This window comes from Amycolatopsis lurida, assembly GCF_900105055.1.
GTDB classification, from domain to species: Bacteria; Actinomycetota; Actinomycetes; order Mycobacteriales; family Pseudonocardiaceae; genus Amycolatopsis; species Amycolatopsis lurida.
The window spans coordinates 1,196,597-1,423,032 of record NZ_FNTA01000004.1; the positions used below are offsets into that span (position 1 = coordinate 1,196,597).

At 69.2% G+C, this 226,436-nt stretch carries 223 protein-coding genes and 1 pseudogene (2 of these 224 running past the window's edge); 93 read left to right on the top strand and 131 right to left on the bottom strand.

Features of this window, described 5'->3' with window-relative positions:
* From BLW75_RS10695 to BLW75_RS10715, 4 genes are all read right to left on the bottom strand, one after another.
* Positions 1 to 188 carry the start of an aldo/keto reductase gene (locus BLW75_RS10695; RefSeq protein ID WP_034318054.1) on the bottom strand. 637 nt of this gene lie to the left of the window's left edge, so only the first 188 of its 825 coding nucleotides appear in the window; it begins with the start codon at positions 186 to 188; its stop codon lies off the left edge, out of view.
* 26 nt (positions 189 to 214) lie between these two features.
* Complete coding sequence (locus BLW75_RS10700; protein WP_034318050.1) at positions 215 to 1,342, bottom strand: sensor histidine kinase; 1,128 nt, start codon at positions 1,340 to 1,342, stop codon at positions 215 to 217.
* Positions 1,339 to 2,016, bottom strand: a complete 678-nt coding sequence (locus BLW75_RS10705) for a response regulator transcription factor (RefSeq protein ID WP_007033550.1) — start codon at positions 2,014 to 2,016, stop codon at positions 1,339 to 1,341. The genes BLW75_RS10700 and BLW75_RS10705 overlap by 4 nt, the downstream gene beginning before the upstream one ends.
* Before the next feature lie 239 nt (positions 2,017 to 2,255).
* The gene (locus BLW75_RS10715; RefSeq protein WP_198935799.1) at positions 2,256 to 3,740 is read right to left on the bottom strand and encodes a PucR family transcriptional regulator; all 1,485 of its coding nucleotides are present in this window, start codon (positions 3,738 to 3,740) and stop codon (positions 2,256 to 2,258) included.
* 110 nt (positions 3,741 to 3,850) lie between these two features.
* On the opposite strand from BLW75_RS10715, the gene BLW75_RS10720 reads away from it, so the two are divergent.
* Genes BLW75_RS10720 through BLW75_RS10740 form a run of 5 tightly spaced genes read left to right on the top strand, consistent with a single transcriptional unit; the run spans position 3,851 to position 10,795 of the window.
* Positions 3,851 to 5,302 (top strand): sodium:solute symporter family protein, encoded by a 1,452-nt coding sequence (locus BLW75_RS10720; RefSeq protein ID WP_034318048.1) that lies wholly within the window; start codon positions 3,851 to 3,853, stop codon positions 5,300 to 5,302.
* A gap of 21 nt (positions 5,303 to 5,323) precedes the next feature.
* Positions 5,324 to 6,277 (top strand): agmatinase, encoded by a 954-nt coding sequence (speB, locus tag BLW75_RS10725; protein ID WP_034318045.1) that lies wholly within the window; start codon positions 5,324 to 5,326, stop codon positions 6,275 to 6,277.
* Positions 6,274 to 7,929 (top strand): thiamine pyrophosphate-binding protein, encoded by a 1,656-nt coding sequence (locus BLW75_RS10730; protein ID WP_034318042.1) that lies wholly within the window; start codon positions 6,274 to 6,276, stop codon positions 7,927 to 7,929. The genes speB and BLW75_RS10730 overlap by 4 nt, the downstream gene beginning before the upstream one ends.
* On the top strand, positions 7,926 to 9,332 hold the full coding sequence (locus BLW75_RS10735) for an aminobutyraldehyde dehydrogenase (RefSeq protein WP_034318039.1): 1,407 nt from the start codon (positions 7,926 to 7,928) through the stop codon (positions 9,330 to 9,332). Before BLW75_RS10730 ends, BLW75_RS10735 begins: the two co-directional genes overlap by 4 nt.
* Positions 9,333 to 9,352: 20 nt before the next feature.
* Positions 9,353 to 10,795 (top strand): purine-cytosine permease family protein, encoded by a 1,443-nt coding sequence (locus tag BLW75_RS10740; protein WP_034318035.1) that lies wholly within the window; start codon positions 9,353 to 9,355, stop codon positions 10,793 to 10,795.
* Here the strand turns inward: BLW75_RS10740 and BLW75_RS10745 are convergent.
* The 3 genes from BLW75_RS10745 to dxs all read right to left on the bottom strand — a co-directional run bounded on the left by BLW75_RS10745 (position 10,792) and on the right by dxs (position 14,718).
* On the bottom strand, positions 10,792 to 11,607 hold the full coding sequence (locus BLW75_RS10745; protein WP_034318031.1) for an oxidoreductase: 816 nt from the start codon (positions 11,605 to 11,607) through the stop codon (positions 10,792 to 10,794). The two genes, BLW75_RS10740 and BLW75_RS10745, sit on opposite strands and share 4 nt — an antisense overlap.
* 90 nt (positions 11,608 to 11,697) lie before the next feature.
* Complete coding sequence (locus BLW75_RS10750; protein ID WP_091597302.1) at positions 11,698 to 12,726, bottom strand: IS30 family transposase; 1,029 nt, start codon at positions 12,724 to 12,726, stop codon at positions 11,698 to 11,700.
* An 87-nt stretch (positions 12,727 to 12,813) separates the two neighbouring features.
* Positions 12,814 to 14,718 (bottom strand): 1-deoxy-D-xylulose-5-phosphate synthase, encoded by a 1,905-nt coding sequence (gene dxs / locus BLW75_RS10755; RefSeq protein ID WP_034316959.1) that lies wholly within the window; start codon positions 14,716 to 14,718, stop codon positions 12,814 to 12,816.
* A gap of 216 nt (positions 14,719 to 14,934) precedes the next feature.
* Between dxs and BLW75_RS10760 the strand changes: the two genes are divergently transcribed.
* The 5 genes from BLW75_RS10760 to BLW75_RS10780 all read left to right on the top strand — a co-directional run bounded on the left by BLW75_RS10760 (position 14,935) and on the right by BLW75_RS10780 (position 21,901).
* Entirely contained in the window at positions 14,935 to 16,419 is a 1,485-nt protein-coding gene (locus BLW75_RS10760) for an aldehyde dehydrogenase family protein (RefSeq protein ID WP_034316960.1), read from the top strand.
* Positions 16,420 to 16,435: 16 nt separating this feature from the next.
* Positions 16,436 to 17,947: an APC family permease gene (locus tag BLW75_RS10765; protein ID WP_034316961.1), complete on the top strand. Its 1,512-nt coding sequence runs from the start codon at positions 16,436 to 16,438 to the stop codon at positions 17,945 to 17,947.
* Positions 17,944 to 19,497 (top strand): GMC family oxidoreductase, encoded by a 1,554-nt coding sequence (locus BLW75_RS10770; RefSeq protein WP_034316964.1) that lies wholly within the window; start codon positions 17,944 to 17,946, stop codon positions 19,495 to 19,497. The genes BLW75_RS10765 and BLW75_RS10770 overlap by 4 nt, the downstream gene beginning before the upstream one ends.
* 232 nt (positions 19,498 to 19,729) lie before the next feature.
* Entirely contained in the window at positions 19,730 to 20,272 is a 543-nt protein-coding gene (locus tag BLW75_RS10775; protein ID WP_034316967.1) for a DUF1062 domain-containing protein, read from the top strand.
* A gap of 399 nt (positions 20,273 to 20,671) precedes the next feature.
* Positions 20,672 to 21,901, top strand: a complete 1,230-nt coding sequence (locus BLW75_RS10780; RefSeq protein ID WP_091597305.1) for an HNH endonuclease signature motif containing protein — start codon at positions 20,672 to 20,674, stop codon at positions 21,899 to 21,901.
* Between the two features lie 55 nt (positions 21,902 to 21,956).
* Here the strand turns inward: BLW75_RS10780 and BLW75_RS10785 are convergent, their stop codons facing one another.
* The 3 genes from BLW75_RS10785 to BLW75_RS10795 form a co-directional block, all read right to left on the bottom strand.
* The gene (locus BLW75_RS10785; RefSeq protein ID WP_241783853.1) at positions 21,957 to 22,316 is read right to left on the bottom strand and encodes a hypothetical protein; all 360 of its coding nucleotides are present in this window, start codon (positions 22,314 to 22,316) and stop codon (positions 21,957 to 21,959) included.
* A 213-nt stretch (positions 22,317 to 22,529) separates the two neighbouring features.
* Positions 22,530 to 23,735, bottom strand: coding sequence for a class I SAM-dependent RNA methyltransferase (locus tag BLW75_RS10790; RefSeq protein ID WP_034316973.1), 1,206 nt, complete (start codon positions 23,733 to 23,735; stop codon positions 22,530 to 22,532).
* Positions 23,732 to 25,759, bottom strand: coding sequence for an APC family permease (locus BLW75_RS10795; RefSeq protein ID WP_034316976.1), 2,028 nt, complete (start codon positions 25,757 to 25,759; stop codon positions 23,732 to 23,734). The genes BLW75_RS10790 and BLW75_RS10795 overlap by 4 nt, the downstream gene beginning before the upstream one ends.
* A 153-nt stretch (positions 25,760 to 25,912) precedes the next feature.
* Here BLW75_RS10795 and BLW75_RS10800 point away from each other — a divergent pair, with 153 nt between their 5' ends.
* A complete protein-coding gene (locus BLW75_RS10800; protein WP_034316979.1) occupies positions 25,913 to 26,578 on the top strand; it encodes a potassium channel family protein in 666 nt (221 codons plus the stop codon).
* Complete coding sequence (locus tag BLW75_RS10805) at positions 26,578 to 27,234, top strand: potassium channel family protein (RefSeq protein WP_016332961.1); 657 nt, start codon at positions 26,578 to 26,580, stop codon at positions 27,232 to 27,234. The genes BLW75_RS10800 and BLW75_RS10805 overlap by 1 nt, the downstream gene beginning before the upstream one ends.
* On the opposite strand, the gene BLW75_RS10810 is transcribed toward BLW75_RS10805, so the two are convergent.
* Both BLW75_RS10810 and BLW75_RS10815 read right to left on the bottom strand, forming a co-directional pair.
* Positions 27,231 to 27,959, bottom strand: a complete 729-nt coding sequence (locus tag BLW75_RS10810; protein ID WP_034316982.1) for a DUF3159 domain-containing protein — start codon at positions 27,957 to 27,959, stop codon at positions 27,231 to 27,233. The genes BLW75_RS10805 and BLW75_RS10810 overlap by 4 nt on opposite strands.
* A 9-nt stretch (positions 27,960 to 27,968) precedes the next feature.
* The gene (locus BLW75_RS10815) at positions 27,969 to 28,349 is read right to left on the bottom strand and encodes an OB-fold nucleic acid binding domain-containing protein (RefSeq protein WP_034316985.1); all 381 of its coding nucleotides are present in this window, start codon (positions 28,347 to 28,349) and stop codon (positions 27,969 to 27,971) included.
* Positions 28,350 to 28,452: 103 nt separating this feature from the next.
* On the opposite strand from BLW75_RS10815, the gene BLW75_RS10820 reads away from it, so the two are divergent.
* Positions 28,453 to 29,160 carry an alpha/beta fold hydrolase gene (locus tag BLW75_RS10820; RefSeq protein WP_198935790.1) on the top strand — a complete coding sequence of 236 codons (708 nt, stop codon included), beginning with the start codon at positions 28,453 to 28,455 and terminating at the stop codon, positions 29,158 to 29,160.
* Here the strand turns inward: BLW75_RS10820 and BLW75_RS10825 are convergent.
* Both BLW75_RS10825 and dut read right to left on the bottom strand, forming a co-directional pair.
* Entirely contained in the window at positions 29,157 to 29,810 is a 654-nt protein-coding gene (locus BLW75_RS10825) for a DUF3710 domain-containing protein (RefSeq protein ID WP_034316988.1), read from the bottom strand. The genes BLW75_RS10820 and BLW75_RS10825 overlap by 4 nt on opposite strands.
* Positions 29,810 to 30,292: a dUTP diphosphatase gene (dut, locus tag BLW75_RS10830; RefSeq protein WP_007033571.1), complete on the bottom strand. Its 483-nt coding sequence runs from the start codon at positions 30,290 to 30,292 to the stop codon at positions 29,810 to 29,812. The genes BLW75_RS10825 and dut overlap by 1 nt, the downstream gene beginning before the upstream one ends.
* A gap of 24 nt (positions 30,293 to 30,316) precedes the next feature.
* On the opposite strand from dut, the gene BLW75_RS10835 reads away from it, so the two are divergent.
* The gene (locus BLW75_RS10835; RefSeq protein WP_034316991.1) at positions 30,317 to 30,811 is read left to right on the top strand and encodes a DUF3093 domain-containing protein; all 495 of its coding nucleotides are present in this window, start codon (positions 30,317 to 30,319) and stop codon (positions 30,809 to 30,811) included.
* 97 nt (positions 30,812 to 30,908) lie between these two features.
* Here BLW75_RS10835 and BLW75_RS10840 read toward each other — a convergent pair whose 3' ends face one another.
* Positions 30,909 to 31,217 (bottom strand): DUF4193 domain-containing protein, encoded by a 309-nt coding sequence (locus tag BLW75_RS10840; RefSeq protein WP_005164528.1) that lies wholly within the window; start codon positions 31,215 to 31,217, stop codon positions 30,909 to 30,911.
* A 454-nt stretch (positions 31,218 to 31,671) separates the two neighbouring features.
* On the opposite strand from BLW75_RS10840, the gene cei reads away from it, so the two are divergent.
* Positions 31,672 to 32,355 (top strand): envelope integrity protein Cei, encoded by a 684-nt coding sequence (cei, locus tag BLW75_RS10845; protein WP_034316994.1) that lies wholly within the window; start codon positions 31,672 to 31,674, stop codon positions 32,353 to 32,355.
* Between the two features lie 3 nt (positions 32,356 to 32,358).
* Here the strand turns inward: cei and BLW75_RS10850 are convergent, their stop codons facing one another.
* A complete protein-coding gene (locus BLW75_RS10850) occupies positions 32,359 to 33,177 on the bottom strand; it encodes an inositol monophosphatase family protein (RefSeq protein WP_034316996.1) in 819 nt (272 codons plus the stop codon).
* 67 nt (positions 33,178 to 33,244) lie between these two features.
* On the opposite strand from BLW75_RS10850, the gene ppgK reads away from it, so the two are divergent.
* From ppgK to BLW75_RS10865, 3 genes are all read left to right on the top strand, one after another.
* Positions 33,245 to 34,006: a polyphosphate--glucose phosphotransferase gene (gene ppgK / locus BLW75_RS10855; RefSeq protein WP_034316999.1), complete on the top strand. Its 762-nt coding sequence runs from the start codon at positions 33,245 to 33,247 to the stop codon at positions 34,004 to 34,006.
* A 245-nt stretch (positions 34,007 to 34,251) separates the two neighbouring features.
* Positions 34,252 to 35,652 (top strand): RNA polymerase sigma factor, encoded by a 1,401-nt coding sequence (locus BLW75_RS10860; RefSeq protein WP_034317001.1) that lies wholly within the window; start codon positions 34,252 to 34,254, stop codon positions 35,650 to 35,652.
* 94 nt (positions 35,653 to 35,746) lie between these two features.
* Complete coding sequence (locus tag BLW75_RS10865) at positions 35,747 to 36,265, top strand: pyridoxamine 5'-phosphate oxidase family protein (RefSeq protein ID WP_034317004.1); 519 nt, start codon at positions 35,747 to 35,749, stop codon at positions 36,263 to 36,265.
* A gap of 264 nt (positions 36,266 to 36,529) precedes the next feature.
* Here BLW75_RS10865 and BLW75_RS10870 read toward each other — a convergent pair whose 3' ends face one another.
* Entirely contained in the window at positions 36,530 to 37,729 is a 1,200-nt protein-coding gene (locus BLW75_RS10870; protein ID WP_241783855.1) for a hypothetical protein, read from the bottom strand.
* Positions 37,730 to 37,775: 46 nt separating this feature from the next.
* Entirely contained in the window at positions 37,776 to 38,153 is a 378-nt protein-coding gene (locus tag BLW75_RS10875) for a hypothetical protein (protein WP_034317008.1), read from the bottom strand.
* A 62-nt stretch (positions 38,154 to 38,215) separates the two neighbouring features.
* Here BLW75_RS10875 and BLW75_RS10880 point away from each other — a divergent pair, with 62 nt between their 5' ends.
* Together BLW75_RS10880 and BLW75_RS10885 are read left to right on the top strand one after the other, a co-directional pair.
* On the top strand, positions 38,216 to 39,007 hold the full coding sequence (locus BLW75_RS10880; protein ID WP_034317010.1) for a class I SAM-dependent methyltransferase: 792 nt from the start codon (positions 38,216 to 38,218) through the stop codon (positions 39,005 to 39,007).
* Complete coding sequence (locus BLW75_RS10885; RefSeq protein WP_034317012.1) at positions 39,004 to 40,194, top strand: hypothetical protein; 1,191 nt, start codon at positions 39,004 to 39,006, stop codon at positions 40,192 to 40,194. Before BLW75_RS10880 ends, BLW75_RS10885 begins: the two co-directional genes overlap by 4 nt.
* On the opposite strand, the gene BLW75_RS10890 is transcribed toward BLW75_RS10885, so the two are convergent.
* A complete protein-coding gene (locus BLW75_RS10890) occupies positions 40,186 to 40,395 on the bottom strand; it encodes a hypothetical protein (RefSeq protein WP_034317019.1) in 210 nt (69 codons plus the stop codon). The two genes, BLW75_RS10885 and BLW75_RS10890, sit on opposite strands and share 9 nt — an antisense overlap.
* Positions 40,392 to 40,979: a hypothetical protein gene (locus tag BLW75_RS10895; RefSeq protein WP_034317324.1), complete on the bottom strand. Its 588-nt coding sequence runs from the start codon at positions 40,977 to 40,979 to the stop codon at positions 40,392 to 40,394. The genes BLW75_RS10890 and BLW75_RS10895 overlap by 4 nt, the downstream gene beginning before the upstream one ends.
* 110 nt (positions 40,980 to 41,089) lie before the next feature.
* Between BLW75_RS10895 and BLW75_RS10900 the strand changes: the two genes are divergently transcribed.
* The 3 genes from BLW75_RS10900 (at position 41,090) to BLW75_RS10910 (ending at position 44,455) form a co-directional block, all read left to right on the top strand.
* A complete protein-coding gene (locus tag BLW75_RS10900) occupies positions 41,090 to 42,289 on the top strand; it encodes a sensor histidine kinase (RefSeq protein WP_034317021.1) in 1,200 nt (399 codons plus the stop codon).
* Positions 42,286 to 42,948: a response regulator gene (locus BLW75_RS10905; RefSeq protein ID WP_034317024.1), complete on the top strand. Its 663-nt coding sequence runs from the start codon at positions 42,286 to 42,288 to the stop codon at positions 42,946 to 42,948. Before BLW75_RS10900 ends, BLW75_RS10905 begins: the two co-directional genes overlap by 4 nt.
* A gap of 67 nt (positions 42,949 to 43,015) precedes the next feature.
* Positions 43,016 to 44,455, top strand: coding sequence for an APC family permease (locus tag BLW75_RS10910; RefSeq protein ID WP_034317027.1), 1,440 nt, complete (start codon positions 43,016 to 43,018; stop codon positions 44,453 to 44,455).
* Here the strand turns inward: BLW75_RS10910 and BLW75_RS10915 are convergent.
* Genes BLW75_RS10915 through BLW75_RS10925 form a run of 3 tightly spaced genes read right to left on the bottom strand, consistent with a single transcriptional unit; the run spans position 44,430 to position 46,355 of the window.
* Positions 44,430 to 45,098 (bottom strand): DUF6885 family protein, encoded by a 669-nt coding sequence (locus tag BLW75_RS10915; protein WP_034317030.1) that lies wholly within the window; start codon positions 45,096 to 45,098, stop codon positions 44,430 to 44,432. The genes BLW75_RS10910 and BLW75_RS10915 overlap by 26 nt on opposite strands.
* A complete protein-coding gene (locus tag BLW75_RS10920; RefSeq protein ID WP_034317032.1) occupies positions 45,098 to 45,514 on the bottom strand; it encodes a GNAT family N-acetyltransferase in 417 nt (138 codons plus the stop codon). The genes BLW75_RS10915 and BLW75_RS10920 overlap by 1 nt, the downstream gene beginning before the upstream one ends.
* Positions 45,515 to 45,560: 46 nt before the next feature.
* The gene (locus tag BLW75_RS10925; RefSeq protein WP_034317328.1) at positions 45,561 to 46,355 is read right to left on the bottom strand and encodes an EamA family transporter; all 795 of its coding nucleotides are present in this window, start codon (positions 46,353 to 46,355) and stop codon (positions 45,561 to 45,563) included.
* Positions 46,356 to 46,694: 339 nt separating this feature from the next.
* On the opposite strand from BLW75_RS10925, the gene BLW75_RS43475 reads away from it, so the two are divergent.
* The 3 genes and pseudogenes from BLW75_RS43475 to BLW75_RS10940 all read left to right on the top strand — a co-directional run bounded on the left by BLW75_RS43475 (position 46,695) and on the right by BLW75_RS10940 (position 48,458).
* The gene (locus BLW75_RS43475) at positions 46,695 to 46,874 is read left to right on the top strand and encodes a DUF7455 domain-containing protein (RefSeq protein WP_016332937.1); all 180 of its coding nucleotides are present in this window, start codon (positions 46,695 to 46,697) and stop codon (positions 46,872 to 46,874) included.
* 132 nt (positions 46,875 to 47,006) lie between these two features.
* Positions 47,007 to 47,869, top strand: a pseudogene (locus tag BLW75_RS10935) (alpha/beta fold hydrolase).
* The gene (locus BLW75_RS10940) at positions 47,850 to 48,458 is read left to right on the top strand and encodes a TetR/AcrR family transcriptional regulator (RefSeq protein ID WP_034317036.1); all 609 of its coding nucleotides are present in this window, start codon (positions 47,850 to 47,852) and stop codon (positions 48,456 to 48,458) included. The pseudogene BLW75_RS10935 and the gene BLW75_RS10940 overlap by 20 nt, the downstream one beginning before the upstream one ends.
* A 24-nt stretch (positions 48,459 to 48,482) precedes the next feature.
* On the opposite strand, the gene BLW75_RS10945 is transcribed toward BLW75_RS10940, so the two are convergent.
* From BLW75_RS10945 to BLW75_RS10965, 5 genes are all read right to left on the bottom strand, one after another.
* Positions 48,483 to 49,664, bottom strand: coding sequence for an ROK family transcriptional regulator (locus BLW75_RS10945; RefSeq protein WP_091597315.1), 1,182 nt, complete (start codon positions 49,662 to 49,664; stop codon positions 48,483 to 48,485).
* 11 nt (positions 49,665 to 49,675) lie between these two features.
* On the bottom strand, positions 49,676 to 51,136 hold the full coding sequence (locus tag BLW75_RS10950) for a sugar ABC transporter permease (RefSeq protein WP_034317039.1): 1,461 nt from the start codon (positions 51,134 to 51,136) through the stop codon (positions 49,676 to 49,678).
* Positions 51,137 to 51,159: 23 nt separating this feature from the next.
* Positions 51,160 to 51,933 (bottom strand): ATP-binding cassette domain-containing protein, encoded by a 774-nt coding sequence (locus BLW75_RS10955; RefSeq protein WP_005164482.1) that lies wholly within the window; start codon positions 51,931 to 51,933, stop codon positions 51,160 to 51,162.
* An 87-nt stretch (positions 51,934 to 52,020) separates the two neighbouring features.
* A complete protein-coding gene (locus tag BLW75_RS10960; protein WP_034317042.1) occupies positions 52,021 to 53,154 on the bottom strand; it encodes a sugar ABC transporter substrate-binding protein in 1,134 nt (377 codons plus the stop codon).
* 464 nt (positions 53,155 to 53,618) lie between these two features.
* Positions 53,619 to 55,373, bottom strand: a complete 1,755-nt coding sequence (locus BLW75_RS10965; protein ID WP_034317045.1) for a DEAD/DEAH box helicase — start codon at positions 55,371 to 55,373, stop codon at positions 53,619 to 53,621.
* Positions 55,374 to 55,637: 264 nt separating this feature from the next.
* Between BLW75_RS10965 and BLW75_RS10970 the strand changes: the two genes are divergently transcribed.
* Both BLW75_RS10970 and BLW75_RS10975 read left to right on the top strand, forming a co-directional pair.
* Positions 55,638 to 56,762, top strand: coding sequence for a YihY/virulence factor BrkB family protein (locus BLW75_RS10970; protein ID WP_034317047.1), 1,125 nt, complete (start codon positions 55,638 to 55,640; stop codon positions 56,760 to 56,762).
* 121 nt (positions 56,763 to 56,883) lie between these two features.
* Positions 56,884 to 60,012, top strand: coding sequence for an efflux RND transporter permease subunit (locus BLW75_RS10975; RefSeq protein WP_034317050.1), 3,129 nt, complete (start codon positions 56,884 to 56,886; stop codon positions 60,010 to 60,012).
* Between the two features lie 190 nt (positions 60,013 to 60,202).
* On the opposite strand, the gene BLW75_RS10980 is transcribed toward BLW75_RS10975, so the two are convergent.
* A complete protein-coding gene (locus tag BLW75_RS10980) occupies positions 60,203 to 61,039 on the bottom strand; it encodes a hypothetical protein (RefSeq protein ID WP_034317054.1) in 837 nt (278 codons plus the stop codon).
* Positions 61,040 to 61,159: 120 nt separating this feature from the next.
* A complete protein-coding gene (locus BLW75_RS10985; RefSeq protein WP_005164469.1) occupies positions 61,160 to 61,402 on the bottom strand; it encodes a DUF3039 domain-containing protein in 243 nt (80 codons plus the stop codon).
* 58 nt (positions 61,403 to 61,460) lie between these two features.
* Between BLW75_RS10985 and BLW75_RS10990 the strand changes: the two genes are divergently transcribed.
* Genes BLW75_RS10990 through BLW75_RS11005 form a run of 4 tightly spaced genes read left to right on the top strand, consistent with a single transcriptional unit; the run spans position 61,461 to position 64,707 of the window.
* Positions 61,461 to 62,267: a sporulation protein gene (locus BLW75_RS10990; protein ID WP_034317057.1), complete on the top strand. Its 807-nt coding sequence runs from the start codon at positions 61,461 to 61,463 to the stop codon at positions 62,265 to 62,267.
* Complete coding sequence (locus tag BLW75_RS10995) at positions 62,267 to 62,911, top strand: HD domain-containing protein (RefSeq protein WP_034317060.1); 645 nt, start codon at positions 62,267 to 62,269, stop codon at positions 62,909 to 62,911. The genes BLW75_RS10990 and BLW75_RS10995 overlap by 1 nt, the downstream gene beginning before the upstream one ends.
* A 9-nt stretch (positions 62,912 to 62,920) precedes the next feature.
* On the top strand, positions 62,921 to 63,838 hold the full coding sequence (locus BLW75_RS11000) for a pseudouridine-5'-phosphate glycosidase (protein WP_034317063.1): 918 nt from the start codon (positions 62,921 to 62,923) through the stop codon (positions 63,836 to 63,838).
* A complete protein-coding gene (locus BLW75_RS11005; RefSeq protein WP_034317068.1) occupies positions 63,835 to 64,707 on the top strand; it encodes a carbohydrate kinase family protein in 873 nt (290 codons plus the stop codon). Before BLW75_RS11000 ends, BLW75_RS11005 begins: the two co-directional genes overlap by 4 nt.
* Positions 64,708 to 64,773: 66 nt before the next feature.
* On the opposite strand, the gene BLW75_RS11010 is transcribed toward BLW75_RS11005, so the two are convergent.
* Positions 64,774 to 65,127, bottom strand: a complete 354-nt coding sequence (locus BLW75_RS11010; RefSeq protein WP_034317071.1) for a DUF3099 domain-containing protein — start codon at positions 65,125 to 65,127, stop codon at positions 64,774 to 64,776.
* A gap of 17 nt (positions 65,128 to 65,144) precedes the next feature.
* On the bottom strand, positions 65,145 to 66,410 hold the full coding sequence (locus tag BLW75_RS11015; RefSeq protein ID WP_034317075.1) for an amidohydrolase: 1,266 nt from the start codon (positions 66,408 to 66,410) through the stop codon (positions 65,145 to 65,147).
* Positions 66,411 to 66,437: 27 nt separating this feature from the next.
* Between BLW75_RS11015 and BLW75_RS11020 the strand changes: the two genes are divergently transcribed.
* The 4 genes from BLW75_RS11020 to BLW75_RS11035 all read left to right on the top strand — a co-directional run bounded on the left by BLW75_RS11020 (position 66,438) and on the right by BLW75_RS11035 (position 71,689).
* The gene (locus tag BLW75_RS11020; RefSeq protein ID WP_034317078.1) at positions 66,438 to 67,934 is read left to right on the top strand and encodes a DUF7782 domain-containing protein; all 1,497 of its coding nucleotides are present in this window, start codon (positions 66,438 to 66,440) and stop codon (positions 67,932 to 67,934) included.
* Positions 67,934 to 68,359, top strand: coding sequence for a D-aminoacyl-tRNA deacylase (gene dtd / locus BLW75_RS11025; protein WP_034317081.1), 426 nt, complete (start codon positions 67,934 to 67,936; stop codon positions 68,357 to 68,359). The genes BLW75_RS11020 and dtd overlap by 1 nt, the downstream gene beginning before the upstream one ends.
* A 246-nt stretch (positions 68,360 to 68,605) precedes the next feature.
* Positions 68,606 to 69,637: a sigma-70 family RNA polymerase sigma factor gene (locus BLW75_RS11030; protein WP_034317085.1), complete on the top strand. Its 1,032-nt coding sequence runs from the start codon at positions 68,606 to 68,608 to the stop codon at positions 69,635 to 69,637.
* A 393-nt stretch (positions 69,638 to 70,030) separates the two neighbouring features.
* Positions 70,031 to 71,689 (top strand): fumarate hydratase, encoded by a 1,659-nt coding sequence (locus BLW75_RS11035; protein ID WP_034317088.1) that lies wholly within the window; start codon positions 70,031 to 70,033, stop codon positions 71,687 to 71,689.
* A gap of 75 nt (positions 71,690 to 71,764) precedes the next feature.
* Here the strand turns inward: BLW75_RS11035 and BLW75_RS11040 are convergent, their stop codons facing one another.
* From BLW75_RS11040 to BLW75_RS11080, 9 genes are all read right to left on the bottom strand, one after another.
* On the bottom strand, positions 71,765 to 72,172 hold the full coding sequence (locus tag BLW75_RS11040; protein WP_034317090.1) for a hypothetical protein: 408 nt from the start codon (positions 72,170 to 72,172) through the stop codon (positions 71,765 to 71,767).
* A 172-nt stretch (positions 72,173 to 72,344) separates the two neighbouring features.
* Positions 72,345 to 72,812 carry a hypothetical protein gene (locus BLW75_RS11045; RefSeq protein WP_034317093.1) on the bottom strand — a complete coding sequence of 156 codons (468 nt, stop codon included), beginning with the start codon at positions 72,810 to 72,812 and terminating at the stop codon, positions 72,345 to 72,347.
* 36 nt (positions 72,813 to 72,848) lie between these two features.
* On the bottom strand, positions 72,849 to 73,646 hold the full coding sequence (locus BLW75_RS11050) for an ABC transporter permease (RefSeq protein ID WP_034317096.1): 798 nt from the start codon (positions 73,644 to 73,646) through the stop codon (positions 72,849 to 72,851).
* Entirely contained in the window at positions 73,624 to 74,478 is an 855-nt protein-coding gene (locus BLW75_RS11055) for a 2-aminoethylphosphonate ABC transporter permease subunit (protein ID WP_034317099.1), read from the bottom strand. Before BLW75_RS11055 ends, BLW75_RS11050 begins: the two co-directional genes overlap by 23 nt.
* Positions 74,475 to 75,536 carry an ABC transporter ATP-binding protein gene (locus tag BLW75_RS11060; protein WP_034317102.1) on the bottom strand — a complete coding sequence of 354 codons (1,062 nt, stop codon included), beginning with the start codon at positions 75,534 to 75,536 and terminating at the stop codon, positions 74,475 to 74,477. Before BLW75_RS11060 ends, BLW75_RS11055 begins: the two co-directional genes overlap by 4 nt.
* Positions 75,533 to 76,552: a 2-aminoethylphosphonate ABC transporter substrate-binding protein gene (locus tag BLW75_RS11065; RefSeq protein ID WP_034317106.1), complete on the bottom strand. Its 1,020-nt coding sequence runs from the start codon at positions 76,550 to 76,552 to the stop codon at positions 75,533 to 75,535. The genes BLW75_RS11060 and BLW75_RS11065 overlap by 4 nt, the downstream gene beginning before the upstream one ends.
* A 16-nt stretch (positions 76,553 to 76,568) precedes the next feature.
* Positions 76,569 to 77,243 carry a phosphonatase-like hydrolase gene (locus BLW75_RS11070; protein ID WP_034317334.1) on the bottom strand — a complete coding sequence of 225 codons (675 nt, stop codon included), beginning with the start codon at positions 77,241 to 77,243 and terminating at the stop codon, positions 76,569 to 76,571.
* Positions 77,237 to 78,349, bottom strand: a complete 1,113-nt coding sequence (locus BLW75_RS11075) for a TIGR03364 family FAD-dependent oxidoreductase (protein ID WP_034317109.1) — start codon at positions 78,347 to 78,349, stop codon at positions 77,237 to 77,239. The genes BLW75_RS11070 and BLW75_RS11075 overlap by 7 nt, the downstream gene beginning before the upstream one ends.
* A 182-nt stretch (positions 78,350 to 78,531) precedes the next feature.
* Positions 78,532 to 79,308: a GntR family transcriptional regulator gene (locus tag BLW75_RS11080; RefSeq protein WP_007033614.1), complete on the bottom strand. Its 777-nt coding sequence runs from the start codon at positions 79,306 to 79,308 to the stop codon at positions 78,532 to 78,534.
* A 327-nt stretch (positions 79,309 to 79,635) separates the two neighbouring features.
* Here BLW75_RS11080 and BLW75_RS11085 point away from each other — a divergent pair, with 327 nt between their 5' ends.
* Positions 79,636 to 80,442 (top strand): S1 family peptidase, encoded by an 807-nt coding sequence (locus BLW75_RS11085; protein ID WP_091597322.1) that lies wholly within the window; start codon positions 79,636 to 79,638, stop codon positions 80,440 to 80,442.
* A 72-nt stretch (positions 80,443 to 80,514) separates the two neighbouring features.
* On the opposite strand, the gene BLW75_RS11090 is transcribed toward BLW75_RS11085, so the two are convergent.
* The gene (locus BLW75_RS11090; protein ID WP_034317112.1) at positions 80,515 to 81,621 is read right to left on the bottom strand and encodes an NAD(P)H-dependent flavin oxidoreductase; all 1,107 of its coding nucleotides are present in this window, start codon (positions 81,619 to 81,621) and stop codon (positions 80,515 to 80,517) included.
* An 8-nt stretch (positions 81,622 to 81,629) separates the two neighbouring features.
* The gene (locus tag BLW75_RS11095) at positions 81,630 to 83,246 is read right to left on the bottom strand and encodes an acyl-CoA synthetase (protein WP_198935791.1); all 1,617 of its coding nucleotides are present in this window, start codon (positions 83,244 to 83,246) and stop codon (positions 81,630 to 81,632) included.
* A 61-nt stretch (positions 83,247 to 83,307) separates the two neighbouring features.
* Between BLW75_RS11095 and BLW75_RS11100 the strand changes: the two genes are divergently transcribed.
* Positions 83,308 to 84,096 carry a crotonase/enoyl-CoA hydratase family protein gene (locus BLW75_RS11100; RefSeq protein ID WP_034317118.1) on the top strand — a complete coding sequence of 263 codons (789 nt, stop codon included), beginning with the start codon at positions 83,308 to 83,310 and terminating at the stop codon, positions 84,094 to 84,096.
* Positions 84,097 to 84,156: 60 nt separating this feature from the next.
* On the opposite strand, the gene BLW75_RS11105 is transcribed toward BLW75_RS11100, so the two are convergent.
* Entirely contained in the window at positions 84,157 to 85,716 is a 1,560-nt protein-coding gene (locus tag BLW75_RS11105; protein ID WP_034317121.1) for an acyl-CoA synthetase, read from the bottom strand.
* A 53-nt stretch (positions 85,717 to 85,769) separates the two neighbouring features.
* Here BLW75_RS11105 and BLW75_RS11110 point away from each other — a divergent pair, with 53 nt between their 5' ends.
* Genes BLW75_RS11110 through BLW75_RS11120 form a run of 3 tightly spaced genes read left to right on the top strand, consistent with a single transcriptional unit; the run spans position 85,770 to position 89,019 of the window.
* The gene (locus tag BLW75_RS11110; RefSeq protein ID WP_395766730.1) at positions 85,770 to 86,798 is read left to right on the top strand and encodes a Zn-ribbon domain-containing OB-fold protein; all 1,029 of its coding nucleotides are present in this window, start codon (positions 85,770 to 85,772) and stop codon (positions 86,796 to 86,798) included.
* 8 nt (positions 86,799 to 86,806) lie between these two features.
* Positions 86,807 to 87,862 carry a thiolase domain-containing protein gene (locus tag BLW75_RS11115; RefSeq protein WP_034317340.1) on the top strand — a complete coding sequence of 352 codons (1,056 nt, stop codon included), beginning with the start codon at positions 86,807 to 86,809 and terminating at the stop codon, positions 87,860 to 87,862.
* The gene (locus tag BLW75_RS11120; protein ID WP_034317126.1) at positions 87,859 to 89,019 is read left to right on the top strand and encodes a thiolase domain-containing protein; all 1,161 of its coding nucleotides are present in this window, start codon (positions 87,859 to 87,861) and stop codon (positions 89,017 to 89,019) included. Before BLW75_RS11115 ends, BLW75_RS11120 begins: the two co-directional genes overlap by 4 nt.
* Positions 89,020 to 89,023: 4 nt before the next feature.
* Here BLW75_RS11120 and BLW75_RS11125 read toward each other — a convergent pair whose 3' ends face one another.
* From BLW75_RS11125 to BLW75_RS11140, 4 genes are read right to left on the bottom strand one after another with little or no spacing between them, the layout of a single operon-like run.
* Positions 89,024 to 89,230 (bottom strand): hypothetical protein, encoded by a 207-nt coding sequence (locus tag BLW75_RS11125; protein WP_034317129.1) that lies wholly within the window; start codon positions 89,228 to 89,230, stop codon positions 89,024 to 89,026.
* 16 nt (positions 89,231 to 89,246) lie between these two features.
* On the bottom strand, positions 89,247 to 90,269 hold the full coding sequence (locus tag BLW75_RS11130) for a YhjD/YihY/BrkB family envelope integrity protein (RefSeq protein ID WP_034317132.1): 1,023 nt from the start codon (positions 90,267 to 90,269) through the stop codon (positions 89,247 to 89,249).
* A 48-nt stretch (positions 90,270 to 90,317) separates the two neighbouring features.
* Positions 90,318 to 91,106 (bottom strand): transglutaminase-like domain-containing protein, encoded by a 789-nt coding sequence (locus BLW75_RS11135; RefSeq protein ID WP_034317135.1) that lies wholly within the window; start codon positions 91,104 to 91,106, stop codon positions 90,318 to 90,320.
* Between the two features lie 27 nt (positions 91,107 to 91,133).
* Positions 91,134 to 92,360 carry a cytochrome P450 gene (locus BLW75_RS11140; RefSeq protein WP_034317139.1) on the bottom strand — a complete coding sequence of 409 codons (1,227 nt, stop codon included), beginning with the start codon at positions 92,358 to 92,360 and terminating at the stop codon, positions 91,134 to 91,136.
* Between the two features lie 244 nt (positions 92,361 to 92,604).
* On the opposite strand from BLW75_RS11140, the gene BLW75_RS11145 reads away from it, so the two are divergent.
* Positions 92,605 to 93,768 carry a steroid 3-ketoacyl-CoA thiolase gene (locus tag BLW75_RS11145; RefSeq protein ID WP_034317343.1) on the top strand — a complete coding sequence of 388 codons (1,164 nt, stop codon included), beginning with the start codon at positions 92,605 to 92,607 and terminating at the stop codon, positions 93,766 to 93,768.
* Between the two features lie 6 nt (positions 93,769 to 93,774).
* Here the strand turns inward: BLW75_RS11145 and BLW75_RS11150 are convergent, their stop codons facing one another.
* Together BLW75_RS11150 and BLW75_RS11155 are read right to left on the bottom strand one after the other, a co-directional pair.
* Complete coding sequence (locus BLW75_RS11150; RefSeq protein WP_034317143.1) at positions 93,775 to 94,260, bottom strand: pyridoxamine 5'-phosphate oxidase family protein; 486 nt, start codon at positions 94,258 to 94,260, stop codon at positions 93,775 to 93,777.
* A gap of 40 nt (positions 94,261 to 94,300) precedes the next feature.
* On the bottom strand, positions 94,301 to 95,146 hold the full coding sequence (locus tag BLW75_RS11155; protein WP_034317147.1) for an SCO6745 family protein: 846 nt from the start codon (positions 95,144 to 95,146) through the stop codon (positions 94,301 to 94,303).
* 63 nt (positions 95,147 to 95,209) lie between these two features.
* Between BLW75_RS11155 and BLW75_RS11160 the strand changes: the two genes are divergently transcribed.
* Complete coding sequence (locus BLW75_RS11160) at positions 95,210 to 96,076, top strand: GNAT family N-acetyltransferase (RefSeq protein WP_034317150.1); 867 nt, start codon at positions 95,210 to 95,212, stop codon at positions 96,074 to 96,076.
* 221 nt (positions 96,077 to 96,297) lie between these two features.
* Here BLW75_RS11160 and BLW75_RS11165 read toward each other — a convergent pair whose 3' ends face one another.
* Entirely contained in the window at positions 96,298 to 97,203 is a 906-nt protein-coding gene (locus BLW75_RS11165) for an SDR family oxidoreductase (protein ID WP_034317153.1), read from the bottom strand.
* The gene (locus BLW75_RS11170) at positions 97,200 to 97,997 is read right to left on the bottom strand and encodes an SDR family oxidoreductase (RefSeq protein ID WP_034317156.1); all 798 of its coding nucleotides are present in this window, start codon (positions 97,995 to 97,997) and stop codon (positions 97,200 to 97,202) included. Before BLW75_RS11170 ends, BLW75_RS11165 begins: the two co-directional genes overlap by 4 nt.
* A 91-nt stretch (positions 97,998 to 98,088) precedes the next feature.
* On the opposite strand from BLW75_RS11170, the gene BLW75_RS11175 reads away from it, so the two are divergent.
* Genes BLW75_RS11175 through BLW75_RS11195 form a run of 5 tightly spaced genes read left to right on the top strand, consistent with a single transcriptional unit; the run spans position 98,089 to position 102,286 of the window.
* Positions 98,089 to 98,838: an enoyl-CoA hydratase family protein gene (locus BLW75_RS11175; protein ID WP_034317158.1), complete on the top strand. Its 750-nt coding sequence runs from the start codon at positions 98,089 to 98,091 to the stop codon at positions 98,836 to 98,838.
* Positions 98,838 to 99,698, top strand: a complete 861-nt coding sequence (locus tag BLW75_RS11180; protein WP_034317161.1) for a CoA transferase subunit A — start codon at positions 98,838 to 98,840, stop codon at positions 99,696 to 99,698. The genes BLW75_RS11175 and BLW75_RS11180 overlap by 1 nt, the downstream gene beginning before the upstream one ends.
* Complete coding sequence (locus BLW75_RS11185) at positions 99,695 to 100,420, top strand: CoA-transferase subunit beta (RefSeq protein WP_034317164.1); 726 nt, start codon at positions 99,695 to 99,697, stop codon at positions 100,418 to 100,420. Before BLW75_RS11180 ends, BLW75_RS11185 begins: the two co-directional genes overlap by 4 nt.
* On the top strand, positions 100,417 to 101,463 hold the full coding sequence (locus tag BLW75_RS11190; RefSeq protein ID WP_034317168.1) for an NAD(P)H-dependent flavin oxidoreductase: 1,047 nt from the start codon (positions 100,417 to 100,419) through the stop codon (positions 101,461 to 101,463). The genes BLW75_RS11185 and BLW75_RS11190 overlap by 4 nt, the downstream gene beginning before the upstream one ends.
* Positions 101,464 to 101,494: 31 nt before the next feature.
* Entirely contained in the window at positions 101,495 to 102,286 is a 792-nt protein-coding gene (locus tag BLW75_RS11195) for an alpha/beta fold hydrolase (RefSeq protein WP_034317171.1), read from the top strand.
* Between the two features lies 1 nt (position 102,287).
* Here the strand turns inward: BLW75_RS11195 and BLW75_RS11200 are convergent, their stop codons facing one another.
* Positions 102,288 to 102,764 carry a DUF2000 domain-containing protein gene (locus BLW75_RS11200; protein ID WP_034317174.1) on the bottom strand — a complete coding sequence of 159 codons (477 nt, stop codon included), beginning with the start codon at positions 102,762 to 102,764 and terminating at the stop codon, positions 102,288 to 102,290.
* Positions 102,765 to 102,867: 103 nt separating this feature from the next.
* Here BLW75_RS11200 and BLW75_RS11205 point away from each other — a divergent pair, with 103 nt between their 5' ends.
* A complete protein-coding gene (locus tag BLW75_RS11205) occupies positions 102,868 to 103,335 on the top strand; it encodes an Lrp/AsnC family transcriptional regulator (RefSeq protein ID WP_034317178.1) in 468 nt (155 codons plus the stop codon).
* On the opposite strand, the gene BLW75_RS11210 is transcribed toward BLW75_RS11205, so the two are convergent.
* The 4 genes from BLW75_RS11210 to BLW75_RS11225 all read right to left on the bottom strand — a co-directional run bounded on the left by BLW75_RS11210 (position 103,332) and on the right by BLW75_RS11225 (position 106,690).
* Positions 103,332 to 103,889 carry a sugar O-acetyltransferase gene (locus tag BLW75_RS11210; protein WP_034317181.1) on the bottom strand — a complete coding sequence of 186 codons (558 nt, stop codon included), beginning with the start codon at positions 103,887 to 103,889 and terminating at the stop codon, positions 103,332 to 103,334. The genes BLW75_RS11205 and BLW75_RS11210 overlap by 4 nt on opposite strands.
* Before the next feature lie 209 nt (positions 103,890 to 104,098).
* Positions 104,099 to 105,184 (bottom strand): DUF1996 domain-containing protein, encoded by a 1,086-nt coding sequence (locus BLW75_RS11215; RefSeq protein WP_034317184.1) that lies wholly within the window; start codon positions 105,182 to 105,184, stop codon positions 104,099 to 104,101.
* A gap of 202 nt (positions 105,185 to 105,386) precedes the next feature.
* Positions 105,387 to 106,142, bottom strand: coding sequence for an anti-sigma factor family protein (locus BLW75_RS11220; RefSeq protein ID WP_034317187.1), 756 nt, complete (start codon positions 106,140 to 106,142; stop codon positions 105,387 to 105,389).
* Complete coding sequence (locus BLW75_RS11225) at positions 106,139 to 106,690, bottom strand: sigma-70 family RNA polymerase sigma factor (RefSeq protein WP_034317190.1); 552 nt, start codon at positions 106,688 to 106,690, stop codon at positions 106,139 to 106,141. The genes BLW75_RS11220 and BLW75_RS11225 overlap by 4 nt, the downstream gene beginning before the upstream one ends.
* A 258-nt stretch (positions 106,691 to 106,948) precedes the next feature.
* Here BLW75_RS11225 and BLW75_RS11230 point away from each other — a divergent pair, with 258 nt between their 5' ends.
* The 5 genes from BLW75_RS11230 to BLW75_RS11250 are packed head-to-tail and all read left to right on the top strand — an operon-like array spanning position 106,949 to position 110,428.
* The gene (locus tag BLW75_RS11230; RefSeq protein WP_034317193.1) at positions 106,949 to 107,509 is read left to right on the top strand and encodes a hypothetical protein; all 561 of its coding nucleotides are present in this window, start codon (positions 106,949 to 106,951) and stop codon (positions 107,507 to 107,509) included.
* On the top strand, positions 107,493 to 108,260 hold the full coding sequence (locus BLW75_RS11235) for a DUF4142 domain-containing protein (protein ID WP_034317197.1): 768 nt from the start codon (positions 107,493 to 107,495) through the stop codon (positions 108,258 to 108,260). The genes BLW75_RS11230 and BLW75_RS11235 overlap by 17 nt, the downstream gene beginning before the upstream one ends.
* Positions 108,253 to 108,858 carry a ferric reductase-like transmembrane domain-containing protein gene (locus tag BLW75_RS11240; RefSeq protein ID WP_034317200.1) on the top strand — a complete coding sequence of 202 codons (606 nt, stop codon included), beginning with the start codon at positions 108,253 to 108,255 and terminating at the stop codon, positions 108,856 to 108,858. The genes BLW75_RS11235 and BLW75_RS11240 overlap by 8 nt, the downstream gene beginning before the upstream one ends.
* An 18-nt stretch (positions 108,859 to 108,876) precedes the next feature.
* On the top strand, positions 108,877 to 109,113 hold the full coding sequence (locus tag BLW75_RS11245; RefSeq protein WP_007033644.1) for a ferredoxin: 237 nt from the start codon (positions 108,877 to 108,879) through the stop codon (positions 109,111 to 109,113).
* Positions 109,106 to 110,428: an NAD(P)/FAD-dependent oxidoreductase gene (locus BLW75_RS11250; RefSeq protein WP_034317202.1), complete on the top strand. Its 1,323-nt coding sequence runs from the start codon at positions 109,106 to 109,108 to the stop codon at positions 110,426 to 110,428. The genes BLW75_RS11245 and BLW75_RS11250 overlap by 8 nt, the downstream gene beginning before the upstream one ends.
* 378 nt (positions 110,429 to 110,806) lie before the next feature.
* Here the strand turns inward: BLW75_RS11250 and BLW75_RS11255 are convergent, their stop codons facing one another.
* Positions 110,807 to 111,259: a winged helix-turn-helix transcriptional regulator gene (locus BLW75_RS11255; protein WP_034317204.1), complete on the bottom strand. Its 453-nt coding sequence runs from the start codon at positions 111,257 to 111,259 to the stop codon at positions 110,807 to 110,809.
* Positions 111,260 to 111,327: 68 nt separating this feature from the next.
* Here BLW75_RS11255 and BLW75_RS11260 point away from each other — a divergent pair, with 68 nt between their 5' ends.
* Entirely contained in the window at positions 111,328 to 112,470 is a 1,143-nt protein-coding gene (locus BLW75_RS11260; protein WP_034317206.1) for an MFS transporter, read from the top strand.
* On the opposite strand, the gene BLW75_RS11265 is transcribed toward BLW75_RS11260, so the two are convergent.
* From BLW75_RS11265 to BLW75_RS11280, 4 genes are read right to left on the bottom strand one after another with little or no spacing between them, the layout of a single operon-like run.
* Positions 112,454 to 113,605 carry an acetyl-CoA C-acetyltransferase gene (locus BLW75_RS11265; protein WP_034317209.1) on the bottom strand — a complete coding sequence of 384 codons (1,152 nt, stop codon included), beginning with the start codon at positions 113,603 to 113,605 and terminating at the stop codon, positions 112,454 to 112,456. The genes BLW75_RS11260 and BLW75_RS11265 overlap by 17 nt on opposite strands.
* On the bottom strand, positions 113,598 to 114,200 hold the full coding sequence (locus BLW75_RS11270; RefSeq protein ID WP_034317213.1) for a TetR/AcrR family transcriptional regulator: 603 nt from the start codon (positions 114,198 to 114,200) through the stop codon (positions 113,598 to 113,600). Before BLW75_RS11270 ends, BLW75_RS11265 begins: the two co-directional genes overlap by 8 nt.
* A 7-nt stretch (positions 114,201 to 114,207) precedes the next feature.
* Positions 114,208 to 114,975 (bottom strand): SDR family oxidoreductase, encoded by a 768-nt coding sequence (locus tag BLW75_RS11275; protein ID WP_034317218.1) that lies wholly within the window; start codon positions 114,973 to 114,975, stop codon positions 114,208 to 114,210.
* Complete coding sequence (locus BLW75_RS11280; protein ID WP_034317222.1) at positions 114,972 to 116,090, bottom strand: acyl-CoA dehydrogenase family protein; 1,119 nt, start codon at positions 116,088 to 116,090, stop codon at positions 114,972 to 114,974. Before BLW75_RS11280 ends, BLW75_RS11275 begins: the two co-directional genes overlap by 4 nt.
* Positions 116,091 to 116,162: 72 nt before the next feature.
* Here BLW75_RS11280 and BLW75_RS11285 point away from each other — a divergent pair, with 72 nt between their 5' ends.
* Genes BLW75_RS11285 through BLW75_RS11310 form a run of 6 tightly spaced genes read left to right on the top strand, consistent with a single transcriptional unit; the run spans position 116,163 to position 121,922 of the window.
* A complete protein-coding gene (locus tag BLW75_RS11285) occupies positions 116,163 to 117,653 on the top strand; it encodes a FadD3 family acyl-CoA ligase (protein ID WP_034317225.1) in 1,491 nt (496 codons plus the stop codon).
* Positions 117,650 to 118,483 carry an enoyl-CoA hydratase gene (locus BLW75_RS11290; RefSeq protein ID WP_034317229.1) on the top strand — a complete coding sequence of 278 codons (834 nt, stop codon included), beginning with the start codon at positions 117,650 to 117,652 and terminating at the stop codon, positions 118,481 to 118,483. The genes BLW75_RS11285 and BLW75_RS11290 overlap by 4 nt, the downstream gene beginning before the upstream one ends.
* Positions 118,483 to 119,616 (top strand): acyl-CoA dehydrogenase family protein, encoded by a 1,134-nt coding sequence (locus BLW75_RS11295; protein WP_034317232.1) that lies wholly within the window; start codon positions 118,483 to 118,485, stop codon positions 119,614 to 119,616. Before BLW75_RS11290 ends, BLW75_RS11295 begins: the two co-directional genes overlap by 1 nt.
* Positions 119,613 to 120,542: an acyl-CoA dehydrogenase family protein gene (locus BLW75_RS11300; RefSeq protein ID WP_034317235.1), complete on the top strand. Its 930-nt coding sequence runs from the start codon at positions 119,613 to 119,615 to the stop codon at positions 120,540 to 120,542. The genes BLW75_RS11295 and BLW75_RS11300 overlap by 4 nt, the downstream gene beginning before the upstream one ends.
* Positions 120,539 to 121,510, top strand: coding sequence for an acyl-CoA dehydrogenase family protein (locus BLW75_RS11305; RefSeq protein ID WP_034317238.1), 972 nt, complete (start codon positions 120,539 to 120,541; stop codon positions 121,508 to 121,510). Before BLW75_RS11300 ends, BLW75_RS11305 begins: the two co-directional genes overlap by 4 nt.
* A gap of 4 nt (positions 121,511 to 121,514) precedes the next feature.
* The gene (locus tag BLW75_RS11310; RefSeq protein ID WP_091597325.1) at positions 121,515 to 121,922 is read left to right on the top strand and encodes an HIT family protein; all 408 of its coding nucleotides are present in this window, start codon (positions 121,515 to 121,517) and stop codon (positions 121,920 to 121,922) included.
* Here BLW75_RS11310 and BLW75_RS11315 read toward each other — a convergent pair.
* Positions 121,913 to 122,818, bottom strand: a complete 906-nt coding sequence (locus BLW75_RS11315) for an RNA polymerase subunit sigma-70 (RefSeq protein WP_034317241.1) — start codon at positions 122,816 to 122,818, stop codon at positions 121,913 to 121,915. The genes BLW75_RS11310 and BLW75_RS11315 overlap by 10 nt on opposite strands.
* A 63-nt stretch (positions 122,819 to 122,881) precedes the next feature.
* Here BLW75_RS11315 and BLW75_RS11320 point away from each other — a divergent pair, with 63 nt between their 5' ends.
* Entirely contained in the window at positions 122,882 to 123,250 is a 369-nt protein-coding gene (locus BLW75_RS11320) for a nuclear transport factor 2 family protein (protein ID WP_034317244.1), read from the top strand.
* Positions 123,251 to 123,254: 4 nt separating this feature from the next.
* Here the strand turns inward: BLW75_RS11320 and BLW75_RS11325 are convergent, their stop codons facing one another.
* Positions 123,255 to 124,211: a hypothetical protein gene (locus BLW75_RS11325; protein ID WP_241783857.1), complete on the bottom strand. Its 957-nt coding sequence runs from the start codon at positions 124,209 to 124,211 to the stop codon at positions 123,255 to 123,257.
* A 218-nt stretch (positions 124,212 to 124,429) separates the two neighbouring features.
* Between BLW75_RS11325 and BLW75_RS11335 the strand changes: the two genes are divergently transcribed.
* The gene (locus BLW75_RS11335) at positions 124,430 to 125,461 is read left to right on the top strand and encodes a fatty acid desaturase family protein (protein ID WP_034317248.1); all 1,032 of its coding nucleotides are present in this window, start codon (positions 124,430 to 124,432) and stop codon (positions 125,459 to 125,461) included.
* Here the strand turns inward: BLW75_RS11335 and hsaB are convergent.
* Genes hsaB through BLW75_RS11360 form a run of 5 tightly spaced genes read right to left on the bottom strand, consistent with a single transcriptional unit; the run spans position 125,427 to position 130,554 of the window.
* Positions 125,427 to 125,981, bottom strand: coding sequence for a 3-hydroxy-9,10-secoandrosta-1,3,5(10)-triene-9,17-dione monooxygenase reductase subunit (hsaB, locus tag BLW75_RS11340; protein ID WP_034317251.1), 555 nt, complete (start codon positions 125,979 to 125,981; stop codon positions 125,427 to 125,429). The two genes, BLW75_RS11335 and hsaB, sit on opposite strands and share 35 nt — an antisense overlap.
* Positions 125,978 to 126,892, bottom strand: coding sequence for an iron-dependent extradiol dioxygenase HsaC (gene hsaC / locus BLW75_RS11345; protein WP_034317254.1), 915 nt, complete (start codon positions 126,890 to 126,892; stop codon positions 125,978 to 125,980). The genes hsaB and hsaC overlap by 4 nt, the downstream gene beginning before the upstream one ends.
* Positions 126,892 to 127,740 (bottom strand): 4,5:9,10-diseco-3-hydroxy-5,9,17-trioxoandrosta-1(10),2-diene-4-oate hydrolase, encoded by an 849-nt coding sequence (hsaD, locus tag BLW75_RS11350; protein ID WP_034317257.1) that lies wholly within the window; start codon positions 127,738 to 127,740, stop codon positions 126,892 to 126,894. Before hsaD ends, hsaC begins: the two co-directional genes overlap by 1 nt.
* On the bottom strand, positions 127,740 to 128,915 hold the full coding sequence (gene hsaA, locus BLW75_RS11355; protein ID WP_034317260.1) for a 3-hydroxy-9,10-secoandrosta-1,3,5(10)-triene-9,17-dione monooxygenase oxygenase subunit: 1,176 nt from the start codon (positions 128,913 to 128,915) through the stop codon (positions 127,740 to 127,742). Before hsaA ends, hsaD begins: the two co-directional genes overlap by 1 nt.
* Positions 128,916 to 128,955: 40 nt before the next feature.
* Positions 128,956 to 130,554 carry an FAD-binding protein gene (locus tag BLW75_RS11360; RefSeq protein WP_034317263.1) on the bottom strand — a complete coding sequence of 533 codons (1,599 nt, stop codon included), beginning with the start codon at positions 130,552 to 130,554 and terminating at the stop codon, positions 128,956 to 128,958.
* A gap of 99 nt (positions 130,555 to 130,653) precedes the next feature.
* Between BLW75_RS11360 and kstD the strand changes: the two genes are divergently transcribed.
* The 7 genes from kstD (at position 130,654) to BLW75_RS11395 (ending at position 136,974) form a co-directional block, all read left to right on the top strand.
* Positions 130,654 to 132,324, top strand: coding sequence for a 3-oxosteroid 1-dehydrogenase (gene kstD / locus BLW75_RS11365; protein ID WP_034317266.1), 1,671 nt, complete (start codon positions 130,654 to 130,656; stop codon positions 132,322 to 132,324).
* Entirely contained in the window at positions 132,321 to 133,460 is a 1,140-nt protein-coding gene (locus tag BLW75_RS11370; protein ID WP_034317269.1) for a 3-ketosteroid-9-alpha-monooxygenase, oxygenase component, read from the top strand. Before kstD ends, BLW75_RS11370 begins: the two co-directional genes overlap by 4 nt.
* A complete protein-coding gene (locus BLW75_RS11375; RefSeq protein WP_034317273.1) occupies positions 133,457 to 133,717 on the top strand; it encodes a hypothetical protein in 261 nt (86 codons plus the stop codon). The genes BLW75_RS11370 and BLW75_RS11375 overlap by 4 nt, the downstream gene beginning before the upstream one ends.
* On the top strand, positions 133,714 to 134,739 hold the full coding sequence (locus BLW75_RS11380) for a ferredoxin--NADP reductase (RefSeq protein WP_034317276.1): 1,026 nt from the start codon (positions 133,714 to 133,716) through the stop codon (positions 134,737 to 134,739). The genes BLW75_RS11375 and BLW75_RS11380 overlap by 4 nt, the downstream gene beginning before the upstream one ends.
* A gap of 8 nt (positions 134,740 to 134,747) precedes the next feature.
* Positions 134,748 to 135,611 (top strand): MaoC/PaaZ C-terminal domain-containing protein, encoded by an 864-nt coding sequence (locus tag BLW75_RS11385; protein ID WP_034317279.1) that lies wholly within the window; start codon positions 134,748 to 134,750, stop codon positions 135,609 to 135,611.
* 52 nt (positions 135,612 to 135,663) lie between these two features.
* Positions 135,664 to 136,413 (top strand): class I SAM-dependent methyltransferase, encoded by a 750-nt coding sequence (locus BLW75_RS11390; RefSeq protein ID WP_034317282.1) that lies wholly within the window; start codon positions 135,664 to 135,666, stop codon positions 136,411 to 136,413.
* 102 nt (positions 136,414 to 136,515) lie between these two features.
* The gene (locus BLW75_RS11395; protein WP_034317284.1) at positions 136,516 to 136,974 is read left to right on the top strand and encodes a riboflavin kinase; all 459 of its coding nucleotides are present in this window, start codon (positions 136,516 to 136,518) and stop codon (positions 136,972 to 136,974) included.
* Between the two features lie 81 nt (positions 136,975 to 137,055).
* Here BLW75_RS11395 and BLW75_RS11400 read toward each other — a convergent pair whose 3' ends face one another.
* From BLW75_RS11400 to BLW75_RS11430, 7 genes are all read right to left on the bottom strand, one after another.
* Positions 137,056 to 137,625, bottom strand: coding sequence for a DUF5134 domain-containing protein (locus tag BLW75_RS11400; RefSeq protein WP_034317288.1), 570 nt, complete (start codon positions 137,623 to 137,625; stop codon positions 137,056 to 137,058).
* A 73-nt stretch (positions 137,626 to 137,698) separates the two neighbouring features.
* Complete coding sequence (locus BLW75_RS11405; protein WP_034317291.1) at positions 137,699 to 138,868, bottom strand: lipid-transfer protein; 1,170 nt, start codon at positions 138,866 to 138,868, stop codon at positions 137,699 to 137,701.
* Positions 138,868 to 139,263, bottom strand: coding sequence for a MaoC family dehydratase (locus tag BLW75_RS11410; RefSeq protein ID WP_034317294.1), 396 nt, complete (start codon positions 139,261 to 139,263; stop codon positions 138,868 to 138,870). The genes BLW75_RS11405 and BLW75_RS11410 overlap by 1 nt, the downstream gene beginning before the upstream one ends.
* Complete coding sequence (locus tag BLW75_RS11415; protein WP_034317297.1) at positions 139,260 to 140,174, bottom strand: bifunctional MaoC family dehydratase N-terminal/OB-fold nucleic acid binding domain-containing protein; 915 nt, start codon at positions 140,172 to 140,174, stop codon at positions 139,260 to 139,262. The genes BLW75_RS11410 and BLW75_RS11415 overlap by 4 nt, the downstream gene beginning before the upstream one ends.
* Positions 140,171 to 141,352 (bottom strand): acyl-CoA dehydrogenase family protein, encoded by a 1,182-nt coding sequence (locus tag BLW75_RS11420; protein WP_034317300.1) that lies wholly within the window; start codon positions 141,350 to 141,352, stop codon positions 140,171 to 140,173. Before BLW75_RS11420 ends, BLW75_RS11415 begins: the two co-directional genes overlap by 4 nt.
* A 4-nt stretch (positions 141,353 to 141,356) precedes the next feature.
* Entirely contained in the window at positions 141,357 to 142,421 is a 1,065-nt protein-coding gene (locus BLW75_RS11425) for an acyl-CoA dehydrogenase family protein (protein WP_034317303.1), read from the bottom strand.
* 88 nt (positions 142,422 to 142,509) lie between these two features.
* Positions 142,510 to 143,901 (bottom strand): WS/DGAT/MGAT family O-acyltransferase, encoded by a 1,392-nt coding sequence (locus tag BLW75_RS11430; RefSeq protein WP_034317305.1) that lies wholly within the window; start codon positions 143,899 to 143,901, stop codon positions 142,510 to 142,512.
* Between the two features lie 66 nt (positions 143,902 to 143,967).
* On the opposite strand from BLW75_RS11430, the gene BLW75_RS11435 reads away from it, so the two are divergent.
* A complete protein-coding gene (locus BLW75_RS11435) occupies positions 143,968 to 145,215 on the top strand; it encodes an alpha/beta hydrolase (protein ID WP_034317308.1) in 1,248 nt (415 codons plus the stop codon).
* Between the two features lie 192 nt (positions 145,216 to 145,407).
* On the opposite strand, the gene BLW75_RS11440 is transcribed toward BLW75_RS11435, so the two are convergent.
* The 3 genes from BLW75_RS11440 to BLW75_RS11450 all read right to left on the bottom strand — a co-directional run bounded on the left by BLW75_RS11440 (position 145,408) and on the right by BLW75_RS11450 (position 151,548).
* Positions 145,408 to 146,592 carry an SWIM zinc finger family protein gene (locus tag BLW75_RS11440; RefSeq protein ID WP_034317311.1) on the bottom strand — a complete coding sequence of 395 codons (1,185 nt, stop codon included), beginning with the start codon at positions 146,590 to 146,592 and terminating at the stop codon, positions 145,408 to 145,410.
* Positions 146,592 to 149,357, bottom strand: a complete 2,766-nt coding sequence (locus BLW75_RS11445) for a DEAD/DEAH box helicase (protein ID WP_167373490.1) — start codon at positions 149,355 to 149,357, stop codon at positions 146,592 to 146,594. The genes BLW75_RS11440 and BLW75_RS11445 overlap by 1 nt, the downstream gene beginning before the upstream one ends.
* A 115-nt stretch (positions 149,358 to 149,472) precedes the next feature.
* Entirely contained in the window at positions 149,473 to 151,548 is a 2,076-nt protein-coding gene (locus BLW75_RS11450; protein WP_034322414.1) for an acyl-CoA dehydrogenase family protein, read from the bottom strand.
* Between the two features lie 145 nt (positions 151,549 to 151,693).
* Between BLW75_RS11450 and kstR the strand changes: the two genes are divergently transcribed.
* Positions 151,694 to 152,341, top strand: a complete 648-nt coding sequence (kstR, locus tag BLW75_RS11455) for a cholesterol catabolism transcriptional regulator KstR (protein WP_034322562.1) — start codon at positions 151,694 to 151,696, stop codon at positions 152,339 to 152,341.
* A 54-nt stretch (positions 152,342 to 152,395) separates the two neighbouring features.
* Here kstR and BLW75_RS11460 read toward each other — a convergent pair whose 3' ends face one another.
* From BLW75_RS11460 to icmF, 3 genes are read right to left on the bottom strand one after another with little or no spacing between them, the layout of a single operon-like run.
* Positions 152,396 to 153,385 (bottom strand): TIGR03557 family F420-dependent LLM class oxidoreductase, encoded by a 990-nt coding sequence (locus BLW75_RS11460; protein WP_034322416.1) that lies wholly within the window; start codon positions 153,383 to 153,385, stop codon positions 152,396 to 152,398.
* Positions 153,382 to 154,227 (bottom strand): LLM class F420-dependent oxidoreductase, encoded by an 846-nt coding sequence (locus BLW75_RS11465; protein ID WP_034322419.1) that lies wholly within the window; start codon positions 154,225 to 154,227, stop codon positions 153,382 to 153,384. The genes BLW75_RS11460 and BLW75_RS11465 overlap by 4 nt, the downstream gene beginning before the upstream one ends.
* 42 nt (positions 154,228 to 154,269) lie before the next feature.
* The gene (icmF, locus tag BLW75_RS11470) at positions 154,270 to 157,506 is read right to left on the bottom strand and encodes a fused isobutyryl-CoA mutase/GTPase IcmF (protein ID WP_034322422.1); all 3,237 of its coding nucleotides are present in this window, start codon (positions 157,504 to 157,506) and stop codon (positions 154,270 to 154,272) included.
* Positions 157,507 to 157,641: 135 nt separating this feature from the next.
* Between icmF and BLW75_RS11475 the strand changes: the two genes are divergently transcribed.
* The 3 genes from BLW75_RS11475 to BLW75_RS11485 all read left to right on the top strand — a co-directional run bounded on the left by BLW75_RS11475 (position 157,642) and on the right by BLW75_RS11485 (position 159,339).
* The gene (locus BLW75_RS11475; protein WP_034322427.1) at positions 157,642 to 157,980 is read left to right on the top strand and encodes an ArsR/SmtB family transcription factor; all 339 of its coding nucleotides are present in this window, start codon (positions 157,642 to 157,644) and stop codon (positions 157,978 to 157,980) included.
* Complete coding sequence (locus tag BLW75_RS11480; RefSeq protein ID WP_034322430.1) at positions 157,973 to 158,626, top strand: DUF899 domain-containing protein; 654 nt, start codon at positions 157,973 to 157,975, stop codon at positions 158,624 to 158,626. The genes BLW75_RS11475 and BLW75_RS11480 overlap by 8 nt, the downstream gene beginning before the upstream one ends.
* 155 nt (positions 158,627 to 158,781) lie before the next feature.
* A complete protein-coding gene (locus tag BLW75_RS11485) occupies positions 158,782 to 159,339 on the top strand; it encodes a dihydrofolate reductase family protein (RefSeq protein ID WP_034322433.1) in 558 nt (185 codons plus the stop codon).
* A 37-nt stretch (positions 159,340 to 159,376) separates the two neighbouring features.
* On the opposite strand, the gene BLW75_RS11490 is transcribed toward BLW75_RS11485, so the two are convergent.
* From BLW75_RS11490 to BLW75_RS11505, 4 genes are read right to left on the bottom strand one after another with little or no spacing between them, the layout of a single operon-like run.
* The gene (locus tag BLW75_RS11490; protein ID WP_007033694.1) at positions 159,377 to 159,940 is read right to left on the bottom strand and encodes a GTP-binding protein; all 564 of its coding nucleotides are present in this window, start codon (positions 159,938 to 159,940) and stop codon (positions 159,377 to 159,379) included.
* 28 nt (positions 159,941 to 159,968) lie between these two features.
* Positions 159,969 to 160,715, bottom strand: a complete 747-nt coding sequence (locus BLW75_RS43205) for a DUF742 domain-containing protein (RefSeq protein WP_198935840.1) — start codon at positions 160,713 to 160,715, stop codon at positions 159,969 to 159,971.
* A gap of 7 nt (positions 160,716 to 160,722) precedes the next feature.
* Entirely contained in the window at positions 160,723 to 161,175 is a 453-nt protein-coding gene (locus BLW75_RS11500; protein WP_005166055.1) for a roadblock/LC7 domain-containing protein, read from the bottom strand.
* Positions 161,172 to 164,531: a sensor histidine kinase gene (locus BLW75_RS11505; protein WP_034322438.1), complete on the bottom strand. Its 3,360-nt coding sequence runs from the start codon at positions 164,529 to 164,531 to the stop codon at positions 161,172 to 161,174. The genes BLW75_RS11500 and BLW75_RS11505 overlap by 4 nt, the downstream gene beginning before the upstream one ends.
* A 977-nt stretch (positions 164,532 to 165,508) precedes the next feature.
* On the opposite strand from BLW75_RS11505, the gene BLW75_RS11510 reads away from it, so the two are divergent.
* Positions 165,509 to 165,931, top strand: coding sequence for a DUF485 domain-containing protein (locus BLW75_RS11510; protein WP_034322442.1), 423 nt, complete (start codon positions 165,509 to 165,511; stop codon positions 165,929 to 165,931).
* Entirely contained in the window at positions 165,928 to 167,502 is a 1,575-nt protein-coding gene (locus tag BLW75_RS11515; protein WP_034322445.1) for a solute symporter family protein, read from the top strand. Before BLW75_RS11510 ends, BLW75_RS11515 begins: the two co-directional genes overlap by 4 nt.
* Positions 167,503 to 167,680: 178 nt before the next feature.
* Here BLW75_RS11515 and BLW75_RS11520 read toward each other — a convergent pair whose 3' ends face one another.
* Positions 167,681 to 168,250: a TetR/AcrR family transcriptional regulator gene (locus tag BLW75_RS11520; RefSeq protein ID WP_034322448.1), complete on the bottom strand. Its 570-nt coding sequence runs from the start codon at positions 168,248 to 168,250 to the stop codon at positions 167,681 to 167,683.
* Positions 168,251 to 168,387: 137 nt separating this feature from the next.
* On the opposite strand from BLW75_RS11520, the gene BLW75_RS11525 reads away from it, so the two are divergent.
* A complete protein-coding gene (locus tag BLW75_RS11525; protein WP_034322450.1) occupies positions 168,388 to 169,809 on the top strand; it encodes an MFS transporter in 1,422 nt (473 codons plus the stop codon).
* On the opposite strand, the gene BLW75_RS11530 is transcribed toward BLW75_RS11525, so the two are convergent.
* The 5 genes from BLW75_RS11530 to BLW75_RS42780 form a co-directional block, all read right to left on the bottom strand.
* Positions 169,806 to 170,159: a DUF3817 domain-containing protein gene (locus BLW75_RS11530; RefSeq protein ID WP_034322453.1), complete on the bottom strand. Its 354-nt coding sequence runs from the start codon at positions 170,157 to 170,159 to the stop codon at positions 169,806 to 169,808. The two genes, BLW75_RS11525 and BLW75_RS11530, sit on opposite strands and share 4 nt — an antisense overlap.
* 23 nt (positions 170,160 to 170,182) lie before the next feature.
* On the bottom strand, positions 170,183 to 170,554 hold the full coding sequence (locus BLW75_RS11535) for a hypothetical protein (RefSeq protein ID WP_034322456.1): 372 nt from the start codon (positions 170,552 to 170,554) through the stop codon (positions 170,183 to 170,185).
* Positions 170,555 to 170,668: 114 nt separating this feature from the next.
* Positions 170,669 to 171,553, bottom strand: a complete 885-nt coding sequence (locus BLW75_RS11540) for a lytic transglycosylase domain-containing protein (protein WP_034322459.1) — start codon at positions 171,551 to 171,553, stop codon at positions 170,669 to 170,671.
* Positions 171,554 to 171,684: 131 nt separating this feature from the next.
* Positions 171,685 to 172,167, bottom strand: a complete 483-nt coding sequence (locus tag BLW75_RS11545; RefSeq protein WP_007033703.1) for a hypothetical protein — start codon at positions 172,165 to 172,167, stop codon at positions 171,685 to 171,687.
* A gap of 349 nt (positions 172,168 to 172,516) precedes the next feature.
* Positions 172,517 to 172,672 carry a hypothetical protein gene (locus tag BLW75_RS42780; protein ID WP_162182762.1) on the bottom strand — a complete coding sequence of 52 codons (156 nt, stop codon included), beginning with the start codon at positions 172,670 to 172,672 and terminating at the stop codon, positions 172,517 to 172,519.
* A 133-nt stretch (positions 172,673 to 172,805) separates the two neighbouring features.
* Here BLW75_RS42780 and BLW75_RS11550 point away from each other — a divergent pair, with 133 nt between their 5' ends.
* Both BLW75_RS11550 and BLW75_RS11555 read left to right on the top strand, forming a co-directional pair.
* Positions 172,806 to 173,591, top strand: a complete 786-nt coding sequence (locus BLW75_RS11550; RefSeq protein WP_034322461.1) for a crotonase/enoyl-CoA hydratase family protein — start codon at positions 172,806 to 172,808, stop codon at positions 173,589 to 173,591.
* 10 nt (positions 173,592 to 173,601) lie between these two features.
* Entirely contained in the window at positions 173,602 to 174,138 is a 537-nt protein-coding gene (locus tag BLW75_RS11555) for a GNAT family N-acetyltransferase (protein ID WP_034322464.1), read from the top strand.
* Here BLW75_RS11555 and BLW75_RS11560 read toward each other — a convergent pair.
* Positions 174,135 to 175,283 carry a CaiB/BaiF CoA transferase family protein gene (locus BLW75_RS11560; RefSeq protein ID WP_034322467.1) on the bottom strand — a complete coding sequence of 383 codons (1,149 nt, stop codon included), beginning with the start codon at positions 175,281 to 175,283 and terminating at the stop codon, positions 174,135 to 174,137. The two genes, BLW75_RS11555 and BLW75_RS11560, sit on opposite strands and share 4 nt — an antisense overlap.
* 28 nt (positions 175,284 to 175,311) lie before the next feature.
* A complete protein-coding gene (locus BLW75_RS11565; RefSeq protein WP_034322569.1) occupies positions 175,312 to 176,463 on the bottom strand; it encodes an acyl-CoA dehydrogenase family protein in 1,152 nt (383 codons plus the stop codon).
* A 110-nt stretch (positions 176,464 to 176,573) separates the two neighbouring features.
* On the opposite strand from BLW75_RS11565, the gene BLW75_RS11570 reads away from it, so the two are divergent.
* The 3 genes from BLW75_RS11570 (at position 176,574) to BLW75_RS11580 (ending at position 179,813) form a co-directional block, all read left to right on the top strand.
* Positions 176,574 to 177,182, top strand: coding sequence for a TetR/AcrR family transcriptional regulator (locus tag BLW75_RS11570; RefSeq protein ID WP_091599714.1), 609 nt, complete (start codon positions 176,574 to 176,576; stop codon positions 177,180 to 177,182).
* 103 nt (positions 177,183 to 177,285) lie between these two features.
* Positions 177,286 to 178,083, top strand: a complete 798-nt coding sequence (locus BLW75_RS11575) for a hypothetical protein (RefSeq protein WP_034322473.1) — start codon at positions 177,286 to 177,288, stop codon at positions 178,081 to 178,083.
* A gap of 116 nt (positions 178,084 to 178,199) precedes the next feature.
* Entirely contained in the window at positions 178,200 to 179,813 is a 1,614-nt protein-coding gene (locus BLW75_RS11580) for a succinic semialdehyde dehydrogenase (RefSeq protein ID WP_034322476.1), read from the top strand.
* A gap of 71 nt (positions 179,814 to 179,884) precedes the next feature.
* On the opposite strand, the gene BLW75_RS11585 is transcribed toward BLW75_RS11580, so the two are convergent.
* From BLW75_RS11585 to BLW75_RS11625, 9 genes are all read right to left on the bottom strand, one after another.
* Positions 179,885 to 182,908 (bottom strand): helix-turn-helix transcriptional regulator, encoded by a 3,024-nt coding sequence (locus BLW75_RS11585; RefSeq protein WP_034322478.1) that lies wholly within the window; start codon positions 182,906 to 182,908, stop codon positions 179,885 to 179,887.
* Between the two features lie 63 nt (positions 182,909 to 182,971).
* Entirely contained in the window at positions 182,972 to 183,184 is a 213-nt protein-coding gene (locus tag BLW75_RS11590) for a hypothetical protein (RefSeq protein WP_034322481.1), read from the bottom strand.
* Positions 183,185 to 183,334: 150 nt separating this feature from the next.
* Positions 183,335 to 183,553, bottom strand: coding sequence for a DUF397 domain-containing protein (locus BLW75_RS11595; RefSeq protein ID WP_034322483.1), 219 nt, complete (start codon positions 183,551 to 183,553; stop codon positions 183,335 to 183,337).
* Positions 183,550 to 184,452 carry a helix-turn-helix domain-containing protein gene (locus BLW75_RS11600; protein WP_034322486.1) on the bottom strand — a complete coding sequence of 301 codons (903 nt, stop codon included), beginning with the start codon at positions 184,450 to 184,452 and terminating at the stop codon, positions 183,550 to 183,552. Before BLW75_RS11600 ends, BLW75_RS11595 begins: the two co-directional genes overlap by 4 nt.
* A 454-nt stretch (positions 184,453 to 184,906) precedes the next feature.
* Positions 184,907 to 185,806 carry an acyl-CoA thioesterase II gene (tesB, locus tag BLW75_RS11605; protein ID WP_034322491.1) on the bottom strand — a complete coding sequence of 300 codons (900 nt, stop codon included), beginning with the start codon at positions 185,804 to 185,806 and terminating at the stop codon, positions 184,907 to 184,909.
* Positions 185,807 to 186,171: 365 nt separating this feature from the next.
* Positions 186,172 to 187,596, bottom strand: coding sequence for a pyruvate kinase (gene pyk, locus BLW75_RS11610; protein ID WP_034322494.1), 1,425 nt, complete (start codon positions 187,594 to 187,596; stop codon positions 186,172 to 186,174).
* A 110-nt stretch (positions 187,597 to 187,706) separates the two neighbouring features.
* Complete coding sequence (locus BLW75_RS11615) at positions 187,707 to 188,372, bottom strand: DUF2461 domain-containing protein (protein ID WP_034322499.1); 666 nt, start codon at positions 188,370 to 188,372, stop codon at positions 187,707 to 187,709.
* A gap of 72 nt (positions 188,373 to 188,444) precedes the next feature.
* Positions 188,445 to 189,665 (bottom strand): glycoside hydrolase family 18 protein, encoded by a 1,221-nt coding sequence (locus BLW75_RS11620; RefSeq protein ID WP_034322502.1) that lies wholly within the window; start codon positions 189,663 to 189,665, stop codon positions 188,445 to 188,447.
* Between the two features lie 220 nt (positions 189,666 to 189,885).
* Positions 189,886 to 190,236, bottom strand: a complete 351-nt coding sequence (locus BLW75_RS11625) for a winged helix-turn-helix transcriptional regulator (protein ID WP_034322505.1) — start codon at positions 190,234 to 190,236, stop codon at positions 189,886 to 189,888.
* A gap of 104 nt (positions 190,237 to 190,340) precedes the next feature.
* Here BLW75_RS11625 and BLW75_RS11630 point away from each other — a divergent pair, with 104 nt between their 5' ends.
* Positions 190,341 to 190,811, top strand: a complete 471-nt coding sequence (locus BLW75_RS11630) for a group II truncated hemoglobin (RefSeq protein WP_091597329.1) — start codon at positions 190,341 to 190,343, stop codon at positions 190,809 to 190,811.
* A 38-nt stretch (positions 190,812 to 190,849) separates the two neighbouring features.
* On the top strand, positions 190,850 to 192,292 hold the full coding sequence (locus BLW75_RS11635; RefSeq protein WP_034322508.1) for an aromatic amino acid ammonia-lyase: 1,443 nt from the start codon (positions 190,850 to 190,852) through the stop codon (positions 192,290 to 192,292).
* A 10-nt stretch (positions 192,293 to 192,302) separates the two neighbouring features.
* Here the strand turns inward: BLW75_RS11635 and BLW75_RS11640 are convergent, their stop codons facing one another.
* Together BLW75_RS11640 and BLW75_RS11645 are read right to left on the bottom strand one after the other, a co-directional pair.
* Positions 192,303 to 193,787: an amidohydrolase family protein gene (locus BLW75_RS11640; protein WP_244175784.1), complete on the bottom strand. Its 1,485-nt coding sequence runs from the start codon at positions 193,785 to 193,787 to the stop codon at positions 192,303 to 192,305.
* A gap of 166 nt (positions 193,788 to 193,953) precedes the next feature.
* Positions 193,954 to 194,979: a 6-phosphofructokinase gene (locus BLW75_RS11645; RefSeq protein WP_034322513.1), complete on the bottom strand. Its 1,026-nt coding sequence runs from the start codon at positions 194,977 to 194,979 to the stop codon at positions 193,954 to 193,956.
* A gap of 282 nt (positions 194,980 to 195,261) precedes the next feature.
* On the opposite strand from BLW75_RS11645, the gene BLW75_RS11650 reads away from it, so the two are divergent.
* The gene (locus tag BLW75_RS11650) at positions 195,262 to 196,338 is read left to right on the top strand and encodes a 3-deoxy-7-phosphoheptulonate synthase (protein WP_034322516.1); all 1,077 of its coding nucleotides are present in this window, start codon (positions 195,262 to 195,264) and stop codon (positions 196,336 to 196,338) included.
* Positions 196,339 to 196,402: 64 nt separating this feature from the next.
* On the opposite strand, the gene BLW75_RS11655 is transcribed toward BLW75_RS11650, so the two are convergent.
* Entirely contained in the window at positions 196,403 to 196,888 is a 486-nt protein-coding gene (locus BLW75_RS11655; RefSeq protein ID WP_034322519.1) for a polyadenylate-specific 3'-exoribonuclease AS, read from the bottom strand.
* A gap of 20 nt (positions 196,889 to 196,908) precedes the next feature.
* The gene (locus BLW75_RS11660) at positions 196,909 to 197,670 is read right to left on the bottom strand and encodes a lysophospholipid acyltransferase family protein (RefSeq protein WP_034322522.1); all 762 of its coding nucleotides are present in this window, start codon (positions 197,668 to 197,670) and stop codon (positions 196,909 to 196,911) included.
* 214 nt (positions 197,671 to 197,884) lie between these two features.
* On the opposite strand from BLW75_RS11660, the gene BLW75_RS11665 reads away from it, so the two are divergent.
* The 3 genes from BLW75_RS11665 to BLW75_RS11675 are packed head-to-tail and all read left to right on the top strand — an operon-like array spanning position 197,885 to position 200,306.
* Positions 197,885 to 198,655 (top strand): alpha/beta hydrolase, encoded by a 771-nt coding sequence (locus BLW75_RS11665; RefSeq protein WP_034322525.1) that lies wholly within the window; start codon positions 197,885 to 197,887, stop codon positions 198,653 to 198,655.
* Positions 198,652 to 199,143 carry a hypothetical protein gene (locus tag BLW75_RS11670; RefSeq protein ID WP_034322528.1) on the top strand — a complete coding sequence of 164 codons (492 nt, stop codon included), beginning with the start codon at positions 198,652 to 198,654 and terminating at the stop codon, positions 199,141 to 199,143. Before BLW75_RS11665 ends, BLW75_RS11670 begins: the two co-directional genes overlap by 4 nt.
* A 20-nt stretch (positions 199,144 to 199,163) precedes the next feature.
* Positions 199,164 to 200,306: a glutamate--cysteine ligase gene (locus tag BLW75_RS11675; protein ID WP_034322531.1), complete on the top strand. Its 1,143-nt coding sequence runs from the start codon at positions 199,164 to 199,166 to the stop codon at positions 200,304 to 200,306.
* 18 nt (positions 200,307 to 200,324) lie between these two features.
* Here BLW75_RS11675 and BLW75_RS11680 read toward each other — a convergent pair whose 3' ends face one another.
* The 7 genes from BLW75_RS11680 to BLW75_RS11710 all read right to left on the bottom strand — a co-directional run bounded on the left by BLW75_RS11680 (position 200,325) and on the right by BLW75_RS11710 (position 205,599).
* Positions 200,325 to 201,194 carry an NUDIX hydrolase gene (locus tag BLW75_RS11680; RefSeq protein WP_034322533.1) on the bottom strand — a complete coding sequence of 290 codons (870 nt, stop codon included), beginning with the start codon at positions 201,192 to 201,194 and terminating at the stop codon, positions 200,325 to 200,327.
* A gap of 4 nt (positions 201,195 to 201,198) precedes the next feature.
* On the bottom strand, positions 201,199 to 202,158 hold the full coding sequence (locus BLW75_RS11685) for an ROK family protein (protein WP_034322536.1): 960 nt from the start codon (positions 202,156 to 202,158) through the stop codon (positions 201,199 to 201,201).
* Between the two features lie 16 nt (positions 202,159 to 202,174).
* The gene (locus BLW75_RS11690) at positions 202,175 to 202,594 is read right to left on the bottom strand and encodes a hypothetical protein (RefSeq protein WP_034322539.1); all 420 of its coding nucleotides are present in this window, start codon (positions 202,592 to 202,594) and stop codon (positions 202,175 to 202,177) included.
* Positions 202,591 to 203,733, bottom strand: coding sequence for an ArsA family ATPase (locus tag BLW75_RS11695; protein ID WP_034322542.1), 1,143 nt, complete (start codon positions 203,731 to 203,733; stop codon positions 202,591 to 202,593). The genes BLW75_RS11690 and BLW75_RS11695 overlap by 4 nt, the downstream gene beginning before the upstream one ends.
* A gap of 14 nt (positions 203,734 to 203,747) precedes the next feature.
* Positions 203,748 to 204,188 carry an SRPBCC family protein gene (locus BLW75_RS11700; RefSeq protein WP_034322545.1) on the bottom strand — a complete coding sequence of 147 codons (441 nt, stop codon included), beginning with the start codon at positions 204,186 to 204,188 and terminating at the stop codon, positions 203,748 to 203,750.
* A 27-nt stretch (positions 204,189 to 204,215) separates the two neighbouring features.
* Complete coding sequence (locus BLW75_RS11705) at positions 204,216 to 205,004, bottom strand: metallophosphoesterase family protein (protein WP_034322547.1); 789 nt, start codon at positions 205,002 to 205,004, stop codon at positions 204,216 to 204,218.
* A gap of 184 nt (positions 205,005 to 205,188) precedes the next feature.
* A complete protein-coding gene (locus BLW75_RS11710) occupies positions 205,189 to 205,599 on the bottom strand; it encodes a hypothetical protein (RefSeq protein ID WP_034322550.1) in 411 nt (136 codons plus the stop codon).
* A 125-nt stretch (positions 205,600 to 205,724) separates the two neighbouring features.
* On the opposite strand from BLW75_RS11710, the gene BLW75_RS11715 reads away from it, so the two are divergent.
* On the top strand, positions 205,725 to 207,515 hold the full coding sequence (locus BLW75_RS11715; protein WP_034322553.1) for an AMP-dependent synthetase/ligase: 1,791 nt from the start codon (positions 205,725 to 205,727) through the stop codon (positions 207,513 to 207,515).
* A 67-nt stretch (positions 207,516 to 207,582) separates the two neighbouring features.
* Here BLW75_RS11715 and BLW75_RS11720 read toward each other — a convergent pair whose 3' ends face one another.
* The 4 genes from BLW75_RS11720 to BLW75_RS11735 form a co-directional block, all read right to left on the bottom strand.
* Positions 207,583 to 207,963 carry a hypothetical protein gene (locus BLW75_RS11720; protein ID WP_143055316.1) on the bottom strand — a complete coding sequence of 127 codons (381 nt, stop codon included), beginning with the start codon at positions 207,961 to 207,963 and terminating at the stop codon, positions 207,583 to 207,585.
* A gap of 105 nt (positions 207,964 to 208,068) precedes the next feature.
* On the bottom strand, positions 208,069 to 209,166 hold the full coding sequence (locus BLW75_RS11725) for an FAD-dependent oxidoreductase (protein ID WP_034322558.1): 1,098 nt from the start codon (positions 209,164 to 209,166) through the stop codon (positions 208,069 to 208,071).
* 75 nt (positions 209,167 to 209,241) lie between these two features.
* Positions 209,242 to 210,186, bottom strand: a complete 945-nt coding sequence (locus BLW75_RS11730; protein ID WP_034322560.1) for a ferritin-like domain-containing protein — start codon at positions 210,184 to 210,186, stop codon at positions 209,242 to 209,244.
* Positions 210,187 to 210,860: 674 nt separating this feature from the next.
* Positions 210,861 to 212,105, bottom strand: coding sequence for an aspartate aminotransferase type Ic (locus BLW75_RS11735; RefSeq protein ID WP_034322581.1), 1,245 nt, complete (start codon positions 212,103 to 212,105; stop codon positions 210,861 to 210,863).
* 190 nt (positions 212,106 to 212,295) lie between these two features.
* On the opposite strand from BLW75_RS11735, the gene BLW75_RS11740 reads away from it, so the two are divergent.
* Complete coding sequence (locus BLW75_RS11740) at positions 212,296 to 212,805, top strand: hypothetical protein (RefSeq protein ID WP_091599716.1); 510 nt, start codon at positions 212,296 to 212,298, stop codon at positions 212,803 to 212,805.
* Here the strand turns inward: BLW75_RS11740 and BLW75_RS11745 are convergent, their stop codons facing one another.
* The 13 genes from BLW75_RS11745 to BLW75_RS11805 form a co-directional block, all read right to left on the bottom strand.
* A complete protein-coding gene (locus BLW75_RS11745) occupies positions 212,806 to 213,300 on the bottom strand; it encodes a hypothetical protein (protein WP_034322588.1) in 495 nt (164 codons plus the stop codon).
* A complete protein-coding gene (locus BLW75_RS11750) occupies positions 213,297 to 213,785 on the bottom strand; it encodes a hypothetical protein (RefSeq protein WP_034322591.1) in 489 nt (162 codons plus the stop codon). Before BLW75_RS11750 ends, BLW75_RS11745 begins: the two co-directional genes overlap by 4 nt.
* Positions 213,785 to 215,020 (bottom strand): MCE family protein, encoded by a 1,236-nt coding sequence (locus BLW75_RS11755; protein ID WP_034322594.1) that lies wholly within the window; start codon positions 215,018 to 215,020, stop codon positions 213,785 to 213,787. The genes BLW75_RS11750 and BLW75_RS11755 overlap by 1 nt, the downstream gene beginning before the upstream one ends.
* Positions 215,017 to 216,222: an MCE family protein gene (locus BLW75_RS11760; RefSeq protein ID WP_034322597.1), complete on the bottom strand. Its 1,206-nt coding sequence runs from the start codon at positions 216,220 to 216,222 to the stop codon at positions 215,017 to 215,019. The genes BLW75_RS11755 and BLW75_RS11760 overlap by 4 nt, the downstream gene beginning before the upstream one ends.
* Positions 216,219 to 217,400 (bottom strand): MCE family protein, encoded by a 1,182-nt coding sequence (locus BLW75_RS11765; RefSeq protein ID WP_034322601.1) that lies wholly within the window; start codon positions 217,398 to 217,400, stop codon positions 216,219 to 216,221. Before BLW75_RS11765 ends, BLW75_RS11760 begins: the two co-directional genes overlap by 4 nt.
* Complete coding sequence (locus BLW75_RS11770; protein WP_034322720.1) at positions 217,397 to 218,428, bottom strand: MCE family protein; 1,032 nt, start codon at positions 218,426 to 218,428, stop codon at positions 217,397 to 217,399. Before BLW75_RS11770 ends, BLW75_RS11765 begins: the two co-directional genes overlap by 4 nt.
* Positions 218,425 to 219,462 carry an MCE family protein gene (locus tag BLW75_RS11775; RefSeq protein WP_034322605.1) on the bottom strand — a complete coding sequence of 346 codons (1,038 nt, stop codon included), beginning with the start codon at positions 219,460 to 219,462 and terminating at the stop codon, positions 218,425 to 218,427. The genes BLW75_RS11770 and BLW75_RS11775 overlap by 4 nt, the downstream gene beginning before the upstream one ends.
* A gap of 139 nt (positions 219,463 to 219,601) precedes the next feature.
* On the bottom strand, positions 219,602 to 220,918 hold the full coding sequence (locus BLW75_RS11780) for an MCE family protein (protein ID WP_034322610.1): 1,317 nt from the start codon (positions 220,916 to 220,918) through the stop codon (positions 219,602 to 219,604).
* A complete protein-coding gene (locus BLW75_RS11785) occupies positions 220,915 to 221,763 on the bottom strand; it encodes an MlaE family ABC transporter permease (RefSeq protein WP_034322613.1) in 849 nt (282 codons plus the stop codon). The genes BLW75_RS11780 and BLW75_RS11785 overlap by 4 nt, the downstream gene beginning before the upstream one ends.
* A gap of 1 nt (position 221,764) precedes the next feature.
* Complete coding sequence (locus tag BLW75_RS11790; RefSeq protein WP_091597335.1) at positions 221,765 to 222,550, bottom strand: MlaE family ABC transporter permease; 786 nt, start codon at positions 222,548 to 222,550, stop codon at positions 221,765 to 221,767.
* A 91-nt stretch (positions 222,551 to 222,641) separates the two neighbouring features.
* The gene (locus BLW75_RS11795) at positions 222,642 to 223,403 is read right to left on the bottom strand and encodes a glucose 1-dehydrogenase (RefSeq protein WP_034322618.1); all 762 of its coding nucleotides are present in this window, start codon (positions 223,401 to 223,403) and stop codon (positions 222,642 to 222,644) included.
* Between the two features lie 16 nt (positions 223,404 to 223,419).
* Positions 223,420 to 224,304: a 3-oxoacyl-ACP reductase gene (locus BLW75_RS11800; protein WP_034322621.1), complete on the bottom strand. Its 885-nt coding sequence runs from the start codon at positions 224,302 to 224,304 to the stop codon at positions 223,420 to 223,422.
* An 85-nt stretch (positions 224,305 to 224,389) separates the two neighbouring features.
* Positions 224,390 to 224,581 carry a ferredoxin gene (locus BLW75_RS11805; protein WP_007033756.1) on the bottom strand — a complete coding sequence of 64 codons (192 nt, stop codon included), beginning with the start codon at positions 224,579 to 224,581 and terminating at the stop codon, positions 224,390 to 224,392.
* A 102-nt stretch (positions 224,582 to 224,683) separates the two neighbouring features.
* Here BLW75_RS11805 and BLW75_RS11810 point away from each other — a divergent pair, with 102 nt between their 5' ends.
* Entirely contained in the window at positions 224,684 to 225,865 is a 1,182-nt protein-coding gene (locus BLW75_RS11810) for an acyl-CoA dehydrogenase family protein (protein WP_034322624.1), read from the top strand.
* A 9-nt stretch (positions 225,866 to 225,874) separates the two neighbouring features.
* Positions 225,875 to 226,436: the 5' portion of an acyl-CoA dehydrogenase family protein gene (locus BLW75_RS11815; protein WP_034322627.1), read on the top strand. It continues 512 nt past the right edge of the window; 562 of the gene's 1,074 nt are visible here — the first part of the coding sequence; the start codon lies at positions 225,875 to 225,877; its stop codon lies beyond the right edge, outside the window.

The window sequence follows — 226,436 nt, forward strand, 5'->3', positions numbered from 1 at the left end:
CCGCTGGTGCGGACGGCCTCGCCGACTCCGCGTTCGTTGGCGTACAGGGTCGCGGTGTCGATGGCCCGGTAACCCGCCTCGATGGCGGTGCGGACCGCGCCCACGACCTCGTCGTCGCCGATCTTGTACACCCCGAACCCGAGTTGCGGGAGGGACGTTCCGTTGTTCAGCCGAATGCTGGGGACCATACTTGAACCGTAACCCCGGCCGCGGGTCAAGGCAGCGCGGGCAGGTGCACGGTCACCGAAAGACCGCCGCCCACAACGGGTTCCGCGGACACCGTGCCACCGTGCGCCTGGACCGCGGCCCGCACGATCGAAAGTCCCAGCCCGGCGCCGGTGCGGGCGGTCCTGGCGACGCCGGCGCGGCGGAACGGTTCGAACAGTTCGGGGACCGCGGCCGGGTCGAGCAGACCGCCGGACGACCGCACCCGCAGCACCGACCACTGTGGACCCGCTTGCGTGACGACGTCCAGCCAGCCACCGTCGACGTTGTGCCGCACGGCGTTCTCCAGCAGATTTCCCGCGATTCGTTCCAGCAGCGCCGGATCGCCGAACGTCGGCGCTCCCTGGGTGGCGAATTCGACACGGAGGCCGCGTTTCTCCGCGTCCGGCCGCGCCGCGCGCCACGCGATCGCGACGATCACCGCGAGATCGACCGGTTCCCTCGCCACCAGTCCCGCGCCGTCCGTGCGCGCGAGCAGCAGCAGCGAACCGACCAGCCGCTCGGCCCGCTCGGTCGCGTCGCGGACCACACCCGCCATCCGGCGTAATTCGGCTTCGTCCGCGTGCTCGTCGGCCAGGGTGACGTCGAGTTCGGTGCGGATGACCGCGAGCGGCGTCCGCAGTTCGTGGCTGGCGTTCGCGACGAAATGCCGTTGCGCGTCGAACGCGGCCTGCAACCGGTCGAGCATGTCGTCGAAGGTCTCGGCCAGTTCGGCGAGTTCGTCCTTCGTGCGGACCTCGCCGATCCGCTCCCCCATCGATTCGATCGACAGGCGCCGCGCGGTACCGGTGATCTCGCGCAGCGGTTGCAGGACCCGCGCGGTGAACGTCCACGCGAGGATCCCCGCCGCCAGCACGACGAAACAGAACGCGACCGCGCCGAACAGCAGCACCCGGTTCGTGGCGTACACCCGCAGGTGTTCGGTGACCGCGGAAGCGTCGACGTCGACGCCGTCGACCCGCACCGTGGTGCCCGGCGGCAGCTGCGGGACGGCGGAAACCGCGTCGCCGACCAGGTTCCAGGTCAGCCAGAGCAACAGGAGGCTGACCAGCGCCACCAGCCCGGTCGCGAGCAGCGTGACCCGCGCGCGCAGGCTGCGGGCACCGGACAGGTTCACCCGCGTGCGGTCCCCTGCTCCGGCACCCGGTAGCCGGAGCCGACGACGGTCTCGATGATGCCCGGCTCGCCGAGCTTCTTGCGCAGCGTCATCACGGTGACCCGGACGGTGGTGGTGAACGGGTCGGCGTTCTCGTCCCACACGCGTTCGAGCAGTTCCTCGCTGCTGACCACCGAACCGGCGGCCGACAGCAGCACCTCCAGGACACCGAACTCCTTGCGGGTCAGCTCGACCGGACCGCTCGCGCGGCGGACGGTCCGCCTCGCCGGATCCAGTTCGACGTCGCCCGAAGTCAGCAGCGGCGGTGCGGCCGGGGTCGCGCGGCGCCCGAGCGCCCGCACGCGCGCGACGAGTTCGGGAAAGGCGAACGGCTTGGCGAGATAGTCGTCGGCGCCGAGGGAAAGTCCGTCGACGCGGTCCGAGACGGAACTGCTCGCGGTCAGCATCAGGACACGGGTCAGCTCGCCGGACGCGACGATCTCGCGGCACAGGTCGTCACCGGACATCCCGGGCAGGTCGCGGTCGAGCAGCACGACGTCGTACCGGGTGACGGCGGCCTTCTCGTGCCCGTCGTCACCGGTGAGCGCGATGTCCACCGCCATACCCTCGCGCCGCAGGCCGCGTGCGATCGCGTCGGCGAGGGGTTCTTCGTCTTCGACTACCAGAATTCGCACGACCCTACGTTGCCACACATTCCTGAGAGTGACCTTATTGGACTTGTCCCTACCGCCGGTGCGCGAGCGGCGGGTTCGCGTGACTGAACGGACGACACGCGGCGGACCCCGGCCGCGGTCGTGTCGTCCATCCAGTCACGCGTGTCGTCCCCCGGATCACGCGTGTCGTCCGGTCGATCACGTGACATCGCCGGTCCAGCCTCGTGAGTGGTAGGGACGGTTCTAACCGTCCCTACCACTCACGAGGACCAACGCAGGGCGAACCACAGCCGCATCCGGATCTCCGGATCCGCCAGGTCCACCCCCAGCGCCCGTTCGATCTGCCCGATCCGGTGCCGGACGCTGTTGCGGTGCACGCCGAGTTCGGCGGCCGTCCGGTCCCAGCCGCCGTGGTGCGCGAGCCAGGTCCGCAGCGTGCCGACCAGTTCGCGGTCGCCCTTCCGGTCGAGTTCCCGCAGCGGCGCCAGCGCCTGGGCGGCGAACCCGGCCGCGGCGCCCGGATCGATCAGCGCGTCCAGCCCCGAACCGCCTTCCGCCACCACCGGCCGTTCCAGCGCGGCGGCCCGCGTCAGCAGCAACTCGATTTCGCCCGCCGCCTCGGGCAGCCGTCCGGGCGGGACGGGCGAACCCACGACCGCGAGCCAGCCGTCGGCGCGGAGCCGGTCGAGGTCGCCGATGTCCGGCGCCTCGCGGACGATCGCGGTGAACCGCGGCCCCGGCCGCAACCGGACGAGCGGCGTGTCGAGCCGGGCGCGCAGCCAGTCGTAGCGGGCGGCGACCTCGTTCGGCCCGCGGCGGTACGCGATCCCCGCGACCAGGCGGCGTTCGTCCCCGCCGAGCACGTCGGTCTCGCCCAGCAGCAACGCCGTGGCGGTGGCGCCCAGCCCGGCCGCGTCCGAACCCGCCCGGCCCACCAGCCCGAGCAGCGCCGCCCCGACCGACAGGATCGAGCGGTCCGCGCCGTCGAACCGCGCGACGCGGCCGACCACGACCAGATGCGACGCCGTCGCCTGCGGGTACACCGGCTGGGCGACGACGTGCGTGCCGTCGGCCAGTTCCGTCGTGGCGCTGCGGATCCCCCGGCCCGTCCGGAGCGTGGCGACGAGCTCCCGGACTTCCGGCGGCAGCGGCGTCGGCGCCCCGTGGTCCGCGGCCAGGGCGTCGTCGACGCCGACCAGCGCCACCCAGGCCCCGAGCCGCCCGGCCAGCGCGCTCGCGAGTTCGCCGAGCCCGTCGCCGGCCGCCCTGGTCAGCGCCTCGCGCGCGACCGCGATCCGCCGCTGTTCGCGCTGCCCCGCCTCGGCCAGCGCGACCGACACCGCCCGGCTGATCGCGAGGAACGGCGTCCGCGGCTGGACGACCAGCAGCGGAAGCCCGTGCCGGGCACACGCCGTCCGCAGTGGCGGCGGCAGCGTCTCGTAGGCACCCGGCGTGAGCCCGAACCCCAGCGCGGAGATCCCGCTTTCGGCCAGCCGCCGGACGTAGCGGTCGATCTCGGCCGCTTCCACCGGCAGGTTCACCCCGGCGGTGAGCAGCAGTTCCGCCCCGAGCAGGTACGGCGCGGGATCCAGCAGCTCGCTGACGTGCGCCCAGCGCACCGGGGCGTCGAGCGAGCCCGGCCGCAGGGTCTCCACGACCGGGTCGACCGCCAGTTCCGGGTTGCCGACCACGGCCCGTAACGGGACATTCACATCCGAGCCGAACGGATCATGGGTTTGGGTCATTTCATCCTCGCTCGCGCCGGAGTTCGGATGGATCATCCCATGTCGTTCAAGCTGCGAACGAACCTACGGTGACCCGAACGAAGCGAACAGCCCAAGTCAAGGAGGACACCGTGGCCGGTGACTACGCGGTGATCGCGCTCTACATAGCGGGCATGATCGGGGTGGGCTGGTTCGGGCTGCGGCTCGCCAAGACCAAATCCGACTACCTCGTCGCGGGCCGCCGTCTCGGCTGGTTCATGTACTCCGGCACGATGTCCGCGGTCGTCCTCGGCGGCGCTTCGACGGTCGGCGGGGTGAAACTCGGCTACACCTACGGCATCTCCGGCGCCTGGCTCGTGATCGCGATCGGCGTCGGCATCCTGGTCCTCCACACATTGTTCGCGCGGCGGCTGGTGAAGCTGCGCGTCTACACCGTCGGCGAGATGCTCGACCTGCGCTACGGCGGCTCCACCAGCACCATCTCCGGTGTGGTCATGTGGGGCTACACGCTGATGCTGACCGTCACCTCGACGCTGGCGTTCGCCACCATCTTCAAGGTCCTGTTCAACGTCCCGAGCTGGGCGGGCATCGCCATCGGCGGATCGATCGTGGTGCTCTACTCGGTGCTGGGCGGCATGTGGTCGATCACGCTGACCGACATCGTCCAGTTCGTCATCAAGACCATCGGCATCCTGCTGATCCTGCTGCCGGTCTCGATCGTCTCGGCCGGCGGTTTCGACGGGATGGCCGCGCGGCTGGACGAGAGCTACTTCGAACTGACCGCCATCGGCGGCGACACGATCTTCACCTACTTCCTCGTCTACAGCTTCGGCCTGCTGATCGGACAGGACATCTGGCAGCGCGTGTTCACCGCGAGGACGCCGGGCATCGCCACCGGCGGCGGCGTCATCTCCGGCGTCTACTGCCTGGTCTACGGTCTCGCCGGCGCGCTGATCGGCACCGCGGCCAAGACGCTGTACCCGAACCTCGCCAGCGCGCAGGACGCGTTCGCGACCATCGTCGAGGATCAGCTGCCCGCCGGAGTCCGCGGCCTGGTGCTCGCCGCGGCGCTCTCGGCGATGATGTCGACCGCGAGCGGCGCCCTGATCGCCTGCTCGACGGTCAGCACCTCGGATCTGCTTTCCAAGCTGGGCCTCAAGAAGGCAGCGGACGAGGTCGCGAGGAACCGGGTCACCACGCTGGTCCTCGGCATCGTCGCGATCGGGATCGCGATGGTCGTGGACGACGTCGTCAACGCGCTGACCATCGCCTACGACATCCTCGTCGGCGGCCTGCTGGTCGCGATCATCGGCGGGCTGGCCTGGAAACGCGGCACCCGCCAGGGCGCGCTCGCGTCGATGGTCGTCGGCACCGTCGTGGTCATCACGTTCATGGTCGTCGACGGCGTCGAGGCCAACAGCCCGATCTACTGGGGCCTCGGGTCCAGCCTCGCGGTGTACCTGCTGGTCAGCTTCCTCACCCCGCGTACCTCGGACGAGATCCTCACCGTGTGGACCCGCCGCCTGAACGGCAGCGCGGCCGACGAAGAAGAAGAGGCGAAACTCGCCGCTTCGCAGTCCTGACAACCATTCGAAGGAGACACAGTGCCTGAGCAGACCCCGATCGGACCCGTCGACTCTTCGAGGGTGCCCCGGTTCGCCGGTTTCGCGACCTTCGCGAGGCTGCCGCGGATCGATCAGGTCGAGCATGCCGACGTCGCCGTCGTCGGGGTGCCGTTCGACGCCGGAGTGTCCTACCGCCCCGGCGCGCGGTTCGGCCCCGCGGCGCTGCGTGAGGCCAGCCGCCTCCTTCGCCCGTACCACCCGGAACTCGACGTTTCCCCGTTCGCCGAAACGCAGGTGGTCGACGCCGGCGACATCGCGCTCAACCCGTTCAACATCGGCGAGGCGATCGAGACCCTGCAAAGCGAGGCCGAAGCGCTGACCGCGAACGGGACGCGCCTGGTGACCGTCGGCGGCGACCACACGATCGCGCTGCCGCTGCTGCGTGCGGCGGCGAAGAAGCACGGACCGGTGGCACTGCTGCACTTCGACGCGCACCTCGACACCTGGGACACCTACTTCGGCGAGCCGTACACCCACGGCACCCCGTTCCGGCGGGCGTCCGAGGAAGGCCTCCTCGACACCGAAGCGCTGTCCCACGTCGGCACGCGCGGCCCGCTGTACGGCAAGCGGGATCTCGAAGAGGACCGCCGCCTCGGATTCGGCATCGTCACCTCCGGCGACGTCATGCGCCGCGGGGTCGCCGAGACCGTCGACGCGTTGCGCCAGCGCATCGGCGGCCGCCCGCTCTACATCTCGGTCGACATCGACGTGCTCGACCCGGCGCACGCGCCGGGTACCGGGACCCCCGAAGCGGGCGGGATGACCAGCCGCGAACTGCTGGAGATCCTGCGCGGGCTGCGCGACTGCAACCTCGTCGGAGCCGATGTGGTGGAGCTGGCCCCGGCTTACGATCATGCCGAGATCACCGCCATCGCGGCTTCCCACGTCGCCTACGACCTGGTGAGCCTGCTCAGTTTGGGGAAGGGCGCATGACCGGCACTGAACGGATAGGCGGCGACGTAGTCGTCGAAACCCTGCACGCGCTCGGGGCGGACACCGTGTTCGGCCTGCCCGGCCAGCACGCGCTCGGCCTGTTCGAAGCGCTGCGGCGCACGGACGACCTGCGCGTCATCAGCTCGCGGGTCGAGAACAACCTGGCTTTCGCGGCCGACGGGCACGCCCGCGCCCGGCTCGCGGCGGATCCCGGAGGCCCGGTCCCGGTGACGCCGATGATCGTGTCGACCGGCCCCGGCGCGTTGCTGACTTTGGCTTCGTTGCAGGAATCCCGGGCCGCGTCGGTGCCGGTGCTCGGGATCTCCAGCCAGATCCCGGTGGCCGGGCTCGGCGGTGGACGGCACGGCTATCTCCACGAACTGCCCGACCAGCAGGCCAGTTTCCGCGACGTGGTGAAGTCGGTGCACGTGGTGCGCACCGTCAGCCAGATCCCGACGGCGCTGCGCGAAGCCTGGGAATCGGCGGCGACCGCGCCGTACGGCCCGGTGTGGGTCGAGATCCCGCAGGACATCTTGCTTGCACCGGTGGAGCTGCCCCGGATCACGTCGGTGACGGCGCGGCCCGCACCGCTCGAACCGTTGCCGGAGCTCGTCACCGAAGCCGCGAATCTCCTTGGCGCGGCGAAGAATCCGGTGATCCTCGCCGGTGGCGGCGCCCTGCGCGCGGGCGCGCAGGCGGAACTGAAGGCGCTCGCGGAGGCACTGCGCGCGCCGGTGCTCTCGACGTTCGGCGGCAAGGGCGTCTTCGGCTGGGACCACGCACTGTCCGGGCAGTCGTGGCTCGAAGACTGGCACAGCACCGAGTTCCTGTCGGCCGCGGACGTGCTGCTGGTGCTGGGTTCCGGGCTCGGTGAGCTGTCCAGCAACTATCGCGAATTCGCCCCGCGCGGCCGGGTGATCCAGATCGAGGCCGATCTCGGAAAGCTGGAGTCGAACTATCCGGCGCTGGGCATCCACGCCGACGTCCGCCTTGCCCTGCAAGGACTTCTGGAGCAGGTTCCGTTCCGTCAGAGCGACGGCGTCGCCGAGAAGGCGGTCGCGGATCTGCTGGCCAAGGTGCGCGAACGTCTCGACGGCCAGGCACTCGAAACCGAGCGCAAGCTGATCGAGGACATCCGCGCCGCGGTCCCCGAAGGCGCCCAGACGTTCTGGGACATGACGATCGCGGCCTACTGGGCCTGGTCGGCGTGGAACCCCGAGGGCGCGCCGATCCACACCGCGCAGGGCGCGGGCGGCCTCGGATACGGCCTGCCCGGCGCGCTCGGCGGCGCGGCGGCGACCGGCGGCCCGGCGCTCGCGGTGTCCGGTGACGGCGGCGCGATGTACGGCATCGCGGAGCTGGCCACGGCGGTCCAGCACGGGCTGGACGTCACGTGGCTCGTCATCGACGACGGCGGCTACGGCATCCTGCGCGAGTATCTGACCGGCGCGTTCGGCCAGTCCACGGCCACCGAACTCGCGCGGCCCGATTTCGCCGCGCTGGCACAGTCCTTCGGCGTCGACGCCATCGTGTCCTCTTTGGACACGGTCGGGAAGGACCTTGCCGAAGCCCTCGGCACCCCCGGTCCGTCGCTGGTCGTCCTCCCCGCCCTGTTGAAGATGTTCGAGCCGACCCACCTGGAGAAGAAATGACTCAGGTCCTGAATTTCGTCGACGGCGCCGAGGTACCGGCGTCGGGCTCGCGGACGCTCGACCTGGTGGATCCCGCCACCGGTGAGGTCTTCGGCACCAGCGTCCTGTCCGAGCAGTCCGATGTGGACAAGGCGCTGACTGCCGCCGAACGGGCGTTCGAGGTGTGGCGCAAGAGCACTCCCGCCCAGCGTCAGCTCGCGCTGCTGAAGATCGCCGACGTGGTGGAATCGCGCGCGGAGGAGTTCGCCGAGCTCGAAATCCGCGAGACCGGCAAGATCCGGTCCGTCGTGCTGGACGAGGAGATCCCGGAGTGCGTCAGCGCGCTGCGGTTCTTCGCCGGTGCGGCGCGGCAGCTCGAAGGCACGGCGTCAGGTGAGTACCTGCCCGGGCACACGTCCGCGATCCGCCGCGAGCCGGTCGGCGTCTGCGCGCAGATCGCGCCGTGGAACTACCCGCTGATGATGGGTGTCTGGAAGATCGCCCCCGCGCTGGCCGCGGGTAACACCGTGGTGCTGAAGCCCGCGGAGACCACGCCGTCGACGGCCGTGCTGCTGGCGAAGGTGGCGGCGGAGTTCCTGCCGCAGGGCGCGTTCAACGTGCTGTGCGGCGACCGCGACACCGGCCGCGCGCTGGTGAAGCACCCGATCACCGAGCTGGTGTCGATCACCGGGTCGACCCGCGCCGGGATCGACGTCGCCACCGTCGCGGCGGCCGACCTCAAGCGCACGCACCTCGAACTCGGCGGCAACGCGCCGTTGCTGGTCTTCGGCGACGTGAACCTCGCCGAGGCGGCCGAGGGCATCGTCGGGGCGGCGTTCTACAACGCCGGGCAGGACTGCACCGCGGGCAGCCGCGTGCTGGTGGACGCGGCGATCCACGACGAGTTCGTCGCGGAGCTGACCAAGGCCGCCGCCGCGCAGAAGCCCGGCACGGATTTCGGCCCGCTCAACAGCGAAGCGCAGTTCGACCGGGTCCGCGGGCTCGTCGAGCGGCTGCCGTCGCACGCCCGCCTGGAAACCGGCGGCGTGCCCGCCGGTGACCGCGGTTTCTTCTTCTCCCCCACCGTCATCTCGGGCCTGAAGCAGGACGACGAGATCGTGCAGGAGGAGATCTTCGGCCCGATGATCACCGTCCAGTCCTTTGTGGACGAGGGTGAAGCGGTGCGTCTGGCCAACGGCGTCCCGTACGGGCTCGCCTCGTCGATCTGGACCAACGACCTGTCACGCGCGACCCGCGTTTCGGGCGAACTCGACTTCGGCTGCGTCTGGGTCAACACCCACGGGCCGCTGGTCTCGGAAATGCCCCATGGCGGCTTCGGGCACTCGGGCCACGGGAAGGACCTCTCGTCCTACTCCTTCGCCGAGTACACCCGCGTCAAGCACGTCATGACCCGCTTCGCCTGAAGCTGTACCCGGAGGTCCCCATGGGTGACAAGGTCACCGAAGTCGAGCAGCACGGCATCGCGCCGATCCCGCCGGAGGAACAGACGTCGCGCCCGCGCGACCTGTTCCGGATGGCGTTCGGCGGCGCGAACACCTTCGCCACCATCATCCTCGGGACACTCCCGATCGCCTTCGGCCTGAGCTTCTGGGCGGCGGTCGCGGCCACCGTCGCGGGCGTGGTCGTCGGGGCGCTGGTGCTCTCGCCGATGTCGTTGTTCGGCCCGCTCACCCGGACCAACAACGCCGTGTCCTCCGGCGCGCACTTCGGCGTCGTCGGCCGTTGTGTCGGCTCCTTCCTCTCCCTGCTGACGGCGATCACGTTCTTCGCCATCTCGGTCTGGGTGAGCGGAGACGCCGTCGCCGGTGCGGCACAACGGCTTTTCGGCTTCGACGGCGGCGAGGTGCTCCGCGGCGTCGCGTACGGCGTCATCGCGATCGCCACGCTGGTGGTGTGCATCTACGGCTACCGGTTCATGCTGCTGGTGAACCGGGTCGCCGTGGTGCTGGGCACGGCGATCATGCTGCTCGGGATCGTCGCCTACGGTGGCACGTTCGATCCCGGGTTCGCCGGCACCGGCACCTACGCGCTCGGGGACTTCTGGCCGACCTGGATCCTCGCCGCGCTCACCACGATGGCGAACCCGATCTCGTTCGGCGCCTTCCTCGGCGACTGGACGCGCTACATTCCCGCGCGCCACAGCCGCCGTTCCCTGCTGACCGCGCCGTTCCTGGCACAGGTGGCGACGCTGCTGCCGTTCGGGTTCGGCATCGCCACCGCGACCCTGGTCGCGGATCCGGCCGACTACATCACCGGCCTGACCGCGATCTCGCCGCTCTGGTACGCGATCCCGCTGATCGTGGTCGCGCTGATCGGCGGACTGTCCACCGGGACGACGTCGCTCTACGGGACCGGACTGGACTTCAGCTCGATCTTCGTGAAGCTGAGCCGGGTGCAGGCGACCCTGCTGATCGGTTCGCTCAGTGTCGTGTTCATCTTCGTCGGCAATTTCGTGCTGGACATGGTCTCCAGCATCAACGCCTTCGCGACGCTGATCGTGCTGTGCACCTCGCCGTGGATGGTGATCATGATGATCGGTTTCGTGCTGCGGCGCGGGTTCTACGACCCGGACGACCTCCAGGTGTTCAACCAGGGCCGCAACGGCGGCCGCTACTGGTTCACCCGCGGGGTGAACTGGCGCGCGATGGCCGCGTGGATCCCGGCGACGACACTGGGTCTCCTGACCGCCAACACCCCGATGATCGCCGGGCCGTTCAAGGACATCGCGGGCGGCGTCGACATCAGCATGGTGGTGACGCTGTGCACGGCGGCGATCGCGTACCCCGTGCTGGTGAAGCTCTTCCCCGAACCGCGGGAGGTCTACTCGTACGCGGAGCCTGTCGCGGAACCGGCAGTCGCCGTCTAGGCGAAGCGGCGCAGCGCCCCGAGGAACAGCGCGTCGAAGGCGCGATCCGGGAGCACCCGGCGCACGAACAGGATCGGCTTCGCCCCGAAACCTGCGGCGTAGCGGGTCTTCGGGCGCCGGGCCCGGACGGCCTTCAGAATGACGTCGGCGATCACCTTCGGACGGGAACCGCGCGCGGCCTGGTCGAAGAACTTCGCGAGCGCCTTGGCCTGCGGCGCGTAGGCGGTGTCACCCGAGGTCTTCATCAGGTTCTCGATGGCGATGCCGCCCCATTCCGTCCTGATGGCACCGGGTTCGACCACCACGACGTCGATGCCGAACGGTTTGAGCTCCAGCCGCAGTGAGTCGCTCAGGCCTTCGACCGCGAATTTGGTCGAGTGGTACCAGCCGCCGAGCGGTTCGTAGATCTTGCCGCCGATCGACGAGATGTTCACGATCTTGCCCGAGCCCTGGGCGCGCATATGCGGCGTGGCCAGCTGGAGGAGCCGCGCGAGCCCGAACACATTGACCTCGAACTGGTACTTCCCTTCCGAGAGCGGCACGTCCTCGAAGGCGCCGTATGAACCGTAGCCCGCGTTGTTGACCAGGACGTCGATCCGGCCGGACTCCTCGATGATCCGCTCGACCCCCGCGACCATCGACGCGTCGTCGGTGACGTCCATCTCGAGGATCGTGATGCCGCGTTCGGCCAGCCCCGCCATCCGCTCGACGCGCCTCGCCGCGCCGTAGACCGTGTAGCCCGCTTCGTGCAGCGCGAGCGCCGTGGCTTCGCCGATGCCCGCGGAAGCTCCCGTGACCAGTGCGACCTTCATATCCCCGCGACCTCGTCGTCCGCGCGGTCGGCCGGATCGTGGGCTGAAGGGGACTTTCCCCGCATGCCATGCGAGGAAAGCTCGGCGGTCTCAACTGGTTGTTGCAAGTAGTGCTTTGTCGAGTGCTTGTGCTGGTGTGAGGAGGCCGAGTGTAGGGCGTGGTCGGGTGTTGAGGCGTAGGGCGATCGCGTCGCAGTGGGTTTGGGTGAGGTGGCGCAGGTCTGAGCTTTTGGGCCAGTACTGGCGTAGCAGGCCGTTGGTGTTCTCGTTGCTGCCGCGTTCCCAGGGGCTGTGTGGGTTGCAGAAGTAGACCTGCAGGCCGGTGTCCAGGGTGAACTGGGCGTGCTGGGCCATTTCGTTGCCCTGGTCCCAGGTCAGCGACCGTTTCAGTTCGGTGGGCAGGGTAGTGATCATGCTGGTGAGCAGTTCCCGGACTTCGACGGCCTTGTGTGTGTCGGGCAGGGGGGCCAGCAACACGAATCGGGAGTGGCGTTCGACCAGGGTGATGACCGCGCCCTGGCCGACTGCCCCGAGGATCAGATCGCCTTCCCAGTGCCCGGGCACTGCCCGGTCGGCGGCCTCGGCGGGGCGTTCACTGATCGGGGTCATCCCGGTTATCCGGCCCTGGCGGCGGCTGGAGGTGCTGGTGCGTGACCGGCGCTGGTCACGGCCTGACCGCAGGTGCTCGGTGAGTTCGTTGCGCAGTTCACCACGAGTCTGGATGAACAGTGACAGGTAGATCGTCTCGTGACTCACCCGCATAGCCTGATCGTCGGGGAACAGCGTCGGCAACATCAGGGAGATCAGCCGGGGTGACCAGTCTGCTTCCAGCAGACCGGTCACCACCGCCGCCAACTCACCGGCCAGCAGATGGGCTTTCGGGCGCCGGCCGCGTTCGACGGCCAGGCGCTGGGCTCGGTCGGCCCGATAACGGCGAGGCCGGCCATTGACCTTGCTTCCGGGCCTGGAACACCGCGGCCCACCACCGCGGCGTACTTCTCGTGAAATCGTCGAGGGTGACTTACCCAGAACCTTCGCCACCGCGTCCTGGGTAAGACCTTGATCCAGACCATTCTGGATCTTCTCCCGCTCCTCGCGCGTCAACGGGGCTCCTGGCATGACGACCTCCCTATCAGCCGCCACTACTTGCAACAACCGATTGAGACCGCCGCGCTTTCCCCCCATGGCATGCGGGGAAAGCGCCCTTCAGCGCCGCGTGTCCTCCGGCGCCGGTGTCCGGCTCGCCAGCTTCGCCGACCACTCGGTCACCCGCCGCGCCACATCCTGCGCGGTGAGCCCGACGCGGGCCAGCACCTCCTCGCGCGAACCGTGGTCGTGGAACACCTGCGGCACCGCGAGATCGCGCAGTGGCACATCGCATTCGGCGTCGCGGAACAGCGCGGCCAGCGCGGAACCGAAGCCACCGTGCCGCCCGCTGTCCTCGACGGTCACGACGAGCTTGTGCTGCTCGGCCAGCGCCACCAGCTCGGCGGGCGCCGGGACGACCCAGCGCGGGTCCACCACGGTCACACCGATGCCCTGATCGGCCAACCGGTCCGCGGCGGCGAGCCCGAGCATCGCGAACGCGCCCACGGCGACGAGCAGGACGTCGGCTTCACCGGCGGGTTTGCGCAGCACGTCCACCGTGCCGACGCGTTCCACGGCGGGCACCGAGTCGACCACCCCGCCCTTGGAGAACCGCAGCGCCGTCGGCCCGTCCTCGACCGCGACGGCCTCCCGCAGTTCCTCGCGCAGCGTTCCGGCGTCTCGCGGAGCGGCGACCCGCATGCCCGGCACCATGCCGAGCAGCGAGAGATCCCACATGCCGTGGTGACTCGGCCCGTCCGGGCCGGTGATACCCGCCCGGTCCAGCACCAGCGTCACCGGCTGGCGGTGCAGCGCGACGTCCATCAGGACCTGGTCGAAAGCGCGGTTCAGGAAGGTCGAGTACACGGCGACGACGGGGTGCTTGCCGCCCATCGCGAGACCCGCGGCCGAAGTCACCGCATGCTGCTCGGCGATCCCGACGTCGTACCAGCGGTCGGGGTACGCCTCGGCGAACTTGTGCAGCCCGGTCGAACGCAGCATCGCCGCGGTGATCGCGACGACGTCCTCGCGGTCGGCGCCGATCTTCACCAGCTCGTCGGCGAAGACCCCGGTCCAGCTCGGGCCCTTGACCGGCGGCAGGCCGGTTTCCGGGTCGATCGGGTCGGTCTGGTGCATCTGGTCGGCCTGGTTGGTCACCGCGGGCTCGTAGCCGTGGCCCTTCTCGGTGACCACGTGGACGATCACGGCGCCACCGAAGTCGCGAGCGCTCTGGAACGCCTTCTCCAGTGCGACGAGGTCGTGCCCGTCGACCGGGCCGAGGTACTTGAGGCCGAGGTCGGAGAACATCATCTGCGGGCTCAGCGCGTCCTTGAGCCCCGCCTTCGCCGCGTGCAACGCCGCGTAGATCGGCTTGCCGACGACGGGCGTGTGCCGCAGTAGTTCCTTGCCGCGGTCCAGCACGCGCTCGTAGCCCGGCTTGAGGCGCAGCGACGCGAGGTGGTCCGCGACGCCGCCGATGGTCGGCGAGTACGAACGGCCGTTGTCGTTGATGACGATGACGACCGGGCGGCGCGGGTTCGCGGCGATGTTGTTGAGCGCCTCCCAGCACATGCCGCCGGTCAGCGCGCCGTCGCCGACGACGGCGATCGCGTGCCTGCCGCCCCCGCCGAGCTCGAACGCCTTCGCCAGACCGTCCACATAGGACAACGCGGTCGACGCGTGGCTGTTCTCGACGAGGTCGTGCTCGCTCTCGCAACGCGCCGGGTAGCCGGTGAGGCCGCCGAGCTGGCGCAGCTTGCCGAAGCCGTCGTGACGGCCGGTGACGATCTTGTGCACATACGCCTGGTGACCGACGTCCCACACGATGGCATCGCTCGGCGAATCGAAGACCCGGTGCAGCGCCATCGTCAGCTCGACCACACCCAGGTTCGGGCCAAGGTGACCACCGGCGAGCCGCACCTTTTCGACGAGGAAGTCCCGGATCTCCGCGGCCAGCTCGTCGAGCTGCTCCGGGTTCATCCGCTTCAAGTCGGCCGGTCCGTGCACGGACTCGAGCAACGTCACTCTCCCACCTCGCCTGGTTCCTCTTCCGCCGTTCCGACCAGTCTACGGAGGCCGCCTGAGAGTCTTCCGTCCGCCGCGTCACGGGTCACATGTCAGAAAATCACCACTCAACGCCCGATGGTGTGAACATGGTCTCTTTTGCCAAGTAGCGGTCACGTCGGGTGGCCGCGATAATCGCTGATCGACGGTTGAGCAGAAGCCGGTTCGGAGGGCTTGATGGCGGACTTTTTCATCGGTGGCGAATGGGTCGACGCGGTCGGCGGTGGTCGCCGGGAGATCCGCTGCCCCGCGGACGGGTCGTTGGTCGCGGAAGTCGCCGAAGGCACCCGTGAAGACACTGAAGCGGCCATCGCCGCCGCGAGGAAGGCGTTCGACACCGGCCCGTGGCCGCAAACGCCCGCTCCGCAGCGCGGTGACCTGCTGCTGAAGGCCGCCGACCTGCTCGACCGCGACGCCGCGGCCTTCGCCCGCGCCGAGTCGCTCGACACCGGGAAACGGCTGGTCGAGAGCGAATATGACATGGCCGACATCGCCGCGTGCCTGCGTTACTTCGGCAAGCTCGCCGCGAACGACGCCGGCCGCGTCGTCGACACCGGCAACCCGGACGCGTTCAGCCGGATCGTGCACGAGCCCGTCGGCGTCTGCGGGCTGATCACGCCGTGGAACTACCCGCTCCTGCAGACCATTTGGAAGGTCGCCCCCGCACTCGCGGCGGGCAACACGTTCGTCCTCAAGCCCAGCGAGCTGACCCCGCACACCTCGATCATGCTGATGAAGCTGCTGACCGAGGCAGGGCTCCCCGGCGGCGTCGCGAACCTGGTGCTCGGCGCCGGTGCGCAGGCCGGGGCACCGCTGTCCGAGCATCCGGACGTCGACCTCGTGTCGTTCACCGGCGGCCTCGCGACCGGCAAGATCATCGCCGCCTCCGCGGCCGCGACCATCAAGAAGGTCGCGCTGGAACTGGGCGGCAAGAACCCGAACGTCGTCTTCGCGGACGCGGATTTCGAGACCGCCGTCGACTACGCGCTGACCGCGGTGTTCCTGCATTCCGGCCAGGTCTGCTCGGCGGGCGCGCGGCTGATCGTCCAAGAGGAGTGGCATGACAGGTTCGTCGACGAACTCGTCCGCCGCGCCGAACTGATCCGACTGGGTGGACCTTTCGACCCGAAGGCTGAAACCGGTCCGCTGGTCTCGGCCGCCCATTTGGAAAAGATCGAACGCTACGTCGCCGCGGCGCTCGAAGAGGGCGCCGTCCTGCTCACCGGCGGCAAACGCCCCGACGATCGCGAACTCGCGAAGGGGCACTACTACCTGCCGACCATCCTCGACCACGTGAAGCAGGGCAGCAGCGCCGTCGTCGACGAATCGTTCGGCCCGGTGCTCACCGTCGAGACCTTCACCGACGAGGACGACGCCGTCCGCATCGCCAACGACACCCACTACGGCCTCGCCGGCGCGGTGTTCACCTCGGACGCCTCCCGCGCGCAGCGGGTGGCGAACCGGCTGCGGCACGGCACGATCTGGATCAACGACTTCCACCCGTACCTGCCGCAGGCGGAATGGGGTGGCTACAAGCAGTCCGGCTTCGGGCGCGAACTCGGCCCGACCGGGCTCGCCGAGTACACGGAGGCGAAGCACATCTACCAGAACCTCCGGCCCGCTCCACAGCGCTGGTTCTCCGGGGAGTCAGCGTCCAACTAAAGAGGGGAAATTGCCGATGAGCAATCCTTCCGATGACGGCCTCGCCGGTTTCGGCTACAAACAGGAACTCGAAAGAACGCTCGGCAATTTCCACACCTTCGCCGCCGGGATCAGCTACATCTCGATCCTGACGGGGACCTTCCAGTTGTTCTACTTCGGCTTCAGCTTCGGCGGGCCGGCGTACTGGTGGTCGTGGCCGATGGTGTTCGTCGGCCAGCTGATGGTGGCGCTGTCGTTCGCCGAACTGGCCGCGCACTATCCGGTCGCCGGTTCGATCTACAACTGGTCGAAACGGCTCGGCAGCCCGCACGTCGCCTGGATGGCCGGGTGGATGATGCTGACCGCGTCGATCGTCAGCATCGCCGCGGTCGCGCTGGCGTACCAGATCACGCTCCCGCAGATCTCGTCGTTCTTCTCCTTCTCCGGCGACAGCGCGGTGAACGCGGTCATCCTGGGCACGGCGCTGATCGTGTTCACGACGTTGGTGAACGCCTGGGGCGTCAAGCTGATGGCGCGGATCAACAGTGCCGGGGTGTTCATCGAACTGATCGCCGCGGTCCTGCTGATCGTCGCGCTCGCGGTGAACATCACGCGGGGCCCCGAGGTCGTCATGCAGACCAACAACACCGGCGCCGACCAGCCGTGGGGCTATTTCGGGGCGTTCCTGGTCGCGTCGCTCGCGTCGACCTACGTCATGTACGGCTTCGACACCGCCAGCTCGCTCGGCGAGGAGTCCCACGACCCGCGCAAGAACGCGCCCAAGGCGATCCTGCGCGCGCTGATCGCGTCGTTCGTCATCGGCGGGCTCATCCTCATCCTCGCGCTGATGGCCGTGGGCGACATCAACAACCCGCAGATCGCCACCGGCGGGCTCCAGTTCATCGTGCTGGACGTCCTGGGCAGCACGATCGGCACGATCTTCCTGCTCGCGGTGGTCATCGCGATCACCGTGTGCAACCTGGCCGTGCAGTCGGCGGCGATCCGGATGATGTTCGCGATGGGCCGCGACAACAACCTGCCCGCCGGGAAGCATCTGGCACGGGTGTCGCCGAAGACGAAGACGCCCGTGATCCCCGCGATCGTCTCCGGCGTCATCGCGGTGCTGATCCTGGTGGTCAACGTCGGCCAGCCGCAGATCTTCACGGTCATCACCAGTATCGGCATCATCATGATCTACCTGGCCTATCTACTGGTGACCGTTCCGATGCTCGTCAAGCGCCTGCGCGGGCAGTGGCCGCCGCCGAAGGTGGAGGGCACCAAGTACTTCTCGCTCGGCAAGCTGGGGCTGCCGGTCAACATCCTCGGCGTGCTGTGGGGCGGTGCGATCGTGGTGAACCTGGCCTGGCCGCGGCGTGAGGTCTACAACGCGACCGAGCCGTATCACTGGTACCTCGAATGGGGGGCCGTGCTGTTCGTCGGCGCGGTGGCGGTCGTCGGTTTCGCGTATTACTGGTTCGTCCTGCGGCACAAGAGCGGCGTCCTGGCCGATCACGCCGCGGAAGCACTTCCCGAGGAGGCAGCACAGTGACCGGAGAGTTCGACTACATCGTCGTCGGCGGCGGGACGGCGGGTTCGGTGGTCGCGGCGAGACTCTCGGAAGACCCGGACGTCACCGTGGCGCTCCTCGAAGCCGGACCGTCCGATGTGGACGACCCGGCGGTGCTGGAACTGACGAAGTGGATGGCGCTGCTGGAGTCCGGCTACGACTGGGATTACCTGGTCGAGCCGCAGGAGTCCGGCAACTCCTTCCTGCGCCACGCCCGCGCACGGGTGCTCGGCGGCTGCTCGTCACACAACTCGTGCATCGCGTTCTGGGCGCCGGCCGAAGACCTCGACGAATGGGCGTCGCTGGGCCTGCCCGGCTGGTCCTCGAAGGATATTTTCCCGCTGTACAAACGTCTTGAGACCAACGACGGCCCCGGTGACCACCACGGCCGCTCCGGCCCGGTGACGATCCGCTCGGTGCCGCCGAACGACCCGACCGGCGTCGCGCTGCTGCAGGCCTGTGAGCAGGCGGGCATCCCGAGGACGGAGTTCAACTCGGGCAAGACCGTGACGCACGGGGCGAACTGGTTCCAGATCAACGCGCGCGAGGACGGCACCCGCTCGTCGGCGTCGGTGTCGTACCTGCACCCGATCATCGGCGAACGGCCGAACCTGGAGATCATCACCGGCGCGCGCGTCCGGCGGCTGCTGTTCGACGGCAAACGCTGCACCGGCGCGGAATACCTGGCCGACGACCTGATCCACGGCGTTCCGCTGCGGGCACGGCGCGAGGTCGTCCTGTCCTCTGGCGCGATCGACACGCCGAAACTCCTGATGCTGTCGGGAATCGGCCCCGCCGAGCATCTGCGCGAGGTCGGTGTCGACGTGCTGGTGGACTCCCCCGGCGTCGGCGAGAACCTGCAGGATCACCCCGAAGGCGTCATCCAATGGGACGCGCTGCAGCCGATGACGACCGAGTCCACGCAATGGTGGGAGATCGGCATCTTCACCACCACGGAGGAAGGTCTCGACCGGCCGGACCTGATGTTCCACTACGGCTCGGTGCCGTTCGACATGAACACCCTCCGGCAGGGGTATCCGACCACGGAGAACGGCTTCTGCCTGACCCCGAACGTCACCCGCGCCCGGTCGACCGGGACGGTGCGGCTGCGCAGCCGCGACTACCGGGACAAGCCGAAGGTGGACCCGCGATACTTCACCGACGAACACGACATGCGCGTGATGACCTACGGCATCAAACTGGCGCGCAAGATCGCCGAGCAGCCCGCGCTGGACGAATGGGCGGGCACGGAACTGGCGCCCGGCAAGGACGTCAAAACCGACGACGAGATCGCCGACTACCTGCGCAAGACGCACAACACGGTCTATCACCCCTCATGCACGGCGAAGATGGGCGGCGACGACGACCCGATGGCCGTGCTGGACGCGCGTCTGCGAGTGCGAGGCGTCGAGGGACTGCGGGTCGCGGACGGTTCGGCGATGCCGTTCCTGGTCGCGGTGAACCCGTGCATCACGACGATGGCGATCGGTGAGAAGTGTGCGGACATGCTGAAGGAGGACGCGCGCTCCTAAGGCTCGCTTGAGCGAGGCCCCTGGTTTCGGCCGGGGGCCTTCGCTTTGCCCGGAAAAACCGGTGGAGCCGGCGGTGCCGGGCCATTACCGTGCTGCCGGACCACGCCGCCGAGCAGAGGGCCTGCCGTTGTACACCCTGTGAGACCTCCCGAGCGCTGATTTCGTCGCGCGTCGCGCTTTGGCGCCGCGCTTCCTTTTGCTGCGGATTTCTCACTGGAACGGGTGTATTCCTGTGCTCGAAAACTGGGTCGTCGTACCGACCTGCCTGCCTGTCGTCCTCCGCCGTTGCCGCTCCTGCCCGTCCGGGCGTTTCCGGGCGAACGGCAAATTCCGGGTCAACGCCAACCACAAACTCCTCGACGTCTGGCTCCTCGTGCGCTGTGTCGTGTGCGAGGACACCGCGAAGCTCACGATCCTGGAGCGCGTGAACGTGCGCTCCGTCCGGCCCGAGTTGTTGGACCGGCTGCACGAGAACGACCTCGCCCTGGCGGCCGAACTGCTCCAGGATCCCGCCGTGCGGCGCCGGAACCGCGTCGCCCTCGATTGGGAGGGCGCCTGGCGGCTCCATACCGGCTCTTTGGGTCACTGGGACTTTCTCGAAGTCTCGGTGCGCTTCGCGGCCCCGATTCCCGTCCGGCCGGCTCGGTTGATCGCCGAAGGGTGTGGTCTTTCGCGGGGCGAGGTCGAGCGGCTTGTCGAGGAGGGAAAGGTGGTCTCAGCGGTGCGGTTGACCGGGAAAGTGTCCGGCGACTTCACCTTCACGCTGAAGCGCTGACCTTTGGGACTCGTGAGTGGTGAGGACGGTTAGAACCGTCCTCACCACTCACGAGGACGCGGCACCGCACTCGCGTGATCGAAGGCGGAACTCGCGTGATCAGCAGCGGAACACCCCGAGTGCGGCCTCCAATCACGCGAGTCACGTCCCTGATCACGCGAGTCACGCCTCGGATCACGCCGCGCCCTGTGCGCCCGGTCCGTGAAGAATGGAGGCCTTAGCACCTTCAGCGTCGCGAAGAGGCTTTCGCAACACGCTGACCTGCCGTCCGCCACCTTCACGAATCGCGAGAGTCACGACGCACAGCACTCAAATCACTCATCAGTGGCAAACGCACAATTACCATTGTTGCTTAAAATTACGAATGATTCCTGGAGTATTTTTCGGTAATATGGAGAAGTGCCCGAGACGACCATTCCCGAACTGCCGCAGGAGTTGTGGCGCGCCGGCAAGCTGGAGCTTGCCCACGGCGTGACGCACCTGCTGCAGGTCATGAGAGTGGCCTCCGCCGGACTGGGGAAATACCTGGCGGAGGTAGAGTCTCGGGGCGCGGAAGACTTGTTCGGCTATGGGAGCGCGGCATCGTGGCTCGCCGAGGTTGCCCGGATCTCCAAGGGCGACGCGCAAGACATGGTGAACCGTGCCCTGGCCCTGAACTCCACACCAGGCGTCGGTGACGAAGGTGCCGTGTTCGCGCCCGCGACCGCCGCCGCGGCCGACGACGGCGCGGTCGGGGAGCAGCATATCGACCTGATCCTGGAGATCCTGCGCAAAATCCCTTCCGATGTTCCTGTGGAGGAACGAGACGGGGCGGAGCAGATCCTCGCCACTCTCGCCCGCCACGCCGGACCGAAAGAGATCGCCGAGGTCGGAGCCGGCCTGCTCGCACACCTCGACCCCGACGGGAACGAGCCGAAAGACCCCGAGCCCGCCCCGCCGCGCCGCGAGTTGTTCGTCGAGCGCCGCAAGGACGGCTTCTGGAAACTGTCGGGGCTCCTTGACCCCGAGACCGGCGCCCGCACCGCGGCCGCGCTGGACGCCTACGCGGCGAAGCGGCCGATCGACGAGTTCGGCCAGGCCGACCACCGCACCCAGCCTCAGCGCCGGGGCGACGCTTGGGCCGAACTCCTCGATCTCGCCATCGCCTGCCCCGACCAGCCGGGCACCTCCGGCTACCGCACGCTGGTGCACGTGACCGTCGGGCTCGATGCGCTGAAGACCGGACTGGGGACCGCGTGCCTCGACTTCGTCGGCCGGATCACCGCCCGCGAAGCCCGGCTCGCCGCTTGCGACTGCCTGATGATCCCGGTGGTGCTCGGCGCCGCCGGAGAGCCTCTAGATGTCGGACGGATGAAACGCTTCGTCACTCCCGGCCAACGCCGGGCCCTGAACATCCGCGACGGCGGCTGCGCTTTCCCTGGCTGCCATCGAGCGCCGAAGCACTGTCACGCCCACCATATCCGGCACTGGGCCGACGGCGGCCCGACCGACCTGCGGAACCTGGTCCTGCTTTGTTCCTTCCACCACCGGCTCATCCACCACGGTGACGTCGACGAGCAGGGAGGATTTCGGACGTTCAGTGTCCGAAATCCTCCCTGCTCGACCTCGCGTCCGGCCACAGGTAGGTAAATTCCAGTCCGACCCGGAATTTCGCATTCCATTCCTGAACCGACCGCCCTCCCCCTCAAAGGTAAATGGCCGCCGGAGTTCCCCGATCGCCCGTCATCTGGTCCAGCGCCCACGCCCGTCCGAAATCGGCCAGCGCGGGACCCGACCAGTACGCGGGAATACTGATCCCCTTCCACAGCGGCATCTTCGGTCCATTCAGGGTTCCGTGACTGACCTGCACCTGGACCGCGCCTTCCACCCAGGTGAAGACGAAATGCGCGTACATGAACATCCACGCCTGCCTGCCCAGCAGATCGCGCGCGAGCACCGGCCCCTCGGAGGGGTACGGCGCCGTGTAGATGACTTGTTTCCGACCACTGCGGTAACTGATCTCCTGTGCCGTGACACCGGGAGGAAGCATTGACGGCTCTGCCACTCGTCAGTCCTCCACAATGGTGATCGTGCCGTGCCCGTCGCAGCCGGGACAACCTTTTCCATCACAGTCGCCACAGACCGAAGTAAGATAGTTCATGATGCGAGCTTGAGTTCCCTGCCGTTTCCGGAGATGGTGAACTCAAGTTAGCGAGCACGAAGACACCGGGACAAGCAAAAAGAAGCCAGTCCATTCCGACGGATTACAAATCCCGAATTATTGCAGCAACGCAACGCATTCGACGTGGTGCGTCATCGGGAAAGCGTCGAAGGCGCGCAGGTCCACCAGGCCGTATCCGTGGCCGGCGAACAGCGCGATGTCCCGAGCCAGCGCCGCGGGGTCGCACGCCACGTAGACGATCCGGTCGGGCGAACCCTCCACGATGGAATCGACGACGGCCTTGCCCGCGCCCTTGCGCGGCGGGTCGAGGACGACGACGTCGACCGGCTTCGGGGCATCGGCCAGCAGGTGCTCGACGCGACCGGAGCGCCAGCGGACCTGCGGAAGGTCGGCCAGGTTCTCCTCTCCATCGACGACGGCACGGCGGCCGGATTCGATGGCCAGCACACGCCCGCGCGGGCCGACCTGCTCGGCGAGCACCGACGCGAAGAGGCCGACACCGGCGTACAGATCCCATGCCACGCCGTCACGCGGCGCCTCCGCCCATTCCGCGACGACGGCGGCCAGCGTGTCCGCGGCGGCCGGGTGGACCTGCCAGAAGCCGTGGGCGTCCAGGCGCCAGTCGCGGCCGGCGGCGTGCTGCACGGCGATACCACCGGCCAGCTGCCGCGAGCGGGTCTTCCCGTGGACCGTCGACAGGTCGCGAAGGTGCACCTGCCCCTCGCCGTCCTTGGTGACCTCGATTTCGCTGCCGGGGCGCCACTTCCGCGACACGACGTCGTCGAGCGCGCCGGGGACGGTGATCGGGCAGTCGTCGATCGCGATCACGCGGTGACTGTGGTGCGCCCGGAAACCGGCCCTGCCGTCCTTGCCCGCGACGAGCCGGACGCGACTGCGCCAGTCCAGCGGGCCACCGTCGAGCGCCTCGACGACGACGTCGCGCTCGATCCCGGCCAGCCGCTTGAGCTGCTCCGTGACCACCGCCGCCTTGAGTTCACGCTGATATCCGGGTGTGGCGTGCTGCCAGTCGCAGCCGCCGCACTCCCCCGGCGCCGCGAGCGGGCACGGCGGCTCGACGCGTTCGGGCGACGCCTCCAGGACCTCGACCGCGTCGGCGCGGCAGAACGACCCGCCCTTGTCCTCGGTGACGGAGGCCAAGACCCGCTCGCCGGGCAGCGCGTGCCGCACGAACACGACCCGCCCCTCCGCCCGCGCGACGCAGTGCCCGCCGTGCGCGACCGCGCCGACCTCCAACTCGATCGTTCGTCCGAGCCAGGTGCCGGTCGACGCGTCCACACTCATTCTGCTTTGTCCTTCTTCGTTTCGGGTTGCTTGACGATCGGGGAGAATCCACGCCGCACGTCGCCCGCCGCCGGACGTGCCTTCCGGTCGCGTTTGATCGCCTTTTCCGACGATTCGAGCTGCCACGGCACGCTGGTCACCATGACGCCGGGCTGGAACAGGAGCCTGCCCTTGAGCCGCAGGGCGCTCTGGTTGTGCAGGACCTGCTCCCACCAGTGCCCGACCACGTACTCGGGAATGAACACGGTCACCACGTTGCGCGGGTTGTCACCGCGGACGCGCTTCACGTAGTCGAGCACCGGTTTCGTGATCTCGCGATACGGCGATTCGATCACCTTCAGCGGCACCTTGAAATTGTGGTCGTCCCAGTCCTGGACGAGTTTGCGGGTCTCGGCGTCGTCGACGTTCACCGTGACGGCTTCGAGGACGTCCGGGCGGACGGCCTTGGCGTAGGAGAGCGCGCGCAGGGTCGGCAGGTGCAGTTTCGAAATCAGCACGATCGCGTGGTTGCGCGAAGGCAATACGGTCGGCTTGCGGTCCATCTCGCGCAATTCCTCCGCGACCCGGTCGTAATGCTTCCGGATCGCGGTCATCAGGATGTAGATCGCCACCATCGCCGCGATCGCGATCCATGCGCCGAGCAGGAACTTCGTGACCAGCACGATGATCAGCACGGTGCCGGTCATGGTGAGGCCGATCGCGTTGACCGTCTGCGAACGCCGCATCCGCCGCCGCACCACCGGATCGGTCTCCCTGGCCAGCAGCCGGTTCCAGTGCCGGATCATGCCCGCCTGGCTGATCGTGAAGGAGACGAACACGCCCACGATGTAGAGCTGGATGAGCTTCGTGACCTCGGCGTCGAACGCGATGATCAGCACCAGGGCGAACGCCGAGAGGAACAGGATGCCGTTGGAGAAGGCCAGCCTGTCACCCCGGGTGTGCAGCTGACGCGGCAGGTAGCGGTCCTGCGCGAGGATCGAGCCGAGCACCGGGAAGCCGTTGAACGCGGTGTTCGCGGCCAGCAGCAGGATGATGCCGGTGGCGAAGGAGATGTAGTAGAACGCGGGGGTGAAGTCGGCGAACACCGCCTGCGCGATCTGCGCGACGATCGTCTTCTGCTCGTAGCCCGCCGGAGTGCCGGTGAGCTGTGTCTCCGGGTGCTCGGCGAATTTGACGTCGGTGATGATCGCCAGCGTGATGATGCCGATCAGCATCGTCACCGCGAGCACGCCCATCATCAGCAGGGTGGTCGCCGCGTTCTTCGATTTCGGCTTCTGGAACGCCGGGACACCGTTGCTGATCGCCTCGACGCCGGTCAGCGCCGCCGCGCCGGAGGAGAAGGTACGCAGCAAAAGGAAAAAGAAGGCGAAACCGGTCAAAGAGGCTTCTTCGTGCAGTTGGAAGTCCGCGCTCTCGGCCCGCATGTCGGCGCCGGAGGCCGCCTCGATCAGCCCCCAGATCACCATGCCGAGGATGCCGATGATGAACCCGTAGGTCGGGATCGCGAACGCTTTGCCCGATTCGCGCACTCCGCGCAGATTCAACGCGGTCAGCACGACCACGATGACGACCGCGGCGATCACCTTGTGCTGTGCCACCCAGGGAATCGCGGAACCGATGTTCGCCACCCCGGACGACGTCGACACCGCCACGGTGAGCACGTAATCGACCAGCAGCGCACTGGCCACGGTGAGCCCGAATTTGCCGCCGAGATTGGTGTTGGCGACTTCGTAGTCACCGCCGCCGCTGGGATAGGCGTGCACGTTCTGCCGATAGGACGCGACCACGACCAGCATCACGAGCGCCACGGCGACACCGATCCACGGCGCGAACGCGTACGCGGACAATCCGGCGACACTGAGGGTCAGAAAGATCTCCTCAGGCGCGTAGGCGACGCTCGACAACGCGTCGGACGCGAAAATCGGCAGCGCGATGCGCTTCGGCAGCAGCGTATGCGAGAGGCGGTCACTCCGGAATGGACGTCCGAGGACGAGCCGCTTCACTACGGTCGGGAACTTCGACACCTGGGAAGAGTAACGGCGGCGCGCAGCGTCTCCGTTGAGGGTGGCGGAGGGGAGGATGGTGGAGGTAACGGGCGGCCCCCACGGTAGGTTCGGCGCTGGTGTGTCTGGGTACCTGCGGACGGGTGAAACGTCCGCTGACTAAGGAGGCAGTGCGTGCACGTGGTGATCATGGGATGCGGCCGGGTCGGCGCATCCCTTGCCGCGGCGCTGGAGCGGCTGGGGCACGACGTCGCCGTCATCGACAAGAGCAGGCAGGCGTTCCGGCGGCTCGGCAGTGATTTCCACGGTCAGCAGGTGGTCGGCGTCGGCTTCGACCGGCAGGTGCTGATCGAAGCCGGGATCGAACGCGCGGGGGCCTTCGCGGCGGTGTCCAGCGGCGACAACTCCAACATCATCTCGGCGCGGGTGGCCAGGGAGAACTTCGGCGTCGACAAGGTCGTCGCCAGGATCTACGACCACAAGCGCGCGGCGGTCTACGAACGGCTCGGCATCCCGACCGTGGCGACCGTGCCGTGGACGACCGACCGGTTCCTGCGCACCCTGCTCCCCGACGGCGTCGCCTCGGTGTGGCGGGACCCGTCCGGCAGCGTGGCGCTCCTGCAGCTCCCGCTCCACGAAGGCTGGGTCGGGCGCAGCGTGCGCGAACTGCAGGACACCACCGGCGCGCGGGTCGCGTTCATGATGCGGTTCGGCACCGCGGTGCTGCCCGACACCAAGGCCGTGATCCAGGCCGACGACGTCGTGTACGTCGCCGCGAAATCGGGCACTGTCAGCGACGTGACCACCGTCGCCGCTCGCGAACCGGAAGAGGAGAACTGATGCGGGTCGCGATTGCGGGCGCCGGCGCGGTGGGCCGGTCGATCGCCGCCGAGCTGATCGACGGGCGCCACCAGGTGATGCTCATCGAACGTGAGGCCGACCAGTTCGAGCCGCACACCGTCGAGCAGGCGGATTGGGTGCTGGGCGACGCGTGCGAGGTGTCGATCCTGGAGGAGTCCGGGATCGAGGAGTGCGACGTCGTGATCGCCGCGACCGGCGACGACAAGGCGAACCTGGTGGTGTCCCTGCTGGCGAAGACCGAGTTCGCGGTGCGGCGGGTGGTGGCGCGGGTGAACAACCCGGCCAACGAGTGGCTGTTCAACGACGCCTGGGGGGTCGACGTCGCCGTGTCGACCCCGCGGATGCTCGCGGCGATGGTCGAGGAGGCGGTGAGCGTCGGCGATCTGGTGCGGCTGATGACGTTCCGGCAGAGCCAGGCGAACCTCGTCGAACTCACCCTGCCGGAGGAGACCCCGCTGGCGGGCAAGGCGGTCAGCGAGATCAACCTGCCGCGTGACGCGGCGCTGGTGACGATCCTGCGCGGGGATCGCGTGATCGTGCCGCAGCCCGAGGATCCGCTGGAGCCGGGTGACGAGCTGCTGTTCGTGGCGACTTCGGACGTGGAACCGGAGATCCGGACCGCGCTGGGGTATTAATTCTCGACGGCGGGCGCCTGCGCGTACTTCGCGCGCAGGCGTGCTTCGACCTCTTCGTCGGTCTCTTCGCGCGGGGCCTCTTCGGCCTGCGCCTTGAGGTGCTTGTCCGACCGCCGCACCGCCCAGACGACCGTGAGCAGGCCGAGCGCGTACAGCGGGTACCCCATCGCGATCTTCGCGAAGGCCAGCCAGCCGGTGTAGTCCTCGTCGTACAGCCAGCGCTGCACGACGAACCGGGCGCCGAAGATCAGCGCCATCGCGCCGGTCGCGATCGAATACGCGATCAGTGACTTCTTGTCCTTGCGCCAGGCGTGACCGCTGCCGTTGAGCGCGTTCCACACCACACCGGCGAGCGGCCAGCGGACGACGATCGAGAGCACGAAGACGCCGCAGTAGACCAGGCTCGTCCAGATGCCGAACAGGAAGAAACCCTTGGCCGAACCGGTCCGGTAGGCGATGAACGCCGCGATCGCGACCCCGAAGAAGCCGGAGATCGCGGGCTGCAGCGGCTCCTTGCGCACGATCCGCAGCACGGTGATCGCCACCGCGCTGCCCACCGCGGCCCAGATCCCCACGGTGAGCCCGAAGATCGCGTTCGCGATCACGAACACGATGACCGGCAGCGAGGAATAGAACAGTCCGGACAGCCCGCCCATCTGTTCCAACAGGGTGGGCTGGGGCTTCTTGTCTTCGGTCTTCTCTTCGCCGCCGACGGGTTCAGTCACGATGCGGGATCAACTCACAGGGCTCTGAAGTTCGTAATAGGGGTTGTACAGCACCTTCTGACCATCACGTTCGGCCATCCGGCCGCGCACCTTGATGGTTCGCCCGGGTTCGATCCCGGGGATCCGGCGGCGTCCGAGCCAGATTAGCGTCACACCCTGTGTGCCGTCGAACAGCTCGGCCTGCAGCGTCGCCGCCTCGTTGGTCGGGCAGAGCTCCACGCTGCGGAGTCTTCCGAGCACCGTCACTTCTTGACCCGACCGGCAGTCGCAGGCTCGCTGCGCTCCGCCTGCCTCGGATTTTTCGGACAGATCGTCGGCGTCGAGATCCTCGACGTCGCTGGTCAGCTTGCGGACCAGCCGGCTGAAGTAGCCGCCGTCTTTGGCGGACATAACGGTGCTCCTGTGCTCCGGGGCCCCCGACTTGAACGGCCCGTGCGTAATCCAGCGTAACTGTGCTCGGACCAGGAGAACGGGTTTAGGGGAATATCGCAACGTGACCTCCGCTATTCCGCCTACGACGGCAGTAGTACTCCCCGGCACCGGGTCCGACGAAGTGTTCGTGCGCGCCGTGTTCGCCGGTCCCCTGCGTGCGCTCGGCATCCGGTTGATCGCCCCGCCGCCGCCTCCCGGAGACCGGCTGGCGGACGGTTATCTCGAGGAGCTGGACAGGCTGGCCCTCGAGCACGGTCCGCTGCTCGTCGGCGGCATCTCGTTCGGCGCGCACCTGTCGGCGGAGTGGGCGGCGCGCGAACCGGCCCGCTGCACCGGTCTGCTGGCCGCGCTCCCGGCCTGGAACGGCCCGGCCGGGCGAGCACCCGCGTCGCTCGCCGCGCGGCTCTCAGCGGATCTGGTGGCCGAAAACGGGGTCGACGGCGCGCTGGCGAAATCCTCCGACGGCGTCCCGGAATGGCTTTCGGCGGAACTCGGCCGCGCGTGGCGGCGGCATGGCGGCGGGCTGGCGGCGAGCCTGCGGACGGCGGCGGGGCATCCCGCCCCGTCGCTGGAGGACCTGAAGGGTCTCGACGTGCCCGCGGGGATCGGCGCCTGCGTGGACGACCCGATCCATCCGGTGGAGGTCGCCCGCGCCTGGGCGAACGCCCTGCCGCGCGCCGAGGTCGGCGAGTCAACGCTCACCGCCCTCGGCGCGGACCGGGAATCCCTGGGCAGGGCGACCGTCCTGGCCTGGCTGAAAGCTCGCTAGCCCTGCTGCTCGGCGATGTGCTGCGCGACGGCGTCGGGCAACGTGATGGTCAGCGGGGTGCGGACCGGCATCGGCGCGTCACCGCGGTCGACGATGGTGTGCCGCACGATCTCCCGCAGCACGGCGGGCGCCTGCGACGCCTGCGACTGCGGCCCGGCGATGACACCGCGGAGCATCCAGCGCGGACCGTCGACCCCGACGAACCGCAGCGCGACGTCACCGACGATCGCGGACAGCTCCAGGCCCCACTCCCCCATGCCGACCGAGACCTTGGCGCCGTCGGCGCGCAGCTGCTCGGTGAGCTCGGTGCTGACGTCCTTCCACAGCCCGCCGGAGCGCGGCGCCGCGTAACCGCTGACGGTGATCTGGCCCTGTTCGGTGACGACGTGCACCGCGCGGACACCGCCGCTCTCCGGGTCCATCTCGACCTGGACCTGGGAACCGTCGGGCACCGGCACCTTCACCGAACCGAGGTCGATCCGCGGGATGCCGTCCTCGGGCGCGTCGGCGAGGTCGAAGGGGCCGTCGGAGGTCTCCGACAGCTGCGCCTCGATCTCGTCGTCGGCGTCCTCGGCACCTGGACGCTCCACGACCTCGGGCGCGGCGTGCCGTCCGGTCGGCTTCGCGCGCTTGCGTCCGAAAATCCCCACTAGTTCTCCGTTCCTTCCCTGGCTCCGGCTCCCAGTGTGGCGTGTCCGCCCGTGGAGCCATACCCTCCCTCGCCGCGCTCGGACGGCTCGAGCTCGGCGACCTCGACGAACTCGGCCTGTTCGACCCGTTGCACGACCAGTTGCGCGATCCGGTCGCCGCGGGTGAGCACGACCTTCTCGGAGAGATCATGGTTGATCAGGCAGACGCGGATCTCACCGCGGTACCCGGAGTCGATCGTGCCCGGGGTGTTGACGACCGAGAGGCCCACGCGGGCGGCGAGACCCGAGCGCGGGTGGACGAAGCCCGCGTACCCGGGCGGCAGCGCGATCGCGACGCCCGTTCCGACGACGCCGCGCTCACCGGGCGCGAGCACGAGATCCGAGGTCGTGACGAGGTCGGCGCCGGCGTCGCCGGGGCGCGCGTAGGCGGGAAGGGGGACCGAAGGATCGATCCGGGAAAGCAGTACCTGAACGGTGGACACGGGCGGCGAGACTACCCTGAACGCGTGGGTGAAAGCGTGAACACGGCCGAAGGCGGCGCCGTCAAGCATTCAGAGCGGCTCTACGTCCCGTGGTGGGGCTGGCCGTTGCCGCTGCTGGGCGGCGGGCTGCTGGCGGCGGAGATCGACATGGGCTATCCCGGGCTGCGCGGGTGGCTGCCGTACGTGGTCCTGATCCCCGCGGTGATCGCGCTGATGATCTCGCTCGGCCGGTCCCGCGTGAAGGTGACCGGCGGCGCCGAGCCGGAGCTGTGGCTGCGCGACGCGCACCTGCCGCTCAAGTTCGTCGGCGACGTCGACGTCATCGACAAGGAAGCGAAACGCAAGGCGCTCGGCCGTGACGCCGATCCGGCGGCCTTCGTACTGCACCGGGGCTGGGTCGGCCCGGTCGTGCGGGTCTGGCTCACCGACCCCGACGACCCGACGCCGTACTGGCTGTTCAGCACCCGGCATCCCGAGAAGGTGGCCGCGCTGCTCCGCCACCCCGCCGAGAAGGCCTGAGAGGACATGGGAAAGGGGGCCGGCCATCTGGCCGGCCCCCTTTATTCCTGTTCAGATCCCGAAACCCCCTGTCGCGCCGTCCCCTGTGCCCGTAGGCTCAGGCGCAGTCGCGGCAGATGAGCCGTCCGCCACTCTCCTCGGCCAGCCTGCTGCGGTGGTGCACCAGGAAGCAGACGGAGCAGGTGAACTCGTCGGCCTGCTTGGGCACGACCTTGACGGTCAGGTCCTCGCCGGAAAGTCCGGAGAGGTCCGCGCCCGGCAGCTCGAAGTTCTCGGCGGTCGCGTCCTCGTCGACGTCCACGACGCCGGACTGGTTTTCGTTACGCCTTGCCTTCAGCTCTTCCAACGAGTCTTCGGCCAGCTCGTCGGCTTCGCTGCGGCGCGGAGCGTCGTAGTCGGTCGCCATTAGTCCCTCACCCCTGCGATGCTTTCGATGTCAGATGGCCCGGACCCGCGAGCGCGCGGCTCGTGAGTCCTTCGTGCCGCTGGTTAACGTCCCAGCGCCCCTGTTTGTGCCCGGCTGGGCAGTGAGCGAGGTCTCTCTTTTGCGCCTCTTACTACCGCCTGAGCCCGCGAAGGGTAGCTCACGCTGATACCGGCTCTGCAACGAGTCAGACATTGCCGCGATTACGTCACCCAACAGGGGGAACCCTGCTGTCAAGACGCCTGTCGTCCGAATGGGTTGCCCCCGCGTCGGGTACCTCACCGCTTGGGCTCGGCTGCTTGCCCGGAGTGGCCATCGCGTGGTGCTATCCGGAGGCCCGCGCCGATCACCTTCGCCGCAACGCATAGGCTGATCGGACACGATGGTGAGATGAAGCACCGTCCGAGGATCCGGGCTTTGGGGAAGGGACTGTCAGGTGGCGTCGGGGAACGGCATCGGGGACCGCGGGGCGAGGCCGTATCGCAAGCGCAAGCCGCTGCCCGCGCTCATCGTCATCGGGGTGATGGCGCTGGGCGCGGTCATCGTCTGGGTGAACGTCGTCGCGAGCAAATCCGACATCGACGCCAGGGTCCGCTGCGATCCGCCGCCCGTCCCGCAGGAAGGTGTCACCTACACGCCGCTGGCGCACAACGGGCTCGACGACCGAGCGCCGGTGCCGCCGGACAAGGTCGCCGTCCAGGTGCTCAACGGGTCCCAGGTCCGCGGCCAGGGCGGCATCGTCACCAGCACGCTCCGGGAACTGGGCTTCTCCCAGATCGTCGAGCCGGACGTCGACCCGGCCTACAAGAACACCGAAGCCAAGTGCCGCGGCCAGATCCGCTTCGGCGAGAACGGCGCCGCCGCGGCCCGCACGCTGAGCCTGGTGGTCCCGTGCGCCGAACTGGTCAAGGACAACCGCAAGGACGCTTCGGTCACGCTCACCACCGGCACCCTGCTCGGCGACGTCCGTCCGAAGGCGGAGGCCCGCCAGGTTCTCGACCAGCTCACGAAATGGTCGAAGGCGCAGCAGGGCAGCGGTGGCGGTGAGCAGTCGGCGGGCGGCGGTGCCCCGGTGATCGACCAGGCGCTGCTGAAGGCCGCCCGCGAAGCCCCCTGCTGACGCTCAGATAGCGCCCGCACCCGACTCGATCAGCGCCTGACGCAACGGCGCCTGGATCGACGGCGCCACCGCGAAGGTCGCGTCCGGCCCCAGCTCCATGTCCTCCCCCGGCAAGGACACCCGTGCTCCCGCCTCGGCGGCGATGAGCGCCCCGGCGGCCCAGTCCCAGTGCCCGAGGCCGTGCTCGACGTAGGCGTCCAGCCAGCCCGCCGCGACCGCGCACAGGTCGAGTGACGCGGCCCCGTTGCGCCGGACGTCCCGCACCCGGGTCGCCAGTTCCGCGACGAACCGGGCCTGCTTCGTCCGCCGTTCGACCTTGTAGGCGAACCCGGTGCCGACGAGCGTCAGGTCGAGCCGCTCCGGGGCGTTGACCGTCAGCGGCCGCCCGTCGAGGAACGCGCCCTGCCCCCGTGCGGCGGTCCAGCGGCGCCCGCTGACCGGTTCGACGACGGCGCCCGCCACCGACACCCCGCCGACCTGCGCGGCCACCGACACGGCGAACCAGGGCAGCCCGTAGAGGAAGTTCACCGTCCCGTCGATCGGGTCGACCACCCACGTCACCCCGTCCCCGGCGATCCCGCCGCCCTCCTCGCCGAGCACGGCGTCGCCGGGGCGCAGTTCGGCGAGCCGGGCGCGCACCAGCCGTTCCGACTCGTGGTCCACCGCGGTCACCACGTCGGTGTCCGCGGATTTGGTGTCCACGCGCACCACGCGGCCCGCGTTCATCCCGGTCCAGGCCTCGTGGACCAGTTCGGCGGCCTCGCCCGCGACACGCTCGGCGACACTCTTCAGCAACGTCTCGTCAACTCCCACGTCCGCCATGTCACCACATCCGGTTAAAGTCTCCGAGGCAGGCTTCTGAATCGTGCGAGAAGGGACCACGTCCGTGGTGGAGGCGACCCGAGGTTTCGGTATCGACATCGGCGGCAGCGGGATCAAGGGCGCGCTGGTCGACTTGGCGGAGGGACAGCTGATCGGCGACCGGATCCGCATCGACACGCCGAAGCCGTCGACCCCGGAGGCGGTGGCGGACGTCGTCGCCGAGATCACCGGCCAGGCGGGCTGGGACGGCCCGGTGGGCGTGACCCTGCCCGCGGTGGTCAAGAAGGGGGTCGCGCACACCGCGGCCAACATCGACCGCGCGTGGATCGGCACCGACGCCGACGCCCTGTTCGCCAAGCGCCTCGGCCGCGGCGTGGACGACATCGCGATGCTCAACGACGCGGACGCCGCCGGCATGGCCGAGATCCGCTGGGGCGACCCGGCCGCGCGGCGCGGCGTGACGGCGCTGCTGACCTTCGGCACCGGCATCGGCAGCGCGGTCTTCCAGGACGGGAAGCTCGTGCCCAACACCGAGTTCGGCCACATCGAGGTCGACGGCTTCGACGCGGAGAAGAAGGCCGCGGCGTCGGTGAAGGACAACGAGGAACTCTCGTATCCCGAATGGGCGGAACGGGTGAACAGGTATCTCTCCGTGCTGGAAAACCTGATCTGGCCGGATCTGTTCATCGTCGGCGGCGGGGTCAGCAAGAAGTCGCACAAATGGGTTCCGCTGCTGGACATCCGCACGCCGGTGATCGTCGCGTCGTTGCAGAACAACGCGGGCATCGTCGGCGCGGCGGCCGCCGCCGCGGAGGGCATCGAGCACTGACGCGCCCACGCTGACATCCGCGCCGCGGATGTCACTTCGGCGGGTCGCACGGCGTGTCGCGCCCGCCGGGTGGTGGTCCGCGCCGCGACGCTGTCACGTATCGTCGTTACAATGGAACACGGCCCACGGCGGCGGCACCCGAGAGAACGAGGGAAACCGCAGGCCGAGGGTGTTCCCCGAAGTTTGAGGCAGCCGAGACCATCACGCCTCGGCTCGTCATGATCGACCGCTGCGAAAGGGCGTAAGTGGCAGCCGCAAGAACCGCAACCCGAAGCGGGACGAAGACAGCGACCGCAGCCGGCGAGCCGGCCGACGAGGCAGCCACCGACGCGGCGAAGCCCGCGGCGCGCAAGACCGCCGCCAAGGCGGCCGGCGCGAAGAAGGCCCCGGCGAAGAAGGCTCCGGCCAAGAAACCCACCACCAAGGGCGTCAAGACCGAAGACGGCGATCCGGAAGACGGTCCGGTCGAGCTCGACGAAGCCGACCTCGAAACCCCGGACCTCTCGGACCTCGAAGAGGTCGAGGTGGACGTCGTCGACGCTACCGTCACCGAAGAGACGGAAGAGGACGCGGAGTCCGACGAGGACGTCGAAGAGACGCCCGCCCGCGGGCGCCGCACCTCGACCGACAAGAACGCCGGAAAGACCTCCGACAACCCGGACTTCGTCTGGGACGAGGAAGAGTCCGAGGCGCTGCGCCAGGCCCGCAAGGACGCCGAGCTCACCGCTTCGGCCGACTCGGTCCGCGCGTACCTCAAGCAGATCGGCAAGGTCGCCCTGCTGAACGCCGAGGAGGAGGTGGAGCTCGCCAAGCGCATCGAGGCCGGGCTCTACGCCGCCGAGCGCGTCCGCAACGCCGAGGAGGAGGGCGAGAAGCTCGTCACCCAGATGCGGCGCGACCTCAAGTGGATCGTGCGCGACGGTGAGCGGGCGAAGAACCACCTGCTGGAGGCGAACCTCCGGCTCGTGGTCTCGCTGGCCAAGCGCTACACCGGCCGCGGCATGGCGTTCCTGGACCTGATCCAGGAGGGCAACCTCGGCCTGATCCGCGCGGTCGAGAAGTTCGACTACACCAAGGGCTACAAGTTCTCCACGTACGCCACCTGGTGGATCCGTCAGGCGATCACCCGCGCGATGGCCGACCAGGCCCGCACCATCCGTATCCCGGTGCACATGGTCGAGGTCATCAACAAGCTCGGCCGTATACAGCGTGAACTCCTGCAGGACCTCGGCCGCGAGCCCACCCCCGAAGAGCTCGCGAAGGAAATGGACATCTCCCCGGAGAAGGTCCTCGAGATCCAGCAGTACGCCCGCGAGCCGATCTCGCTCGACCAGACCATCGGCGACGAGGGCGACTCGCAGCTCGGTGACTTCATCGAAGACTCCGAGGCCGTCGTCGCGGTCGACGCGGTGTCGTTCACGCTGCTGCAGGACCAGCTCCAGTCGGTGCTGCAGACGCTGTCCGAACGTGAAGCGGGGGTGGTGCGGCTGCGGTTCGGCCTCACCGACGGCCAGCCGCGCACGCTCGACGAGATCGGCCAGGTGTACGGGGTGACCCGTGAGCGCATCCGGCAGATCGAGTCGAAGACGATGTCGAAGCTGCGTCACCCGTCGCGTTCGCAGGTGCTGCGCGACTACCTGGACTGATCCCAGGGTTCACGGAAGGCCCCGTCACCGGTTTCGGTGGCGGGGTTTTTCGCGTCCGGTGTCGAATCGCGGCCCGCTCGTTCGACGCGTGGATATGACGAAACCTCACGCCACCAAGAACCTCGACCGATACGGAGCCGCGGAACTGCCGTGGAGCCGCCCGCGCGAAATCCTCGCCGAGGACACGCCCACCGCCGACCTGACCTTCTTCGTGACGACAGTCCGTCCCGACGGGCGGCCCCACTCGGCAGGCGTCGGCGCCGTCTGGGTGGACGACGCCCTGTACTTCAAGGGCGGGCCGGACACGCGCCGGTCCCGCAACCTGGCCGTGCACCCGGCGTGCGCCGTTTCGGTGCGGCTGCGGGGAATCGACCTCACGATGGAGGGCGAGGCGCACCGCGTCACCGACCCGGCGACCCTGGAGCGCGTGGCGGCGGTCTACCGGACGGGCGGCTGGCCCGCGTCGGTCGAGGGCGACGCGCTCACGGCCCCCTTCAGCGCGCCCAGCGCGGGACCGCCGCCCTGGTATCTGTACCGCTTCACCCTGCGCCGCGCGATCGGCGTGGCGGGTGCGGAGCCCCACGGCGCGACGCGCTGGGACTTCGCCCCGTGACCTCGGACGGCCAGAGCCAAAGAGTTCCCGCCGCCGGTGCGCGGGCGGCGGTTTCGCGTGACTGAACGGACGACACGCGTGATTGGACGGACGACACGACTCGCGGCGGCACCTCGGCCGCGGTCGTGTCGTCCGTCCAGTCACGCGTGTCGTCCGCCGGATCACGCGTGTCGTCCGGTCAGTCACGAGACTTGACCACTTCCGTACCGGTGCCCCCTTGCCCGCCTGAAGCAGGCGCGTCCTCGGCTGAGCCGAGTGAAGCCGTCAGGGTCGGCCGGTCAAGGTCGTCCACGGAACGTGCACGGTCACCCGCTCCCGCAGTTGCTCGTTCATCAGCCACAGTTCCCCGGTCGCCGGCCAGTACGACAGGTTCTGCGAATTCACCGGCGCGCGGCCGCTCAGCCGCGACGTCGAAGTGCCGCCGACCCCGCCGTGCAGGCACGACGGATGGTCGCCCGCCACCCCGGCGTACTCCGGGCACACGCCGGTCATCACGAAGTACCCGTTGCGCGCCACCGCTCCCTGCATGCCCCACACCGGCGACACGAAGCCTTCCTTCGCGTGCACGGTGCCATCGGCGGACACCTTCGGCAGGCCGGTCGCGCGGTCGAACGGCCACCGCAGCACCCGGCCGCCCGCCGCGTTCGGGATGTGCTCCGAGGTCACGATCGAGCCGTCACTGTGGTCGAACGACATCGTCGCGAGACACGGCCGCGTCCCGGGGGCGTTGGTGCAGCCGCCTCCGCCGGGGTACCAGTAGGCGCCGATCTGCGGCATCGCGTAGTCGTAGAACGCCGCGTGGTACTTGCCGTCCGGGCCCTTGCCGACGACGCCGGAGCTGTCGTCGACCTTCCAGAAGTGCGTGGTGTCGAAGACCCGCACCACTCCCCCGGTGGTCGCGACGAACAGCCGGTTCCCGATCCACGTCATGCCGTGGCCGTGTCCTTGCACGACGGCGAAGTTGTCGGTGGACGTCGGTTCGACGAGCAGCACGTGCCGGTATCCCAGCCCGGTAGCGTCCACAAAGGACAGACGAACCATGGTGTCGCCCGGAGTGTGCCAGGACGCCGCCACGACCCGTTTGCCGCCGACCTTCCCGGTCGCCGCGTCCGCGTCACCGGAACCGGTCAGGCCCTGGGGGATCCAGTCGTTGGTCTTGTCGTCGTTCGCGTCTTCCCAGCAGAATCCGGCCGGTTTCAGCGCCGTCGCCAGATACGTGGCGTGGCACAACGGCCGCGCCTTCCGGTTGGCCGACGCCAGGACGTCCGGCAGGCCCTTCGGCGGGAGGTGTTTCTCCAGCGCGGCGATCCGGGCGCCGTAGGTGTCGAAGGTCGAACCGGACGTCCAGCGGAAGCCGTCGACCGTGGCCGCGTCCATCTTCGGGAAGGCGGCCGCGGCCGACGCGACCCCCGGGACGAGCGCGAACACCAGCAGGAGCGCGGCGAGAAATCCCAGCCTCTTCATGCCCGCGAGCCTCCCGGGCGCGCGCATACTTTCGATACAAACCGGGTCAGGGCACTGAAAATCCGTGCTCGGCCAGGGATTCCGCGACCCGCAGCCGTTCGATCTCCCGGTCGAAACCCTCCGGGAGCCTGTCCAGCCGGTGGTCGATCTCGACCTCCCGGCAGGCTTGGACGAGCAGCGCGTCGTACGCCTGCCTGGTGCCGTACCGGCGGACGGCGGAGGCGCCGGGCGGGAGTTCCGCCAGCAGGCGGTGCACGCGGCGGAGATCGGCGGCGAGTTTCTCGATGGGCGGGCCGATCGGGGTCTCCGGTTCACGGCGGCGACGCCACCGGCGCACCACAGCGGGGACCTTCAGCGCGCACCAGAAAAGCACCGAAGGCGCCACGGCGACAACGGCGTACAGCGTGACAGGCCCGATGGCCATGACTCATGGTAATCCGCCGCGGGGCACCGGAGAATCCGCGAATCCGGGCTATATTCGCGACTGTGCTGACCGAGAGCTACCGCTACCCGGACGCCGGCGACCACGTCACCGGCGCGTTCATCCGACGGCACGAACCCTACGACGGCTACTGGACGGCCAGTGAGGACCGCGCGCTCGGCAAGGTCGCCGACGAGCTGGCCGCGATCCTCGGCCCTCGCGAAGAGGTCACGGCGCTCGACGCCGGCTGCGGCGAAGGCCGCCTTCTCCCCTGGCTCGCGCGGTTCTCCGCCGACGTCACCGCCGCGGATCCCGACCCGGACAGGCTGGCCAAGGCGCGGGAAACCACCGCCGAGGACACCGAGTTCTCGTTCACCGTCTCCCCGATCACCGAACTGGACGGCGGCCCGTACGACCTCGTGCTGTGCAGCCACGTCATCCAGCACGTGCCGACGCCGGACGTCGGGCCGATCCTGCGGCGGCTGGCCGGGATCACCGCGCCCGGCGGCGCGCTGGTGCTGGCCTACAGCCGGTCGCCGATCGGCCGGGGCGCGTTCAGCCTCGACAGCGTCGAAGCGGGCACCGAAGTCCGCTCTCGCCGCGTTTCGCGCGAAGAGTTCGACAAAGCGCTCCTCGACGGCGGCCCGGCGCTCCCGGTGCGCTACCTCGATCCCGAAGAAGTCGCCGCCGACGCGGCCGAGGCGGGCTGGCGCACCGCGTGGGAGTGGACGTACCACGTCCTCGACGATCTCGGCCCGGCCGACGAGCACATCGACCGCGACGAACTGGTCAACGCCTCCGGCCCGCTGCGCCGTCACCTCGGCCGGGACCTGATCACTCTCCTGCGCCGCGGATGACCACGCTGCTCCTCACCTTCGCCTGGGCGGTCCCGCTGTCGGAGCGGGAGGCCGAGAAGGTGCTGGACGGCGGCCGGGACCGTGGGCTGCTGGTCCATCTCGACGGGAAACTCGGCGAGGAGTGGACGGCGGCGGAGAACTTCCTGGCCAGTTACACGAAGCCGCCGCGAAGACGAGTGCTGCGCAAACGCAGGCTGTCGATCCGCGTCGGCGCGGCCGGGCTGCCGTGCGAACTCGTGGTCACCTGGCATCCCGCCTATCACGCGATGACGCTGGTCCTCGCCACCACGATCACCGGCGCGGCGGCGGACGGTCCCGCCGCGGAATTCGACCTGGCCATCGCCGTGCTGCAGAGCCTTCAGGGCCGTGAAACGGCGAACGGTGAGAAAGGGCTGCACGGCGGCTACGGCGAGAAGACGTTTCCCTCGCTCCTCAAGACCATCACCCATATCTTCGAGGACCTGACCAGGGGCTGCGGCCTCACCGAGGGCCTGAGCCGCAAGGGCTGGTGCGTCGAGCTGCGGTCCCACGACGGGCATCCGCCCGCCCAGCGGGTCGCCGCCGACCCCCGGCCGTACTACGGGCTGGCGACCAGCGACGAAGGCTGGCGGTTCGTGCCCCGCGAGGTCGCGAGGGACGCGCTCGGCCCGTCGTGGGGCACGCGCTCGTTCGTCGCCGCCTACACGATGGCGGGCGGGATCGTCTGCCTCAACAGCAAGGACTCCGAGTACGTCGAGCACCAGGACGAGCTGATGCGCGGCCCGTTCGGCGCCGCCGAACCGTACTTCGGCATCGACAGCGAGATCGGCGGGCTCGACCACGGGATGCTCTTCATCCTCGAACGCGTCCTGATCCGGATGGCACTGGCCGACCAGTGGCTGGCGTCGATGAAGAAATCCGGGAGCCGCACCCGGCTGTTGCGCGGCTCGCTCGACGACATCCTCGAGATGCTGCATTCGGTGCTGCCGCCCGAGGTCGATTCGCTGGAGCGCCGCCTGGTCACCAGCATGGGCGTGGAGCGGATCATCGCCCAGCTCGACCGCCAGGCCGAGGCGATGGACGAGGAGACCCGGTACGCCTACGAGAACACGGTGAGCGCGCGGGTCACGCGGCTCACCGTGGTCACCGTCGTCCTGACGGTCGTCACCATCGTCCTCGGCGTCCTTCAGGTGCTGGTCTCACTCTGACCGGCCGCGCTGCTTGCGGGCCCGTTCGGCGAACAGCAGTCCCACGCCCCCGGCCACCATCAGCGCGCTCACCACCACGTGCATCCCGGACGGAAGCAGGTGGAGCTGCACGAACCAGCTCGGGTTCGTGCTGCCCAGCAACCGGTTGATCAGCCCGCCCCCGCCCTGCACCAGCAGGAGGATTCCCAGTAGTTCGATCATCGTCGAGCCCCTTCCTTGACCCTCTCGTGTCTGGGGGACAGTTCCTGCCACAGCGGCCCGGTGGCGAACCAGATGGCCGTCACGACCCCCAGCCTCGGCAGCCAGCCCCACAACGGCTCGACCTGCTCGGTGTCGCCGACCATGAAGATCAGCAGGAGCAGCACCCCCGCGGCCAGCCCGCAGGCCAGCACGCATTTGAACCAGTCACGCCATTCGGCGCGCAGCTTCTCCCGGCCCGTCGGCTTGGGCGGCGGTGGCGGCCCGCCCGCGAACCGGTGGGCGAACCGGACGTCGGCCCACTTGATCATCGAATGCCCGAACACGACGCTGAAGCCCAGGTACACCGCGGCCAGGCCGTGCACGAAATTCGCCGTGGCGCCGTTGCGCAGGTCGATGACCGTCGCGACCAGCACGACGAGATCGATCACCGGGGTCAGGAGCAGCAGCACGACACTGGTCCGCTTCAGCTTGAGCAGATAGCGGGCCACGAGGCCGGCGACGATGGCGACCCAGAAACCGATCTCCCCGCCGGCGATCACGGCCGCCATCGGGTTTTCCGCGATGAAGTCCCAGATCTTGTTCACGCCGTAAGCCTCGCCGACCGCACCGGTCCTCCGCGTCGGCGTACGGCACGAGATCACCGTCATCAGTTAGTAGGACCCCGCGGCCCGTCCCGGTGTGCTGGGATGGGACGGTGCCCACGCTCGTCCCGCGCCTGAACCACCTCGCCGAATGGAAACAGGACCTCGCCATCGCCTTCGGCACCTGGGTCCTCGGCGTGCTGGTCTATCTCAGCGGGATGCACGTGCTGCTCAACGGCAAGGACGACACGCCGCTGTGGATCCGGCTGACCGAACTGACCGTGTTGTGCCTCCTGCAAGTGCTGCGCCGCAAAGTCCCCTGGGGACTGCTGTGCGGGCTCGTCGTCCTCGGCGTGGACATCGCGTTCGGTCCCTCGCTTCCGATCTTCGTCATCTTCACCGACTTCCTCTACGCGACCACGCTGTACGGCTCACGACGCGTCAGCAGGGTGATGATCGGCGTCGCCGCGGTCGGGACGCTCGGGGCGGTCTGCCTGGCGCTCCTCTTCTCCGCGCAGTGGCGAACGGCGATCCTTGTCGCGTTCGCCTTCCTACCGTTCCTGGTCACCCCGGTGTGGTGGGCGGCCAACGTCCGTCAGCAACGGGACATCGCCCACAACGAGCGGGCGAACGCGGTCCAGCTGGCCACGATCGGCGAACTGGACCGGAAGGCCGCCGTCGCGGGGGAACGCTCGAAGATGGCGCGGGATCTGCACGACGTCATCGCCGGGCATCTCTCGGCGATCGCGATCCAGTCCGAGGCCGCGCTGTCGATGGCCACCGCCGACCCGGCACTGTCCAGGAAGGTCCTGGAATCGGTACGGGAGAACAGTGTGAGCGCGCTGGACGAGATGCGCGCGATGATCGGGCTGTTGCGCGCGGATCCGTCCACCGGGGACAGCGAGATCGAACCGACCGCGCCCGCCCGGCTGGCCGAACTGTCCAAACTGGTCGAGTCCGCGCGGGCGAGCGGGCTGGAGGTCGAGATCGGTTCCACCCCCGGCCAGTCCTCCCACCTGCCCGCCGCGGTCGACCTGACCGCGTACCGGATCGCGCAGGAGGCGCTCACCAACGCGGCCAAGCACGCCGCGGGTGGCCGGGCCGTGCTCGACATCCGCGCCGACGGAGGCATACTCACCGTCGAGGTGCGCAACGATCTTCGTCCCGGCTCCGGCTCGGGTGACGACGGCGGGACCGGACTCGGCCTGCTGAACATGCGGGAACGCGCCGCCGCGGTGGGCGGCACTCTCGCCGCCGGGCCGTCCGGCGGTGGCTGGCTGGTCCGTGCCGAACTGCCTCTGGAGGGGTCTTGAGCGACGGGAACATCAAGGTGCTGGTCGCCGACGACCACGGCGCCATCCGTGCCGGGTTGATGATGATCCTCGGCAACGCCGAGGGCATCGAGGTGGTCGGCGAAGCGGCGGACGGCGCCACCGCCGTCCGGCAGGCGAAGGCGCTGAAACCGGACGTCGTGCTGATGGACGTGCGCATGCCCGGCGTCGACGGCATCGCGGCCACGCGGGAGCTGACCGCGGAGGGACTGTGCGAAGTCCTCGTGCTGACGACGTTCGATCTCGACGAGTACGTCCACGCCGCGCTGCGGGCGGGCGCGGCCGGGTTCCTGCTGAAGTCGGTCGAAGCGTCGCGGCTGATCGAGGCGGTGAAACTGGTCGCGGCGGGTGAAGGAGTGCTCGCCCCGCAGGTCACGCGGAAGCTGATCGCCGCCTTCGCCGCGGGGACCCGCGAGCCTTCCCTGGCCCCCGACGGGCTCGAAGACCTGACCGAACGCGAGCGCGAAGTGCTGGCGTGCCTGGGCGGCGGCCTGTCCAACGCGCAGATCGGGACCCGCCTGCACATCGGCGAGACCACGGTGAAAACGCATGTTTCCCGCGTGCTGACGAAGCTGGAACTACGGTCGCGGGTGCAGGCGGCGATCCTCGCCCAGGAGAACGGCGTCGTCCTGGAGGGGTGAACTCCCACCGATCTGCGAGGCAGCCGGTGATCTTCTAGCGTGACCCTTCATGCGGCGAACTCTGGACGTGGACGAGGTCCTGAAACGGCAGGACTCGGGTGAGCTGAAACGCCGGCTGCACGGGCGCGACCTGATCGGGTTCGGCGTCGGCATCATCATCGGCACCGGGATCTTCACGCTCGCCGGGGTCGAGGCGAAATCCCACGCGGGCCCGTCGGTCACGTTGTCGTTCGTGCTCGGCGCCGTCGTCGCCGGGATGGCCGCCCTCTGTTACGCCGAACTCGCCTCCAGCGTGCCGACGGCGGGAAGCGCCTACACCTACGCCTTCGCCACCCTCGGCGAGACTTTCGCCTGGATCATCGGCTGGGATCTGCTGCTCGAGTTCGCCCTCGGCGCGGCCGTCGTGTCGCGCGGCTGGTCCGGCTATCTCGCGAATCTGATGGGGCTCTCCCCCGAGTGGTTCGGCGAAGACGCGAAGGTGAACATAGGGGCGGTGGCGATCATCGCCGTGCTGACCGTGATCGCCGTCCTCGGGATCAAGGAGTCGGCGCGGGTGACGAATCTGCTCGTGCTGGTCAAGGTCGCGGTCTGTGTGCTGATCCTCGCGGTCGGCGTGTTCTACATCCGCGGCGAGAACCTCACCCCGTTCATCCCGCCCGCCCAGGCGCCGACGGAGACGGCCGGGACCCTGCATCAGCCGATCGTGCAAGCCGCGCTCGGGCTCGAACAGTCCGTCTACGGGATCGCCGGGATGGTGACGGCCGCGGCCGTCGTCTTCTTCGCCTACACCGGTTTCGAGGCGCTCGCCAACCTCGGCGAGGAGACCGTGAACCCGAAACGCGATCTGCGCGTCGGCATCCTCGGCGCGCTCGGTGTCTGCGCGCTGCTGTACATCGGGGTCTCGCTGGTGCTGACCGGGATGGTGCCGTTCACCGAGATCGACGCGGGCGCCCCGCTCGCCGACGCCTTCGACCGCGTCGGGCAGCACTGGGTGGGCGCGCTGATCTCGCTCGGCGCGGTCACCGGGCTGACGTCGGTGATGATGGTGGAACTGGTGACGATCGGCCGGATCGGGTTCGCGATGGGCCGCGACGGCCTGCTGCCGAAGAAGTTCGGCACGGCGCACCCGCGCTGGGGCACCCCGCACCGGATGACCATCGCCGGCGCGGTGCTGATCGCGGCGCTGGCCGCGTTCGTACCGATCTCCGAACTCGCCGACATGGTCAGCATCGGCGCGCTGTCGGCGATGATCATCGTCGCGGTGGCCGTCCCGGTGCTGCGGAAACGGCGTCCGGACCTGGAACGCCCGTTCACCGTGCCGTTTTCGCCCTACCTGCCGATCCTGGCGGCGCTGGCGTGCTTCTACCTGATGCTGAACCTGGACGTGATGACGTGGCTGCGGTTCGCCGCATGGCTGCTGCTCGGCCTGCTGATCTACGTCTTCTACGGGCGCACGCATTCCCGGTTCGCGAAGGACGACGTCAGCTCCACAGACCGGCCGTCGTGATGGCGGCGACGGCGGCCTCGGCGTCGCCGTCGCCGACCACGACCAGCATCCGCTTGAGCGCCGCGGCCACCCATTCCACCGGCTGGTCGTGCAACCCGTTGTCCCCCAAGGACGGATAACCGTCCATGATGGACACCAAGGTTCCTTCGGTGCCGATCCGCAGCCCGGCGGCCAGCACGTGGTGCGCGGCGGGCGGGCGCCAGCGGGACGACCACAGCGGCGGGATCCCCGTGTCGAGGTAGTCGAGCAGCGCTCGCGCCGGGGTGTCGTGCGCGCCGAACTCGGCCGGGTCGACCTCCGCGATCACCGCGACCCACGGCAGCTGCCACAGCGCGGCCAGGAGCATGAACAACGACTGGGGCGCCCAGTTCCCGCTGGCGGACACGGCGGCGAGCCGTCCGCCCGACAGCGTCCCGATCGCCCTGGCCAGTCCTTCGGTCGTGGTGCCGGACAGCGCCGCGACCTCGTCCTGGCCCGCGACGGCGAACCCCGCCGCGCGCAGGGCGGCCAGCGCCGTGAACGGCCCGGCGAGCCCGTCCTTCTGCGGGAGTTCGGCCCGCGCGACGGCGACGAGGTGCTCGCCGCCGGGCAGCCAGCGCCGCCCGGACAGGCCCGTCCGGTCGCCGTCGATTCCGGAGGACATCAGTCGTCGAACGTCCACGACTGCATGATGAACGGCCCGTCGTTCGACGCCCCGGCCGAGGTGTAGGTCGCCAGCGCGGCCTCGTTGTCCGTCTCGACCCCGACCCACATCCCCCGGCAGCCACGCTCCCGCGCGATCCCGGCCAGCGCGTCGACCAGGTCGCGGCCGATCCCGCGCCGCTGGTAGTCCGGGCTGACGTCGAGTTCGTTGAGGAACATCTCGGTGCCCTTGTCCGGATGCGTCACCTCGGTGCCGGTGATCATCCCCGCGGGTTCGCCGTCCTCGTAGGCGATCAGGAGATGGTTCTCCTCCCCCGCGAGGAACTTCTCGGACGCGTCCCGTTGCGCGGGCCCGTCGAACAGATGCTGAGCGGCGACGACCTCCTCGACGGTGACCGCCCGCCGGATCTCGGCCACATGTCCTCCCGGTGCTGAAAGCGCCTCAGACTGGTCAGTATCCCGCTCAGGGAGGCGCCGGGCCATCACGTTTGCCCGGCGACCGCAGCGCGACCCCGGCGACGACGGCCAGGGTGCCGATCGCCTCGGGCAGGGCCGGGACCTGCCGGAGCCACAGAAAGCCGATCAGCCCCGCGGTGACCGGCAGCAACGCGAGCAGCAGCGCGAACCGCGCCTGCCCGGCCTTGCGCAGGACCACCTGGTCGAGCGCGTACGGCACGACGGTCGAGAGCACGCCCACTCCGATGCCGAGCAGCAGGAGACGTGAGGAACCCCACACCGCGCCGGTGCCCAGCGCCAGCGGCGACAGCACCACCGTGCCCACGGCGAACCCGACGGCCAGCCCGTCGATCCCGTTGCCGCCGACCGCGACCCGCTTCCCGAGCAGGATGTAACCCGCCCAGGCGGCCGCCGCGCCGAGCGCGAACAGCACGCCGAGCAGGCTGCCTTCGAGCCGGACGTCCGCGATGGCGACCACCCCGGCCGCGACCAGCAGCAGCGCGAAGACGTCGCGGCGCGTGCGCGAACCGAACGCCGCCACCACCACGGGCCCGGCGAACTCGAGGGCGACCGCGGTGCCCAGCGGCAGCCGCGCGATCGCCTCGTAGAAGAGCACGTTCATCCCGGCGGTGACGACGCCGAAGGCACCCGCGAGCAGGAACGTGCGGCCGGTCCACGCCGAGCGGGGTGGCCTGCGCCACGCCAGGAGGACCACGGCCGCCCCGAGACAGCGGAGCCAGGCCACCCCCGCGGGGGAGGCGACCGAAAAGAGACCTACGGCGATGGCCGCGCCGGCGTACATCGAAATTCCGCTGAGAACGAACAAGACCGGCGACGGCACGCTCGGAAGACGGTTCCGGACGACTGCGATTCCCACCCCCGCATGGTGCCTGACGTGGGGAAAGACGGTTCGGCGGGGAGTCGTCTCCCACGTTGCGTGATTACGCTACGGCATCCGAGGTAATTACCAGTGACAAATGAGACACCCGCACGGGAACACTTGCGGGTCGCCAAACGTCTGGAAGAGTGGAAGCACGAACACGGCGGGGCCGGGAACGAACGTTGCCGGCATCAGTGCCGAAGTGGTCGTAGCTGGATCGATGGCACCGGGCCACCGGTGCCGGGACGGAGGGAGACTCCAATGACTTCACCGACGCTCACCCGCCCCGAACTGACCGCTGCCGACCGATGCGACCGGTGTGGAGCTGCAGCCCAGGTTCGAGCCATTCTCAGCACCGGTGGCGAGTTGCTCTTCTGTGGTCACCACGCCCGCGCACACGAAACGAAGCTCAAGGAAATGTCCGCGGACATTCAGCGGTAGCCCACCAGTCCACGACCACCCGGCGGCCGGCCGTTCCTGCAAGGGAGCGTGCCGGCCGCCCTGTTTTTCGCGGGGATGTGCCGGTTCGCTGAATGCCTCCTAAAACATACAGACAGCATGTATGTTACTTCCATGACCACAAGCGATCTGCTCGGCGAGGCGCACGAGGCGGACCTCGGCGGCGCCCGTATCCGCTACGCGACCGCGGCGAAGGCCCGCCTGTGGTCTTCGTGCACGGACTGCTGACCAACGGCCTGCTCTGGCGCAAGGTGGCCCCCGCGGTCGCCGACGCCGGCTTCCGCTGCCTGACCCCGGACTGGCCGCTGGGTTCGCACGAGATCCCGGTCCCGAACACCGACCTGAGTCCGCCCGGGGTCGCCGCGCTCATCGCACGGTTCCTCGAAGTGCTCGACCTGACCGACGTCACCGTGGTCGCGAACGACACCGGGGGCGCGCTCACCCAGCTGCTCATGACCACGAACCCGGAACGGGTGGGCCGGGTCGTGCTGACCCCGTCGGACTCCTACGAGCGCTTCCTGCCGCCGCTGTTCGCGGGGCTGAGCACGCTGGCCCGGATTCCCGGCGGGGCCCGGCTGATGGTCCAGGCGCTGCGCTGGCGGTGGCTGCTGACGAAGACGGACTTCCTCTGGCTGGCCAAACACCCGGTCCCGGACCACATCCTGGACGCGTACCTGCTGCCCAGCCGCCGGAGCGCGGAGATCCGCGACGATCTGCGCCGGTTCACGGCGAGCGTCGACAACCGGTACACGCTGACCGCCGCCGAGCGGCTGCCCGCGTTCACCAAGCCCGTTCTGCTGGCCTGGGCACCCGAAGACCGGCACTTCCCGCTGTGGCTGGGCCGCAAGCTCGCCGGGGTCCTGCCGAACGCCGAACTGAAGACGATCGAGGACTCCTACGCCTTCGTGCCGGAGGACCAGCCGGAGCGGCTGAGCGGCATGATGGTGGAATTCCTGCGTGCCCACGCCACGACGTAGCCAGACCGAACGATCGCACTCGACGCAGGCCGCGTTGATCATGGCGGCGCGCACCCTGTTCGCCGAACAGGGTTACGCCGCCGTGCCCGCCGACGAGATCGTCCGGGCGGCGGGCGTCACCCGTGGCGCGCTGTATCACCACTTCGGGGACAAACAGGGCCTGTTCCGTGCCGTGATCGAGCAGATCGAAACCGAGATCACCGAGGAACTGAAGACCGTCCTGCGGGCCACGGACGACCCGTGGGCGGGGGCACTCGGCGTGCTGAGCCGGTTCCTGGACCTGTGCCTGCGGCCCGAGGTGGTGCGGATCGCGCTCACGGACGCCGTCTCGGTCCTCGGCTGGCAGGAATGGCGGGAGCTGGAGAACCGGTACGGGCTTGGCCTGATCACGGACATCCTGGAGGCCGCCGCGGCGGACGGGCTGCTGATCGACGCGCCCATCCCGGAGCTGGCGCAGCTGGCGCTGAGCGCCTGCGCGGAGGCGGCGCTGATGATCGCGCACGCCGAAGACCCCGCGGCGGCCAAGGAGAAGTCCCTCGCCGCCCTGGTGGCCCTGCTCTCGGGCCTCGTGAGTGGTAAGGACGGTTAGAACCGTCCTTACCACTCACGAGCTCTAGACGGTGTCCAGGATCATCTCGAAGGCGGCTTCGGCGGCGCCCAGCAGCTTCACGTCCGCCCCGAGCGCCGAACTCACGATCTGCGTCCCGCCCACGGCCCGGCTGACCAGGCTCCGCCGCCGGACCTCGGCCGCGACCGACTTCACGACCGAGTCGGGCAGCACGGTGAGCAGGTCGCCCAGCACGACCAGCTGCGGGCCGAGCAGGTTGACCACGTTCACCAGGCCCAGCGTCAGCCATTCCGCGAACTCCGCCAGCCGCTCCTCGGCCGCGTGCGGATCCCGGCCCAGCTCGCGCAGTTCGAACAGGATCGCCCCGCGCGGGGTGTCCTCGGGCAGGTCGAGCGCGCGGCACAGCGCCGCCTCGCCGACCTCGGTCTCCCAGCAGCCGCTGGACCCGCAGTAGCAGGGACGGCCGCCCGGCCGGATCGCCATGTGCCCGATCTCGCCGACGTAGCCGGCGCCGCCGCGCAGCGACGAGCCGTCCGCGATGATCCCTCCCCCGACACCGACGTCGGCGGAGACGTACACGGCGTCGGAAGAGCCCCGCGCGGCACCGCGCAGGTGTTCGGCTATGGCGCCGAGTTCGGCGTCGTTGCCGACCAGGATCGGGATGCGCAGCACACCGCCGAGCCGTTCCCCGAGCGCCACGTCCGTCCAGCGCAGGTTGGGCGCCTCGTGGACGTGCCCGTCGGCCCGGCGGACGACGCCGGGCACGGACACCCCCGCGGCGATCGGCTGCACGCCGAGGTCGCCCGCCAGTACGGTGGTCGACTCGATCACGTGCGTGATCACCTCGTCGGCCTCCCGCATCCGGCCGTGCAGGTTCCAGCTGTTGCGTCCGAGGATCTGGCCGCCGAAACCGACCAGCGCGATCGCCACGTGTTCGACCTGGAGATCGACCGCGAGCACCACCGCCGCGTGCGGCTGCGGCAGGACCAGGAGCGAGGGGCGGCCCGCCCCTCGTCCCGGCCTCGGGACCCGCTCCTCGACGACACCCGCTTCCGCGAGGCCGTCGACGAGGGTCTTGATGGTGCTGCGGTTGAGCCCCAGCTCGGTGGCCAGGGTCGCCCTGGTGCTCGGGCCGCTGACGTGCAGCAACCGGAGCAAGGTCGTGCGGTTGTGCCTGCGCACCTCGTCTGGTCGTGCAACGGGTGTGCTGGTCACGGGCTTCATCATTCCATGCGGACTCAGCGCGGCGACGCAGCCGCGCGGCGCCGGGACAGCGCGTCCACCGTCGCCGCGAGAAGCAGCACCAGACCGGTGACGATGTTGACCACCGCCGCCGACTGTTTCAGCAGGCCGAGCGCGTTCTCGACGACCGCGAGCACGAGACCGCCGATCACCGCGTCGACGACCCGGCCCTTGCCGCCGAACAGCGACGTGCCACCGATGACGGCGGCGCCGACCGCGAACAGCAGCGTGTTGAGGCCACCCGCCTGCGGGTCGACCGAACCGACCTTCGACGAGTAGACGATCGCGCCGATCGCGGCCACCGCCGAGCAGATGACGAACACCGAGGCGCGGATCTTCTCGACGTTGATACCGGCGCGGCGGGCCGCCTCGCGGTTGCCGCCGACGGCGTAGATGTGGCGGCCGTACTGGGTGCGGTTGAGCACGTAGGTACCGAGCACCAGCAGGCCGAGCACGATCGGCACGACGTACGGGACGCCGGAGATCACGATGTTCGGGTTCGGCGCGCGGTTCAGCGTCAGCAGATAGGTCGCGATCGCGGCGACCACGGCGATCGCACCGACCTTGAACAGCACCATCGGCGTCGGCTGGGTGACCAGGCCGCGTTTGAGCCGCGAGAAGTGCTGGCCCAGTGTCACCGCCGCGAATCCACCGGCGGCGATCAGGAAGAGGATCCAGCTGCCCACAGTGGACAGATTGCCGTTGGCGACCTTGAACAGCACGTCCGAGGTGCTGATGCCGAGCGTGCCGCCCTCACCGATGAACTGGAGGATGACCCCTTGCCAGGCGAGGAAGAGCGCCAGCGTCACCACGAACGAGGGCATCCCGATCTTGGAGACGAGGAAGCCGGTGAGGACACCGATCGCGCCACCGACGCTGATCGCGAGCAGCATCTCGATCCACGGGTTGGCCGCGGTTCCCGAGAGCACGAGCGCGATGGCGAGCACGGCGAACCCGACGCCCGCCCAGATCCGCAGGACCACGCCGAGCAGCGCGGCGATCGCGAGCACCACGAGGAACGCGATGAACACGCCGTTCCCCATGCCGCCCAACAGGTTTCCGTTGCGCACGTAGTGCATCGCGAGGACCGCGGCGGTGACGCCGGACGCGGTGCCCGCGGACAGGTCGATCTCGCCGAGCAGCAGCACGAACACGATGCCCATCGCGATGATCGCCTTGCCGGCGCCTTGGGCCATCAGGTTCGCGATGTTGTTCATCGTCAGGAAGGTGTCCGACAGCGAGGCGAACACGATCACCAGCACGAGCAGGCCGAGCAGCGCCGGGAGCGAACCCAGCTGTCCGGCCTTGAGCCGGGAGAAGTAGTCGCCGACGGCCTCGCGTGTCGACATCGATGTCGTGTCGATGCCGAAGTCGGTGATGGCCGCCGACGGGTTGAGCGCGGCGGCCGCCGACTTGCCCCCCTCCGGCGAGGCGGACTTTGCAGGTGTCTCAGTCATTTCCGGTTCTTTCTCGCCTCGGATCAGAGGACGGCGGCTTCGGGGCGGGCAAGGCCGAGGTCGCCGGAGCGACCGGCGGTGATCAGTTCCACGACCTGGCCGTGGGTGACGTCCTTGGTGTGCACTTCGGCGACGAGACGGCCGAGGTAGAGCACCGCGATACGGTCGGCGACCTCGAAGACGTCGGCCATGTTGTGGCTGATCAGCACGACGCCGAGGCCCTGTTCGGCGAGGCGGCGGACCAGGTCGAGCACCTGGCGGGTCTGCGCGACACCGAGCGCGGCGGTGGGCTCGTCGAGGAGGACGACCTTCGAGTCCCACAGCACGGACTTGGCGATCGCGACGGTCTGCCGCTGCCCGCCCGAGAGGGCCGAAACGGGCGTACGGACCGATTTCACGGTGCGGACCGAGAGCGAGGCGAGCGTCTCGCGGGCGGCCTTTTCCATGCTGGCCTCGTCGAGCAGCCATTTGCTGCCGCGTTCCCTGCCGAGGAACATGTTCTGCACGATGTCGAGGTTCTCGGCCAGCGCGAGGTCCTGGTAGACGACCTCGATCCCGAGATCCGCGGCGTCGCGCGGGCCGTGGATGTTCACCTGCTTGCCCTGGAACGTCACCGTTCCCGAGTCGTAGCCGTGGATTCCGGCGATCGACTTGACCAAAGTGGACTTACCGGCACCGTTGTCGCCGACCAGCGCGGTGACCTCGCCGGCGCGCACGTTGAAGTCCACGTCGTGGAGGACGTGGACCGGCCCGAAGCTCTTGTTCAGCTGCTTCAGTTCGAGGATGGGTTCACTCATGGGGGTTCTCGAATTCTCCCGGCTGGGTACCGGGCCGGTGCGCGCTGTCGGGAGCACGCACCGGCCCGGTCGTCTGGATTGAACAGGTCAGGAGATACCGAGCTGCGTGCACGCCGCGGCCAGGTCGCCGCCGCAGATCTCGGCCGCCTTGACGTAGCCCTGCGTCACGACCTCCTTGACGCCGTCCTTGGTGGTCAGCTTCGGCTCGAGGAGCACGGACTTGACCTCGCGGTTGCCCTTCGGGTCCTTCGCCTTGCCGGTGGCCAGCGCGTCGGCGCCCGCCTTGTCGCCCTTGGCCAGCAGGACGGCGAGCTTCGCCGCGGCTTCGGCCTCTTCCTTGATCGGCTTGAAGACGGTCATGTACTGGTCGCCGCGCAGGATCGCCATGAGGCCGTCCGCGGTGGCGTCCTGGCCGGTGACCGGGACCTTGCCGTTGAGGCCGTTCTTCTTCAGCACGGTGATGACCGCGCCGGCGAGACCGTCGTTCGCGGCGACGACGCCGTCGACCCTGCCCTTGTTGTCGGTCAGGATCTGCTCGAAGGTCTGGCCGCCCTTCTGGTTGTCCCAGTTGTCGATGGCCTGTTCCCGCACGAGTTTCAGGTCGCCGGCGGCGAATTTCGGCTGCAGCACGGACTTCTGGCCGTTGGCGAACAGCGTCGCGTTGTTGTCGGTCGGGGCACCCTCGATCATGACGACCTCGGCGCCCTTCTTGTCCTTCAGCGCGTCGGCGAGACCCTGGCCCTGAAGCTGGCCGACCTTCTCGTTGTCGAACGAGACGTAGTAGTCGGAGCTGCCGCCGAGGTTCAGGCGGTCGTAGTCGATCGTCGGGATGCCCGCGGCCTGCGCCTTGCGGGCGACCGCCGCGCCGACCTCGCCGTTGATGGCGGCGATGATCAGGACCTTGACGTTCTGCGCGATCATGCCGTCGGCCAGCGTGGTGAACTTCTGGACGTCGCCCTGGGCGTTCTGGACGTCGGCGTCGAAGCCCGCGTCCTTGAGCGCCTTGGTCAGGAACGGCTTGTCGAAGGACTCCCAGCGCGCGGAGGTGGCGGTCTCCGGCAGGATGACGCCGACCTTGCCACCGGCGGCGGCACCGCCGGGGGCGGGTGCGGACTGCGAGGAGTTGCCACTGCCCGAGTCGGCGGTGTTGGCGCCACAGGCGGAGAGCACCAGGCCGGCGCCCACCGTCGCGGCGAGGAGGGTAAGGGTTCTGCTGCGCATCCTCGTTCCTTCCGGATCTTGCTCGCGGGCGGCGATCCTCGAGGACCGGTCGCACCATCGCGCATATGTTGTGGGCGACAACATATGCCGCCGAACGTGTTTCACGGAAGACGGCTGAATCGATTAAGCCACATCAAATGGACACGGTTTGGCAACGTGGCCGTAGCAAGACGTACGAAGTCTAGGTGCGCTGACGGTGTGACCGCCACCACTCACTCAGCGTGATCGGCGCTGCTGATCGCGGTGCGAGGACCAGGGAGCTCGCCGACTTCCTCCGGACGAACCGGCGGTTACGCGTGACTGGACGGACGACACGCGTGATCCGATGGACGACACGCGTGATTGGACGGACGACACGGTGTGGAGCCGGATGCTCGGTGTGACGTCCGCCTGATCACGCGTGTCGTCCCTCCACACACGCGTGCCGTCCGTCTGATCACACGCGTGCCCGGTCATGGCGTTGGTCACCAGGAACGCAGGGTGACGATCCGCTCTTCGAGTTGCTCCACCGAAGCCATCGCGGTCGGCGGGCCGCCGCAGACCCGGCGCAGTTCGTTGTGGATCGCGCCGTGCGGCTTCTTCGTCCGGTGGTGGTGCACGCCCACCAACGCGTTCAGCTCCTTGCGCAGGCTGCCGAGCCGCTCGCTGACCGACTGCGGCCGCGCGACCGGAGCGGCTTCCTCGGCCTTGGGCTTGCGCCGCTTCTCGTCGGAGAGCTGCTCCTCCTGCCGCTTCCGCAGGAGGGCGCGGACCTGGTCCGGCTCCAGCAGCCCGGGCAGGCCGAGGTATTCCTGCTCCTCGTCGGAGCCGGAGAACACCGCGGTGCCGAAGGAGTTGCCGTCGTAGATGACCTGGTCGAGCTCGGCGGAGGCACCCAGCGAGGTGAACGCCTTCTCCTCCTCGCCCGGCTCGTCCTCGGTGCGGTTGGCCTGGGCCAGGAGTTCGTCGTCCCAGCCCTCCTTCTCGCGGTGCGGCTTGCCGAGGACGTGGTCGCGCTGCGCCTCCAGCTCGCTGGCCAGCTCCAGCAGCACCGGCACGCTCGGCAGGAACACCGAAGCGGTCTCGCCGGGTTTGCGCGAACGCACGTACCGGCCGATGGCCTGTGCGAAGAACAGCGGGGTCGACGCGCTCGTGGCGTAGACGCCGACCGCCAGCCGCGGCACGTCGACGCCTTCGGACACCATCCGGACCGCGACGAGCCAACGGTCGGTCGAATCGGAGAACTCCTTGATCCGCCCGGACGCCTTGGGATCGTCGGAGAGGACGACCGTCGGGGTTTGGCCGGAGATGCGCTCCAGGATCTTGGCGTAGGCGCGCGCCGAATCCTGGTCGGTGGCGATCACCAGACCGCCCGCGTCCGGGATGCCGTTGGCACGGAGCTGCGCGAGACGCGTGTCCGCGGCCTGGAGCACCGACGGGATCCACTCCCCGGCGGGGTCGAGCGCCGTGCGCCAGGCCCGTGCGTTCTGTTCCGCGGTCAGCGGCTCGCCGAGCCGCGCGGTGAACTCCTCCCCCGCGCTCGTGCGCCAGGAGGCCTCACCGGAGTAGGCGAGGAAGACGACCGGCCGGACCACGCCGTCGGCGAGCGCGTCGGCGTAGCCGTAGGCATGGTCGGCCTTGCTGCGCTGGAAACCCGAGCCGTCGGCCTCGTAGGTGACGAACGGGATCGGCGAGTCGTCGCTGCGGAACGGCGTCCCGGTGAGCGCGAGACGACGGACGGCGGGGGTGAACGCCTCGCGGATCGCGTCGCCCCACGACTTCGCGTCACCACCGTGGTGGATTTCGTCGAGGATGACCAGGGTCTTGCGGTTCTCGGTGCGCACGCGGTGCAGCGTCGGATGCGCGGCGACCTGCGCGTAGGTCACCGCGACCCCTTGGTAGTCACGCGAGGTGACGCCGGTGCCGTTGCGGAAGTTCGAGTCGATCGCGATCCCGGCGGCCGCGGCCGAGGCGGCCCACTGGTGCTTCAGGTGCTCGGTCGGCGCGACGATGGTGATCCGCTCGACGGTCCGGTCGCTCAGCAGCTCGGCGGCGATCCGGAGTCCGAACACCGTCTTGCCCGCGCCCGGCGTCGCGACGGCCAGGAAGTCCTGCGGTTTCTTCGTGAGGTACTTCGTCAGCGCTCGCCGCTGCCAGGCACGCAGCGGGCGGGCCGTGCTGTCCTTCGCCGCGGGAGGCGCGCCCAGCTCGCCTCGATCGCGTTCAACGGTTTCCGACATGCAGGTTCCCCTCCTCCCTCGCCCGAAACGCCTGGTCATCCACCCTGACACAAGCGAAAACCCCCACTTGGGTATCCGGCCGCGACGCCGGCGCCTGAGGTGAGGGCACTCCGGAGAGCCTACCTCGCGGGCCCGTGGAACGCCGGAAGCGCCACCCCCGTTGTCGGGTTACTCACCCGAAAAACCAGGGGTGGCGAGCCGAATCGCGCGGCATGGACCATGCTGGAGACGGTCAAGGGCGCTCGGCGCCGTCGGAGGAGCTGCATGAGCGAGGAGAACGGCCGTCCGGATACGGCCGCCGAGGTCGCGAAGGGCCGCAGGGGTCCGTTGCGCCTGCTCAGCCGCACGCTCAGCAAGGCGTGGGACGGCAACATCTTCTCCGAGGCCGCCGAAGCCGCGTTCTGGCAGACGCTCTCCCTGCCGCCACTGCTGCTCGGGCTCCTCGGTTGCCTCGGTTTCGTCGGCGACTGGTTCGGCCAGGAGGTCGTGACCGCGGTCCACGACCGGATCATCACCTTCAGCAAGACGATCTTCAGCGACAACGCCGTCCACGACATCATCGAGCCGACGGTCAACAGCATCCTGTTCGTCGGCAAGGGCGAGATCGTCTCCGTCGGCTTCCTGATCTCCCTGTGGGCGGGTTCGTCGGCGATGTCGTCGTTCGTCGACGCCATCACCGTGGCGCACGACCAGTACGGCGTCCGCAACGACGTGTGGCAGCGGATCTTCGCGCTGTTGCTGTACCTGGCCGGGCTGGTCATCCTGGTGGTCGGGCTGCCGCTGCTGGCGATCGGGCCGGACCTGCTCCCCCAGTTCTTCCCCACCGACTGGCGCGGCACGGTGTCGTACTGGGTCGGCACGCTGTACTACCCGGTGCTGGCCGTGATGATCGTGCTCGCGCTGACGACGCTGTACAAGCTGGCCCTGCCGCGCCGGCTGCCGTGGCACCGCGGGCTCCCCGGCGCGATGCTCGCCATGGTCGTGTTCCTGCTCTCCAGCATCGGGCTGCGGATCTATCTGAACTGGATCACCAAGACCGGCTACACCTACGGCGCGCTCGCCGCGCCGATCGCGTTCCTGTTGCTGATGTTCTTCATCGGGCTCGCGGTGGTCGGCGGCGCGTACTTCAACAGCGCGATCCAGGAACTGTGGCCCGCCAAGGCGACGAAACGGCAGCGCCGGAAATGGCGGCGGCTGGAAATGGAACGCGCGAACGAACGGATCCGCGCCGAAGAGGGTCGCAAACTGTGGGAACGGACGACGGTCCCGCTCCGCCGCCCCCGCCAGAACGGCGATTTTCCCGATGGTGACCCCGAACACGTGTCGGAACAATCGGTGAACGAAGAAACGCAGAGCGAAGCCGATTCGGTGACAGACCGGCGAAGTTGAGCGGGACCTCCTCCCGAAGTCGTACTCGGATTCCACCCGTGGTGTGAATCCACTCCACCCCCCGCCGTGAAAAGCTCGCGGTAACCCGCCCGTTCCGAGCTATTTCCTGGGGGATACCGCCATGTCCACGCTGGCCAGACTGAGCCTGCGCAACCGAAGTCTCATCGGGCTGCTCGCCCTGGTGGTGATCGGCTTCGGCGCCTTCGCCCTGCCACAGCTGAAGCAGCAACTGTTCCCGTCACTGCAGTTCCCGCAGGCGCAGATCATCACGCCGTACGCGGGCGCGTCGCCGGACGCGGTCGACCGTCAGGTCACCGAGCCGCTCGAAGGCGGGCTGCAGGGATTGAAGGGGCTCGAAGAACTGAGCTCGACGTCGTCGGAGGGGCTGTCGCGGATCACCGCGCAGTTCGAGTTCGGCACGGACATCGACGCGGCGGTCGGGCAGATCCAGCGCGTCGTCGACGGGCTGAAGACACGGCTGCCGCAGAACAGCGAGTCGACGGTCTCGGCGGGCTCCACCGACGATCTCCCGGTCGTGCTGCTCGCCGCCGGGACCACCGGTGACCCGCAGGCGCTCGCGCCCGCGCTGACCGGGGAGGTCGCGCCGGAACTGCGGAAGATCGACGGTGTCCGCGAGGTCGAGGTGACCGGCGCGCGGCAGCCGCGGGTGACCATCGCGCTGGACTACGCGAAGCTGGCGGCCGCGGGGGTCGACCCGTCGTCGATCGCCACCACGCTGCAGACCGCCGGTGCCGCCGTCCCGGCCGGGACGCTGACCGAAGGCGGCAAGACGCTCACCGTCCAGGTCGGCGGCGGACCGACCACAGTGGACACGATCAAGAACCTTTACCTCACGCCGTCGCAGCCTTCCCGTCCCGGCGCGCAGGCGGGCAAGCCCGTGAAGCTCGGTGACGTCGCGGACGTCCAGGCCGGATTCGCGCCGCCGACGTCGATCACGCGCACCAACGGCAAGCCGAGCCTCGGGCTCTCGATCACCATGGTGGAGAACGGGAACGCGGTCGCGATCTCGGAAGCGGTGCGGGACAAGCTGCCCGAGCTGTCGAAGAAGATCGGCGCCGAGATGAGCGTCGTGTTCGACCAGGGCACGCCGGTCAAGGACGCGATCAGCGGCCTGACCACCGAAGGCCTGCTCGGGCTGGCGTTCGCGGTCGTGGTGATCCTGCTGTTCCTGATGTCGGTGCGCTCCACCCTGGTGACGGCGGTGTCGATCCCGCTGTCGGTGGTCGTGGCGCTGCTGGCGCTGTGGACCGGAGACCTGTCGCTGAACCTGCTCACCCTCGGCGCGCTCACCATCGCCATCGGGCGCGTGGTCGACGACTCGATCGTGGTGCTGGAGAACATCAAACGACATCTGGCGTACGGCGAGGAGAAACAGCGGGCGGTCCTCGACGGCGTGCGCGAGGTCGCGGGCGCCGTGACGTCGTCCACCCTCACCACGGTCGCGGTGTTCCTGCCGATCGCCTTCGTGGGCGGGTTCGTCGGCGAGCTGTTCTCGCCGTTCGCGATCACGGTCACCGTGGCACTGCTGGCGTCGCTGCTGGTGTCGCTGACGATCGTGCCGGTGCTCGCGTACTGGTTCCTCAAGCCGCCCAAGACCCCCGCGAACGAGCACGAGGCCGAGGTCACGCGCCAAGCCGCCGAAGACAAGGAACGCCGCGGGCTGCTGCAGCGCGGATACGTTCCGGTGATCCGGTTCGCCACCCGGCGCCGCGTCACCGTGGTACTGCTGGCACTGATCATCTTCGGCGGCACGGTCGGACTGGCCTCGCAGCTGAACACCAACTTCCTCGACCAGTCCGGCTCGACGACGCTGAGCCTTTCGCAGAAGCTGCCGCCCGGCACCAGTTCCGAGGCCAAGGAGAAGGCCGCCGGCGCGGTCGAGCAGGCGCTCGCCGCCGAACCCGCCGTCGAGACCTACCAGGTGAGCATCGGCGGGGGCGGTTTCTTCGGTGGCGGCGGGATGGCGACCAGCATCCAGGCCACCGTCGCCAAGGACACCGACCTCGACGCCCTCTCCGAGCGGCTGCGGGGCAAACTCGACAAGCCGGAACTCGGCGAGGTCAAGATCGGTGCGGAAGCGGGCGGGTTCAACTCGGACCAGATCTCGATCACCGTCACCGCACCGAACGAAGCGGCGCTGAAGCCCGCCGCCGAGCAGGTCCGCCAGGCGCTGTCCGGTGTCCCGGATCTGACCGAGGTGACCAGTGACCTCGCGCAGGGCTCGCCGCGCGTACAGGTCGAGGTCGACGCCGCCAAGGCCGCCGCGAGCGGGCTTTCGGCGACCACGATCGGCCAGATCGCGAACCAGGCCATCGCCGGCCGCACGGTGACCCAGCTGCCGGTCGACGGCCAGCGCACGGACATCGTGCTGCGCGCGGGCACGGCCCCGGTGTCGGTCGACGCGGTCAAGGCACTCCCGATCCCGAGCGCCGCCGGCGTCGTCCGGCTCGACTCGGTCGCCAACGTGTCCACAGTGGACGGCCCGGCCGCGGTGCACCGCACCTCGGGCGAGCTGAGCACCACGGTCACCGCCAAGAACACCGGCGCGGACCTGGCCGCCACCACGAAGGCCATTCAGTCCAAGTTGGACGGCCTGACCTTCACCGGCGGCGCGGCGTACAAGCTCGGCGGCGTCAGCGAGGACCAGCAGGAGGCCTTCGGGAACCTGTTCCTCGCGCTGCTGGCCGCGGTCGCGATCGTGTACCTGATCATGGTGGCGACGTTCCGCAGCCTGATCCAGCCGCTGATCCTGCTGGTGTCGATCCCGTTCGCGGCGACCGGCGCGATCGGGCTCCTCCTGGCCACCGGAACCGCGCTGGGCCTGCCCGCGCTGATCGGGATGCTGATGCTCGTCGGCATCGTGGTGACCAACGCGATCGTGCTGATCGATCTGATCAACCAGTACCGGGCTTCGGGGATGAGCGTCGCCGACGCCGTCGTCGAAGGCGGCAGGCGACGGCTGCGGCCGATCCTGATGACCGCGGCGGCGACCATCTTCGCGCTGGTCCCGATGGCGCTCGGGCTGACCGGCCAGGGCGGGTTCATCGGGCAGCCGCTGGCGATCGTGGTCATCGGTGGCCTGGTCAGCTCGACCCTGCTGACGCTGATCCTGGTGCCGACGCTGTACACGACGGTCGAGACTCGGAAAGAGCGTCGCCGCGCGAAGAAGGACGCCCGCCGGTCTCCGGCCCCGGCCACCGAGACGCTGACCCCGGAGCCGGCTTCGTAGACCTGGGGGCGGGGGAGGAAGGCACGCCGGGGCCGGGTGGGCGTCCGGCGTGCCTTCCGGCATTCCGTCGACTGAATGCGCCTGCCCCGCCGGCGAGTACGTGAAGGCCCCCTTCACTGCGTCTAGCGCAGTGAAGGGGGCCTTCACGTACTTGGGGCCCGCCCTCGGCGGCGGCGCGGCAACCCGTAACTCACGCCTTCCGGAACCGCCAGGTCTTGCTGTCGAACGCCACGCACCACGACGGCGAAAGCACGACGACCCGCAGGGTCCCGTCGGCGGCGACGTCGATGCCCTCGGTCTCGAAGTTCCCGCTGCAGGTGCTCTTCAGCGGCAGCTGCCCCAGCGACGTGACCCTCCCGGTCACGTCCGAACCGGACAGCGCACCGGAAAGGTCGACCTGCAGCAGCGGCTTGGTGGTCCCGAACAGGGAGCCTTCGGGGTCGTCGGACGCGCACAGCAGCCGGGTCGCGGTGACGAAGTCGCAGCCCTGGATGTCCCGCACCGGCTTGTCGAGCCGGATCGCGGACGCGTACGGCAGGTTCGCCGACGGATTCGTGTGCGCGACCCCAGGCATCGGGTGCACGAGGAGCCGGTCCATCGTGCCCCACTCTCCCGCCACCATCCAGCGCGCGTCGGGCGTCACGGCGGCGAACGAGTTGTTGTTCGCCTCCCACGACTCCAGCGTGTGCGTGTAGTTCGCCCACTTTCCGTCGGGCGACTCGACGCGGAAGAGCTTCGCTCCCCGGTCGTCGCGCTGGTACGGCTCGACGTACCAGCCCTGCGCGGAGCCCGGGTCGCCGACGTGGTTCCAGCCCTGGGTCGACAGGCTCACGGGAACCGTCGCGATCCCGGTGTAGCGGTAGATCGTCCCGGACGGCCGTTCGATGGTGGCCAGGCCCTGGCCCTCGTCGAGCGGGCGGGCATTGTCCGAGCCGATGGTGGTCCAGCCGGTGACGGCTTGGGCGGCGGCGGATGAGAACACCGCGACCAACGCGGCGATGGCGAGCACGATCCCGGTTCTACGCATGAAGGCTCCGTCCCGGCGGGTTTTCGCTGGCGCGTACTGATTACCAGCGAAGACCGGGACGGGCAGCCACCATGTGAAGGATTTTCAGATTTTGTCCGGTTTCGGACACCGGACGGACACTCAGTCGCCCGGCTTGAGGCCGTCGTAGATCTTCTTGCAGTCCGGGCAGACCGGCGAACCGGGCTTCGCCGACTTCGTCACCGGGAAGACCTCACCGCACAGCGCCACCACGTGCGTGCCCATGACCGCGCTTTCGGCGATCTTGTTCTTGCGCACGTAGTGGAACATCTTCGGCGCGTCGTCGTCGGTGCCGTCGGTGCCCTCGGGACGGGTATCCGGCTTCGGAAGGGTCTGTGTACTCACCCCTCCATTGTGCCCCAAATCCTCCTGCGCACACCGGCGACCTGGCAGGATCTCGCCCATGTTCCAGAAGGTGCTCGCGACGTTCGGCTCGGGCGGGGCGAAGATCGACGCCCGGCTGCTCGACCGCACGGTCTCCCCCGGCCGCCCGCTGCGCGGCGAGGTCCTGCTGCTCGGCGGCGAAGTCGATCAAGAGATCAACGGTCTCTCGGTGAAGCTGCTCGCCCGGGTCACCCTCCCGGACGAACGCCGGCCCGGCGTCGAGGACCTCGAGTTCGGCACTCAGCAGCTGGCGGGCAACGAGCGGATCGGGCCGGGACAGCAGGTCCGGATCCCGTTCGAGGTGGCCCTGCCCTGGGAGACGCCGATCTCGAGTGTCTTCGGCAAACCGCTGACCGGGATGGCCGTCGGCCTGCAGACCAGCCTCGACATCGCGAACTCCGTCACCGACCCGGTCGACGTCGACGGCGCCGCGATCGAGCCGCTGCCCGCGCAGAAACGGCTCTTGGACGCCTTCAGCCGGATCGGCTTCGTCTTCCGCGAGGCCGTGCTGGAACGCGGCCGGATCAACGGCGCCGTCCAGCAGCTCCCGTTCTTCCAGGAGATCCGCTTCACCCCTTCGCCGCGGTTCGCGCCCGTCTTCACCTCCGTGGCGGTGACCTTCCTGTCGTCGCCGTCGGAGACGCAGGTCGTGCTGGAGGTGACCAAACGGGTCCGGGTCTCCAAGAGCGGCGGGTTCGGCGGACGCGGCCAGGAGTTCCTCGGCCTGTTCAAGGTCGACCACGCGGCGCTGGACCGGCTCCAGTGGGAGCCACAGCTCGAAGGCTGGCTGCACGAGGTGGCCAAGGCGCGCGGGATCTTCGACTGATGGAGTGGCCCACCGCGATCACCCGGCTCGGCGGCGATCACCAGATCGCCGCCGTCGCGTGGGACGACCTTCAGACCCGCTACGCCGAACCGCATCGCCGCTATCACGATCTCCGGCACGTCACGGCCGTCGCACACGACAGCGGCGATCTCGCCGTCGCCTTCGGCTTGGGGTCCCGCGAACGTGCACTGGTCGCCGTCGCCGCGTGGACGCACGACGTCGTGTACGACGCCCGTCCCGGCGAGGACGAACGGGCCAGTGCGGCCTGGACGCGCGACGAACTCACCAACGCCGGCGTCCCCGAGGCGGATGTCCAGCGTGCCGAGGAGCTGGTCCTGAGCACGATCCACCACTCCGCCCCGGACGACGACCTGCTCGCCACGGCGCTGCTCGACGCCGACCTCGCCATCCTCGGTGCCACACCGGAGCGCTACGAGGAGTACGCGAGCGGTGTCCGGGAGGAGTACTCGATCTACTCCGACGAGGACTGGCGGGCGGGACGCGTGGCCGTGCTGGAGAACCTGCTGGCCAGGCCGCGGCTGTACCGCAGCGACATCGCGCGGGCACGCTGGGAGAGCAAGGCGCGCGCGAACCTCGCGCACGAACTGACCCGATGGCGTGACGCGGACCCCCATCACCGATGATGTTCGTTCGTGACTCCGCAACTGTCCCTTCACGAAGAGGTCGCCTCCGCCCTCGCCGCCGGTGACCCCGTCGTCGCGCTGGAGAGCACCATCCTCTCCCACGGTCTCCCGCCCGGCCGCAACCTCGACGTCGCCCGGCGGCTGGAGAAGGTCGTGCGCGACGGCGGCGCCGTCCCCGCGACCATCGCCGTCCTCGACGGCGTCCCCCTGATCGGCCTCACCGACGGGCAGCTGGAACGGGTCTGCGCGCCCGGTGCGGATCTGGACAAGCTCTCCCTGCGCGACATCGGCCCGGCCGTCGGCCTCGGCCGCTCCGGGGCGACGACGGTCGCGAGCACCGCGGCGCTGGCCGCCGCGGCCGGGATCGGGATGTTCGCCACCGGCGGGCTGGGTGGCGTGCACCAGGGCGCGGCGCAGAGCTGGGACGTCTCGGCGGATCTGGGCGTGCTCGCGAAGGTGCCGACCACGGTCGTCTGCTCCGGGGTGAAGTCGGTGCTCGACATCGCCGCGACCCTCGAAGTGCTGGAGACCAACTCCGTACCGGTGCTGGGTTACCGCACCGGCGAGTTCCCCGCGTTCTACCTCCGCTCGTCCGGCTTCGAGGTGCCGTGGCGGGTCGACGACGCCGCGCAGGCCGCCTCGGTCATCGCCGCTCACCGGTCGCACGCGGATTCCGGTGTCCTGCTGGCGAATCCGATCCCGGAAGCGTCCGAAATGGACAAGGAACTGCACGACCGGCTGCTCGCCGAAGGGCTGGAGCTCCTCAAGGCACGCGGCGTGCACGGCAAGGACGTCACGCCGGTACTGCTGGAGCACTTCCACACCGCCAGCGAAGGTGTGAGCCTCGACGCGAACGAGGCGCTGGTGCTGTCCAACGCGGAACTGGCCACTTCGGTCGCCGTCGCGCTCGTGAAGAGCGCGGCATGAGCGGGATCGTGGTCGTCGGCGACGTCGGCCTGGACGTGGTCGCGCGGCACGAGGGACCCATCCCGCACGGTGGCGACGTCCGCGCGAAGGTCCACTTCACCAGCGGCGGCGCGGGCGCGAACACCGCGCTGTGGCTGCGGGCCGAGGACACGGAGACCACACTGGTCGCGCGGATCGGGGACGATTCCGGCGGCCGCATGGTGAAGGGCGAACTGGAGGCGGCCGGTGTCCGGTGCGAATTCGCCGTCGATCCCGAAGAGCCGACGTTCTGCGTCGTCGTGCTCGTCGACGGCGCCGGTGAGCGGAGCATGCTCGCCGACCGCGGCGCGAACGCGCGGTTCAGCCCCGAGGACGTCACCGAGGCGGCGCTGCGCGGGGCGAGCCACCTGCATCTTTCGGGGTACGTCCTGCTGTACCCGTCGTCGCGGCCCGCGGCGCTCGCGTCGCTGGCGGCGGCCAAGAAGGCCGGGCTGACGACGTCGGTCGACCCGCAGGCGGCGACGCTGATCACCGATCCCGCGGCCTTCCTCGACGACGTGCGCGGAGTCGACCTGCTGATGCCGAACACCAGCGAACTGGTCGCACTGACCGGGTCGAGCGATCCCGAGGCGGCGAAGGAACTGCTGGACTACGTCGGCGAGGTCGTGGTCACCGCCGGTCTCGACGGCGCCAGCTGGGTGGACGCGAGCGGCACCATCACCTCGGTGCCCGCCCAGCCCGCGGAATGCGTCGACTCGACCGGTGCCGGCGACGCGTTCGACGCCGGTGTGCTGGCGGCGTGGCTGCGCGGTGAGTCCACCGTGGAGGTGCTTCGGGCCGGGACCCGGCTGGGTGCCCAGGCGGTTTCGAAGGTCGGGCCGCAGCCGTAGTCACGCGCCTCGTGAGTGGTAAGGACGGTTCTAACCGTCCTTACCACTCACGAGGCGCGAAACGGGTCAGCCGCCGTCGATGACGCGGTGCGAACTGCTTTCGATCCGCGTCGGTTCGGCCTGGTAGCGGTTGACCTTCTCGCTCTTGCGCGGCGGCCGGTCGTTGGCGATCAGGACGGCGACCCAGGGCAGCGGGATCGAGATCGCGATCAGCGCCAGCGCCAGCCACCAGGTCTCGTAGAAGATCCCGGCGAGGATCAGGCACGGGATGCGGAACGACATCATGATGATGTACTTCCGCTTCCTTTTGGCCAGCTGGTCTTCGTAGGACGGGGCGGCTTCGGTGATCAGCACCGGAGCGGGTTCCCTCGGTTCGGGACCGTGGGCGGGCGCGTTCACAGCACCACCTCCGGTCTCCATGCTCCCACTCGCCGGGCTCATCCGACACCCGGGTGGGTGAGCCGGTGCAGAGCCGCGACCACGAGCGTCTCGACACCCGCCGAAAGCGTCGGATGCGGGATCGGCGCGAAGAGCGGCGAATGGTTCGACGGGATGTCCTGTTCGAAGCGACCGGCGGTCATCGCGGCGATCACCTTGCCCTCGTCCAGGCCGCCGACCAGCCAGAACACCGAGGGGACGCCGGCCGCGCGGCCGAATTCGCTGAAGTCCTCACTGCCGGTGACCAGCGGCGCGGGCATCACCCGGCCCTCGCCGAAGTGGTCGCGGAAGACCGCGGTGAGCGCCTCGGTGGCCGCGTGATCGTTCTCGGTGACCGGGAACGCGCCGATCCGCTCGATCTCGGGCGGTTTCGGCGCGCCCGCGGTGGCCGCCTCGCCCTGGACGATCCGCTCGACCGCCGCGACGACCTTCTCCCGCACGGCCTGGTCGAACGACCGGATGTTGACCTCGAGGACGGCGTGGTCGGCGATGATGTTGTGCGCCGTGCCGACGTGCAGCGACCCGACGGTCACCACCGCCGACTCGGTCGCCGAGATCTCCCGCGACACGATGGTCTGGAGCTTGAGCACCACGGACGCGGCGAGCACCGCCGGATCCACCGTGGTCTCGGGGCGCGAGCCGTGCCCGCCGCGGCCGTGCAGGGTGATGCGGAGCGCGTCGGTGGCCGCCATGATCACGCCCGGCCTGGTCAGCACCCAGCCCGCCGGACCGGGTACGACGTGCTGGCCGAGCACGACGTCGGGCTTTCCAGCGGGGCCGAAGACCCCGTCGCGGACCATGCCGACGGCGCCGTCTCCCGCCTCCTCGCCCGGCTGGAACACGATCATCAGCGTGCCGGACCAGTGCTCGCGTCCGGCAGCGAGCAGCGCGGCGGCGCCGGAGAGCCAGGTGGCGTGCATGTCGTGACCGCAGGCGTGCATCACCGGGACGTCGCGGCCGTCGGCGTCGATCCCGCGCGCGGTGCTCGCGTACGGCAGACCGGTCTTCTCCTCGACCGGCAACGCGTCGATGTCGGCGCGCAGCATCACCTTCGGGCCCGGCCCGTTGCGCAGCACGCCAAGGACGCCGGTGCGCCCGATGCCGGTGTGCACCTCGTAGCCGTCGGCCTCCAGGCGCTTCGCCAGTTCGGCGGCGGTGCGGGTTTCGGCGAACGACAGCTCCGGATGCCGGTGGAGGTCGGTGTACAGGTCTTCCCATCCGGGCAGCGCCGCCTGCAGCGGTGCCAGGACACTCTCAAGGCTCACGACGTCATCCTGGCAGTATTACCCACCGTGAGCACACGAGCGGCCCTCCCCGACCTGTCCGACGACGTCTGCGCGAGGTTGCGGGACGCCTTCCGCCGGACGGGGTACGACACCGACGGCGTGGTCGGCGCCCTCGGCTCCGCGCACGCCGCCCTCGGCCGCGGCGAACCGGAACTCGCCTACCGCGCGACCCGCGACGCGGGTGACCTCGGCACGCTGATCCGGTTGTTCCTGCTGGGCTCGACCGAACCGGAGAAGGACGTCGAGGCCGCTTTCGCGCCACTGTCCCTCGATGACGCGGTCGCCGCCACACTGCTCGTGCCGGTCGCCGACGGCTACCGGGCCGGTCTCGACGTCCGCCCGCACGGCGACGACGAAGGCTCATGGTGGGTCGTTTCGGATCTCGACGCCGACGTCCTCGGCCAGACCGTGCCCGAAGACCACGTGCTCGGCGTCGGGCACGCGTCCCTCAGCCTCATCCGGGCCACCAGCCGCCGCGAGGTCGGCAGCCTGCTCGACGTCGGCACCGGCAACGGCGTCCAGGCGCTGCATGCCACGCGGCACGCGAAGCAGGTCACCGCCACCGACGTCTCGGCCCGCGCGCTGGCGCTGGCGGCGGCGACGTTCCGGCTCAATGAACTGGACGTCGAGCTCGTCCGGGGCGAATGGTTCGCGCCGGTCGCGCGGCGCCGGTTCGACCAGATCGTGTGCAATCCGCCGTTCGTGGTCGGCCCGCCGCGGGTCGACTACACCTACCGCGACTCCGGCCTCGCGGGTGACGACGCCAGCGCGCTCGTGGTGCGGCAGCTGCCCGGGTTCCTCAACGACGGCGGCACCGGCCAGCTCCTGGCGTCCTGGCTGCACGTGAAGGGCGAGGACTGGGGCGATCGGGTGACCCGCTGGCTGCCCGCCGAGACCGACGCGTGGTTCGTCCAGCGGGACATCGCGGACCCGGGACTGTATGTCGGCACATGGCTGCGTGACGCGGGCATCGATCCCCGGTCACCCGAAGGCCGCGCGAAATCCGGAGCGTGGCTCGACTGGTTCGCCGAAAACGACGTCCAGGGGATCGGGTTCGGCTTCGTCACCCTTCGGCGGGCGGACGGCGCGACTCCGACCATCGTGTGCGAAGACCTGCGCCAGGCCTACGACGACCCCCTGGGCGCCGAGGCCGCGAACTGGCTGGATCGGGTGGAATGGCTTCGCGCCAACGGTGATTCGCTCCTCGACGTCCGTTTCCGGGTCCCGGAAACGGTTCTCCTGGAGAGCGTCGCCGAGCCGGGTGCGGAAGGCTGGGCCACGACCGTCCAGCGGCTGCACCGCACCGACGGTCCCGGGTGGTCGCACGAAGTGGACGAACTCGCGACACGGCTGCTCGCGGGTTGCCAGGGCGCGCTGCCCCTGGAGGACCTGATCGTGCTCCTGGCGGCCGCTCAGGGGCTCGAACCGGAGGAACTGGCCGAAGCCGCGCTGCCCGTCGTCCGGGAACTGGTCCGGCACGGCATGCTCCTCCCGGCCGTCTGATGCGGGCGGTGGTGGCGAGGGTCACGGAAGCGAGCGTGACCGTCGGCGACGAGGTGACCGGTGCCATCGACGAGCCGGGTTTGCTGGTGCTGCTGGGAATCCATGCCGACGACGATGCGTCGAAGGTGCCGGCGATGGCCCGCAAACTGCACGAAGCTCGCATACTTCGCGACGAGGAGTCCTGCGCCACCACCGGCGCTCCCCTGCTCGTCGTGAGCCAGTTCACTCTTTACGGCGACACCCGCAAAGGCCGCCGTCCGTCCTGGACGGCGGCCGCCCGGCCCGAGGTCGCCGAACCCCTCGTGACGGCCGTCGTCGACGCGCTGCGCGAACGCGGCGCACGGGTCGAAACCGGCCGCTTCGGGGCCATGATGGCGGTCCGGAGCGTGAACGACGGTCCGTTCACCCTCCTCATAGAGGTCTAGACCACGTTTCCCTCTCCCCCGCACGGGCATTCTCAGGAAAAGCTCAGGGTTGGTGGAGCAACGTCCCAGGTCAGCCGCCCGTCTCCTCTGTAGCGGCCGGGAACGTTTTCGGACCTCCCGGCGTTGAGCCAAGTGTCCAGCCAAGCTGGGCCGAGGAGGAGTAGCCGGTTTTCCACAGGGCCTGCTACGCCGAGACGGACCCGGCGGACGACCGCAGCACGTTCAGCCCGTGACCGGGGAGGCAGAATGTCAGTCCAGACTCTCGAACGCGAAGCGCGCGGGATTCGCGAGCGCCGTATCCCGGCGCAATCCACCCAGGAGCCGGTGAGCACGGGGGCGCTCACCGACGCCGACCTCGACGCCCAGAGCCCGGCCGCGGACCTCGTTCGCGTGTACCTCAACGGAATCGGCAAGACGGCGCTGCTGTCCGCCGCCGACGAGGTCGAGCTGGCCAAGCGCATCGAAGCGGGCGTGTTCGCCCAGCACATGCTCGACACGGCCGAGGGCCTCACGCCGAAGCGGCGTTCGGAGATGACCGCCCTCGTGCGTGACGGGCACGTCGCGAAGAACCACCTGCTGGAGGCCAACCTCCGTCTCGTGGTCTCGCTCGCGAAGCGCTACACCGGCCGGGGGATGCCGCTGCTCGACCTGATCCAGGAGGGGAACCTGGGTCTCATCCGCGCGGTGGAGAAGTTCGACTACTCCAAGGGGTTCAAGTTCTCGACCTACGCCACCTGGTGGATCCGCCAGGCCATCACCAGGGGGATGGCCGACCAGGGACGCACCATCCGGCTGCCGGTCCACCTGGTGGAACAGGTGAACAAGCTGGCGCGTATCAAGCGCGATCTGCACCAGCAGCTCGGCCGGGACGCCACCCACGAGGAGCTGGCCGCCGAATCGGGTATCCCGGCGCACAAGATCTCCGACCTGCTCGACCACTCGCGTGACCCGGTGAGCCTCGACATGCCGGTCGGCACCGAGGAGGACGCCCCGCTCGGTGACTTCATCGAGGACTCCGAGGCGACCGACGCCGAGAGCGCCGTGATCTCCGGTCTGCTCCAGGACGACCTGCGCCGCGTGCTCGCGACGCTGGACGACCGCGAGTCCCAGGTGATCCGCCTGCGCTACGGCCTCGACGACGGCCAGCCGCGCACGCTCGACCAGATCGGCAAGCACTTCGGGCTTTCCCGTGAGCGCGTTCGGCAGATCGAGCGAGAGGTCATGTCGAAGCTGCGTCAGGGTGAGCGGGCGGACCGCCTGCGCGCCTACGCTTCGTAATGGTCATTGAGCCGTTTCGGCTCGGAAAAGCAACACCCGTTCGGCAGCGTTGACTTATGACCTGTGTCACGAGACCGTCGAGCAGGTAATAAGTCTTCGCGGTCGGGTGTTCACACCCGGATCGCTTTCCCCGGGAGGTCGGGTCCGTCGGGGTGGGCCCGGCCTCCCGAACTCTTTGTCCGGCGCGACGACAAATTGCAGCGCGGGAATTGCACTCGGCCCCGTGGGTCGTGAGTGGTAAGTGTCGTTCTAACGACACTTACCACTCACGACCCACTCGCGCCGGCGCCCACCGGCAGTGGCCCCGGTTACTTCCGCCGTGGCCTCTCCGGACCGGGCCCCGGGCTTGGGTACCGTGGGCGGGTTCCCGATGCCGGCAAAGGAGCCCGCGCAGTGGCGCCCACCACGTTCCAGTACACCGAAGTCCTTCCCCTCGCGAAGGACACCCGCACCGAGTACCGGCTGATCGGCACCGAAGGTGTCGAGGTCGTCGAAGCCGCGGGCCGGAAGTTCCTCAAGGTCGAGCCCGAGGCGCTGACCAGGCTCGCCAAGACCGCGATCACCGACATCCAGCACCTGTTGCGCTCGTCACATCTGGCGCAGCTGCGCGCGATCGTCGACGATCCCGAGGCCAGCGGCAACGACCGTTTCGTCGCGATGGACCTGCTGCGCAACGCGGCGATCTCGGCCGGCGGTGTCCTCCCGATGTGCCAGGACACCGGCACCGCGATCGTGATCGGCAAACGCGGTGACGGCGTGCTCACCGGCGCCGACGACGAGCGCGCGCTGTCCCGCGGTATTTTCGACGCCTATCAGGAGTTGAATCTGCGCTATTCGCAGATGGCGCCGGTGAATTTCTGGGATGAGCGCAATACGGGCACCAACTTGCCCGCGCAGATCGAGCTCTATCACAAAGATGGCCAAGGCGACCCGAGCTACGAATTCCTGTTCATGGCCAAGGGCGGCGGCAGCGCGAACAAGACGTTCCTCTATCAGGAAACGAAAGCCGTCCTGAACCCGAAGCGGCTCGCGAAGTTCCTCGACGAGAAGCTGCGCAGCCTCGGCACCGCCGCCTGCCCGCCGTACCACCTCGCGATCGTCGTCGGCGGCACGTCGGCGGAGTTCAACCTGAAGGTCGCGAAGCTCGCTTCCGCCCGCTATCTCGACGACCTGCCCACCGAGGGTTCCGAGCTGGGCCACGGTTTCCGCGACGTCGACCTCGAACAGCAGGTGCTGGAGATGACGCGCCAGTTCGGGATCGGCGCGCAGTTCGGCGGCAAGTACTTCTGCCACGACGTCCGGGTGATCCGCCTGCCGCGCCACGGCGCGTCCTGCCCGGTCGGTGTCGCCGTCTCGTGCTCGGCCGACCGCCAGGCGAAGGCGAAGATCACCGCCGACGGTGTCTTCCTGGAGCAGCTCGAACGCGACCCGGCGCAGTTCCTGCCGGACGTCACCGAGGACGACCTGTCCGACGAGGTGGTGACCGTCGACCTCAACCGGCCGATGGCCGAGATCCGCGCGCAGCTCTCGCAGCTGCCGGTGAAGACCCGTCTGTCGCTGACCGGTCCGCTCGTCGTCGCCCGCGACATCGCGCACGCGAAGATCGCCGAGCGGCTCGACGCGGGTGAAGAGATGCCTCAGTACCTTCGCGACCACCCCGTGTACTACGCCGGCCCGGCGAAGACGCCCGAGGGTTACGCGTCGGGCTCCTTCGGGCCGACCACCGCGGGCCGCATGGACTCCTACGTCGAGCAGTTCCAGGCCGCGGGCGGTTCGCTGGTGATGCTGGCGAAGGGCAACCGGTCCAAGAAGGTGACCGCCGCGTGCAACGAGTACGGCGGGTTCTACCTCGGCTCGATCGGCGGCCCGGCCGCGCGGCTCGCGCAGGACTGCATCAAGAAGGTCGACGTCCTCGAGTACGCCGAACTCGGGATGGAGGCGGTCTGGAAGATCGAGGTCGAGGACTTCCCCGCGTTCATCGTCATCGACGACAAGGGCAACGACTTCTTCGAGGCCACGTCGGAACCGGTGCTGCAGATCAGCTTCCGGTAACAGCCGTCCGGTCCGTGAAGGCCTCCTTCACTACCTTCAGGGTAGGGAAGGAGGCCTTCACGGCATTCCGGTCGGCTAGCGCATCTGCTTCAGGACCACGGTCCGCTCCCCCAGCGGCGCCGACAGCGTCACCGAGAGCACCGGATGCCGGATGTCCATCGTGCACATCTGGCCGGTCTGGCCCTTCAGTTCGGTCAGGTTGACGGTGACCCTGGTCCCGTCCTGCTGCGCGGCCTCCGCCGTCGCGTGCCCGCAGCCGCCTTCCTGGCCACGGATGTTCAGGATGGTCCCGCCGTTGCTGGTGTACACCTCACGCGGGTAGTCCGCGGGCAGCGCCGCCGCGTCGAGCTGCTTGTCCGGCAGCTTGGTGCTGCCTTCCGGAACCTCCTGGCGAGGCGCGCCCGGCACACCCGGCTGGCTTCCCGGCGCGGGCGTCGGGGACGAAGACGGCGTGGTCGGCGGTGCGGTCGGTGACGGCGGCACGGTACTCAGGGTGCCGCTCCCGGGTCCGGCCGCGGGTTCCGCTGCCTGGTTCTGCGCCCCGCAAGCGGATACCGCAACGACGATCAGGCCAAGGCCGATGACATTCGTTAAGTACCTCATGTGGCTAGGACGGAACGAGGCCGCTCGGGGGTTGCACAGGATCTCGACCCGCTTACAAGACGACGGTCCGCGCCCCCAGCGGCTCGGCGAGTTTCACCGGCAGGACGGCGTAGCGGATCACCTGCGGGCACATCTGCCCTGGCTTCCCGTGGTCGATGGTCACGTGGACCACGACCCGTTGCGCGTTCTCTTCCGCGAGGTTCGCCTTCGCCTCGTCGCAGCCGCTCAGTTCGATGTGCACGTTCAAGCCACCGGTCTCCGCGCTGACCTGTGCGGGCAGCTTGGTGTCGACCTGCGACGGCGGCAGCATCTTGTCCGAGGGAGGCGGGCCGACGGTCGGCCGGGAGATCGGCGGTTTCGCTCCCGGCGGGCTCGCCGGGAGCGAGGTGGGCAGATCCGAGGGTGTGGTGACGACCGGAGGAGTGCTCGTGTTCGCCGGTGCCCCGGGGCCGCCCGCGCCGCAGGCCGCCGTCGCGGCGAGCACGAGCCCCGCGCCCAGCGTCTTCGCTGCCTTCATCATGGTTTCAGGACGGGATGAAGCCCGCGCAGGGTTGCATCACCGCTGGGCGGCGCGGCCGCGGGCCAGTCCGAGGATCACCACCCCGGCGAGGGTGACGGCCAGCAGCAGCACCGTGCTCGCCGACGCCAGGAACACCTGTCCCCGGTCCGTCAGCGCGAAGATGCTCGCGGGCAGCGTGCGCCAGTCCGGCGGGTACAGCATCATCGTCGCGCCCAATTCGCCCATCGACATCGCCAGCGCGAGACTCGCCGACGCCGAGATCGACGGCAGCAGGACCGGCAGCCGCACCCGCAGCAGCACCCGGACCGGCGAAGCGCCGAGACTCGCCGCCGCCTGCGCCAGCAGCGGATCCATTCGCGCGATCGCGGCGGAGACCGTGCTGTAGGAGAACGGCAGCAGGATCATCACGTGTCCCAGCAGCACGATCCAGCGTGTGCCGTTGAAGGCGAGCGGCGGACGGCTGAACGCGACCAGCAGCGCCAGCCCCAGCACCACCGACGGTACGGCGATCGGCAGATGGAACAGGGTGTCGACGGCCTTCCGCAGCTTCGACGGCGCGGACCGCGCGGCGAGCGCGGCCCACGTCCCCAGCAGCACCGAGACCACCGACGCGATGACGCCGGTTTGGATGCTCACCGAAAGACTCGCGAACGTCTCCCCGGACAGCGCCTGCCCGAAATGCGAGCCGGTGAGCGCTCCTGGCAGCAACCCCGTCCAGTTCCCGGCGACCGACGCCAGCACGATCATCAGTAGGGGTGCCAGCACAATCGCGGTGAACAGCACCGCGAACACCGCCCACAGCAGGACGCGGCTACGCCTGGTCCACAGCAGCACGACGGCCTCCGTTCGTCAGTCGCCGGTAGGTTCCGTACAGAACGAGGGAGAAGACCACGTTGACCACCGCGATGACACAGGCCTGCGGGAAGTCGAAGGTGACGATCCCCTTGCCGTAGACCAGCATCGGCAGCGTCGTGACGTCCTTCGCGCCGAGGAACAGCACGATCCCGAACTCGTTCATCGCCAGCAACATGGTCAGGCAGGCTCCGGAAGCCAGTGACGGCAAGGCTTCCGGCAGGATCACCTGGCGCAGCACGCGGCCGGGTTTCGCACCGAGGCTGGCCGCGACCTCCATCTGCGCCGACGAGACCTGGCCGAACGCGGCGAGCGCCGGCCGCATCACGAACGGCGTGTAGAAGGTGATCTCCGCCAGCAGGATCCCGAACGGCGAGTACAGGAACCCGCCCGCGCCCAGGATCCCGGCGCTGCCGTAGATGAAGGTGAACGCGAGCGCGATGAGGAACGACGGGAACGCGAGCACGGTGTCCACCAGCCGTGAAAGCGTCCGCGCTCCGGGGAACGGAACGAACGCGATCACCAGCGCGAGGAACGTTCCCAGCACCACACAGCCCGCGGTGGCGCCGAGCGCGAGCGCGACGGTCTTCCAGGCGGCGTCCCGGAATTCCGCCGATCCCAGGACCTCCAGCCACACCGAAAGGCCGACCTCGCCGGTCTTCGACTCCAGGGACTGGAGGACGACCAGCACGAGCGGATAGCCGAAGAAGCCGAGCAGGACGAGCACCGGTGGCAGCAGGAACCAGCCGCGCCCAGGCTGTTTCTCCCGACGCCGCGCCGGTGCCGCCGTCGCGGCCAGTGCCAGACCCGTCATCCGACGCCCACCAGCGGGCAACCGTCCGGAATGGACACTCCGACCCGCTCCCCCACACTCGGAAGTCCCTCGATGTCCGGAACTTCGGCCCGGACTTCGTCCCCGTTGTGCGCCAGTTCGAGGTCGAGCCGGAAGCCCGTGCCACGCCACTGGACACCGCGCAGCACCGCGGGCAGGGCGCCGGGGGCGTCCACCGCGGTGATCCCGACCCGGTGTGGCCGGACGCCGAGCGCGACCGGTTGCCCCGCCCGGATCACGCCGGACGGGTCGGCGGCCAGTTCGCGGTCGCCGAGCCGGACCCTGGTGCCATCGGGGTGGATCAGCTCGACCGGGATGAGGTTGGAAGCACCGAGGAAGCTCGCGGTGAACTCCGTCGAAGGACGCTGATAGAGCTCGCGGCTCGGGCCGAGTTCGACGAGTTTCGAGTCGCGCATGACGGCGATCCGGTCGGCCAGCGCCAGCGCCTCACCCTGGTCGTGGGTGACGTAGATCAGCGTGGTGTCCGGGAGTTCGGCCCGCAGCCGCAGGAGTTCCGCGACCATGTCCTCGCGCAGGGCGGCGTCCAAAGCGGACAGTGGTTCGTCGAGCAGCAGCACGCGTGGCCGGATCGCCAGCGCCCGCGCGAGCGCGACCCGCTGCTGCTGCCCGCCCGAAAGCTCCCGCGGGTAGCGACGGGCGTACTTGCCCATCCCGACCAGCTCCAGCGCTTCGGCGACCCGGCTCGCCGTCTCGGCGCGAGGTGTCTTCCTCGCCTTGAGACCGAAAGCGACGTTGGCCTCGACCCGCATGTGCGGGAACAACGCGTAGCTCTGGACGACGACACCGAGACCGCGCCGGTGCGGTGGCAGATCGGTGACGTCCTCGCCGTCGAGCAGCACTCGGCCGGTGCTCGGCACGACGAAACCCGCGAGTGCCTTCAAGGCCGTCGACTTGCCGGAGCCGGACGGCCCGAGCATCGCCAGCGTCTCCCCTCTCGCCACGGTGAGGTCCAGTGGCGAGAGGGCGGTCGTCTGGCCGAAGCGGACGGAAACGCCGCGGAATTCGACCGCCGGGGTCATCGGCCCACGGCCTTCTTGTACGCGGCCAGGTCGGCGTCGAGCTTCGCGAGAACAGCGTCCCAATCCGGCTGCCAGATCTCGACGCCGTCGAGCGCGGCCTTCACCTTGTCCGCCCGCGGGCCGGACGGCGTGACGTCGGTCCGCGACGGGGCACCGAAGGCGTCGACGACCTTGCCCTGCACCTCGGACGAGAGCAGGAAGTCCAGGAACTTCTTGGCGTTCTCAGCGTGCGGCGCGTTGTTCACCAGGCCCGCGTAGTACGGGAGGGCGAAGGTGGAGCGCTTGCCCTGCGCGTCGGCCGGGAAGAAGACTTCGAAGCCGCCGCTCTTCTCGATCGCGGCCAGGTTCATCTGGACGTCGCCGTTGGCCACCAGGATCTCGGCCTTGGCCACCTTCGGCTGCAGCTTGCCCGTGGACGACGACGGGCCGACGTTGTTGGCTTCGAGCTTCGCGAGGTAGTCGAGCGCGCCCTGGTCGCCGAGGACGTGCTGGAGCTGCAGCAGGACCGCGGTGCCGTCGCCCGCCTCGCCGGGGGTCGAGTACTGGAGCTTGCCCTTGAGCGACGGGGACAGGAGGTCGTCCCAGGTCTTGGGCGAGGCCTGCGGGTTGCGGATGAAGCTGAGGTAGTTGTTCATGATCGCGAAGTAGCGGCCCTGGCCGTCCTTCTGCCCGGCGGCGACCTGGTCGATCCCGGCGGGGGCGGTGGCGGCGAGCAGGCCCTGCGACGCGGCCCGCTGGATGAACGGCGGGAGCGTGACCAGGATGTCGGCCTGGGTGTTCGCCTTCTCCTTCTCCACCCGGGAGGCGACCTCACCCGACCCGGCGGTGACCGCCTGGACGGTGATCCCGGTCTTGGCCTTGAACTCCTCGAAGCGCTGGGCGTACCAGTCTTCGAGACCGTCCACTGTGTACAGCGTGACGGTCTGGTCACCGGAGGCGCCGCCGGCGGTTCCGCCACAGGCGCCCAGGGTGAGGGCGAGCAGCCCGGCGAGGGCGGTGGCCGCGAGTTTCTTCATGTCGTCAAAGCTCCTTTTAGGACAGCAGGGTGGGGAGGTCGCGCACGGATTCGAGGACATGGGTGGCGCCGGCGGCTTCGAGCTCCGGCTTCTTCGCCGATCCGGTGAGCACGCCGGCGACGATCGAAGCGCCGGAGCGCAGCCCGGTCTGGACGTCCGACGGGGTGTCACCGGCGACGGCGATCCTGCGGACGTCGGCGATTTCGAGCCGCAGCGCGGCGGCGAGGACGAGGTCGGGGAACGGACGGCCGCGCACCCTCTCGCCCGGCGCCAGCACGGCGTCGGCGAGGCCGTGCCAGCCCAGGGCGTCCAGGATCGCGTTCTGCGTGGCGGGCGCGAAGCCGGTGGTGAGCGCGACCTTCACCCCTTGGGCGCGCAGTTCCTGGATCGTCTGCTCGGCGCCGGGGATCGGCTCGCAGTGGCCGTCGGCGACGAGTTTCTCGTAGGCGTCCTGGAAGGCGGTGTTCGCGCGTTGGGCGCGTTCCTCGTCTCCGTCGAGCAGGGCGCGGAAGACGACGATCTTGGACTGTCCCATCGTTTCGACGACGTAGTCGAGCATGCCGGGGAAGCGGCCGTCCTCTTCGGACACTCCGGCGGCGGCGATCGCGGCGGTGAAGGCGCGGATCACCAGACCGTCGTCGGCGACGGTGGTGCCTGCCATGTCCAGGACGACGAGTTCGGTGTTCACCAGGAGAGCTCCTCTGCGGTGTCTTCGGCGATGGCGGGGGAACAGGTCATCCCCCGGCCACCCGGTCCGGTGACGAGCCACGCGTTGTCCGCGACGCGGGCGCGATGCACGATCCGGGTGGTGTCGGTGGTCTGGGCGTAGACGCCCGCCCAACGGCGGGCGATGCGCGGGAGCGGCCGTCCGAGCAGCGCCCCGGCGACCTCGGCCAGGTGGTCGTACGGGTCTTCGGTGGTGTCGAACGAGAACGGCTCGTCGTATTCGTGGGTGTCGCCGATGGTCAGCGAGCCGTCGAGCCGCTGGACCATGAGCAACTGCATCTTGTGGGCCGCGGCGACTTCGCCCTGCGGCTGGCCCGCGTTGAGGCCGTCGAGCGCCTCGCCGCGGTACGCCGGGTAGTAGCGGAAGCTGTCCGCGTCGGCGACCGTGGTGGTGAGGGTTTCCCCGAGCGGCTCGGTCTGCGCCATCTGCAACCGCACCCGGCGGACCGGGGTCTGCCCGGCGAGTTCCTTGACCAGGCCACCGGTCCAGGCGCCGGTGCACAGCACCACGACGTCGCCTTCGTGGGTTTCACCCGCGTCGTCGACGACACCGCGATCGGTCAGGTCGCGGATCTCGCGGCCCGGCAGCCAGGTGTAACGGCCGGACTTCGCCAGCTCGGCGCGCAGGGCGGGCTGGGCGACGCGCGGTTCGACGGCGGCGTCGCGGTCGCACCAGAGCGCGCCGAGAAAGTCACCGCGCAGGGCCGGGTTCAGGTCCCGGGTCTCGGCGGCGTCGAGCAGCTTGAAGCCGCGGTCCTCCGTGCTCGCGGCCGCGGCCTCGGCGACGGCGAGTTCGGCTTCCGTGCGGACGACGGTGAGTGAGCCGTTCGGCCGGAAGCCGATCCCTTCGACCCGTTCCCCGATGCGCTCCCACAGCACTCGCGCCCGCGCGGCCGTCCCCAGTTCGGGGCCACTGGCGCGGCCGCCGACCCAGACCAGGCCGAAGTTGCGCACGGACGCGCCCCTGGCCTCGGGTTCCCGTTCGATCTGGACGACGTCGTGGCCGCGTTCGACGGCCTGCCAGGCGTGCTGGGTGCCGAGCACTCCGCCGCCGATGATGAGGATTCGCACACCGCAGACGCTCGCCTGCGCGCACCAACGCTCCGTGGCCCCCGCCCTAACCGCAGGTGAAGTGCCTTCGAAATGTGGACCAGACCTGTTATCTTCGCGTTATATTACTCCGCGTTTCGCCCTCTGGAAGCGGTCGTTGAATCCGCAAGTATCGCGTTCAGAGGGCCGAATGCGGCGGGTGGCTACTCCACGCGGCCCAGTCGGGTCTCGAAGGAGAGCCGGTCGCCGCGGAACAGCGACCGGACGCGCTCGAACGGGATACCGTCCGGCCCCCACGACGTCCGGTGCATCAGCAGCATCGGCAGGGCCGGGTTCGTCCCGATCAGCAGAGCCTCCCGGGGCGTGGCGAGCACGGTCTCGACCCGCTCTTCCGCTCCGTCGAAAACGACGCCGAGCCGTTCCCGCAAACAGGCGTAGAGCGACTGTGTGGGATCGAACACATCCATCAGCGTCGGGAATCGCGCGGCGGTGAGATAGGTCGATTCCAGCCCGACCCGCTCGTCGTCGGCGAGCAGCACCCGTTCGATGTGGATGACGTCGTCTTCGGGATCGATTTCCAGTTCCGAAGCCAGCGACGGGCCCGCTTCCCGGCGTTCCAAAGAGATCAGATTCCGGCCCGGCTGAATGCCCTGCCTCCTGAGTCCTTCGGTGTAACTCACCAAGGCGAGCGGCTGGACGAGCTTGGGGCCCGCGACGTACGTGCCGCTGCCCTGCCGCCTGCTCAGGCGCCCTTCGAGCACGAGTTCACCGACGGCCTGGCGGACCGTCGCACGGGAAACCTCGAATCGTTCGGACAGTTCTCTTTCGGTGGGAAGTACCGCTCCTTGCCCTAATTCCGAGATCACGTCGAGCAGATCGACTTTGACCGCGTAATAGCGGGGAATCCGGCCGTGCTCGGGAATTCCGTCCCGGACCGGGCCGTCGGCGGGTGGATGAAGTCTTGGCGAACGCGCTTTCACGATCCAGATCCTAGGCCCGTTTCCCCATGCCTGTACTGACCCGAACGAAGTGTTCATGCCACGCTCACACTGGTGGCCGAAAAGGGCACCTTCGGCAGGCGTTCAGCCTTCCGGCGGTTCCGGCGATCGCCGCTCCCGGAGTAGAGGCGTTGGGCGCTCCGGCCTACGCCATTCGTCGGCGACCAGGCGCGGACGTCCGTTAATCACCATCATCGGCCGAAAGATCCGAAGAAAGTTGGTTGTCCCGGAGTATGCCCACCTGCTGTAGTCAGTTGGCCGCAGTCAGTCTCCCTGCCTCCACTGTGGACAGCCGGAAGGAATGAACCCTTGGACATCAAGCGTCGGTTCAGCCTGCTCAAAAAGACCCTGATCGCCGTCGCGGCGGCCGGAACCCTGGCGGGTCTCGCCACCGCTCCACAAGCCGCGGCCGCCCAGCCGCCGTCCACCGACGTGGTCGGTGGTACCCGCGCCGCTCAGGGTGAATTCCCTTGGATGGTCAGGCTTTCCATGGGTTGCGGCGGTGCGCTGTACACCCCGCAGATCGTGCTGACGGCCGCGCACTGCGTGTCGCGGACCGGGGCCAACACGGGGATCACGGCCACCCTCGGCGTCGTGGACCTGCAGAGCACCGCGGCCAAGAAGGTCAAGTCGACCTACGTGTACCGGTCGCCGACCTACCCCACCTCCACCGGCGGTGACTGGGCCCTGATCAAGCTCGCCAGCCCGGTCAGCGGCATCCCGACCCTGCCGATCGCCACCACCACCGCCAACAACAGCGGCACGTTCACCGTCGCCGGCTGGGGCGCCGCGACCGAGGGCGGGGCGCAGCAGCGCTACCTGCTCAAGGCCAACGTCCCCTTCGTCTCCGACTCGACCTGCAAGGCGCAGGGCGGCAGCTACGCCGACCTGATCGACAGCGCCGAGATCTGCGCGGGCAACGTCAGCTCCGGCGGCGTCGACACCTGCCAGGGTGACTCGGGCGGCCCGATGTTCCGTCGCGACAGCGCCGGGGCCTGGATCCAGGTCGGCATCACCAGCTGGGGCGAAGGCTGCGCGCGGGCGCACGCTCCCGGCGTCTACACCGAGGTGAGCACCTTCGCGACCGCGATCAAGAACGCGGCCGCCGGTCTCTGATCTCTCGCACGGCATGCCCTGACTCGTGAGTGGTAAGGACGGTTCTAACCGTCCTTACCACTCACGAGTCTTTCAGCGGGTCTTGTCCAAACGCGACAGTGTCTCTTCGTACCCCGACACCAGTTCCGTGATCACGTCGGCGACCGGGCGCACCCGGTCCATCCGCCCGACGATCTGCCCCACCGGCATCGAGACCACGCTCGGATCGGCCGCGTGGTGGATCCGGTTGTGGGCGTGGGAGACCAGCAGGTTCTGCAGCGGCATCGGCAGCGGTTCGGGCGCGTCGGGCGCGGCCCATGCCTCGGTCCACCGCGTTTTGAGCAGCCGCGCCGGTTTTCCGGTGTAGATCCGCGTCCGGACGGTGTCGGACGAACCCGCCGCGACCAGCGCGCGCTGCATCGCCTCGGACTCCCCCATGGTCTGGAGGTATTCCTCGGTGGCGAGCCAGAAGGAGCCCATCCACACCCCGGACGCGCCCAGCGCGAGCGCCGCCGCGACCTGCCTGCCCGAGCCGATCCCGCCGGCGGCGAGCACCGGGACGCGGTCGCCGACGGCGTCCACCACCTCGGGCAGCAGGACCATCGACGCGATCTCGCCGGTGTGCCCGCCCGCCTCGTAGCCCTGCGCCACCACGATGTCGACGCCGTTGTCGACATGCCGCACGGCGTGTTCGGCCTTGCCCGCCAAGGCCGCGACCGGCACGCCCTTCGCGTGGCACTGCTCGATGACGTCCACCGGCGGTGACCCCAGCGCGTTGGCGATCAGCCGGATGGGGTGTTTCAGCGCGACCTCGACATGGGACCGGGCGACCGAATGCAGCCAGCCCAGCACTCCCGCGCGTTCGTCGGTGTCGTCCGGCAACGGCGGCACCGCGAGATCGCGCAGCGTCCGCTCCACGAAGTCGCGATGCCCCTGCGGGATGTGTTTCGCGAGATCGATCGACGTCCCCTCGGCCGGGACCTTCGCGGGCATCACGATGTCGACGCCGTAGGGCTTCCCACCGGTGTTCTCGTCCATCCAGGACAGGACGGCGTCGAGCTCGGCGGCGTCGTTGAACCGCACGCAGCCCAGCACGCCGAGACCGCCCGCCCGGCTGATCGCCGCGGCGACGTGCTCGGACGGGGTGAACCCGACGATCGGCAGGTCGATCCCGAGCCGGTCGCACAGAGACGTCCGCATGTAACTCCTTACGCCGGTTGGATGCTGATGGGCTCGTGCTCGGCGGCGTAGCGCTCCGCCCAGGGATAGTCCGGTTTCCCGCTGGGTGACCGTCCGATCTCCTCGGCGAGCCAAAGACTGCGCGGCACCTTGTAGCCGGCGATCTCGGTCCGCACGTGTGCTTCGAGCGCGGCGAAATCGAGCTCCTTGCCGGAGCGCGGCTGGATCACCGCGGCCACCCGCTGGCCGAGCCGGTCGTCGGGGATGCCGATGACGAGCGCGTCGAAGACGTCGGGATGCGACTTGAGCGCGCCCTCGACCTCCTCCGGGTACACCTTTTCGCCACCGGTGTTCACGCACTGCGATCCTCGGCCGAGCAGGGTCACCGTGAGGTCGTCCTCGTAGCGCGCGTAGTCACCCGGGACGACATACCGCTTGCCGTCGACCTCCACGAAGATCTTCTCGGTCTTCGCGGGATCCTTGTAGTACCCGAGCGGGACATGCCCGCGCCGGGCGATCAGGCCGATCGCACCCGGTTTCGGCTCGACGAGCGCGCCGTCGTCGTCCACCAGGATCGCGTCCTTGCCGAAGTTGACCCGGGGGCCGGCGGAATGATCGCTGTCCTTGCTGACCATGCCGATGCCGGTGAACCCGCTTTCGGACGATCCGATCGCGTCGGTGATCACCACATGCGGGAGCAGCGACAGGAATTCCTGCTTCACCGATTGGGAGAACAGGGCGGCGTGACTCGACACCGCGACGATCGACGACGCGTCGTAGTCACCTTCGCGGTAGGCGTCGATCAGCGGCCGCGCCATCGCGTCGCCGACGATGGTGAGCACCTGGACCTTGTTGTCCTGCACGGCTTTCCAGACGTCGTGCGCGTCGAACCGCGGGACGAACACGACCGGGCTGCCGGTGAACAGCGCGCCGAACGCGGCCCACTGCGCGGCGCCGTGGATCAGCGGCGCGGCCGGGAGCCGGACGAGGCTGCCCGACTTGCCCTGTTCGGCGAGCGTCCATTCGTCCGGGACGTACTCGCCGGTGACGAAGTTGATGCCGCCGCCGAGCGCGCGCCAGATGTCTTCGTGGCGCCACAGGACGCCCTTGGGGTACCCGGTGGTGCCGCCGGTGTAGAGGATGTAGATGTCGTCGGCGCTGCGCTCGGCGAAGTCCCGCTCGGGGGATCCTTCGGCGAGCGCGGCTTCGTAGCCCACGCCGCCGTAGGACGAGTAGTCGCCGTCGCTTCCGTCGTCGACAACGACAACGTGTTTCAGTTTCGGCGTCTCCGGCAGGACGGCGGCGACCTTGTCCGAGTATTGGCGCTCGTGGACCAGCGCCACGAGGTCGGCGTTGTCGAACAGGTACCGCAGTTCGCCGTGGACGTAGCGGTAGTTGACGTTGACCGCGATCGCGCGCAGCTTGTACGCGGCGATCATCGATTCCAGGGCCTCGATCGAGTTCCGGGAATAGACACCGATGTGGGATCCAGGTCCCACGCCGTGTGCGGCGAGATGATGCGCCAGCCGGTTGGCGCGCTCTTCCAGTTCGGCGAAGGTGACCCGCCGATCGCCGCAGACGACCGCGATGCGCTCCGGCACGGCGTCGACGGCGTGCTCGAGTAGATCCGCGATGTTGAGTGCCACTCCCACAAAGTAGAACATGTTATCGTTCTGGGCAATGGCCGCTCTTTTGACGGAGGTCCCGGTGGGCGAACCGCACGCGCTGGTGGAAAAGATCGAACACACCCTCGTGGTCACGATGAACCGGCCGGAGGCCCGCAACGCGCTCAGCGGCGAGATGCTCGGGATCATGGTCGAGGCGTGGAACCGGGTCGACGAGGACGACGACATCCGATGCTGCGTGCTCACCGGCGCGGGTGGCGCGTTCTGCGCGGGCGCGGATCTGAAGTCGATGTCGAAGAACTCGCCGTCCGACTCGTTCGAGAAGGGCACGTTCGACCCCAGCCGGATCGAGGGCCTGCTCAAGGGCCGCCGGCTGACGAAGCCGTTGATCGCCGCCGTCGAAGGCCCCGCGATCGCGGGCGGGACGGAGATCCTGCAAGGTACGGACATCCGCGTCGCGGGGGAAAGCGCGAAGTTCGGCGTGTCCGAGGCGCGATGGAGCCTGTTCCCGATGGGCGGCTCGGCCGTGCGGCTCCCCCGTCAGATCCCGTACACCGTCGCCGCCGACCTCCTGCTGACCGGACGGCACATCAAGGCGGCCGAGGCACTGGAGATCGGCCTGATCGGCCACGTCGTCCCGGACGGGAAGGCCCTGGACAAGGCCATGGAGCTGGCCGGCCTGATCGCGGCGAACGGTCCCCTGGCGGTCCGCGCGATCCTCAAGACGATGCGCGACACCGAGGGCATGCACGAAGAAGAGGCCTTCAAACTCGACGCCCAGTACGGCATCGAGGTCTTCGCGAGCGAAGACGCGAAGGAAGGCCCCCGCGCCTTCGCCGAGAAGCGCAAACCCGTCTTCCGGGGCCGCTGACCCCCGCAATTCGTCACCTACTTGCGAGGACAGGACATCGCAAGTAGGTGACGAATTGCGTCAGGGGACGCGGTGGCCTTCCCAGTAGGGGTCGCGGAGCTTGCGCTTGTAGAGCTTTCCGTTCGGGTCGCGCGGGAGTTCGGGCAAGTAGTCGACGGAACGCGGGAGTTTGAACTTCGCCAGCCGCGACGCCGCGTACTCCAGGATCTCCGCGGTCAGCTCCTCGGAGGGCTCGACGCCGTCCGCGGGCTGGACGACGGCCTTGATCGCTTCGCCCCAGTCCTCGTGCGGGACGCCGAACACCGCGACGTCGGCGATCTTCGGATGCATCACCAGTTCGCCCTCGATCTCCGCCGGGTAGATGTTGACCCCGCCCGAGATGATCAGATCCGCCTTGCGGTCGTGCAGGAAGAGATAGCCGTCCTCGTCGAGATGCCCGACGTCGCCGAGGGTGAACAGGTCCCCGACCCGCGCCTTGTCGGTCTTGGCCCGGTCCTTGTGGTACTCGAACTTCGAGTCGCCCATCTTCATGTACACCGTGCCGGTCTCGCCGGCGGGCAGTTCCGTGCCCTCGTCGTCGAGGATCTTGATCGTCGAACCCGGCCACGGCAGCCCGACCGAACCCGGTTTCCTGAGCCACTCCTCCCCCGAGATCGCCGTCCCGCCGCCCTCGGTCGCCGCGTAGTACTCGGTGACGACCGGGCCCCACCAGTCGAGCATCCGGCGTTTGACCTCCAGCGGGCACGGCGCGGCGCCGTGGATCATCACCCGCAGCGAACTCAGGTCATAGGCCGCGCGGACGTCGTCCGGCAGCGCGAGCAGGCGGCGGAACTGCGTCGGGACCATGTGGCTGTGCGTGACGCGGTGCCGCTCGATCAGCCGCAGCATGTCCTCGGCGTCCCAGCGGTCCATCAGCACCGCGGTATGCCCCAGCTGCAGGGAGATCACGACGAAGTTCAGCACCGCCGTGTGATAGAGCGGCGACCCGCACAGATGCACGTGGTCGTCGTGCGGCGCGAGCCCGAAGATGCCGAAGAACCACGTCGACGCGCCCGGAACGGAGTCGGGGTCGGCGCCGGTCAGTGGCCGCCGCACCCCTTTGGGCCGCCCCGTGGTGCCTGACGTGTAGAGCATCGGCGAGCCCGCCGTGCGCCGCTCCGGACGTCCGTCGCCCTCGCCGGAGCCGAGTTCCTCGATCCGGCGGAAGCCTTCGACGTCGCCGACGGCGAACCGCCCGCGCTCCGGGATCCCGGCCTCGTCCGCGGCCGCGATCGCGACGTCGGCGAAGCGTTCGTGCGCGAGGAAAGCCTTGGCACCGCTGTCGGAGAGGATGTAGGCGACCTCCGGCCCGACCAGATGCCAGTTGACCACCACGATGTACAGACCGGACTGGATGGCGGCGAAGTAGGCCGCGACGAGTTCGTCGCCGTTGGGTTGCAGGACGACGACCACGTCCCCGGCCTCGAGCCCGAGCGCTTGCAGCCCCCGCGCGTAGGCGTTCGCTTTCGCGGCGAGCTCTCCGTATCCGATCGAGCGGCCGTCCGGATCGACGAGTGCGACCCGCTCCGGCCGGCGTTCGGCGATGTTCCAGACCCCAAGTGTCCCGGTGGCAGTCGACATACTCGCAAATCTAGAACGCGTTCCACTAGAGAGCAACCGTCAGCGAGGCCCAAATGGGCAGTCTTGCTCGAAAATCGAGAACGTGTTTCACTCAGGATGTGAGCGCACCTGAACTCCCGCTGTCGGCCCCGCTCAACGTGGGCTTCGACTACACGCGTTCGGTCGGCCCGGTGCTCGGCCGGTTCGTCAACGCCCTGCGTGAGCGCCGCGTCGAAGGCGTCCGGGGCAGCGACGGCCGCGTCCACGTACCACCGCTGGAATACGACCCCGTGACCGCCGAGGCGCTGTCCGAATTCGTGCCGGTGGCGTCCGAGGGCGTGATCGTCTCGTGGTCCTGGATCGCCGAACCCGTCGACGGCCAGCCGTTGTCGCGGCCGTTCGCGTGGGCGCTGATCCGGCTCGACGGCGCCGACACCTCGATCCTGCACGCGGTCGACGCGGGCAGCCCGTCGAACGTCCACACTGGACAACGGGTGCGGATCCGCTGGGCGGACGAGACCGTCGGCCACATCCGCGACATCGCCTACTTCGTCCCCGCCGACGGACCCGACACCGAAGCCACCGAGGCGCCTCCCCCGGTCGCGAAACGCGAAGAGGGCGCGCCGGTCAGCGTGGTGATCACGCCGATCCACCTGCGTTACGCGCATTCCGCGTCCCCGGAGGAAAGCCGGTACCTGCGCGGGCTCGCCGAGGGGAAGCTGATCGGCCAGCGCTGCCCGTCCTGCGAGAAGGTCTACATCCCGCCGCGCGGTGCCTGCCCGACCGACGGCGTCCCGACCACCGACGAGGTCGAACTGTCCGACACCGGCATCGTCACGACGTTCTGCATCGTGAACGTGCCGTTCCTCGGCCAGAAGATCAAACCGCCGTATGTGGCCGCGTACATCCTGCTCGACGGCGCGGACATCGCGTTCCTGCATCTGGTCCTCGGCTGCGACGCCGCCGAGGTCCGGATGGGCATGCGGGTGCGGGCCGCGTGGAAACCGCGGGACGAATGGTGGACGTCGCTCGAGAACATCGGCCATTTCGAACCGACCGGCGAGCCCGACGCACCCTACGAATCCTTCGCCCACCATCTGTGAGGACCACCGTGCCAGATGTAGCAGTCGTGGGCTTCGCGCAGGCCCCCAACGTCCGCAGCACCCCGGGCACCACCAACGGCGTGGAAATGCTGGTGCCCATCTTCGCCGAGGTCTTCGAGCGGACCGGTCTGTCCAAAGAGGACATCGGATTCTGGTGTTCGGGTTCCTCGGACTACCTCGCCGGCCGCGCGTTCTCGTTCATCGCCGCCGTCGACGCCATCGGCGCCTTCCCGCCGATCCACGAGTCGCATGTCGAGATGGACGCCGCCTGGGCGTTGTACGAGGCCTGGCTGAAGATCCGGATGGGCGAGGTCGACACGGCGCTCGTCTACGGCTTCGGCAAGTCGTCCGCCGGGCAGTTGCGACGGGTGCTGGCCCTGCAAATGGACCCCTACGTCGTCGCGCCGCTCTGGCCGGACTCGGTGAGCGTCGCCGGGATCCAGGCGAGGCTGGGGCTTGAATCCGGGCTCTGGTCGGAAAAAGATCTCGCCGAGGTCGCCGCGCGCAGCCGCGCGGACGCCGCCGGCAATCCGGCCGCGCAGGTCTCCGGAACGGTCGAGATCGCCGAACTCCTGGATGCCCCCTACTTCGCGGATCCCTTGCGGGCCCACGACATCGCTCCCATCACCGACGGCGCCGCAGTCCTCGTGCTCGCGTCGGCCGAGCGGGCGGCGGACCTCGTCGACAGCCCGGCGGTGATCACCGGGATCGAGCACCGCGTCGACTCCCCCGCGCTCGGCGTCCGGGACCTGACCAAGTCACCTTCGACGGTGGCCGCCGGACGGGCGCTCGATCTCGACGGCGTCGAGGTCGCGGAACTACACGCGCCGTTCACCCATCAGGAACTGATCCTGCGCGACGCGCTGGGCCTAGGCGACCAGGTCCGGATCAATCCCTCCGGTGGCGTCCTGACCGGCAATCCGATGTTCTCGGCGGGGCTGGCGCGGATCGGCGAGGCGGCGAACCGCATCCTCGACGGCAGCGCGCGCAAGACCCTCGCCCACGCGACCAGCGGCCCCGTCCTCCAGCAGAACCTGGTCGCGACCTTGGAGGTCCTCTCGTGAAGCACCTCGCGGCCGTACTGGGAACCGGCCAGACCCACCACAAGGCCAAACGCACCGACGTGTCCATGCCCGGACTGCTCCGGGAGGCCATCGACCGGGCGATGCTCGACGCGCAGACCGGCTGGGACGACATCGACGCCGTCGTCCTCGGCAAGGCGCCGGATCTGTTCGAGGGCGTGATGATGCCCGAACTGTTCCTCGCCGACGCCCTCGGCGCGACCGGGAAACCCTTGCTGCGCGTGCACACCGCCGGTTCGGTCGGCGGCTCGACCGCGCTCGTGGCGGCGTCGCTGGTGCAGGCAGGCGTGCACAAACGGGTGCTGACGGTGGCGTTCGAGAAGCAGTCCGAGTCCAACGCCATGTGGGGCCTGTCGATCCTGCCGCCGTTCCAGATGCCGGTGGGCGCCGGGGCGGGCGGGTACTTCGCGCCGCATGTGCGCTCGTACATCCGGCGGTCCGGCGCGCCCGACCACGTCGGCGCGATCGTCGCTGCCAAGGATCGTCGCAACGGAGCACTCAACCCCTACGCTCACTTGCGGCAGTCCGACATCACGGTGGAGTCGGTGCGGGCGTCACAGATGCTGTGGGACCCGATCCGCTACGACGAGACGTGCCCGTCCTCGGACGGCGCGTGCGCGATGGTGATCGGAGACGAAGCGTCGGGTGACGCCGTTCCCGGTGGCGCGGCGTGGATCCACGCGACCGCGATGCGCACCGAGCCGACCACGTTCGCCGGACGGGACCAGGTGAACCCTCAGGCGGGCCGGGACGCCGCCGCCGCGTTGTGGCGGGACGCGGGGATCACCGACCCACTGTCCGAAGTGGACGCCGCCGAGATCTACGTGCCGTTCTCGTGGTTCGAGCCGATGTGGCTGGAGAACCTGGGCTTCACCGACGAAGGCCAGGGCTGGAAACTCACCGAAGCCGGCGAGACCGCCCTCGGCGGGCGCTTGCCGGTCAACCCGTCGGGGGGCGTGCTGTCGTCGAACCCGATCGGGGCGTCCGGGATGCTCCGGTTCTCCGAAGCGGCCAAACAGGTGATGGGCCGGGCCGGGGACTACCAGGTCGACGGCGCGCGGATCGCGCTCGGGCACGCGTACGGCGGCGGTTCGCAGTTCTTCTCGATGTGGGTGGTGGGATCGGCCAAACCGAGCTGATCTCTCAGCCGCGGGTGGCGTCCTCGACCTTCCCCCGTCGGACATACAGGCGGATTCTGTTCGGCCGGAGGTCCAGTGTCACGGCTCCGTGTCCTTCCAGATCGACGACTTGAACCTCGAAGCCGTCGGCCTCGCCTTTCGCCCGTGCCTCGTCCACCCGCGAACCCACGAGCTCGGACAGCGCGAACGACGGTCCTCGATGACCGAACATCGGGCTCTCCCTTCCGTCAGGGGCGGCGGCGCGGCCGGAGGCGTTGCGCGGCCAGGGTCGCGACCACCCCGGTCACCGCGCCCACCAGCACCGGCTTCAGCCCGTGCCGGTCCGGTGCCGCCACCACGGGCCGGACCACCACGGGCGGCGGTGGGCGGACCGGGTCCGGCGGGGCGTCGCGAGCGGTCGCCGTCCAGGCTGTCACGAACACCAGCATCCGGGCTACCAGCGAGATGAAGAAGATGAGGCCGATGATGGAACCGAACGCGACCCCGGTCGGCGAGTTCCCGATCAAGCGCAGGTAGATCCCACCGGCCAGCTTCAGGAGTTCGAAGCCGACCGCCAGCGCGACGGCGCCACGCATCGCGCTGCGGACCCCGACCGGTTTCCGCGGCAGCCGGGTGAGCACCCAGAGGAAGACGAGCCAGTTGGCCAGCAGCGCCAAGGGAATCGAGATCGCCGACAGCACGTTGTGTCCCCAGGCGGTGTCGTCCACGCCGGCCAGCCCCAGCAGATATCGGCCGAGCGCGGACCCGGAAATCGTGATGGCGAAGGAGACCAGCAGGGCGCTCGCAAGGCCGAGCAGCGCGAGCAGATCCGCGGCGATCGTGCGCAGCAACGGGAGATCCGACCGGTTCTGGCCCCACAGCGCGGTGAGCGCGTCGCGGAGCGCGTTCATCCAGTTCCAGCCGGAGTACAACCCGATGATCAGACCGATGATCCCGACACTGGTGCGCTGCTCGACGAACCCGGTGAGCAGCTCCCCCGCCTTGTCACCGAGACCGCCGGGCAGGGTGCCGGTGAGCGCGCTCAGCATCGACTCGATCAGCTGCGGCTGGCTCGCCAGCACGAAGCCCGCCACCGAAACCGAGACCATGAGGATGGGCACCAGCGAGAACAGGCTGAAATAGGTGATCGACGCGACGTAGTGGTAACCGCCGTACTCGATGTAGCGGTTCACCGCCCGCGCCACGTGGTCCAGCCAGCGGTAGCGGGCACGCAGCCGCTGCCATTTCGTCGATGCTTGCTTCTCCCTCACCCGCCCATGTCTACCTCAGTGAGGTCACGGCTCGTGGTCAACACGCGATCAAGCGAGCGCGATCAGCTCCGCGCCGTCGTCCTCCGGCAGTGACGGGCCCGCGGTCGCCAGCACGGTGTTGCCGAGAAAGTCCAGCTCACAGCCGAGCGTGGAGAGGAACGCGGTGTCGGCGGCGTCCCGCCCGGTCGCGATCCGGCACAGGCTCTGCCTCGGCGCGAGGCCGGTGGCGTCGAACACGTACCAGCGGCCGTCGATCGCGGCCTCGAACACGGCGTGGAAGTCCATTGGGGACAGTCCGGGTGCGTAGACCGCCGCGAAGCGCGCGGGGATGTCGAGCACGCGGCACAACGAGATACAGACGTGCGCGTAGTCGCGGCACACCCCTTCCCCGGCGAGGTAGGTGTCGACGGCGTCATCGGTCGGCGAGCCCGAACCGACCACATAGGACAGGTGCTCGCGCACATGCCGGACGATCGCCTCGACCTGGGTGCGGGTGCCGGACAAGCCGCCGAAGCGGGACAGCGCGAGCCCGCCCATCCGGTCCGAGGGGCAGTACCGGCTGGGCCTGGTGTAGCGGATCAGATCGTCTTGGCCGACCGGCTCGGCGTCGGCCGGGCCGAGAGCGCGTTCGGCCCGGTAGCGCACGACGTGCTCCCCGGACGGCAGGTCGACGACCTGGGCACGGGTCCCGTGTTCGAACGCCACCTGGCGCGGCGGCGCGGGGTAGGCGAACTCCTCCCGGGCGGCCCCGCCCGCGAGCGCGACCACGAACGCGGCGGGACCGGGTTTCGTGACCCGGAAGGACATTTCGACGTCGACCTGAACGTGGGGACCCATGGCCCCATGGTGCCCCACGGCACCGGTTCAGGCGTAGCGGACCTGGTAGTGCTTGATCCCGTTGAGCCAGCTCGACCGGAGCCGGTCCGGCGGGGCCACTTCCGCGATGTCCGGCATGACGTCGGCGATGGCGTTGAAGATCAGATCGATCTCCAGCCGCGCGAGGTTGGCGCCGATGCAGTAGTGCGAACCCGTGCCGCCGAAGCCGACGTGCGGGTTGTCCTCGCGGAGGATGTCGAACTTCTCCGGCTCGTCGAAATGGTCCGGGTCGAAGTTCGCGGAACTGTAGAACATCCCGACCCGGTCGCCCTTGCGGATGTGCTGCCCGCCGAGTTCGGTGTCCCGGGTCGCGGTGCGCTGGAAGGCGACCACCGGCGTGGCCCAGCGGACGATCTCGTCCGGGGCGGTCTTCGGCCGCTCCTTCTTGTAGAGCTCCCACTGCTCGGGGTGATCGAGGAACGCCTTCATCCCGTGGGTGATCGCGTTGCGCGTGGTCTCGTTGCCCGCGACGGCCAGCAGGATGACGAAGAAGCCGAACTCGTCCGACGCCAGCGATTCGCCGTCGACGTCGGCCTGCACCAGCTTCGTGACGATGTCGTCCATCGGGCACTTGCGCCGTTCTTCGGCCATGTTCCAGGCGTAGCCGACGATCTCCGCCGACGCGGCGAGCGGCTCGACCTCGTACTCGGGGTCGTCGTAGGCGACCATCTGGTTGGACCAGTCGAAGACCTTGAGCCGGTCTTCCTGCGGGATGCCGATCAGTTCGGCGATGGCCTGCAAGGGAAGTTCGCACGCGACGTCGACGACGAAATCGCCGGAGCCCTTCTTCTTGGCCTCGCTGACGATTCGCTCCGCGCGATCGCGCAGGGTGTCCTCGAGCTTCGCGATAGACCGCGGCGTGAAGCCCTTCGACACGATCCGCCGCAGCTTCGTGTGCTGCGGGGCGTCCATGTTGAGCAGGACCAGGCGGTTGGCTTCGAGACTGTCGTCCGTCATGTTCTCGTCGAACCGGATGATCGCGGTCTTCTCCCGGGAGGAGAACAGCTCGCTGTCCCTCGACACCGCCTTGACGTCTTCGAGCCGGCTGACCACCCAGTAGCCGTCATCGCGGAAGCCCGCGGTGTTGTGCGGCTGCGGGTTCCACCAGACCGGTGCCGTACGGCGGAGTTCGGCGAACTCCTCCAGAGGCAGTCTGGTGGCGTAAAGATCCGGATCGGTGAAATCGAAACCGGCGGGGATCAGGGGAGCGGCCACGGGCTACCTCCTACGCGGTTCGCCAATGAAACACGTTCTAGACCCGATTGAAGCATACGGCGTTTACCAAGTGAAGAGTTTCTAGTGAAACCCGTTAACTCAACCGGCTTGGAGCATCCGACCCCTGAAAGGAGCAGGAACCGCGACCAGTGATCAAAATCGAGCCAACCCTGCGACTACTTGCTCAAATCAGGAACGTGTTCTACTTTTCGAGGTAGTGAACGCTGTTTCCCAGGAGGCGAACGTGGGTAGTCCGGTGATCGTCGAGGCGGTCCGCACCCCTGTCGGCAAGCGCAGGGGTCACCTGGCGGGGCTGCACGCCGCCGAGATCCTCGGCGCGGCGCAGCGTGCCCTGCTCGAACGCGCGGGGCTGGATCCCGCTCTGGTCGAGCAGGCGATCGGCGGCGCCGTGACCCAGGCGGGCGAGCAGGCGGGCAACGTCACGCGCACCGCGTGGCTGCACGCCGGACTCCCCGAGACCACGGGCGCGACCACCATCGACGCCCAGTGCGGCTCGGCGCAGCAGGCGACGCATCTGATCGCCGGGCTCATCGCGGCCGGTGCGATCGACGCCGGCGTCTCCTGCGGGGTCGAGGCGATGAGCCGGGTCCCGCTGGGCGCGAACCGCGGCGAGGGCATCGGCACGCCCCGTCCGGAGTCGTGGTCGATCGACATGCCCAACCAGTACGGCGCGGCCGAGCGGATCGCGGAACGCCGCGGGATCACCCGCCAGGACGTCGACCGGTTCGGCACGGAGTCCCAGGCCAAGGCCGCCGCCGCGTGGGCAGCGGGGCATTTCGACCGCGAGGTCGTCGCGGTGAAGGCCCCCGTGCTCGGCGAGGACGGCACGCCGACCGGTGAGACACGGCTGGTGGCCCGCGACCAAGGCCTCCGCGAGACGACCGTCGAAGGGCTCGCCAAGCTCAAGCCCGTCCTCGAAGGCGGCGTGCACACGGCCGGGACTTCGTCGCAGATCTCCGACGGCGCCGCCGCGCTCCTCCTGATGGACTCGGATCGGGCCAAGGCACTGGGCCTCAAGCCGCGAGCGCGGATCGTCTCGCAGGCACTGGTCGGCGCGGAGCCGTACTACCACCTCGACGGCCCCGTGCAGGCGACCGAACGCGTCTTGGCCAAGGCGGGGATGGCGATCGGCGACCTCGACCTCTTCGAAGTCAACGAGGCCTTCGCTTCAGTTGTGTTGTCGTGGCAACGGGTGCATCGGCCCGACGAGGGCAAGGTCAACGTGAACGGTGGCGCGATCGCGCTCGGGCATCCCGTCGGCAGCACCGGCGCCCGCCTGCTGACCACGGCGTTGCACGAACTGGAACGCCGTGACGCGAGCACCGCGCTGGTGACGATGTGCGCCGGCGGCGCGCTTTCCACCGGCACGATCATCGAACGGATCTAGCCGCCGCTAGTCCAGGCCGACCTCGACCACCGGACCGTTGTCCGGCCTCGCGAGCCGTTTGCTCCCCTGACCCTCCTTCCAGTAGTCGAAAAAGATGGTGTTGCCCTCGACCCAGGTCAGCACCGCCTCGGTGAGGTCGAGCCGGAAGACGTGCGCCTCCCCGTCGTCACCCTGCAGGCGGGCGACCTCCGCCGGATCGGTGATCTCGACGGCCTTTCCCGACACCTTCGCGTCCGCGCCGCCCTCGTCGATCGCCGAGGCGGCGTGGATCGCGAACCTGCCGTCGCGTTGCAGATCCTTCGCCTTCATCGCGCCGATCATCGAACCGATCAGCAGGTCCCGCTCACGGAAATCGACCTCACTGCCACTGACCCTGGGCGAGCCGTCCCTCCGGACCGTCGCCAGCACATGCGACTTCGCCGCGGTGAACCGCTCCTTGATCTTCTCCGCCAGCGCGGGTGCCTCTTCACTGAACTGCTGCCACGTCGCCATGCCGGACAGCGTCCCACCGGGGTCCGACAGTTTCGAGCGGTCAGGGCCGCGGCGCCCCCATCGGGTTCGGCAGCGGGATCGCTCCGGCGTCGAAGACGCGGCGGCTCAGCGGGACGGCGATCCGCACGGCCTCGGCGGCCCCGTCCTCGCCGAGTGCTTCGAGCGGACCGGCGGCGAGACGATCGGTGTCGTCCTCGATCCGTTGGCGCAGCGCGATTCCCGGTCCGGTGAGCGTCAAGTCGCCGTCGAGGATGCCCCGTTCGGACAACCTCGCGACGCTCTCGTCCCACTCGTCGTCGGACCAGCCGCGGTTGACCTGGATGACCTCGCGGGTCACCGCTCCGCTGCCGATGTGGGTCAGCGTCGTGTCGAGCCCGCGCAGTCCGGCCGCGACGGCGGAGAGCACGTGACCGTCCCCGCGATGCTCGCGCAACACCGTCGCCGCGAGCCAGATCCGGCCGGCGGGGGTGGCGGGCCTGGCGACCGAAGACCAGGCGGCGGCGAGTGGCCTGGCCGCGTAGTCGGCACCGGCGACGGCGAGCTCCAGCAGCTCGGCGAGTTCCGCGAGAGGCGCGTCGGCGGGCAGGATCCGGTTCAGGGCTTCCTCGACGGCGGCCATCCGGCTCTGGAGGACCGCCGCGGGTTCGGCGTACTTCCACGCGTCGGGCAAGGATCGCGCGACCATCCTCGGGGCGAATCCGAAGAGCATCGCGGTCGCGGGCGGTTCCGGCAACGGCCCGAGCGGCGCGACCCGGCCGGCGAAGTAGCCCATCCACCAGCTCGGCAGGCCCACCGTCTTGGCCGCGGCCGCCGTTTCCGGCGCGAAGTAGACGACGGCGTGCAGTGGCTCGACCGCTTCCCAGAGACGGCGCTGAAGTGACTTCACGTCTCCATCTTGCCGCGCCGAAAACCGGATGCGGCCGATCGCGGTGTGGTGTGTGATCGCGGCATGGCGATCACCGTGGAGAAGCCGGGACCCGGCGGACTGAACGAGGCCGTGGAAGCCCTGCGGGAGTGGCAATCCGAAGGCGCGGCTTGGCAGATACATCCCGGCGACCTCGGCTGGTTCTGGCGCTCGGGGGCGGAGGCCACGGCCGCGGCGGTCCGGATCTGGCGCCGGGACGGGCGGATTCTCGCCGTCGGGCTCCTGGACGGAGCCGACCTCCTGCGCGTGACGACCGCACCCGATGTCCGCCGGGACGAGGAACTGGCGCGGCGGATGGCCGAAGACGTGATCGAGCCGGAGCGCGGTGTGCTGCCGCCGGGGGAGGCGGCCGTCGAGGCGCCGATGGACGCTCTGCTCCAGGAACTGCTGCCCCGGCACGGCTGGCACGCCGGCGAACCGTGGACGCCGCTGAGCCTCGATCTCGCCGAACCGGTGAAGGCCCCGGACCTGCGGATCGAGACGATCGGACCGGACAACTGCCACGTCTGGGCCGACGTGATGCGAGGAGCGTTCGACGGCTCGACGTTCACCCCCGACAAGTGGCGCACGATGGCGACCGGTGCGCCGTACGCCGACTCCCGGTACCTGGTCGGGTACGACGAGCGGGGCGACGCCGTCGCCGCGGTCGCCGTGTGGTCGGCAGGCGTGGGGAAGCCCGGGATCCTCGAGCCGATGGGCGTGCACCGGGACCATCGCGGGCACGGGCACGGCAGGGCGATCACCCTCGCCGCGGCTGCCGCGCTCCGCGAGCTCGGCTCGTCGAGCGCGGGCGTGAACACGCCGAGTTCCAACGTCGCCGCCGTCGCGACCTACGAATCGGGCGGGTTCCGGCGGCTTCCCGAAGTCCGGGACCTGGCGCGAGACGCCTGAGCTGAAGGGCGCCTTGGGCACGTTCTTCCGGTGATCCGGTGGACGACACGCGTGCTTGGATGGACGACACGCGTGATCAGGCGGACGACACGCCGCGCGACCCGACCGCGCGTCGTGTCGTCCATCCAGTCACGCGTGTCGTCCACCGGATCACGCGTGTCGTCCGGCTGGTCACGGGAAACAGCCGGTGCCGGCCCCGTGACGAGACAGGACCAAAAGACTCAAGCCCCGTATACGGGTTCAGGTTCGGGAGCATCCGCCAGCAACTCCGCCACGACGGGCCCGAGTTCGGCGGGTGACCACCGGGAACCCTTGTCCCGCACCGCGCCGTGCCGCCAGCCCTGCGCGATCGAGACGCGTCCGCCGTCGACCTCGAACACCCGGCCGGTGACCCCGGACGACTCCTCGCTGCCGAGCCACACCACCAGCGGCGACACGTTTTCCGGTGCCATGGCGTCGAAACCGTCCTCCGGCGCGGCCATGTCGTCGGCGAAGGCGACTTCGGTCATCCGGGTGCGGGCGGCCGGGGCGATCGCGTTCACGGTGACGCCGTACCGCGCGAATTCGGTGGCGGCGACCAGCGTGAGCCCCAGGATCCCGGACTTCGCGGCCGCGTAGTTCCCCTGTCCGACGCTGCCGAGCAGACCCGCGCCCGAGCTGGTGTTGATCACCCGCGCGGCCCGCGTCCGGCCCGCCTTCGCCTCGGTTCGCCAGTACTCGGCGGCGTGCCGCGTCGGCGCGAAATGCCCCTTCAGGTGCACGCGGATGACCGCGTCCCACTCGTCCTCGCCGAGGTTGACCAGCATCCGGTCGCGCAGGAACCCCGCGTTGTTGACCAGGACGTCCAAACCGCCGAACGTTTCGACGGCCGTCCGCACCAAAGCCGCGGCGCCGTCCCACGAGGCGATGTCGTCGGTGTTCGCCACCGCCTTGCCGCCGAGCGCCTCGATCTCGTCGACGACGTCCTGCGCGGGCCCGGCCGATCCTCCGCTTCCGTCGATCGCGGCGCCGAGATCGTTCACCACCACCCGCGCGCCCTCGGCGGCGAACGCGAGCGCGTGCGCCCGTCCGATGCCACGACCGGCTCCGGTCACCACCACGATCCGGCCGTCGGCGATCCCGCTCACACCGGCTCCTTTCGTTCTTTCACCAGGGAATTGGAAGCGGCGAGGAAGGCAGGCACCTCTCCCCCGCCGTGCACGGTCAGGCAGGCGCCGCTGACGTAGGAAGCCAGCGAGGACGCCAGGAACACCGCGCACGAACCGATCTCGTCCGGTTCGGCCAACCGTCCTAACGGGACGGTCGCGCCCACCGCCGCGATCCCCGCCTCGTCGCCGTAGTGCAGATGGGAGTGCTCCGTTCGCACCATGCCGACGTCGAGCCCGTTGACCCGCACCTTCGGCGCCCACTCCACGGCGAGCGACGCGGTCAGGTTGTCGAGTCCCGCCTTCGCGGCGCCGTAGGACGCCGTCCCCGGCGACGGTCTCGTCGCGCTGACGCTGCTGATGTTCACGATCACGCCACCGCTTTCCTGGCGCTGCATGATCGCGTTCGCCGCGCGGGCGACGGTCAACGGCGCCAGCAGGTTCAGCGCGACGATCTTTTCGTGGAACCGAGGCGAGGCGTTCGCCGCCTCGGCGTACGGCGCGCCGCCCGCGTTGTTGACCACGACGTCGAGCCTGCCGTGCCGCCGGACGACCTCTTCGACGAGCGCGTCGACCTCTTTCGGGTCGCGGACGTCGCAGGAGATGAACGTCGACGTCCTGTCCCCGGCGCGGACGAGCCGCTCGGGTTCGGTGCGCGCACAGGTGACGACATCGGCTCCGGCGCGCAGGAAAGTCCTGGTGACACCGGCGCCGACGCCGCGTACCCCGCCGGTCACCAGCACCACGGCGCCGTCGAGCCGGAGTTCGAGTGCCATGCCGGGCCTCCTTCACGTCGCTGTACCCGGGCCGGACGTCCTGCTAACGTACCAAGCAAGTGCTAGGTTTGGTAGCGGAGAAGGGTGCACGATGACCGTTTCCACCCACTCACCGGAGCCCGGCATCGCCGTGGTCTCGGTCGACGCGCCCCCGGTGAACGCGCTGAGCGTGAAGGGATGGTTCGCCCTCGCCTCCGCCGTCACCGACGCAGGACGCGATCCGGCGACCCACGTGGTGGTGCTGCGCGCGGAGGGCCGCGGGTTCAACGCCGGAGTCGACATCAAGGAGATCCAGCGCGACCCGGGGTACGGCGCGCTGATCGGCGCGAACGAGGGCTGTGCGGCGGCGTTCTCCGCCGTGTACGACTGCGCCGTCCCGGTGATCGCCGCGGTGCAGGGCTTCTGCCTCGGCGGCGGGGTCGGCCTGGTCGGCAACGCGGACATCGTGGTCGCCAGCGAGGACGCGACCTTCGGGCTCCCGGAGGTCGATCGCGGCGCGCTCGGCGCGGCGACCCATCTCGCGCGGCTGGTCCCCCAGCATCTGATGCGGGCCTTGTACTACACGGCTTCGACGATCACCGCGGATCAGTTGCACCACCACGGTTCGGTCTACGCCGTGGTCCCGCGGGAGGAACTCGACGAGACGGCGCTCGGCGTCGCGCGGCAGATCGCGGCGAAGGACCCCCGCGTGATCCGCGCCGCGAAACAGGCCATCAACGGCATCGACGTCCAGCCCGTGCACCGCAGCTACCGCTTCGAGCAGGGATTCACCTTCGAACTCAATCTGGCAGGCGTCTCGGACGGTGCGCGTCAGGAGTTCTTGGACGGTAAGGGGAAGTGATGGCCGACAAGCGGATGACGCCGGACGAGATCGCCGCCGAACTGCGGGACGGCATGACGATCGGCATCGGCGGCTGGGGCTCGCGGCGCAAGCCCATGGCGCTGGTGCGCGCGATCCTGCGGTCTCCGGTCAAGGAGCTCACCGTGGTCTCCTACGGCGGTCCGGACGTCGGGCTGCTGGCGTCGGCGGGCAAGATCAAGCATCTCGTCTTCGGCTTCGTCACGCTGGACTCGATCCCCTACGACCCATGGTTCTCCCGGGCGCGGGAAACCGGGTCGATCACCGTCATGGAATACGACGAAGGCGTGTTCGGAACCGGACTTTCCGCTGCCGCGCAACGGCTTCCGTTCCTTCCGACGCGGGCGGGCCTCGGCTCCGGCGTCATGGATCTGAACCCGTCTTTGCGCACCGTCCACTCACCGTACGACGACGCCGAAGAGCTGCTGGCCGTGCCCGCGCTGAAGCTCGACGCGGCCTTCGTCCACCTCAATCGCGCCGACGCCCGGGGCAACGCTCAGTACCTCGGGCCGGATCCGTACTTCGACGAGCTGTTCGCCCTCGCCGCCGAAAAGTGTTACGTGTCAACGGAAAAGATCGTGGAGACGGCCGAGCTCACCGAATCCGGGCCGGTGCAGAGCCTGCTGCTGAGCCGGATGCTCGTCACCGGGGTGGCCGAAACACCGAACGGCGCGCATTTCACGACCGCCGTCCCGGACTACGGACGCGACGAACGTTTCCAGCGTCACTACGCCGAAGCGGCCAAGGATCTCGACGCGTGGCCGAAGTTCGTCGACAGGTTCCTGTCCGGCGACGAAGCGCAGTACCAGAAGGCCGTCGCCGAATTCGGGGAGTCCGCATGAGCGACATCAGTCGTGCCGAAGTGGCCGTCGTGGCCTGTGCCGAGCTGTTCCGCGGTGACGGCGAAATCGTGGTGAGCCCCATGGGTTTCATCCCGTCGCTGGGCGCCAGGCTCGCCAGGCTGACGTTCGAACCCGACATCCTGCTGTCCGACGGCGAGGCGTACCTGATGACTCCGGACGCCGTCGTCGAAGGCTGGCAACCGTTCCGCAAGGTCCTCGACACCGTGGTACCACGCGGAAAACGGCATGTGGTGATGGGCGCCAACCAGATCGACGGCGAGGGCAACCAGAACATCTCGGCCATCGGCGACCATTCTCGCCCCAAGAAACAACTTCTCGGTGTCCGCGGCGGGCCGGGCAACACGGCCAACCACCGCACGAGCTACTGGGTTCCCCGGCACGGCAAGCGGGTTTTCGTCGAGCAGGTCGACGTCGTGTCCGGGGTCGGTTACGCCAGGGCACGCGAGGCTGGGCTGCGGCACCACGACGTCCACCGCGTCGTCACCAACCTCGGCGTCCTGGACTTCGGCGGCGAAAACCACGCGCCGAGGCTGCTTTCCGTGCATCCGGGGGTTTCCGTGGACGAGGTCGTCGAGGCGACGTCGTTCCCGCTGATCACCGACGGGGTCACCGAGTCCCGACTGCCGACCGAGTCCGAACTCCTCCTGATCCGCACGAGTCTCGATCCGAAATCCCTGCGGGACAAGGAAGTCCCGTCGTGAAGACCGCGCTGACCGAACTCGCCGGAATCCGGCACCCGATCGTGCAGACCGGGATGGGCTGGGTCGCCGGTCCGCGCCTGGTGTCCGCGACGGCGGAAGCGGGCGGCCTCGGCATCCTCGCGTCCGCCACGATGACCTACGACGAACTGGCGGCCGCCATCAAGGAGGTCAAGAGCCGCACGTCCGAACCGTTCGGCGTCAACCTCCGCGCGGACGCCGAAGACGCCGCGCGCCGGGTCGAGCTGCTCATCACCGAGGAAGTCCGCGTCGCGTCCTTCGCGCTCGCGCCGAAGAAGGACATGATCGCGCGGCTCAAGGACAACGGCGTCCTCGTCGTCCCTTCGGTCGGTGCCGCCCGGCACGCGGAGAAGGTCGCGGGCTGGGGTGCCGACGCCGTCATCGTGCAGGGCGGCGAAGGCGGCGGGCACACCGGCGGGGTCGCCACGACGCTGTTGCTGCCGTCGGTGCTGGACGCGGTCGACATCCCGGTGGTCGCGGCCGGTGGCTTCTTCGACGGCCGGGGGCTCGCCGCCGCGCTCGCCTACGGGGCGGCCGGCGTCGCCATGGGCACCCGGTTCCTCTTGACGAGGGAAAGCACTGTCCCCGACGAGATCAAGCGGGCGTACCTCGCCCGTGACCTCAACGGCACCGTCGTCACCCGGAAGGTGGACGGGATGCCGCATCGCGTGCTCCGGACGGAACTGGTCGACGCGCTCGAGTCCGCCGGTCCGGTACGCGGGCTCGCCCGGGCCGCCCGGAACGCTTCGAAGTTCCGGAAGCTGACCGGCCTGTCGTGGCGCTCGCTGGCCACCGAGGGGCTGCGGATGAAACGCGGCGGCGACCGGACCTGGTCGCAGGTCCTGATGGCCGCCAACACGCCGATGCTGTTGCGCGCCGGGCTCGTCGAAGGCGACCGGAGCGCCGGGGTGCTGGCGTCCGGGCAGGTCGTCGGCCTGCTCGACGACCTGCCCGCGGTCGGCGACCTGATCGAGACGATCGTCGCCGACGCCACCGGCATCCTGCGGCGGCTGGCCTCGGAGTGAGGGGCCGGGCACGCTGTGCTTGACTTCGGCCATGATCTCGGAGAGTCGTTGTCCGGTCGAGGACGGTGAGCTGTACGTCCGCAGCACCGGCGAAGGGCCGCTTCTGCTCCTGATCGCGGGCGGGCTGGGCTCGGCGGACACCTTCCGGGCGATGACGAAGCTGCTCGCGGACGACTACACCGTCGTCACCTACGACCGGCGCGGGCACTTCCGCAGCACGGACACCAGCACCGGCCCGGTCAGCGTGCCGAAGCAGGCCGACGACGCCCACGCGGTGCTCCAGCACGTCGGGGGTGCCCCCGCGCGCGTGTTCGGCACCAGCGCGGGCGCCATGATCGGCCTCGACCTCGTGGCCCGCTACCCGGACGCGGCGACGGTGCTGGTCGCCCACGAACCGCCCGCCATCCAGCTGCTGCCCGACGCGCTCGGCTGGCTCGACGAGGCCAGCGCGCAGGTCCGGCTCGCGCAGGCGGGCGATCTGATGGGGGCGTTCAAACGGTTCACCGACGGGATCGCCGGCGCCGCGCTGCCCGAGCTGCGCGCGATCCGGCTGCCGAACGAGGAGGACTGGAAGCGGCTGTTCGGCCGCGAACTGGCCGAGATCCTCGACTACCTCCCCGATCTGCGGGCACTGCGGCGGAGCAGGACCGAGATCGTCCCCGTCGCCGGTGTCGGCAGCCGAGGGCACTACCACTACCAGCCCGCGAAGGTCCTGGCGCTCGAACTGGGGCTGCCGTTCACGGAGGTACCGGGCGCGCATCTGGCGCCGCAGCGGAATCCCGCCCAGTTCACCGAAGCGCTGCGGGACCTGCTCGAAGGCTGAGTCAGGCCATCAGCGGCAGTTTCCCGACCAGCTTGTCGATCCGGTTGCGCGGGCCGACGATGCCGATCGCGCAGAAGTCCATCTCCTCGGTCGGGATCTCCTTCATCGTCGCGAGGAAATCGGTGTAGACCCGGATCTGCTGGGCGACGGCGGGCATGTCGGCGACGTGGCAGCCTGGCGAGGCCGCGGCCTTGGTCCTGATGGCCCGGAGTTGCGCGGCGTCGGCCGCCAGCACCGAGCAGCCGATCCACGGCAAGCCCGAATAGTGCTCGCCGTTCGCGTTGACCGCTTCCTCCCCCAGGAGCCCGGTCACCGACTTCACCGTGGCGACGGCGGTGCAGACGGCCGCGTTCGCCGCCCGGCCGGGCGGCAGCTCGCTGTCGACCACGATGACCCACTTCAACCGGGCCTGGCGGGTGGACGCGGCGAGGTCGATTTCCTCGGGGGCGAATCCGATGGCCGTACCGTACTCGGACATTCAGCTGATCTCCTGCTCACTTCAACGGATGAACAAGGCCAAGCTAAGAGGACGTACGAGTAGAGTCCATCGTGTTCGTACTTAATACGGCGAGAGGCCTCGGATGGCGCGACTGGACGAACTTGATAAGGCGATCCTGGCGCAATTGCAGTCGGACGCACGGAAGACCAACCGCGAGGTGGCCGCCGCGGTGGGCGTTTCGCCGACCACCGCGCTGGACCGCACCCGCGGGCTGCGGGAACGCGGCGTGATCCGCGGCGCCCTGCTGGACGTGGACCTGCCGTCGATCGGCCGCGGGGTGCAGGCGCTCATCGCGGTGCGGGTGCGCCCGCCCTCGCGGCGCAACATCGAAGGCTTCCGGAACTGGGTCAACGCGCTCCCCGACCTCGTCGGGCTCTACGTGACCACCGGGACCGAGGACTTCATCCTGCATGTCGCCGTGCCCGACAACGACAGCCTCTACGCCTTCGTGATCGACAAGCTGACCGAACGCCCCGAGGTGGCCGACGTGCGCACCTCCATGGTCTTCGAGCACAGCCGTCGTACCAAGATCACGCCGGTGGACCGCTAGAGCTCGCGGATGACGCGGGCCGGGTTGCCCGCCGCGAACACCTTCGACGGCAGGTCACGCGTGACGACACTGCCCGCGCCCACCACCACGTCGTCCCCGATGGTCACTCCGGCGCACACGATGACGCCGCCGCCGAACCAGACGTTGTCCCCGATGGTGATCGGCGCGGCAGACTCCCAGCGCTGCCGCCGCAGTTCGTGGTCCTCCATCGGATGCAGCGCGGTCAGCAGCTGACAGCGCGGGCCGATCGAGCAGTCCGAGCCGATCTTGATCGGCGCGCAGTCGAGCAGGATGGCGTCGTAGTTGAGGAAACTGTTGGCGCCGATCTCGATCAGATAGCCGTAGTCGCACTGGAACCGCGGCATGATCCAGGAGCCCTCGCCGAGCTTTCCCAGCAGTTCGCGCAAGATCGTGTCCCGCTCACCGGTCTCCTCGGCGCCCGTGCCGTTGAACCGGTCGACGAGCGCCTGCGCGCGCCTGCGATCCGCGACCAGCTCGGGTTCGTTGTCCCGGTACAGCTCGCCGCGCAGCATGCGGTCCTTCTGCTCACCCATGCCGCCAACCTACCGAAAAGCGTCCTGCCGGCGAGCTTCCCGAGGAAAGCCGCCGGCAGGACGGGGTGAATGCTTGCGGAGCGTTCTTCAGTTGTGTCGATCGATTTCCGGGTAGGGCCGGCCCGGCGGATGGGTGAGGTGTAGGGGGGACCCGCCGGGCCGGAGTATCTTCCTTTCTCTTCGCAGGTTCCTGCTTCCGCTTCAGGGCGTCATTCGCGGCACTTGCGGCCTTCGTTGACGCAGTCGACGAGGCGATCCATGATCCGGTCGGACATCACGTTCGCGAAATCGTCGTGGTCGGAGAACGGGTTGTGATCCTCTTCGGTGAACGAGTCCACTTTGTACTGGCCGGCGGCCTGGATCTGCCGCGGGATCTCGTAGGTCAGCGAGATGGTGAGCTCCGGGACGGCGGTGAGGCCGTTCGCGCATTCGCCGTTCTCGTCGGGATACTTGATGTGGTCCCGGTGGTTTTCGCTGTCGATGTTGTCGCCGTCGAGACAGCTCGGGAACGTGTGCACCCGCTTGACGTCACTGCCCTCGGGGCAGATCGGGTACTGCTTGATGAGCCTGTTCTCGAAGCCGGTGCAGGTCCAGCTCTCCCGCGCGTTGGCGGGCCCGTTCGTGGAGACCTTCGCGTCACCGTAAAGGATCCGGAGGAACTTCGGCATCTCCTTCACCTTCTCCCTGGCGTTTCCCTTGAAGGTGATGTCGACGACCGCGGGGCGCTGGATCTCACCGTCATTGCCGGCGAGTTCGTTGTCCGCGTTCGGTTCTTCCAGCTGAGCCTCGTCCTGCCGGTTCCGGTCACCCTGCCGCCGCTCTCGGCCCTGTTGTTCTTCGGCTTCCTCCGCGGCGTCGATCCGCACCACCGGCCAGAAGTACGTCGACTCGTCGCCGTTGCGGCAGGTGGTACCGGCGCCCAGCAGGCTGTCGTTGTCCGAATCCGCGTTCGTGGAAAGGTTTCCGACGTAATCGTGCAGATGCTGGGCGCCGTTGCGCACCCCCGGCTGCGCGATGAAGTTGTCGGGATTGAAATGCCCGTTCTCGTTCCGGCCGCAGTCGACGGTGAACGAGCCGGTGGAGGCGTTCCGGCCCGGCTCCGGCTTGTCGATGTTCGGCCGGACCCGGGTGATGTCCACGAACTGCGACTTGTCCACCTCGTCCGCGGCGGCGCGTTCGGGGTCGCCGGTCGTGGTGGACACCACCAGACCGCCGACCGCGATCGACAAGCCCAGCAACGCGGTCGCGATCTTGGTCCTGCGGGCGATCCGATGGCGCCCTTGATTTCGTGCCATTAGCTGCTCACCTCATTCTTTTCCGGGCACGCCGATCACTCGCGCCCGGGCATGAGCCACGCATTTGTCGAATACGCCGATTACCGCATTCGTGGCGAACCCTTCTGTTCGCCCGCCGATTCAGATCCGGCTACTGGGGAATACGGTTCCAGCCGAGGACCGGTTCAAAACGCGATCCGGCCGTTATCTTTCCGTTATAAGACTACCGGCGCACGGTGGCCAGCACGGTGCCGTCCCGCTTGAGCACCTCGAAGCGTTCGATGTCGGCCTTCTGCAACGCCGTCGAACCGGTGATGACGAGCGGAGCCGGGGAACCGGGCACGCCGTACCCCTTGGCCGGCACGCTCCAGTTGTTGACGACGTAGGCCTCCCCACCGTGGGAGTAGGCGAAAAGCTGGCAGGTCATCGGGCCGACGAGGCCGCGCAGTTCGAGTTCGACGGCGCTGCCCCACTCCTTCTCCTGCACCGTGACCTCGGCGGCGACCGCGTTGCCCGCCTCGGACCAGCCGAACGGCGCGGCGCCGCCGTCCGGGCCCGCCTCGCGTCCCCGCGACGACGACGGAGGCGGCACCACCGACGTGACGACGGTGGGCGCGGCCTGCGTCACGATCGGTTCACGGTCGGTGAGCGAAAGGACGGTGACCGGACCGCCGACGACGAGCACGAGTACGGCGGCGGCCATCGCGAGCCGGATGATCTTGCGGCGACGGCCCGCCTTGGCCGCGTCGGCGAGCAGCATCCGCAGCACCCGCGGGCCCGGCCCCTTGACGGGCGGATCCGGCCAGCTCTTCTTGACCATGTCGAGAATGTCGGGCAGGTGGTACATCTCCACCAGTTCGACCTGACACTCGGGACACTCCAGCAGATGCGCTTCGAACCTGGCGTGATCCTCTTCGCCGAGGACGCCGAGCACGTAGGCGGCGATGTCCGTGTGGACGGTTCCGGACACCTCGCTCACCCCCGCTCCTGCAACGCCCTGCGCAACGCGCGCACAGCGTGGTGGATCCGCGATTTCACCGTACCCGGCGGCACCCCGAGCGTCGCCGCGACCTCGTTCACGGTGCGGTCACGAAGATAGGTCTGCTGAACGGCCTCGCGTTGTTCCGGGGAAAGATTGCGCAGGGCCTCGTAAACGATCATGGCCGCGAGCGTCTTCTCCGATTCGTCCGGCACTCCGATCGAATCCGACTCCAGTTCCTCCACCTCTTGAGGGCGGGCGCTCCGGCTCCGCCAGCCGTCGATGACGATGCGCCTGGCCACGGTGAACAGCCAGGCGCGCAGCATTTCCGGCTGCCGGTCGAGTTTGCCGGCGTTGCGCCACGCCTTGATGAGCGTCTCCTGGACCACGTCCTCGGCCCACTGGCGATCGTGGCCGGTCAGCTTCAGCACGAACGCCATCAGGCTGGACCCGAACTCCTGGTACAACGCCCTGATGAGGTCGTCATGCCCGTTCGACGCGGGTTCATGATCGACGATTGGCTGCAGTATCCGAGAGTGGCGTCCCACGCGGCACATCTTTGTGGGCTCAGGGGCGATAAGTCCAGTACCAAAACCGGCTCGGGCCGGTTCTCCGAGCGCGGGAAAGTTTTTTGAACCGTTTCCCGCTCGTGACCGTATCCCCTACCGAAGACCCCCGACCCGGCGCTGTCCCCCGCATCGCCGAATCCACTGTGGATCATGACTGTCCATAGTGGAATTGAACCTGCCTGCACACCATCTCCCCGCGGTGATGGCGTTCTCCTCTGCCCCGACAGGAGGATTTCCGTGAACCCCGTGTCACGCTCGGTCATACCTCTGACCCTCACCCTGGCCGCGGTCGCGCTGACCTCGGCCTGCACCACCGGTACCGCGGGACCGAACGGCACTCCGGGCACGGCCCCGGCCGCCGGAGCGGCGGAAATCCCGGGAATGCCCGACCCCTCGGCCGAACCGGCTCCCGGTGTCACGGCGGCGATCCTGTTCGACCTCGGCCCGATCGTCACCGACACCAATGGCTTCACGCTTTATCGCTACGACAAGGACACGGTGAATCCGCCCAAGTCGACGTGCACCGAAACCTGTTCGCGGACCTGGATTCCCGCCAAGGCAGGCGGCGATCTCGTGGTCACCGGGATCGATCGCGCCCTGGTCGGCAGCGTGACCAGGGACGACGGCACCGAGCAGGTCACGCTCGCGGGCTGGCCGCTCTACCGCAACGCCGGCGACGCGATGCCCGGCAACACCGGCGGGCAAGGCGTCGACGGCGCGTGGTTCCCCGCCAAACCGGACGGCACGAAAGTGCTGCTCACCGCGGACACCTGGCAGGCCGATGACCTCGGCATCTGACCTCCCCAGACCCGTCCGCCCGCTGCTCGTCCTGCTGATCGCGGCCGCCGTGAGCCTGTTCGGCCCCATCGGCGACGCGCACGCCCAAGAACTCTCCGCGGCGGACAAGAACCTGATCGTCAACGTCAAACTGGCCGGACTGTGGGAAATGCCCGCCGGGATGTGGGCGCAGGAACGCGGAAAGAGCCAGCGGACCCGCGAAGTCGGCCGGACGCTGATGATCGACCACGGCAGGCTCGACACCGCGACGCACGCCGTCGCCGACAGGTTCGGCATCACCCTGCCGTCCGAGCCCTCGGATCAGCAGTCCGCGTGGCTCGGCGAGATGAAGACCGCCCGGGACGACAGCGAATTCGACCGTGTCTTCGCCAACCGCCTCCGGTACGCGCACGGGATCCTGTTCCCCGTCATCGCCCAGGTCAGGGCCGGTACCCGCAACGACGTCGTCCGCGACTACGCCACCACGGCCAACCAGGCGGTGCTGCGACATATGACCCTGCTGGAGAGCACCGGCGTCGTCGACCAGTCCCTGCTGCCGGAAGCCCCGGTGCCGCAGTCGAATTCGGCCAACGCCGCGATGGACGTCGGCTTCGGCGACCTCGCGCTCGGCCTGCTGCTCGCGGTGGTGCTCGGCGGCGGACTGTTCGTGGCCCTCCGGGCCCTGCGCAGCAAGAACACGCGGACCCGCGAACGCGCGGCCGCCACCGAACCGGATCCGGTTCCCAGTGCCCCAGGAGAGATCAATGTATGACCAGTGGTCCGAGGTGGTGATCGTGCTGACCCAGAAATCGGACACCGACTCCGGCATCAAGGGCATGGCGCAGACTTCAGCCCGGATCTCGTACGGCTTCATGTGCCTCACCCTGTGCTGGGGCGTGTTCACCGCGACCGGCTGGATCAAGTCGCTGACCGGGCGGAAGGCACTGCGCAGCTCGCATATGGTGCTCGGCATCCTGACGTTGTCGTTCGGTGTCGTGCACGCGATGTCGTTCCTGTTCCTGCCCGACGGTTTCACCCTGGCGCAGGTCACGATCCCGCTCTTGCCGGGCACCCTGGCGCGGCACGAGCTCGGCGTCATCGGGCTCGAGGTGATGATCGCGGTCGCGCTGACCGGCGGGATCAGCCGGTTCAGCTCCTACCGCCGCTTTCTGTGGATCCACCGGCTCGCCTATCCGGCGGTCGCGATCACCGCGCTGCACGCGTTCTTCGGTGCCATGGCCAACGGGCATCTCGGCCTGCTGTGGTTCGGCGGGATCACGCTGCTGGTCCCCGCGGTGCTGCTGACCGCGCTGCGGTTCACGCCGACCCGGTACCTGGAGCGGCTGGGCCTGGTCGAAGAGCTGGTCTGACGACTTGGAGAACGAACAATGATCTTCGGAAGCATCCGGCGCGGCACCCGCGTCAGCGTCGACAACGAGCGGTGCGAGATCTTCGGCTTCTGCGAGATGGAGGCGCCGTCCACGTTCAAGATCGGCCCGGACGGCAAGCTCCGCATCCGCCGGATGGTCGACCGGGACGGTCTCGACCAGGCCATCTCCGCCGCTCGGCTCTGCCCGAAACAGGCCATCAGAGTCAAGGGAGAAGGAGCGTACGACGATGAGTGACGGAGATCGGATCGTCATCGTCGGCGCGGGCGTCGCCGGCCTCCGCTCGGCGGAACGGTTGCGGGAACTCGGGTTCGACGGCGAAATCGTGCTGGTCGGCGACGAGCCGCGCAAGCCCTACCACCGGCCGATGGTGTCGAAGGAGCTCATCACCGGCGGGGTGAAACCGGTGGCGGCGAGCCTGGAGCCCTACGTCGATCTGGACGTCCATTGGCGGCTGGGCACCCGTGCGACCTGGCTCGACAGCAAGGAGCGCACCGTCCACCTGCCGGGTGGCGAATCCCTTTGGTACGACGGATTGATCATCGCGACCGGCGTCTACCCCCGGCATCTTCCCGGCTCGCCGCGCCACGATCCCCGGGTCCGTGTGCTGCGCACCGTGGAGGATTCACTGGCCGTCCGGCGGGCGCTGGGGAACAGCACCAAGTCCGTCGTGGTGATCGGCAGCGGCCTGATCGGGAACGAGTTCGCCGCGTCGATGCGGTACATGGGCCGGGACGTCACGCTCATCGGCCACGCGAAGGCGCCTTTGCACCGCTTCGGGGAGCGGATCGCGTCTGCGCTCACCAAGGAACACCACCACCATCGCGCCAAGCTGGCGATGAACACCGAGGTGCGGAACTGGATCAGCACCAAGGAGACGGTCGGGCTGCACCTCACCAACAACCAATTCCTGGTGGCCAGCTGCGTGGTGCTCTCGATCGGCAGCGTGCCCGCCGTGGACTGGCTGCGCGGCTCGGAGCTGACCATCGACGACGGCGTGCTGTGCGAATCGACCCTGTTCGCCGTCGGGGCGGAAGACGTCGTGGTCGCCGGCGACGTCGCGAAATGGCCGAACCTGCGGATCGATGAGACCCCGCGCCGGGTCGAGCACTGGATGAACGGCGTCGAATCCGGGCGCGCGGCGGCGGAAAGCCTCATGCTGGGCCGTGGCAACGCACGGCCGTACACGCCGCTCCCCCGAGCCTGGTCGTCCCTGTACGACGCGCGGTTGCAGACCGTCGGGATGCCGTCGCTGGGCAAGGACACGATCGAACTCTCCGACGGGGTCACCGGATTCGTCCGCGACGGCAGGCTGATCGGCGCGGCGGGCTGGGACCGGCCGAAGGCGATGATCCACTGGACCGCCGAACTCGACCGGCGGCTGCCGGTGCCCGAGCCGGTGTTCCCCGCCCCCGCCGCCCCTTCGTTCGCGGCGACGCCGATCGGGGAGGACATCCTGGCCCCGTTCGAGCGGGACTTCCTGTCCGAGACGCCGACCGAGGCCGTCCCCGCGCCGGAAAGGATGCCCTGGGCTCGCGTTCCCGCCGGGTGACCCGGGATCGCGAACGGACCGGGGCCGCGCGCGGCGGCCGCGGTCCCTCAGGTGGCGGTGGGTAGCCGGGCCTCCGCACCCACCGCCACCCCTTGGGGACGCCGGGAGGTACCGGGACCGACGGTGATTCGGGCTCCGCCGGGTACTGGCCTCCGGGCTCCCCGCTTCCGGTCGGGGCCCTTCCAGGCCTGACTCACCTGGAAGGGCCCCGATCCATGCACTGAGTATCGCCCCGCTCCGCGTGTTCGAAGGCGGAACTCGCGTGCTCGAAGGCGTATCTCGCGTGCTTGGAGGCGGAACACACGAGTTACGCCTTCAAGCACGCGAGTTACGGCTCTGATCACGCGAGATCGCCCTTCCGCACGAAGGCGGCACGGTTCACGAGGACGGCACCTTCACGACCACGGTGTCCTCCGGCCCGACGACACGTCCGTCCGAGGCCCGGATCTCCAGCTCTCGCAACGAAAGCCCGCCGTCGCGGTCCACCAGTTCCGAACGCGGCTCGCCCTCGGCGAAGAAATGCGCCTCCCCCCATTGCCGCAGCGCGACGATCACCGGGAACAGATCCCGTCCCTTCGGCGTCAGGACGTACTCGCTGTACGTGCTTCCGTCCGAAGCCGGGACCATGTCGAGCACGCCGTGTCCCACGAGCGCCCGCAGCCTCGCGGACAGGATGTTCTTCGCGACGCCGAGGCTGCGCTGGAACTCCCCGAAGCGGCGGACGCCGTCGAAGGCGTCGCGCACGATCAGGAGTGACCACCAGTCGCCGATCGTGTCGACCGAGCGCGCCACCGGGCACGAAGCTTCGTCGAACGTCGTCCGCTTCACCATGGTTGCATCTTACAACCGCAGTGCTCTACCGTCCCAGTGGTAGCAACTTGAAACCATCTGGAGGGTTCGTGCACCGCGGTGTCGTCCTGTTGTTCGCCGTGGCCGCCGGGACGGCCGTCGCCACGATCTACTTCGCCCAGCCGTTGCTGGTCACGATGGGCGCCGATCTCGGCATCGCCACGTCGACCGTCGGTGGCATCGTCACCCTCACGCAGCTCGGCTACGGCCTCGGCCTGTTCCTGCTGGTCCCGCTCGGCGACCTGCTCGACCGGCGACGGCTCGTCACCGGCCAGCTGGTCCTGCTGGCGATCGCCGAACTCGTCGCCGCGACGGCCGCGAACGGGGTGGTGCTGTTCGCCGGGATGGCGGCGATCGGCGTGCTCGCGGTCGTCACGCAGCTCCTGGTCGCGTTCGCCGCGTCGCTGGCGGAGCCCGCCGAACGCGGACGCGTGGTCGGCCTCGTGACGACCGGCGTCGTCCTCGGGATCCTGCTGGCGCGCACGGTGTCCGGCACGCTGGCCGATCTCGCGGGCTGGCGCGCGGTGTACGTCGTGTCCGCGGTCGTGACCGCGCTGATCGCGATCGTGCTGTACCGCGTACTTCCCGCCACGGCCCCGGGAAAGGTCATGAACTACGGGCGGCTGCTGCGTTCGACGTGGTCACTTTTCGCCGAGGAGCCCGTCTTCCGGACGCGCGGCACGCTCGCACTGCTGATCTTCGCCGCGTTCGGCACCTTGTGGAGTTCGGTCGCCCTGCCGCTCAGCGAGGACGGCCTGTCGCATACCGCCATCGGCGCGTTCGGGCTGGCCGGGGCCGCGGGCGCGCTGGCGGCGGCACCCGCCGGACGGCTCGCCGATCGCGGCCGCGCGCGGTGGACGACCGGCCTCGCCCTCGGCCTGCTCCTGCTTTCCTGGATACCGCTGGGTTTCACCCGCTCGTCACTGTGGGCGCTTGCGGCGGGCGCGATCCTGCTCGACCTCGCCGTCCAGGCCGTGCACGTCACGAGCCAGACCCTGATCTATCCGCTCCGGCCGGACGCCGGGAGCAGGCTGATCGGCGGGTACATGATCTTCTACTCCGTCGGCAGCGGCCTGGGCGCCATCGGCTCGACCGCCGTCTACGCCGCCGCCGGCTGGACGGGCGTCTGTCTCCTCGGCGCGACGTTCAGCGCGGCGGCGCTCGCGGTGTGGAGTGTCAGAGACGCTCGATGATCGTGAGGTTCGCCGTTCCGCCGCCCTCGCACATCGTCTGCAACCCGTAGCGCCCGCCTCGTCGCTCCAGTTCGTGCAGCAGCGTCGCGAACAGTTTCGTCCCGGTCGCCCCGATGGGATGGCCGAGCGCGATCCCGCCGCCGTTGACGTTGACGCGGTCCGGATCGGCGCCCGTCTCCTCGATCCACGCCAGGACGACACTCGCGAACGCCTCGTTGACCTCGAACAGGTCGATGTCGTCGATGCTCAGCCCGGTCTTCCGCAGCGCGTGCGCGGTCGCCGGGATGGGCCCGGTCAGCATCCACACCGGATCGGCCGCCCGCACGGAAAGATGATGGATCCTGGCGCGCGGGGTCAGGCCGTGCTCCTCGACGAACTTCTCCGACGCGATGAGCGTCGCGCTGGCGCCGTCCGAGATCTGGCTGGCCACGGCCGCGGTGATCCGCGAACCCTCGCTCAGCGGTTTCAGCCCCGCCATCCGTGCCAAAGTGGTGTCGCGCCTGGGCCCCTCGTCCAGGGCGGCACCGGCGAACGGTGCGGTCTCGGCGGCGAACCGGCCTTCGTCGATGGCCGCGATCGCCCGCTGATGACTGCGGAAGGCGTACTCCTCCATCGCCTCACGGGTCAGGTCCCAGTGTTCGGCGATCATGTCGGCACTGCGGAACTGCGACACCTCGACGCTGCCGTACCGCTCCTGCCAGCCCTTCGAGCCGGAGAAGGGATCATCGAAGCCGAACTCGCGTCCGGCCAGCATCGCCGCGCTGATCGGGATGGCGCTCATGTTCTGCACACCGCCGGCGAGGACGAGGTCCATCGTCCCGGACAGCACCGCCTGCGCGGCGAAATGCACGGCCTGCTGACTCGAACCGCACTGCCGGTCGATCGTCACGCCCGGCACGTGATGCCCGAAGCCCGCCGCGAGCCACGCCGTGCGCGCGATGTTCCCGGACTGCGGGCCGAGCGTGTCGCAGCAGCCGAGGATGACGTCGTCGACCAGGTCGGCCTCGACACCGGTCCGCTCGACCACGGCCTGGATGACGTGCGCGCCGAGGTCGGCCGGATGGACACTGCTGAGCGCTCCCCCGCGTTTGCCGATCGGGGTCCGGACCGCGTCCAGAACGTAGGCTTCAGCCACGGCGCCTCCTTTTAGTCGCGATGCCGTCCAGAAGGATCCCGAGGTACTGCTGCGCGACGTCGTCCGCGCTCAGCGTGCCGCCGGGGTTGTACCAGCGCACCGCCACCCAGACGGTGTCGCGGATGAACCGGTAGGTGAGTTCGACGTCGAGGTCCTCGCGGAACACGCCTGCCGCGATGCCGTCGGTGAGGATCCCGTTCCACAGCTTCCGGAATTCGGTGTTGCGGTCGTTGAGATAGTCGAACCGCGGCAGCTGCATCAGATGCTTCGCCTCGGACTGGTAGATCGCCACCTCGGCGGGCCGCCGGTGAATGGATTCGAACGACGCCACGACGACGGCTTCGAGTGTTTCCCTCGGGCCTTTCCCTTCCGCGACGATCTCGGCGTAGGCGCCGAAGAGCTCGTCGAGGAAGCCGGTGAGGATCTCGTCGGCCATCGACTCCTTCGAGTCGAAATGGTGGTACAGGCTGCCGGAAAGGATGCCCGCCGCGTCCGCGATGTCCCGCACGGTGGTGGAGACGTAACCGCGCTCGGCGAACAGCTTCGCCGCCAAGGCGAGCAGTTCGGCGCGGCGGGACCCTGGACTGGCTTTCATCGTTACCTCACGCATGCTGCGAACTCACGGACACGACCTCGCCGGTGAGGTACGACGAGTACTCACTGGCGAGGAACACCATCACATTCGCCACTTCCCAGGGTTCCGCCGCCCTCCCCGAGACCTCGCGCGCGGTGAGCTCGGTGAGCAGTTCCTCGCTGGTCACCTTGGCCAGGAACGGATGCATCGCCAGGCTCGGCGCGACGGCGTTGACCCGGATGCCGTGTTCGGCGACGTCGACGGCCGCACATCGGGTGAGCGCCATGACCCCCGCCTTCGCGGCCGCGTAGTGGGCCTGCCCGGCCTGCGCGCGCCACCCGATCACCGACGCGTTGTTGACGATCACCCCGCCGTCGCCTTGGGCGATGAACCGGTTCACCACGGCCCGCGTCGCACGGAACGTGCCGTTGAGGGTCACGTCGATGACCCGCGACCATTCGTCGTCCGTCATGTCCACAAGGGACTTCGTGCCGCCGAGCCCGGCGTTGTTGATCAACACGTCGATCCGGCCGTAGTGCGCCGCGGCCCCGTCGATGAGCGCCTGTACCTGGTCTTCCTGGGTGACGTCGCAGGGGATCGCGTGGACGTCACCGAGTTCGGCCGCCTTCTCGCCGAGGCGCCGCTCGTGCCAATCGCTGATCACGACACGGGCGCCTTCCTCCAGCGCGCGTTTCGCCACCGCGGAACCGATCCCGGTGCCGGCCGCCGCCGTCACCACGACCACCTTGTCCCGCAGGAGGTTCGCCCCCTCGGGGTACTTCGGCACCGGGATCACGGGCGTACCTCCCTTGGCAGGCCGAGCACCCGCTCGGCGATGACGTTGCGCTGGATCTCGTTGGAACCGCCGTAGATGGTGTCGGCCCGGGTGAAGAGGAAGAGCCGTTGCCAGGCGTCGAGCCCGTCTTCCGCGAGCATGCCCCGCGCGCCGCGGACGAGCATCGCGAGCTCCCCGAGGTCACGGTGCCAGTTCGCCCAGACCAGTTTGGACACTTCCGCCACGCCGGGCGACGAGTCTCCGAGCGTGCGGATCGCCTGCGCCCGCATGACCTCCAGGCCGACCCAGGCGCGGTCGATCCGTTCGGCGATCACCGGGTCGTCCGGCGCGATCCTGGTGAGTTCTTCGAGTTCCCGGCGGAACCCGACCTGCTGCCCGAGCGTCGCGACGCCACGCTCGAACGCGAGCGTGCCCATCGCCACCCGCCAGCCGTCACCGGGTTCACCGACGACGAGACCCTTCGCCGTGCGGGCACCGTCGAAGAAGACCTCGTTGAACTCCGAAGTCCCGGTGAGCTGCCGGATCGGCCGGACCTCCACTCCGGGCTGCCGCATCGGGACGAGCAAATAGGACAGTCCTTTGTGGCGTTTCGAGCCGGGTTCGGTGCGGGCCAGCACGAAACACCAATCGGCCACGTGTGCGAGCGACGTCCAGACCTTCTGGCCGTTCAGCACCCACTCATCGCCTTCGAGGGTCGCCGTGGTCGACACGGCGGCGAGGTCGGAGCCGGCGCCGGGTTCGGAATAGCCCTGGCACCACAGTTCCTCGACGGCCACGATCGGCGGCAAGAACCGCTCCCGCTGTTCCGGCGTCCCGAACGCGATCAGGGTCGGGCCGAGGAGTTCCTGCGCAAGGTGGCTGACTCTCGCCGGCGCACCCGCTCGCGCGTACTCCTCGTGGAACACGACCTGCTGTTCGAGTGTCGCGCCCTGGCCGCCGTGTTCGACCGGCCAGCCGACGCAGGTCCAGCCCGCCGCGGCGAGCCGCCGTTCCCACTCCACGCGTTCGTCGAAGGCCTCGTGCTCCCGGCCGGGACCGCCCAGACCGCGCAGTTCCGGCGGCAGGTTCTCCGCCAGCCAGGTGCGCACGCGGTCACGAAAACCGTCTTGGGCCACGCCTGCCTCCTCTAGCCAAACCAGAGCCTGCTGCGTAGGCTACCCTACCAAGCACTTGCTAGGGAGACTTCGATGACTGAAGGAACCATCCCAGCGGCGCTCGACAGGGCCGCGGAGCGCTTCGCCGCGCGGGAAGCGCTGGTAGACGGCGAAGTCCGGCTCACCTACGCCGAACTCGCCCGCCGGGTGCGCCAGGCGGCGCGGTTCTTCGCGGGCCACGAACGGGTCGCGATCTGCTCCCCCAACACCTGGCACTGGGTCGTCGCCGGGCTCGGCGCGCTGTACGCCGGAGCGACGCTGATCCCGGTCAACACCCGCTTCACAGCCCGCGAGACCGTCGACGTCCTCGAGCGCGCGAAGGTGTCCGCGCTGGCGATCACCGGCACGTTCCTCGGCACGGATCGGCTGACGGACCTCGGCTCTTCCCGCCCCGGCGCCGTCCTGCGCATCCCTGTCGAAGGCGCCGAAGAACCTGTCGACGGTGTTACGGAATGGGATGCCCTCGCCGGTCTCGAAACCGATTTCACCAGTCCCGCGAAACCCGACCACGTCAGCGACATCCTGTTCACCTCCGGGACCACCGGCCGCAGCAAGGGCGCGATGAGCAGCCACCGCCAGGCGCTGAGCGTCGCCGAGGCCTGGGCCGACTGCGGTGGCCTGACCGAGGAAGACCGCTACCTCGTCATCAACCCGTTCTTCCACAGCTTCGGTTACAAGGCGGGGATCCTCGCGGCCATCCTGCGCGGGGCGACGATCCTGCCGCAGCGCACCTTCGACGTCCGCGAAACCCTCCGCCTCGTCGAATCCGAGCGGATCACGGTGCTTCCCGGCGCGCCGACGATCTATCAGGTCCTGCTGGACGCGCCCGAACGCGGGAACCACGATCTGTCCAGCCTCCGGCTCGCCGTCACCGGGGCGGCGACCGTGCCGGTCGCCTTGGTCGAGCGAATGCGGACAGAGCTGGGTTTCGACACCGTGCTCACCGCGTACGGGCTCACCGAGGCCGTGGTGGCCACGATGTCCCGCCCCGAAGACGACGCGAAACTGGTGGCACATTTCTCCGGTCGTGCGACGGCGGGCTTCGAGGTGAAGCTCGGCGAGCTCGGCGAGGTCCTCCTGCGCGGGCCGAACGTGATGCTCGGTTATCTCGACGATCCGGAGGCCACGGCGGAAGCCATCGACGCCGACGGCTGGTTGCACACCGGCGACGTCGGGGTGCTCAACGAGCGCGGCTACCTGCGGATCGTCGACCGGATCAAGGACATGTACGTCTGCAAGGGATTCAACGTGTACCCGGCCGAGATCGAGCAGGCGCTCGGCTGGCTGGACGGCGTGGCGGAATCCGCGGTGATCGGTGTTCCCGACGCGGTGTACGGCGAGGCGGGCAAGGCCTACATCCGGCTTCGCCCCGGCGCCGAACTGTCCACTGAGGACGTCCTGGCGCACTGCAAAAGCAATCTGGCCAACTACAAACTCCCCCGGTACATCGAGTTCGTGGCGGAACTTCCGCGGAACCTGTCGGGGAAGGTGCTGAAACGCGTGTTGCGGGAGGAGAACGGATGACCGTCGAGTACGAGCGACGCGGGCCGGTGGCCGTCGTCACGATGAACCGGCCGGAGTACCGGAACGCGCAGAACTCGGCGATGACCTACGCGCTGGACGCGGCGTTCACCCGCGCTGTCGACGATCCCGAGGTCAAGGTGATCGTGCTGGCCGGCGCCGGGAAGCATTTCTCCGCCGGGCACGACATCGGGACGCCGGAGCGCGACGTGGACGTCTCGTTCGAGCGCAAGGCCGTCCTGTGGTGGGACCATGTCGGCGCCGAGGGCGGTGATCAGCGGTTCGCCCGCGAGTCCGAGGTCTACCTCGGCATGTGCCGCCGGTGGCGCGAGATCCCGAAGCCGACCATCGCGAGCGTGCAGGGCGCGTGCATCGCGGGCGCGCTGATGCTGGCGTGGGTGTGCGACATGATCGTCGCCTCCGACGACGCGTTCTTCGCCGATCCCGTGGTACGTATGGGGATTCCCGGTGTCGAGTACTTCGCGCACCCGTGGGTCCTCGGTCCGCGCGCTGCCAAGGAGGTGCTGTTCACCGGTGAGCGCTTCACGGCGCAGCAGGCCAAGGAATGGGGCATGCTGAACCGCGTCGTCCCGCGCGCCGACCTCGAAACCGAGACGATGGCGCTGGCGGAGAAGATCGCGGTGATGCCGCGGATGGGGCTCGCGCTCGCCAAGAAGGCCGTGAACCAGGCGGAAGACCTCATGGGGCTCCGGTCCGGAATGGACTCCGTGTTCGGTCTGCACCACTTCGCGCACGCGCACAACGCCGAGGTTTCCGGCGGTGACTCGCTGGGCGGGCAGGACGCGCGCTCGATGCGTGACGCGAGTTCATGATGAACCTCGACCTGGATGAGCAGACGCTCGCCTTTTGTGACGAAGCCCGTGCCTGGCTCGCCGCGAACGTTCCCGCCGAGCCGCTGAAGTCGTTCGACACCGCCGAAGGATTCGCGCAGCACCGCGAGTGGGAATCCCGGTTGGCCGACGCCCGGTGGTCCGTCGTCTCGTGGCCGCGCGAGTTCGGCGGGCGGGACGCGAGCCTGCTGGAGTGGGTGCTCTTCGAGGAGGAGTACTACGCGGCGGGAGCGCCGTTGCGAGTCAACCAGAACGGCCTCTTCATGCTCGCGCCGACACTGTTCTCCCATGGCACGGAAGAGCAGCAACGTCGCATCCTGCCGAAGATGGCGCGCTCCGAAGAGGTCTGGGCGCAGGCGTGGTCGGAACCCGAGGCGGGCAGCGACATCGCTGCGCTCCGGAGCACCGCGACCCGCTGCGACGGTGGCTGGCGGGTCAGCGGGCAGAAGACGTGGAGCTCGCGGGCGACCTTCGCGGACAAGGCGTTCGGGTTGTTCCGCAGTGACCCGGAGTCGGTGCGACACAAGGGGCTCACCTATCTGATGGTGGATCTGCGGGCCGAGGGCGTCACCGTCCGGCCCATCCCCCAGCTGGACGGTGAACCGGGGTTCGCCGAGCTCTTCTTCGACGACGTCTTCGTCCCCGACCAGGACGTCATCGGCGCGCCCGGCGAAGGCTGGCGGGTCGCGATGACGACCGCGAACAACGAACGCGGCCTGTCCTTGCGCAGCCCCGGCCGGTTCCTCGCCGCGGCCGACCGGCTGGTCTCGCTCTGGCACGACGCCGGGCAGCCGGCGCACACCGCGGACCGGGTCGCCGACGCATGGATCGGCGCGCGGGCCTATCAGCTGTACACCTTGGGCACGGTCACCCGGCTCTCCGAGGGGGCCGAGCTCGGCCCGGAGTCGAGTGTCAACAAGCTGTTCTGGTCGCACCTCGACGTCGCCCTGCACGAAACGGCGCTCGATGTCCTCGGCCCGGACGCCGAACTGCGGGGCGCCTGGAGTGATGGCTGGCTGTTCTCCCTGGCCGGGCCGATCTACGGCGGAACCGACCAGATCCAGCGGTCCATCGTCGCCGAACGGCTGCTCGGCCTGCCGAAGGGGGCTCGATGAGGTTCGCACTCTCCGCCGAGCAAGAGCAGTTCTCCCGCAGCCTGCACGATCTTCTGTCCGGTGTGGACACGGACTCGGCCACTCGATCCTGGGCGTCGGGCGATCCCGGTCCCGGCCTCAAGATCTGGCGGCGGCTGGCCGAACTCGGCGTGACCGCGCTGGCGGTTCCCGAGAAGTACGACGGTCTCGGCGCCACGCCGGTGGATCTGGCCGTCGGTTTCGAACGGCTCGGCTATCACTGCGTTCCCGGGCCGTGGACCGACACCGTGGCCGTCCTGCCGTCCTTGCTCGACGACGAACTGCTGACGTCGGTCGCGTCCGGCGAGACGCTGGCGTCGGTGGCTTTCGCGCCGCAGGTGCCGTATGCCTTGGATTCCGACGTCGCGGACGCGCGGCTCGCCGTCGAGAACGGCAGGCTGCGCGCCTTCACTCCCGGCTCACTTCTGTCCTCTATGGACGGATCACGGCGGCTATTCCCGCCCGTGACCGGGGACGATCTCGGCACGGCGCTCGACGCGGAGCGCGCGTTCGAACTGGGCTGTCTCGCCACCGCGGCGCAACTCCTCGGCGCGGGACGATGGCTGCTCGACACGTCCGTCGCTTACGCCGCGCAACGCAAGCAATACGGCCGGGAGATCGGCGGCTACCAGGCGATCAAATACCTGCTCGCGGATGTCGCGACCGGGCTCGCGCTGGCCGAACCGCTGCTGTTCGGCGCGGCCGTCACGCTGGACCGGCGCGACGTCTCCGCGGCCAAGGTGGCGTGCGGCGACGCCGCGCATCTCGCCGCCCGGACCGGGCTGCAGGTGCACGGCGCGATCGGCTACACCGCGGAACACGCGCTCGGCCTGCGGCTGACCAGGGTCCGCGCGCTGGTCGGCGCGTGGGGCACGCCGCGGTTCCACCGGGAGCGGGTGCTGTCATGACGTTCACCGCCGAACAGGACGCGCTGCGCGACAGCGTGCGGAAACTGCTGGACCGGGAAGCGGATCCCTGGCCGGAGCTGTGCGAGCAGATCGGGGTGGCGGCGCTGGCCGTTCCCGAGCGGTTCGGCGGGCTCGGCGCCGGGACCACGGAACTGCAGGTGGTCGCCGAAGAACTGGGCAGGGTCCTCGCCGACGTCCCGTTCCTCGGCTCGGCCGTGCTCGCCGTGCACGCCGTCCTGGCCACGGGCAACGACGAGGCTTGCGAGCGTCTGCTCCCCCGCCTCGCCGAGGGTGCCATCGGCGCGGTCGCCTGGGCCGATGCCGAAGGTCGCTGGGATGCTCCTGCCTGCCGCGTCGACGATTCCGTGGTGGAGGGCGAGGCGCACTACGTCCTGCACGGCGACGAGGCCGAGATCCTGCTGGTCGCGACCGGCGGCTCGCTGTACGAAGTCACCGATGCGCGGCGAGAGCGGACTCCGGCGATGGACGAAACGCGGCGACTGGCGAGGGTTCGTTTCGACAATGCCCCTGCCCGGCTGATCGGCCCGGTCGACCTCGACGCGCTCAGGGACGTCGCGTGCGCCGTCCTGGCCGCGGAACAGGCCGGGGCCGCAGCACGGGCGTTGGAACTGACGGTGGAGTACAGCAAGCAACGGCACCAGTTCGGCAGGCCGATCGGCGGCTTTCAGGCGTTGAAGCACCGGATGGCGGATCTCCACGTCCTGGTGGAGACCGCGCGCTCGGCGGCCTACGCGGCTCCGCAGTCGAGCAGGCTGGCCGCGGTGGCCAAGGTGCACTGCTCGGAGGCGCTGGCGACGGTGGCGGGCGAGATGATCCAGCTGCACGGCGGGATCGCGATCACCTGGGAGCATCCGGCGCACCGCTATTTCAAGCGGGCGCATGGCGCGGCGCACCTGTTCGGCTCGCCAGGAGACCACCTCGGACGGGTGCGACCGCCGTTATCGTGAGCCGGTGGAGTGCGCGATCTGTGCCAAGCACCGTGGTGAAGGCCCGCTGGTGGGGCCGGTCGTCTGGGCTGACGGCACGGTCGTCGTGTCGCACCGGCCCGGCCGTTTTCCCGGGTACCTGTTCGTCGAGCCCCGGCGGCATGTGGCGGCGCTGGACGAGCTGACCCCGGACGAGGTCTCGGCGGTTTCGCGGGCGGCCTGGTGCGCGGCCAGGGGCCTGCGCGCGGAACTGGCTCCGGAGCACGTGTTCTCCGCCATCGCCGGGCGCAGCGTCGCGCATTTCCATCAGCACGTTTTCGTGCGGTACCGGGGAACGCCCTCGGAGCTCGGGTGGATGGACGGTCCCTCGTGGACAGGCGCGCCGGCCGCGGACATCCGCGCGCTGTGCGGCCGGCTGGCGGGTTACTTCTGATCCAGGAACCGGGTGATGGCACGGATACGGTCACCGTCGAGGGTGAGGACCATCAGTCCGGCCGGTGTCTCACCGTGACGGCAGACGAAGGCGGGCTGGCTGTTGGCCCGCGTCGGGGTCATGGTGAAGCCCTCCACGGGAACGGCCATGGTGACGCGGAGGAAGCCCGCGATCGCCTCGCGACCGTGGTACTCGTGCGGTGCCGGTGGCATGGCGAGCCAAGCGTCGTCGGTCAGCAGGCTCAGGACGCCGTCGAGGTCGCCCGCGGTGAACGCGTCGGCGAAGCGCCTGGTCAGCTCGCGCTCCTGCGGTGAGGGGCAGTGTGCCGTGTGGGCTCGATGCTTGTCGAGGGAGGCGCGGGCGCGCTGAAGGATGCCTTTGACCGCCGTCTCGGTGGTGCCGAGCATGCTCGCGACTTCAGCGGCGGAGAAGCACAGGACGTCCCGCAGGACGAGCGCGGCGGCTTGTCTCGGGGGAAGGAGCTGGAGTCCGGTGATGAAGGCGAGCTCGACGGCCTCCCTGGTGGTGTAGCGCGCTTCGGGGCCGGGTTCGCTGTCGGCGAGCTCGTCCGGATACGGCTGCAACCAGGTCGCTTCACCGCGCCGGCTCGGCTCCGGCGGATCGAACGGCGGCACCGGCTCGGGCGGGCAACGGCGGCCGGCGTCCCTCAATGCGTTGAGGCAGCGGTTGGTGGCGATGCGGTACAGCCAGGTGCGTAGCGATGAGCGCCCCTCGAAGCCGTCGAGACCGCGCCAGGCGGCCAGAAGCGTCTCCTGGACGGCGTCCTCGGCGTCGGTGAGGGAGCCGAGGATCCGGTAACAGTGCAGGTGGAGCTCATGCCGATAGGTGTCGGCGAGTTCGCGAAACCCCTGCTCGTCTGTCGCCCTGGTGCTCACTGACCGTTCCTTTCGCGGCGGGAGTGGTGTCTGACTGGGTGAAGACCGACGAAAGGAACCATCATGACCAGTCCCGCCTTGGATGTCGCGCTCGCCTACCACCACGCGTGGACGGGCAAGGACTTCGAGAAGGCGATGACCTACGTCGCCGACGACATCGTCTGCCACACGCCCGGTGGGCCGCTTTCCGGCGCTGAGGCGTTTCGCGGGTTCATGGGCCCGTTCACCGAGATCCTGACCGGCTCGACGCTGCTCTCGGCGTTCGGGGACGAGACGACCGCGTTGCTGATGTACGACACGGCGACCCTGCCGGTCGCGAGCGCACCCGGGGCCGAGCTGCTGACGGTGCGGGAGGGGAAGATCGTGGAGTTGCGGATCGTGTTCGATCGGGCTCCTTTCGATGCGGCGCGGGAGGCTGCTGCGGGGGCTTAGCCGGCTAGGCAGCCTCCTTCAGCACGACATTCGGGCGAGGGCGGGCTTGAGCCGCACGGAACGCAGCTCGCAACTCGACGGCCACCTTGCCGGGCTCCGCACGCAACCGGGACGGCAGCGTTTGCAGCACGACGATCCCGGCGGCGGCATACCGCGCGTTGCGGGCGAGCGTGGCACGGTGGCCTTCGAGGCTCGCGTGGTACCGATACGAATCGATCTCCCAGGCCAGCGCGATTTCATCGCACCAGAAGTCCGGCGTGGCGATGTGGTTGCCGTGCGCGTCGTAGATCGGAGCGTTCCACCGGCCCGGTGGAAGGCCGGATCTTCGCCAGAGGTGCCACGCGTCGGCCTCGGCGACCGATCTGGCTCCGGCTAGGAGCGGGGCGAGTGCTCGCCTCGGCATGGCCGTGCCGGCGGTGCGACCTTGGTCGAGTTCGTCGGCGAGCATCTCCGCGGTGCAGAAGCGACGTTGGACGGCCTCAGCCATCATCGACTGGACTTCGTCTTCGTCGGTGAGCCGCCGGGCGGTGTCGACGACGGCGCGGGTGACAGGAGCTATCAGAAGGTCTCCTTTCGGATGAGGTCGCGGCAAGCGCGTCGTGCGCTCCACATGCACGAACCCCACGTCGGCTATGTCGCGACTCGCGGGAATGAGGACGTGCACGATCTCTTCCTCAGGGACCCGTTCCAGGCCGTGACGACGAAGTGCGTACGTTCCGGTGAGCACTGCTCCCGTCCGCCCATGAAGCAGCGCCGCGCGGCCGCGGTGCTCATCGGAGGGTTTTCCGTTGCTCAACAGCACGATTCCGGGCAGCAGCGACTGCCAGGGGCCGCCCGGGAGGCAACGCCGGGAGATGGTCCGGCGCGGGAGACCGATCGCTTCGAGCTCGGCCGCGCGGACCACTTCCGGGCGATCCGGAGCGGCGAGCATGGGGTGAGACGCCCAAGTTCCTCTTCGCACCCGCCCACCATGCGGCAGACCACCGACAAGATCAGCCTTCACGCCGCACGAAAGGTCCTGTCACGCGGAAGAGATCTCGTTCATGAAGGATTTGGGACGTCGAATGTCCCAAATCCTTCATGAACGAGCCGCTCGCACCGAGGGTAGGGCCAACCCCCGCACCAACCCACCGGCGCACCGCATTCACCCCATCCCCGCCCCGGACGAGACTCACCAGGGTGACCGCAAACCTCCGCACAGGCAGCGATTTCGCCCGTCTGTCCCGCCGCGTCAGCGAAGCGGGCCTCCTCGACCGCCGTCCCGGCTACTACGTCTTCCGCATCGGCCTGGTCGCCACCCTCTTCGTCACCGGCTGGGTCGCCTTCTTCGCGATCGGGGATTCCTGGTGGCAGCTGGGGATCGCCGTCTTCCAGGCGGTGATGTTCGGCCAGATCGCGTTGCTGTCGCACGATCTCGCGCACCGGCAGGTGTTCCGCACCCGTCGGCCGAGCGAGATCGCCGGCCGGATCGCGGGGAACCTAGGCGTCGGCATGAGTTACGGCTGGTGGATGGACAAGCACACCCGTCACCACGCGAACCCGAACCACGAGGACCTCGACCCCGACGTCGATCCGGACATCCTCGTGTGGTCGAAGGACCAGGCGCGGGCCAGCAAGGGGCTCCCCCGGTTCATCGGCCGCTACCAGGCGTTCCTGTTCTTCCCGCTACTCACCCTCGAAGGCTTGAACCTGCACTTCTCCGGAATCCGCGCGGTCGCGAAGCCGGGCCTCCGGCGGCGCGGGCTCGAAGCGGCCCTGCTGTTGGCGCATTTCGCGCTCTACTTCAGCGCGCTGCTCGTGGTCCTCTCCCCCGGTAAGGCGCTCGTCTTCTTCATCGTCCACAAAGCACTGTGGGGTGTCTACATGGGATCGATCTTCGCCCCCAACCACAAGGGAATGCCGATCCTGTCCGGCGACACCGAGCTCGACTTCCTCCGCAAGCAGGTGCTCACGTCACGCAACGTCCGCGGCGGCCGGATCGTCGACGTCGCCCTCGGCGGGCTCAATTACCAGATCGAGCACCATCTGTTCCCGAGCATGCCGTCTCCGCACCTTCGCCGCGCCCGGCCCATCGTCCAGCGGTATTGCGACGAGATCGGCGTCCCGTATCACGAGACCGGGCTCATCGAGTCGTACTCGCTCGCGTTGCGCAGCCTGCACGACGCCGGCGAGCCGATCAGAGCCAATCGTCGGGACGCGGCCAGGGCATGAGCGCGGCGAGCGCGTCCGTCACCGGCTCGGTCACCGTGTACCGCCCGCGATGGAACAGCAACGGCCGATCGTCGGACGGGTCCCCGAGCGCGGTGACCCTGCCGACGACGACGTAATGGTCACCCGCCTCGTGCACGGCTTCGAGGGTGCAGTCGATCCACGTCAGAGCCCCGGTCAGCAACGGGGATCCGGACGGGGCGGGGGCCCAGTCGACCGACGCGAACTTGTCCGCGCCCCGCGCGCCGAACACCGCGCTGACCTCTTGCTGGTCCTCGGCGAGCACGTTGACGGCGAACCGGCCGGACTCGGCGAGCACCGCCCAGGTCCGGGAAGTCTTGGCAGGGCAGAAAAGCACCAGCGGCGGATCCAGCGAAAGGGCCGCGAACGACTGGCACGCGAAGCCCACCGGCGCCGTGCCGTCGTGCCCGGTCACCACCGCGACGCCGGTGCAGAAATGTCCGAGCACCGTGCGGAACCGTGCCGGATCGATGTCCGCGCCGAGGTCCGTCACCGGGGTCACGACTGCCCCGGCTGGCGGGCGCCGACTGAAAAGTCGTGTCCCCACAAGGAAACCGCCGTACTCTCTCGGGCGATCCAGCTCTCGTCGTCCACTTGACGCCCCTCGCAGCCGTATTCGACGTCGAAGCCACCGGGGGTCTTCATGTAGAACGAGAGCATCAGATCGTTGACGTGCCGCCCGAGGCTCGCCGACATCGGCACCTTCCGGCGGATGGCCCGGTCGAGACAGAGGCCGACGTCGTCGGTGTTCTCCACTTCGACCATGAGGTGCACGATGCCACTGGGTGTCGGCATCGGGAGGAACGCGAGGCTGTGGTGACGCGGGTTGCAGCCGAAGAACCGCAGCCACGCCGGAGCGCCGTCGGCGGGCCTGCCGACCATCTGCGGCGGCAGCTTCATCGAGTCCCGCAGCCGGAATCCGAGGACGTCACGGTAGAACCGCAGAGAAGCGTCATCGTCGTGTGTGGACAGTACGACGTGCCCGAGTCCTTGTTCGCCGGTCACGAACTTGTGCCCATAAGGACTGACGACACGCCGATGCTGCAACGCGACGCCGTGGAACACTTCGAGCGTGTTGCCCGAGGGGTCCTCAAAGGACACCAGGCCGTCGACACGGCGATCGGCCAGTTGATCCGGCGTTCCTTCCTTGTACGGCACCGAGTGCGCGTCGAGCGACGCCCGGATCTCGTCGAGTTCGCCGGCGTTGGCGACCTCCCAGCCCGCCACGGCGAGCCGGTCGTGCTCGCCGGGGAAGATCACGAGCCGCGCGGGGAAATCGTCCATGCGCAGGTAGAGCGCTTCCGGATTCGTGCCGGAACCCTCGACCATGCCGAGGACCTTCAGCCCGTATTCGCGCCACGCGGCCATGTCGGTGGCTTCGATGCGGAGGTAGGCGAGCGAGCGGATACCCATCAGGAGGCTCCCAGGAAGTCGAGTGCCAGCCGGTTGAATTCGTCGAACTTCTCCAGCTGCGCCCAATGGCCGCAGCCGCCGAACACGTGCAACTGGGCACGCGGGATCGTCTTGAGCGCGAGCAGCGCGCCGTCGAGCGGGTTCACCCGGTCTTCCCGTCCCCAGATCAGGAGCACGCGCTGCCGCAGGCGATGCGCCTCACGCCACAGCATGCCCTCTTCGTAGGTGTCGGGCTGGGCGAACGACTTGCCCATCGCCTTCATCGCGGCGAGGGATTCCGGCGCGCTCGCGGCGGCGAACCGCTCGTCGATCAGTTCGTCGGTGATCAGCGACTGGTCGTGCACCATGATCCGCAGGAAGGCTTCGAGCTTCTCGCGGCTCGGCCCCGGCGGGGCGCTGAACCGGCCGAGGTTCTTGATGCCCTCCGTGGGATCGGGCGCGAACAGGTTCACGCTCAGGCCGCCCGGACCCATCAGGACGAGCCGTCCGGCGCGCTGGGGGTGGTTGAGCGCGAGCCGCACGGAGGTGCCGCCGCCGAGCGAGTTGCCGACGAAATGCGCCCGTTCGATGCCGAGTTCGTCCATGAGCCCGACCACGGCGTCCGCGCTGTGCCGGAAGTACTGCGGATGCTCGGTCGGCTTGTCCGACCGGCCGAACCCGGGCTGGTCGATCGCCAAGGTCCGGTAGTTCTTGCCGAACACCGGCAGATTGCGGCCGAAGTTGCTCCACGCCGACGCGCCGGGCCCGCCACCGTGCAGCAGGATCACCGTCTCCGGATGTTCCGTACCGGCTTCGTGGTAGTGCAGCTTGAGTCCATCTTGGACGGTGACGTACTTGCCTTCGGTCATCAAACCATCGCATTCTCGACGGGCAGCCCGAAGGCGCCGGTTCCGAACATGACGTAGGCGCGCTCGGCGTCGTTCGCCGCGTGCACCCGGCCGGCGTGGGCGTCGCGCCAGAACCGCTGGATCGGGGTTCCGGCCTGCAAGGCGCGGCCGCCGGAGTTCTCGAAGAGCCGGTCGATCGCGAAGATCGCGCGTTCGGTACCGCGGACCTGGTCACGGCGCACCCGCAGCCGGGTGGGGAACGGCAGCTTCTCCCCCTTGCACGCCAGCTGGTACAGCTCGTCGATGTTGTGCGTCAGCTGGAGCCAGGCCGCGTCGATCTCACTCGCCGCCTCGGCGATCCGCACCTTGGTGAACGGGTCCTCTTTGGACTGTTCACCGGCGTACGCCGCGCGGACCCGCTTGCCCTGGTACTCGACGTGCGCGTCGTACGCGCCTTGAGCCATCCCGATGATCGGCGCGGTGATCGTGCTCGGATGCACCGAACCGTAAGGAAGCTTGTACAGCGGCCCGGGGTTGATCTCCTGCCCGGGAGTCTTGCACTTCGACGTCGCGATGAAGCTGAGCGCGCGGTGTTTCGGCACGAAGACGTCGTTCACGATGATGTCGTTGGAGCCGGTACCGCGCAGGCCCACGGTGTCCCAGACGTCCTCGATCGTGTAGTCGGAGATCGGCACCAGGTAGGTGCAGAAGTCGACAGGTTTCCCGTCCTTGAACACCGGCCCGCCCAGCAGCACCCAGGTCGCGTGGTCACAGCCGGACGAGAAGCTCCAGCGCCCGCTGAGCCGGTAGCCGCCGTCGACGACGTCCGCCTTGCCCATCGGCGCGTACGACGAGGAGATCCGGACGTCGGCGTCGTCGCCCCAGACGTCCTGCTGCGCCTGCGCCTCGAACAGACCGAGGTGCCACGGGTGGACGCCGAGGATGGAGGCGACCCAGCCGGTGGAGCCGCACGCGCTCGCGACGAGTTTGACGGCGGTGTAGAAGCTCACCGGGTCGGCTTCGAGGCCACCGAACGTCTTCGGCTGCAGGAGTTTGAAGAACCCGGTCTCCTGCAGGGATTTGACGGACTCTTCGGGAACGCGCCTGGCGTCCTCCGCCTCCTGCGCCCGCTCCCGCAGGACCGGCAGCAGCTCCCGGATCCCCGCGATCACGTCCTGCGCGGCGTGCTCGCTCATATGCGTTCCCTCTCTCGTGCTCGGTGAACCGAATCCAAGACTAGAACACGTTCTCGTTTTTGTCGACCGATCCCCGGTCGAGGGCACTGTGCAGTCCGGCACGCCGCCCGGAAAACACACAGTCGGCCAGCGACAGACCACTCACATAGGACCTAGAACAGATTCCCACCGCGGTCCGGCCGGCCGCGTACAGCCCGCGAATCGGGGCACCTGCGGCGGACCGCACCGCGCCGGTCTCCTCGTCCACGACCAGGCCGCCCAGCGTCAGCATCGGGCACGGATAGCCGAGGTTCGGCTTGATCGAGACATCGATCAGCGAGTACGGCGCCCGGTCCAGCGGCCGCGCGAACTCCGCGGGCTTGCCCGTCGGATCCGCGCCGGACCTCGCCGCCTCGACACTGGCCGCCAGCCCGCCGGGGTCGACACCGGCCTTGCGCGCGACCTCGTCGAGCGAACCGGCGACGACTCGTTGCCGCAACAAGTACCGCACCTGAAGTCCTTGGAACCATTGACTTTGCCCGCGCGCGTCACGCTGGACCTCCTGGACGATGGCGTCGTCGACCAGCAGCCAGCCACGTCCTTCGTGTCCGGTGATCATGCGTTCGCCGACGGCCGCGCCGTACCGGGACTCGTCGATGATCCGGCCACCCGTCTTGTCCACGAGCAGGCCGCCGAGGAACGCCGACGGCGGCGTGATGAACCGCCAGGCGGAGATCCGCCCGAGTTCCGCGGTGGCCCCGCCCGCCTCGATCCCCATCCGGATGCCGGATCCGTCGTCGGCCGACGTCCCGAGCGCCAGCCCGCCGCGATACGCGGGCGCGTGCTCGCGCACCATCTCACGGTTCGCGATGAACCCGCCCGCCGCGAGCACGACCCCGCGGGAGGCGGAAATCCGCAGCTCACGGCCGTAGCGACGCTCGATTCGCTCCACCCTCCGGTGCAGCGACTTCCTCAGCGAGGGCACGTAAATCCCCGGTTTGGCGGCATACGCCGACAGCCTCCCGTGCGCGGCTCGTACGCGAGCGGGAGCGTCCCGCAGGGTGGACACGACGACGCCGGTCACGGTCCCGTCGGCGTCCACGATCAGGTTCCGCGCGGCGGTCTGCGGCAGCACCTGGATCCCACGGCTCCGGACCGCCTCCATCAGGCGTTTCATCAGCAGTTTTCCCGAAGTTCCCGGCCCCTTGACGCGATGCCCGCGCGGCGCGGGCTTGGCGGCGTCACGGAAACCACCCGCCGCCTCGCTGCCCGAGTAGTACAGATAGTGCTTGTCGCTCGGGTAAGACGTCTTGTACGGGCACAGACTGCCCTCGAAAGGCACGCCGTTGCCTTCCAGCCAGGAGATCATCTCCGTACTGCCCGCGCAGAAACGCCGCAGGGTCTCCTCGGAGACGACGTCACCGACCTCCAGCCGCAGGTAGTCGTACATCGCGTCGACGCTGTCGTCGACGCCCGCGTCCCGCTGCTGCGCCGTCCCGCCCCCGGCGTAGACGACACCACCACTGACCGCGCTCGCGCCACCGCCGGAGAAGCGGTCCAGCACCAGCACCCGGGCACCGGCATCGGCGGCCTCGATCGCCGCACAGGCGCCGGCCGCACCGAAACCCACGATCACCACATCCGCGACGAGGGAGTCCATGCCCCCACCCTAGAACTAGAACACGTTCTCGTCTATGGTGACTGGAGCAGCGCGGATGCTGCTACATGCTTCCTACAACGTGTTTCAGGTGAGGGGCGTATGGAGTACGACGTGATCGTGGTCGGCAGTGGTGCCGCCGGGATGACCGCCGCACTGTCCGCAGCCCACCGGGGACTCGAGGTCCTGGTCGTGGAGAAGGCCGCCCACTTCGGCGGTTCGACGGCGCGCTCCGGCGGCGGCGTCTGGATCCCCGGCAACCACGCGCTGCGGGCGGCCGGGATCGAGGAGCCACCGGAGCGGGCACACGAATACCTCGAAGCGATCGTCGGTGACGTCGTCCCCGCCGAACTCCGGTCGGCCTTCCTCGACCGCGGCCCCGAGGTCCTGTCCTTCGTCTGCGACAAGACGCCGTTGCGCTTCCGCTGGGTCCGCGGCTACTCGGACTACCACCCGGAAGCCCCCGGCGGGCGCGCGGGCGGACGGTCGGTCGAACCGGCCGCGCTCGACGGCAACCTGCTCGGCCCGGAGCTGGCGAATCTGGAGCCGCCGTACAGCGCTCCCCCGCTCGGCGCCCCGATCACCCAGGCGGACTACCGGTGGCTGAGCCTGCTCGCCCGGCATCCGCGCGGCGTCCTCCGCGTGCTGAGTCTCGGCGGGCGCTGGCTCGCCGGCCGGATCCGCCGTCAGCGGCTTCTCTCGATGGGGCAAGCGCTTGCGGCCGGTCTGCGTGAAGGTCTGCGGCGGGCGGATGTCCCCGTCTGGCTGAACACACCGCTGGTGGATCTGGAGAGCGAAGGCGACCGGGTGACCGGCGTCGTCGTCCGCCACGAGGGCGAGGAGAAGACCGTCCGCGCGCGGCTCGGCGTCGTCCTCGGCGCGGGCGGGTTCGAGCGCAACGAAGAGATGCGGGTCAAGTACCAGCGGGCGCCCATCGGTACGGAGTGGACCGTCGGCGCCGAGGCCAACACCGGTGACGCGATCGACGCAGGACTCAAACTCGGCGCGGCCGTCGACCTGATGGACGACGCCTGGTGGGGCCCGTCCATCCCGCTCACCGGCGGTCCGTGGTTCGCACTCGCCGAGCGGTCGCGGCCGGGCTGCCTCATGGTCAACGCGCGGGGCGAACGCTTCGTCAACGAGTCCGCGCCGTACGTCGAGGCCGTGCACGCGATGTACGGCGACGGTGACGGCCCCGGCGCGAACATCCCCACCTGGCTGGTGTTCGACCAGCGCAACCGCAACCGGTACATGTTCACCGGCCTCGGCCCGCGCCAGCCGCTGCCCGGCCGCTGGTTCAAAGCGGGCATCGCGGTCAAAGCGAGTACCGTCGCGAAACTCGCCGAGCGGATCGAGGTCCCGGCCGACGCGCTGGAGGCCACCGTGCGCCGGTTCAACGGCTTCGCCAGGAGCGGCGTGGACGAGGACTTCCACCGCGGGCGCAGCGCGTACGACCACTACTACGGCGACCCGCGGAACAAGCCCAACCCGAGCCTGGGGCCGCTGGACGTCGCGCCGTACTACGCGGTGAAGATCGTGCCCGGCGACCTGGGCACCAAGGGCGGATTGAGGATCGACCCGCACGCGCGCGTCCTGCGCGAGGACGGGTCGGTGATCGACGGGCTTTACGCGGCCGGCAACACGAGCGCGGCGGTGATGGGCCGCACCTACGCGGGCCCCGGCGCGACGATCGGCCCGGCGATGGTGTTCGGCTACCTTGCGGCCGAGCATCTCGCGCAGCAAGATCACACCAAAGCGGGAGGCAGCCGATGACGACGGAATCCGTACGGCAGATCGACGCGGGCGCGCCCCCCACGCGGTTCGCGCGCGGGTGGCACTGTCTCGGCCTCGCCGAGTCGTTCCGCGACGGGAAGCCGCACGCCATCACGGCGTTCGGGACGAAACTGGTGGTCTTCGCCGATTCGTCCGGCAAGCTGAACGTGCTCGACGGGTACTGCCGCCACATGGGCGGCGATCTCACCCAGGGTGAGGTCAAGGGCGACGAGATCGCCTGCCCGTTCCACGACTGGCGCTGGAACGGCAACGGCAAATGCGTCTCGATCCCCTACGCCAAACGGGTTCCGCTGCGGGCGCGGACGAAGTCGTGGACCGTGCTGGAGGAGAACAAGCAGTTGTTCGTCTGGCACGACCCGGAAGGCAACCCGCCGCCCGAGGACGTCGTCATCCCTCGGATCGAAGGCATCTTCACCGGCGAGTGGAGCAACTGGACCTGGGACTCGGTGCTCATCGAGGGCTCCAACTGCCGCGAGATCATCGACAACATGGTCGACATGGCGCACTTCTTCTACATCCACTACGCCTTCCCGACCTATTTCAAGAACGTGTTCGAGGGGCATATCGCCACGCAGTACCTGAACACGAAGGGCCGCCCCGACAAGGGAATGGCGTCCAACTACGGCGGCGAGGAGAATCTGCTGCGGTCGGAGGCGTCCTACTTCGGTCCGTCCTACATGATCAACAAGCTGCTCAACACGTACCAGGGTTTCGAGATCGAGAACGTGCTGATCAACTGCCACTACCCGGTCACCGAGAACTCGTTCGTGCTGCAGTGGGGCGTGAGCGTGAAGAAGTTCGAGGGTGTCTCGGACGAGCACGCGGACAAGATCGCCGGGAAGTTCGCCAAGGGCATCGGCGTCGGCTTCCTGCAGGACGTCGAGATCTGGCGCAACAAGACCCGGATCGACAACCCGTTGCTGTGCGAGGAGGACGGGCCGGTCTACCAGCTGCGCCGCTGGTACGACCAGTTCTATGTGGACGCGGCCGACGTCACCGAGGACATGACGCGCCGGTTCGAGTTCGAAGTGGACACCAGCCGTGCCAACGAGGTCTGGGCGGCGGAGGTGGCCGACAACCTGGCACGGCAGCAGGCGGAAGAGGCCGGGGTGTGAAGCCCGAGACCGTCGAATTCCTCACCGCCGGGCTGCGGCCGCTGAGCTGCCGCGCGTGCGGGACGTGCGTGCTGGTCAAGAAGAACAGCATGCAGCACACCAGCATCCAGTGGACGAGCGACGCGTCCCGGAGCTGCCCGGTGTTCGCCGAGCGGAAGGCGTCGGGCGCGCAGACGGCCTTGCTCGACACCTGCGGCAATCTCAGCGACAGCATCGACGCCGCGTTGAAGGACGGCTTGCTGGAGGTGCCCGAATGAGCGGTCCCGTCACCGTGACCGTGGCCGAGGTGATCACCGAGACGGCCGACGCGCGGTCGATCGTGTTCGAGATCCCGGCCGAGCACGCCTCGGTTTTCGCTTACGCCCCAGGGCAGTTCCTCACGCTGCGCGTGCCGAGCGACAGGACCGGGTCGGTGGCCCGCTGCTACTCGCTCTCCAGCGCGCCGCACGAGGGCCGGGTGCAGGTCACCGTCAAGCGCACCGCCGACGGCTATGGGTCGAACTGGCTCTGCGACAACCTCCAGGCGGGCCAGGAGGTCCAGGTCCTGCCACCGGCCGGAGTCTTCAGTCCCGCGTCGCTCGACGAGGACTTCCTGCTGCTCGCGGGCGGCAGCGGGATCACCCCGGTGATGTCGATCCTCAAGTCCGCGCTGGAGCACGGCACCGGCAAGGTGGTGCTGCTGTACGCCAATCGCGACGAGCGGTCGGTCATCTTCGCCCGGGAGCTGGCGGACCTCGCCGCTCGGTATCAGGAGCGGCTGGTCGTCGTGCACTGGCTGGAGAGCCTGCAAGGACTGCCGACGGAAGCGCATCTGCGCGCGCTGGTGGCTCCGTACTCCGCGCACGAGGCGTTCATCTGCGGGCCGGGGCCGTTCATGGACGCCGCGCGCACGGTGCTCAAGGACCTCGGGCTGCCGCGCAAGCGGATCCACCTGGAGCGGTTCCTCTCCCTGGGCGGGAACCCGTTCGAGGTGGCCGAACCCGTCGCCGTCGAAGAGGCCGAGACCCCGGCGTCGGTCGAGGTCACCCTCGACGGCGAGACGAAGAAGCTCACCTGGCCGCGCCGGACGAAACTGCTGGACCTGTTGCTGGAAAAGGGTTTCGACGCGCCATACTCGTGCCGCGAGGGCCAGTGCAGCGCGTGCGCCTGCCGAGTCACCTCCGGTGAGGTGAAGATGCTGAACAACGAGGTCCTCGACGGCGACGACATCGCCGAAGGCATCGTGCTGGCGTGCCAGTCCCTGCCGCTGACCGACGACGTCACCGTCACCTACGAGTAGGAGATGCCGTGCCCATCGACCCCACAGTCGCGATCGGCGCCGACCTCGGCGAGGTGAGCTTCGCCTGGACCGCGTCGGACGTGCAGCTCTACCACCTGGCGCTGGGGGCGGGCGCGGATCCGACGAGCCCGCGCGAACTGCGCTACACCTACGAGGACGGCCTCCAGGTCCTGCCGACGTTCGCCACCGTGGCGGCGAACCTGCGCGTGTTCGAGCCGCCCGCGGTCTCGTTCCCAGGCGTCGAGGTCGACCTCGGGAAAGTGTTGCACGGCAAGCAGGAAGTGATCGCCCACCGGCCGATTCCGACGTCGGGGAAGGCCGTGGCGCGCACGCGGATCGTCGACGTCTTCGACAAGGGCAAGGCGGCCGTGATCGTGAACGAGACGGTCGCCACCGACTCGGACGGGACTCCCTTGTGGACGTTGCGGTCGAGTATCTTCGCCCGTGGCGAAGGGGGTTTCGGCGGCGAGCGCGGCCCGTCCGACCGCGTCGAACTCCCATCGCGGGAATCGGACGCGGTCATCGACACCCCGACGTTGCCGCAGCAGGCGCTGCTCTACCGGCTCTGCGGGGACCGCAACCCCCTGCACGCCGATCCCGCGTTCGCCGCGGCGGCCGGGTTCGGCAAGCCGATCCTGCACGGCCTGTGCACCTACGGCGTCATCGCGAAGGCCGTCACCGACGAATTCCTCGACGGCGACACCGCCCGCGTCGCGTCGTTCTCGGCCAAGTTCGCCGGCGTCGTCTTCCCCGGCGAGCCGCTGCGAACCCGGGTCTGGCGCGAGCCCGCCGGGCTGCTGATCACCACCACGGCACCGGACCGGGACGAAGCACCGGTCCTTTCCGACACTTTCTTGACCACGACAGACTGAATCCTCGTTCCCGCAGGTAGCGGCTCTGGCTAGACTCGGGCAGGTGCGCCCCTTGATCTCCGACCCGTATGCAGAACTCGGCCGGGACTACGCGCGATCGAGACGCCCGGACCCCCGTATCGCGGCCGCCGTCGCCAACGCTCTCGGCGACGCGCGCTCGGTGGTCAACGTAGGGGCCGGAGCCGGTTCCTACGAGCCGGAAGACCGCGCCGTGGTGGCCGTCGAGCCGTCGCGGCGGATGATCGCGCAGCGTCCGCCCACCGCGGCCCCGGCCGTGCAGGCGTGCGCGGAAAGACTGCCTTTTCCCGACGGTGCCTTCGATGCCGCCCTGGCGGTGCTGACCGTGCACCACTGGACGGACGTGACCGCCGGGCTGGCCGAACTGCGGCGTGTGTCCCGCCGCCAGGTGATCGTGACCTGGGATCAGGCGGTGTTCGCGCGGTTCTGGCTGGTGCGGGACTACCTGCCGGAGATCGCCGAACACGAAAGCAGGCTGGCCTGTCTCGACCGGGTCGTCGAGGAACTGGCCGCGGCCGGGCGGGCGCCTTCGGTGGCTCCGCTGCCGGTGCCGTCCGACTGCGCCGACGGGTTCCTCGGCGCGTATTGGCGCAGGCCGGAGGCCTACCTGTCCGAGCGCGTGCGCGCGGGGATGTCCGGGGTGGCACTGCTGGACCGGAACGTCGTCGCGACGGCCGTCGAGCGGCTGCGCGCCGATCTCGCGGACGGGCATTGGCACCGGCATCACGTCGGCCTGCTCGGCCGGACGGAACTCGACCTGGGGTACCGGCTCGTCACCACGTGATTCAGTACACAGTGGACGTCTCTCGCGGCGTGGACGGCGGTCGACCCCGGACGGCGGGGCATGGTATTCATGGCTTTCGTGACGGCAGGGGACGGGAGCGGCATGACGGCGGAGTACTTCGTGGTCCGTGGCCAGGTGGAGAAGGGCGATCAGCGGGGCAGGGAACTGGGCTTCCCCACCGCCAACATCGCGCTGCGCGACCAGGACGGCCAAGTCGGCGACGGAGTGTGGGCGGGCTGGGCCGAACGCGCCGACGGCACCCGGATCGCGGCGGCGGTCTCGGTCGGCAGGCGGCCGACCTACTACGGCGCCGACGGCTACCGGCTCGTCGAGGCGCATCTGCTGGACTTCAGCGGCGACCTCTACGGCGAGGTGCTGACCGTGTGGCTCGGCCATCACCTGCGCGAGCAGGAGGCGTACCCGTCGTCGGAGGCGCTGATCGTCGCGCTGAACAAGGACATCGCCAACGCCGCGAAGTGGGCCGCGGACAACCCGGCCGAGGGACTGCCGGACGTGGGCACCGCCGAGGCAGGCGTCGTGCGCCGCGTCCCCCGCTCCTGAGCTGAAGGACGCTTTCCCCGCATAAGACGCGGTGAAAGCGCCCCTCGCCGCGTGAGATGAGGGGAAAGTCCCCTTCAGCCGCTAGACGGCCGCGCCCAGCAGCATGTAACCCATCCCCAGCCCCATGATCACCCGGCACACCCGCCGCGACAGCTGACCGGACTCCCCCGCCCCCCGCGCCGCGAGCACCCCGGCGCGCACGGCGTCCGCCGCGAAATAGGCCGCCACGGCCCCGAAGACCAGCGAAAGCCACAGTGCCGAAGTGCCGCCGGGGCCGGACATCACCAGCCACGGCCCGTGGGTGACGTCGCTGTGCGGCATGAACGTCACCATGAACAGCATCGCGGTGGCGGAGACGGCGTGGTGCCCGCACGAGGCGTGCCCGGACCGCCGCCCCTTCCACCACGAGACGGCGAACCAGCCCGCGGTCAGCGCCAGCACCGCCTGCCAGCCCGCCGCCGGGATCGGGCCGCCGACCGGCGACAGCATCGCGACCATCGCGACGACGAGCAGCAGTTCGGCCAGGTCGCCGTTGCGGACGGCCGCGCCCTGCCTGCCGTAGTCCAAACGGACGAGTCTCAGCACACAGGGCAGGACGAGCGCGGCGAACACCGCGGTCAGGGTCCACGCGACGACGATTGGTCCAGACATGGCACCTCCCGGCCGGTAACCCCTTCACCGTGGCAGGTACCGCTCTAGTACACCATCGGGCATTGAGGTGATGTCAGCCCGCGGTCAGGACCAATCCGCTCGTGGGTACGCCGGTGCCGGCGGTCACCAGCACGCGCGACGCCCCGTCGACCTGGTTGACGGCGTCGCCCCGGAGCTGCCGGACCCCCTCGGCGATCCCGTTCATCCCGTGGATGTAGGCCTCCCCCAGCTGCCCGCCGTGCGGGTTGAGCGGGAGCTTCCCGTCGAGTTCCAGCGTCCCGCCAGCGATGAAGTCCTTGGCCTCGCCCTTCCCGCAGAAGCCGAGTTCTTCCAGCTGCATCAGGACATAGGGGGTGAAGTGGTCGTACAGCACGGCGAGGTCCATGTCGCCCGGCCCCAGCCCGGACTGCTCCCACAGTTGCCGCCCCACCACGCCCATTTCGGGCAGCGCCGGAAGATCGTCGCGGTAGTAGCTGGTCATCACGTACTGGTCCGGCCCGCTCCCCTGCGCGGCCGCCGCGATCACGGCGGGCCGGTGCGGCAGGTCGCGCGCCCGCTCGGCGCTGACGACGACCAGGGCGACCCCGCCGTCGCTCTCCTGGCAGCAGTCCAGCAGGTGCAACGGCTCGGCGACCCAGCGGGAGGCCTGATGCTCTTCGAGCGTGATCGGCTTTCCGTAGAACCAGGCCTTGGGGTTGGTCGCCGCGCGGGCGCGGTCGACGACGGCCACCCGGCCGAAGTCCTCGCTGGTCGCGCCGTACTCGTGCATGTACCGCCGGGCGAGCATGGCGACGGTCGCGGCCGGGGTCGCGATCCCCATCGGGTAGTGGAACGCGTTGTCGACCCCGGAGGAGTTCACCTGCCCCGCCGCGGCCGAGGACACCTGACCGAACCGCATACCGGACCGTTCGTTGAACGCCCGGTACGCGACGACGACGTCCGCGACCCCGGTCGCGACGGCCATCGCGGCCTGTTGCACGGTCGCGGCCGCGGCCCCGCCGCCGTAGTGGATCCGGCTGAAGAACTTGAGTTCGGGGATGCCGAGTTCCCGCGCGACGGCGATCTCGCTGTTGCCGTCCATGGTGAACGACACCAATCCGTCCACATCGGACGGAGTGAGCCCGGCGTCCTTCAGTGCGCTTGAAACCGCTTCCGCCGCCAGCCGCAGCTCGCTGCGCCCGGAATCCTTCGAGAACTCCGTCGCACCGATCCCGGCGATGGCCGCCCGTCCGGACAGGGTCATCACTCGCCTCCCAGCGTGATCGCCACGGTGCCCATCACATGCTCACCAAGGCTGTCCACACCGGACACGGCGATCACCACGTCGTCGCCGTCCCGTTCCGTGACCCGCCCGGTGAAGGTGAGGGTGTCGTAGGCGTAACAGGGCACGCCGAGCCGGATCTTGATCGAGCGCACGAACGCCTCCGGCCCCGCCCAGTCGGTGACGAACCGTTGCACCAGGCCGGTGTCGGTGAGGATGTTGAGGAAGATGTCCTTCGAGCCGCGCTGGACGGCGGCGTCGCGGTCGTGGTGGACGTCCTGGAAGTCCCGCGTCGCCAGCGCGGTGCTCACCACGAACGTGGGGGTGGCCTCGATCTTCAGCGGCGGCAGCTCGGTGCCGACCGAACAGTCCTTCATCGCGCGACCCTCCAAGCGGGCAACGTCAGTTCCTCGTCGATCTTCACGAAGGCCGCCTCCACCGGGAGTCCGATGTGGACGGATTCGGGATCGGCGTCGAGCAGCTCGCCCATCACCCGGACACCCTCCTCCAGTTCGACGAGCGCGACCACGAACGGCAGGTCCTTGCCGGGCACCTTGGGATGGTGGTGCACCACGTAGCTGTAGACCGTCCCCCGTCCGCACGCGACGACGTAGTCCGGCTTCGTGTCGAGGTCGCCGTCCGGCGGCATCGGACCGGGCGGATGCCGCAGGGTCTCGCCCCACCGCTGGATCCGCAGCTCGCCGTCACGCAGGCCCGCCCAGAAGAACTCGGTGTCCTTGCTGATCACCGGCCGCAGCACCGGGGCGGCCGCCTTGGCGGGCTCGGCGCCCGGCGGGCGGAACTTCAGCACCCGGAACACCATGTCCGCGACGGCTTCGTCGCCGACGTACCAGGTGGTCTTCGTCGTCACGAACCACCCTTCGCCCAGCGCTGTGCGCTTCGGCCCGACGACACTTTCCAGTTTCGCGGTCGCTTCGACCCGCTCACCGTGCCGGAGGTAGCGGAAGTAGTTCTGCTCGGAGTTCGTCGCGACGACCGAGGTGAACCCGGCCTCGTCGAGCACCTCCATCATCGCGCCGAGCGGGTCGTCCGACGCCCTCGTCCAGTGCAGCCCGCCCATCGTCCACACCTGCGCCATCGCGGGCGGCGCGACGAGTCCCTTGTGGACACTCTTGGCGGCGAACTCCTCGTCCACGTACACCGGATTCCGGTCACCGATGGCTTCGACCCAGTTGTTCACCATCGCCTGGTTGACCGCGTCGCGCGCGGCCCTCGGCGCGGATTCCCCGCGCGCGGCGATGCGTTCGGCGGCTTCCTGGATGCTCATCGCGGCACCCTCGGCAAGCCGAGCCCGGCGGTGGCGATCAGCTCGCGCTGGATCTCGTTGACGCCACCACCGAAGGTCAGCACCAGATTGCGTTTGGCCACCACGTCCAGCCACAGCGCCAGTTCCGCGGTTTCGGCGTCGGCTTGATCGCCGTGTCGCGCCACGATCTCCTCCAGTCTCCTGGCCAGCCGCTGGATGCGTTCGGAGCCAAAGATCTTGGTGGCCGACGCGTCGGCCACCGCCACCGGCCCGCTCGCCGACGACGCCGCGACCTGCCAGTTCAGCAGTTCGTTGACCCGGGCGGTCGCCAGGGTTTCCGCGAGCACGGCCCGGACGTCGGGCAGCTGGAGCAACGGCGTGCCGTCCGGCGCCTTCCTGGTCGCCGCCCACTCGCGGACGCGGTCGTGGAGACCGCCGATCCGCCCGGCGGGGCCGAGCATGACGCGTTCGTGGTTCAGCTGGGTGGTGATCAGCCGCCAGCCCTCGTTCTCCTTGCCCACCAGCATGTTCGCGGGCACCCGGACGTCCGAGTAGTAGGTGGCGTTCACGTGGTGCGCGCCGTCGCAGGTGATGATCGGCGTCCACGAATAGCCCGGATCGCGGGTGTCCATGATGAGGATCGAGATCCCCTTATGTTTCAGCGCCTTCGGCGCGTGGGGCGCGGTCCGCACAGCGAGCCAGATGTAGTCGGCGTCGTGCCCGCCGGTGGTGAAGATCTTCTGGCCGTTGACGACGTATTCGTCCCCTTCGCGCACCGCTGTCGTGCGCAGCGCCGCGAGGTCCGTTCCCGCGTCGGGCTCGGTGTAGCCGATGGCGAAATGCACTTCACCGGCGAGAATCTTGGGCAGGAACAGCGATTTCTGTTCCTCGGTGCCGTAAGCCTGAAGCGTCGGCCCGACGGTCTGCAACGTCACCGACGGCAGCTGGACGTCGGCGCGGGCGGCCTCGTCGACGAAGAGGTGCTGCTCGATCTCGCCGAAACCCCGGCCGCCGTATTGTTCCGGCCAGCCGACGCCGAGCCACCCGTCGCGGCCCATCCGCCGGACGATCTCGCGGTGCACCGGGCCGTGCCGCTCCCGCAGCATCGCGCGCCGCTCGTCGGCGCTCACCAGCCCGGCGAAGTACTTTCGCAGTTCGGAGCGCAGTTGGTGTTGCGCCGCGGTCAGTTCGATCAGCATCGGTTCACCCCGCCACCAGTTCGCCCAGGCCGGCCAGCCGATGAGCGGCGCCGCCGAGCGTTCGTCCCAGATCCTTGACCGCCGACGAGAACCGGTGCAGCGGATACGTTTCGTCCACGCCGATCCCGCCGTGCAGGTGATGGCAGACGGCCAGCGCCGCGGGCGCCTCCTCCGCCAGCCAGTACGCCGCGATGTCGAGCTCCGCCTCGGCGTCGAGCCCCGCCGCGAGCCGCCAGACCGCCGACCGCGCGGCCAGCTGAACCGTCCTCGAAGCGACATAGACGTCCGCGATCTGTTGCGCCACCGCCTGGAACGCCGCCAGCGGCCGCCCGAACTGCTCGCGTTCCCCGACGTGCTTGGTGGTCAGCGCGAGCGCGCCGGCGAGCAGCCCGTCGCCGAACGCCACGGCGCCGGCGAGCGCGAATCGGTGCAGCGTCGCGATCGACTCGCCGGGGCCGTGCCCGTTGAGGAGATCGGCTTCGGTGACGGTCACCGAATCGAGCGTCATCGTGTAATCCGGTGTGCCGGAAGAGGTTCTCGTGGGCGTCAGCGTCACGCCGTCCGCGCGGGGATCGACCAGGAAGACGCCGGTGCCGCCGGGCAACGAGGCGGGCGTCAGGATCCGCGTCGCTTCCGCCGCGAACGGCACGCCGATCTTGACGCCGCTCAGGCGCCAGTCCCCCGCCGATTCCGCGACGGTCGCGGGCCGGGTGGTGAACGGCGCGGAAGGCTCGTGCAGCGCGGTGGTGAGCACGGCTTCGCCCGCGGCGACCGGCGGAAGCAGCGCCGAGCGCTGATCCGGGCCACCGAGCGCGGTGACCGGCAGGACTCCGAAGGCCAGAGACGCCAGCGCGGGCGTCGGTGAGGCGACGCGCCCGAGTTCGGTCAGCACCAAGGCGACTTCTGCGACGCCGAGCCCGTCACCGCCGAGTTCGGCGGGCAGCGCCAGGGCGAGCAGACCTGCGTCGGCGAGCGCGCGCCACGTGTCCGCGGGCTCGCGCTCCTTGCCGAGGACGCGCGCGGCCAGCGCGGTGACCTCGGTCTGCGTCTCGTCGAACTGGAAGTCCACACTGGCTCCTCACCGGGGCGAACGGGCACAATATTGAAACCTGTTCTAGTCTTAACCGGAAGGAGGCGTGACGGCAAGGGGTGAGGATCTAGGAGGTGGCTTTGAGCAGTTCCGCGAGCGCGTCGGGGAAGTGGTCGGCGAGCGGCCACAGGTCGCCGGTGAGTTCGCGGGCGCCGAGCAGGCCGACATCGACCCTGCCCGCGTTGGACAGCACGGTGACGTTGAGCCCGGCGCCGTGGAACACCGGGCCGAGCGGGTAGAGCCCGGTGATCCGGCAGCCCAGCAGGTACAGCGGCATCGGTGGCCCCGGCACGTTGGAGACCACCAGGTTGTGCACCACCGGATGCCGTTCGGCCAGGCGCAGCGCGGAATACGCGCGCACCGCGAGGCCGAACATGGTCGCCGCCGAGAACTGCGCCCAGTCCTGGAGCATGTCCGCGTCGATGGTGTGGTGATGGTCCTTGGACAGCCGGTTGGATTCCGCGAGCATGAACAGCCGCGCGGCGGGGTCGTCGAGATGAGTCGGCAGCGACGCGAAGAACGCCGAGACCTTGTTGCTGCCGTGCTCGCGTTCGGTCCGGCCGTGTACCGACACCGGCACGGTCGCCACCAGCGGATCCTCCGGCAGCTCGCCCCGGTCGCGCAGGAACTGCCGCAGCGCACCGGAAACCACGGCGAGGACGACGTCGTTGACGGTCACCCCGAAGGCGTCCTTGACCTGCTTGACGTCGTCGAGGTCGAGGGAGGCGTAGGCGACACTGCGGTGCGCGGTGATCGTCCCGTTGAACGACGTGCGCGGCGCGGTGAACGGAACAGGCATTCCCTTGCCTTGCAACGCTTTCCCCAGCCATTTCGGCACGAGTTCAAGCAGGTCCGGCAGCAGCTTCACCAACTCGACCGGCCGTTTCGCGAACGAGGTCAGGCCCGCGCCGAGCAGCGCTCGCCTGCCGGGAACACCCGCGTTGGCGCGTTCGTCCGTCGCGATCTGCGGCGGTGGGGCGTCCGGGTCGAGCCCGGCGAGGTAGCTGATCAAGCTGGCACCACCGACCCCGTCGACGCTGGCGTGATGCATCTTCAGCAGGACCGCGATCCCGCCGTCGGCCAGGCCTTCGATCACGTACAACTGCCAGAGCGGCTGCGCGCGATCCAGTCGTTGTCCCGCGATGTGGGCGGCGAGTTCGGCCAGTTCCCGCCGGTCGCCGGGGGCGGGTACGCCGATCCGGTGAACGTGGGCTTCGAGGTCGAAGTCCTCGTCCTCGACCCAGACCGGATGCGCGAGATTCCAGAGTGGATTGTGCAGTTTGCGCCGGAACGCCGGGATCAGCTCGACCCGTTCGGCCAGTTTCTCCTTGAAGCGGTCGAAATCGTAGCCGCCGGGCATGGTCGAACCGTCCAAGGTGAGCAGCCCGCATATGTGCAGCACCTGGGCCGGTGTCTCCAGGTAGAGGAAACTCGCGTCCAGACCGCTCAATCTCTGCATGAGAAGTACCTTAAGTGAACTTTGCAACCCGTTCTAGGCGGTCACCCGGCGGTAGGATCGGTGCCCATGCACCCGAGTTTCGTCGTCCGTCAGGCACTCCAGCTCGCGCTCACCGCGAACGCGCTGAAGCCGCCGCGAGGTGCGCGTACCGCGATTCCGGCGTTCTTCGCGGGCTGGCTCACCGGTGAGCTCGCGCCGCATCTGCTCGCGCTCACCGCGGCTGACGCGGCGGCGCATGTCGCCCGGCACCGGGGCGGATCGAGCAAGGCCGGGCTCGCCCTCGCGGCGGCGTCCGCGGCCGGGCTCGGCACCCTGATCGCGCAGTCCCAGCGGGCCCGCGACGAGATCGAGACCGCGCTCACCGAAGGCATCGGCAAGGCCTACATCGACGAACTCGAGCACCCGCCGAGCCCGACCGACCTCGCGACGCCGTGGGGCCAGCTGGCCATGCCGTTCCGCATGCGCGACCCCGACGTCCGCCGCACCCGCAACATCGCCTACGCGCCCGGCGGGAAACGGTTCCTGCTCGACGTCTACGCCCCACGCGAGCCGGTCACCGGCGCGCCGATCCTGCTGCAGGTGCACGGTGGCGCCTGGGTGATCGGCAACAAGGACCAGCAGGGCCTGCCGCTGATGCTGCACATGGCCAAACGCGGCTGGATCTGCATCGCGATCAACTACCCGCTCTCCCCCGCGGCCCGCTGGCCCGCGCATATCGTCGCGGCGAAACGCGCGCTGGCCTGGATCCGGGACAACGCCGAGTCCTACGGCGGCGACCCGTCGTTCGTCGCCGTCACCGGCGGCTCCGCGGGCGGGCATCTGGCGGCGCTGCTGGCCCTGACCGCGAACGACCCGGCATTGCAGCCAGGCTTCACCGAAGCCGACACGAGCGTCCAGGCGTGCGCCCCGCATTACGGCGTCTACGACTTCGCCGCGACCAGCGGACGGCGCTCCAGCCAGACCCGGCTGAAGACGCTGATCGCCCGGCACGTCTTCGAGGCGGACCGGGATCCGGTGAAGTTCCTCGACGACTACATCGCGGCGTCACCGCTGGACCGGATCACCGAGGACGCGCCGCCGTTCTTCGTCATCCACGGCGTCCACGACTCGCTGGTGCCGGTGGGCGAGGCCCGCGAGTTCGTGCGGCGCCTGCGGGACAAGTCCCAGCGTGAGGTCGCCTACGCGGAGATCTCCGGCGCGCAGCACGCTTTCGACGTCTTCCCCTCGATCCGCAGCGCCCACGTCGTGCGCGGGGTGGAACGGTTCCTGGAATGGAGTTACCGCACCTGGCGGCGCCGGTCCAGCGGGTCGTGAGTGACGGTTATCCGCGGGGCGATGTTGCGAAAGCCACTTTCGCAACGTTGAAGGTTGCGAAAGCCACTTTCGCAACCTGTCGCCTGGGGTGAGGCCAGCGCGGCCAAGCGTGGGCCCGGGTAACCCCAAGCTCTTCGCCGGGCGTCGCGAAAGTGACTTTCGCGGCATCACTTCCGACCGAGCTTGAGGACGTCAGGGCGGGTAGATCACGTCCGTCGGCCGCGTGGACGCTGGACCGTCGACCCGCCAGCCCTCGCCGTCGCGCACGAAGCGGTACCACCGTTCGTCCCGGCCGTAGCGCAGTTGCAGGTCGCCTTGGGTGATCCGGTTCCGCCAGGTCTTCGGCGTTCCCGGCAATCCCGATTCGGCGAGGTCCGCCTTGGCCTGGGCGAGCGGCGCCTGCCCCGGACGCCAGGCTTCCCGGACCACCGCCATCCCGCCCCGGCCCGCCTCACGCCAGGCCTGGGCCCACAGGGCCAGATCCCGCACCGCGACCCCGGCTGCCTCGGCGAGCTCGGCGACCACAGGCGGGTCGCTCGCCGCCGCACGACGCGCGAGATCTTCCTCGAACGACAGCTCCGCCTCGCGCTCGGGACCCATGACCAGCAGCTCCCAAGCCCTCGCGGCGGCGTCCGCGGCCAGTTCGACGAACATTTCGCCGCTCCAGCCGGTGCGGTGCGGCGGGTCGACGTCGAGGACGGCGGGCGGTCCGACCGTGCCCGGGACGGCCGGCCGCGGCGGGAGCGCGGCGATCCGCCGGGTGTACGCGCGTTTCGGGTCCACCCCCGGTGCGGCGGGGGCGCGCACCCGTTTACCCGGCGTGCTCGCGGAGGCCCGGCGGGACCGCAGTTCCGCGAGCACGGCCTCCCTCGGCCTGCCGCGCAGCAGGAACAGCACGAATGGATCGGCGTCGACCTCGTCCGCCACCAGGTAATACACCGCGGCCACGTGCTTGCACGGGTTCGCGCTGTCGGGGCAGGAGCATTTCGGGCGCAGATCTCCGGGCCCCGGCAGCAGGTCCGCGCCGGCGGCTCGGGCGTCCTCGGCCAGCTCACCGGGCAGCTCGCCGTCGAGGAGGGCGGCGACGTATCCGAGCCGGGAGCCGACCATCCCGAGCAGGCTCTCCCACTGTGGTCCGGTGAACGCCCGCATGTGGATGGTCACCCGGTACGGCACCGCCCGGCTTCCCTGTACCCAGGCCGTCACCTCGCCCTCGCCGACCGCGAGCTTGCTGACCGTGCCCTTGCGCGCGTACGTCCGCCCGCGCGGCAGCCGGTTCGGATCGAGTTTGGCGCGTTCCTCCAGGGCCTCGACCCACGCCTTGCCCCACCACGTGTTGCCGAAGGTGCGCCGTTTCCGTCCTGTCGCGCCGGGCATCAGGGCTCCCCGAGCCGGACGAGGTCGGCGAGTTCGTCGTCGGACAGTTCGGTGATCCAGTTCTCGCCCGCGCCGATGACCGCGTCCGCCAGCCCGCGTTTGGTCTCCAGCACCTTGGCGATGCGCTCCTCGAGCGTGCCCTCGGCGATCAGCCGGTGCACCTGGACCGGCCGGTCCTGCCCGATCCGGTACGCGCGGTCGGTGGCCTGGTCCTCCACCGCCGGGTTCCACCAGCGGTCGTAGTGGATCACGTGGGTGGCCTTGGTCAGGTTGAGCCCGACCCCGCCCGCCTTGAGGGAGAGCAGGAACACCGGCACCTCGCCCGCCTGGAACCGGGCGACCATGTCCTCCCGGGCCTGGGGCGTGCTCGAACCGGACAGCAGCATCGTCGGCAGCCCGCGTTCGGCCAGGCGTTTCTCCAGCAGGCGGCACAGCTGGACGTACTGGCTGAACACGAGCACGCTGTCGCCCTCGTCGAGGACGACGTCGAGCAGTTCCTCGAACGCGGCCAGCTTGCCGGACCGGCCGTGCAGCACGCCGGGTTCCTTGAGGTACTGCGCCGGGTGGTTGCAGATCTGCTTGAGCTCGGTGAGCAGTTTGAGCACCTGCCCGCGCCGCGCCACCCCGTCCAGCTCGCGGATCATCGCGAGATTCTCGCGGACCACGGCCTCGTACAGCGTCGTCTGCTCGGCGGTGAGCGGGACGAACCGGTCGGTCTCGGTCTTGCGCGGCAGTTCGGGGGCGATGTCCGGGTCGGTCTTCTTACGGCGCAACAGGAACGGGCGCACGGTCGTGGCGAGGCGTTCGGTGGCGGCGACGTCACGGTCACGCTCGATCGGCCGGGCGACCTTGCGACGGAACCCTTCGAGCGAGCCAAGCAGTCCCGGCGTCGTCCAGTCCACAATGGACCAGAGTTCGGTGAGCCGGTTCTCCATCGGTGTCCCGGTCAGCGCGACCTTCGCGGCGGCCGGGATCTTCCGCAGCTCCTTGGCGGTGACCGAAAGCGGATTCTTGACGTGCTGCGCCTCGTCGGCGGCGATCATCCCCCAGTCCACTTCGGACAGGGTTTCGCGATCCCGCCGGAGGACGCCGTACGTGGCGAGCACGACCTCGTCCGGCGCGACTTCGTCGAGATGCCGTCCGCCACCGTGGAACCGGCGTACCGGGATGTCCGGCGCGAACCGGGCGAATTCACGTTCCCAGTTGCCCAGCAACGACGTCGGGCACAGGACGAGCGTGGGCCCCTCACCTAGGGGACGGCGATGCAGGTGCAGGGAGATGAGCTGGATCGTCTTGCCGAGCCCCATGTCGTCGGCGAGGCAGGCACCGAGACCGAGCCCGGTCATCGTCGCCAGCCAAGCCAGGCCCGCCCTCTGGTAGGGCCGCAGGGTGGCCTTCAGGTCCGCGGGTTGCTCGATCGGTTCCGCGGCGCTTTCCCGGATTCGCCGGAGCAGCCCCGTCAGCGCCGACGGCGCGGTGAACTCGACCTTTTCACCGTCCAGCTCCAATTCGCCGGTGAGCGCCGCGGCCAGCGCCTCGGCCCCGGACAGCTTCTTCGCGCGGTGAGCGCGCACCTTGGCGAGCAGGCGCGCGTCGACCTTGACCCATTTGCCCCGCAGCCGCACCAGCGGCCGCTTCGCCTCCGCGAGCGCGGTGACCTCGGCGTCGGTGAGGTCTTCGTCGCCGAGGCTCAGCCGCCAGCGGAACTGCAGCAGGCTCTTGAGCGTGAACTCGGGCCCGGTGACACTGCCCGGAGCTTGCGTCGCGCTCGCCTTCGCCTTGAGCTCGCCCGCGAAGAGGTCCTTCGGCCACTGCACCTCGATGCCGGCGCCACCCAGCGCCGCGTCCCCGTGGGTCAGCAGGTCGACGACCTCGTCGTACTCCAGCGTGAGCCCGGTCGGCGCGGCCGACTGGAGCATGCGGCCGAGCGGCGCCCAAGCTCTGGCGCCCCGGCGGAGACCGAGCAGCAACTGCGTCTCGACCTGCTCGCCCATCCGTTCCAGCACCGCTTCGGGCGCGTCCCACAGTGTCGCCGCCTCGACGATCAGGCTCGGATCGACGGCGCTCCGCACGGCGAGGACGGCGGCGAACGTGGGCTCTTCCTCGGGGTTCTCGGGCTCGTGCACCTCCATGCGCAGGACGAGATGCGCGCCCTGGGCCTGCCGGGCGCTCAGTTCCGCCAGCCACGCCGCACCGTCCGGCCCGACCAGCGTCGGCTCGGCCGAGGCGAACGCGGGCCCGCCCGCCGCGACGCTCGCGGCGGGTGTGCGGACCAGCACGTCCGCCGTGGCGTCCCAGAGCGCGCGGATCAACGACTCCGGCGAATGCAGCCGGATTCGCTTCAGGCCGGACAACGGCAGGGCGTGCGCCTCGGGAGGCAGCGCGGCGGCGAGCCCGCGCAGCATCTCCTCGTCGGCGACGTCCAGCGGCCCGACCCGCCACGAATCCACCCCGCCGGGTGAGGCCGCGGGCAGCAGTCTGCCGCGGGCGATGAGGTTCACCCCGGCCTCGGCGACGGCCGACCACGCGGCGATGGCCGGGCTCAGGTCGCCGTCCGCGGTGAGCAGCCGCGGAATCGCCCGTGACAACGGGACGAGTGCCGCGTCGACCTTCGTGCGCCGGAACACCTTCCCCACCGGCAGCACGAGTTCGATCGCGGTGTCACCCGCTACGCCGTCTCCCCAGAGCGCCAGCACACCGTCCCGCGGGGGATCCGAGGGGACGAAGGTGGCTTGGGTTCCTGTGCCGAACTCCACGACCCGCACGTTAGAGCACGGGACCGACAGCTGTCGGGCGCCGGTGTCATGAAAGGTCCTTTCCTTGCCGATTTTACCGGGAAGGGACCTTTCATGGCACGAGAAAGAGGCGTGACAGGAACTTTCAGGACCGGGGCAGCCCCAGCAATCGCTCGGCCGTCAGCGACAGCAGCACCTGCGTCGTCCCGCCCGCGATACTGAGGCACCGGGTCAGCAGGAACTCGTGCTGCGCCGGGTCACCGTCCACGAGGGCGCGCTCACCGAGCGACTCCAGCGCGAACTCCGCCACCGCCTGCCGATGCCGCACCCCCAGCAGCTTGCGCACACTCGACTCGGCGCCGGGGTCCTGGCCGTCGAGCCGCCGCAGCGTCGCCCGCAGGTCCAGCATCGAACACGCGCTGCCGTCGGCGATCAGCGCACCGAGCCGCTCCCGGTCCGCGTCCTCACCCAGCGTGGAGAGCAGGTTCTCGACGCCCTCCCCCACCGCCGATCCACTCCCGAGGGCCACACGCTCGTTGGCCAGTGTCGTCCGCGCCAGCCGCCAGCCGCCGTCGACCTCCCCGACCACCATCTCGTCCGGGACGAAGACGTCGTCGAGGAACACCTCGTTGAAGACGGCGTCGCCGGTGATCTCGCGCAGCGGGCGCGTGCTGATCCCGTCGGCGGTCATGTCGACCAGAAAGTAAGTGATCCCCTTGTGTTTCGGCGCGTCCGGGTCGGTGCGCGCCAGGCAGATCGCCCAATCGGCTTCGCGCGCGAGCGAGGTCCACACCTTCTGGCCCTTCAGCAGCCACCCGCCGTCGGCACGCCGGGCCGTCGTACGGAGCGAAGCGAGATCGGAACCGGCCTCGGGTTCGCTGAACAACTGACACCAGGTGATCTCCCCGCGCAACGTGGGCGCGGCGAACCGTTCGCGCTGGTCCTCCGAGCCGTGTTCCAGCAGGGTCGGGATCGCCCAGGCGCCGATCACCAGGTCGGGACGGCGGATGTCCGCGTCGGCGAGGGCGGCGTCGATCCGCAGCTGCTCGGCCGCGCCGGCGCCGCGGCCGTACGGCGCGGGCCAATGCGGGGCCAGCAATCCCGAATCGGCCAGCGCGCCCCGCCGCTCCGGCTCGGACAAGGCGGCGATTTCACCGACCAGGTCACGGAGTCCGGTGTCTTCGCCGACGTCGACGCTCAACGTCCGGCGGTCGCCGCGCAGCGCGAGTTCGGCGGCGCGGCGACGCCAGCGTGCCGAACCGCCGAGCCATTGACGCAGGGCCACAGCGCGCCGCAGATAGAAGTGCGCGTCATGCTCCCAGGTGAAGCCGATACCACCGAGGACCTGAATGCAGTCCTTCGCGTTGGCCACGACCGCGTCGAGTGCATAGGCCGCCGCGGTCGCCGACGCAAGGGCGTGCTGCGCCGGGTCCTCGGCCGCCCTCGCCGCGTCCCAGGCGAGCGCGTCGGTGGCTTCGGCCCGGCAGAGCATTTCCGCGCACAGATGTTTGATCGCCTGGAACGACCCGATCGGGCGGCCGAACTGCTCCCGCACCTTCGCGTAGTCGACAGCGGTCCGAAGACACCATCGTGCGATCCCCGCGGCTTCCGCGGCGCCGAGTGCGGCGGCATAGGAATCCACTGGCAGTGCCTCGAAAACCGCCTCGGGCCGCACCTTCTCGCACCGGATCCGGCCGACCGGCCGAGAGACGTCGAACGGCTCGCCCGGCTCGATGTCCACTCCGGACGCTCCGGGTGGGATGAGCGCGGAGACGGCACCGTCGGAGACCAGCGTCCACGCCGACGGGTGAACGTCGAGCGCCGGGCCCGACTCGCCGTCGACCACCGAATCCGTGATACGAAAACCGTTGCCCAGCACCACCGCCAGGCGTTCGGTCCCGTCCGCGAGGCGCGGCAGAATCTCCTTGGCCGGCCGAGGATCCGTTCCGAGCAGCGCACCGCCCAACGCGGTCCCGAGGACCGGGCCGGGCACGAGCGCTTCGGCCGCTTCGGCGAGCCCGGCGGCCAGATCGGCCAGTGTTCCGCCTGCCCCGCCGACGTCTTCGGGAATCGCCACGCCGAACAGGCCGAGTTCGGCCAGCCCCGGAGGGGGCTCGGTGATCCGGCCATTTCGGACGGCGTCGACCGGACGAGCGGAAGCCGCCCAAGCCCGGATCGACGCGGCCAGTGCCGCCTGTTCTTCGGTGAGCGCGATCGACACGGGTGAGACCTCCTCGCCGGACCTACCCGCAAGTGTAGAACGTGTTACAGTTTCTTGCCCAGTGGGTCACGTCTTGAACAGTTCGTCCGCTTAGGTACGCTACGGGAGGAAAGTGGAACAAGTTCCGACGAAGGGGGACGTGGCGATGCCAGGGAAGGCCAAGGCACCCACGAGCGCGAAAGCGCGCAGCGGCAATGGTCTCTCCGCGCTGGGCGGCGAGGAACTCGGCTCCGCGGCACAACGCGACCGGCGGCGCCGCATCATCGACGCGACCCTCACCCTCGCCGCGAAGGGCGGGTACGACGCGGTCCAGATGCGGGCTGTCGCCGAGAAGGCGGACGTCGCGCTCGGCACGCTGTACCGCTACTTCCCCTCGAAGATCCACCTGCTGGTTTCCGGGCTGGCCAGGGAATTCGAACGCGCACAGGAGAAACTCGACCGCGCGGCGATTCCCGGCGAAACCCCGAGCGAGCGGCTGATGTTCGTCCTCGGCCGCAACACCCGGCTGATGCAGCGAGACCCGCACCTGACCGAGGCGATGGTCCGCGCGTTCATGTTCGCCGACACGACCGCCGCCGCCGAGGTCGAGCAGGTCGGGCGGCTGATGGAGAACATGTTCGCCAAGGCCATGGGCATCGAGGACCCGACCGAGGCCGACCGCGACATCTTCCACGTCATCGCCGACGTCTGGATGGCGAACCTGGTCGCCTGGGTGACACGGCGCGCGTCGGCGGCCGATGTCGCGAACCGGCTGGAGCTGTCGGTGCACCTGCTGCTGGACAAGAACGTCTGAAACCTCGTGAGTGGTAAGGACGGTTAGAACCGTCCTTACCACTCACGAGACGGGTCAGGCGGTCAGCTTCGGCAGCACGTCCCGGCCGAAGGTCTCGATGAACTGGTCTTGGTTCCGGCCCACGTTGTGGATGTAGATCCGGTTGAACCCGGCGTCGACGTACTTCTGCAGCGCCGCGCGGTGCACGTCCGGGTCGGACGAGACGACCATCCGGCCCTCGAAGTCCTCACGCCGCACCAGTTTCGCCATCTGCGCGAAGTCGAACGGTGAGCGGATGTCGGCCTTCGGGAACTTCATGCCGCCGTTGGGCCACTGGTCGAGCGCGTTGGCCCAGGCCGTCTCGTCGTCCTCGGCCCACGACAGGTGCACCTGAAGCAGCTTCGGCATCGAGTCCGGGTCCTTGCCCGCCTTCCGCGCGCCGGTGCCGAAGTTGTCGAGGATCCCCGCCAGCTTCTCGATCGACGCGCCCGGCGTGATCAGCCCGTCCGCGAGCTCACCGGTCTTGCGTGAGGTGTACGGGCCCGCCGACGCGATGTAGATCGGCGGCGGCTCGTCCGGAAGCGTCCACAGCCGGGTGGTGTGCAGTTTGAAGAACTCGCCGCTGTGCTTGACGTCCTTGCCGGTGAACAGCTTCCGGATGACCTCGAGCGCCTCGAACATCCGCCGTACGCGCTCGGGGGCTTCGGGCCAGTAACCGCCGATGATGTGCTCGTTGAGCGCCTCGCCGGAGCCGATGCCGAGCCAGGTCCGGCCCGGATAGGTCGCCTCCAGCGTGGCCGCGGCCTGCGCGACCATCGACGGATGCAGCCGGAACGACGGGCAGGTCACCCCCGGCCCGAGGTCGCCGGTGGTGTTCTCCGCCAACGACGCGAGCACACTCCACACGAACGACGCTTCACCCTGTTGAGGGACCCACGGCTGGAAGTGGTCGGCGGCCATCTGGCCGGAGAATCCGTGCTGTTCGGCCAGCGCCGCCAGCCGGATCGACTCGCGCGGCGAGAACTGCTCCAGTGCCGCGGCCAAGCCGATTTGAACCTCAGTCACGCCTGCTGCCCCTTTCGAAAACTCTCGGCGACCTTCGCGAACTGGTCGAGTCGTTCCAGTGTCGCCGCTTCGGGCTCGGTCGGCAGGAAGAGCGTCGCCTCGTCGACGCCGCCCTCGGCGAGCCTGCCCAGCGCGTCCTCCTCCGGAGTGGCGCCGAAGGCGGAGAACGTGATGTCGCTACGGCCCTGGTCGGCCAGCCACTGCCGCGCCCGGCGAAGCTCCTCCGGCAGGGTGTAGGCGTGCGGCAGCCAGCCGTCGCCGTACTTGGCGATCCGCTCCATCGCCTTCTGCCCGGCGCCGCCGATGTAGATCGGCGGATGCGGCTTCTGCACCGGCTTCGGCCACGCGAAGATCGGGTCGAAGTCAACGTGCTCGCCGTGGAATTCGGCCTCGTCCTTCGTCCAGATCTCTTTCAGGGCCGCGAGTTGCTCGTCGACGAGCGCGCCGCGGGTGCGCGGATCCGTGCCGTGATTGCGCATTTCCTCCCGGTTCCACCCGACGCCGACACCGAAGACGAACCGGCCCCGCGAGACCAGGTCCAGCGAAGCGACCTCTTTCGCCGTGTGGATGACGTCGCGCTGCTGCAGCAACGCGACGCCCGTCCCCAGCTTCAGCTTCGACGTGGCCCCGGCGGCCGCCGTCAGCGCGACGAACGGGTCGAGGGTCCGGTAGTACACGTGCGGCAGCTCGCCACCGCCCGGATACGGCGTTTCCCGGCTGACCGGGATATGCGAATGCTCCGCGATGTGGAGCGAGCTGAACCCGCGCTCTTCGGCGGCCGCGGCGAGGACGTCCGGCCTGATGCCTTCATCGGTGATGAAGGTGGCGATTCCGATCTCCATGTCCGGCAACTACCCGGACACGCACCGCGATATTCCCGCCCGCTAGACGTTACGCCGGTACTGCCCGCCCACCTCGAAGAACGCCTCGGTGATCTGGCCGAGGGAGCACACCCGCGCCGCGTCCATCAGGACACCGAACAGGTTTCCGCCCCGGGTCGCGGCCTCGCGCAGCGTCTTGAGCGCGACCTGCGCCTCGGCCTGGTGCCTGCGCTGGAAGTCCTCGAGCCGCTCCAGCTGCGAGCGCTTCTCGTCCTCGGTCGCCCGCGCGAGTTCGACCTCGACGTCGTCCTCCCCGCCGTTCGGGTTGCGGAAGGTGTTGACGCCGATGATCGGCAGCGTGCCGTCGTGCTTCTGGCGTTCGTAGAGGATCGACTCGTCCTGGATCTTGCCGCGCTGGTAGCCGGTCTCCATCGCACCGAGGACACCGCCGCGTTCGGAGATCCGGTCGAACTCCAGCAGCACGGCCTCTTCGACCAGATCGGTCAGCTCGTCGATGATGAACGAGCCCTGCAACGGGTTCTCGTTCTTCGACAGGCCCCACTCCTTGTTGATGATCATCTGGATGGCCATCGCGCGCCGCACCGAGCTCTCCGACGGCGTCGTGATCGCCTCGTCGAAGGCGTTGGTGTGCAAGGAGTTCGCGTTGTCGTACAGCGCGCACAGCGCCTGCAGTGTGGTGCGGATGTCGTTGAAGCTCATCTCCTGCGCGTGCAGCGACCGGCCGGAGGTCTGCACGTGGTACTTGAGCTTCTGCGAGCGCTCGTTGGCGCCGTAGCGCTCCCGCATCGCGACCGCCCAGATCCGGCGCGCGACCCGGCCCAGCACCGAGTACTCGGCGTCCATGCCGTTGGAGAAGAAGAACGACAGGTTCGGCGCGAAGTCGTCGATGTTCATCCCGCGCGCGAGGTAGCTCTCGACGTAGGTGAAACCGTTCGACAGGGTGAACGCCAGCTGCGAGATCGGGTTCGCCCCGGCCTCGGCGATGTGATAGCCGGAGATCGACACGGAGTAGAAGTTCCGGACGCCGTGCTCGATGAACCATTCCTGGATGTCGGCCATCATGCGCAGGCTGAACTCGGTGGAGAAGATGCAGGTGTTCTGCCCCTGGTCCTCCTTGAGGATGTCCGCCTGCACGGTGCCGCGGACGTTGCGCAGCGCCCATTCGCGCAGTTCGGCGGCCTCGGTTTCGGACGGCTCGCGGCCGTGCTCGGCCTTGAACGCCGCCATCCGCTGGTCGATCGCGGTGTTGAGGAAGAACGCGAGGATCGTCGGCGCCGGCCCGTTGATCGTCATCGACACCGAGGTGCTCGGTGAGGTCAGGTCGAAGCCGTCGTAGAGCACCTCCATGTCCTCCAGCGTCGCGATGGAGACGCCCGAGGTGCCGACCTTGCCGTAGATGTCGGGGCGGGTGTGCGGGTCGTGCCCGTACAGCGTCACCGAGTCGAAGGCGGTCGAAAGGCGCTTCGCGTCGGAGTCGGCCGACAGGAGCTTGAACCGCTTGTTGGTGCGGAACGGGTCACCCTCGCCGGCGAACATGCGCGCCGGGTCCTCACCCTCGCGCTTGAACGGGAAAACGCCCGCGGTGTAAGGGAAGTACCCGGGAAGGTGCTCGCGGCGCAGGAACGACAGCAGCTCGCCGGATTCGGTGTAGCGCGGCAACGCCACCCGCGGGATCCGGTTGCCGGAGAGCGTGTCGCGCCAGAGCTGGGTGTGCAGTTCCTTGTCGCGGATCTTCACGACCAGCTCGTCGGCACGGTAGGACTCGGCCAGTTCCTGGAAGCGGGCCAGCAGATTCGCCGACTCACCGTCCACATCGGACTCGGCGGCGGCGAGCAGGCCGTCGAGCGCGTCGGTGCTCGCGTCAACGGCGGCCAGCGCCTCCTTGGCGGCGGCGAGGTGCTCGCGTTTGCGCAGCGCGGCGACCTGCTGCTCGGTCTTGGCGTGGTAGCCGCGGACGGTCTCGGAGATCTCCGCGAGATAGCGCGTCCGGTTGGCCGGGATGATCGTGCTGGCGTCGGTGGACACCTTGCCCTCGACCTTCGGGAGCACCCCGGCCGAGACGGTCAGGCCACGCTCGGCGAGAGTGTCGCGCAGGTGCTGGTACAGCGCGGTGACGCCGTCGTCGTTGAACTTCGCGGCGCTGGTGCCGTAGACCGGCATGTCCTCGGGCGAGGAGCTGAACGCTTCGCGGTTGCGCACAAGCTGGCGCGCGACGTCGCGGCGGGCGTCTTCGGCGCCGCGGCGCTCGAACTTGTTGATCGCCACCGCGTCGGCGAAGTCGAGCATGTCGATCTTCTCCAGCTGCGACGCCGCGCCGAACTCGGGCGTCATGACGTACAGCGACTGGTCCACGTAGTCGACGATGCCGGCGTCACCCTGGCCGATACCGGGCGTCTCGACGATCACGAGATCGAACCCGGCGGCCTTGCACGCGAGGATGGACTCGGAGAGGCCGGTGGGGATCTCGCCGCTGGTGGTCCGTGTGGCGAGCGAACGGAAGTAGACCGGGCTGCCGTCGAGACAGTTCATCCGGATGCGGTCGCCGAGCAACGCTCCCCCGCCCTTGCGGCGCGACGGGTCGACGGCGAGCACGGCGATGCGGAGCTTGTCCTCCTGGTCCAGCCGGAACCGGCGGATCAGTTCGTCGGTGAGCGACGACTTACCGGAACCACCCGTCCCGGTGATGCCGAGGACCGGCACCGTCCGCGACTTGGCGGCCTCGGTGATCTTGGCGAGCGCGTCCTGCGGCAGCGCCTCGCGCTGAAGCTGCGTGATGACCCGGGACAGCGCCGGAATGTCCCCGGAAAGCAGTTTGTCCAGCGAGCCGGGCGACTGCGCGGACAGGTCCGTGTCGCAGGCCTTGATCATCAGGTTGATCATGCCGGGGAGGCCCATCTCGTAGCCGTCCTCCGGCGAGAAGATCCGCGCCACGCCCCGCGAGTGCAGCAGGTCGATCTCCTCGCGGACGATGACCCCGCCGCCGCCGCCGAACACCTTGATGTGACCCGCGCCGCGCTCGTTGAGCAACTCGACCAGGTAGCTGAAGTACTCGACGTGCCCACCCTGGTAGGCGCTGATGGCCACACCCTGGACATCCTCGGCGATGGCCGCGGTGGCGACCTCGTCGACCGACCGGTTGTGCCCGAGGTGCACGACCTCCGCGCCCTGCGACTGCAGGATGCGCCGCATGATGTTGATGGACGCGTCGTGCCCGTCGAAGAGGCTCGACGCCGTCACGAAGCGAACAGGGTTCACGGGCCGGTGCAGGTCGCTGGTCATCCCTCCAAAATACTTGGACTTCCTACTGTTTTAAACCCATCCACTCGCGTGATGGCGCTCTCACTCGCCCTTGACAGATCGACTGGCACCAGTATATTCAACCGCAGGGTTAAACAACCGATTGATTGAGCAGCGATGACCACTGATCAGCTCAGCGCCACGTTCGCCGCACTGGCGGACCCCACCCGGCGGGCGATCCTCGCCCGGCTGGCCACCGGCGAAGCCAGCGTCAACGAGCTGGCCGAACCGTTTCCGGTCAGCCTCCAAGCCATCTCCAAACATCTCAAGGTCCTCGAGCGCGCGGGCTTGATCAGCCGGAGCCGGACCGCGCAATGGCGGCCCTGCCGGCTGGAGGCCGCGCCGCTCGGCGACGTCTCCGAGTGGGTCGAGCGGTACCGGCGCTTCTGGGAAGGCGGTTTCGACCGCATGGAAGAACATCTCGCGGAACTGAGGAAAGGCGAACACCATGACTGAGACCGTCACCCTGCCGGAAGTCGTCTCGGCAGGCGACTGGCAGATCGCCCGAGACGCGTTGCTGGCCAAGGAAAAGGAGCTCACCCGCGCCGCGGACGCGATCGCCGCCGAGCGGCGGCGGCTGCCGATGGTCCGCTTCGACAGCTCATATGAGTTCGACGGGCCCCAGGGCCGGGTCACTCTCCTCGACCTGTTCGAGGGGCGGCGGCAGCTGATCGTCTACCACTTCATGCTCGCCCCCGGGCAGAAGGCGGGCTGCCCTGGCTGCTCCATGCTCGTGGACAACATCGGCCACCTCGCGCACCTGCACGCCCGCGACACCACGCTGTACGTGGTCGCGCCGGCGACCCTGCCCGAGATCGAGCGGTACAAGGAGCGGATGGGCTGGACCGTCCCGTGGGTCTCGACCGTCGGCGGCTTCAACCCGGCCTGCGGCATCGACGGCGGGTTCGGCGTCAGTGTCTTCCTGCGCGACGGCGACGACGTGTTCCGGACGTACTTCACCACCGGCCGCGGCGGGGACCAGCTGGTCGGGACGCTGCGCTACCTCGACCTGACGCCGCTCGGGCGGCAGGAGGCCTGGGAGGAGTCCGGCCGCGGGACCGACGGCCCCGGGCACTGGTGGAAGCGGCACGACGAGTACTGAGCCCCTCTCCTCCGCAATTCGTCACCTACTTGCGGGGAAGCGCACCGCAAGTAGGTGACGAATTGCGGAGGGGCGATGTCGAGAACCCAGCGGCCGCTCCGACCCCTCGGTGTCCGGCGCCCGGAAGGCGGGCGCCACACCGGAGGGATCAAGCCATGCGCAAGCTCGTCTACGCCGTCCACACCTCGCTCGACGGCCGCATCGAAGGCCCGGGCGGCGAGTTCGATTGGGCCGAGATGGGCCCGGAGCTGTCGGCCCACTCCCAGGAGCTCACCGACCGCGCCGACACCCTCCTCTACGGACGGCGGGTTTGGGACATGATGTCGTCGTACTGGCCGCAGGCGGAGGAGATCTCGGACCACCCGCACGACCTCGAGTACGCGCCGATCTGGCGGAAGTCGCCGAAGATCGTCTTCTCCCGGACGCTGGAGGAGGCGGACTGGAACACCGAGGTGATCGGCGGCGACCTCGCCGCACGCGTGGCCGAACTCAAGGACAGGCCCGGTAAGGATCTGCTGCTGATGGGCGGGGCCGAACTGGCCACCGCGGTCGCCGACCACGGACTGGTCGACGAGTTCCACATCGTCGTGCACCCGGTGGTGCTCGGCGGCGGCAAGCAGGTGTTCGGCGGCGGCGTGCGCACGGACCTGCGGCTGACCGGCACCCGGACGATGGACGGGCGCGCGGTACTGCTGACCTACGAAAAGAGGTGAATCCTGGGCGGCAGCCCCTACGCTGCCGCCGTCAGGTTCACCTCGCGTTGCTCGCGCGCAAGGCGATCCACTGCCGCATCGCGTACTCGACCAGCGTGATCAGCGTCTGCTTCGTCGACTCCCGTTCCCGGGCGTCGCAGCGGACGATCGGGATGTTCGGGTCGATCGACAGCGCTTCCCGCACGTCGTTGATGTCGTGCTCGAGGATGCCGTCGAAGGTGTTCACCCCGACGATGTAGGGCAGGCCCCGGTCCTCGAAGAAGTCGATCGGCGCGAACGAGTCGGCCAGCCGTCGCGTGTCGGCCAGCACCACGGCGCCGATCGCGCCGCGGACGAGGTCGTCCCACATGAACCAGAACCGCTGCTGCCCGGGTGTGCCGAACAGGTAGAGGATCAGGTCCGCGTCCAGGGAGACCCGGCCGAAGTCCATCGCGACCGTGGTGGTCGACTTGTTGGGCGTCTGGTCGAGGTTGTCGATCCCCCGACTGGCGTCCGTCATCATCGCCTCGGTGGTGAGCGGGACGATCTCCGACACCGAACCGACGAAGGTCGTCTTACCCGCACCGAAGCCACCCGCCACGACGATCTTCGCGGATGTCATGGTCGGGGGCGCGGTTTCCCGCGGTGCCTTAAAGCCGACGGAGTCCACTCAAAACCCTTTCCATCAACACCAGATGTGCCTCGGCGCCGTCATTGCCCGAAATCGTCTTGTGCACGCTGACCAGCCCCGCGTCCGCCGCGTCGCTGATCAGCACGCGTGCCACACCCAGCGGTACGCGCAGGGTCGCCGCGATCTCGGCGACCGAACGCGGGGTGCGGCACTCCTCGATGATCGAAACGCACTCGATCTGGTCCGCGGCGATCGCGGGGAGGCTACCCGAGTCGACGTGGTCCTTGGTGGAGATGAGGGTCTCCAGCTCGAGAGCGTAGTTCGCCTTGGTCCGGCCCCCGGTGAGGGCATAGGGACGGACGATCGCCGTCTCTTCCAGCGGTGACGGCGCCTGCTCGAAGACGGCGGGCATGATGAACTCGCCGCTGGGCGGGCCCGGGTCGAAAAGACCACCTGGTCTCGGCCCGACGGCACCTGCGCCGCTGTCGGGTGGAGAAGCAAGTGAGGTCACGCGGTCTCCTTGATCGGTCGGCTGCGGGACTGCCGATTCCCCGGCGGCGGGTGTTCCGCCCGCCTGGGAATCCTGAGGGTGCTTGTTCTTTTTGCGCTTCCGACGACCACGTCCCGAATCCAGGGTGAAGCCGTTCAGGACGTCGGCGAAGGTGCCGTCGTCCCGTGAACCGGCAGCATGGCCGGCCCCCGCGTGCGGAGGCTGGTGTTCACCCGTCCCCGGCGGTTCGCCGAAGGATCCGGACCCGGTGCTCATCGGGACATCATCCCACCGGTTCGCCGATCAGCGACCCACCGGCGCCCTGCAATTGCGCGCGAAGTTCCGGCGTGAGGATCTGGCCGACGCGATCGACGAGCATCGTCATCTCGTAGGCGACCTGCCCGATGTCGCAGTTCGGGGCGGCGAGGATGGCCAGGCAGGACCCGTCGCTGATGGACATCAGCACCATGATGCCGAGTTCCATCTCGACGACGGTCTCGTTGACCGCGCCCGCCTCGAAGCACCGGGCGGCGCCCTGGGTCAGGCTGACCAGGCCGGACGCGACGGCGGCCAGCTGATCGGCGCGGTCCAGCGGGAGCCTGCTGGACGCGGTGAGCAGGAGGCCGTCCGCCGACACCACCACCGCGTGCGCCACTCCGGGTACCCGCTCGGCGAAGTCGTTCACCAGCCACCCGAACTGGTTCTGCTGGGGCTGGGCCGGGTTCGGCGAGGTCATTCACCCTCCAGGGTTTCGTGGTTGGCTTCGGTCGCCTGGGCTGTGTGGTGCCGTCCGCGCTGGATGCCCTGCTGGAAACTGCTCAGGCGACCGCGCACGTCGTGCGCGTCTCGCTGTGGTCGGGGGGTGACCGCCCCGGCGGGCGGTCCCGCGCTGCCCGGGAGCAGTTGCTCCCCGCGACGGCGCCTGGGTAATCCTGCCGAAGTCATCCGCGAGGGCACGGACTGGGACACCGCTTGGGCCGCTTTCCAGCCTTCGTCGGAGCCGAAGTTCCAGGCGTCCGTCTGTTCCGTGGCGGCGACCGGTTCCGGTTCCGGGCTCGCTGCCTGCGGTTTCCTGCTCGGCAGCGCGGCGGGCGGGGCCGCCGGACGCTCGGCCGTCTCAGGCGCCTTCGCGGGCTCGGGTGCCTTCGACGGTTTGGGCGCCGCGGCCTTTTCGGGCTTCGCGTCCGGCTGCGTGGTGGCAGGCGTGGCCTTGTCCGCCGCCTCCTTGCGTCCCCGCTTGACACCCTGCTGGAAGCTGCTCAGCCTGCCGCGCACGTTCGCCGGGTCGCGGACCGGCAGTTCCGACTTGGCGGTGGGTTCGGCGGCCGGGACCGACGACGCCGCGCTGCCGGGCAGGAGCTGCTCGCCCTTGCGGCGACGCGGCAATCCGGCCTCGGTGAACGTCGACGGGGCGTTCTGGGAGACCTCCTGCACCGTGCGGAAGGCCTTGTCGCTGGCGAAGTCCCAGGTGCGGGCCTCCTGCTCGGCGGTCGGAGCGGGCTCGGCCGTCTTCTTCTCTTCGGGTTCCTTCTTCCCCGGCTTCTCCTTCTTGGCCGCGGGTTCGGCCGCGGGCGAACGGAACCACGCCGACAGCATTTCGTCGAAGATCGGCGTCGTCTCGGACGCGGTGGGCGGAGGCGGGGCCGCCGGGGCGGGCGGCGTGGCCGCCTGGCTCCACCATTCGCTCAGCGTGGTCCCGGTGTTCTTGGCCTCGAACAGTTCCTTGCCGCTGGGCAGATCGCCTTCCGCCGGGGCGGGCTTCTCCGCTTCCTCGGCGGACGGCTCGGCCTCGGCGGCGGGTTCCGGTTCGGGACGCCGGGGTTCCGGCGCGGGCGGCGGAGTCGCCTCGTCCGGGGGAATCGGGCTGAACAGCGCCGTTCCGGAAATCTCCAGATCGGACGGCGGCCGTGACGCCTTGGGGGCGTGCCCGTTGACGCCGGGCTTGGTGTGGCCCGCCAGATCGTTCGCCGACGGCCACCGCTCCCCGCCTTGCGAGGGCACGCTCGGCATCGCGGGGCGAGATCCGTTCGTGGGCCGCTGGCGGCGGGGAAGGCCGCCAGGCTGCTGCGGCGGCAATGGCGCGAGGCGCTGGGTGATCGGGCCGGTGGCGGGACCGGGGTCTCCCCCGGGCGGGGCCATCACGAGGTCCGCCGGGACGGAGACGGTGGCGCGAACACCGACGATGTCCTTGCCGCCGTGCAGCGAGACACCGATGCGGTGCCTGCTGGCCAGCCGTCCGACCACGAACAGGCCCATCCGGCGCGAAGTGGTGAGGTCGACGTTGGGCGCCTCGGTGAGCCGGGCGTTGGCCTCGGCGACCTCGGCCTCGTTCATGCCGATGCCCTTGTCGAGGATGTCGATGCCGAACGAGCCGTCTTCGACGAGCCTGGTCGCGACCGTCACCTGGGTTTCCGGGGCGGAGAAGGCCGTGGCGTTGTCCAGCAGTTCGGCGATCAGGCGCATCAGATCGTTGGCCGCGTAGCCGACCAGCCGCACCGGCGGCGGATTCTGCACGGTGACCCGTTGGTACTGCTCGATCTCGGACACCGCCGCGCGCACGACGTCGGTGGCGGAGACCGGCTGCCCGGAACGCCTGCCCGGCTCGGCGCCGGAGAGGACCATCAGGTTCTCGTTGTTGCGGCGCATACGGGTGGCGAGGTGGTCCAGCTGGAACAACGTGGCGAGCTGGTCCGCGTCCTCTTCGTCGCGCTCCAGCCGCTCGATCAGCTGCAGCTGCCGCTGCACGAGGCTCTGGCTGCGGCGGGAGAGGTTGACGAACACGTTGCTGTAGCCGGTTCGCATCGAGGCCTGCTCGGTGGCCAGGCGCAGCGCCTGGTGGTGCACCTTGTCGAAGGCCCTGGCGACCTCGCCGATCTCGTCGTCACCGCCGACCGGGACCGGCCGCACGTCGGTGCCCTGCGAGCGGCCTTCCTGGATGTTGCGGACCGCGTCGGGCAGCTGCTTCTCGGCGACGTCGAGGGCGCTGGCGCGCAACATCTTCAACGAGCGCAGCAGCTGGCGCGTGATGAGGAAGACGACGGCGACGGCGAGCACCATCGCGCCGAACAGCAGGACCGCGAGCAGGCCCGCGCCGCTGCTGGCGTCGTCGACCAGCTCGGCCGAGACCGCGCTCGTCTCGGCACCGAATTTGTTCGCGACCTCGCCGACCTTGCCGATCACCGCGGTCGAGGCGTCGGTCCAGCCCTGCGCCGACAACGAGCGGAAGGCTTGCGAGGACGGGGCGCCCTGTTCGCCGAGGGCGGATTTCGCGAGCCTGTCACGGTTTTCCATCGCCTCGTCGGTGACGGCGGCGCTGAACTCCTGGCGCTGCTGTTCCGAAGCGGCGGCGCGGAAGTCGGTGAGGCGGTCGGCCAGCCGGAGTTCGGCGGTGCGCACCTGGTCGAGCTCGCTCGGCGCGAGGCTCGACCGGGCGATGCCGAAGGAGACCAGAGCCTGGCTGAGCGACAGCTGTTCCTTCATCATGGCGAGGTCGTGCAACGCCGTGGGGGTGCCGCCGAGGACGTCCTGTCCGGCACCGGCGGCCAGCGCGGTGTCGAGGGCGAGCAGCGCGGTGGTGACGTCGGTGTACTCGCCGATCGCCTGGACGGGGTCGAGTTGTCCGGACGACGCCCGCTGCCGGATGTCGGGCAACCTGTCGAGCTGGGCGGCGGCCGCTTCCCGCGCCTGACGGAGCGACGGCTCGTTCTCGACCGCGCGGGTGGCGGCGGCGCCGTAGAGCGGGATGGCGGTGTCGACGTCGGCGCGGGCCGAGGCGAGCTCGAGGGTCCCGCCGACGGTGCCGGCGGTCAGCCCCGCGGCGGACTGGGTGCGTTCGCGGCCGAGGCCGTCGGCGAGGGTGCGGATATGCCCGCTCAGCGCGACGAGCCGGTCCAGCCGCTGGTAGCCGTCGGACCGGCCGACCTGGCCGGCGATGGTGGCGATGCCGAGTGCGAGCGCGATGAGGATCGGCACCAGCGTCACGGCCGACAGCTTCACCGGCAGGCTCCAGTCCCGCCAGCGCACGAGCGTGCGCCAGCCGGTGGCCCACCGAGATGGCCGGGGAGTGCGTCCCAGCAGCTCCCCGACCGGCACTTGGCCTTCTCCTGCAACGGTCACGTAGGTGACTCCCTGTCCGGCGTCCTGGCACGGTCTGAGGCGTCCGTTCCCGCGAGGCACCTGCCTGCGGGGAACTCGGCCCCGGTCTGCCCGCGGGATCGATCGCGACGTGAGGGTTCCCGTCCGGCGATCCGGATGTGCCGAGTGTCCCTGGGTACACCGGTCCGCTTCGGGAGTTCTTGCACCTGCACGTGCAGGTCGCAACCTGCGAAGTGCATGGTCGTCGAGATCAACTTTTCTTTGCCAATCGATCACTGCGGGTCAGCCGGGCCAAAGAATCGTACACCAATCCGGGTGCCGTCAATTCTGTTCAGCACACGGGTGCTGACCAGCGAAAAGCGTGCGTCCGAACGATCCGCCGGGCCGGAAAACCGCTCGCGCGTCACAAACGAGGGAATTCCGGTTACGGCTTGCGCGGATGCACAGGTGCCCTAATCACCCGATCAGCCTACGTACGGTAGCCGGGTCGCCCGGTCGAACTACTTTGCGTGCCCCCAACGGGTGGGTCAAGCCGAAATATGTGCCCGATGTTGTGGCCTTGCCGCCCACGCCGGGTCGATGTCGCCCGACATGGTGATTTCTTTCGAGACACCCGAGGAAGCGGGGGATCTTCCCCGGTCCGGGATGGCGGGCACGGTATCGGAACGGCACCTGCCCCGGTAGTAAAACTACGATCTGTCACCAAAACGAGGGACAGAGCGTGGTCATCGTCCGTCGTTTGCCGCAGTGGGCCGTTCGGGCGACGACCGCGCGTGACAACTCCGCTCACTATGACGAGTGATAAAGCCGGTTCATTCCGGCCGAAACGATTTCCGGAAACACTAATGGAAGGTAAAACCGAATACCTCCCCACGCCTTCGTGGAACCGGGGTCGCCTATTCAGAGCGGGTGAAGCCGTAGTTAGTATGTGCGCTCCCCGTACCGCGCCACGGATGCAAGCCCCGGAGGAACCCATGCCCGACGTCGCGCGCCCTTACGCGGCGAGCAACGCCCTGGAGGACACCGGGCAGATGCCCGCGCTGTTCGTCCGCGAGCGCCAGCCCGCTCCCCCGTCGCCGCGCGCCACCGGCCCGGACTACGACCGGATCCAGCACGGCAAGGAGTTCGTCGCGCTGCGCAAGACCTTCCGCCGGTTCGTGTTCCCGATGAGCCTGCTCTTCTTCACCTGGTACATGACGTTCGTGCTGCTGGCGGCCTACGCGCACGACTTCATGAGCCGGAAGGTGTGGGGCGAGGTCAACGTCGGCATGCTGCTCGGGCTCGGCCAGTTCGCCAGCACGATCCTGATCACGATCGCCTACCTGAAGTTCGCGAACAAGCGGCTCGACCCCAAGGTCGAGGCGCTGCGGGCCTCCGTCGGGACGAGTGAGCGATGAGCATCCCCGACAACGACCCCGTGCTGAACATCGCGGTGTTCGCGCTCTTCGTCGCGATCACCCTGTACGTGGTGTACCGCGTCAGCACGCGCAACTCGTCCACTTCGGACTACTACGCGGCCGGAAGCGCCTTCACCGGCCGACAGAACGGCATCGCGCTTTCGGGTGACTTCCTCTCGGCGGCGTCGTTCCTCGGTATCGCCGGGGCGATCGCGATCCACGGCTACGACGGCTTCCTGTACTCGATCGGGTTCCTCGTCGCGTGGATGGTCGACCTGCTGCTGATCGCGGAACTGCTGCGCAACACCGGCCGCTTCACCATGGGCGACGTGCTGAGCTTCCGGATGAAGCAGCGCCCGGTCCGCGCCGCGGCGGCGACGTCGACCCTCGTGATCTCCTTCTTCTACATGCTCGCGCAGATGGCGGGCGCCGGCGGCCTGGTGGCGCTCCTGCTGGATATCCACGGTGGTTTCGGCCAGGCGCTGGTGATCGGCGTCGTCGGCGTCGTCATGGTGCTGTACGTGCTGGTCGGCGGGATGAAGGGCACCACGTGGGTGCAGATCATCAAGGCGACCATCCTGCTGCTGACCGGTGCGCTGATCACCGTGTTCCTGTTCGGCAAGTTCGGCTTCAGCTTCTCGAACCTGCTCTCGGCCGCCGCCGACAACAGCCCGCTCGGTGACGAACTGCTGCAGCCCGGCGGTTCGTACGGCAAGAGCGAGGTCACGAAGCTCGACTTCGTCTCGCTCGCCCTGGCCCTGGTCCTCGGCGCCGCGGCACTCCCGCACGTGCTGATGCGCTTCTACACGGTGCCGAATTCGCGCGAGGCGCGGCGATCGGTGGTGTGGGCGACCGCCTGCATGACCCTCTTCTACCTCTGCACGCTGGTCATCGGCTTCGGCGCGGCCGCACTGGTCGGCCCCGAGGCGATCAAGAACGCACCCGGCGGGGAGAACTCGGCGGCGCCGCTGCTCGCGCTGAACATCGGCGGCACCGTCCTGCTCGGCATCGTCTCGGCGGTGGCCTTCGCGACCATCCTCGCCGTCGTCGCCGGGCTGACGATCACCGCGTCCGCCTCCTTCGCCCACGACGTGTACGCCAACATCTTCAAGAACGGCAAGGCGGAACCGGCCGCCGAGGTCCGCGTCGCCCGGCTGACCGCGGTCGCCGTCGGGGCGTTCGCGATCGTGGGCGGCATCCTGGCGAACGGGCAGAACATCGCGTTCCTGGTGGCGCTGGCGTTCGCCGTCGCGGCGTCGGCGAATCTCTCGACGCTGCTGTACTCGCTGTTCTGGAAACGCTTCAACACCACCGGCACGCTGTGGGGCATCTACGGCGGGCTGATCGCGAGCCTGGTGCTCGTGTTCTTCTCGCCGGTGATGTCCGGGGCCGCGGACTCGATCGTCAAGAGCGTGGACTTCCACTGGTTCCCGCTGAAGAACCCGGGCCTGGTGTCGATCCCGTTCTCGTTCCTGTGCGGGTTCGTGGGCACCTTCGTCGGCCGCTCGAAGGCCGATCCGGTCAAGCACGCGGAGATGGAGGTGCGATCCCTCACCGGGATCGGCTCCTGACGCGCTGGGCGCGGGCCCGTTGCGAAAGCCACTTTCGCAACGTTGAAGGTTGCGAAAGTGGCTTCTGCAACACCGACGTTGGTCGCCGGCGCGCGGGCTGCGATCCAGCCGGCCGCCCAACGCGCGGCACCTCCCGACGCGCGCGATGAAGGGTCCTTGCACAATTCGCAAGGACCCTTCATCGCATCCGGAGGCCGTCCAGCACGATCGTGAGAAGCCGCTTCGTGTCCTCCTCCGAAGCCTTGCTCGCGGCCGAGCCCAGCCCGTGGCCGAGCCGCAGGATGTCGACGCCCGCGACGTCGGGCCGGAGCACGCCCTCGTCCTGAGCCGCCTTCACGATCGTGTCGGCCGCGGCCCGCAGGCGTGACTGGCACCAGCCGAAGACCTCGGAGCCGGCGTCGACGGACGCCTTCAGCGTCATCGCGAGCCCGTGCTTCTCGACCACGTAGATGACGTGCGTGGCCAGCCACGTCTCGAGTGCCTCGCCCGGCGGCGATTCGTCGAGCAGGTCGTACGCCTGCTGCGCCAGCCCGTCGATCTCGTCGCGGTAGACGGCCTCGATCAGTTTGTCGCGCGTCGGGAAGTGCCGGTACAACGTGCCCGCGCCGACGCCGGCGCGTTTGGCGATGTCGTCGGCGGGCACGTCCACGCCGTCGGCGGTGAACGCCTCCTTCGCCACGGCCACGATGCGCTCGTAGTTGCGCCGCGCGTCCGCGCGCATGGGGCGGGCCGGATCGGCCGTGACCATCTGCACCTCCTCGGGCGACGAAAACGGAGACGTTCTCCGAATTCACTTGCGTAAGCGGAGACTGTCTCCATATCATCGCTCACGACCTCAAGTGGAGAGTCTCTCCGCTTCATCTCGTTACGTCTTCGGAGTATTCCTTGACCGAGCGAACCCTGCGTGCCGAGCCTAGGCCCGAAACGGCCGGGGCCCTGCCACCACCGCACCGGCTGGTCCTCCCGATCATCCTGACCTGCCAGCTCATGCTCATCCTCGACGCGACGGTGATGAACGTCGCGCTCCCCCGCATCCAGTCCGAACTCGGCTTCACCGACACTGGCCTCTCCTGGGTGATGACGGCGTACAGCCTGGTCTTCGGCGGCCTGTTGCTCCTCGGCGGCCGGGCGGGTGACCTGTTCGGCCGCCGCCGGACGTTCGTCGTCGGCACGGCCGTGTTCACCGCCGCCTCCCTGCTCGGCGGCCTCGCCGGTTCCGCGGAACTGCTGATCGCCGCCCGGGTCGCGCAGGGCGTCGGCGCCGCGCTCGCCGGGCCGAGCACGCTCGCGCTGATCACCAGCACGTTCACCGAGGCCAAGGCGCGAGTACGCGCGCTGGCGTTGTTCTCGGCGATGTCCAGCAGCGGTTTCGCGATCGGCCTGCTGCTCGGCGGGCTGCTGACCGAATGGATCTCCTGGCGCGCGGCGCTGTACATCAACGTCCCGTTCGGGCTCGCGATCGTGCTGCTCACTTCCCGGTACGTGGCCGATCCGCCCCGGCGGCGCGCCCGGCTGGACCTTCCTGGCGCGTTCACCGGCACCCTCGGCGTCGGCTCGCTCGTGTTCGCCTTCACCCACGCCGCGTCGCACGGCTGGGGCGACACGATCACCCTCGGCAGCCTCGCCGCCGGGCTGGCATCGCTGGCCGCGTTCCTCCTCATCGAGACGAGGGTGCGCGAACCGCTGATCCCCCTGCGCCTGTTCGCCGAACGCGACCGCGCCGCGGCCTACGTCAACTTCTTCCTCGGGCCGATGGCGATGATGAGCATGTTCTTCTTCCTGACCCAGTTTCTGCAGGACATCGCGGGTTTCGCCGCACTGGAGACCGGCTTCGCGTTCCTGCCGATGGCGGTCTGCATGTTCCTGCTGAGCAGGCTGATCCCGAAGCTGCTCCCCCGGTTCGGGCCGAAACCGCTCGCGCTGACCGGGACCGCGCTGATGACCGGCGGAGTCGTCTGGCTGACCACGCTCACCACGGACAGCGGCTACTTCTCGCATCTGCTCGGGCCGATGCTGCTGATGGGCGTGGGCGCGGGCCTGGCGTTCTCGCCGCTCAGCGTGATCATCATGGCGACGGTGCCCACCGACGACGCGGGTGCCGCGGGCGGCGCGCTGCAGACGTTGCAGCAGGTCGGGGCGACACTGGGGCTGGCGATCCTGATCACCGTGTTCGGCGCGGCGACGCGGCCCCCGCCGGGAGGCCCGGCGGAGACCACGGTCACCGGGATGACCGCGGCCTTCACCGCCGCGGCCGTGGTGACGGCGGTGTCCTTTCTGGTGGCGCTGACCTTCCGGCGCCGGGCTTAGAGCTTGACGCCCGCCTGGACCTTGTGCGTGACCTTGCGCTCCATCACGAACGAGAAGAACGGGATGCAGCCGGCGATCAGCACGAGGAGCGTGCCCTTCATCGACCAGCGGGCCTTGATCGCGAGGTCGACCGCGAGCAGCAGATAGATCAGGTAGAGCCCGCCGTGGACCATGGGGATCATCTTCACGAACTGGGGGAGCTCCACGCGGAAGACGTACTGCAGCAGCATTTCGACGACCAGCCCGAGCAGGGCCACACCGGTGGCGTACGCCGCGACGCGGAACCGGATCAGCGGTCCGCCCAACGAGACCGGGCGGGCCGGGGCGGCGTCGTCAGTTCGGGTGGTCATAGGGTCTCGAACCTCTCTGGGGACTACTGGTCGCGGGCGTTGAGCTCGCGCAGGTACCTGTTGTACGCGGCGAGCTCGTCGTCCTCGGCGGGCGACGGCGCCGGGGCGCGCCGCTGCCGGGGCGCGGGCACCTCCGGGACGGTGGTCTCGGCCACCGTTTCCTGGGCGTCGACCTCGGCGGCTTGACGGCGGAGCTTGCGGATCCGCCAGAACATGAAGGCGGGGAACAGCCCGAACAGCGGCCACTGCAGGACGTAGCCGAGGTTCTGGAACGTCCCGCTGGCCGAGGAGAACCGCTCCCACTGCCACCACGCGAGCCCGCAGCACAGCGCCAAGCTCACCAGGCAGACGCCGGCGATGCCGAGACGGCGCAGGGTGACGGACGAAGCGGGCACATATCGACGCTAGCACTGGGCGCGGGGCGAAACATCGCCGACCTGGGCGCTCGGGACCTTGGTCCTACCTCCGACGTCGTGAGTGGTAAGGACGGTTAGAACCGTCTTTACCACTCACGAGGCGGCGGCGACGGCCTTCGCGTAGTCGTCCGCCAGCCCGAAGACCTTCTGCGCGTACTCGGTCGAGTTGTTGTACGACAGGATGCCCTGCCACCACCCCGAAGCGGCCGACATGTCGCGGTTGTTCACGCACAGGTACCGCGCCGCCGCCAGTGTCGCGTCGTCGATCTGCTGCGGGTCGCCGAGGCCGTCGCGGTTGCCGTCGGCGGCGTACCGGCGCCAGGTGCTGGGGATGAACTGCATGGGGCCGACCGCGCGGTCGACAGCCGTGTCGCCGTCGAACTGGCCGCCGTCGGTGTCGCCGATCGCCTTCACGCCGGGCGATCCGTCGAGCGGGACGCCGATGATCGGCTTCGACGGCCGCCCGTCCTGGCCGAGGACGGCGCCGCCGTACTGGCCGTGGTTCGATTCGATCCGGCCGATGCCGGCCAGGGTCGCCCAAGAGATCTTGCAGTTCGGCTGCATCTGGCGCATCGCCAGCTCGGCGTTGCCGTAGGCGAGCAGCGCCCTGGCCGGGATGCCGGTGGCCTGCGCCGCCCGCTCGGTCCAGGCGGTCAGCGGATCCTTGCCCGGCTTCGGTTGCGCTTGCTGCGGCACGGTCTGCTGGGTGGCGCCGCCCGCGAGGGTGGCGTTGACCGGGGCGACCGAACCGGGTTTGACGTCCGCCGCCTTGACCTGCAGCGCGGGGATCTCCATCGTCGTGGGGCTCGCGACCGGGGCGGACGCCTTGGTCACCAGCCAGATCCCGCCCGCGGCGAGGGCGAGCACGGCCAGCACGATCGCCAGCCTGCCGAATACGGCGGCGCCCACCCCGCGGCGTGGCGGAGCGGGCGTGGCCGGGTCGGCGACGAGCTCGTCGTTTTCCGGGGTGGTGCGCACGAAGCGAGTCCTCCAGCGTGGGCGGCGATCACGACCGATGCTCGAACAACGAGCCCGCGCAGGTTAGCGTTACGCGGTCGCCGGAATCGCCCTTGCCACGCCGGTTCACCCGCGCGTGCGAGAAGTTCTCATCAGGCGGACTTCTGCTGCCTCGCCAGCCGCGCCACGCACCAGGCCGGAGCGCTGCCGCGGCGGAGGTGCTGCAAAACGGTCATCGGGCCGAGACGGCGGCTCAGGTCGGACGGGGCGAGCCCGGCCGCGCGGTAGTCGAGCGCACGCTGGTCGAGCGGGCTGATGCCGGCGTCCCACCAGGCTTCGGCCTCGGCGACGCCGCCGACCATCTGCCACCAGCCGGCGGCCGCGACGAGCAGGTCCTGCGGGACCTCCGGGAGACGGCGGCGCATCGCGTCGAGGTAGCCGGGGTCGGCGGCCTCGACCGGCGCCCAGCGCGCCTGACCGGACTGCTGACGCTGGCCGGGGATTCCGGGAGCCTGTCGCGGCACATCGGCCAGCCACGCCGACGCGATGCGGTCGGCCTCCTGCTCCTCGGGGGTCTGCTCGCGCTCGGCGGCCCACTGCCGGATCAACGCATCGACTCCGGGATCTCCGGTCATCCCTGCCTCCTCATGATTCCCCGACTGACAAGTCCTGACTTACTTGCCCGGCTGGAAGTTCCGCTGCCCTGCGGCTTGCACCTGCGGAAACTCCTCGCCCAGGAGGCCGGCTCCGGCGCCTGGAGGACCAACCGATCACGCAATGTGAGCACCGTAGGGGCGCGGAGGTCTCTTCCGCCAGAGCTTCCCGGGCACGAATTCGTCGACCAGCGGGTTTTCGGGGGCAATCCACCCGGATGGTCGAGTCATTCGACCGAAATCCGAAGCGAGTGACTCTGCGTGATAACCGCTGGTGGCTGCGCACGGTGATCACCGGCGCCACCAGGGCACCGGTGATCGTCGCGAAGGATCAGGAGAAGAGGCTGCGGACGAACGTCACGATGGCTTCGGCACCGGACCGGAGCCAGCCGAGCGCGGTGTGGACGGCGTCGGCGGATTGCGTCGGCCTGCTGATCAGAAAGAAGAGCACGAGCGCGACGACGGCGATCACAACGAATTTCTTCAAGCCGGGCGACATGGCTCCATCCCATCACACCGTAGTGTCCAGACGATGACTCCGCGCGCACTGCGGACTTTGTCACCACTTTAAGGAGCATCGGGCCCTGTTGCCCACCCGGATTTCCTCGAGGGAGCGATCGATGAGCGAAAACGTTCTCGTCCACCGGGACGGGCCGGTGACGACGATCACGCTGAACCGCCCCGAGTCGCGCAACGCCGTGGACGGACCGACCGCGAACGCCCTGGCGGACGCGTTCCGCGCGTTCGACTCCGACGAAGAGGCTGCGGTCGCCGTCCTCACCGGTTCGGGTGACGCCTTCTGCGCCGGAGCCGATCTGAAGGCCGTCGGCACCGGCCGCACCAACTCGCTCAGCCCGGCGGGCGACGGGCCGATGGGCCCTTCGCGCATGGTCCTGTCGAAGCCGGTGATCGCCGCGGTCCGCGGGCACGCCGTCGCGGGCGGCCTGGAGCTGGCGCTGTGGTGCGACCTGCGCGTCGCCGACACCACGGCCGTGTTCGGCGTGTTCTGCCGCCGCTGGGGGGTGCCGCTGATCGACGGCGGCACGGTGCGCCTCCCCCGGCTGATCGGGCATTCGCGGGCGATGGACCTGATCCTCACCGGCAGGCCGGTCGAGGCCGACGAGGCGCTCGCGATCGGGCTTGCGAACCGGGTCGTGCCGGACGGCGAGGCGTTGGCTGCCGCGCAAGCGCTGGCGCGCGAACTGGCCGCGTTCCCCCAGGCGTGTCTGCGTGCGGATCGCAAATCCGCGTACGGCCAGTACGGGCTCACCGAAGCCGAGGCGATGCGCGCCGAGTTCTCGAACGCGTTGATCAGCGGCGGGCTCGCCGAGGAGGCCGTCGCGGGCGCGAGCCGGTTCAGCGACGGCGCGGGGCGTCACGGCAGTTTCGAGGGCCCGCGCAGTTAATCTCTGTCGAATGACAGAAACCGGAGTCGCGCTCAGACCGGTGTACGAAGACGACCTGCCGATGCTCGAAGCACTGACGAACGATCCGCGGGCCGCGGGTACGTTCGAGTGGCACGGCTGGCACGACCCGCACTTCCTGCGCCGCCGCTGGACCGAGACCGGCATGCTCGCGGCGGACAACGGGATGCTGATGATCGAACTCGACGGGCAGCGGCTCGGTTTCGTGTCCTGGCACAAGACCAGGACCGGCTCGACGTCGTACTGCTGGAACGCCGGGCTCGTGCTCATCCCCGAGGCACGCGGCCACGGCTACGGGACCGAGGCCCAGCGGTTGCTGGTCCGCTACCTCTTCGCGCATACGCAGATGAACCGGGTCGAGGCGTCGACGGAGGCGGGCAACATCGCCGAACAGCGCTCCCTGACGAAGGCGGGCTTCACCCGGGAGGGGGTGCTGCGCGGCTACGGGTTCCGGGACGGGGCCTGGCGCGACCACATCCTCTATTCGGTGGTGCGGTCCGACCTGGGCCCCGACCCGGAACACCTTTAGGCGATCGTCCCGGCGGCCCGGAGCCGTTCGATCCCGTCGGCGTCCACGCCGAGTTCGGCGAGGACTTCGGCGGTGTCGCCGCCCTTGGGCCGCGGTGGTTCCGGCGTCTCGGCCGGGGTGCGGTCGAAGCGCGGCGCGGGCGCGGGCTGCATCATGCCACCGACGTCGACGAAGGTCTTGCGCGCGACGTTGTGCGGATGCGACGGCGCCTCCTTCGGGGAGAGCACCGCCGTCAAGCACGCGTCGGTGCCTTCGGCCTTCGCGACCAGCTCGTCGCGGGTGTGCTTCGCGACGGCTTCGGCGACGATCTTGCGCAGCTTCGGCCACTCGTTCTTGTCGACGTGGACCGGGGTCTCCTCGGGGTCGAGGCCGAGCACCTTCACCAGGTCGCCCCAGAACCGCATCTCGATCGCGCCGATGGCGACGTATTTGCCGTCGGCGGTCTCGTAGGTGTCGTAGAACGGCGCGCCGCCGTCGAGCATGTTCTCGCCGCGCCCACCGGACCACAGCCCGGAATCCAGCAGCCCGTGCAGGCTGGTGGTCAGCAGTGCCGCACCGTCCACCATGGACGCGTCGACCACCTGCCCCTTGCCGGACGTCTGGCGTTCGAACAGCGCCGCCAGCACGCCCATCGCGAGCAGCAGGCCACCGCCGCCGAAGTCGCCGACGAGGTTGAGCGGTACCACCGGCCGCTGCCCGGCGTGCCCGATGGGTTCGAGCGCGCCGGAGATGCCGATGTAGTTGATGTCGTGCCCGGCGACGGTCGCCAGCGGGCCGTCCTGGCCGTAGCCGGTCATCCGCCCGTAGACCAGCCGCGGATTGCGGGCGTGGACCTGCTCCGGGCCGATGCCCATCCGCTCGGCGACGCCGGGGCGGAAACCCTCGATGAGCACGTCGGCGTCGTCGGCGAGTTTCAGCACCAGTTCGACGCCCTCGGGAGTCTTGGTGTTGATCCCGATCGATCGCCTGCCGCGGGCGAGCGGATCGTTCGGGAACCCGATGACGTCGTTGCCGGGGGTCGCCCGGTCGATCCGGACGACCTCCGCGCCGAGATCGGCGAGAATCGTGCAGGCGAACGGCGCCGGGGCGAGCCCGGCCAGTTCGACGACCTTGAGCCCGCTTAGCGGGCCGGCCTTTTTCGCCACGTCTTTCCTTTCTGCGCCAACGGTTCCGCTACAGCGTGCGGGAGATGATTTCCTTCATGATCTCGCTGGTACCGCCGAAGATGCGTGAGATCCGGATGTCGGCCCACGCGCGCGCGATCGGGTACTCGGTCATGTAGCCGTAGCCACCGAAGAGCTGCAGGCAGTCGTCGACCACCTTGTTGACCCGTTCGGTGGTCCACAGCTTCGCCATCGCCGCGCCCTGAACGTCGAGTTCCTTGCGCAGATGCCGCTCGATGCACTGGTCGAGGAACGCGCGGGACACCGCGGCCTCGGTCGCCGCCTCGGCGAGCTTGAACTTCGTGTTCTGGAAGTTGTAGACCGGGCGGCCGAACGCCTGGCGGTCCTTGGTGTAGGCGATGGTCTGGTCGATCGCGGCCTCCATCCCGGCGACCGCGGTGACGGCGATGATCAGCCGTTCCTGCGGAAGCTGCTGCATCAGCTGGATGAAGCCGAGGCCTTCCTGAGCGCCGAGGAGGTTGGCGGCGGGGACGCGGACGTCGTCGAAGTTCAGCTCCGCGGTGTCCTGCCCCTTGAGGCCGATCTTGTCGAGGACGCGGCCGCGGCTGAAGCCCGGCGTGTCGGTCTCGACGGCGATCAGCGAGACACCCTGCGCGCCGGCGTCGGGGTCGGTCTTCACCGCGACCACGACGAGATCGGCGTGGAAACCGTTGGTGATGAACGTCTTCGCGCCGTTGATCACGTAGTGGTCACCGTCGCGCACCGCGCGGGTCTTGATGTTCTGCAGGTCGGAACCGGTGCCGGGCTCGGTCATCGCGACCGCGCCGACCATCTCGCCGGAGGCGAACTTCGGCAGCCAGGCCCTCTTCTGCTCTTCGTTCGCGTACTCGAGGATGTAGTGCGCGACGATTCCATTGTGGACGGTGACGCCCCAGGCACTGTCACCGGAGCGGGCCTGCTCCTCGTAGAGCACGGCCTCGTGGGCGAACGTGCCGCCGCCACCGCCGTACTCCTCCGGGATGGACAGGGCCAGCAGGCCGACCCCGCCCGCCTTCGTCCACAGCTCGCGGTCGACCTTCTTCTCGGCCGCCCAGCGTTCCTGGTTCGGCACGAGTTCCTTCTGGCAGAAGGTCCGGGCGAGGTCCCGGAGGTCTTCGAGCTCCGTCGTGCTCCACGAACTCTTCTGGATCTGCAAGGGCACGGCCAACGCCTCCTGATCGGACCTGGAAAACATGACGCTTAGGATGTAAGTTCCATCCGGAATGTACATCCGTACCGAGCTGCACGTAAAGGGGGCAGGATCCGGTGAGTGTGCTCGGCAGGACCCACCGCACCCAGGCCGAGCGGCGCGAGCAGACCCGCACCGCGCTGCTCGACGCGACCATCGACTGCCTGGTCGACCTCGGCTACGCGCGCACCTCGGTCCAGGAGATCTGCGCCCGCGCCGGCGTCTCGAAGGGCGCCGTACAGCACCACTTCTCCGCGAAGGCCGAGCTCATGGCGGCCGCCGTCGAGCATCTGACGGAGAAGCTGCGCGGGCGCCTCGCGGCGTCGATCACGGCGCTTCCCGGTGGCGCCTCAGGGGTCGCGGCGGCGATCGACCTGCTGTGGGAGGGCTACTCGGGCACGCTGTCCACGGCCGCCACCGAACTGTGGGTCGCGGCCCGCACCGACCCCGAACTCCGCGCGGCGATCCGCCCGGTCGACCGGGCGCTGGGCCGCTCGACACTGGAGCACATCACCGCGGTCGCCGGGGATCTGCCGAAGGAACGCGCGGAGATCCTCTTCTGGCTGACCGTGAACCTCACCCGCGGGCTGGCACTGGACGCCGAGCTCGGTGGCGATCCGAAGCGACGGCGGCAATTGCTCGACGAGTGGAAGCGCGTCGCGGTGATGTTGTACGAGGACAGCTCCGCGTAGCACGCGCGAAAGCCCTTGACCAGAGCACAGCTGACACTTATCCCATCGGTCGATCCGTGGTGGAATTCCTTGCTGGACAACGGAACCGGCGGAGGAGTCGACCATGAGCGCGCCGCAGCAGCAGCCGTACCAACCGACTGGCCCGTTCGGCGCAATACCGCCCGCCGCCGCCCCGCGCCCGCCGTCCGACGTGCGGCTCCCTCGCCTTTTCGCCGCGATGATGGGGGTTTTCGCCGGCCTGCTGGTCCTCATCGCGACTTTTCTCCCGCAGTCGACGTACGAGCAGATCTCCGACGGCAAGACGGTGTCGAAATTCGCCGAGACCGGCTGGACGCGGACCTTCGACATCGAACCGTCGGCGGAGGAGAAGGAGTTCTACGACAAGACGCATGTCGCCCGCTACGGCATCCCGCTGTCCGCCGCCGCGCTGACGCTGTTCGCCGGGGCCGCGGTGGGTTTCGCCGCGTATCAGCGCAATTCGGGTTCACCCGCCGCGACGACGTCGAGGACGCTGCTCATCGCGGGCGGGGCGGGGACCGCGGCCTGCGTCTGGATGCTCGGCATGGACATCTCGGCGAGCCTGAGTTTCGGGCAGGACACCGGCCGGTTCGTCTCGCGTTATGGGACCGGGAGCGGATTCTGGATCCTGCTCGCGGGCGGGCTCGTGGCGTTGCTCACGATCGGACTGGCGGTCGTGGCCAACCGGCGTGAACCGGCGCCACCCCCTCAGGCCCCTTACCCGGCCTCCTACAGCCCTTACGCTCCCGGTGTCCCTCAGCAGCAGTATCCGCAGGCCTACGAGCCGCCGTCGCCTCCGACACCACCCGCGGGATCCGCGTTGCAGCAGCAGGACATCCTGCGTCCGTCCCCGGACAATCCGCCCCGGCCCGACAATATGTGAAACTGATTCATATCAGCGGTGGACAGTCTCCATACCGGCGGTATGCTGTACTCGTCGGTAACACCTGGGCTCTGCGTGGCGCCTTCCGGCTCCGCGCGGCATGGAACGGAGACGGCATGACGAGCACGACACCGGCGAGCGCGGGCCACCACACCGAAGGGCCCGCCACCATCGGCGACGTTCCCGGCGCCCCGGCCGCGGCCAGGGCGGAACGGCTCGTGCGGCGGGTCGTGGGCGGGGCGGATTCGGCGCCGGTCCAGATGCGCGCGCCCTTCACCGGGCAGCCGATCGCGACGCTGCCCCAAGCCACCGACGCCGACGTCCGCGCCGTGTTCGACCAGGCGCGCGAGGCTCAGCGCGCGTGGGCCGAGCGGCCGGTCGAAGAACGCCAGCGCATCCTGATCCGCCTGCACGACCTGGTACTGAAGCGGCAGGAAGAGGCGCTCGACCTCGTGCAGATCGAGGCGGGGAAGGCGCGGATGGACGCCTTCGACGAGGTCAGCGCGACCGCCCTCGTCGCCGCCTACTACGGCAAGCACAGCGCGAAGATCCTCTCCCCGCGTCGCGCCGCCGGGCTGATCCCGGTGCTGACGAAGGTCGGCGAGATCCGGCACCCCAAGGGGGTCGTCGGGATCATCTCACCGTGGAACTACCCGCTCGCGCTGACCGCGATGGACGTCCTCCCCGCGCTCGCGGCGGGGAACGCCGTCGTGCAGAAGCCGGACAACCAGACCGCGCTCTCGGCGCTGTGGCTGCAGGAAGTCGCCGAGGAGGCCGGGCTGCCCGCCGGTATCTGGCAGATCGTGCTCGGCCGCGGCTCGCAGATCGGCGACGCGCTCGTCGAGGAGTCGGACTATCTCTGCTTCACCGGCTCCACGCCCACAGGCAAGGGTCTCGCCGCGAAGGTGGCGGAGCGGCTGACGAGCTACTCACTCGAACTCGGCGGCAAGAACCCGATGATCGTGCTGCCCGACGCGGACATCGCCAAGACCGCGACCGGCGCGGTGACCGCGTGCTTCTCCTCCGCCGGGCAGCTGTGCGTCTCGGTCGAGCGCATCTACGTCCACGAGTCGATCCGCGAGGAGTTCACTCGCGCCTTCGTCGCCAAGACCGCCGCGCTGCGGCTCGGCGGCGCCCTGGACTACCAGGCGCAGATGGGATCCCTCACCTCCGAGGCCCAGCTGGAGACCGTGTCGGCCCACGTCGAGGACGCTCGCTCGAAGGGCGCGAAGGTGCTCACCGGCGGCAAGGCCCGGCCCGATCTCGGCCCGCTGTTCTACGAGCCGACCGTGCTCACCGACGTCACCGAAGACGTCAAGCTGTTCGCCGAGGAGACCTTCGGGCCGGTCGTGTCGATCTACGGCTACACCGACGTCACCGACGCGATCGAGCGCGCCAACGACACGAAGTTCGGGCTGAACGCGAGCGTATGGTCGCGCAACGGCCGGGCGGGCTGGGAGGTCGCGGCGCGGCTGAAGGCCGGGACCGTCAACGTCAACGAAGGCTTCGCGGCGACCTTCGGGACCGTGGGGCTGCCGATGGGCGGGATGAAGGAGTCCGGCGTCGGGCGGCGCAACGGCTCCGAAGGTCTGCTCAAGTACACCGAGGCCCAGGCGATCGCGGTGCAGCGCGGGATGCCGCTGCGCCCCGGCCGCGGAATCCCGCCGAAGCTCTGGGCCCGGGGCCTGAGCGCGGGCCTCAAGGCGCTCCGCCGCCTCCCGCGCCGCTGACCACCTCCGCAATTCGTCATCTGGTTGCGATCGTTGCCGCGAAAGGATCGCAACCAGATGACGAATCGCGGTCAGGAAGAGGTGGGCGCGGCCAGCAGGCCCCGGTCGTAGGCGATCGCGACCGCCTCGGCCCGGCGGCTCGCGCCGAGTTTCGCCATCACGCGCGAAAGGTGGACGCTCACCGTCTTCTCGCTGATGTACAGCTCTTCGCCGACCTGCCGGTTGGTCCGGCCCAGCGCGACGCGTTCCAGCACGTCGCGCTCCCGATCGGTCAGCGGATCCACGACGTCACGCCGCGGCGCCACTGCCTCCCCGGGAAGCTCGACACGCGCCCGGTGGCTGAGCTCCCGGACGGCTTCGCGCAGCGGGCAGGCGCCCAGCCGGTCGGCCACCGCGTGCGCGGCCAGCAGCTCCGACGCGGCGAGGGCGGTGTCACCGTCCGAAGCCAGCAGGGATTTCGCGTGCTGGAGGCGGCACATGGCCTGCTCGTACACCGCGCCGTACCCGAACGCCTCGACCGCCTTCGCCCACAGCGCCGGATCCCCCGCGCCACGAAGGCAGCTGCCGAGCGCCTCCAGCCGGGCGAGCCACGCCAGCGCTTCCGGACCCAGCGACACCGAACGCGGGATGCCGTGTTCGGCGCAGTGGCGGCCGTGGGCGAGGAACTTCTCGCCCGATTCCACCGCGGCCTCGACCGTCGCCAGGTCACCGCGTACCCGTGCTTCGGCGGCCTGGGCGACGGCCGCGGTGAGACCGTGCACGCTGATCCGGATCCCGCCGAGCACGGCGGGTTCGACCTCTTCGAGCCAGTCGATCAGCTCGTGCGCCTGGCGCACCGCGCCCGCGTGGTCCCCTCGCCACGACGCGAGCTGGATCGCGGCGTCGGCCGACGCGAGCGCGATCGAGTAGTCCGCGATCCAGTGCTGCCGCAGGCTGGGCAGGATCTTGTCCGCGTCCGCGAACCGGCCCCTGCCGACGACGAACTGCGCCCAGATGCTCAGGAACCGCCCCGCGACGACACTCGAAACACCGCGGCCAGCGCGGCCGGCGTCGTCGTCCTCCGGCCAATCCCCGCTGACGTACCGCAGCGTGAGGTGCTTGGTCCGCAGCTCGATGCCGAACGAGCTCCAGGTCAGGCCGGTCTCCTTGGCCCGCTTGATGCCCTTGGCGTAGTACTTCAGCGCGGAATGGATCTCGGCCCTGTCGTCGTAGCTCAGCCCGAGGAAGTGCAGAGCCCGTAGCTCGCCGTTGAGCGCGCCGGATTCCCTGGCCTTCCGCTCGGCTTCGCGCAGCCGCTCCCGCGCCTCCTCGACGTCACCCGCCGAATCGGCCAGCGTGCCCAGCGAGACCAGCGCCGCCGCCTCCGCCCCGCCCGCACCGACGGCCCTGGCGTCGGCGACCGCGGCCAGCGCGCACTGCAGCGCCTCGTCGTGCCGGTCGATCAGCCGCAGGATCCCGGCTCGGGTGGCGAGCACCCAGGCCCGCGCGGCACTCGCCTCGGTGTGCTCGACCAGCTTCCAGGCCTTGTCGATCGCCTCGACGACCTCGTCGATCGTGCCGTCGACCGAAAGCAGCGCCTCCGCGTGCCGCCGCCAGACCTTGGCGGCCCGCTCGTTGCCGGTGTCCGGGCCGAGTGCCTCGGTCGCGGACCGCGAATAGGCGACCGCGCGCTCCGGCTCCCCCGACGTGCTCGCGAAATACGACGCCTCGTGCAGGAGGCGGAGCTCGTCGACGTCCGACGGCCGGTCCGCCTCGGGTACGGCGTCCCAAATGGACAGTGCCTGCTCGACGTGCCGCAGCGCGGAACCGGGCGCGCCCAGCTTCTCCGCCTCGTCCATCGCGCGCAGCAACGCCGCCAGCGCGGTGACGAAGTCCTTGCTCTCCATGCTGTGGTGCGCGAGCCGCGCGTCCTGGCCGCGGCCCTGTGCCCTGTCGCGGATGCGGGCCGCGTACGCCGCGTGCATGCGCACCCGCTCCCCCGGCAGCAGGTCGCCGTAGACCGCTTCCTGCAGCAGCGCGTGGCGGAAGGTGTAGAAACCGTTCTCGATCACCAGTACGTGATGCTGCACGGCCTCGCGCAGCGCCTCGTCGAGTTCGAGCTCGTCCAGCCCGGAGATCTCGGCGAGCGCGGCGTGCGCCACCGCGTCCTTCGCGACCGAGACCACGCGCAGCACCCGGCGCGTGATCTGGGAGAGCTGCTCCACCCTGGCGAGCAGCACTTCGGCCAGCCCGGCGGGGAGCTCGCGGCAGTCCTTCGCGGACGCGAGCAGCTCCTCGACGAAGAAGGGATTGCCCTCGGACCGGGAGACGATGTCGGCGATCAGGTCCTGGCCGATCGGCTCGTCGGCCAGCGCCTCGACGAACGCGCGCGCGTCTTCGGCGCCGAACGGCTTGACCTCGACGCGTTCGACCGCGCCCAGCCGCACCACCTCGGACAACACCGCCCGGAGCGGATGCCGCCGGTGGACGTCCTCCTCGCGATAGCTCGCCACCACCAGCAGCCGCTGGGTGCGCAGCCTCGTCAGCAGGAAGGACAGCAGGTTCCGGGTGGAGCCGTCGGCCCAGTGCAGGTCCTCCAGCAGGATCACCACCGGCCGGCGCTGCGCGATGACGGTCAGCACCCCCAGTACCGCGTCGAACAGCTGGAGCTGGCCGAGGTCCTGTTCGGGACCGAGCCGTTGCGTCGACACCCGTTCGCTCGCGGTGAGCTGACCGTCTTCGATGGCGGGGTAGTCCTCCGCCTGCTGCATCTGCGGGAGCAGCCTGCCCAGCGCCGGCCGGGCCCGGACCGCGGCGGTGACCGCGGGATCGGACGTCGTCGCCAGCGGCGCCAGCGCCTCGGCGAACGGAAGATAAGGAAGACCGCCCTCATGGACGTCGATACAGCGCCCGGTGAGCACCAGGGCGCCCGCGCCCGCGGCGTACTCGCCGAGCGCGGTCAGGAGGCGGGTCTTGCCGACGCCGGCGTCACCGGAGAGCAGCACCGCGCCGGCCTCGCCCCGTTCTGCACGGGCGAAGGCGGCGCGGAGCTGCCGCATCTCCTGAGTGCGGGCGACGATCGGGATTCCGGAGCCAAGACGGGGCACGAGGTGCATTCTTGCCTACCGGGCCGACAACTTCGCCTGTGTTTTCGCCGAGAGCTTCATCGCACTCGACCTCTACCGGGTGACGTCGCCGCTGCGGGCGGGCGTCTGCCGCACCTCTCGGCGCTCCTGGGCGGGCACCCGGACTTCGGCACGCTGCGCGCGGATCCGCTTGCCCGCCCGGCGGGCCCGGTCGACCCATACGCTGCGGCCCGCTCGCTGCAGCTCTTCGCGCCGATACTCGACCTCGGCCAGTACGCCGGTGAGGAGGGCGTCGTTCGTGTTCATCTTTTCCCCTTAGGAACTCACTGCCTTGTTGGTAGTGATGAGATTCGTCCTGAGGGGTGCCTCGCGGCATCGGGTGATCACCTACACCCGGACGTGATTCGACCCCTTACGCCGGCCCATCCCCTGCTCGGGGGGCGTAAGGGGTCGAGTTCAGCGGCTCTGGTCGTGAGCGGGGCCACTCGCGCGCACGGCGCCGAGCAGCCCGCGCCAAGCCTGCGGCGAGAGGCGGAAGGCACCTCCCTCGGGATCCTTGGAATCCCGCAGCGCGGCACCGGAACCGGTGAAGGCGACCTCGACACAGTCGTTGCCGCCACCGCTGTGGCTGCTCTTGAACCACCGGGCCTGGGAAAGATCATCGTTGGGCGTCATGCTCCCCACTCCTTACTTGTTTCCAGGGACTTCTCCGGAAGGGCCGCCTGTTCGGCGAACCTTCCGGCGGCCTCGGCGATCACCTCGACCGAGTCGTCCGGCTTCAACGCGGCGGCACGCAGATGGTCGAACATCAACGCGTATCGCCGGACGTCCGGGGGTTCCTCCAGGTAGAGCCCGCTGGAGGTGCTGTCGACGTAGACCACGTCGGTGTCGGCCAGTTCGGGGAAGCCCATGATGAGGAACGGACCCTCCATCCCGGGATGGGCCCCCGCGCCGAACGGCACGACCTGGACGGTCACGTTCGGCTGCGCCGCCATCGTGACCATCCGGTACAGCTGCTCCGCCATGACCTCGGGGCCGTCGACCACGCGATGCAGGACCGCTTCGTCGATGACCGCCCAGTACTCCGGGGGCGAGGGGTCGGTCAGCAGTTCCTGCCGCGCCATCCTCGCCGCCACCCGGCGCCTGATCTCGGCGTCCTCGGCGTCGGGCCGCATCGCCCTGATCACGGCCCTGGCGTACCGCTCGGTCTGCAACAGGCCGGGCACCAGGAGCGCCTGGAAGGCCCGCAGCGAACTCGCGTCCGCCTCCAACCCGACGAAGGTGCCGGTGAAGACCTCGTTGTACGCGTGCCACCAGCCGCGTTTGCGGGCTTCCCTGGCCAGCTGGACGAGCGCTTCCTGCTCGTCGCCCGCGATGCCGTACAGCTCGAGCATGTCGCGCGCGTCACGCGGGGTGACGCCGACGTGCCCCGTCTCGATTCGGCTGACCTTCGACGCCGAGCATTCGAGCTTCTCGCTCACCTCGTCGATCGTGAGGTCGGCCGCCTCGCGCAACCGCCTCAACTCGCTCGCCAGCCGCCGGCGGCGCACGGTGGGTCCCTGACCCCTCGTCATCACGGCACCTCCACAAGCTGTCCGAGCATCAACGATCGCGACGCGGCGAAGAGAACAGTGTTCTATGCCCCGTACGAAGCACATCTAACCAGCCCGAGACACATTGGGTGAGATGGTCACACGACCATTTTCACCCACGCGTCGATTTTCATCCTGCAATTTGCAGATTGCCGTTGTAGGTTGAGCATTGTGCAACGCGGAACGCCCGCCTTCACCGGCGGCAGCGGATCCGCTCGCGGCACGGGCGCGGGGCCGCGAGCTGCACCGATGGGCGTTCGGAAGGATACCCGTCGAAGCCGGATTCACCCCCGGTGCAGGGCCGGAGCCGTCCCCCGATCGGTTCCGGCCCTCCCTTTATGCCCGCACCCATTCCGTAATGCTCTGGCTCCAGATGTTAATGCGTTTCGTCATTCCCTCTAAAGGGTGGACAAGGCTGGATCTCGACTGCGGAACGTCACACGACTCGCAGAAGGCCTTCCTGGACAACGGTGGCGATATGCGTTCCGTCCGCGGCGAAGAACCGGCCGGTCGCCAGCCCCCTGGCACCCGACGCGGTCGGCGAGGCGCTGTCGTAGAGGAACCACTCGTCGGCCCGGAACGGGCGGTGGAACCAGAGCGCGTGGTCGAGGCTCGCGCCGAGCACCTTGTCGAGATCCCAGTAGACGCCGTGGCGCGCGAGGACCGAGTCCAAGAGCGTCATGTCGGAGGCGTAGGTCAGCACGCAGACGTGCAGCAACTGCTGGTCCGGGAGCTTGCCGTCGGCCCGCATCCAGACCTGGTTCCTGGCCGGCCGGTCGCCCGACTTCCTGGTCACCCACGGCGGATCGTTGACGTAACGCAGGTCGATCGGGCGCGGCCGGTCGAGATGGCCCATGAAGTACCCCTCGGCCCGCTCCTGCAGCGTCGGGAGCGACTCGGGATCGGGGACGTCCGGCATGGTCTCGGAGTGTTCGATGCCGCCTTCGTCCTTCTGGAACGAGGCGGACAGGGAGAAGATCGCCTTGCCGTGCTGGATGCCCACGACGCGGCGGGTGGTGAACGAGCGGCCGTCACGGATGCGGTCGACCTCGTAGACGATCGGGACGCTCGGGTCGCCGCCGCGGATGAAGTACGCGTGCAGCGAGTGGACTTTCCGCTCCTCGGGGACCGTGCGGCCGGCGGCGACCAGCGCCTGCCCCGCGACCTGTCCGCCGAACACCCGCACCGGCGAATGGGCGGGCGAGACGCCGCGGAAGATGTTCTCCTCGATCTTCTCCAAGTCCAGCAGCGCGACCAGCCGGTCGAGCACGGGCTGTCCGCCCACCCCGCCGGCGTTGTCGAAACCGGCCGCGGCTTCCCTGGCCATCTCAGTCATGTCATGGACTTTAGGCCGTGCGGGTGTCCCGGGCCCGGGTGAGGCGGGACGTTTGTCGCGAAGGCCACCTTCAGGACACCTGGGACGCTACCGGTGAGCCGAAAGTGGCGATCTCGCGTGACTGCCTGGACGACACGCGTGATCCGGCGGACGACACGCGTGATTGGACGGACGACACGAGCAAGGCCGGGACCCTACCGCGTGTCGTCCGCCTAACCACATGTGTCGTCCATCCGGTCACGTGTGTCGTCCGTCCAGTCACGCGTGCCCCACACGACCACCTCGAGCCAAGACGTAGTGAAGGCCTCCTTCCCTACTCTGACGGTAGGGAAAGAGGCCTTCACGGACTTTCGCGGAGACCGGCGTCAGGCGTGGTCGTCCTCGCCGAGGCGGTGCACCCGGATGAGGTTGGTCGAGCCGACGGTCCCGGGCGGGGAACCGGCCACGATGACCACCAGGTCCCCCTTGGCGTACTTGCCCATCTCGAGCATCGCGTGGTCGACCTGCTGGATCATCTGGTCGGTGGAGCCGACCTTCGGCACGATCCGCGTCGTGGTGCCCCAGGTCATCGCGAGCTGGCTGCGGACGCTCTCCTCCGGCGTGAACGCCAGCAACGGCAGCCGCGTGTGCAGCCGCGCGAGACGGCGGACGGTGTCACCGGACTGGGTGAAGGCGACCAGGGCCTTGGCGTTGAGCCGCTCGCCGATGTCCCGGGCCGCGTAGGAGATGACGCCGCGCTTGGTGCGCGGGACGTGCGACAGCGGCGGCACGACCGGCGAGTCGGTCTCGACGGCTTCGATGATCCGGCCCATGGTCTGGACGACCTCGATGGCGTAGCGGCCGACGCTGGTCTCACCCGACAGCATGAGCGCGTCCGCGCCGTCGAGCACCGCGTTGGCGACGTCCGAGGCCTCGGCACGGGTCGGGCGGGAGCTGTTGATCATCGACTCGAGCATCTGCGTCGCGACGATGACCGGCTTCGCGTTCTCGCGGGCGATCTGGATGGTGCGCTTCTGCACCAGGGGGACCTGCTCCAGCGGGAGTTCCACGCCGAGGTCCCCGCGGGCGATCATCACCGCGTCGAAGGCCAGCACGATGGCTTCGAGGTTGTAGACCGCTTCGGGCTTCTCGATCTTCGCGACGACCGGGAGCCGTCCCTTGCCGACGCGGTCCATCACCTGGTGGACCAGGTCGATGTCGGCGGGCGAGCGGACGAACGAAAGCGCGATGAAGTCCACGCCGAGTTCGAGCGCGAACTCGAGGTCTTCGATGTCCTTTTCGGACAGCGCCGGCACGGAGACGTCCATACCCGGCAGGGAGACACCCTTGTTGTTGCTGACTGGGCCGCCTTCGGTGACCTCGCAGACGACGTCCGGGCCCTCGACCTGCTTGACCACGAGGCCGACCTTGCCGTCGTCCACGAGGAGACGGTCGCCGGGCTTCGCGTCGTCGGCGAGTCCCTTGTAGGTGGTCGAGACGCGGTCGTGCGTACCCGCGACGTCCTCGACGGTGATGCGCACGATGTCGCCGTTGTGCCACTCGACCGGCCCGCCCGCGAAGGTGCCGAGACGGATCTTCGGCCCCTGGAGGTCGGCGAGGATGCCCACCGCGCGGCCCGATTCGGCGGCGGCGGTGCGGATGAGGTCGTAGACCTGCTTGTGGTCGCTGTGCGTCCCGTGGCTGAAGTTCATCCTCGCGACGTCCATCCCGGCGTCGACGAGTTGCCGCATCTTCTCCGGCGTAGCGGTCGCGGGGCCAAGGGTACAAACGATCTTCGCGCGTCGGCTCACGTTCGCACAGCGTAGTCCCTCATCGCGGATACGTCTGTACCGATACCGAAAGTTCAAGAAAAGTGTCAGTTCACCTGGGCGAGGGGTAACCGCCGATCAAGGTTCGGTGGTTATCGTCGCGGCTTCTCGCTCGGTCCGACCCGGTCCCGCGCCCACTCGTTGAACGCGCGGACCTGGCGCCAAGCCTTCCGCACCCGGTCGAGCGTGCCCCGTTCGTGCAGGACGTCGTCCGGCTCCCAGCCGCGGACGGCGTACACGGAGCGGTACTTCAGCAGGTCGATGCGGGGATGGTCCTCGGCGAAGCCGCGCGGCTTCGACTTGAGCCTGTCCCCCTTGATCTCCCAGCCCGCCTTCTCCAGCTTCGCGAGGATCTTCGCCAGCTCGGCGCCTCGCAGTTCGGTGTCGACGGCCTTGCGGAAGCGGGCGAGCTGGTCGGACTCGAAGTGGAAGCAGCCGCCGCCGACCCGCAGCCCGGCCGGGCCGACCTCGACGTAGTACGCGCCGCCGCCGCGGCCCTGTTCGATCACCGCGCCACAGTGGGTCTTGTACGGCGTCTTGTCCTTGGCGAACCGGACGTCGCGGTACGGGCGGAACACCTTCCCCTCGCCGAAGCCGTCGCCGAACTCCGGGACGAGTTCGGCGAGCAGCGCCTCCATCGGGGCGCGAACGTCGGCCTTGTAGGTGGCGAGGTTCGCGTCCCAATAGGACTTGGAGTTGTCCGCCTCGAGACCGTCGTAGAAGTCGATGGCGTACTCGCCGAAACCCTCGAAACCCATGCGGTGACCGTAATCCCCGCCACCGACGGAAGCGCGTGAAGGGGGCCTTCACGCGCTTCCGTCGACGAGGCCTTACTTGGCCAGCGCGGTGATCAGCTCGCCGTCGGTCGTGTCACCGGACAGCTCCCAGAAGAAGGCGCCGCCGAGCCCCTGGTTCTTGGCATAGGTGACCTTGCCGCCGATGGTCGCGGGGGTGTCGTAGCTCCACCAGTCGCTGCCGCATTTCGCATAGGCGGTGCCCGCGACGGTGCCGGTGGCCGGGCAGGTGTTCTTCAGGACCTTGTAATCCTGGATGCCCGGCTCGGTGCCCGCCGCCGGGCCGGTCGCGGTGCCACCGGGGGCCTCCTGAGTGACGCCGGTCCAGCCGCGGCCGTAGAAACCGATGCCCAGCAGCAGTTTGTTCGCCGGGACGCCCTTGCTCTTCAGCTTCTGGATCGCGGCGTCGGCGTGGAAGCCGGCGGTCGGGATGCCGTCATAGCCGGTCAGGGGCGAGTGCGGGGCGGTCGGGCCCTGCGCGGCCCAGGCACCGAAGTAGTCGTAGGTCATGACGTTGTACCAGTCGAAATACTGCGAGGCGCCGCCGTAGTCGGCCGCGTCGATCTTGCCGCCGTCGGTGCCGTCCGCGGTGATCGCGGCGGTGACCAGCTTCGAGCCGAACTTCTCCCGCAGGGCCTGCGCGAGGTTCTTGATCGCGGCCGGGCCGCTGGTGTCACACGAGAGACCGCAGGCGTTCGGGTACTCCCAGTCGATGTCGATGCCGTCGAAGACACCGGCCCAGCGCGGGTCGTTGACCAGGTTGTAGCAGGACTCCGCGAACTTGGCGGGGTTCTTCGCCGCCTCGCCGAAACCGCCGGACCAGGTCCAGCCGCCGAAGGACCACAGCACCTTGAGGTTCGGGTACTTGGCCTTGAGCTTCTTCAGCTGGTTGAAGTTCCCCCGCAGCGCACCGTTGTCCCAGCTGTCGGCGACACCGTCCACACTGCCCGCGGCGTCGTAGAACTTGCTGGTCGCCGCCTCCGCGTCACCGATCGCGCAGCCGCCGTTCGTCACGTTGCCGAACGAGTAGTTGATATGCGTCAGCTTGCTCGCCGAGCCCGACGTGTCGATGTTCTTCACATGGTAGTTGCGCTGGTAGACGCCCCATTCGGCGAAGTACCCGAGCACCTTGCCGACCGAGGCCTCCGGTGCTTCCGGTACGGCTGCCGCCTGGTGCGCCGGTGCGGCGACGGCCAGCGCGCCCAGCGCGACGGCCACGGCACCCGCGATCGCGGTGAACCTGCTCGAACGGGACATGCGTGCTCCCTTCACGGTTACCAGCGGTGACGAGAGGACTGCGGCGGGACACGCACAAGTTAAGTGGACTAGACCACTCCGTCAATGGTTCAGACCAAGACTTTCGGATGGACATTTTCGAACATTCTCCGAAGGGAATATGTCCACGGGACCGTTTACCGAGACCACGACCCTTTCCCGGCCTCGCGGCTTCCGGCCAGGCCGGGATCGACGGTCTCAGTCAGTGAATAGGTAACGGCTCGAAAGCGATGCCACGGTCCGCCGCGCGCCGCGTCCCCCAGTCGTAGAGCGCTTCGAGTGCGGGGCGTAACCGCTCCCCCTCCTCGGTGAGCCGGTACTCGACGTGCGGCACGCGCCCCTCCCGGCTCTCCCGGCTCTCCCGGAGCACGAGGCCGTCCGCCTCCAGCTCGCGCAGGTGCTGGGTCAGCATCTTCTCGCTGACGCCCGGCAGCCGGCGACGGAGCTCGCCGTACCGGTGCACCCCTTCCTTCAGGTGCGACAGGATCACCGGCTTCCACTTGCCGCCGATGACGTCGACCGCGAGCTCGACCGCGCAGCGGTACCGCTTCATCGTCACTCCCGTTGGCACGCACCGAAAAGTAAGCGGTTGTCCCGAGCGGTCCGGGGTGGTTGCCTTGCCGGACCAAAAGATCAGCGCCGCTGGGAGGACCCTACGTGACCGAGACGCCGACGTTGTACGAATGGGCGGGCGGGCCGGCGGCCCTGCGACGCCTGACCACCGTCTTCTACGGCCACGTGCTGAAGGACCCGTTGCTGGAACCGGTCTTCCGCGACATGGACCCCGGCCATCCCGAGCACGTCGCGGTCTGGCTCGCCGAGGTCTTCGGCGGCCCGGAGACCTACAGCCACGACCACGGCGGCCACCGGCACATGGTCGGGCGGCACCTCGGCCGCGCCATCACCGAAGAGCAGCGCCGCCGCTGGGTGAACCTGCTCTTCGACGCCGCCGACGAGGCCGGGCTGCCCGCCGATCCCGAGTTCCGCTCCGCGTTCGCCGCGTACGTCGAATGGGGCAGCAGGCTCGCGGTGATGTTCTCGCAACCGGGTCGCGAAATCACCGTTCCCGAGCCCATGCCGAAATGGGACTGGGGCAACCGGCCGCCCTGGCAGCCGCCGTCGGACTGAGGGCGTTCATAGTGGGGCGGTCGTGAAAGGAGGCCGCCGTGATCCGGGTGGACGGCCGGACCCTGCGCTGCGCGGACGTCGTGACCGCCGCGAACACCGAGGGTCCGCTGGGCATCGACGTTTCGATCGCCGCGCTGCGCGGCGCGGAAAGCGCGTGGAAACTCGCCGAAGAGCTGAGCACGCGCCGCATCGTCTACGGCCGCACCACCGGCGTCGGCGCCAACAAGGAGGACCCGGTCGGCGAAGGCGAATCGCCGGATCACGGGCAGCGGCTGCTGCGCAGTCACGCGGGCGGCAGCGGTGACGTCATGTCGCCCGGCCAGACCAGGGCGATGATGCTGATCCGGCTCAACCAGCTGCTGGCCGGGCGGTCCGGACTCAGTCCCGAACTGATCGGGGCGCTGGCCGCCGCCGTGCGGACCGGAGCGCTGCCGCTGGTGCACCGGCTGGGCGCGATCGGCACCGGCGACCTCGCGCCGCTCGCGGAGACCGCGCTCGCCCTCACCGGCGAACGGCCCTGGCTGGCGGGCGGTGTGCCTCCGGTGCCCGTGCGGGCCGGTGACGCGCTCGCGTTCATGAGCAGCAACGCCGCGACGCTGGCCGAAGCGACCCTCGCGGCGATGCGGCTCGACACGCTGACGCGGGCGAGTCACGCTGTCGCGGCACTGACCTACATCGCGCTCGACGGAAACCCGGAGGCGTACGCGACTCCCGTGCACGAGGCGCGTCCGCACGCCGGGCAGGTCGCGTGCGCGGCGGAGATGCGGCGGCTGCTCGGGATGGAGAGCACGCCCAAACCCGGCAGGCGGATCCAGGATCCGTTCGGGTTGCGCGCTTTTCCGCAGGTGCAGGGGCCGGCGCTGGACGCGATCCACTACCTGCGCGACGTGCTCGCGGTGGAGATCAACGCCAGCACCGAGAACCCGATGATCTCGACGGTGCACCAGGACGCCTACCACCACGCGCACTTCCACACCGCGTACGTCTCGACCGCGCTCGACCAGGTGCGCGCCACCGTCCATCAGGTCGCCGAACTGTCGGTGGCCCGGCTGGGTGATCTGGTGGAGCCGGAGTTCACCGGGCTGCGGCCGTTCCTCGCGGCCGGGCCGTCGGGCAGCTCGGGCGTGATGATCCTGGAGTACGTCGCGCACGACGCGCTCACCGAACTGCGGCAGGCCGCGCTCCCGGCGACGCTGGGCACCGCCGTCGTCTCACGCGGGATCGAAGACCACGCGAGCTTCTCCACCCAGGCCGCGCGGGCGGCGACCGCGGCCGGGTCGGCGTACCAGCAGGTGCTGGCGTGCGAGCTGGTCGCGGCCGTCCGGGCACTGCGGATGCGCAAGGCCGAGCTCGTCTCCCTGCCGGCGCGGGACGCCTACGAGGCCGCCGCGGCGGTACTCGACCCCAGCGTCGAGGACCGGCCGCTCACCGAGGACATCGCCCGCGCCGTGTCGCTTTTGGACACCCTCGCGCTCGTCTGACCGTTCGCGGTCAGCAGCAGCAACCCCGCCGGGCGAGAGAGTGGAGCCGGGCGCTCGTGACCGGCTCGGGCCGGTTCGCGGCGGCCTCGACGGCGTCGAGCATCCGACGGCGCTCCGCCCTGCCGAGGACCCGGCCGCGGGTGATCACCGTGTCGATCTTCGCGACGTTGCGGATGTCGGCCGCCGGGTTCGCGTCCAGGAGCACGAGATCCGCCTCCTTCCCCACCGTCACCGTGCCCGACGTCGCTTCCCTGCCCAGGAACCTCGCCGCGTCACCCGTGACGGTCTTCAACGCCTGTACCGGCGAAAGCCCGGCCTCGACCAGGAAGGCGAGTTCCTCGTGAAGCCCGCTGCCGGGGAAGGCGTACGGGTTGAGGCAGTCGGTGCCGCCGATGATCCCGACGCCCGCTTCGTGCGCGACGCCGACCAGCCGCAGCGTCTCCTGGTAGTAGCGCTCCTGCAGGGCGATGTCCGCCGGGGTCCGGGGAGCCAGCCGTTCGATGCCCTTGGCCCAGCTCTCGCGCATGTCGGCGGGCACGTATTTCAGCCGCGGGTCGTGCTGGTGGGTTTCGGCGGGCTGCGTGACCACCCGGTTGATCGTCAGCGTCGGCGAATGCCAGGTGCCGTTGCGCCGCAGCCTGCCGAAGTAGGACTGCGCGCGGCCGCGGTCGTACGTGGTGACCGATTCGAACTCCAGCCGCCGCGCCAGGTCGAAGAACGCACGCGGCTCCTCGGGGTCGTAGGGCGTCGCCGCCAACAGGTCGAGGATCTCGTCGCGCCGGGACGAGCAGTGGACGGACACCCCGAAGAAATGCTCGAGGCTGTGCTGGCCGAGGTCGCTCACCTCGAGGTGGGACACCTTGTACGGCCAGTGCCCGGAGAACCGGAGGCCCTGCGCGCGGGTTTCGTCCGCGAGCGCGCGCAGGGCGTCGGGGCCGAGGTAGGAGTACGTCTTGACGAATTCGGCGCCCGCGGCCTTCTCCGCGCGGACGACGGCTCGCGCTTCGGCCGCCGTCGACACGTGGAGCACCGGTGGCGACAGAAGCGTCACCGGCCCGTCGACGATCCCACTCGCCAGCACCATGCGCGGGCCGAGCAGCTCACCGCGTTCGACCTTGTCCTTCGTCGCGCGATTCTCCGCGTACCCCCACATCTCGCGGACGCCCGTGACACCGTGGACCAGGTGCGAGGGCGGGACGACCTCTTCGAGATCCGCGCCGTGCGAGTGCATGTCCCACAGTCCCGGAAGGAGGTACTTGCCGCGTCCGTCGATCATCCGCGCGCCACCGGTATCCGGGATCTCGGCGGAGCCGCCCACCCAGGCGATCCGGTCACCGGCGAGCACCACCGAAACGCGGGGTCGCGGAGCCGAACCCGTGCCGTCGATCAGCGTGACGTCGGCGATGACGACGATCTCGCCCATGTCGGCGGTGGCCGTGCCGGGCAGCAGCCCGGCGAACGCCATCCCGGTCCCGCCGGCGGCGAGCCACCTCAAGAACTCGCGCCTACTGGATCCCGCATCCGCCATGAGAACCGCCGTCCCTTTCGCCTGGACCCCCGGATGGCCGATTCAACTTGTCGCGGAGGCGGCGCCGCAAGAAAACGAAGGCCCCTTACCTGAAACTCAGCACAAAGTAAGGGGCCTTCTCCTGAAACAGGGCTCAGCCGAAGAAGACCTCGGCCTCTTCGTACCGCTCGACCGGGACGGTCTTCAGCTCGGCGGTCGCCTCGGAGAGCTTGACGCGGACGATGTCCGTGCCGCGCAGCGCCACCATCACGCCGAAGTCGCCGTCGGCCACGGCGTCGACGGCGTTGAGCCCGAACCGGGTGGCGAGTACGCGGTCGTACGCCGTCGGGGTGCCGCCGCGCTGGACGTGCCCCAGCACGACCGCGCGGGACTCCTTGCCGGTGCGGGCGGCGATCTCGTCGGCCAGCCAGGTGCCGATGCCGCCGAGCCGGACGTGCCCGAAGGCGTCCTTCTCACCGGTCAGCAGCTTCTCCTCGCCGCCCTCGGGCAGCGCGCCCTCGGCGACCACGATGATCGGCGCGTACTCCTTCTCGAACCGGCGCTCGACCCACGAGACGACCTGGTCGACGCTGAAGTGCCGCTCCGGCACCAGGATCACGCTCGCGCCGCCGGCGAGACCGGAGTGCAGCGCGATCCAGCCCGCGTGCCTGCCCATGACCTCGACGACGAGCGCCCGGTGGTGCGACTCGGCCGTGGTGTGCAGCCGGTCGATGGCCTCGGTGGCGATCGAGACGGCCGTGTCGAAGCCGAAGGTGTAGTCAGTGGCACCGAGGTCGTTGTCGATCGTCTTGGGCACCCCGACGACGCCGACACCGTCGTCCGTGAGCCGCTTCGCGACGCCGAGGGTGTCTTCGCCGCCGATCGCGATCAGCGCGTCGACCTGCTGCTCGGCGAGCACGGCCTTGATCTTGTCGACCCCGCCGTCGACCTTGTACGGGTTGGTCCGCGACGAACGCAGGATCGTCCCGCCGCGGGTCAGGATGTCCTCGACGTCGTTCAGGCCGAGCGGGCGGCTGTCCCCGGTGAGAGGACCGTTCCAGCCGTTGCGGAACCCGACGATGTCCCAGCCGTGCACCTCGATGCCCTTGCGCACCACAGCGCGGATCACCGCGTTGAGCCCCGGGCAGTCGCCACCGCCGGTCAGCACACCGACACGCATGAGAAGCCTCCGTCTTGTGTTCCGTAGAGATGACAGTCACATGTCCCGCCGCCAGCGTAGCGGGAGTTCTCTGGATCGGTGCAGGGCGGACCACCTCGGGAATCGGTCCACGTCCGGGATGTGCTAGCTTGGCCCCGTGCAGCGCTATTTCTGGTTTACGAAGCCGGCCCCGGGTGGGCACGGCCGCGTGAACCTGCGCTGACGTCCACCCCGAGCCGGAATCACACCGGCTCGGCGAGTTCCCGCGGGTCGGTATCCCTTTCGAAAGGAACCAGACCCGCGATGTCTCCCTCCGCTGACACCCTGATCGCCCTCGACGGGCACCGCACGGCGGCCGTCAACCCGCTGCTGTCGCCCGCGATGCTGCGGCACGAACATCCGATGACGGCGGAAATCGCCGATACCGTCCTAGCCGGGCGGGCCTCGGCCGTCGACATCCTCGACGGCCGGGACGACCGGCTCCTCGTCGTCGTCGGGCCCTGCTCGGTGCACGACGCGGACGCCGCGCTCGACTACGCCCGCCGCCTCGCCGCCAAGGCCGAAGAACACCGCCGCGACCTGCACATCGTCATGCGGGTCTACTTCGAGAAGCCGCGGACCACGCTCGGCTGGAAGGGCCTCATCAACGACCCTGGGCTCGACGGGACGTACGAGGTCAACCACGGCCTGCGGATGGCGCGCAAACTGCTGCTCGACATCTCCGCGCTCGGCCTGCCGGTGGGCTGCGAGTTCCTCGACCCGATCACCCCGCAGTTCATCTCCGACACCGTGACCTGGGGTTCCATCGGGGCGAGGACCGCGGCGAGCCAGGTGCACCGGCAGCTGTGCAGCGCGCTGTCGATGCCGGTGGGGATCAAGAACTCGACCGAGGGCGACGTCCAGGTCGCCGTCGACGCCACCCGCGCGGCCGGCGCAAGCCACGTTTTCGCGGGGATCAACCCCGACGGGCTCGCCGCACTGATCACCACGGCGGGCAACGAGGACTGCCACGTGATCCTGCGGGGAAGCTCCGCCGGCCCGAACTACGACCCCGCGACGGTGGCCGACACGCTCGCGCGGCTGGCGAAGTCGGGGCTGCCGGAGCGCGTGATCATCGACGCGAGCCACGGCAACAGCGCGAAGGACCACGTGCGGCAGGCCACGGTCGTCCGTGAACTCGCGGAGCGGATCGGTGCCGGTGAGCGAGGCATCGCGGGGCTGATGCTGGAGAGCTTCCTGGTGGAAGGGCGGCAGGACCTGACGCTGGGCTCGGCGGCTTCGCTCACCTACGGGCAGTCGATCACGGACGCGTGCCTCGGGTGGGAGACGACGGCGGAGCTCCTGGACACCCTCGCCGAGGCTGTCGACTCGCGCCGCTGACTCCCGGCCTCGTGAGTGGTTAGGACGGTTAGAACCGTCCTAACCACTCACGAGGGCGAAGGGCTTACCGGTGCCAGTAGGACTCGATGATCTGCCACCGCTGGTAGTTGTGCCGCGCGTCCGCCAGCGCGTCGTGCTGGTCGTCCGGCGCCGCTGGGAGCTTCGGTTTGCCCGCGTCCTCCCAGCGTTGCCGCAGGTCACGCGTGAACCGCGGCAGCTGGCGCGGCAGCGCGGGCATCGGCCCCCACAGCTGCGCCAGCGCGACGTGGTCGTAGGCGGCGAACCAGGCCCACAGTTCGATCCCGCCGGGCGGCTTGCCGAAGAACTCGAGCAGGTCCGTACGGATCTTCTCGCGGCTGCGCCACGCCGGGTCGGCGGGCGACGGGAGTTTCGGGAGCACGTGGTCGCGGACCCAGGGGCCGGCCTTGCCGGGATCGAAATCGGTCGAGACCGCGTAGAACTCGCGTCCTCTTTCGTCCACGACACCGATCGACACCAGATCGATGGTCACGCCGTCCTCAATGAATTCGGTGTCGTAGAAAAAGCGCACCGGAGAACCCTAGTGGGGCCTCAACCGACCTTGGTGTCCGGGATACGGGCGACGTCCTGGGCGGACGGCTGCGCGGGCACCTTCGGGCGCAGCCCCGCCTCTTCGGCGGCGAGCAGTTCCTTCGCCTTGGCGGCGTAGATGTCGACGTACTCCTGACCGGACAGCTCCATGAGCGCGTACATGATCTCGTCGGTGATGGACCGCTCGATGAAGCGGTCGCCGGCGAGGCCTTCGTAGCGCGAGAAGTCGAGCGGCTTGCCGAAGCGGATTTCGAGGCGGCGCGGCCACCACATCTTCGAGCCGATCGGGTTGACCTTGTCGGTGCCGATCATGGCGACCGGGACCACGACGCCACCGGATTCGAGCGCGATCCGCGCGACGCCGGTCTTGCCCTTGTACAGGCGGCCGTCCGGGGAGCGGGTGCCTTCGGGGTAGATGCCGAGGAGGTGTCCCTCCCGGACCAGCCGGGTCGCGGTGTCGAGCGCGGCCTGCGCGGCGTTGCCGCCGGAGCGGTCGATCGGGAACTGGCCGACGCCGGTGAAGAACCACTTCTTCAGCAGGCCCTTGAAGCCCTTTTCGGTGAAGTACTCCGATTTGGCCGGGAAGGTCACCTTGCGCCTGACGCGCAGCGGCATGAAGAAGGAGTCGGCGACCGCGAGGTGGTTGCCCGCGAGGATCGCGCCGCCGTCGTCGGGGATGTTCTCCGCGCCGACGACTTTGGTGGGCCACAGCGCCTTGAGCAGTGGCCCGATAAACACGTGTTTCATGAGCCAGTACAGCACTGCGAAAACTCCTCCTAGCAGCTCAACCCCCGCGCCCGATGGTCAAGACTACGAATCGCGCACCCCAGGCACAACGAAGTCCACCCGGTTACCCGCACCCAGCGACGGATCTCACATCCGATCCGGCCCGATTCCGCCGGTGGCCGGGGGCCCACAAGCCGCTCCGGTCGTGCGAACATAGGAGACCTACCCAGCTCTCACGGAAGGCGATCGCATGGCCGTCCTCGCCGGCGCGGAACCGTTCGCTCACACCGGTTCGACCGAAGCAGGGTTCCTGCTGTGCCACGGCTTCACCGGCACTCCCGCGAGCATGCGGCCCTGGGGAGACCATCTGGCCGATGCCGGCTACACGGTGCGCTGCCCGCTCCTTCCCGGGCATGGCACCCGGTGGCAGGACATGAACCGGACAGGCTGGGAGGACTGGTACGGCGCGGTCCGGGAAGAGCTGCTGGCGCTCTTCGCGACCTGCGAAACGGTGTTCGTCGCCGGGATGTCGATGGGCGGGACCCTGACGCTGCGCCTCGCCGAGGAGTTCGGCGATCGGATCGCCGGCATCGTGCTGGTGAACCCGTCGGTCTTGACGTTGCGCTGGGACGCCAAGCTGCTGCCCGTCCTGTCGAGGATCCTGCCGTCGGTGCCGGGCGTGGCGAACGACATCGCGAAGCCCGGCGAGACGGAGCTGGCCTACTCGCGGACGCCCGTGCGCGCCGCGGCGAGTCTCGCGAAACTGTGGAAACTCACCCGCGCGGACCTGGGCAAGGTGACCCAGCCGGTGCTGCTGCTCCACTCGGCCGTCGACCACATCGTGGAGCCGGTCAACTCCCAGGTGATCCTAAACGGGATCGGCAGCGAGGACGTGACCGAGGTGGTGCTGGAGAACAGCTTCCACGTCGCCACGCAAGACCACGACGCAGGCCTGATCTTCACGCGTACGGTGGACTTCGCCCGGTCCGTGCGCCGGGCGGGACAGGTGGACGCCGGATGAGCAGAGGCAAGGACGGGCCGGAGGACGTCGACGCGACGTTCGCCGAGATCGTGGCCGACCTCCGTGCGGAGGGCGTCGGTCTGTTCCCGGACGAGGAACTGGAGAAACCGGCGGAAAAGCCCGCTGAGAAGACCCCGCGGCCCGAGCAGCCGGAAACCGAACCCGAACCGGGCTGGCGAGGGGGCGGCACCAGCTGGGACAAGACCCTCTTCGAGGACGACCCAGCCGGGCCGAGCGACGACGAGGGCCATTTCGTACCGCCCGAGCCGCCTCCCCTGCCGCGTCCTCGCAAGGGCGCGTTCATCGTCCTGCTGTTCTTCGTGCTCGGCCTGCTGCTCCTGATCGCGCCCAATCTGATCGGCATGGGCACCCGGCTCGGCACCCCGCTCGGCATCCTCGCCCTCGCGACCGCGATCGCGCTGCTCCTGCTGCGGGTGCGTCAGGGGCCGCCGCCCGGTGCGGATCCGCACAACGGCGCCCAGGTCTGATCTGCCGGACAATTCGGAAGATGAAGATCGACTTCACTCCCTCGCGCCGGTCGACGGTCGGCGCGGAATGGGAACTCGCCCTCGTCGACCGGCGGACCGGTGAGCTCTCGTCGGTCGCGGAGCAGGTGCTCGACGCCGTCCGCCCGGACGGCGAGGAGGAGCATCCGAAGATCAAGCAGGAGCTGCTGCTCAACACCATCGAGGTGATCAGCGGGATCTGCGACACGATCGCCGAGGTCAAAGCCGATCTGAACGACTCGCTGGACGTCGTGCACTCGGTGCTCGACCCGCTGGGCGTCGAGCTGTTCTCGGCCGGGTCGCATCCGTTCTCGACGTGGTACCAGCAGAAGGTCACCGACAAGGAGCGCTACGCCAAGCTCATCGACCGCACCCAATGGTGGGGACGGCAGATGCTGATCTACGGCGTCCACGTGCACGTGGGTGTCGACCACCGCGACAAGGCCCTGCCCATCCTGGACGCGCTGCTCAAGTACGCGCCGCATCTGCAAGCGCTTTCGGCGTCTTCGCCGTACTGGGGCGCGGAGGACACCGGGTACGCGTCGAACCGCGCGCTGATGTTCCAGCAGCTGCCGACGGCCGGGCTGCCGTTCCAGTTCCGGAAGTGGACCGAGCTCGAGAGCTACGTCGACGACATGTTCACCACGGGCGTGATCGACCACTTCTCGGAGATCCGCTGGGACATCCGCCCCGCCCCGCATTTCGGGACGATCGAAATGCGGGTGTGCGACGGGCTTCCGACGCTGGAGGAGGTCGGCGCGATCTCCGCGCTGACCCAATGTCTGGTCGACGACTTCAGCGCGCGCCTGGACGACGGCGAAATCCTGCCGACGCTGCCGCCGTGGCACGTCCAGGAGAACAAGTGGCGCGCGGCGCGCTACGGCGTCGACGCGATCGTCATCCTCGACGCGGCGGGCAACGAGCGGCTGGTCACCGACGACACCTACGACCTGCTGAACCGGCTGGAACCGGTCGCCCGGCGCCTGGGCTGCGCCGACGAGCTGCGGTCGGTGGAGACGATCCTGACCTGCGGCCCCAGCTACCTGCGCCAGCGCGCGGTGGCGAAGCAGTACAACGGCAGCCTCCGCGCCGTCGTCGCTTCGCTCATCGCGGAGATGCGGGACGGGAAGATCGCGCGCCCCTGACCCGCCGCGATTCGTCACCTACTTGCGGTCGAGGTGCCCCAAAAGAGTGCCGGGGCCGAAGGTCGAAGCGCCCAGGGCCTCGACGCGGGACCTCAGCTCCCGATCGGCGGTCACCACGACGACGTGGTCGTCCGGACCGGCCGCCCGGGCCTCCCGTGCGACGGCCACGATCCGGGAGTCCCCGTCGGACTCGGCGTCCACGACCTCGACACCGGGCACCGGCGCGACTCCTCGCGCCTTGCCCTCGACGACCAGCACGATCCGCGGCCACCACGACCATTCACCGCCGCCGGGCAATCCCGGATCGGCGAGCCCGGTCCCGGACAAGGTCGCGAGCTTGTCCCGCAGCCGCTCGGCGGCGCCACGCCGGTCGCGCCACCAGCCGTCCGGCCGCGACCCGACGACGTTCGCGCCGTCGACCACCAGTACCAGTCTGCGATCCAAGTGTTCCCTCAATCCCGGCCACGCCGCCGCGAAATCCCGGTGCAGCCGGAAGCCCGCGACTTCGGCCGCCTGGACCCACCGCAGTTCCGCGCTCTCCGAGCTGGTCACCCTGGCCGAAAGCGGGCCGATCGGCGCGGCCAGGACCGTCGTGTAGCGCCAGTTCCCGTGGTCGACATGCGACGCCGCCAGCGCGCGGACCCGGCCGGGCGGGATGTCGGCCTCCTCGTGCGCCTCGCGGGTGGCGGCCTCGCGCGGGCTCTCCCCCGCCTCGACGGCGCCCCCTGGCAGCGCCCAGGTGCGTCCATGGTGGACCCACCAGGCCCGCCGCTGCAGCAGGACACCGCGTGCGGGATCGGACAGCAGCAGCCCGGCGGCACCGTTCAAACCCCAGTGAAGATGCCCGAAGTCGCACTTCACGAAGCCGTTGCCGTCTTGCCGGGTCACGGCTTCAGCCTGTCACACCGACCTCGGCGCCGGGAGCCTTCGCCGCGTCGACGGCGAGCGCGGCGGCACCGACGATCGCCGAATCGTCGCCGTGGTGCGCGGCCCGGATCCGCGCCAGCGGCCGGTGGCCGGCGCCGGTGATCTTGCCCGCGTAGCGTTCGCGCGCCTCGTCGAGGAACAGCGGCGCCGATTCGGACACCCCGCCGCCGATCACGATGATCTCGGGATCGAAGACGTCGGCGACCAGCGCCAGGCCCTCGGCCAGCCACTTCGCCAGCTCCGTCATCGCGCGCTGGGCGATCGGGTCGCCGTCGCGGGCGGCACCGGCCACCCGGCGTCCGGTCACCGAGCCGGGGTCGCCCCTGGTCTCGCGTGCGAGCACGGTCGAGCGGCCGGGATGCCGCGCGAGCAGTTCCACCGCCGTCGCGGCCAGCGCCGTCCCGCTGCAGTACCGCTCCCAGCAGCCGTATTTCCCGCACGGGCAGGGCCTGCCGCCGGGGACGACGGTCAGATGCCCGAGTTCCGGCGCGACGCCGTACGCGCCACGGTAGATCTTGCCGTCGAGCAGCAGTCCCGCGCCGATCCCGGTGCCGAGCGCGATCAGCGCGGCCACATGAGCGCCGCGGGCGGCCCCGAAGCGGTACTCGCCGACCGCGGCGGCGTTCACGTCGTGTTCCAGGGTCACCGGCAGGCCGACCCGCTTTTCGATGCGCTCGGCGACCGGCGCGGCACGCCAGGACAGATGCGGCGCGAACATCACCGTCCGCCGGTCCTTCGCGACGAACCCGGCGACCGCGAGGCCGACGCCGGAGACGTCGTGCCGGTTGCGGAGGTCTTCGACGACCCCCGCGATGGCGTCTTCGAGCGCGTCCTCACCGCTGGGCGTCCCGACCCTGGCCGTGTCCATCAGCGAGCCGTGCTCGTCCACGACGCCGGCGCGCACACTCGTGCCCCCGACGTCCACCCCTACCGTCAGCAACTCAGTTCTCCCGGTCCGGCTGCCAAGCGTCGCGCCTGGTCACCGTGATGTGCTGGACCCGCGAAGCTCCCACCGGCACATCTTCGGCCGCGGGCTCCTTCCGCGCAGGCTGAAACCCCGGCATGTGCACGCCCGCCTCGGGTTCCCATCGATCGGCGAGCACCGCCCGCAGCAGCGCGACGAGCTGCGCGGCCTGCTCCATCAGGCGTGCCACGAACTCGGGCCGCTCCCCGCGGACCAGCCCGACGACCGCGCAGAGCGGGCACCACCCGCCGGAATCGTGGTCGGTGCACCCGTGCCCGGCGGAGACGACTCCCTCCAGCCACGGCGCGGCGTGCTCGACGACCAGTTCGACCAGCAGGCGGATCTCCTCGACCAGGTCGAGCGGCTCCGATCCGGTGTTCTCGTTGTTCTCGCTCACCCGGGTCCCCGGTTCCCGGCCAGGCTCACGACCAGGCCGTGCGCGTCGGATTCCGCACCGGTGATCCGGCACGGGCGCAACATCTCCGGCAACGCGATAAGCCGCCGGAAACCGTCCACGGTGACGGCGAGATCATCGTCCACTCTGGCCAGATCCACTTCGGAGTCGCGGTGCAGCGGCACCGCGATCCGCAGCTCGTAGCCGCTGTCCGATTCGGACACCCGCAAGAGCGGGGTCACGCCTTTTTCGTCGCCCGCCAAGGGATCCAGACCTTGGTAGAGCTCGTACGCGATTTCCTGCAGCGCCTCGAGCCCCACCGGCTCGACGGCGCGATGCTCGACGGGCTTCACCTGCCCCGGCCCGAAGCCCGCCTCGGCGAGCTCGGCGAGGACGGTGTTCTGCTGCGCGCGGCGGGTCCGCATCCACGAGGCCGCCGCGCCGCGCCAGAACCCGGGCGCGGGCATCAGCCGGTTGACGATCAGGCCGTCGACCAGGATTCCGCGCAGGGCAAGGGAACTGAGGGTCCGGCGGGCTTCCGCGACGACGACGCGTTCCGGGGTCAGCACGAGCCGCACGGTCGTGGTGGCCGGATCGGTCAGCAGGGTGCGCAGCGACTCCAGATGCGCGCCGAGCCGCCGCACCGCGGCCGCCGTCCGCCGCGCGCCCGGTTTGAACATCCTCGACAGATAGCCGGAGACGGCTTCGGGCAAAGCCAGCAGGCGCAGCGTTTCCGCGGTCGGTCCACAGTCGACGACGACCGTCTCCCAGGGTCCGTGCTCGGCGAGGCGCTGGACCTCGGTGAGTGCGAGGAGTTCGTCGACGCCGGGCACCACGGTGAGTTCCTCGGCGTCGAGCGAGTCGAGGCCCGCTCCCGCGAGCACGGTCTGGAGTTCCTGCCGGAGTTCGCGCCAGGTGCTGTCGACGAGGCCGCGGGTGTCGATCTGAGCGGCATGCAAAAGCGCGTCCACTTCGGACGGTTCGCCGCCGAGCGCGCGGCCGAAGGCGTCACCGAGGGAATGCGCCGGGTCGGTCGAGACCACGAGCGTCTTCCTGCCTCGCCCGGCCAGTGCCGCCGCCGTCGCCGCGGCCAGCGTGGTCTTGCCGACACCCCCCTTGCCGGTGAACAGCAGGATCCGCATGCCTACCCTTCGACTCAGGATGCTTCAGCGCGCTTCTTGAGCTCCTTGAGCGCGGTGTCCATGACCATCTTCTCGGCCTTGCGGCGCAGCAGCCCGATCATCGGCAGCGCCAGCTCGACGGACAGCGTATACGTGACCTTGGTGCGGCCGGCGCTCAGCGCTTCGAGGGCGTAGCGGCCGTTCTGGGCCTTCTGCATCTGCCCCTTGACCAGGTGCCAGCTGACTCCGTGGCCGTCGGCGTCCCAGTCGTACTCGAGGGTGTAGACGTCCTTGATGGGCCCGGCGTCGAGGGTGAGTTTCACCTGCTTGGCGCGGCCGTTGTCGTCCTCGGCGAGGACCTCGGTCTCCCGGACGGCCTTGGCCCATTCCGGGTACGCGGGGAAGTCGGCGATGACGGCCATGACCCGCGCGGGCTCGGCGTCGACCTCGATGGACTGCGTGGACTGCTCGGCCATGCCCCGAACTCTAGCCGGGACCGACCGTCACCAGCGAAGCACGTAGGGCTGAGAGGTCTCTTTGAAGTGACCGACGTTACGGCATTCGGTCCTGCCGAGCCTCGTCCGCGGGGTCAGCGGCTGGTGGACGTGCCCGAAGACCGACCACCGCGGCCGCTGCTCGCGGATGAGCCCCACCAGCGCCGCCGACCCGATCTCGGACCGCCGCGCGATCACGTCGTAGGTCAGTTCCGGGATGGCGGGCGGGATGTGGGTGCACAGGACGTCCACGTTCTCCAGCCCGGCGACGGCGGCGTCGTACTCGTCGCGGGTGCGCAGGTACGGCCGCCAGAAGCCGTTGCGGCGCGGGACCACGTTCGGCGGGAGCAGCGCGCCGCCGATGAACCCGAAGCGCAGCCCGCCGAACACGGCGACCTCGCCGTCGAGGACGGTGATGCCGTCGCCGGCGAACTCGGGCCACAGCGAGGGGTCGTCGACGTTGCCGGGGGTCGCGAACGTCGGCGCGGTCAGAGCGCCGAACAGGACGGCGTACTGGTCCTGGATCGCCTCGCCGACCGCGGCGGCGGGATCGGCCAAAGTGGCCCACAACGATCGCGAGAAGGCAACGGTCTCATCACGAGTGCCCTCACGCCGCAGCCGCGCGAACTCGCCGACCTTCTCGGCGCCGAACAGCGCGCCCATGATGCCCTTGTCGTGCTCGCGGTAGTCGACGAAGTCCAGCAGGTCGCCCAGCACGATCAGCGCGTCGGCGCCGTCACCCGCGCGTTTGAGCGCGTCGGCGTTGCCGTGCACGTCCGACACCACGTGAACCCGCATGCTCTCCCCTGTGCTCCTCGGTGAACCCGCGATCGCCATCCCGTCACCAGGGCGCGGCGGGTGGCTCCCTCACTCAGTGCTTTTCCGGCGCCCTGCCGCCGGGATGGCGGGACCTTCGGCCGGTGCGGATCCACGGTCGTGCGTGGTCACCCCATCGCGACACATCCGCGGCTCCGCCTCTCCCCTACTCGGCCCGGGGACCGACCCCGGGCTCGCGCCCGTCCTCGAGGACCTCCTTGAGCCCGAGCGCGATCGCCTTGGCGGCACGGGCCCTGCGATCGAACTCCCGCCGCAGGTCCCGGGGCTGGAGCACGCGCGGCGCCCCGTCCGGCCCGGCGGGAGTGGCGCGCAGGAAGTAGTGCAGCAAGGTGCCGTCGAGCACCGGCTCGAGCCAGACCTCCATGGTACCGATCAAGGCACCGCGCACGGTCCAGCGCAGTCCTTGGTCGCCACGGTCGGTGTAGACCTCCAGGACGAGGTCCGGCCAGTAACGTGACCAAGATCGCGGATCGGCGAAAGCGGCGGCCACGGTGGAGGGCGGGACCACGAGGAAGGTCTCGTCGACGATGTCGAGAGCTGGCGGCGCCTGGTTCACAGCGGCAGAATGTCATGCCCTGGGTATGGCCGATTCGTCAGCATGGTCTTAAGGTGCACGGCACGCTAAGTTGACTGGCGGGTAACACCGGTCACACCACTTGCACGCGAACACGGAGGTTCCTCGTGCGCGAATACAGCGCCCCCGCCGCCAATCCGGTGACCGACGACGAGAATCTCGCCGACGTCGTCTGGGCGAACGCGGAGCGGTTCTCCGATGTCGTGAGTTTCCGACGCCAGGTCGACGGTACCTGGTTGGACGTCACCGCCAAAGACTTCGCCGCCCAGGTTCTGGCCGTGGCCAAGGGAATGGCCGAGGCGGGCATCGCACCGGGCGATCGGGTCGGGCTCATGTCCAAGACCCGCTACGAATGGACCCTGATCGACTTCGCGATCTGGGCCGCCGGCGCGGTCACCGTCCCGATCTACGACACGTCCTCGGCCGAGCAGGTCCACTGGATCCTCTCGGACTCGGCCGCGAAGGCCGTGTTCGTCGAGACCGACGAACACGTCGCGACCCTCGAATCCGTCAAGGGCCGCCTCGACACGCTCGAGCACACCTGGCAGATCGAGGCGGGCGCCGTCGGCCGGCTCACCGAGCAGGGCGCCGGGCTGAGCGACGACGACCTGCACGAGCGGCGCCGCACGGTGAAGGCCGGCGACCTGGCCACGATCGTGTACACCTCGGGTACGACCGGCCGCCCCAAGGGCGTCGAGCTGACCCACCGGAACCTTCTCGCCGAGATCCGCGCCGACATCGCCGCGTTCCCGCAGCTGATGGAGCAGGGCAACTCGCTGCTGGTGTTCCTGCCGCTCGCGCACGTCCTGGCCCGCGCCATCGCGGTGACCGCGCTCAGCGCGCGGGTGACCCTCGGGCACACCTCCGACGTCAAGAACCTCGTCGCCGACCTCGGCACCTTCCGGCCGACGTTCGTCGTCGCCGTGCCGCGGGTGTTCGAAAAGGTCTACAACGGCGCGAAGCAGAAGGCGCACGGTGACGGCAAGGGCAAGATCTTCGACGCCGCCGAAGCCACCGCCGTCGCGTACAGCCAGGCCCAGGACACCGGCGGCGCCGGGCTGGGGCTCAAGATCAAGCACGCCCTGTTCGACAAGCTGGTGTTCAGCAAGCTGCGCGCGGCCCTCGGCGGCCGGTGCGTGGCCGCAGTGTCCGGCGGTGCCCCGCTCGGCGTGCGGCTCGCGCACTTCTTCCGCGGCATCGGCGTCCCGGTGTTCGAGGGTTACGGCCTGACCGAGACGTCCGCCGCCGCCTGTGTCGGCACCCAGGACGGTTTCCGCGTCGGCACCGTGGGCCGGCCGGTCGCCGGCACCTCGGTGCGGATCGCCGAAGACGGCGAGATCCTGCTCAAGGGTGACGTCGTCTTCAGCGGCTACTTCAACAACCCCGAAGCGACCGCCGAAGCGCTCGAAGACGGCTGGTTCCACACCGGCGACCTCGGCGAGCTGGACCGGGACGGATTCCTCAAGATCACCGGCCGCAAGAAGGAGATCATCGTGACCGCGGGCGGCAAGAACGTCGCCCCGTCCGGGCTCGAGGACACCATCAAGGCCAGTCCGCTGGTCAGCCAGGCGATGGTCGTCGGCGACCAGCGGCCGTTCATCGGCGCGCTGATCACCATCGACGAGGAGTACTTCCCGTCGTGGAAGTCGCAGCACGGCAAGCCCGCCGACGCCTCCGTGTCCGATCTGGCCGACGACGCCGAGCTGCGCGCCGAGATCCAGACGGCCGTGGATCAGGCCAACAGCGCGGTGTCGCAGGCCGAGGCGATCAAGAAGTTCACGATCCTCTCGAAGGACTTCACCGAGGCGGGCGGGGAGATCACGCCGAGCCTGAAGCTGAAGCGCAACATCGTGAACAAGAACTACGCGACCGACATCGAAGCCCTGTACAAGAAGTAGGCCAAAGTACGTGAAGGCCCCCTTCACTGCGTCCAGCGCAGTGAAGGGGGCCTTCACGTACTTTTGGCTACCAGTTCTGGTAAGTCCCGGTCTGCGGTCCGTTCGCGTTCGCGTCCTTCACGAGACCCCGGAAGCCGGCGCCACCCTTGTTGCACAACGACTGCGTGTTGACCGAGACGCCGGTGGCGTTGGCGCGCTGCACATCGTCGTCGATGAGCAGGCCGCCGCTGACCACCTGCAGGATCACTTCGTCACCGTTGCGCATGCTCTTGCCCTGCGCGTGGATGCACCCGTTGTCGTTGTTGCGCCACAGGTACACCTGCCTGCCGAACGAGCTCGCATAGCCCACCTGCGTGTACGTGGCGGCGTGTGCGGCCGGCGCGCTCACCACGGCCAGCCCCGTCACCGCGAAGGTGGCGAGGAGGAGCGCACGAACCTTGTTGTACATCATTGACCCCCAGGGGTGATTCGGTCGGTACGCCGCGTACCGTACTGATGATCGACAAGCGTCACCCGGGAATCACTCGGGGTATGACCGGCGTCACAGGAGCGTTCACCCGGTGATCTTCGCGTCCCACTCGATGTGGTGCCGGTACAGCCAGTTCCGGTCCCGGTCGGACGTCGTCCCCGACGACACCGCCGCGCTACCGGCCACCAGTTCCTCCACCCGCGCCCGCCGCAGCCGCTCGTAGGCCGCGAAAGCCGTTGGGGCGTCAGTAAGATCCCGCAAACACTGGGCCAACACGACGCTGTCCTCCAGCGCCATCGAGGCTCCCTGCCCCGCGGCGGGCGAGGCCGCGTGCGCCGCGTCGCCCACGAGAACCATCGACTCGGTGAACCACACCGGCGTCGAGGGGACGTCGTAGGCATGCCCACCGAAGACTTCGTCTCCTGTGGACCGGATGATTTCCGCGGCAGGCAACGGTTCCCCGTCGAAAGCGGCGAAAGCGGCCGAGCGCCATTCGGCGGGCGACAGGCCGGAACGCACGCCCTCGGCCGTGGGAAGCCGCGCGAACCAGTACGTCGCGCCGTCGGGCGTGCTCGTGTAGCCGAAGAAGGCGTGCAGGCTCTGAATCATCCGATAGAGGGACGGAGCCTGCGGGATGCTCGTGTCGGTCGTGTAGCCGTAGACGACGTCGAGGCCCGTCGAGCGCGGAGGCGGGCAGTCCGGGTCGATGATGGTCCGGACGACCGACCGCAGCCCGTCCGCGCCGATCAGGATGTCGCCTTCGACCACGGAACCGTCCTCGAAGCGAGCGACCCCCGGTGTGGCGGAAACCAGCCGTTTCCCGCGATCGAAGGAGATCCCGCGCGAAATCACTTCTTCCTGCAGCACGCGATAAAGCGACGCCCGCGTCATCGTGCGCGGCCCGGCGAGGCCGTCGATGTCGAAGGAACGCCTCTCGACGGTCCGCCCGTCCGGCGTCACGAGTTCCAGGCCCGCCGCGCCGAAGGAGTTGTCGATCACGGGTGCCTCGGCGCCGATCGCGCGCAGGGCGTCCATGCCGTTGTGCATGATGGTCAGGAACGCGCCCGCGTCCTCGCCGCCGGACGGGTACGCCTCGTGGACGCTCGCCTCGATCCCGGCCCGCTGCAACGCCATCGCGGTCACCGTGCCCGAGATGCCGCCGCCGATGATCACAGCCTTCACCGCTGACCCCCTGTCGTGTCGCCGTCACCCGACGGTACCGGGAAACGGCGACACGACAGAGCGGTCAGCGGGGGGTCACGCGCCGCCGCTGGCGACGATGTCGCCGTTGACCCCCTTGGGGAAGAACCCGCCCTCCTTCACCGGGCCGGGGTTCAGGTAGACGACGTTCAGCACCCGGTCGGCGCCGCGGCCGAAGCAGATGCCGTTGTTGTCGGCCGGCACGATGTTGGCCTGGTTGCCGAGCAGGATGCCCTGGTCGTCGTCGCCGGGGCCGTCGAGGGTGTCGCGGGCGTTGGAGATCTTGGCCGCCGCGTCGCCGAGGCCGCGGTCGAACAGCGAGGTCCGGATGGTGGCGGCGTGGTAGGCCTCGGCGGCCAGAATGCCCGCGGCCGCGTCCAGGAACGTCTTGTTGGTGATCAGCGGCGCGGCACCCTTGTAGGCCGTCACGCCGACGTCCTCGAACAGGAACGCCGCCAGCAGGAAGTTCTTCTCGTTGGCGAACGGGTCGAACTGCTGGTACTCGCTGAGTAGCCCGGCCGCCCGGGCCGCGGCGGTGAAACTGTTCTTCAGGTCGATCTCGGGCCGCGACACCGCGGCCTCGCCCAGCGCGCCGCGCAGGAACTTGACGTGCGCGACCTCGTCGCCCGCGATCTCCTTCGCGAACTGGTGCAGCGTCTTGTCGTGGAACATCACCTTCTTGCCGCCGACGACGCCACCCTGGGCGCCCACACCGCCGGTGAGGTCGTCCGGCAGCCCGCGGCCGTGGACGGCGAAGGAGTAGAACTCGGCTTCGAGGTACTCCAGGTTGAGCGCGAAGTTGAGCACGGCGGCGTCGCTGGGTGCGCCTGCAGCGGCGGCGTCACCCGTCGCGGAGGCGGACGAAGTGGCCTGCACGCCGAGATAGGTCGCGCCGACCACACCGAGCCCCGCCGCGCCCGCGGCCTTCAGGAACCGGCGGCGATCCGTGCGGTTCTCGGCGCTGCGCGAGATCAAGGTACGAACGAAGGGCTTTCCGAACACGAGTGGTTCCTCTCGTCTTTGCGGTGCACACCCACCCACTCGGACGTTCGGAACCACCCGTGCCCCGGATTGGAAAGATCTCGGAAGCCGCGCGAGGGTGGCCGTCACCCGTGATCAGAGAGACGACACGCGTGATCAGACGGACGACACGCGTGTCCGGGCGGACGGCTCTGGCATGGCGCCGGCCGCGCGCGTGTCGTCCGTCCAGTCACGCGTGCCGTCCGTCCAGTCACGCGTGCCGTCCGTCCAGTCACGCGTGCCGTCCGTCCAGTCACGCGTGCCGTCCGTCCAGTCACGCGTGCCGTCCGCCCAGTCACGCGTGTCGTCCGTTTAGTCACGCGTGTCGTCCGTCCAATCACGCACGACCTCCGGGACGGCACCGGTGATCACCTGCGCGCTGCCCCGCGCCCTTCTGCCTGGATCTCGAACTGCGGCGTATCGCGTGCCCGGTTTGGGCGTTTCGCGCGGGGGTCGTGAGTGTTTTGTGTCGTTCTAACGACACAAAACACTCACGACCCCCATGAGAACCGGACATCATGCCGTCAAACGGGCACACAATCGCTGAGGAATGTCCTTAATGGACACTTCGCACGGGTGTCCAGGATGGCCATCTCATCGCGAAAACGGCCTCCTAGACCGGGGTTCGATCACGCCATTTCCGGCTTACCCCTCGATTACTTCTTCGTCGCCGCGGCAAGGCGGACGCAGACGGCGAGACCGCGGATGGCCTCTTCGACTTCGGCCAGCTCAGGGTACGTCGGCGCGATGCGGATGACGGCGTCGTCGGGGTCGTCGCCGTACGGGTGGGTCGCGCCGGCCGGGGTCAGGGCGATCCCCGCCTCCTTGGCCAGCCGCACGACCTCCTTGGCGGTCCCGGACGGCACGGTCAGCGAGATGAAGTACCCGCCGGTCGGCTTGGTCCAGGACGCGAGGCCCGATTCGCCCAGTTCCTTGGTCAGGATCTCGTCGACGGCCGCGAACTTCGGCCCGATGAGCTCGGCGTGCTTGCGCATGTGTTCCCGGACGCCGTCCTCGTCACGCAGGAACTGCGCGTGGCGGAGCTGGTTGACCTTGTCCGGGCCGATGGTCCGCTTGCCGATGAGGCCGGTCCACCAGGCCAGGTTCGCCTCGGAGGCGCCGAAGAAGCCGACACCGCCACCCGCGTAGGTGACCTTCGAGGTGGAGCCGAAGACGAACACACGGTCGGCGTTGCCCGCCTCGGTGGCCAGCGCGAGCAGGTCCGCCAGCCGCGCCTCTTCGTCGGTGAGGTGGTGCACGGCGTAGGCGTTGTCCCAGAAGATCCGGAAGTCCGGGGCGGCCGTGGTCATCGTCGCCAGGCGGCGCACGGTGTCGTCGCTGTAGGTGACGCCGGTCGGGTTGCTGTACTTCGGCACGCACCAGATGCCCTTGACCGCGGCGTCTTCGGCGACGAGACGTTCGACGACCTCCATGGCCGGGCCGGTCTCGGTCAGCGGCACCTGGATCAGCTCGATCCCGAAGCGCTCGGCCAGCGCGAAGTGGCGGTCGTAGCCCGGCACGGGGCACAGGAACTTGACGCTCGGCTCGTCGGCCCAGCGGCGCTCGGCACCCGGGAGCTTGCTGAGGAAGGCCTGCACGATCGAGTCGTGCATGAGCTCCAGGCTGGAGTTGCCCGCGGCCAGCAACTGCTCCGCCGGGACCTGCAGCGGCCCGGCGAAGATCCGGCGGAGCTCGGGCAGGCCCTTGAGGCCGCCGTAGTTCCGGACGTCCGTGCCGTCTTCGGCCTTGCGCACGTCTCCGGGGAGGGCGAGCAGCCCGTCGGCGAGGTCCAGCTGGCGAGGGGACGGCTTGCCGCGGGTGATGTCCAGGGAGAGGCCACGGTCGACGAGGGCCGCGTAGTCGCGGCGGGCGCTCTCGACATCGACAGGTGCAGTGGTCATGCCTAACGCTAAACCCGGGGGCGGTCCGGCGTGAGACGAGGGTGGCCTACGCCTCACGCACACAAGATCCCATAACGGTTGCGGTGCGTTTTCCAGTATTCGTAACGAGGACAAGTCCTCTAGTGACCCAGGCGTTTTTCCAGCATTCTCGGTATTACGAACGAAAAGGCGAGAAACGAGGGGCATGGAAATGAGAGCGAAGAACTGGGCGGCAGTGACGATAATGGCCGCGGGCGGGGTGGCCGCGTGCGCCGTACCGAATCAGGGAACGGCGACACCTGTCGTCGCGCTGGCCGCTCCCACGAGCACGATCGTGGTACAACCACCGGTGGTCGCGGCCCCGCCGCAGACGATCTACGCGGCACCTCCCACGACGCAGACGATCCATACCGCACCCGTGCCCGCGTTCCCGGTGGCGCAGACGGTGATCTCCTACTACGACGCGATCAACCGGGGCGATTTCTCCACCGCGTGGAACCTCGGCGGGAAAAAGCTCGCCAAAGGCGGCACTCTCGCCTCCTACGCCAAGGGATACGCGACGACTTCGTGGGTCGCTCTCACCGTGACGAGCGTGAGCGGGAACACCGTGTATGTCGACCTTTCGGCCCGGCAGACCGACGGTTCGCTCCGTACTTTTTCCGGTTCCTACACCGTTTCCGGCGGCGTGATCACCGGCGCGAACATGAAACGCCTCTCCTGATCACAGCGGAGTCAGCCGGGAGATCTTCCACCGGCCGTCGACGCGCTGCGCGGTGACCGAAAGCTGCGAGACCGTCGACTGCGGCGCGCCGCCACCGGCGGTCATCGTCTGCTGGTCGAGGAACAGCAGAACCTCGGCCTGGTCCCCGCGCAGGGACCGGACACCCAGCGACCGGACCGTCGTCGTCCGCACGAGCTTCTGGTCCTCGGCCCGTTTCCGCGCCGAGGCGAACTGGTCCCGGTACTGCCCGGTCGCCTCGCCGGTCAGCACCTCGCCCGCGGCCCGCTCGGTGCGCGCGAGGTTGCTGTAGTCGTAGGAGAAGACGGCCTTCACCCCGGCGCCGACCTGGTCCGCGACCTCGGCCGTGGCGGCCTGGTCCACCAGCGCCGCATTGCCGTCCGAGCCCAGCGAGGACGCCTGGAGGCCGAACCACACCGCGCAGCCGGTGGCCACCACGATGATCGCGAGCAGGATCCGCGGGACGCGTCCGGTCATGATCCCGCCGCCTGTACCGCACTGACCTTCCAGCCGTCCGCGACGCGCTGGTAGTCCACGGTCAGCCTGCTCATCTTGGGCGCGGCCGAGCCGCCACCGGTGCTGACCCGCACGTCCAGCACGGCCATCAGCCGCGCCGTCCCGGCCGTGGCGTCGAGTTCGGTGACCGCGGCCTGTTTGAGGTCGGCGGTGGCGACGGTCTTGCTCGCGGTCGCCCGGTCGATCTGAATCTGCCGGTCGCCGGTGAGGTCCTTGCCGAGCCGTCCCGTGGTGACGCCGAGCCAGCGGTCGACGTCCTGGGCGCCGCTGCGGTAGTCGATCGTGTTGAGCACTTCGAGCTGGCCGGACGCGGCGGCCAGAACGGCTTCGCGTTCCCGGCCCCTCGCCAGGCCGTCGTCCCGGGCGGCGCTCCACCACGACCAGCCGAACCACGCGGCCGCGAGGACCGCCAGCGCGGCGACGACGGTGAGGGCACGGGTGAGCACTACTTGCCGCCCAGCAACGCGCCGAGTCCGCCGGGGGCGGAGCCCGTGAGCAGGCTCAGCACACCCGGCAGCTGAGCGGATTCCGCCGCCTGCGGGGTCTGCTTCGGCCGCTCCGGGACCGCGGGCGGCTTCCCTGCGTACGGAGCGTTCTGCGAACCACGGACGCCGGTGGGGCTTCCCGGCGGCTCGGCGCAGTACGCCTGGGTGTTCACCGGTGCCTCGGTGGTGTCGTTGGCGGGGCGCTGTTTCGTGCCTTCGTAGCCCTTCGTGCACGAGACCGGGTCGAAGAAGTTGAACACCACGCCCAGGTGACCGGTGCCGTCCGGCGACGTCGAACGCGAGAACGCCGAGATGATCGGATACGCGACGAGCAGTTCCTCGATGGCGTCGGTGCGGGCGGAGGTGATCTGGGCGGTCGTGAGCGTGTTCGCGAACAGCACCCCGAGGTCGGTCCCGGAGACCGCGAGCACGTCGCTGATCTGGCGGCTCAGTTTCGGTGCCTCGTCGATCACGCGCCGCAGATCCGGGTCCGACGTCTTCAGCTGCGCGGCGATCGTCTTGAGCCCGCTGGAGAACTGGGTGATGTTGTCCGCCTGCCGCCGTTGGGTGTCCAGCACCGTCCGCGAGTTCGCGAGCAGGCCCTGGGTGTCGGGCAGGTACTGGGTCGCGGTCGCGGTGAGGGAACCGGTGCTGTTCAGCAGCTGCCGCAGATCCGGGCCAGCGTTCGCGAAGGCCTCGTAGGTCTCGTCGACGACGGTCTTCAACGATTCCGGCTTCACACTCGACACCAGCTTGTCCAAATTGGACAGCACGGTGTCCGGCGCGAGCGGGATCGACGTCTTGTCGCGCTTGATGACCGATCCCTCGGCCAGGTACGGCCCGTTTTCGTGCATGGGCAGCAGATCGACGTACTGCTCCCCCACCGCCGACCGGTTCGCGACCGCGGCCTTGGTGTCCGCGGGGATCTTCGGCGCCCCCGAATCGATGTCGAGGCCGAGGTCGATGCCGTGTTCGGTGAGCGTCATCGACGCGACCTTGCCCACCGCGACACCGCGGTAGGAGACCTCGGCGTTGACGAAGATCCCGCCGGAGTCCACGAGCTGAGCGGTGACGAGGTAGCCGCGGGTGCCGAAGAGCCGGTCCAGCCCGGCGTACTTGCCGCCCGCGTAGACGACCGAAACCACCGCGATGACGACGAACGCCGCCAGCTGGATCCTGGTCTTGCGCGTGATCACCGGCCACCTCCGAGCAGCGGCCCGAGGATCCCGCCCAGCACGCCGCCGAGCACGTCCCCTTGCGGTGCCTGCGGCGTCTGCGGAAGATCACCGGTGGGCAAGGGCAGCACCGGCGGCGCGGCACCGTTGTTGAACGGGATCGCGCCGGGGGTACCGGTCCCCTGGGTACCGGGCAGCTGGATGATCGGCTGCGACGAGTTGTTCATGTTCTCCAGGAACGTGTCCAGTTTCAGGTCGATCTTCGCTTCGACGTTCGCGTAGTCGCCCTTGATCACGTTGCCCGCGTAGTCCGGGAACGGGTACGTGAGCAGGATCCGCAGCGCCGTCGGCAGATCTTGGCCCGCCTCGGCCAGCTTCTGCAACGTCGGCTGCAACGCGCGGAGGTTCGCGACCAGCGTGTCCTTGCTCGCCTTGATGGTTTCGGTCGCGACCCCGGACAGCGTGTTCAGCGACTGCAGCATGCCGACGAGCTGATCCCGCTGCTCGGTCACGACCTTGAGCCCCGGCGAGAGGTTGTCTAGCGCGTTCGTGAGGTTCTGCGTCTGGCCGACGAGGGTCTTGGACAGCTTGTCGAGGCCGTCGATGGCGCGCAGGATCTCGCCCTTGTGCCCGTCGAGTTCGGTGGCCAGCTTGTCCACTTGGGACAGCAGGGAGCGGACCTCGGCCTCGTTGCCGGTGAGCGCTTCGTTGAGTTCGTGACTGATCTTCTGGATCTGCTCGACGCCGCCGCCGTTGAGCAGCAGGGAAAGCGCGCCGAGGACCTCCTCGACCTCGGGGTTGCGATTCGTGCGGTCCAGCGGGATCTTCGCGCCCTCCGCGAGCGCTCCTTCGGGTTTCTCGGGGGCGTGCAGGTCGACGAACTTCTCCCCGAGCAGGCTCGACTGCCGCAGCTCGGCACGCGCGTTCGCGGGCAACGCGATGTCGCCGTTGACGACCATGCTCACCCACGCCGAACGCGTGTCCGGCGCGAGGTCGATCTTCTCGACCCGGCCCACCGGGACGTCGTTGACCTTCACACTCGCCTGCGGCACCAGGTCGAGGACGTCGGAGAACTGCGCGGAAAGCCGGTACGGGTGGTCGCCGAGATCCGCGCCGCCCGGCAACGGTGTGTTGTACAGCCCCGAGAAACCGCCGTCACCGCAGCCGGCGAGCACGAGAACGCCCGCCAGCACTCCCGCGATCTTCTGCCGTTGCCGCCTCATTTCGGAAGCCCCTTCGTCATGACGTCGACGAGCGGGAGCGGCAGCGGTGGCAACTCACCGCTTTGCAGTGAGGCCAGCACCTGCGGGACCGACGGGAGTTTCAGCGTGCCGTCGAGAACGGGTGCGAGCTGTTTGCAGATGTTGCCCAGCGCGTCCGGGATCGGTTTCGGCGTGCTCGCGCTGATCAGGCGGCACACGGTCAGGATCGGCGGATGCGTCAGCTCGTTCAGGTTGTCCCGCACCGCGATCGTGCCGGACGCGGCGTCGTAGGAGTTGATGAAGTTGGTCGCCCCGGTCGGCGCGATGTCGATCACCTCGGCGAGCGAGGCCCGCTGATCCACGAGCACCTTCGTCAGCCCGGCGAGCTTGTCCACATTGGACGAGAGGAGATCCTTGTTCTCCGCGACGAACTTTTCGACGTCGCCCATCGCCGTCGCCAGGGAGGTCAGCGCGGCGCCCACGTCGGCGGAATCCGCGGCCAGGAAGCCGCTCACGTCCGCGGCCCGGCGATAGAACTCGTTGAGCTGCTTGTCGCTCTCGGCCAGTGCCCCGGTGAAGGAGTTCAGGTTCTGCACCGTGGTGAACAGGTCGCCTTTGGAGCTGTCCAGCGTCTTGGCCAGCTCGGACAGCCGCGTCACCGTGGTGTTGAGGTTCTTGCCGTTGCCGTCGAGGTTCGCGGCCGCGGTGTCGAGCACGTCGGACAGCGCGCCGTTCTTGTTGGCGCCGTTGGGTCCCAAGCTGGTCGAGAGCTTGTCCAGGCTGGTGTAGAGGTCGTCGAGTTCGGCAGGCGTCGCCGTCTTCTCCTTCGCGATCACCGTGTCCGAGGCCATTTCGGGGCCGCTCTCGTACGCCGGAGTCAGCTGGACGTACCGGTCGCTGACCAGGCTCGGCGCGACCACGACGGCACCCGCGTCGGCCGGGATCGGGGTGTCGCCGTCGATCCGCATGTCGACCCGGACCGCCTCGCCCTGCGGCGTGACCCCGGTGATCTCCCCGACCTTCACCCCGAGCACCCGGACCGAGGAGCCCGCGTAGAGCCCGACGGTCTTCCCGAAGTAGGCGCTGATCCGGGTCCCGCCGGGTTCTTTGAACACCAGCCAAAGCCCGGCGGTCACGACCAGCACCAGGACGCAGGCGAACGCGACCCGGTGGTAGAGCGTGCGGGTCCGGGTGCTCATCGTCCGCCCACCCCCTGGTTCGGCGCCGCGATCGGCGGGGTGCAGCCCTCCGGGTTGACCTGGAACGCGCCCGCGATGATCGTCGGCGGCAGCAACCCGCACAGGTATCCCTCGAACCAGCGCCCGTTGCCGGTCGCGTTGGCGCCGACGCGGGCGAACGGCGCCATCAGCGCGAGGCTGCGGCTGAGGTTGTCCTGGTTGCGCTGCAGGATGTCGGTGACCTTGCCGAGTTTCTCCAGTGTCGGCTTCAGCTGCTGCCGGTTGTCGGCGACGAGACCGGACAGCTGTGCCGAGACCTGTTGCGTGCCCTTGAGCAAGGTGCTGATCGCGTCCTTCCGGTTCTGCAGCTCGGCGAGCAGGAGGTTGCCGTCGTCGAGGATCCGTTTCAGCTGCGCGTTGCGGTCGGACAGTGTCTTGGACACCTTGCTCGTATTGGCCAGCAACGTCTTCAGGTCACCGTCGCGTGAGGACACCGTCTTGGACAAGGACGAAAGCCCGCTCAACGCGTCCTTCAGGTATTGCGGGCTGTCTTTGAGCGCGTCGGAGAGGACGGTGAAACTCGACGCCAGCTGCGCGGTATCGATCTCGCCGACCGTGCCCGACAGCTCCTGGAACGCGTCCTGCAGCTCGAACGGCGTCCGCGTGCGGTCGAGCCCGATGGTGGTGTTCGGGTCCTGGTTCGCCTTGCCCTTCGGGGTGAGCGCGAGGAACTTCTCGCCGAGCAGCGTCTTGATCTCGATCGACGCGGCGGTCGCGTCGCCGACCCGGACATCCTTGACCCGGAACTTCACCAGCACCTTCTTGCCCGCCAGCTCCACCGAGCTGACCTGGCCGACCTTGACGCCGGCGACCTGGACCTCGTTGTCCGGTGCCAGCCCCGCGGACTCGCCGAAGTACGCGGAGTACGTCGTCCCGCTGCCGAACAACGGGATCCGGTCGGAGAAGTACGTCGTCACCGTGATCAGCACGATCAGGATGAGTGTCACGCCGCCGACCACGGCCTGGTTGCGTTCCTTGAGCGGTTTCACGGCCCGCACCTCTCTGGTCGCTGCGTGCCGGGCAGCGGCGTGATCGGCAGTTCGATGTCGAGTGATTTGATGCCGATGCTGCCGGAGATCCCGCACAGGTAGTAGTTGAACCAGCTGCCGTAGCTCAGCGTCCTGGTGAACTTCTGCAGGTTGCCCGGCAGCACCTGCAGGAGATGCTCGAGCAGCTGTTCCGAGTCGCCGAGGTTCTGCGACAGCGCGCCGAGCTGGACGACGTCGTCTTTGAGCGCGGGCCGCGCGTCGGCGAGCAGGCCGGTGGTGGCGACGGTGAGGTCGCCCAGCGCCTTGACCGCCTCCCCGATCGGCTGCCGCTGCTCGGCGAGCCCGGTGACCAGCCGCTGGGTCTGGTCGATCAGCTCGCCCAGCTCGGGCGAGCGTTTCTCGACCGTGCCGAGCACCGTGTTGAGGTTCGCGATGACGTCACCGATGATCTTGTCCTTGCCCGCGATGGCCGACGTGACCGACGCGGTGTGTGCGAGCAGGCTGGTGATCGTGCCGCCCTCGCCCTGGAAGACCTGGATGATCTCGTAGGAGAGTTTGTTGACGTCCTCGGGGTTCAGCGCGCGGAAGAGCGGTTTGAACCCGTTGAACAGCACGGTCAGGTTGAGCGCCGGTTTGGTGCGCTCGGGCGGGATGACCCCGCCGCGCGGCAACGACTTCTCGTCGCCGATGTCCGTGCCGAGCGAGAGATACCGCTGGCCGACCAGGTTGCGGTACTTGATCGTCGCGGTGACCGACGCGGGCAGCCGATGCGAGGTCTGGACGTCGAAATGGACCTGGGCGAAGTTCTTCTCGCCTTCTTCGACCTCGATCTTGCCGACCTGGCCGACCTTCACGCCGACGATGCGGACGTCGTCGCCCTCCTTGAGCCCGGACGCGTCGGTGAACTTGGCCGTGTAGCCGGCGGTGTCGCCGAAGTTGGTGTTCGCGATGGTGGCGCCGAGGACCGCGGTGAGCAGCACGGTCACCACGGCGAAGACGAGGATCTTGACCAGATCCGGGACGAAGGACCTCATCGGGTGTCCCTCCCACCGGCCGCGTCCCGGGGGCTGAAGGACGCTTTCATCGCATGCGACGCGGTGAAAGCTCCCTTCGCTGCGTGGCATGCGGTGAAGGACGCTTTCAGCCCGCCCTGGCCCGATGTCGCCTGAGTACTCATCGCAGTTCCACCTCCACCCCGCGGTACAGCGGCCCCACCAGCAGGCTCCCCCAGTTCGGCACTTGGTCCGGGGTCGTGCCCATGGCCGGCGACACGAGCAGGTCGATCAGCCGCTGTTCGTCCGGCGTGTTCACCACCGAACCACCCGCGCTCCCGCCAGAGGGCAGGGTGCCGTCGGGGTCGCGCGGCGGCGCGGGTTTCGAGGACCCGTCGTCGATGGCGCCGTCCGGCGGGTACTGCGGCCAGCGGCCTGGCGGCGGCACTTCCGGGTAGCACCGAGGGCCGCGTTTGTCGTTGTACTTCGGCTCGTCGACGCCGGGGAGGTACTTGCCACGGCTCGGCGTGAACTCGATCGTCACCCGGCTGACCTCGGGATGCGCGGTGCCCTTGCCGAACGCGAGTTCCGCGCGCGGCACCGATCCGGCGAGCTGTTTGAGCAGGCAAGGGTACTCCGGCGCGTACTTCGCGAGAACGTCCAAAGTGGGCTGAAGGTTGGTGGTGAGGCGGATCAGGTTGTCCTGATTCACCTTCAGGAAACTCGTCAGGTCGATCGAGGCCGCGGTCACCGTCGAGTACACGTCGACGAGCCCGCGCTGGCTCTCGACCAGGGTCTTGCTCGTGGTGGTCAGATCCGAAAGCGCGGCCAGCAGATCCGGTGCGGCCTTGTCGTAGATCTTGGCGGCGTCGGCGATCCCGGTGATGTCGGCCTTCAGGTCGGGCAGCGACGGGTTCACCTTGCCGAGGTAGTCCGAAAGCCCCGCCATCGTCGCGCCGAGCTGTTTGCCCTGACCGTCCAAAGCGGACGCGACGGCGTTGAGCGTGCTGGCCATCTTCTCCGGCTGGACGGCCTGCAGCAGCGGCATCACGTTGCCGAGCACGGTTTCCAGCTCGATCGCGCTGCTGCTGCGGTCCTGCGGGATGACGTCGCCCTCGGCGATGTGCCGCTCCGGCTTCTCGGGTATCTGCAGAGCGACATACCGTTCGCCGAACAACGTCTTCGGCAGCAGCCGCGCCGACACGTTGGACGGGATGACCGACGTCTTGTCCGGCTGCAGCGCCAGTTCCATCGTCGCGCGATCGCCGTGCGCCTGGATCGTCCGGACCTCGCCGACGACCATTCCGCGCACCTTCACGTCCGCGCCCTCGCGCATCTGGTTGCCGATGCGGTCGGTCTCCAGTTTCACCAGGGTCACCGTGGTGAAGGCCTTCTGGTAGAAGGCGATGGTGGTGACGAAGAACAGCACGACCACCACGAGGAAGACCAGGCCCAGCACCTGATGCCGGAGCCGCCGCAGCAGAATCCTCCTGTTCACCCGGAAATCCTCACCGTCGTCGTGGCGCCCCAGATCGCGAGGCTGAGGAAGAAGTCGAGGACCGAGATCAGCACGATCGACGTCCGCACCGCGCGGCCGACCGCGACACCGACCCCGGCGGGCCCACCGCTGGCGGTGTAGCCGTAATAGCAATGCGAAAGGATCACGAGCACGCTGAAGATGATCACCTTGAGGAACGACCAGAGCACGTCTTCAGGCGGCAGGAACAGCGTGAAGTAATGGTCGTAGGTGCCCGCGGACTGGCCGTAGAGCCAGATGGTGATCTGCCGCGAGGCGAGGTACGACGAAAGCAGGCCGACGGCGTAGAGCGGGATGACCGCGGTGACGCCGGCGATCACCCGTGTCGTCACGAGATACGGCAGGCTCGGCACGCCCATCACTTCGAGCGCGTCGATCTCCTCCGAGATCTTCATCGCGCCGAGTTGCGCGGTGAACCCGCAACCGACGGTGGCCGAAAGCGCGAGCCCGGCCGAAAGCGGCGCGACCTCACGGGTGTTGAAGTACGCCGAGATGAACCCCGTGAGCGCGGCGGTACCGAGCTGGTTCAGCGCGGAGTAGCCCTGCAGGCCGACGATGAGACCGGTGAACAGCGTCATGCCGATCATCACGCCGAGCGTCCCGCCGATCACCGCGAGCGCGCCGGTGCCGAAGCTGACCTCGGTCAGCAGGCGGAAGATCTCGCGGCCGTAGCGCCGGATCGTGCGCGGGGTCCAGGCCAGCGCGCGGAAGTAGAACGACAGCTGGCCGCCGAAGCCTTCCAGCATCGCGCCGGGACGCGCGATGATTTCGAGCGTCCGGTCCGAAACTGCGGGTTCGCCTGCCATGTCACATCGCCTTCGGCGGCACGATCCGCAGGTAGATCGCGGTCAGCACGACGTTGATCAGGAACAGCAGCAGGAATGTGATGACCACGGCCTGGTTCACCGCGTCGCCGACGCCCTTCGGCCCGCCCGCCGGGTTCAGCCCGCGGAACGCCGCGACCACCCCGGCGACGAAACCGTAGAGGAGCGCCTTGATCTCGCTGATCCACAGATCCGGCACCTGCGCGAGCGCGTTGAAGCTGGCGAGGTACGCGCCGGGGGTGCCGCCCTGCATGACGACGTTGAAGAAGTAGCCGCCGAGTACGCCGACGACGCTGACCAAACCGTTCAGCAGCACGGAAACCACGATCGCGGCGAGCACGCGGGGCACGATCAGGCGCTGGATCGGGTTGACCCCGAGGACTTCCATCGCGTCGATCTCTTCGCGGATCTTGCGGGCGCCGATGTCGGCGCAGACCGCGCTGCCGCCCGCGCCCGCCACCAGCAGCGCGGTGATCAGCGGGCTCGCCTGCTGCACGATCGCGAGCGCGCTCGCCGCGCCGGTGAACGACTGCGCGCCGATCTGCTGCGTCAGCGAGCCCAGCTGCAAGGCGATGACGGCGCCGAACGGGATCGCCACCAGCGCCGTCGGCAGGATGGTGACGCTGGCGAAGAACCAGCACTGCTGGATCCATTCGCGGAACTGGAACGGGCGTTTGAAGATCGCGCGCAGGACTTCCCACGACAGGGTCGCGAGCCTGCCGACCTGGATGAGCGCACCCGTACCCGGGACGGACACCGATGCGTTCACAGAACCTCCCAGTAGCCTGCCCCGAGTCTTACTCCACCTGTCAACGCCCCAGTGCGTTAGCGGTGTTCACTTTGCTCTCGGCACCTCCGCGTCAAAACTTGAGCGCGTGCGTCGCGGTCGCCCCGCCGTCCGCGACGAACTCCGCGCCCGTGCTGTACGAACTTTCGTCACTGGCCAGGAACAGAACGAGTTTCGCGATGTCCTCCGGCTGCCCGACACGGCCCAAGGCGACCTTCTTGCCCACCCACGACATGTCGACTTTCTGCCCGCCGGCGGCGGCCGCGACCATCGGGGTGTCGATCGCGCCGGGATGGACCGAATTGACCCGGATGTTCTTCGCGCCGAGTTCGAGCGCGGCGACCTTGGTCATGCCGCGGATCGCGAACTTGCTCGCGGTGTAGGCGACGAGGAACGGCATCCCGGCGAGCCCTTCGACTGAGGACACGTTGACGATGGAGCCGCCTCCGGCCCCGGTCATCGGTTCAACGACCGAACGCATCCCGAGAAACGCCCCGATCTGGTTGACCCGGATGACGCGTTCGTAGTCGGCGAGCGTGGTCTTGCCGAGTTCCGAGAAGTGCAGGATGCCCGCGTTGTTGACCAGCACGGTCGGCGGGCCGAACTCCGAGACGGTGCGCTCGATCGCGGCGTCCCATTCGGCCTCGTCACCGACGTCGAGATGCTGGTAGACCGCGGATTCACCCAAATCGGCGGCGAGTTTCTTGCCGTCGAGGTCGTTGATGTCGGCGATCACCACGCGCGCGCCCTCGGCGACGAACAGCCGCGCGGCCGCCTCGCCCTGCCCGCGGGCGCCGCCGGTGATCAGCGCTACCTTGCCGTCGAGCCTGCCCATCGTCATCTCCTCCGATTCACGGCAGCGACATGATCTCGGACGCGGAGAACATCCGTTCCGGGTCGCGGTCGGCGAAGTAGCCGCCCACGCTGGTGGCGAGTTCGTCGGCGGTCCAGGTGCCGTTGACGGTGTCGAACCGCTGTTCCACCGACGGCGGCCGCATCAGCGCGACCATCCCGCCGTAGACGAGGAACACCTGGCCGTTGACGCGATCGGCCTCGGGCGAGCAGAGGAAGGACACGAACGGCGCGACGTGGTCGACCGACAGCGGGTCGATCCCTTCCGGCGCGTCGGCCCCGAAGACCCCTTCGGTCATCGCCGTGCGGGCGCGCGGGCAGATCGCGTTGGCGCGGACGCCGTACCGCGAAAGGCCGCGTGCGGTGGAGACGGTGAGTGCGGCGATGCCCGCCTTGGCCGCGCCGTAGTTCGGCTGGCCGGGCGCGCCGAGCAGGAACGACTCCGACGCGGTGTTGACCACCCGGCCGTACACCGGCGCCGCGTCCACTTTGGACTTGTCGCGCCAGTACGCCCCGGCGTTGCGCGAAAGCAGGAAATGCCCGCGCAGATGGACCCCGAGTACGGTGTCCCAGTCGTCGTCGGACATCGAGAACAGCATCCGGTCGCGCAGCACGCCCGCGTTGTTGACCACGACGTGCAGCCCGCCGAAGTGGTCGACGGCGGCGGTGAGCAGCGCGTCCGCGGTCGCGGACTCCGACACGTCGCCGGTGACCGCGACGGCCTTGCCGCCCTCGGCCTCGATCTCGTCGGCCACCGTCTGCGCCGCGGCCGACACGTCGTTGACCACCACCGACGCTCCCGCGGCGGCCAGCGCCAGCGCCTCGGCCCGGCCGAGTCCCGCGCCGGCCCCGGTCACGATGGCCGTCTTGCCGTCCAAACCCACTCCGGGCCTCCCGCCTTTCACCGCACAGCCTCTCCGCACACAGTAGAATCTGTTCTTGCTCGATGCAAGCAGCAAATAAACGGTGCTAACCACGTATGAGCAGGGCGTTTTTCGGGCAGCTCGCCACGGCTTGAGTAACACGTTCTACTTGGTTTTGCGGAACTTCCGCCGACGCGAGGACAAGCTCCTCGTCGTCGTCGAGATCGAAGACCTCGGGCGCGAAGCCGACACAGATCGCGTTCGCCTCACAGAGCGAGCGATCGACGTCGATCTCCATATTCCCTCCTCGCCGCCACACTGGTACAACTAGAACAGGTTCTACCTTACCGCCGCGAGCGGCCATGGCACCAGTAACGAGCACCGACGGCAGAGGTGACGGATGCGGATCGACTACACGCCGGAGCAGCGGGCGCTGGCGGCGGAACTCAGGGAGTACTTCGCCGGGCTGATGACCCCCGAACGCCGTGAAGCCCTGGCCGGTGACGGTGGCGAGTACGGTGACGGCCTGGTGTACAAGGAAATCGTCCGCGATCTCGGTAGCGCGGGCTGGCTCGCGATCGGCTGGCCCCGCGAGTACGGCGGACAGGACCGGTCGATGCTCGACCAGCTCGTCTTCACCGACGAAGCGGCCGCGGCGGGGGTGCCCGTCCCGTTCCTCACGGTGAACACCGTCGGGCCGACCATCATGCGCTATGGCACCGAAGAACAGAAGGCGTTCTACCTGCCGAAGATCGCCGCCGGCGAGCTGCACTTCGCGATCGGCTACTCCGAGCCGGGCGCGGGCACCGACCTGGCGTCCCTGCGCACCCGCGCGGTCCGCGACGGCGACGACTACGTCATCAACGGCCAGAAGATGTGGACGAGCCTGATCGAGTACGCCGACTACGTCTGGCTGGCCGCCCGCACCGACCCCGACGCCCGCAAGCACAAGGGCCTGAGCATGCTGATCGTGCCGACCTCGGCCCCCGGCTTCTCCTGGACGAAGGTGCACACGGTCGCCGGGCCGGGTACGAGCGCGACCTACTACGACGACGTGCGCGTGCCGGTGACCTCCCGGGTCGCCGGGGAGAACGAGGGCTGGCCGCTCATCACGAACCAGCTCAACCACGAACGTGTCGCGCTGACCTCGGCCGCCCCGATCCAGACGTCGCTGCGCGAGGTACGGAGCTGGGCGCAGACGACGAAACTGCCCGACGGCTCCCGCGTCATCGACCAGCCGTGGGTGCGGCTGCATCTGGCGCGGATCCACACCCACGCCGAGTACCTCAAACTGCGGAACTGGCGGATCGCCTGGGCGGCCGCGAGCGGCGACCTCGGCCCGGCGGAGGCGTCGGCGACGAAGGTGTTCGGCACGGAGTTCGCGACCGAGGCGTACCGGCTGATGATGGAGATCCTCGGCGCGGGCGCCGTGGTCCGAGAGGGCTCCCCCGGCGCCCAGTTGCGCGGCCGGATCGAACGGCTGCACCGGTCTTCGCTGATCCTCACCTTCGGCGGCGGGACCAACGAGATCCAGCGGGACATGATCGCCGCGACCGCCCTCGGCCTGCCCGTCACGCGCTAGGAGACATCCATGGACTTCACGCTCACCGAAGCGCAGCAGGATCTCGCTTCGCTCACGCGCCGGATCCTGACGGACAAGGTCACCCCCGATATGCTGGGGCCCCACGGGTCCGGCGGATTCGACGCTCCACTGTGGACCTCCCTGGCGCAGGCAGGGGTCCTCGACGCCGCGCTTCCTCAGTCGGTCGGTGGTGGCGGGTTCGGGCTGCTGGAGCAGTGTTCCGTACTGGCCGAGATCGGCCGCGCGGTCGCGCCCGTGCCCTATCTGACGTCGGTCGTCCTCGGCGCCGCGGCCGTTGCCGAATTCGGGGACGGGAGGCTTGCCGAGCGCTGGGTCGTCCCGGTGCTACGCGGCGACCAGGTCCTCGCGGTGGCGCTGCCGGACTACGGCGTGCCGTGCGGGTTCACCGCCGAGGCCGACGGCGACGGCTGGCGGCTGACCGGCGCGCAGACCGCGGTGGCGTCGGGCGCTTTCGCGCACGGGTTCCTCGTCGAAGCCGCCATCGACGGCGGCCGTCGAGTGTTCCTGCTCGACCGGGACACCGTGACGGTCTCGCCACAGCGGACCGTCG

Coding starts and splice junctions, on each gene's coding strand:
- BLW75_RS10715 (WP_198935799.1), bottom strand. CDS start 3,740: ATGACCCAAACCCATGATCCGTTCGGCTCGGATGTGAATGTCCCGTTA.
- BLW75_RS10730 (WP_034318042.1), top strand. CDS start 6,274: ATGACCGGCACTGAACGGATAGGCGGCGACGTAGTCGTCGAAACCCTG.
- BLW75_RS10735 (WP_034318039.1), top strand. CDS start 7,926: ATGACTCAGGTCCTGAATTTCGTCGACGGCGCCGAGGTACCGGCGTCG.
- BLW75_RS10740 (WP_034318035.1), top strand. CDS start 9,353: ATGGGTGACAAGGTCACCGAAGTCGAGCAGCACGGCATCGCGCCGATC.
- BLW75_RS10745 (WP_034318031.1), bottom strand. CDS start 11,607: ATGAAGGTCGCACTGGTCACGGGAGCTTCCGCGGGCATCGGCGAAGCC.
- BLW75_RS10750 (WP_091597302.1), bottom strand. CDS start 12,726: ATGCCAGGAGCCCCGTTGACGCGCGAGGAGCGGGAGAAGATCCAGAAT.
- BLW75_RS10760 (WP_034316960.1), top strand. CDS start 14,935: ATGGCGGACTTTTTCATCGGTGGCGAATGGGTCGACGCGGTCGGCGGT.
- BLW75_RS10765 (WP_034316961.1), top strand. CDS start 16,436: ATGAGCAATCCTTCCGATGACGGCCTCGCCGGTTTCGGCTACAAACAG.
- BLW75_RS10790 (WP_034316973.1), bottom strand. CDS start 23,735: ATGAGTGTGGACGCGTCGACCGGCACCTGGCTCGGACGAACGATCGAG.
- BLW75_RS10805 (WP_016332961.1), top strand. CDS start 26,578: ATGCGGGTCGCGATTGCGGGCGCCGGCGCGGTGGGCCGGTCGATCGCC.
- BLW75_RS10815 (WP_034316985.1), bottom strand. CDS start 28,349: ATGTCCGCCAAAGACGGCGGCTACTTCAGCCGGCTGGTCCGCAAGCTG.
- BLW75_RS10840 (WP_005164528.1), bottom strand. CDS start 31,217: ATGGCGACCGACTACGACGCTCCGCGCCGCAGCGAAGCCGACGAGCTG.
- BLW75_RS10850 (WP_034316996.1), bottom strand. CDS start 33,177: ATGGCGGACGTGGGAGTTGACGAGACGTTGCTGAAGAGTGTCGCCGAG.
- BLW75_RS10865 (WP_034317004.1), top strand. CDS start 35,747: ATGACGAAACCTCACGCCACCAAGAACCTCGACCGATACGGAGCCGCG.
- BLW75_RS10870 (WP_241783855.1), bottom strand. CDS start 37,729: ATGAAGAGGCTGGGATTTCTCGCCGCGCTCCTGCTGGTGTTCGCGCTC.
- BLW75_RS10875 (WP_034317008.1), bottom strand. CDS start 38,153: ATGGCCATCGGGCCTGTCACGCTGTACGCCGTTGTCGCCGTGGCGCCT.
- BLW75_RS10885 (WP_034317012.1), top strand. CDS start 39,004: ATGACCACGCTGCTCCTCACCTTCGCCTGGGCGGTCCCGCTGTCGGAG.
- BLW75_RS10890 (WP_034317019.1), bottom strand. CDS start 40,395: ATGATCGAACTACTGGGAATCCTCCTGCTGGTGCAGGGCGGGGGCGGG.
- BLW75_RS10915 (WP_034317030.1), bottom strand. CDS start 45,098: ATGTCCTCCGGAATCGACGGCGACCGGACGGGCCTGTCCGGGCGGCGC.
- BLW75_RS10925 (WP_034317328.1), bottom strand. CDS start 46,355: ATGTACGCCGGCGCGGCCATCGCCGTAGGTCTCTTTTCGGTCGCCTCC.
- BLW75_RS43475 (WP_016332937.1), top strand. CDS start 46,695: ATGACTTCACCGACGCTCACCCGCCCCGAACTGACCGCTGCCGACCGA.
- BLW75_RS10945 (WP_091597315.1), bottom strand. CDS start 49,664: ATGATGAAGCCCGTGACCAGCACACCCGTTGCACGACCAGACGAGGTG.
- BLW75_RS10950 (WP_034317039.1), bottom strand. CDS start 51,136: ATGACTGAGACACCTGCAAAGTCCGCCTCGCCGGAGGGGGGCAAGTCG.
- BLW75_RS10955 (WP_005164482.1), bottom strand. CDS start 51,933: ATGAGTGAACCCATCCTCGAACTGAAGCAGCTGAACAAGAGCTTCGGG.
- BLW75_RS10960 (WP_034317042.1), bottom strand. CDS start 53,154: ATGCGCAGCAGAACCCTTACCCTCCTCGCCGCGACGGTGGGCGCCGGC.
- BLW75_RS10965 (WP_034317045.1), bottom strand. CDS start 55,373: ATGTCGGAAACCGTTGAACGCGATCGAGGCGAGCTGGGCGCGCCTCCC.
- BLW75_RS10970 (WP_034317047.1), top strand. CDS start 55,638: ATGAGCGAGGAGAACGGCCGTCCGGATACGGCCGCCGAGGTCGCGAAG.
- BLW75_RS10975 (WP_034317050.1), top strand. CDS start 56,884: ATGTCCACGCTGGCCAGACTGAGCCTGCGCAACCGAAGTCTCATCGGG.
- BLW75_RS10980 (WP_034317054.1), bottom strand. CDS start 61,039: ATGCGTAGAACCGGGATCGTGCTCGCCATCGCCGCGTTGGTCGCGGTG.
- BLW75_RS10990 (WP_034317057.1), top strand. CDS start 61,461: ATGTTCCAGAAGGTGCTCGCGACGTTCGGCTCGGGCGGGGCGAAGATC.
- BLW75_RS10995 (WP_034317060.1), top strand. CDS start 62,267: ATGGAGTGGCCCACCGCGATCACCCGGCTCGGCGGCGATCACCAGATC.
- BLW75_RS11005 (WP_034317068.1), top strand. CDS start 63,835: ATGAGCGGGATCGTGGTCGTCGGCGACGTCGGCCTGGACGTGGTCGCG.
- BLW75_RS11010 (WP_034317071.1), bottom strand. CDS start 65,127: ATGGAGACCGGAGGTGGTGCTGTGAACGCGCCCGCCCACGGTCCCGAA.
- dtd (WP_034317081.1), top strand. CDS start 67,934: ATGCGGGCGGTGGTGGCGAGGGTCACGGAAGCGAGCGTGACCGTCGGC.
- BLW75_RS11030 (WP_034317085.1), top strand. CDS start 68,606: ATGTCAGTCCAGACTCTCGAACGCGAAGCGCGCGGGATTCGCGAGCGC.
- BLW75_RS11045 (WP_034317093.1), bottom strand. CDS start 72,812: ATGATGAAGGCAGCGAAGACGCTGGGCGCGGGGCTCGTGCTCGCCGCG.
- BLW75_RS11055 (WP_034317099.1), bottom strand. CDS start 74,478: ATGACGGGTCTGGCACTGGCCGCGACGGCGGCACCGGCGCGGCGTCGG.
- BLW75_RS11060 (WP_034317102.1), bottom strand. CDS start 75,536: ATGACCCCGGCGGTCGAATTCCGCGGCGTTTCCGTCCGCTTCGGCCAG.
- BLW75_RS11065 (WP_034317106.1), bottom strand. CDS start 76,552: ATGAAGAAACTCGCGGCCACCGCCCTCGCCGGGCTGCTCGCCCTCACC.
- BLW75_RS11090 (WP_034317112.1), bottom strand. CDS start 81,621: ATGCGGACGTCTCTGTGCGACCGGCTCGGGATCGACCTGCCGATCGTC.
- BLW75_RS11105 (WP_034317121.1), bottom strand. CDS start 85,716: ATGTCGACTGCCACCGGGACACTTGGGGTCTGGAACATCGCCGAACGC.
- BLW75_RS11110 (WP_395766730.1), top strand. CDS start 85,770: ATGGGCAGTCTTGCTCGAAAATCGAGAACGTGTTTCACTCAGGATGTG.
- BLW75_RS11125 (WP_034317129.1), bottom strand. CDS start 89,230: ATGTTCGGTCATCGAGGACCGTCGTTCGCGCTGTCCGAGCTCGTGGGT.
- BLW75_RS11135 (WP_034317135.1), bottom strand. CDS start 91,106: ATGGGTCCCCACGTTCAGGTCGACGTCGAAATGTCCTTCCGGGTCACG.
- BLW75_RS11150 (WP_034317143.1), bottom strand. CDS start 94,260: ATGGCGACGTGGCAGCAGTTCAGTGAAGAGGCACCCGCGCTGGCGGAG.
- BLW75_RS11160 (WP_034317150.1), top strand. CDS start 95,210: ATGGCGATCACCGTGGAGAAGCCGGGACCCGGCGGACTGAACGAGGCC.
- BLW75_RS11170 (WP_034317156.1), bottom strand. CDS start 97,997: ATGGCACTCGAACTCCGGCTCGACGGCGCCGTGGTGCTGGTGACCGGC.
- BLW75_RS11175 (WP_034317158.1), top strand. CDS start 98,089: ATGACCGTTTCCACCCACTCACCGGAGCCCGGCATCGCCGTGGTCTCG.
- BLW75_RS11180 (WP_034317161.1), top strand. CDS start 98,838: ATGGCCGACAAGCGGATGACGCCGGACGAGATCGCCGCCGAACTGCGG.
- BLW75_RS11185 (WP_034317164.1), top strand. CDS start 99,695: ATGAGCGACATCAGTCGTGCCGAAGTGGCCGTCGTGGCCTGTGCCGAG.
- BLW75_RS11195 (WP_034317171.1), top strand. CDS start 101,495: ATGATCTCGGAGAGTCGTTGTCCGGTCGAGGACGGTGAGCTGTACGTC.
- BLW75_RS11200 (WP_034317174.1), bottom strand. CDS start 102,764: ATGTCCGAGTACGGTACGGCCATCGGATTCGCCCCCGAGGAAATCGAC.
- BLW75_RS11205 (WP_034317178.1), top strand. CDS start 102,868: ATGGCGCGACTGGACGAACTTGATAAGGCGATCCTGGCGCAATTGCAG.
- BLW75_RS11210 (WP_034317181.1), bottom strand. CDS start 103,889: ATGGGTGAGCAGAAGGACCGCATGCTGCGCGGCGAGCTGTACCGGGAC.
- BLW75_RS11215 (WP_034317184.1), bottom strand. CDS start 105,184: ATGGCACGAAATCAAGGGCGCCATCGGATCGCCCGCAGGACCAAGATC.
- BLW75_RS11235 (WP_034317197.1), top strand. CDS start 107,493: ATGACCTCGGCATCTGACCTCCCCAGACCCGTCCGCCCGCTGCTCGTC.
- BLW75_RS11240 (WP_034317200.1), top strand. CDS start 108,253: ATGTATGACCAGTGGTCCGAGGTGGTGATCGTGCTGACCCAGAAATCG.
- BLW75_RS11245 (WP_007033644.1), top strand. CDS start 108,877: ATGATCTTCGGAAGCATCCGGCGCGGCACCCGCGTCAGCGTCGACAAC.
- BLW75_RS11250 (WP_034317202.1), top strand. CDS start 109,106: ATGAGTGACGGAGATCGGATCGTCATCGTCGGCGCGGGCGTCGCCGGC.
- BLW75_RS11255 (WP_034317204.1), bottom strand. CDS start 111,259: ATGGTGAAGCGGACGACGTTCGACGAAGCTTCGTGCCCGGTGGCGCGC.
- BLW75_RS11270 (WP_034317213.1), bottom strand. CDS start 114,200: ATGAAAGCCAGTCCAGGGTCCCGCCGCGCCGAACTGCTCGCCTTGGCG.
- BLW75_RS11285 (WP_034317225.1), top strand. CDS start 116,163: ATGACTGAAGGAACCATCCCAGCGGCGCTCGACAGGGCCGCGGAGCGC.
- BLW75_RS11290 (WP_034317229.1), top strand. CDS start 117,650: ATGACCGTCGAGTACGAGCGACGCGGGCCGGTGGCCGTCGTCACGATG.
- BLW75_RS11295 (WP_034317232.1), top strand. CDS start 118,483: ATGAACCTCGACCTGGATGAGCAGACGCTCGCCTTTTGTGACGAAGCC.
- BLW75_RS11300 (WP_034317235.1), top strand. CDS start 119,613: ATGAGGTTCGCACTCTCCGCCGAGCAAGAGCAGTTCTCCCGCAGCCTG.
- BLW75_RS11305 (WP_034317238.1), top strand. CDS start 120,539: ATGACGTTCACCGCCGAACAGGACGCGCTGCGCGACAGCGTGCGGAAA.
- BLW75_RS11320 (WP_034317244.1), top strand. CDS start 122,882: ATGACCAGTCCCGCCTTGGATGTCGCGCTCGCCTACCACCACGCGTGG.
- hsaC (WP_034317254.1), bottom strand. CDS start 126,892: ATGGGTATCCGCTCGCTCGCCTACCTCCGCATCGAAGCCACCGACATG.
- hsaD (WP_034317257.1), bottom strand. CDS start 127,740: ATGACCGAAGGCAAGTACGTCACCGTCCAAGATGGACTCAAGCTGCAC.
- hsaA (WP_034317260.1), bottom strand. CDS start 128,915: ATGAGCGAGCACGCCGCGCAGGACGTGATCGCGGGGATCCGGGAGCTG.
- BLW75_RS11360 (WP_034317263.1), bottom strand. CDS start 130,554: ATGGACTCCCTCGTCGCGGATGTGGTGATCGTGGGTTTCGGTGCGGCC.
- kstD (WP_034317266.1), top strand. CDS start 130,654: ATGGAGTACGACGTGATCGTGGTCGGCAGTGGTGCCGCCGGGATGACC.
- BLW75_RS11370 (WP_034317269.1), top strand. CDS start 132,321: ATGACGACGGAATCCGTACGGCAGATCGACGCGGGCGCGCCCCCCACG.
- BLW75_RS11380 (WP_034317276.1), top strand. CDS start 133,714: ATGAGCGGTCCCGTCACCGTGACCGTGGCCGAGGTGATCACCGAGACG.
- BLW75_RS11395 (WP_034317284.1), top strand. CDS start 136,516: ATGACGGCGGAGTACTTCGTGGTCCGTGGCCAGGTGGAGAAGGGCGAT.
- BLW75_RS11400 (WP_034317288.1), bottom strand. CDS start 137,625: ATGTCTGGACCAATCGTCGTCGCGTGGACCCTGACCGCGGTGTTCGCC.
- BLW75_RS11405 (WP_034317291.1), bottom strand. CDS start 138,868: ATGACCCTGTCCGGACGGGCGGCCATCGCCGGGATCGGTGCGACGGAG.
- BLW75_RS11410 (WP_034317294.1), bottom strand. CDS start 139,263: ATGAAGGACTGTTCGGTCGGCACCGAGCTGCCGCCGCTGAAGATCGAG.
- BLW75_RS11415 (WP_034317297.1), bottom strand. CDS start 140,174: ATGAGCATCCAGGAAGCCGCCGAACGCATCGCCGCGCGCGGGGAATCC.
- BLW75_RS11420 (WP_034317300.1), bottom strand. CDS start 141,352: ATGCTGATCGAACTGACCGCGGCGCAACACCAACTGCGCTCCGAACTG.
- BLW75_RS11430 (WP_034317305.1), bottom strand. CDS start 143,901: ATGCAGAGATTGAGCGGTCTGGACGCGAGTTTCCTCTACCTGGAGACA.
- BLW75_RS11435 (WP_034317308.1), top strand. CDS start 143,968: ATGCACCCGAGTTTCGTCGTCCGTCAGGCACTCCAGCTCGCGCTCACC.
- BLW75_RS11440 (WP_034317311.1), bottom strand. CDS start 146,592: ATGCCCGGCGCGACAGGACGGAAACGGCGCACCTTCGGCAACACGTGG.
- kstR (WP_034322562.1), top strand. CDS start 151,694: ATGCCAGGGAAGGCCAAGGCACCCACGAGCGCGAAAGCGCGCAGCGGC.
- BLW75_RS11465 (WP_034322419.1), bottom strand. CDS start 154,227: ATGGAGATCGGAATCGCCACCTTCATCACCGATGAAGGCATCAGGCCG.
- icmF (WP_034322422.1), bottom strand. CDS start 157,506: ATGACCAGCGACCTGCACCGGCCCGTGAACCCTGTTCGCTTCGTGACG.
- BLW75_RS11475 (WP_034322427.1), top strand. CDS start 157,642: ATGACCACTGATCAGCTCAGCGCCACGTTCGCCGCACTGGCGGACCCC.
- BLW75_RS11480 (WP_034322430.1), top strand. CDS start 157,973: ATGACTGAGACCGTCACCCTGCCGGAAGTCGTCTCGGCAGGCGACTGG.
- BLW75_RS11485 (WP_034322433.1), top strand. CDS start 158,782: ATGCGCAAGCTCGTCTACGCCGTCCACACCTCGCTCGACGGCCGCATC.
- BLW75_RS11490 (WP_007033694.1), bottom strand. CDS start 159,940: ATGACATCCGCGAAGATCGTCGTGGCGGGTGGCTTCGGTGCGGGTAAG.
- BLW75_RS43205 (WP_198935840.1), bottom strand. CDS start 160,715: ATGAGCACCGGGTCCGGATCCTTCGGCGAACCGCCGGGGACGGGTGAA.
- BLW75_RS11500 (WP_005166055.1), bottom strand. CDS start 161,175: ATGACCTCGCCGAACCCGGCCCAGCCCCAGCAGAACCAGTTCGGGTGG.
- BLW75_RS11510 (WP_034322442.1), top strand. CDS start 165,509: ATGCCCGACGTCGCGCGCCCTTACGCGGCGAGCAACGCCCTGGAGGAC.
- BLW75_RS11515 (WP_034322445.1), top strand. CDS start 165,928: ATGAGCATCCCCGACAACGACCCCGTGCTGAACATCGCGGTGTTCGCG.
- BLW75_RS11520 (WP_034322448.1), bottom strand. CDS start 168,250: ATGGTCACGGCCGATCCGGCCCGCCCCATGCGCGCGGACGCGCGGCGC.
- BLW75_RS11530 (WP_034322453.1), bottom strand. CDS start 170,159: ATGACCACCCGAACTGACGACGCCGCCCCGGCCCGCCCGGTCTCGTTG.
- BLW75_RS11545 (WP_007033703.1), bottom strand. CDS start 172,167: ATGACCGGAGATCCCGGAGTCGATGCGTTGATCCGGCAGTGGGCCGCC.
- BLW75_RS11550 (WP_034322461.1), top strand. CDS start 172,806: ATGAGCGAAAACGTTCTCGTCCACCGGGACGGGCCGGTGACGACGATC.
- BLW75_RS11555 (WP_034322464.1), top strand. CDS start 173,602: ATGACAGAAACCGGAGTCGCGCTCAGACCGGTGTACGAAGACGACCTG.
- BLW75_RS11575 (WP_034322473.1), top strand. CDS start 177,286: ATGAGCGCGCCGCAGCAGCAGCCGTACCAACCGACTGGCCCGTTCGGC.
- BLW75_RS11580 (WP_034322476.1), top strand. CDS start 178,200: ATGACGAGCACGACACCGGCGAGCGCGGGCCACCACACCGAAGGGCCC.
- BLW75_RS11585 (WP_034322478.1), bottom strand. CDS start 182,908: ATGCACCTCGTGCCCCGTCTTGGCTCCGGAATCCCGATCGTCGCCCGC.
- BLW75_RS11590 (WP_034322481.1), bottom strand. CDS start 183,184: ATGAACACGAACGACGCCCTCCTCACCGGCGTACTGGCCGAGGTCGAG.
- BLW75_RS11595 (WP_034322483.1), bottom strand. CDS start 183,553: ATGACGCCCAACGATGATCTTTCCCAGGCCCGGTGGTTCAAGAGCAGC.
- BLW75_RS11600 (WP_034322486.1), bottom strand. CDS start 184,452: ATGACGAGGGGTCAGGGACCCACCGTGCGCCGCCGGCGGCTGGCGAGC.
- tesB (WP_034322491.1), bottom strand. CDS start 185,806: ATGACTGAGATGGCCAGGGAAGCCGCGGCCGGTTTCGACAACGCCGGC.
- BLW75_RS11615 (WP_034322499.1), bottom strand. CDS start 188,372: ATGGGTTTCGAGGGTTTCGGCGAGTACGCCATCGACTTCTACGACGGT.
- BLW75_RS11620 (WP_034322502.1), bottom strand. CDS start 189,665: ATGTCCCGTTCGAGCAGGTTCACCGCGATCGCGGGTGCCGTGGCCGTC.
- BLW75_RS11625 (WP_034322505.1), bottom strand. CDS start 190,236: ATGAAGCGGTACCGCTGCGCGGTCGAGCTCGCGGTCGACGTCATCGGC.
- BLW75_RS11645 (WP_034322513.1), bottom strand. CDS start 194,979: ATGCGTGTCGGTGTGCTGACCGGCGGTGGCGACTGCCCGGGGCTCAAC.
- BLW75_RS11650 (WP_034322516.1), top strand. CDS start 195,262: ATGTCTCCCTCCGCTGACACCCTGATCGCCCTCGACGGGCACCGCACG.
- BLW75_RS11665 (WP_034322525.1), top strand. CDS start 197,885: ATGGCCGTCCTCGCCGGCGCGGAACCGTTCGCTCACACCGGTTCGACC.
- BLW75_RS11670 (WP_034322528.1), top strand. CDS start 198,652: ATGAGCAGAGGCAAGGACGGGCCGGAGGACGTCGACGCGACGTTCGCC.
- BLW75_RS11675 (WP_034322531.1), top strand. CDS start 199,164: ATGAAGATCGACTTCACTCCCTCGCGCCGGTCGACGGTCGGCGCGGAA.
- BLW75_RS11695 (WP_034322542.1), bottom strand. CDS start 203,733: ATGCGGATCCTGCTGTTCACCGGCAAGGGGGGTGTCGGCAAGACCACG.
- BLW75_RS11700 (WP_034322545.1), bottom strand. CDS start 204,188: ATGGCCGAGCAGTCCACGCAGTCCATCGAGGTCGACGCCGAGCCCGCG.
- BLW75_RS11705 (WP_034322547.1), bottom strand. CDS start 205,004: ATGCGGGTTCACGTGGTGTCGGACGTGCACGGCAACGCCGACGCGCTC.
- BLW75_RS11720 (WP_143055316.1), bottom strand. CDS start 207,963: ATGTACAACAAGGTTCGTGCGCTCCTCCTCGCCACCTTCGCGGTGACG.
- BLW75_RS11735 (WP_034322581.1), bottom strand. CDS start 212,105: ATGACCACTGCACCTGTCGATGTCGAGAGCGCCCGCCGCGACTACGCG.
- BLW75_RS11740 (WP_091599716.1), top strand. CDS start 212,296: ATGAGAGCGAAGAACTGGGCGGCAGTGACGATAATGGCCGCGGGCGGG.
- BLW75_RS11745 (WP_034322588.1), bottom strand. CDS start 213,300: ATGACCGGACGCGTCCCGCGGATCCTGCTCGCGATCATCGTGGTGGCC.
- BLW75_RS11760 (WP_034322597.1), bottom strand. CDS start 216,222: ATGAGGCGGCAACGGCAGAAGATCGCGGGAGTGCTGGCGGGCGTTCTC.
- BLW75_RS11765 (WP_034322601.1), bottom strand. CDS start 217,400: ATGAGCACCCGGACCCGCACGCTCTACCACCGGGTCGCGTTCGCCTGC.
- BLW75_RS11775 (WP_034322605.1), bottom strand. CDS start 219,462: ATGAGGTCCTTCGTCCCGGATCTGGTCAAGATCCTCGTCTTCGCCGTG.
- BLW75_RS11785 (WP_034322613.1), bottom strand. CDS start 221,763: ATGGCAGGCGAACCCGCAGTTTCGGACCGGACGCTCGAAATCATCGCG.
- BLW75_RS11795 (WP_034322618.1), bottom strand. CDS start 223,403: ATGGGCAGGCTCGACGGCAAGGTAGCGCTGATCACCGGCGGCGCCCGC.
- BLW75_RS11805 (WP_007033756.1), bottom strand. CDS start 224,581: ATGGAGATCGACGTCGATCGCTCGCTCTGTGAGGCGAACGCGATCTGT.
- BLW75_RS11810 (WP_034322624.1), top strand. CDS start 224,684: ATGCGGATCGACTACACGCCGGAGCAGCGGGCGCTGGCGGCGGAACTC.